This is a genomic window from Martinezella rhizogenes (genome assembly GCF_027460065.1).
Taxonomy (GTDB): Bacteria; Pseudomonadota; Alphaproteobacteria; order Rhizobiales; family Rhizobiaceae; genus Agrobacterium; species Agrobacterium rhizogenes_C.
The window spans coordinates 1-182,476 of the sequence record NZ_JAPYZZ010000009.1 but is presented as its reverse complement, the minus strand read 5'-3'; the positions used below and the strand labels follow the sequence as shown (position 1 = coordinate 182,476).

156 protein-coding genes and 2 riboswitches are annotated in these 182,476 nt (G+C 59.7%); of the genes, 91 read left to right on the top strand and 65 right to left on the bottom strand.

Annotation, left to right across the window (positions count from 1 at the left end; genetic code table 11):
• Positions 1-253: hypothetical protein (locus tag O8B93_RS16275; protein ID WP_269710963.1), on the bottom strand; the 253-nt coding region annotated here is incomplete at its 3' end.
• 348 nt (positions 254-601) lie between these two features.
• Here O8B93_RS16275 and O8B93_RS16270 point away from each other — a divergent pair.
• Genes O8B93_RS16270 through O8B93_RS16260 form a run of 3 tightly spaced genes read left to right on the top strand, consistent with a single transcriptional unit; the run spans position 602 to position 3,989 of the window.
• A complete protein-coding gene (locus O8B93_RS16270; RefSeq protein ID WP_142843646.1) occupies positions 602-952 on the top strand; it encodes a DUF3088 domain-containing protein in 351 nt (116 codons plus the stop codon).
• A 40-nt stretch (positions 953-992) separates the two neighbouring features.
• Positions 993-2,588 (top strand): ABC transporter substrate-binding protein, encoded by a 1,596-nt coding sequence (locus tag O8B93_RS16265; protein WP_269710962.1) that lies wholly within the window; start codon positions 993-995, stop codon positions 2,586-2,588.
• Positions 2,589-2,636: 48 nt separating this feature from the next.
• The gene (locus O8B93_RS16260; RefSeq protein WP_269710961.1) at positions 2,637-3,989 is read left to right on the top strand and encodes an LLM class flavin-dependent oxidoreductase; all 1,353 of its coding nucleotides are present in this window, start codon (positions 2,637-2,639) and stop codon (positions 3,987-3,989) included.
• A 16-nt stretch (positions 3,990-4,005) separates the two neighbouring features.
• Here the strand turns inward: O8B93_RS16260 and O8B93_RS16255 are convergent, their stop codons facing one another.
• The 7 genes from O8B93_RS16255 to O8B93_RS16225 form a co-directional block, all read right to left on the bottom strand.
• Positions 4,006-4,977 carry a LysR substrate-binding domain-containing protein gene (locus O8B93_RS16255; protein WP_269710960.1) on the bottom strand — a complete coding sequence of 324 codons (972 nt, stop codon included), beginning with the start codon at positions 4,975-4,977 and terminating at the stop codon, positions 4,006-4,008.
• Between the two features lie 37 nt (positions 4,978-5,014).
• Positions 5,015-6,253, bottom strand: coding sequence for an acyl-CoA dehydrogenase family protein (locus O8B93_RS16250; RefSeq protein WP_269710959.1), 1,239 nt, complete (start codon positions 6,251-6,253; stop codon positions 5,015-5,017).
• A 68-nt stretch (positions 6,254-6,321) separates the two neighbouring features.
• Positions 6,322-7,377, bottom strand: a complete 1,056-nt coding sequence (locus tag O8B93_RS16245) for an aldo/keto reductase (protein WP_269710958.1) — start codon at positions 7,375-7,377, stop codon at positions 6,322-6,324.
• An 18-nt stretch (positions 7,378-7,395) separates the two neighbouring features.
• Positions 7,396-8,331 (bottom strand): ABC transporter ATP-binding protein, encoded by a 936-nt coding sequence (locus O8B93_RS16240; protein WP_174033855.1) that lies wholly within the window; start codon positions 8,329-8,331, stop codon positions 7,396-7,398.
• Positions 8,309-9,307, bottom strand: a complete 999-nt coding sequence (locus O8B93_RS16235; RefSeq protein WP_269710957.1) for an ABC transporter ATP-binding protein — start codon at positions 9,305-9,307, stop codon at positions 8,309-8,311. The genes O8B93_RS16240 and O8B93_RS16235 overlap by 23 nt, the downstream gene beginning before the upstream one ends.
• Entirely contained in the window at positions 9,304-10,299 is a 996-nt protein-coding gene (locus tag O8B93_RS16230; RefSeq protein WP_065117477.1) for an ABC transporter permease, read from the bottom strand. The genes O8B93_RS16235 and O8B93_RS16230 overlap by 4 nt, the downstream gene beginning before the upstream one ends.
• Positions 10,296-11,285: an ABC transporter permease gene (locus O8B93_RS16225; protein WP_065117478.1), complete on the bottom strand. Its 990-nt coding sequence runs from the start codon at positions 11,283-11,285 to the stop codon at positions 10,296-10,298. The genes O8B93_RS16230 and O8B93_RS16225 overlap by 4 nt, the downstream gene beginning before the upstream one ends.
• 270 nt (positions 11,286-11,555) lie before the next feature.
• Between O8B93_RS16225 and O8B93_RS16220 the strand changes: the two genes are divergently transcribed.
• The 3 genes from O8B93_RS16220 to O8B93_RS16210 all read left to right on the top strand — a co-directional run bounded on the left by O8B93_RS16220 (position 11,556) and on the right by O8B93_RS16210 (position 15,436).
• Complete coding sequence (locus O8B93_RS16220) at positions 11,556-13,163, top strand: ABC transporter substrate-binding protein (RefSeq protein ID WP_269710956.1); 1,608 nt, start codon at positions 11,556-11,558, stop codon at positions 13,161-13,163.
• 66 nt (positions 13,164-13,229) lie between these two features.
• Entirely contained in the window at positions 13,230-14,261 is a 1,032-nt protein-coding gene (locus O8B93_RS16215) for an ABC transporter substrate-binding protein (RefSeq protein ID WP_269710955.1), read from the top strand.
• A complete protein-coding gene (locus tag O8B93_RS16210) occupies positions 14,258-15,436 on the top strand; it encodes an acyl-CoA dehydrogenase family protein (protein ID WP_269710954.1) in 1,179 nt (392 codons plus the stop codon). The genes O8B93_RS16215 and O8B93_RS16210 overlap by 4 nt, the downstream gene beginning before the upstream one ends.
• 57 nt (positions 15,437-15,493) lie before the next feature.
• Here O8B93_RS16210 and O8B93_RS16205 read toward each other — a convergent pair whose 3' ends face one another.
• Positions 15,494-16,564: an LLM class flavin-dependent oxidoreductase gene (locus tag O8B93_RS16205; RefSeq protein ID WP_269710953.1), complete on the bottom strand. Its 1,071-nt coding sequence runs from the start codon at positions 16,562-16,564 to the stop codon at positions 15,494-15,496.
• A 352-nt stretch (positions 16,565-16,916) separates the two neighbouring features.
• On the opposite strand from O8B93_RS16205, the gene O8B93_RS16200 reads away from it, so the two are divergent.
• The 5 genes from O8B93_RS16200 to O8B93_RS16180 all read left to right on the top strand — a co-directional run bounded on the left by O8B93_RS16200 (position 16,917) and on the right by O8B93_RS16180 (position 20,911).
• Positions 16,917-17,534: an alpha/beta hydrolase gene (locus O8B93_RS16200; protein ID WP_269710952.1), complete on the top strand. Its 618-nt coding sequence runs from the start codon at positions 16,917-16,919 to the stop codon at positions 17,532-17,534.
• A 139-nt stretch (positions 17,535-17,673) separates the two neighbouring features.
• Positions 17,674-17,871 (top strand): hypothetical protein, encoded by a 198-nt coding sequence (locus tag O8B93_RS16195; protein ID WP_269710951.1) that lies wholly within the window; start codon positions 17,674-17,676, stop codon positions 17,869-17,871.
• 162 nt (positions 17,872-18,033) lie between these two features.
• Positions 18,034-19,203: an FMNH2-dependent alkanesulfonate monooxygenase gene (gene ssuD / locus O8B93_RS16190; protein WP_269710950.1), complete on the top strand. Its 1,170-nt coding sequence runs from the start codon at positions 18,034-18,036 to the stop codon at positions 19,201-19,203.
• 153 nt (positions 19,204-19,356) lie between these two features.
• Positions 19,357-19,902 (top strand): flavin reductase family protein, encoded by a 546-nt coding sequence (locus O8B93_RS16185; RefSeq protein WP_269710949.1) that lies wholly within the window; start codon positions 19,357-19,359, stop codon positions 19,900-19,902.
• Positions 19,903-19,966: 64 nt separating this feature from the next.
• The gene (locus O8B93_RS16180) at positions 19,967-20,911 is read left to right on the top strand and encodes an acyl-CoA dehydrogenase family protein (RefSeq protein WP_269710948.1); all 945 of its coding nucleotides are present in this window, start codon (positions 19,967-19,969) and stop codon (positions 20,909-20,911) included.
• Between the two features lie 27 nt (positions 20,912-20,938).
• On the opposite strand, the gene O8B93_RS16175 is transcribed toward O8B93_RS16180, so the two are convergent.
• A complete protein-coding gene (locus tag O8B93_RS16175) occupies positions 20,939-21,388 on the bottom strand; it encodes an RrF2 family transcriptional regulator (protein WP_269710947.1) in 450 nt (149 codons plus the stop codon).
• 302 nt (positions 21,389-21,690) lie between these two features.
• Between O8B93_RS16175 and O8B93_RS16170 the strand changes: the two genes are divergently transcribed.
• The 7 genes from O8B93_RS16170 to O8B93_RS16140 all read left to right on the top strand — a co-directional run bounded on the left by O8B93_RS16170 (position 21,691) and on the right by O8B93_RS16140 (position 29,766).
• Complete coding sequence (locus tag O8B93_RS16170) at positions 21,691-22,692, top strand: LLM class flavin-dependent oxidoreductase (protein WP_269710946.1); 1,002 nt, start codon at positions 21,691-21,693, stop codon at positions 22,690-22,692.
• A gap of 23 nt (positions 22,693-22,715) precedes the next feature.
• Positions 22,716-24,056 carry an LLM class flavin-dependent oxidoreductase gene (locus O8B93_RS16165; protein WP_269710945.1) on the top strand — a complete coding sequence of 447 codons (1,341 nt, stop codon included), beginning with the start codon at positions 22,716-22,718 and terminating at the stop codon, positions 24,054-24,056.
• 83 nt (positions 24,057-24,139) lie between these two features.
• Positions 24,140-25,327: a M20 aminoacylase family protein gene (locus O8B93_RS16160; RefSeq protein WP_269710944.1), complete on the top strand. Its 1,188-nt coding sequence runs from the start codon at positions 24,140-24,142 to the stop codon at positions 25,325-25,327.
• Between the two features lie 21 nt (positions 25,328-25,348).
• Entirely contained in the window at positions 25,349-25,894 is a 546-nt protein-coding gene (locus O8B93_RS16155; RefSeq protein WP_269710943.1) for a GNAT family N-acetyltransferase, read from the top strand.
• A 13-nt stretch (positions 25,895-25,907) separates the two neighbouring features.
• Positions 25,908-27,728 (top strand): amino acid ABC transporter permease/ATP-binding protein, encoded by a 1,821-nt coding sequence (locus O8B93_RS16150; protein ID WP_269710942.1) that lies wholly within the window; start codon positions 25,908-25,910, stop codon positions 27,726-27,728.
• A 23-nt stretch (positions 27,729-27,751) separates the two neighbouring features.
• Positions 27,752-28,690 carry an ABC transporter substrate-binding protein gene (locus O8B93_RS16145; protein WP_269710941.1) on the top strand — a complete coding sequence of 313 codons (939 nt, stop codon included), beginning with the start codon at positions 27,752-27,754 and terminating at the stop codon, positions 28,688-28,690.
• Positions 28,691-28,830: 140 nt separating this feature from the next.
• Positions 28,831-29,766, top strand: a complete 936-nt coding sequence (locus O8B93_RS16140; RefSeq protein WP_269710940.1) for an ABC transporter substrate-binding protein — start codon at positions 28,831-28,833, stop codon at positions 29,764-29,766.
• Between the two features lie 71 nt (positions 29,767-29,837).
• On the opposite strand, the gene O8B93_RS16135 is transcribed toward O8B93_RS16140, so the two are convergent.
• Positions 29,838-31,163, bottom strand: a complete 1,326-nt coding sequence (locus tag O8B93_RS16135) for an NAD(P)/FAD-dependent oxidoreductase (protein WP_269710939.1) — start codon at positions 31,161-31,163, stop codon at positions 29,838-29,840.
• A 229-nt stretch (positions 31,164-31,392) separates the two neighbouring features.
• Between O8B93_RS16135 and O8B93_RS16130 the strand changes: the two genes are divergently transcribed.
• Positions 31,393-31,869, top strand: a complete 477-nt coding sequence (locus O8B93_RS16130) for an Lrp/AsnC family transcriptional regulator (protein ID WP_003506856.1) — start codon at positions 31,393-31,395, stop codon at positions 31,867-31,869.
• Positions 31,870-32,052: 183 nt separating this feature from the next.
• On the opposite strand, the gene O8B93_RS16125 is transcribed toward O8B93_RS16130, so the two are convergent.
• The 7 genes from O8B93_RS16125 to O8B93_RS16095 form a co-directional block, all read right to left on the bottom strand.
• Positions 32,053-33,708 carry an ABC transporter ATP-binding protein gene (locus O8B93_RS16125; protein WP_269710938.1) on the bottom strand — a complete coding sequence of 552 codons (1,656 nt, stop codon included), beginning with the start codon at positions 33,706-33,708 and terminating at the stop codon, positions 32,053-32,055.
• Entirely contained in the window at positions 33,705-34,559 is an 855-nt protein-coding gene (locus tag O8B93_RS16120; RefSeq protein ID WP_269710937.1) for an ABC transporter permease, read from the bottom strand. The genes O8B93_RS16125 and O8B93_RS16120 overlap by 4 nt, the downstream gene beginning before the upstream one ends.
• Positions 34,559-35,509, bottom strand: coding sequence for an ABC transporter permease (locus tag O8B93_RS16115; RefSeq protein WP_269710936.1), 951 nt, complete (start codon positions 35,507-35,509; stop codon positions 34,559-34,561). Before O8B93_RS16115 ends, O8B93_RS16120 begins: the two co-directional genes overlap by 1 nt.
• Before the next feature lie 93 nt (positions 35,510-35,602).
• Positions 35,603-37,213, bottom strand: coding sequence for an ABC transporter substrate-binding protein (locus O8B93_RS16110; RefSeq protein ID WP_269710935.1), 1,611 nt, complete (start codon positions 37,211-37,213; stop codon positions 35,603-35,605).
• A gap of 93 nt (positions 37,214-37,306) precedes the next feature.
• Positions 37,307-38,020, bottom strand: coding sequence for an HAD-IA family hydrolase (locus tag O8B93_RS16105; protein ID WP_269710934.1), 714 nt, complete (start codon positions 38,018-38,020; stop codon positions 37,307-37,309).
• A gap of 257 nt (positions 38,021-38,277) precedes the next feature.
• Positions 38,278-39,651 (bottom strand): aspartate aminotransferase family protein, encoded by a 1,374-nt coding sequence (locus O8B93_RS16100; protein ID WP_269710933.1) that lies wholly within the window; start codon positions 39,649-39,651, stop codon positions 38,278-38,280.
• Between the two features lie 14 nt (positions 39,652-39,665).
• On the bottom strand, positions 39,666-40,502 hold the full coding sequence (locus O8B93_RS16095) for a GNAT family N-acetyltransferase (protein ID WP_269710932.1): 837 nt from the start codon (positions 40,500-40,502) through the stop codon (positions 39,666-39,668).
• Between the two features lie 323 nt (positions 40,503-40,825).
• Here O8B93_RS16095 and O8B93_RS16090 point away from each other — a divergent pair, with 323 nt between their 5' ends.
• Together O8B93_RS16090 and O8B93_RS16085 are read left to right on the top strand one after the other, a co-directional pair.
• Positions 40,826-41,494 (top strand): haloacid dehalogenase type II, encoded by a 669-nt coding sequence (locus O8B93_RS16090; RefSeq protein WP_269710931.1) that lies wholly within the window; start codon positions 40,826-40,828, stop codon positions 41,492-41,494.
• Between the two features lie 16 nt (positions 41,495-41,510).
• On the top strand, positions 41,511-42,785 hold the full coding sequence (locus tag O8B93_RS16085; protein WP_269710964.1) for an NAD(P)/FAD-dependent oxidoreductase: 1,275 nt from the start codon (positions 41,511-41,513) through the stop codon (positions 42,783-42,785).
• Positions 42,786-42,876: 91 nt separating this feature from the next.
• Here O8B93_RS16085 and O8B93_RS16080 read toward each other — a convergent pair whose 3' ends face one another.
• From O8B93_RS16080 to argE, 6 genes are all read right to left on the bottom strand, one after another.
• The gene (locus O8B93_RS16080) at positions 42,877-44,334 is read right to left on the bottom strand and encodes an NAD-dependent succinate-semialdehyde dehydrogenase (RefSeq protein WP_269710930.1); all 1,458 of its coding nucleotides are present in this window, start codon (positions 44,332-44,334) and stop codon (positions 42,877-42,879) included.
• Positions 44,335-44,349: 15 nt separating this feature from the next.
• A complete protein-coding gene (locus tag O8B93_RS16075) occupies positions 44,350-45,393 on the bottom strand; it encodes a tartrate dehydrogenase (protein ID WP_269710929.1) in 1,044 nt (347 codons plus the stop codon).
• 13 nt (positions 45,394-45,406) lie between these two features.
• Entirely contained in the window at positions 45,407-46,870 is a 1,464-nt protein-coding gene (locus tag O8B93_RS16070; RefSeq protein WP_269710928.1) for an aldehyde dehydrogenase family protein, read from the bottom strand.
• A gap of 190 nt (positions 46,871-47,060) precedes the next feature.
• Entirely contained in the window at positions 47,061-47,417 is a 357-nt protein-coding gene (locus tag O8B93_RS16065) for a cupin domain-containing protein (protein ID WP_269710927.1), read from the bottom strand.
• Between the two features lie 28 nt (positions 47,418-47,445).
• A complete protein-coding gene (locus O8B93_RS16060) occupies positions 47,446-48,369 on the bottom strand; it encodes a 2-hydroxyacid dehydrogenase (RefSeq protein WP_269710926.1) in 924 nt (307 codons plus the stop codon).
• Positions 48,370-48,390: 21 nt separating this feature from the next.
• Positions 48,391-49,515: an acetylornithine deacetylase gene (argE, locus tag O8B93_RS16055; protein ID WP_269710925.1), complete on the bottom strand. Its 1,125-nt coding sequence runs from the start codon at positions 49,513-49,515 to the stop codon at positions 48,391-48,393.
• A gap of 202 nt (positions 49,516-49,717) precedes the next feature.
• Between argE and O8B93_RS16050 the strand changes: the two genes are divergently transcribed.
• The 5 genes from O8B93_RS16050 (at position 49,718) to O8B93_RS16030 (ending at position 54,367) form a co-directional block, all read left to right on the top strand.
• Positions 49,718-50,596: a GNAT family N-acetyltransferase gene (locus O8B93_RS16050; protein ID WP_269710924.1), complete on the top strand. Its 879-nt coding sequence runs from the start codon at positions 49,718-49,720 to the stop codon at positions 50,594-50,596.
• Between the two features lie 50 nt (positions 50,597-50,646).
• Positions 50,647-50,880: riboswitch (cobalamin riboswitch) on the top strand.
• A 157-nt stretch (positions 50,881-51,037) separates the two neighbouring features.
• Positions 51,038-52,069: an ABC transporter substrate-binding protein gene (locus O8B93_RS16045; protein ID WP_269710923.1), complete on the top strand. Its 1,032-nt coding sequence runs from the start codon at positions 51,038-51,040 to the stop codon at positions 52,067-52,069.
• Complete coding sequence (locus tag O8B93_RS16040) at positions 52,066-53,094, top strand: FecCD family ABC transporter permease (RefSeq protein ID WP_035257361.1); 1,029 nt, start codon at positions 52,066-52,068, stop codon at positions 53,092-53,094. The genes O8B93_RS16045 and O8B93_RS16040 overlap by 4 nt, the downstream gene beginning before the upstream one ends.
• Positions 53,091-53,891, top strand: coding sequence for an ABC transporter ATP-binding protein (locus tag O8B93_RS16035; RefSeq protein ID WP_269710922.1), 801 nt, complete (start codon positions 53,091-53,093; stop codon positions 53,889-53,891). Before O8B93_RS16040 ends, O8B93_RS16035 begins: the two co-directional genes overlap by 4 nt.
• Complete coding sequence (locus O8B93_RS16030; protein ID WP_269710921.1) at positions 53,888-54,367, top strand: pseudoazurin; 480 nt, start codon at positions 53,888-53,890, stop codon at positions 54,365-54,367. The genes O8B93_RS16035 and O8B93_RS16030 overlap by 4 nt, the downstream gene beginning before the upstream one ends.
• 176 nt (positions 54,368-54,543) lie before the next feature.
• On the opposite strand, the gene O8B93_RS16025 is transcribed toward O8B93_RS16030, so the two are convergent.
• On the bottom strand, positions 54,544-55,368 hold the full coding sequence (locus O8B93_RS16025; protein WP_269710920.1) for a class I SAM-dependent methyltransferase: 825 nt from the start codon (positions 55,366-55,368) through the stop codon (positions 54,544-54,546).
• A 113-nt stretch (positions 55,369-55,481) separates the two neighbouring features.
• Between O8B93_RS16025 and O8B93_RS16020 the strand changes: the two genes are divergently transcribed.
• The 20 genes from O8B93_RS16020 to O8B93_RS15925 all read left to right on the top strand — a co-directional run bounded on the left by O8B93_RS16020 (position 55,482) and on the right by O8B93_RS15925 (position 81,408).
• Positions 55,482-56,615 (top strand): ABC transporter substrate-binding protein, encoded by a 1,134-nt coding sequence (locus O8B93_RS16020; RefSeq protein WP_269710919.1) that lies wholly within the window; start codon positions 55,482-55,484, stop codon positions 56,613-56,615.
• Between the two features lie 96 nt (positions 56,616-56,711).
• Positions 56,712-57,851, top strand: a complete 1,140-nt coding sequence (locus tag O8B93_RS16015) for an ABC transporter substrate-binding protein (protein ID WP_269710918.1) — start codon at positions 56,712-56,714, stop codon at positions 57,849-57,851.
• Complete coding sequence (locus O8B93_RS16010) at positions 57,848-58,915, top strand: FecCD family ABC transporter permease (RefSeq protein ID WP_269710917.1); 1,068 nt, start codon at positions 57,848-57,850, stop codon at positions 58,913-58,915. The genes O8B93_RS16015 and O8B93_RS16010 overlap by 4 nt, the downstream gene beginning before the upstream one ends.
• On the top strand, positions 58,909-59,661 hold the full coding sequence (locus tag O8B93_RS16005) for an ABC transporter ATP-binding protein (RefSeq protein ID WP_269710916.1): 753 nt from the start codon (positions 58,909-58,911) through the stop codon (positions 59,659-59,661). The genes O8B93_RS16010 and O8B93_RS16005 overlap by 7 nt, the downstream gene beginning before the upstream one ends.
• Positions 59,662-59,885: 224 nt before the next feature.
• Entirely contained in the window at positions 59,886-60,386 is a 501-nt protein-coding gene (locus O8B93_RS16000) for an RNA polymerase sigma factor (RefSeq protein WP_269710915.1), read from the top strand.
• Positions 60,387-60,497: 111 nt separating this feature from the next.
• Positions 60,498-61,496 carry a FecR family protein gene (locus O8B93_RS15995; protein ID WP_269710914.1) on the top strand — a complete coding sequence of 333 codons (999 nt, stop codon included), beginning with the start codon at positions 60,498-60,500 and terminating at the stop codon, positions 61,494-61,496.
• Positions 61,497-61,643: 147 nt separating this feature from the next.
• Complete coding sequence (locus tag O8B93_RS15990) at positions 61,644-64,418, top strand: TonB-dependent receptor (RefSeq protein ID WP_269710913.1); 2,775 nt, start codon at positions 61,644-61,646, stop codon at positions 64,416-64,418.
• Between the two features lie 103 nt (positions 64,419-64,521).
• Complete coding sequence (locus tag O8B93_RS15985) at positions 64,522-65,277, top strand: hypothetical protein (RefSeq protein ID WP_269710912.1); 756 nt, start codon at positions 64,522-64,524, stop codon at positions 65,275-65,277.
• A gap of 14 nt (positions 65,278-65,291) precedes the next feature.
• Positions 65,292-67,139, top strand: a complete 1,848-nt coding sequence (locus tag O8B93_RS15980) for a type I secretion system permease/ATPase (protein ID WP_269710911.1) — start codon at positions 65,292-65,294, stop codon at positions 67,137-67,139.
• A complete protein-coding gene (locus O8B93_RS15975; protein WP_269710910.1) occupies positions 67,126-68,439 on the top strand; it encodes an HlyD family type I secretion periplasmic adaptor subunit in 1,314 nt (437 codons plus the stop codon). The genes O8B93_RS15980 and O8B93_RS15975 overlap by 14 nt, the downstream gene beginning before the upstream one ends.
• A gap of 207 nt (positions 68,440-68,646) precedes the next feature.
• Entirely contained in the window at positions 68,647-69,552 is a 906-nt protein-coding gene (locus O8B93_RS15970) for a LysR family transcriptional regulator (RefSeq protein ID WP_269710909.1), read from the top strand.
• 180 nt (positions 69,553-69,732) lie between these two features.
• The gene (locus O8B93_RS15965; protein WP_003511005.1) at positions 69,733-70,677 is read left to right on the top strand and encodes an ABC transporter permease; all 945 of its coding nucleotides are present in this window, start codon (positions 69,733-69,735) and stop codon (positions 70,675-70,677) included.
• Entirely contained in the window at positions 70,674-71,492 is an 819-nt protein-coding gene (locus O8B93_RS15960) for an ABC transporter permease (RefSeq protein ID WP_269710908.1), read from the top strand. Before O8B93_RS15965 ends, O8B93_RS15960 begins: the two co-directional genes overlap by 4 nt.
• Positions 71,489-73,123: an ABC transporter ATP-binding protein gene (locus O8B93_RS15955; protein ID WP_269710907.1), complete on the top strand. Its 1,635-nt coding sequence runs from the start codon at positions 71,489-71,491 to the stop codon at positions 73,121-73,123. The genes O8B93_RS15960 and O8B93_RS15955 overlap by 4 nt, the downstream gene beginning before the upstream one ends.
• A 13-nt stretch (positions 73,124-73,136) precedes the next feature.
• Entirely contained in the window at positions 73,137-73,973 is an 837-nt protein-coding gene (locus tag O8B93_RS15950; RefSeq protein WP_269710906.1) for a serine hydrolase, read from the top strand.
• 36 nt (positions 73,974-74,009) lie between these two features.
• The gene (locus O8B93_RS15945; protein WP_269710905.1) at positions 74,010-75,554 is read left to right on the top strand and encodes an ABC transporter substrate-binding protein; all 1,545 of its coding nucleotides are present in this window, start codon (positions 74,010-74,012) and stop codon (positions 75,552-75,554) included.
• Positions 75,555-75,681: 127 nt separating this feature from the next.
• Positions 75,682-77,124: a M20 family metallopeptidase gene (locus tag O8B93_RS15940; protein ID WP_269710904.1), complete on the top strand. Its 1,443-nt coding sequence runs from the start codon at positions 75,682-75,684 to the stop codon at positions 77,122-77,124.
• 517 nt (positions 77,125-77,641) lie between these two features.
• Positions 77,642-78,571 (top strand): sugar ABC transporter substrate-binding protein, encoded by a 930-nt coding sequence (locus tag O8B93_RS15935; protein ID WP_269710903.1) that lies wholly within the window; start codon positions 77,642-77,644, stop codon positions 78,569-78,571.
• Between the two features lie 234 nt (positions 78,572-78,805).
• Entirely contained in the window at positions 78,806-80,347 is a 1,542-nt protein-coding gene (locus O8B93_RS15930) for a sugar ABC transporter ATP-binding protein (protein WP_269710902.1), read from the top strand.
• 32 nt (positions 80,348-80,379) lie between these two features.
• Entirely contained in the window at positions 80,380-81,408 is a 1,029-nt protein-coding gene (locus O8B93_RS15925; protein ID WP_080829650.1) for an ABC transporter permease, read from the top strand.
• 101 nt (positions 81,409-81,509) lie between these two features.
• Here the strand turns inward: O8B93_RS15925 and O8B93_RS15920 are convergent, their stop codons facing one another.
• Positions 81,510-82,265, bottom strand: a complete 756-nt coding sequence (locus O8B93_RS15920; RefSeq protein ID WP_269710901.1) for a gamma-glutamyl-gamma-aminobutyrate hydrolase family protein — start codon at positions 82,263-82,265, stop codon at positions 81,510-81,512.
• Positions 82,266-82,569: 304 nt separating this feature from the next.
• Between O8B93_RS15920 and O8B93_RS15915 the strand changes: the two genes are divergently transcribed.
• Complete coding sequence (locus O8B93_RS15915) at positions 82,570-83,664, top strand: TRAP transporter substrate-binding protein (RefSeq protein WP_269710900.1); 1,095 nt, start codon at positions 82,570-82,572, stop codon at positions 83,662-83,664.
• 386 nt (positions 83,665-84,050) lie between these two features.
• On the opposite strand, the gene O8B93_RS15910 is transcribed toward O8B93_RS15915, so the two are convergent.
• Positions 84,051-85,520, bottom strand: coding sequence for a TRAP transporter large permease (locus O8B93_RS15910; protein WP_269710899.1), 1,470 nt, complete (start codon positions 85,518-85,520; stop codon positions 84,051-84,053).
• A gap of 32 nt (positions 85,521-85,552) precedes the next feature.
• Positions 85,553-86,092, bottom strand: coding sequence for a TRAP transporter small permease subunit (locus O8B93_RS15905; RefSeq protein WP_006315177.1), 540 nt, complete (start codon positions 86,090-86,092; stop codon positions 85,553-85,555).
• A 415-nt stretch (positions 86,093-86,507) separates the two neighbouring features.
• Between O8B93_RS15905 and O8B93_RS15900 the strand changes: the two genes are divergently transcribed.
• Together O8B93_RS15900 and O8B93_RS15895 are read left to right on the top strand one after the other, a co-directional pair.
• On the top strand, positions 86,508-86,732 hold the full coding sequence (locus O8B93_RS15900; protein WP_269710898.1) for an aa3-type cytochrome c oxidase subunit IV: 225 nt from the start codon (positions 86,508-86,510) through the stop codon (positions 86,730-86,732).
• 70 nt (positions 86,733-86,802) lie between these two features.
• Complete coding sequence (locus tag O8B93_RS15895; RefSeq protein WP_269710897.1) at positions 86,803-87,336, top strand: hypothetical protein; 534 nt, start codon at positions 86,803-86,805, stop codon at positions 87,334-87,336.
• Positions 87,337-87,351: 15 nt separating this feature from the next.
• On the opposite strand, the gene O8B93_RS15890 is transcribed toward O8B93_RS15895, so the two are convergent.
• The gene (locus tag O8B93_RS15890) at positions 87,352-88,605 is read right to left on the bottom strand and encodes an NAD(P)/FAD-dependent oxidoreductase (RefSeq protein WP_269710896.1); all 1,254 of its coding nucleotides are present in this window, start codon (positions 88,603-88,605) and stop codon (positions 87,352-87,354) included.
• Positions 88,606-88,920: 315 nt separating this feature from the next.
• Between O8B93_RS15890 and O8B93_RS15885 the strand changes: the two genes are divergently transcribed.
• Complete coding sequence (locus tag O8B93_RS15885; RefSeq protein WP_269710895.1) at positions 88,921-90,654, top strand: methyl-accepting chemotaxis protein; 1,734 nt, start codon at positions 88,921-88,923, stop codon at positions 90,652-90,654.
• 78 nt (positions 90,655-90,732) lie between these two features.
• Here O8B93_RS15885 and O8B93_RS15880 read toward each other — a convergent pair whose 3' ends face one another.
• The 8 genes from O8B93_RS15880 to O8B93_RS15845 all read right to left on the bottom strand — a co-directional run bounded on the left by O8B93_RS15880 (position 90,733) and on the right by O8B93_RS15845 (position 100,556).
• Positions 90,733-92,043: an LLM class flavin-dependent oxidoreductase gene (locus tag O8B93_RS15880; protein ID WP_269710894.1), complete on the bottom strand. Its 1,311-nt coding sequence runs from the start codon at positions 92,041-92,043 to the stop codon at positions 90,733-90,735.
• Between the two features lie 26 nt (positions 92,044-92,069).
• On the bottom strand, positions 92,070-93,416 hold the full coding sequence (locus tag O8B93_RS15875; RefSeq protein ID WP_269710893.1) for an MmgE/PrpD family protein: 1,347 nt from the start codon (positions 93,414-93,416) through the stop codon (positions 92,070-92,072).
• Between the two features lie 4 nt (positions 93,417-93,420).
• The gene (locus O8B93_RS15870; RefSeq protein WP_269710892.1) at positions 93,421-94,221 is read right to left on the bottom strand and encodes an amino acid ABC transporter ATP-binding protein; all 801 of its coding nucleotides are present in this window, start codon (positions 94,219-94,221) and stop codon (positions 93,421-93,423) included.
• A gap of 12 nt (positions 94,222-94,233) precedes the next feature.
• The gene (locus O8B93_RS15865; protein WP_269710891.1) at positions 94,234-95,016 is read right to left on the bottom strand and encodes an amino acid ABC transporter permease; all 783 of its coding nucleotides are present in this window, start codon (positions 95,014-95,016) and stop codon (positions 94,234-94,236) included.
• Positions 95,013-95,756, bottom strand: a complete 744-nt coding sequence (locus tag O8B93_RS15860) for an amino acid ABC transporter permease (RefSeq protein ID WP_269710890.1) — start codon at positions 95,754-95,756, stop codon at positions 95,013-95,015. The genes O8B93_RS15865 and O8B93_RS15860 overlap by 4 nt, the downstream gene beginning before the upstream one ends.
• Before the next feature lie 185 nt (positions 95,757-95,941).
• Complete coding sequence (locus O8B93_RS15855; protein ID WP_092771382.1) at positions 95,942-96,781, bottom strand: transporter substrate-binding domain-containing protein; 840 nt, start codon at positions 96,779-96,781, stop codon at positions 95,942-95,944.
• Between the two features lie 351 nt (positions 96,782-97,132).
• Entirely contained in the window at positions 97,133-99,421 is a 2,289-nt protein-coding gene (locus O8B93_RS15850; protein ID WP_269710889.1) for an NADP-dependent malic enzyme, read from the bottom strand.
• A 160-nt stretch (positions 99,422-99,581) separates the two neighbouring features.
• A complete protein-coding gene (locus O8B93_RS15845) occupies positions 99,582-100,556 on the bottom strand; it encodes a LysR family transcriptional regulator (protein WP_269710888.1) in 975 nt (324 codons plus the stop codon).
• A 326-nt stretch (positions 100,557-100,882) separates the two neighbouring features.
• Between O8B93_RS15845 and O8B93_RS15840 the strand changes: the two genes are divergently transcribed.
• From O8B93_RS15840 to queE, 11 genes are all read left to right on the top strand, one after another.
• Positions 100,883-103,312, top strand: a complete 2,430-nt coding sequence (locus tag O8B93_RS15840; protein WP_269710887.1) for a glucose/quinate/shikimate family membrane-bound PQQ-dependent dehydrogenase — start codon at positions 100,883-100,885, stop codon at positions 103,310-103,312.
• Positions 103,313-103,592: 280 nt separating this feature from the next.
• The gene (locus O8B93_RS15835) at positions 103,593-105,023 is read left to right on the top strand and encodes a mannose-1-phosphate guanylyltransferase/mannose-6-phosphate isomerase (protein ID WP_269710886.1); all 1,431 of its coding nucleotides are present in this window, start codon (positions 103,593-103,595) and stop codon (positions 105,021-105,023) included.
• A 339-nt stretch (positions 105,024-105,362) separates the two neighbouring features.
• On the top strand, positions 105,363-106,595 hold the full coding sequence (locus O8B93_RS15830) for an ABC transporter substrate-binding protein (RefSeq protein ID WP_269710885.1): 1,233 nt from the start codon (positions 105,363-105,365) through the stop codon (positions 106,593-106,595).
• A gap of 143 nt (positions 106,596-106,738) precedes the next feature.
• Positions 106,739-107,641, top strand: coding sequence for a carbohydrate ABC transporter permease (locus O8B93_RS15825; protein WP_142842667.1), 903 nt, complete (start codon positions 106,739-106,741; stop codon positions 107,639-107,641).
• Positions 107,634-108,575 (top strand): carbohydrate ABC transporter permease, encoded by a 942-nt coding sequence (locus O8B93_RS15820; RefSeq protein WP_269710884.1) that lies wholly within the window; start codon positions 107,634-107,636, stop codon positions 108,573-108,575. The genes O8B93_RS15825 and O8B93_RS15820 overlap by 8 nt, the downstream gene beginning before the upstream one ends.
• 5 nt (positions 108,576-108,580) lie before the next feature.
• The gene (locus O8B93_RS15815; protein WP_269710883.1) at positions 108,581-109,669 is read left to right on the top strand and encodes an ABC transporter ATP-binding protein; all 1,089 of its coding nucleotides are present in this window, start codon (positions 108,581-108,583) and stop codon (positions 109,667-109,669) included.
• Between the two features lie 55 nt (positions 109,670-109,724).
• Positions 109,725-110,489, top strand: coding sequence for a sugar phosphate isomerase/epimerase family protein (locus O8B93_RS15810; protein ID WP_269710882.1), 765 nt, complete (start codon positions 109,725-109,727; stop codon positions 110,487-110,489).
• Positions 110,490-110,512: 23 nt separating this feature from the next.
• Entirely contained in the window at positions 110,513-111,646 is a 1,134-nt protein-coding gene (locus tag O8B93_RS15805) for a Gfo/Idh/MocA family protein (RefSeq protein WP_269710881.1), read from the top strand.
• 144 nt (positions 111,647-111,790) lie between these two features.
• Entirely contained in the window at positions 111,791-112,501 is a 711-nt protein-coding gene (queC, locus tag O8B93_RS15800; RefSeq protein ID WP_269710880.1) for a 7-cyano-7-deazaguanine synthase QueC, read from the top strand.
• On the top strand, positions 112,501-112,857 hold the full coding sequence (gene queD / locus O8B93_RS15795; RefSeq protein ID WP_269710879.1) for a 6-carboxytetrahydropterin synthase QueD: 357 nt from the start codon (positions 112,501-112,503) through the stop codon (positions 112,855-112,857). The genes queC and queD overlap by 1 nt, the downstream gene beginning before the upstream one ends.
• The gene (gene queE, locus O8B93_RS15790; RefSeq protein WP_269710878.1) at positions 112,854-113,609 is read left to right on the top strand and encodes a 7-carboxy-7-deazaguanine synthase QueE; all 756 of its coding nucleotides are present in this window, start codon (positions 112,854-112,856) and stop codon (positions 113,607-113,609) included. The genes queD and queE overlap by 4 nt, the downstream gene beginning before the upstream one ends.
• A 241-nt stretch (positions 113,610-113,850) precedes the next feature.
• Here the strand turns inward: queE and O8B93_RS15785 are convergent, their stop codons facing one another.
• The 6 genes from O8B93_RS15785 to O8B93_RS15760 form a co-directional block, all read right to left on the bottom strand.
• On the bottom strand, positions 113,851-114,900 hold the full coding sequence (locus tag O8B93_RS15785; protein WP_269710877.1) for a Gfo/Idh/MocA family protein: 1,050 nt from the start codon (positions 114,898-114,900) through the stop codon (positions 113,851-113,853).
• An 18-nt stretch (positions 114,901-114,918) separates the two neighbouring features.
• The gene (locus O8B93_RS15780; protein ID WP_269710876.1) at positions 114,919-115,704 is read right to left on the bottom strand and encodes a ThuA domain-containing protein; all 786 of its coding nucleotides are present in this window, start codon (positions 115,702-115,704) and stop codon (positions 114,919-114,921) included.
• Positions 115,705-115,761: 57 nt separating this feature from the next.
• On the bottom strand, positions 115,762-116,790 hold the full coding sequence (locus O8B93_RS15775; RefSeq protein WP_269710875.1) for an ABC transporter ATP-binding protein: 1,029 nt from the start codon (positions 116,788-116,790) through the stop codon (positions 115,762-115,764).
• Positions 116,791-116,800: 10 nt separating this feature from the next.
• The gene (locus tag O8B93_RS15770) at positions 116,801-117,634 is read right to left on the bottom strand and encodes a carbohydrate ABC transporter permease (protein ID WP_003523786.1); all 834 of its coding nucleotides are present in this window, start codon (positions 117,632-117,634) and stop codon (positions 116,801-116,803) included.
• Entirely contained in the window at positions 117,631-118,605 is a 975-nt protein-coding gene (locus tag O8B93_RS15765) for a carbohydrate ABC transporter permease (RefSeq protein WP_269710874.1), read from the bottom strand. The genes O8B93_RS15770 and O8B93_RS15765 overlap by 4 nt, the downstream gene beginning before the upstream one ends.
• A gap of 64 nt (positions 118,606-118,669) precedes the next feature.
• Positions 118,670-119,935, bottom strand: a complete 1,266-nt coding sequence (locus O8B93_RS15760; RefSeq protein WP_269710873.1) for an ABC transporter substrate-binding protein — start codon at positions 119,933-119,935, stop codon at positions 118,670-118,672.
• 267 nt (positions 119,936-120,202) lie between these two features.
• Here O8B93_RS15760 and O8B93_RS15755 point away from each other — a divergent pair, with 267 nt between their 5' ends.
• The 3 genes from O8B93_RS15755 (at position 120,203) to O8B93_RS15745 (ending at position 121,971) form a co-directional block, all read left to right on the top strand.
• Positions 120,203-121,216, top strand: coding sequence for a substrate-binding domain-containing protein (locus O8B93_RS15755; RefSeq protein ID WP_269710872.1), 1,014 nt, complete (start codon positions 120,203-120,205; stop codon positions 121,214-121,216).
• 173 nt (positions 121,217-121,389) lie between these two features.
• Entirely contained in the window at positions 121,390-121,587 is a 198-nt protein-coding gene (locus tag O8B93_RS15750; protein ID WP_003506320.1) for a hypothetical protein, read from the top strand.
• A 225-nt stretch (positions 121,588-121,812) separates the two neighbouring features.
• Entirely contained in the window at positions 121,813-121,971 is a 159-nt protein-coding gene (locus O8B93_RS15745) for a hypothetical protein (RefSeq protein ID WP_269710871.1), read from the top strand.
• On the opposite strand, the gene O8B93_RS15740 is transcribed toward O8B93_RS15745, so the two are convergent.
• On the bottom strand, positions 121,968-122,558 hold the full coding sequence (locus O8B93_RS15740) for a DNA-3-methyladenine glycosylase (RefSeq protein WP_269710870.1): 591 nt from the start codon (positions 122,556-122,558) through the stop codon (positions 121,968-121,970). The two genes, O8B93_RS15745 and O8B93_RS15740, sit on opposite strands and share 4 nt — an antisense overlap.
• Positions 122,559-122,655: 97 nt before the next feature.
• Here O8B93_RS15740 and O8B93_RS15735 point away from each other — a divergent pair, with 97 nt between their 5' ends.
• The 4 genes from O8B93_RS15735 to O8B93_RS15720 all read left to right on the top strand — a co-directional run bounded on the left by O8B93_RS15735 (position 122,656) and on the right by O8B93_RS15720 (position 125,853).
• Complete coding sequence (locus tag O8B93_RS15735; RefSeq protein WP_269710869.1) at positions 122,656-123,039, top strand: hypothetical protein; 384 nt, start codon at positions 122,656-122,658, stop codon at positions 123,037-123,039.
• Positions 123,036-123,821, top strand: a complete 786-nt coding sequence (locus O8B93_RS15730) for an SDR family oxidoreductase (RefSeq protein WP_269710868.1) — start codon at positions 123,036-123,038, stop codon at positions 123,819-123,821. Before O8B93_RS15735 ends, O8B93_RS15730 begins: the two co-directional genes overlap by 4 nt.
• 171 nt (positions 123,822-123,992) lie before the next feature.
• Positions 123,993-125,048: a L,D-transpeptidase family protein gene (locus O8B93_RS15725; RefSeq protein ID WP_269710867.1), complete on the top strand. Its 1,056-nt coding sequence runs from the start codon at positions 123,993-123,995 to the stop codon at positions 125,046-125,048.
• Positions 125,049-125,067: 19 nt separating this feature from the next.
• A complete protein-coding gene (locus O8B93_RS15720) occupies positions 125,068-125,853 on the top strand; it encodes a L,D-transpeptidase (RefSeq protein WP_269710866.1) in 786 nt (261 codons plus the stop codon).
• Between the two features lie 94 nt (positions 125,854-125,947).
• Here the strand turns inward: O8B93_RS15720 and O8B93_RS15715 are convergent, their stop codons facing one another.
• Together O8B93_RS15715 and aptA are read right to left on the bottom strand one after the other, a co-directional pair.
• A complete protein-coding gene (locus tag O8B93_RS15715; protein WP_269710865.1) occupies positions 125,948-127,768 on the bottom strand; it encodes a methyl-accepting chemotaxis protein in 1,821 nt (606 codons plus the stop codon).
• Positions 127,769-127,911: 143 nt separating this feature from the next.
• Positions 127,912-129,246 carry an omega-aminotransferase AptA gene (gene aptA / locus O8B93_RS15710; RefSeq protein ID WP_269710864.1) on the bottom strand — a complete coding sequence of 445 codons (1,335 nt, stop codon included), beginning with the start codon at positions 129,244-129,246 and terminating at the stop codon, positions 127,912-127,914.
• Positions 129,247-129,391: 145 nt separating this feature from the next.
• Here aptA and O8B93_RS15705 point away from each other — a divergent pair, with 145 nt between their 5' ends.
• The 4 genes from O8B93_RS15705 to O8B93_RS15690 all read left to right on the top strand — a co-directional run bounded on the left by O8B93_RS15705 (position 129,392) and on the right by O8B93_RS15690 (position 133,966).
• The gene (locus O8B93_RS15705) at positions 129,392-129,940 is read left to right on the top strand and encodes a cupin domain-containing protein (protein WP_003523802.1); all 549 of its coding nucleotides are present in this window, start codon (positions 129,392-129,394) and stop codon (positions 129,938-129,940) included.
• Between the two features lie 619 nt (positions 129,941-130,559).
• Positions 130,560-131,240, top strand: coding sequence for a sugar transferase (locus O8B93_RS15700; protein ID WP_269710863.1), 681 nt, complete (start codon positions 130,560-130,562; stop codon positions 131,238-131,240).
• Positions 131,241-131,433: 193 nt separating this feature from the next.
• Entirely contained in the window at positions 131,434-132,690 is a 1,257-nt protein-coding gene (locus O8B93_RS15695) for a polysaccharide biosynthesis/export family protein (RefSeq protein WP_269710862.1), read from the top strand.
• Positions 132,691-132,697: 7 nt separating this feature from the next.
• Positions 132,698-133,966, top strand: coding sequence for an O-antigen ligase family protein (locus O8B93_RS15690; protein ID WP_269710861.1), 1,269 nt, complete (start codon positions 132,698-132,700; stop codon positions 133,964-133,966).
• On the opposite strand, the gene O8B93_RS15685 is transcribed toward O8B93_RS15690, so the two are convergent.
• The 5 genes from O8B93_RS15685 to O8B93_RS15665 all read right to left on the bottom strand — a co-directional run bounded on the left by O8B93_RS15685 (position 133,963) and on the right by O8B93_RS15665 (position 141,312).
• Positions 133,963-134,457 (bottom strand): hypothetical protein, encoded by a 495-nt coding sequence (locus O8B93_RS15685; RefSeq protein ID WP_269710860.1) that lies wholly within the window; start codon positions 134,455-134,457, stop codon positions 133,963-133,965. The genes O8B93_RS15690 and O8B93_RS15685 overlap by 4 nt on opposite strands.
• An 85-nt stretch (positions 134,458-134,542) precedes the next feature.
• The gene (locus tag O8B93_RS15680) at positions 134,543-135,901 is read right to left on the bottom strand and encodes an HlyD family type I secretion periplasmic adaptor subunit (RefSeq protein ID WP_269710859.1); all 1,359 of its coding nucleotides are present in this window, start codon (positions 135,899-135,901) and stop codon (positions 134,543-134,545) included.
• An 8-nt stretch (positions 135,902-135,909) separates the two neighbouring features.
• On the bottom strand, positions 135,910-138,120 hold the full coding sequence (locus tag O8B93_RS15675) for a type I secretion system permease/ATPase (protein ID WP_269710858.1): 2,211 nt from the start codon (positions 138,118-138,120) through the stop codon (positions 135,910-135,912).
• A gap of 56 nt (positions 138,121-138,176) precedes the next feature.
• Positions 138,177-140,198 carry a hypothetical protein gene (locus O8B93_RS15670; protein ID WP_269710857.1) on the bottom strand — a complete coding sequence of 674 codons (2,022 nt, stop codon included), beginning with the start codon at positions 140,196-140,198 and terminating at the stop codon, positions 138,177-138,179.
• Between the two features lie 148 nt (positions 140,199-140,346).
• Positions 140,347-141,312 carry a fibrinogen-binding protein gene (locus O8B93_RS15665; RefSeq protein ID WP_269710856.1) on the bottom strand — a complete coding sequence of 322 codons (966 nt, stop codon included), beginning with the start codon at positions 141,310-141,312 and terminating at the stop codon, positions 140,347-140,349.
• 907 nt (positions 141,313-142,219) lie between these two features.
• Between O8B93_RS15665 and O8B93_RS15660 the strand changes: the two genes are divergently transcribed.
• Positions 142,220-142,990, top strand: coding sequence for a helix-turn-helix domain-containing protein (locus O8B93_RS15660; protein ID WP_269710855.1), 771 nt, complete (start codon positions 142,220-142,222; stop codon positions 142,988-142,990).
• A 59-nt stretch (positions 142,991-143,049) separates the two neighbouring features.
• Here O8B93_RS15660 and O8B93_RS15655 read toward each other — a convergent pair whose 3' ends face one another.
• Entirely contained in the window at positions 143,050-143,400 is a 351-nt protein-coding gene (locus O8B93_RS15655; protein WP_269710854.1) for a hypothetical protein, read from the bottom strand.
• 394 nt (positions 143,401-143,794) lie between these two features.
• On the opposite strand from O8B93_RS15655, the gene O8B93_RS15650 reads away from it, so the two are divergent.
• Genes O8B93_RS15650 through O8B93_RS15630 form a run of 5 tightly spaced genes read left to right on the top strand, consistent with a single transcriptional unit; the run spans position 143,795 to position 149,230 of the window.
• Complete coding sequence (locus O8B93_RS15650; protein WP_121691207.1) at positions 143,795-144,817, top strand: UDP-glucuronic acid decarboxylase family protein; 1,023 nt, start codon at positions 143,795-143,797, stop codon at positions 144,815-144,817.
• A gap of 1 nt (position 144,818) precedes the next feature.
• Positions 144,819-145,802, top strand: a complete 984-nt coding sequence (galE, locus tag O8B93_RS15645; protein WP_269710853.1) for a UDP-glucose 4-epimerase GalE — start codon at positions 144,819-144,821, stop codon at positions 145,800-145,802.
• Positions 145,799-147,736, top strand: a complete 1,938-nt coding sequence (locus O8B93_RS15640; RefSeq protein WP_269710852.1) for a glycosyltransferase family 2 protein — start codon at positions 145,799-145,801, stop codon at positions 147,734-147,736. The genes galE and O8B93_RS15640 overlap by 4 nt, the downstream gene beginning before the upstream one ends.
• Before the next feature lie 14 nt (positions 147,737-147,750).
• Positions 147,751-148,254: a DUF995 domain-containing protein gene (locus O8B93_RS15635; protein ID WP_269710851.1), complete on the top strand. Its 504-nt coding sequence runs from the start codon at positions 147,751-147,753 to the stop codon at positions 148,252-148,254.
• Positions 148,255-148,267: 13 nt separating this feature from the next.
• Positions 148,268-149,230, top strand: a complete 963-nt coding sequence (locus tag O8B93_RS15630) for a glycoside hydrolase family 26 protein (RefSeq protein ID WP_269710850.1) — start codon at positions 148,268-148,270, stop codon at positions 149,228-149,230.
• Between the two features lie 52 nt (positions 149,231-149,282).
• On the opposite strand, the gene O8B93_RS15625 is transcribed toward O8B93_RS15630, so the two are convergent.
• The gene (locus O8B93_RS15625) at positions 149,283-150,467 is read right to left on the bottom strand and encodes an AGE family epimerase/isomerase (RefSeq protein ID WP_269710849.1); all 1,185 of its coding nucleotides are present in this window, start codon (positions 150,465-150,467) and stop codon (positions 149,283-149,285) included.
• A gap of 433 nt (positions 150,468-150,900) precedes the next feature.
• Here O8B93_RS15625 and bcsN point away from each other — a divergent pair, with 433 nt between their 5' ends.
• From bcsN to O8B93_RS15600, 5 genes are all read left to right on the top strand, one after another.
• Complete coding sequence (gene bcsN / locus O8B93_RS15620) at positions 150,901-151,785, top strand: cellulose biosynthesis protein BcsN (protein WP_269710848.1); 885 nt, start codon at positions 150,901-150,903, stop codon at positions 151,783-151,785.
• 94 nt (positions 151,786-151,879) lie between these two features.
• On the top strand, positions 151,880-154,069 hold the full coding sequence (gene bcsA / locus O8B93_RS15615; RefSeq protein WP_269710847.1) for a UDP-forming cellulose synthase catalytic subunit: 2,190 nt from the start codon (positions 151,880-151,882) through the stop codon (positions 154,067-154,069).
• Positions 154,066-156,534, top strand: coding sequence for a cellulose biosynthesis cyclic di-GMP-binding regulatory protein BcsB (locus O8B93_RS15610; protein WP_269710846.1), 2,469 nt, complete (start codon positions 154,066-154,068; stop codon positions 156,532-156,534). Before bcsA ends, O8B93_RS15610 begins: the two co-directional genes overlap by 4 nt.
• A complete protein-coding gene (locus O8B93_RS15605) occupies positions 156,531-157,586 on the top strand; it encodes a family 8 glycosyl hydrolase (RefSeq protein WP_269710845.1) in 1,056 nt (351 codons plus the stop codon). The genes O8B93_RS15610 and O8B93_RS15605 overlap by 4 nt, the downstream gene beginning before the upstream one ends.
• Positions 157,577-159,925: a cellulose synthase gene (locus O8B93_RS15600; RefSeq protein WP_269710844.1), complete on the top strand. Its 2,349-nt coding sequence runs from the start codon at positions 157,577-157,579 to the stop codon at positions 159,923-159,925. The genes O8B93_RS15605 and O8B93_RS15600 overlap by 10 nt, the downstream gene beginning before the upstream one ends.
• Positions 159,926-159,948: 23 nt before the next feature.
• On the opposite strand, the gene O8B93_RS15595 is transcribed toward O8B93_RS15600, so the two are convergent.
• Both O8B93_RS15595 and O8B93_RS15590 read right to left on the bottom strand, forming a co-directional pair.
• Positions 159,949-161,103, bottom strand: a complete 1,155-nt coding sequence (locus O8B93_RS15595; protein WP_269710843.1) for an amidohydrolase — start codon at positions 161,101-161,103, stop codon at positions 159,949-159,951.
• Between the two features lie 60 nt (positions 161,104-161,163).
• Entirely contained in the window at positions 161,164-162,810 is a 1,647-nt protein-coding gene (locus tag O8B93_RS15590) for a GNAT family N-acetyltransferase (protein WP_269710842.1), read from the bottom strand.
• A 235-nt stretch (positions 162,811-163,045) separates the two neighbouring features.
• Between O8B93_RS15590 and O8B93_RS15585 the strand changes: the two genes are divergently transcribed.
• Entirely contained in the window at positions 163,046-163,780 is a 735-nt protein-coding gene (locus O8B93_RS15585) for an SDR family NAD(P)-dependent oxidoreductase (protein WP_269710841.1), read from the top strand.
• Between the two features lie 38 nt (positions 163,781-163,818).
• Positions 163,819-165,171, top strand: coding sequence for an aspartate aminotransferase family protein (locus tag O8B93_RS15580; protein ID WP_269710840.1), 1,353 nt, complete (start codon positions 163,819-163,821; stop codon positions 165,169-165,171).
• 41 nt (positions 165,172-165,212) lie between these two features.
• Here O8B93_RS15580 and O8B93_RS15575 read toward each other — a convergent pair whose 3' ends face one another.
• Together O8B93_RS15575 and O8B93_RS15570 are read right to left on the bottom strand one after the other, a co-directional pair.
• Entirely contained in the window at positions 165,213-165,650 is a 438-nt protein-coding gene (locus O8B93_RS15575; RefSeq protein WP_269710839.1) for an EamA family transporter, read from the bottom strand.
• Positions 165,651-165,828: 178 nt separating this feature from the next.
• Positions 165,829-167,175, bottom strand: a complete 1,347-nt coding sequence (locus O8B93_RS15570) for a dicarboxylate/amino acid:cation symporter (RefSeq protein WP_269710838.1) — start codon at positions 167,173-167,175, stop codon at positions 165,829-165,831.
• 236 nt (positions 167,176-167,411) lie between these two features.
• Here O8B93_RS15570 and O8B93_RS15565 point away from each other — a divergent pair, with 236 nt between their 5' ends.
• Together O8B93_RS15565 and O8B93_RS15560 are read left to right on the top strand one after the other, a co-directional pair.
• Entirely contained in the window at positions 167,412-169,253 is a 1,842-nt protein-coding gene (locus O8B93_RS15565) for a sensor histidine kinase (protein ID WP_269710837.1), read from the top strand.
• A 1-nt stretch (position 169,254) separates the two neighbouring features.
• Positions 169,255-170,619 (top strand): sigma-54-dependent transcriptional regulator, encoded by a 1,365-nt coding sequence (locus tag O8B93_RS15560; RefSeq protein ID WP_269710836.1) that lies wholly within the window; start codon positions 169,255-169,257, stop codon positions 170,617-170,619.
• A gap of 88 nt (positions 170,620-170,707) precedes the next feature.
• On the opposite strand, the gene O8B93_RS15555 is transcribed toward O8B93_RS15560, so the two are convergent.
• On the bottom strand, positions 170,708-171,220 hold the full coding sequence (locus O8B93_RS15555; RefSeq protein ID WP_269710835.1) for a BA14K family protein: 513 nt from the start codon (positions 171,218-171,220) through the stop codon (positions 170,708-170,710).
• A gap of 179 nt (positions 171,221-171,399) precedes the next feature.
• On the opposite strand from O8B93_RS15555, the gene O8B93_RS15550 reads away from it, so the two are divergent.
• Entirely contained in the window at positions 171,400-172,110 is a 711-nt protein-coding gene (locus tag O8B93_RS15550; protein WP_269710834.1) for a GntR family transcriptional regulator, read from the top strand.
• 49 nt (positions 172,111-172,159) lie between these two features.
• Here O8B93_RS15550 and O8B93_RS15545 read toward each other — a convergent pair whose 3' ends face one another.
• Both O8B93_RS15545 and alr read right to left on the bottom strand, forming a co-directional pair.
• Positions 172,160-173,416, bottom strand: a complete 1,257-nt coding sequence (locus O8B93_RS15545) for a D-amino acid dehydrogenase (protein ID WP_269710833.1) — start codon at positions 173,414-173,416, stop codon at positions 172,160-172,162.
• 7 nt (positions 173,417-173,423) lie between these two features.
• The gene (gene alr / locus O8B93_RS15540) at positions 173,424-174,590 is read right to left on the bottom strand and encodes an alanine racemase (RefSeq protein WP_269710832.1); all 1,167 of its coding nucleotides are present in this window, start codon (positions 174,588-174,590) and stop codon (positions 173,424-173,426) included.
• Between the two features lie 127 nt (positions 174,591-174,717).
• On the opposite strand from alr, the gene O8B93_RS15535 reads away from it, so the two are divergent.
• Positions 174,718-175,176 carry an Lrp/AsnC family transcriptional regulator gene (locus O8B93_RS15535; protein WP_004438693.1) on the top strand — a complete coding sequence of 153 codons (459 nt, stop codon included), beginning with the start codon at positions 174,718-174,720 and terminating at the stop codon, positions 175,174-175,176.
• 221 nt (positions 175,177-175,397) lie between these two features.
• On the opposite strand, the gene thiD is transcribed toward O8B93_RS15535, so the two are convergent.
• Genes thiD through O8B93_RS15510 form a run of 5 tightly spaced genes read right to left on the bottom strand, consistent with a single transcriptional unit; the run spans position 175,398 to position 179,310 of the window.
• Positions 175,398-176,195, bottom strand: a complete 798-nt coding sequence (gene thiD, locus O8B93_RS15530) for a bifunctional hydroxymethylpyrimidine kinase/phosphomethylpyrimidine kinase (RefSeq protein ID WP_269710831.1) — start codon at positions 176,193-176,195, stop codon at positions 175,398-175,400.
• Positions 176,192-176,854 (bottom strand): thiamine phosphate synthase, encoded by a 663-nt coding sequence (gene thiE, locus O8B93_RS15525; protein WP_269710830.1) that lies wholly within the window; start codon positions 176,852-176,854, stop codon positions 176,192-176,194. Before thiE ends, thiD begins: the two co-directional genes overlap by 4 nt.
• Positions 176,841-177,581 (bottom strand): hydroxyethylthiazole kinase, encoded by a 741-nt coding sequence (locus tag O8B93_RS15520; protein WP_269710829.1) that lies wholly within the window; start codon positions 177,579-177,581, stop codon positions 176,841-176,843. The genes thiE and O8B93_RS15520 overlap by 14 nt, the downstream gene beginning before the upstream one ends.
• Positions 177,578-178,528 (bottom strand): ABC transporter substrate-binding protein, encoded by a 951-nt coding sequence (locus O8B93_RS15515; RefSeq protein WP_269710828.1) that lies wholly within the window; start codon positions 178,526-178,528, stop codon positions 177,578-177,580. Before O8B93_RS15515 ends, O8B93_RS15520 begins: the two co-directional genes overlap by 4 nt.
• A complete protein-coding gene (locus O8B93_RS15510; RefSeq protein WP_269710827.1) occupies positions 178,525-179,310 on the bottom strand; it encodes an ABC transporter permease in 786 nt (261 codons plus the stop codon). Before O8B93_RS15510 ends, O8B93_RS15515 begins: the two co-directional genes overlap by 4 nt.
• Positions 179,311-179,435: 125 nt before the next feature.
• Positions 179,436-179,538: riboswitch (TPP riboswitch) on the bottom strand.
• 178 nt (positions 179,539-179,716) lie between these two features.
• On the opposite strand from O8B93_RS15510, the gene O8B93_RS15505 reads away from it, so the two are divergent.
• The gene (locus tag O8B93_RS15505; protein WP_269710826.1) at positions 179,717-181,048 is read left to right on the top strand and encodes a TadE/TadG family type IV pilus assembly protein; all 1,332 of its coding nucleotides are present in this window, start codon (positions 179,717-179,719) and stop codon (positions 181,046-181,048) included.
• A 141-nt stretch (positions 181,049-181,189) separates the two neighbouring features.
• Positions 181,190-182,476 (top strand): TadE/TadG family type IV pilus assembly protein (locus O8B93_RS15500; protein WP_269710825.1); only part of this gene is annotated, 1,287 nt, incomplete at its 3' end.

The window sequence follows — 182,476 nt, the reverse complement described above, 5'->3', positions numbered from 1 at the left end:
TCGAAAGCGTGTGCGCGATGCCCTCTACATGGCAGCCCTTGTCGCTTATAGAATGAGATCGCCATTCGCATGCCTCATTCAAACCATGCAGGCCAAAGGCAAACCGTTCAAGGTCATGATCATCGCCATCGCCCGCAAACTGCTCGTTATCGCAAACGCCATTCTCAGAGACAAAACCACCTTCAGAACAACTTGAAACAACACGGATCAATACAGTTGCCAGCCAGCCCAAGTCCTTGGGCTGAAAGGCCATCCCGCGCCGCGCAGACGCGCCGTGGCTGGATGCCGGATCAAGCCCGGCAAGACGGTAGAGCGGTCTACGATCTTCCTCATCAACTCTAGCCCGGCAATTCTGTCGGGTTTTTTATTGCTGAAAATTGCTGTCCGGCCTTTTTTCGCTGTCGCGTGATAGCGGTATTTTCGGGAAAAACATTGCTTTTGGAACAGGCCGGCGGGAACAGCGATGCCGGCATTTGAAATTTCAAAAAAATCAATTTCATCAATAATTTAACGCAAAGCAATTCTTCGTTTCAAAGCAAGAATTGCTTTCTGGACCCACGCTTTGGCTGCCTGCACTGTGAACTGGAAATCTCACCCTCACATGATGGATGCCATGGCCAAGGACACGCTTTTTCTGATCTCCCCCGGTTTTGAAGACCCCAAGCACCCGGGTGTCCGCTTCGTCTGCCCGCATTGTAACCAGATCGAGGGTCTGCTTGCCGCCTTTCCAGACCTTGCTGGGCAGATCGATATCCGCCGTGTCGGTTTTCAGCGCCCGCGTGAGGCGGTCATCGCCGCCGTGGGTGAAGAAAACCAGTCGCTACCGCTGTTCGTCTTTGCCGGCGAGGCGCCCGCTGACGCCGCGGCAAAGGGCGATACGCACTTCATTCAGGACACCAAACGCATTTTGCAAATTCTCGCCGAGCGCCACGGGTTCCCGCAGTTGCATTGAGCTGCCGCACCCGCACATCGGATTTTTTTCGGAGACAGACATGAGCATTTCCAGACGCCAGTTTCATAAGATCGCACTTGCCGCCGGCGCATTCGTGGCGCTTCCGGGCGGCTCTTTCGCCGCTGCCGAAGAGCCCGTTTCGGGCGGCACGCTGAAGATCGTTTATTTTCCCGAGCCGACCCAGCTCGTGGCCATCAACACCAGCGCGGGCGGCCCGCAGTTCATCGGCTCAAAGATTTATGACGGGCTTTTGACCTATGACTACGAGCTGTCACCCCAGCCAAGTCTTGCGAAGGAATGGAGCGTTTCGGCCGACGGGCTGGAATATGTCTTCCATCTGCAGCCGAATGCGAAGTTCCATGACGGCAAACCGGTGACATCGGCGGATGTGGAATTTTCCATCCTGCGGCTGAAAGAGGCGCATCCGCGCGGCCGGGCGACGTTCTCGAACGTTGAAAGCGTCGATATATCAGATCCGCTCATTGCGAAGGTGAAGCTTTCCAAGCCGGCGCCGGGCCTGATCACTGCGCTTGCCTCGTCGGAATCGCCAATCGTGCCGAAGCATATTTTCGAGACCTTCAAGCCGACAGATAATCCGAAACCCGCCCAGATCATCGGCAGCGGCCCGTTCGTGCTAAAGGAGTGGGTGCCGGGCAGTCATATCCTGCTGGAGAAAAACGCCAATTATTGGGACGCGCCGCGCCCCCATCTCCACCGCGTCATCATCCGCCTCATCAACGATGCGGGCGCCCGTGCTGCCGCACTGGAAACCGGCGAAGGGGATATTGGCCCCAACCCGGTCGCGCTTGCCGATCTGGAACGGCTGAAATCCATTCCAACGCTGAAGGTGGATGACCGCATCTATGCCTATGCCGGCCAGCAGAACCAGCTCGTCATCAACCTTGAGAACGAATATCTCAAGGAGTTGAAGGTGAGGCAGGCCATCGCCCATGCCATCGACGTTCCGGCGCTCATCGATACCGTGCTTTACGGTTATGCGGTGCCGTCGCCGACGCCGATCAGCCCCGGCCTTGCGAAGTTCCACAATGCGGATATCGGTTTTGCCAAGTTCGACGTCGCGCAGGCGGAAAAACTGCTGGATGAGGCGGGCTTCCCGCGCAAGGACGGTGGCAAGCGCTTCAAGCTCAGGGTCACCACCAACCCGTTCAATCCGCAGACCTATTCGGATTTCATCGCGCAGGCGCTATCGAAGATCGGCATCGAAGCGGATATCCAGAAATTCGATTTCGGCACCTATGTGAAGGTCGTCTATACCGACCGTGCTTGGGATCTTTCGGTGGAATCCCTCTCCAACACCTTCGATCCGACGGCCGGTGTGCAGCGCGTCTATTGGAGCAAGAACTTCAAGATCGGTCTGCCGTTCTCGAATGCCAGCCATTATTCCAATCCGGAAGTGGACCGGCTGCTGGAAGCGGCGGCAGTGGAGCCGGACATCGAAAAGCGCGCGGCTTTCTTCAAGGAATTTCAGGCCGTTGTCGCCAGGGACCTTCCCGTCATCAATCTCGTCTCTCCCATCCAGCCGGTCGTCGGCAGCGTGCGCATCAAGGATTATGCGACAGGAGCAGAGGGGCTGAGCGGCAATCTCGCCAAAGCCTGGGTGACGAAGGAGGCGTGAGCCTCCTTCGGTTTCAAGCCGCGTCAGAGCGAATAAGAGGTCATTTCCATGAGCAGAAAATCCGAAAAGCTGGTTCTCAATGCCTTCATCTATCCGGGCGGACATCATGAGGCTGCATGGCGGCATCCGGATTCGGAGCCCCATCGCGTCACCGATATAAAGCTCTATCAGGATATCGCCCGCAAGGCCGAGGCGGCGAAGCTGGATGCCATCTTCTTTGCCGATGCGCCGGTGCTGGATGCCAATATTCGCTATGCCGCCCGTCACCGGCTGGAGCCAATCACCATGCTTTCGGCCCTCGCCGCCGTCACCGAAAAGATCGGTTTTATTGCCACGGCCTCCACCACCTATTACGAGCCCTACAATCTCGCGCGGCTGTTTGCGTCCGTCGATCATATCAGCGGCGGCCGGGTTGGCTGGAACATCGTCACGACCTCGGCGGATGCTGCGGCCGGCAACTTCAATCTCCAGAGGCATCCGCCGCATGCCGACCGTTACCGCCAGGCCATCGAGTTCGTCGATGTGGTGACGAAGCTCTGGGACAGCTGGGAAGACGATGCCATCGTCGCCGACAAGGAAAGCGGTCTGTTTGCCGAGACGGACCGCATCCACCCCGCCAATCACGATGGCGAATTTTATCGGGTGCGGGGCGCGCTCAACGTGCCGCGTTCACCACAGGGCCGGCCGGTCTATGTGCAGGCAGGCTCCTCGGAGGAGGGCCGTGGTTTTGCGGCGCACTATGCTGAGGCAATCTTTACCGCGCATCAGACTCTGGAGAGTGCGCGGTCTTTTTATTCTGACATCAAGCGGCGCGTGGCGGCCACGGGGCGCAACCCCGCCCATGTGAAAATCCTGCCTGGTATCAGCCCCTTTATTGCACCAACCGAGGAGGAGGCACGCAAACTTGAGGCCTCCTTCAACGATCTCATCCAGCCGGCCTTTTCGCTCGGGCAATTGCAGCGCATCACCGGCATAGACCTGTCATCGGCCGATCTTGACCAGCCGCTGCCAATAGAGGCCGTCGAGGCGACACGCGCGCAGGCGGATAGCAGCCGCCATCAGCTGGTTCTTGATGTCATCGACCGGGAAAACCCGACGATCCGGCAATTGCTGCACCGGCTCGCCGGCGGGCGCGGCCACAAGGTGATATCAGGCACACCGGAACAGGTGGCGGACTGGATAGAGACCTGGTTCCGCGAAGGCGCAGCCGATGGTTTCAACATCATGCCGCCATGGCTGAATGGCGGGTTCGATATCTTCGTGGATGAGGTGGTGCCGATCCTGAAACGGCGAGGCCTGTTCCGTGAGGATTACGAAGGCGATACGCTGCGCGACCATTATGGCCTGCCACGGCCGGATAATATCTACGCGGCCAGAGAGTTGCAAAGGGAACGCGCCTGAGGTGGGACGGGCGTGTTCAGGCGGCGGCTTCGAGGGAGCGTATATCCTCGCGCAACAGAGCGAGTAGAGATGTGACCTCCGGCAGCCGCCGCCTGTCAGGACTGGTCAGCAGGTGATAACGGCTGGCAGTCGGCTGCGGTGAGCCGAAGGGGGCGATAAGACGGCCGTTTTTTAGTTCCTCCGAAATCAGCGAGTGGCGCGCGAGGCCGATGCCATGGCCGGATAAGATTGCTTCTATCAGCGCCGTCTGGCGCGAAAACCGTGGGCCTGTCGCCGAAAGCCGGAGCGGAATGCGGCACGCGCGCAGCCAGTTCGCCCATTCGAAGGCGGCGTCCAGGCCATTGCCGCGCAACATCGCAAAGCCGAGACCCCGCAATTGGGCGGGCTCGCCTGCAAGCCCATGGCGGGTTGCGAACTGCGGAGTGCAGACAGCGCTAACGGTATCGGCGAAAAGCGGCTCGTGAAGAAAGCCCGGAATTTGCGCGTGGGTGGCGACGATGGCGCAATCGGCATCAAAATGGGTGAGATCGACGGTTTCACCCTCGATGGATTCGATCGAAAGCTCGACGTCTCCGAGGGCGGGAACGATGCTGCCCAGCCGCGGCGCCAGCCAGCGGGCGGCAAAGCAACCCTCCGCCAGAACCTTCAACTGCGGTCGGGCATTCGAAACAATCAGGTCGGAAAGACTGCCGATCATGGTCTCGAAAGCATCGGCAAGGCCGGGATAAAGCGCGCTGCCGGCATCTGTCAGCAGCAATTCACCGCGCTGGCGGCTGAAAAGCGGCTGGCCGAGATGGGTTTCGAGAATGCGGACCTGCTGGCCGATGGCGGCGGTGGAGACATGCAGTTCCTCCGCCGCCCGCGAGAAGCTCGCATGGCGGGCGGCCACGACAAAGGCGCGCAAGGCGGTCAGCGGCGGCAGCCTGGAAAGTGTGGGCAGGCGAAAAGCTGCCCGGCTCGCGGCGGGGGCGACAAACTCCGTTCTCATTGCTGTTCCTCCTTTGCCGCCTGCATCTTCCGCATGGTCAGAACACCCGGCCTTCCCTGAGATGCGTCGTGGTGCCATTGAGGTAATAGTCACCAATCACCCGCGCTTTGTGGGCAAGCGGATTGTGATTGTAGACAGTGCGGATGTTGCGCCAGTGGCGGTCGAAATTGCGCCCGCTCGAGGTCGCCGAGCCGCCGCCGAGCTCATAGAGGTTGGTGGCGACGGTCAGCGAAAGCTGCGAGGCGATGATCTGGGTGCGGGCGGTGGCAAGCGAGCCTTCCATCAGGGCTGCCTCAATGGCCTCTTCGTCACCATTCGCGAAGGCGGCAGCCGTTCGGTCGAGCGTTCTGGCCGCTTCGCGGATGAGTGTCTTGACGGCGAAAGCGCCGGCGCTGATTTCACCCAGCATCTTCTGCACGAAGGGGTCCTGATTGGCGGTTTCCGCAGCGCTGTGAAGCGTGGTGCGCGCCTGGCGCAAAACATATTCCACACCGTCATTAAGCGCGCCCTGAACGGCGCCGGCAGCAGACGCAGCAAGGTGCAGCTGCCGCATGGCCGAGCTGTGGCGGCCGATCTGGGTGCCGAGCTTGCGGGTTGTCAGCTCATGAGGCAGCACCTCGACATTTTCAAGCAGCACGCCGCCGCTTGCGGTCATACGCTGGCCCATGCTGTCCCAGTCGTCGAGGATGGTGATGCCAGTGCGATCAAGCGGAATGAGCACGCCGATCGGCTGCTCGTCATCGCCAATGGCGCTGAAGGTGCCGAAATCGGCAAAGGCGGTGCCGGTCGCATACCATTTGCGGCCGTTCAGCCGGTAGCGGTCGCCATCGGCACTCAGTCGCGTGGTGATTTCGCCGGGGCGTTTGGTGCCCTGTTCGGTGCTGGCGCCCGCGAAGAGCTTGCCGGCGAGGACATGTTCAAGATGCCGCCGGTCCTCCAGCTCGATGGGGGCAAGGGCAAGATTTTCGGTGAAATTGAAATGGCTGCGCAGCGCGTGCGGAATATTGCTGTCGGCTTCGCCGAGGATCATCAGCACTTCGATATAGTCGGCAATCGAGCCGCCCGGTCCGCCCTTGGCTTCGGGGACACGCAGTGTGCCGATCTTTGCCTCCTTGATGAGGGCGAAGATATCGAAGGGCAGTTCCCGCTGGCGCTCGCGACGGGCGGCATCCCGGGCCGCGATAGCCGCAATGTCCTTTGCTCGGGCCAGGATCTCGTCACGGCTCGGCACGCCGGAATTGTCGGTGGTGGTTGTTTGCAGTTTCGGATTGGACATTGCAGCTTTCCCTGAGCGGATGTGAGGGCCTGCGGCACGGCGCGCCGCAGGCATGTTCGTCTGGACGATCAGGCGACCGCACGCGGCTTGAGCGCCGGGCGGTGTGCGGCTTCGAGATTGCGCGGCACGCGGCCTTCGACGGGATGGCTCGGATCGTTGAAACCGGGTGTCGAGGGATGGCCTGTTGTCACAAGGCTGTCGACCAGTGCTTCATCTTCGGCATCGATTTTCACATCGAGGGCGCGGATATAGCCGTTCCAGTGCTCTTCGGTGCGCGGGCCGGTGATGGCCGCGGTGACGAACTTGTTGTTCAGTACCCAGGCCAGCGCGAAATCCGCCGCCGAAACGCCCTTCGAAACGGCATGGGCCGCGATCTTCTGGGCGATTTCAACCGATTCCGGACGCCATTCCGTTTCCAGAACGCGCTTGTCGCCCCGGCCGACGCGGGTATCGGCGCCCGGCTGTTCGCCCGGCTGATATTTGCCTGTCAGTACGCCGCGTGCGAGTGGCGAATAGGACACGACACCAAGGCCATAGTGATTGGCCGCCGGCAGCTGCTCGGCTTCGGCCGTGCGGTTGACGATGTTGTAGAGCGGCTGGCTGGCAACCGGCCGGTCGATGCCGAGCTGGTCGGCCAGATGCGAAATTTCACCGATGCGCCAGCCCCGGAAGTTCGAAACGCCGAAATAGCGCAGCTTGCCGGCGCGGATGAGATCGGCGATGGCGCGCACCGGCTCTTCCAGCGGCGCATCGAAGACGGCGCGGTGGAAATAGAGGATGTCGATATAGTCGGTGTTGAGGCGGCGCAGCGAATTTTCGACGGTTTCGATCACCCATTTGCGCGAATGGCCGCCAAGGTTCGGGCCCTTGGTATGGGAATTGACGAATTTCGTCGCCAGAACCCAGTGATCGCGCGTGGACTTGATGCCGCGGCCAACGACCTCTTCCGACTTGCCGTCGTGATAGACATCGGCGGTGTCGATGAAGTTGATGCCCTGTTCGCGCGCCTTGTCGATGATGCGGAAGGCCACGTCATCCGGTGTCGGGCCTCCGAACATCATCGTGCCAAGGCTCAGCGGTGAAACTTTCAGCGCGCTGCGTCCGAGATAGCGATAGTCGACCATTATGGTTACTCCTTTAAGTTATTGGGCATGGTGGCAGGCCACGGCGTGGTTCTTGCCGAAAAGGGTGTAATCCGGCGCTTTTTCGCGACAGAGATCGGTGGCGAGCGGGCAGCGTGTGTGAAACCGGCAGCCGGATGGCGGATCGTGCGGGCTCGGCAGATCGCCGGAAATGGGCGCGGCCTGCTTGCGGCGGGCGGGATCCGGAACGGCAGCGAGAAGGGCGCGAGTATAAGGGTGCTTCGGAGAAGCCCAGAGTTCCGATGTCGGTGCGCTTTCGACGATCTTGCCGAGATACATGACCAGCACGCGGTCGGAAAAATAACGCACCACGGACAGATCATGTGAGACGAAGAGATAGGACAGCGAAAGCCGCTTTTTCATCTCCACCAGAAGATTGAGGATCTGCGCCTGTATCGAAAGATCGAGCGCCGAGACCGGCTCGTCGCAGACCACCAGTTCCGGTTCCAAAACCAGGGCGCGGGCAATGCCGATGCGCTGGCGCTGACCGCCGGAAAATTCATGCGGATAACGGTCGAGCGAATCCGTGGGCAGGCCAACCTGCGCGACGATGGCTTCAACAATCTCCCGCTGGCGCGCCCGGTCGCCGATGCCGTGCACTTTCAGCGGCCCGGTAAGGATGGTGCGCACCGTCTGTCGCGGATTGAGGGAGGCGAAGGGATCCTGAAAGATCATCTGGATGCGGCGGCGTATGCCGCGCAGCTGCGAAGGCGTCATTGCCGTCACATCAGCGCCCTTGAAGGTGATCCTGCCGGAAGACGGCTCGACCAGACGCATCAGCGACTTGCCGAGCGAGGATTTGCCGCAGCCGGATTCGCCCACCAGTGCCACGGTTTCGCCCGCCTCGATATCAAGCGAGACGTCATCGACGGCGCGCACGGTGCCGCGTCCGCCCGTATAGTGGGTGGAAAGACTATGCACTGACAAGAGCGTCATCGGACACCTCCTGGGATGTGGGAGCAACGAAGGGGCAGGCGGCGTAGCGGCCTTCCGAAATCGGCCTCAGCGGCGGCACGAACTGCCCGCAGAAACCACGGGCGCTCGGACAGCGTGGCCGGAAGGCGCAACCGCGTTCCCCCGTGGCGGAAACGATGGAGCCCGGAATCTCGATGAGCGGCCCGTCGCGATAATGCTGGCCGTCTTCCGCGCGCGGCGAGGCGGCAAGCAGGCCGCGCGTATAGGGATGGTAGGGGTTGGAGAAAACCGGTTCCGGCAATCCCTCCTCCACCTTGCGGCCGGCATACATGACCATCACCCGGTCTGCCCATTGTGCCACGATGCCGAGATCATGGGTGATGAGGATGACCGCCATGTTGAGATCGCGGCGCAGATTGTCGAGCAGCTGCAGGATCTGCGCCTGTATCGTCACGTCAAGTGCCGTCGTCGCCTCGTCGGCGATCAAGAGTTTCGGATTGCAGGCAACGCCGATGGCGATCATCACACGCTGGCGCATGCCGCCGGAAAGCTGGTGCGGATAATCATCCACCCGGCGGCCCGCATCGGGGATGTTGACGAGGTCCAGCAGTTCGATGGCGCGTTTGCGCGCCTGATGCCGGTCGATCTTCTCATGGATGCGCAGCACCTCGATGATCTGTTCGCCGACCGTCAGCACGGGGTTGAGCGAGGTCATCGGCTCCTGAAAGATCATCCCTATATCCCGGCCGCGAATGCCGCGCCATTGCCGCTCGGAAAGCGGCAGCAGATCGCGGCCCTCGAGCAGAACCCGGCCGCCGGTCTTGGCGTGGGAGGGCAGGAGGCCGATCAGGCCAAGCGCCGTCAGGGATTTGCCGGAGCCGCTTTCGCCGACGATCGCCAGCATTTCGCCGGGACTGACATCGAAACTGACGCCTTTGACCGGCTGGGCAGAGCCGAAGCTGACGGAGAGATCATGGACTTCGATCAGTTTGTTCATCGGCGTTCCTCCGAAAAACGGGGGTTGAGCGCATCGTTGAGGCCATCGCTGATGAGGTTCAGCGAAATGACAGTGAAGACGATGGCAAGACCGGGAAGGGCGGTCAGATACCAGGCCGTGCGGATGACATCACGGCCGGAACCGATCATCGAACCCCAGGAGACACGGTTGGGATCGCCAAGCCCCATGAAGGACAGCGCTGCTTCCATGAGGATCGCCCCCGCCACCATGACCGAGGAGGTGACGATGATCGGCGGCAGCGCATTGGGCAGGATTTCCTGAAAGACGATGCGGGCATGGCCATAACCGAGGCTACGAGCGGCGAGCACATAATCCTTTTCGCGGATGGCGCGGAATTCCGCACGGGTAAGACGCGCAACGAGCGGCCAGGTGATGATGCCGATGGCCGACGTGACCGTGGTGACAGACGGCTGGGCGATGGCGACCAGCACTACCAAGAGCACGAAATTCGGCAAGGTCTGGAAGATTTCGATGAGCTTGACGAGGATATCGTCGATGACGCCGCCGAAATAACCGGCGAAGGCGCCAACGGCGATGCCGATGGTGAGCCCGATCAGCGTTGCCACGACACCGACGGTGAGGGAAATGCGTGCGCCATGCACGATGCCGGCCAGAACATCCCGGCCCATGGAATCAGTGCCGAGCGGATAGGCCGCGTTCTGGCCCGGCCACAGGAACGGGCGGGCCACCATTTCCAGGGGATCGCCGGGATAGATCAACGGGGCGATCAGTGCGGTGACGATGACAGTGGCGAGAAACAAGAGCCCGACGATGGCATTGGGATTGGTGAGGAAGATTTTCAGTTCGCGCCGCAGTCCACGTCGCGGCACGGAGACGGAGCGGGCCGAAAGCGCATCCGGGGCATGGATATAAGGCCATGCCTTTTCTTCCGGCTTTTTCGGTTTGGGATTGGTCTCTTCAGCGCCAAGTTCCGCCGTGTTGAGAACCGCTGTCGTGTGGGAAGAATTCATCGGCTTTCTCCGATGCGGGGGTCAAGCCATGCCTGCAACAGGTCCACGGCCGCATTGACGATGATGACGACGAGGGAGGAGAGAAGCAGAATGCCGAGCAGCACGCTGAAATCGCGCGCCATGACGGCTTCGAAAGCGAGGCGGCCAAGGCCCGGCCAGCTGAAGACGGTTTCAACCACGACGGCGCCGCCGAGCAGGCCGCCAATATGCATGCCGGCCATGGTGGTGATGGGTATGAGCGCGTTGCGCAGGATATGGCGTGTGGTGAGCCTGATCGGCGAAACGCCTTTGGCACGCGCCGTGCGCACATAGTCTTGGGATTTCACCTCCAGCATCGCCGCGCGGGTGAGGCGGGCATAAATGGCCAGAAAATAGAGCGCCAGCGACAGGGCAGGGAGCACGATGTAACGCAGCCTGTCGAGAAAGGCTGAAAAGCCGGTAAGGCTGCTGCCGATGGTGCTGTCACCGCCGGACGGAAGCCAGCCGAGCTTGACCGAAAAGGTCAGGATCAGCATCAGGCCGATCCAGAAACCCGGTACGGAATAAAAGATCAGTGAGCCAATCGAAATGATCCGGTCCGGCAGCTTGCCGGAGAAGAGCGCCATGATGGAGCCGAGGAACACGCCGACGAAGATCGCGATACCAAGGGCTGCGCCCATCAGCGCAAGCGTGCCGGGCAGGCGCTGGCCGATAAGGTCTGCCACCGGCATGCCGTATCGCGGCGAAAAACCAAGGCTGAACTGGGCCAGATTGCCGAGATAGTTCATCAGCTGATGCAGAACCGGCAAATCCAGTCCAAAGCGGGAGCGTATTTCCGCCATGGTCTCGACGGTTGCCGAACCCGCTTCCGCCGCCAGCACATCGGCGGCATCGCCGGGCGCCAGCTGCAGCAGGAAGAAGTTCAGGATGACGATACCGAGAACCGTCGGAATGGCCTGAATGGCCACCCGTCTTGCCTGCGATAAAATCCGTTTCGAATTCGACATCGGCTCCAGTCCGTAAGCGTGGGAAACATAAAATCAGCCTCTAAAGGCGCGGCTATTAGTTGACTAATTTTATGGAATTTGTCAAAGAGTAATAGAATTATTTTCTGAAATTTACGGAAATATGCGCCATAAAGAAAAGATAATTCCCAGTTACGAGAATGGTTGGTTCTTCATGCCAAACTCACTCTCCTCTGCGGAACAAACTTCTTCCTAAGCGCGACCGTTCAGTTTGCGGGTTTTTCGCCGGTTCAATCAAGGAGAGGGTATCGCATGACTATTTTCAACCAGACGACGCGGCGAGGGTTTCTACTGGCGTCGGTGGCGCTTGGCGTGGTGTCTTTGCCAGGGCTGAAGCTCCTCGCGGCGGAGCCGGCAAGTGGCGGCACGGCCACCCTGCTCATCTCATCGGAACCGCCGGTGCTGACGACGATCGCGCATACGGCCTATAATTCCGTCTATATATCGCCAAAGGTGACCGAAGGTCTGCTGACCTATGATTTCGATCTCAATCCCAAGCCGCTGCTGGCCAAATCATGGGATGTGAGCGCGGATGGCCTGCGTTACACCTTTAAACTGAGGCCTGGCGTGAAGTGGCATGACGGCAAGCCGTTTACATCCGCCGATGTGGCTTTCTCCATCAATACAATCAAGGAAGTGCATCCGCGCGGCCGTAATACATTCCTGAACCTTACCAGCGTAGAGACGCCTGATGAGTTGACGGCGGTTCTGGTTCTTTCCAAACCAGCGCCATACCTGATAACGGCGCTCGCCGCCGCCGAAACGCCCATCGTGCCGAAACATCTCTATGAAGGCACGAAAGTCACGAAAAACCCGGTCAATCTCGCCCCCATCGGCACCGGCCCGTTCAAGTTCAAGGAGTGGGTGCGCGGCAGCCATATCGTTTTTGAGCGCAATGCCGATTATTGGGATGCGCCGCGCCCCTATCTCGACAAGCTGATCGTGCGCTTCATTCCTGACGCTTCCGCCCGCGCGATTGCCATTGAAACCGGTGAGATCGATCTCGCCCCCAGCACGCCGGTCGCCTATAGCGATCTCGACCGCCTGAAAGAGCTTCCGAGCCTCGGCTTCGAGACCAATGGCTATCAATATACCAATTCAATCAGCCGCGTGGAATTCAACCTGGAAAAGGATGTGTTCAAGGATGTGCGCGTCCGTCGCGCCTTCGCGCATGTGATCGACCGCAACGTCATATTCAACACCGTTAATTACGGTTACGGCGCGACCATTACCGGGCCGATCAATCCCAAGCTGACGAAATGGTTCGTTGATGATCTGAAAACCTATCCGATCGATCTGAAGGCCGCCGAAGCGCTTCTCGATGAGGCCGGATACAAGCGCGGCGCGGATGGCATCCGTTTCAAGCTCAATCTGGATTATGTGCCCAGCACCGAAGCCTATCCGCGCGGCGCGGATTATATTCGCCAGGCGCTGGCGAAAGTCGGCGTCGACGTGACGGTGCGCACGCAGGATTTCGCCACCTATACCAAGCGTATCTACACGGATCGCGATTTCGATTTTGCCTATGAGGGCATGAGCAATCTCTTCGATCCCACCGTCGGCGTGCAGCGGCTTTACTGGTCGAAGAACTTCAAGAAGGGCGTGCCTTTCTCCAATGGTGCGGCCTACAGTAATCCGAAGGTGGATGCGCTTCTCGAAGCCGCCGCCATCGAGATCGATCCGGACAAGCGCGTTGCGCAATGGAAGGAAATCCAGCAGATCCTCGTAGAGGATGTGCCGGCCATCGATATCGTAGCAGCACCAGAAATTACCATCTTCAACAAGCGTATCGCCGATCACACCATCGGTGCCGAAGGTGTGGCGGGAAGCCTCGCCTTCGCGCATATCGCCGCATCCTGATCGTTTCACCAGACCCGGCCCCTTTGCTGCGGGCCGGGACTTTTCCCTTTCATCGAGGACAAAGCCATGAGCACGTCACTTTCTGAAATCTGGTACACACGCTGCCCGGTGCCCACGCCCGTGGGACTGGCGGCGCAGCTCGGTTATCTCGGGCAGACCTTCGAGGAGGTCGGCATATCGCTGAAATCCATCATCGATTCGCCTGACCGCTCCGTTCGTCAGAGCCATTTCAACCACACGCTGGAATGGTCCTTCCGTCACGGCGGCAATGTGCCGCCCATCCGCGCCCGTTCGGAAGGGCGCAATACGCGCCTTGTCGGCATTACCTGGACGGATGAGTTTCAGGCAATCATCACCCTGCCGGAGACCGGTATTCGCTCAGTTGCCGATCTTGTCGGTCGCCGTTTCGGCGTGCCGCGCAGGCCGGAAGGCATTGTCGATTTCATGCGGGCGACGGCGCTGAAGGGGATCGTCTCGGCGCTTTCGCTGGAAGGGCTGACGGTAGAGGATGTCGAACTGAAGGATATCGTCATCACGGATTCGGTGCTGGCCTCGCAGGAAGGACCGTTGCTTTTCGGGCTGAAGCGCCGACAGTCTTTCGGTGAGGAGATCATCGCGCTGCTGCGGGGTGAGGTCGACGCGATCTTCGTCAAGGGAACGGCGGGTATTGCTGCCGCCAATCTGATCGGTGCGGTGCAGGTGGTGGAATTCGGTTTTCATCCCGATCCGAAAATACGCATCAATTCCGGTTCGCCCCGGGTGCTGACGGTTGATGGGCGGCTTGCCGATGAGCGTCCCGATCTGGTGGAGCGGCTGGTTGGTGCTATCGGCAAAGCCTCGCTCTGGGCGGAGCAGCATCCGGAAGAAACCCGTCGTTTTATTGCCCGTGAGGCCGGCGCGACGGAGGAGCAGGTTCTGGCCGCCAACGGGCCGGAGGTCCACCGCCATCTCGGCCTTGGCCTTGATGCGGACCTTGTCGCCGCTGTCGGTCACTACAAGGATTTCCTGCATCAATGGGGTTTCCTTGAAAACGACTTCGATCTCGGCGAATGGATTGACGATCGTTTCGTGACGGCGAGTGAAAGGGCGGTGGCATGAGTGGTGCGTTATCCGCCGTTCCGCGCCCGCCGGAGCAGCAGTCCAGCCCCGTTGCGGTTGCAACTGCGCTGGCCGACGATTTCAGCCTGACGGCGGCGGACCATGACAAAAGCGGCGAATTCGCCGCCGGCAATTTCGAAGCGCTTTTCAAGTCCGGCCTGCTGGGTCTCGTCACGGCTGAAAAGGATGGCGGCTGGGGCGAGGGCATGGAAACGGCACATGCCGTCATCGCGGCCATTGCCAGGGGCGATCCGTCCACCGCCCTCATTCTCGCCATGCATTACAGCGTTCATGCCGCGATACGGCGCGGCAAGTGGCCGGTGGCACTTGCTTCAAGGGTGCTGGCCGCCAATAGCAGGGAGCCGGCGCTTTTGAACAATGCGCAGGCGGAACCGGGGGTCGGTTCGCCGGCCCATGGCGGCCTGCCGGAAACGACGGCGCGGATCGAGGGCGATGTCTGGGTTGTCAATGGCCGCAAAAGTTTCGTCACCGGCCTGCCGGGTCTGAAATGGGCGATCGTGCTCGCCGCGACGACGGAAGAGGCGCCGCGCCTGATCCAGCTTCTGGTACCGCTCGATGCGCCGGGCATCACCCAGGAAAAGGCATGGGAGGCGACCGGCATGTATGCCACCGCAAGCCATGACCTGGTGCTGAAGGAGGTAAGGGTGGCGCTTGCCGATATCGTTGCCGAACAGCCGGCGGATGAGCCGTTGCGGCGCGATGAGGCAGACGGCTATAATTTCTTCGCGCTGCTGGCTTCCGTCTATCACGGTGTTGCGCTTTCAGCACGTGACGATCTCTTGCGCCATCTGAATGGCCATGTCCCGGCAAGCCTTGGTGCGCCGCTCTCCTCCATTCCCCGCATTCAGGAAGGTCTCGGCCAGATCGAGGTGCTTCTTGCGGCAAGCCGGCGCCTGCTTCTTTCCGTCGCCCGTGATATCGATGCGGGAGAGCGGGTGGGTACGGATGCGCTGGCCGTTCGCCATGTGGTGATCGACAATGCGGTGGCGGTGACCGATCTGGCGCTGGACCTTGGCGGCAATCGCGGCCTGCGGCGGGACTACAATCTCGAACGCCATCACCGCGATGCGATCACGGCAAGGGCGCATGCGCCGCAAAGTCACATGATCCGCACGATTCTCGGCCGTCAGAGCATCAAGGCGGCGGGCGGCTGATTGGCGGAAGCACCGGGCGGCCTCGCTTCGACAAGATCGCCCGGCATCGTTTCCGTCTCAATCCCGCAGCAGCGGCAGCAGCCTGTCGCCCTGCCGTTCGATTTCCTTCAGATAAGGCGTGTCGGAAAGGATGAAATGGGTGATGCCAAGCGCGCGGTATTTGCGCAGCGAGGCGGCGACATCCTCGGCCGAACCCACCAGCCATGTGGTTGCGGCACCGCCTCCGCCGAATTTGCCGGGCGCGGTATAAAGATTGTCGTCCAGCACATCGCTTCGATGGTGCAAATCCAGCAGCCGCCGCTGTCCGACCGCTACGCCTTGCAGATGATCGTTCCATCGCACGCCATTATTGGCGGCCATTTCGGCGACCTTCGCTTCGGCGTCGTGCCATGCTTGTGCTGTCGTCTCGCGCACCAGCGTGGTGATCCGCAGGCCGAATTGCAGCGGCGGCAGGTCGCGGTTGAGCGTCTTACTGAAGTGTTTGAGCCTTTCTATCCGTTCTTGCACGTCGGCAAGCGGTTCACCCCAGAACAATTGCACATCGGCCTCGGTTGCGGCGACCTGCTCGGCCGCTTCGGAAGCGCCGCCGAAATAAAGCCTGGGATGTGGCCGGTCGGCGCGTGCGGCGATCCGCGGCAGGACAGTGGAATTCTTCACCCGGAAATGCTCACCGTCAAAGGTGACGTTTTCTTCCGTCCAGAGCCGGCGCACCAGCCGCATGAACTCTTTCGTGCGCGCATAACGCTGCGCCTGATCACCTTCCTCGTCGCCATAGGCTGCAAGCTCGTCCCGGCCCGAGACGACGTTGATCCGCACGCGGCCACCGGAAAGCTGATCAAGCGTGGCGGCGGCCGAGGCAAGGTTGGCCGGTTTCCAGTAACCGGGGCGAATGGCGATCAGCGGCTCGAATGTGGTGGTCCGTGCCGCAAGGGCCGCCGCGACCGTGAAGGTGTCGGGCCGGCCCCAGCCGGTGCCAAGCAGCGCGCCCTTCCAGCCGTGGACTTCAAGCGCCTTCGCATGGCTGGTCAATGTATCGAGGCTGTTATGATTGTCGCTGACGGCATCGCCGCGATGACCGGGTTTGACGTCATTGGGAATGTACCAGAGAAATTCGCTCGTGCTGCTCACATCATCCGCCTCAATTGTCGGTTTATCGCGCGGAGGAGGGACCCGCCGCCGACAAGAGAATGGCAAAGCTGCGTCGGCACGGCCAAGCAGGGGCGTTTCTTTTGGTATCCGGCGGCGGAAAAGCTTTGCGCAGACTTCGCCGATATTGCACATATTTTCCATGTAAAAAATTGAGATAAAAGATTCCTCTTTTCGGATGATCATAAAGCCCAAGGGAACCCATTTTCTACGTGGCTGTCATTGAGTGGTTTGATTTTTCCCCAGGCTTGAAAAGGTGAGCAAGGCAATATTCGACGGGAATCGCAAGTTTCTCCATTCTTGAGACACACCGCCCGCAAACCACGGAGTAGGCATGTGTACCACCTTGATTGTGCCCGGTCTGAACGGTTCGGATGAGGGGCATTGGCAGCGGCACTGGTTGCTGGATGATCCTCAGGCTCAACTGGTCGATCAGGACAATTGGCAATGCCCGGTTCTCGAAGATTGGATCGAAAGTCTTGAGGCAGCGCTGTCCGCGGTTGAAAGCGCCTATATTGTTGCCCACAGCCTCGGTTGTCCGCTCGTGGCGAATATGGCGTCGCGACCTTCGGCTGCCAAAATCAGGGGCGCACTTCTGGTCGCCCCCGCCTATCTCGATCGGGTGGAGGCGATGCATCCCTGTATCGTCCGGTTCGGCGCTTTTCCGCAGCAGCCGCTTGCTTTTCCCAGTCTCGTCGTGGGCAGCATGAACGACCCCTACATGAATCCTGAAGAGCTGGCGCACACCGCCGCGAACTGGGGAAGCGACCTCGTCAATCTCGGCCCCGTCGGGCATATCAACATTGCCGCAGGTTTTGGTAGGTGGCCCGGAGGTTATGCGCTTTTCGACCGTCTGAAATCCACCGCCGAAAAGACTGCGACCGGATCGAGACTGCACGGATTGCCGACGAAACATGGTGCGCATCTTCGGGGCGACGCTGGCGTGCTCTGAAACGGAATTTTTCCCGCTGCCATATCCTTGGTCGACCTTTGCCGGTGATGCCTCAATTATAGAATAGTAATTTTATGGAAAATATTGACGATTTTTGCCAGTCGCCGGAGGATAGGGGAATTGAGCAAAGGAGGCGCACATGCCGCAGGGACTTCATGCGTTTACTTTCGATCTGTTCGGCCTGACCCGGCGTCAGCCCCGTGAAGACGAGCAGCTTCATCTTCACCCGCTGGATCACTCCGGGCGCATCCGGCAGGGGAAAAGCGATCTCGAACTCGAGCGGGAAGAGATATGCGAAATGAACTTCGCGATGCTGGGCCTTTACCCGGTCTTCTGAGCACAAGCGTTCCTTTCCCTTTGGGAGCGCCATTCATCCGAGAGAGAAACTCTCCGCGATGGATGGAAATTGGAACAAAATTTCTTAAACGCGCCGGGGAACTGGTTACCCTTTCATCATGACGCCGCATCGCCCGAGGGGCGGATTGTAAAGGACCTGCCGATGAGCAAGCACGATAAACCACTCGATTTCCTGTGGTTCATACCCACTTCCGGCGATGGCAGCTATCTCGGTTCGGACGATCTGTCGCGTCCCGCCGATCCCGGATATTTCCGTGAAATAGCGCAGGCGGCGGACAGGCTCGGTTACTCCGGCGTGCTCATTCCCACCGGCGTCGCCTGCGAGGAATCCTTCATTCTCGCGGCCAATCTTGCCGCCTATACCGAAAAGCTGAAATTCCTTGTCGCCATTCGTCCGGGCGTTGCTTCACCCGCTTATTATGCGCGTCTGGCCTCCACGCTCGATCGTGTGTCCCATGGCCGTCTGCTGCTCAACATCGTGGTTGGCGGCAGCGCGCAGGAACTGGCCGGTGACGGTATCTTCCTGCCGCATGACGAGCGTTACGACCATGCCGACGAATTCTTTCAGGTGTTCAATTCCCTGATCGAAACCGGCAAGGGAGATCTCGACGGCAAATACATCAAGGCGCAGGGTGCCCGGCTCGGCCTGCCACCGGTGCAGGAACCGCGCCCGCCGCTTTATTTCGGCGGCTCCTCCGATGCCGGCATCGAGTTTTCAGCTGGCATCACCGACAAATATCTGACCTGGGGCGAGCCACCGGCACAGGTGGCGGAGAAGATAGGCAAGGTGCGCGCCGCCGCCGCCAAAAAGGGGCGGGAGGTTACCTTCGGCATTCGCCTGCACTTCATCGTGCGCGAAACCGATGAGGAAGCATGGGCCGATGCGGAGAAGCTGATTTCAAAGCTTTCCGATGAGACCATTGCCTCTGCCCAGGAAGTCTTCTCCAAGGCGTCGGACTCCGTCGGGCAGTCCAGAATGCAGGCGCTGCACAATGGCCGGCGCGACAAGCTGGAAGTCTCTCCCAATCTATGGGCGGGCATAGGTCTCGTGCGCTCTGGCGCAGGCACGGCACTCGTGGGTTCGCCGAAGACGGTGGCGGCGCGTCTCAGGGAATATCAGGCGCTTGGCATCGATACCGTCATTGCTTCCGGTTATCCACATCTCGAAGAAGCCTATCGCCTGTCCGAGCTGCTGTTTCCGGAAATCGGCCTCGACGGGCCACGAAACCAGATCCGTTCATCGTTCGGCGCAAAACAGGTTTTCGGCGGTGGCGGCCATGGCGGTAACGTCAAGCTGGTGTCCGGATCCTGATCCATCCACGGAGGCTTGCAGCGATACCAACGCGACGGCGGCATATAAAACATTATTTCTATAGAATATTACGATTATGGAAAACGATGTCTATTTCAGCCCCCGCCGCCGCTGCTAGCTATTGAACAATTCAGCTGTTTCAGGAGTCACGCGATGACATTGCAATATGCGGCCAAGGATCAACAATTCATCAATCTGCGCGACCCGGTCGCCGGCAGGGCGGCGGATGCCGACAGCCTCAAGGCGGCGCTGAGGACGCTCGGCGGTGGCGTCAGCGTTATTACCGCAGGCGAAGGGAATGAGCGAACGGGCGCGACCGTGACCTCGGCCACCGCTTTGTCGGTCGATCCGCCGCGAATCCTTGTCGCGCTCAACCGCTCCTCGTCCACATGGCCGGTGGTGCAGAGTTTCGGTCATTTCGCCGTCAACATCATCGGTGCGAACCATCAGTTTGTCGCCAACCAGTTTGCCGGCATCGGCGGCCTCAAGGGCCCCGACCGGTATCGCGGTGCGGAGTGGACAAGGCTGGCGAGTGGCGCCCCCATTCTCGAAGATGCCGTGGCCGCGATCGATTGCACCATCGAAGAGGCGATCGAGCGCCATAGCCACGTCATCGTCATCGGCAAGGTGGAGGCGATCCGTGTCGGCTCCGGCCATTCGCTGCTCTACCAGAACGGCCGGTATCATTCACTGGACTGAGCGTCGCCCGTTCGACGCTTTCATTTCGGCGCTTTCATTTTGTCATTGTTTGAGGGAGTTGAGCATGGGATCCGTCACGCCTCTTGGCGAAAGACTTCGTTTCGTTCCTCCACGCCTCGGCGCGGATATCGATGTGCTGACCGTCGCCCGGACGATCGCCGAAAAATGCGCCATTGAAAATCCGGGGCAAATCCATGCCCGGATTGCCCGCTCCGGCCTTCTCGCTCTCTCGGTTCCCACGGAACTCGGCGGGGCGGATATAACCAATGATGTTCTCTCGCAGGCGCTTTCGATCATTTCCGCAGCCAATGCAGAGGCGGCACACGATCTCGTCGAGCATTTCACCGCGCTTGAATTCATCCGCAATGCGGGTAGCGAAGACCAGCGCAAGGCCCTCTTCGCCCGCCTCGATCTCGGTGAGACCTTTGCGCTGGCGACATCCGATGGCGGGTTAGATCAGGCAATCCCGGTAACGGCCGACGACTATGCCCTGCGGCTTCCCGACAACATTGCGAGATCGGCGAGGGCCAATGCGGACTGGATCGTCGTGCCGGCCGTCAATACGTCCGGGCAGCCCCTGCTTGTCGTTTTGCGTAACCGGCCGAATAGCTCATGGGAGGGCCTGCTGCGCGCCGATCAGATGGTGTTTCTTGCCCAGGGTGCGGGCAATCTCGCCATCTCCGTTTCCACCCTGTTAAAGGCTGCGGTGGCTCTGGGGCAAAAGCAGCGTGAGCTTTCAGTGCTGCTGATCGACAGGTTGGCCGATGATGGCGCGGCGAGACCAGTCATTGGTGAGATATTTCTCGCCATCGAACTACTGAAGGCACAGATATCAAGTCTTGCGACCCATATCGATGCGGCGCAGGTGGGAGCGGAAAACGTCACCTGTCGTTCGGTCCGCAACAATGCCATCACGCTTGAAATCCTGATGGCGCGCCTCGGTCTTGTCGAGGGCGTCAGCGAATCCGGACTCATGGCATCACTGGTGGATGATCTGCGCCGGCAATAAAGAGGATACTACGGTTTCTGCGAAATCCTATTCGCCGGCTGGGATGGACCGCTGGTCCTGCCCATCCTTTGCGACGAATTGCGCGAGCGTCATATTGTCCAGAATGGTTGCGATGGCATCACGCACGTCCGTCATCGAAACCCTGACTTGACAGGTCTCGGGATCATCGCAGTCATCGCAGGCTTCAAAGGCCGTGCGGCTTGCGCAGCGAATAGGCGCAAGCGGGCCATCAAGCGTGCGGATGACCTGTCCGATCATGATTTCGGACGGCATTTTCGAAAGCGAATAACCGCCATTCGGGCCCTTCTTGGAGCGCAGAATGCCGCTGTTGCGCAGTTCCAGAAGAATGGTGTCCAGGAATTTTTTCGGGATGTTGTTACGGGTCGCGATCTCGGTCACGAAAGCGGTCTCGCCCTGCGGCAGACGCGCCAGATCGACAAGCGCCTTTAATCCGTATTTGCCTTTTTTGGTCAACATCGCCTGATCCGAAAAGAGAACCGGCACAGTCACAATGCCGGATCATATTATTCCTAACTTACTTAGTAGTTTTTAGCGAATTCCGGTGCAAGCCTGTTTCCGTAAGATCTCCAGTGAAAGCGGCTTGTTGAAGCCTTTTGGGGCAAGGTTTTCAGCATTTTCGAGCGCTTTGATCAGGGCAGCATTCGAAATCTGATTGAAAACAATATTTTCTCTGATCCCCTCGCAGCATGGAACAAACATCCTTTATTAGAATATAAAATCGGTAGACAAACTATGCGTCAAAGACACACGAGGTGACGATGTATACGCTCAGTTTGCTCGATAAAAGCCCGGTGCCAACGGGTGAGGACGCGGCAAGCGCGTTCCGCGACACGATCAATCTCGCCAGGCGCGCCGAGGAACTGGGGTATCGCCGGTTCTGGGTGGCAGAACATCACAATTCGCCGGAGGTTGCCGGCTCCGCACCCGAGGCGCTGGTGGCGTGGATATTGGCGAAGACATCGCATATCCGCGTCGGTTCGGGTGGCGTCATGCTGCAGCATTACAGTCCTTACAAGGTTGCCGAGGTCTTCAATGTCCTCTCGTCGCTGGCGCCCGGCCGGGTCGATCTCGGTATCGGCAAGACGCCGGGCGGCCTGCCATTGGCGACCTCCGCTTTGCAGCAGGCCTATGATCCCGCCCGCAAGCCGGATTTCGAGACGGCTTTTGGCGAGCTCACGACATTTCTCTCCGGCAGCGCACCGGCGGACCATGTGCAGGCCGGGCTGCAGGCGACGCCCGTGCCGCCGGTTGCGGCGGAGCGGTTCCTGCTCGGCGCCAGCCCGGAAAGCGCAAGGCTTGCGGCGTCGAAAGGATGGAATTTCGTTTTTGCCGGCCATCTCAATGGCGATCCGGAGGTTCTGCGCCGCAGCCTCTCGGCTTTTCGCACGGAGAGCGGCGGAAGTGCGCCTATCCTTGCTCTTTCGGCTTTCGCCGCAAGCGATCCCGCCCATGCGGCAAGACAGGTCGAAGGCCAGCGCATCTACCGCGTATTTCTGAGCGATGGCAGGGCCTTCAATCTCGGCCGCCGCGAACAGGCGGAAGAATTCGCCCGCCAGTCCGGCGACAGCGATTATCGCATCGAAGAGCGTAAACCCAACGTCCTGTATGGCGGGCCCGACGATATTCACCGGGCGCTGCGCGCGCTTTCCGAAGAGCATGGCATCGAGGAATTCATCATTGAGCCGCCGCATGTCGGGGCCGATCAACGACTTGCCTCGATCGAACTCTTGGCCACGCATCGCCTGTCCCGGGCGGCGTGATTTTGTTCTCAGGAGAAAATGACATGACGAAAAAGAAAATCCGTTTCGGCATCATGCTTCAGGGTCCCGGCGGGCATATGAACGCCTGGCGACATCCCAAGAGCCCGGTCGATGCCAGCGTCAATTTCGACTTCTTCAGGAAGACCGCGCTGAAAGCCGAAGCGGCCGGCATCGCTTTCGCCTTTGTGGCGGATGGCCTCTATATCAACGACAAGTCCATTCCGCATTTCCTCAACCGGTTCGAGCCGCTGACCGTCCTTTCGGCGCTCGCTGCTGTCACCTCGAAGATCGGTCTCGCGGGTACGGTCTCCACCTCCTACAGCGATCCCTTCACGATTGCCCGACAATTCGCCTCGCTCGACCTTCTGAGCGGCGGCCGCGCGGGGTGGAACGCGGTGACGACGCCGCTTGAAGGCACGGCGAAGAACTACAGCCGCAACCACCCCGAACATGCACTGCGTTACGAAATCGCCGACGAATATCTAGAGGTCATCAAGGGCCTGTGGGATAGCTGGGACGACGGTGCCTTCGTGCGCAACCGCGAGACGGGGCAATTCTTCGATCGAGACAAACTTCACACGCTCGGCCACAAGGGCCGTTTCTTCCAGGTGGAAGGCCCGCTCAACATCCAGCGTTCGTCGCAGGGGCAGCCGGTGGTGTTCCAGGCCGGTTCCTCCGATGCCGGCATCGGCCTTGCCGGCAAACATGCAGATGCTGTCTTCACTAATTCCGCCTCGCTGGAGGAAAACCAGACCTTCCTGAAGCGGGTGAAACAGAGTGCGGTCGCGCAGGGCAGATCGGCGGCGGACGTCAAGATTTTCCCCGGCATCGGGCCCATCGTCGGGGAGACGCAGGAGGAGGCGGAGGCGAAATACGACGTCATCCGCAACCTCATCACCATCGAAGATGCGCTCGCCTATCTCGGACGCTTCTTCGATCACCACGATTTCAGTGTCTATCCGCTGGATGAGCCTTTCCCCGAGCTCGGCGAGATCGGCAAGAACAGCTTCCGCTCGACGACCGACCGCATCAAGCGGCGGGCGAAGGAAAAGAACCAGACGCTCAGGGAAGCGGCGCTGGAGGCCGCAACACCGCGCGAAGGTTTCATCGGCACGCCGGACAAGGTGGCGGACGAGATCATCCGCTGGGTGGAGCATGATGCGGCCGACGGCTTCATTCTCGGCTTCCCGGTGATTGCCGAAGGGTTGGATGATTTTATCCGTCTCGTCATTCCGGTGCTACAGCGGCGCGGTTATTTCGATCCGCATCTGGAAGGCGCGACTTTGCGCGACCATCTCGGCCTGCCTTTCAAGGAAAGTGTCTATTCCGGCGGCGAAAGCAGCGCGGACAAGGCCATCGCATAAGATTGCGGCCGGGCGGCGATGATTGCAGCCCGGCACAGATTTCAAGACGCGGGGCGAAAACGCGCTGCGCAGGAGACAGAACCATGAATATCCACATTGACGGCGCGCGTCCGCAGGACGACGCCGAACGGGGAATCTTTGCCTTCATCGAGGAAAGCATCGCCATCCGGCACGATCTTCACCGGCACCCAGAGCTATCGCTCAAGGAGACGCGCACGGCGGCGCTCATCGCCCGTTATCTCCTGTCATTCGGATATGAGGTGACGGAAGGTGTTGGCGGTAACGGCGTTGTCGCCACGCTGAAACGCGGCCACGGCGAGAAACGTCTCGGCATCCGCGCCGATATCGATGCGCTGCCAATCCATGAAGAGACGGGCCTTGCTTATGCCAGCGAAACACCGGGCATCATGCATGCCTGCGGTCACGATGGCCACACGACGATCCTGCTTGCCGCCGCCCGGTATCTCGCCGAAACCTCGAATTTTTCCGGCACGCTGACGTTGATCTTCCAGCCTGCGGAGGAAATCGGCGCCGGTGCGAGAGCGATGATAAAGGACCGGCTGTTCGAACGCTTTCCCGTCGATGCCGTCTTTGGTCTGCACAATTGGCCGGGTGTGGAAACCGGCCAGTTCGGCTTCGTCGAAGGCCCGGCCATGGCCTCCGTCGACAAGGCGAGGGTGCGTATAATCGGCAGGGGCGGACACGGCGCAGCACCACATGAGACCGTCGATCCGGTTCTCGCCTCGGCCAGCTTCGTCACCGCCCTGCAAAGCATCGTCTCGCGCAATATCGATCCACGCGAGATGGCGGTGCTGACTGTCGGCTCCATTCATGGCGGAACCGCCTCCAATGTCATTCCCGAAAGCGTGGAACTGCAAATCACCGCGCGCGCCTTCTCGCCTGCCGTGCGCGACAGGCTGGAGGAGCGGCTTCCGGCGCTGGCCAGAGCGCAGGCGGAAAGTTTCGGCGCAAAGGCGGATGTCTCCTATTCCCGTGGTTTCCCGCCGGTCATCAATCACGCACAGGAGACGGTTTTCGCCCGCGATGTCGCCAGACGGCATTTTCCTGCTGCACAGATCGCCGACGCCTTTCAGCCACGGACGGCGAGTGAGGATTTTGCCTTCATGCTGCAGGAGCGGCCCGGCACCTATCTCTTCGTCGGCAATGGCGAAAGCGCGCCGCTGCACAGCCCGCACTATGATTTCAACGACGCGATCATCGCTCCGGCAGCGCGCTTCTGGGTGCGCCTGGCCGAAGCCTACCTCTCCTGACGCAAAATTGAGGACAAGGACATGAACGACAGTTTTTTCTACACATCGGTCCAGGATCCGCTCGCAACCCCGCTTCTGGAGGAGTTGCTGTTCGAATATGACAGCCGTTACGGCACCTTTTTCAACGCGGAAGGCGCCAAGGCGGAACTGAACAAATATCCACCGGAGGCCTTCAGTCCGCCTTCGGGCAATTTCCTGCTGCTGCTGCGGGACGGCAAGCCGATCGCCGGTGGTGCCTTCATGCGCCACGACGATGAGACCGCCGAGTTCAAGCGGGTCTGGACCCATTCCGCTCATCGCCGGCAGGGGCTCGCAAAAATCGTGCTGCGCGAACTGGAAGAGCAGGCGGTCCGGCAGGGTTATGCCCGCGTCTATCTGACCACGGGTTTCCGCCAGCCGGAGGCGGTCGGCCTTTATCTCACCAATGGTTACCGCGCGCTCTTCGATACGGCGGCCGACCCCGAGACGATCAGGTCGCTGCCCTTCGAAAAATGGCTTTCCGATACGGTTCTGGACGGCGCGCCGATACCGGCGGCCCGGCCGCAACCTTCCCCGGCCCACCCCTGAAAGGCCCGTTCCGATGACAATAGCCTCTGATTTTCCGCATGTTGCATTGAACGAACCGAAGGCCGCTGCAGTCGAGAGCGGGCTGGCCAAAGGCGGTTACTCCCATTTCCGCATCGTCCCGGCCCGGTATCCGCTGCGGACGGTAGGCACGGTTTTCTCCGTTCTCGTCATCGCGGCCGTCCTGCATTCCATTTTCGGCAATCCACGCTGGGGCTGGGACGTGTTTGCTGAATGGTTCTTCGCCGAACCGGTGCTGGTCGGCCTTGGGCGAACGCTGCTGCTCACCGCGCTCGGCGCCCTTTTCGGTTTCGTGCTCGGAACACTGTTGGCGCTTGCCCGCGTTTCCCGTTCGCCATTGCTGGTCGCCGTCTCCTGGACCTATATCTGGATTTTCCGGTCGATCCCGCTGATCGTGCTTCTGCTGATCCTCAACAATCTCGGTTATCTCTATGAGACCGTGACGATCGGCGTGCCCTATACCGGCATCAATTTCTTCAGCTGGAACACCACCCAGCTGATGACGCCCTTTGCGGCCGCCATTCTGGGGCTGACACTCAATCAGGCCGCCTTTGCATCCGAAATCGTGCGCGGTGGTATTCTCTCGGTCGATCAGGGCCAGCTAGAAGCCGCCGCCGCCCTCGGCCTGCCACGCCGGCGGCAGGCCTCCCGTATCATTCTGCCGCAGGCGATGCGCTCGATCCTGCCGACCGCCTTCAACGATATTATCGGCCTCGCCAAGGGCACGTCGCAGGTCTATATCCTCGCGCTGCCGGAACTGTTCTACACGATCCAGATCATCTATCGGCGCAACCTCGAAGTGATCCCACTGCTGATGGTCGCGACCGTCTGGTATCTGGTGATCCTGACTGCGCTCTCTATCGTCCAGTATCATATCGAGCGACACTTCTCGCGCGGCGCGCTGCGCAATCCGCCGCCCTCGTTGTTTGCCACCATTTTCCGCACCTTTCTGCCGCGCAAATCCACCCCTGACAGGGCGGAGGCGGTGACAAGCGTGGCCGCCAGGCCCGAGCGTGCAGCGCCTGCGCGCGCCGCGAGCTTCCAGCTCGGTAATCGCGGTGGTTCGGTCAATATCCACGGTGTTTCGAAATCCTTCGGATCGCTGAAGGTGCTTGACGATATCAGCCTTTCCATTCCGGCGGGTAGTGTCACCACCATTCTCGGCCAGTCGGGCTCGGGCAAGTCGACATTGCTGCGCTCCATCAATCATCTGGAACGCGTCGATGACGGTTTCATCGCCATCGACGGCGAGCTGGTCGGTTATCGCCAGAAGGGCGACACGCTTTACGAATTGAAGGAGCGGGAAATCCTCAAGCGCCGCGCCGAAGTCGGCATGGTATTCCAGAGCTTCAATCTCTTCCCGCATCTGACCGCGCTTGAAAACATTATCGAAGCACCGGTCGCGGTTCGCGGCATCTCGAAAGAACAGGCTGAGGCCGAAGCGCGTGATCTTCTGGCCCGTGTCGGGCTTGCCGATAAGGCCGGGGCCTATCCCCGCCAGCTTTCCGGCGGGCAGCAGCAGCGCGTGGCGATTGCCCGCGCCTTGGCCCTGCGGCCGAAGGTGCTGCTCTTCGACGAACCGACATCGGCGCTTGACCCCGAACTGGTCAATGAGGTGCTTGATGTCATCAAGGAACTGTCCCGCTCCGGCGTCACCCTCATCATCGTCACCCATGAAATCGGTTTTGCCCGCGAAGTCTCGGACAGGGTCGTCTTCATGGAGCAGGGCCGCATTCTCGAAACGGGCACGCCGGAAAAGCTGTTCAACAGCCCGGATCATCCCCGCACCGCCGAATTCCTCGCAAAAGTTCTCTAATCAAAAACAAAGGAAACACTCACATGGCATTTTCATCGAAATTATTGTCCCTGCTCGCCGCCGGTCTTTTCACCGCCACCGCTTCCCTTGTGCCGGCCGCGCATGCGCAGGAGGTGGACCTGTCACCCGAGCAGAAGGGCCGGGTGCGCACCGAAAAGGTGGAGGAGGCGATCAAGCTTCTGCCCGCCGGCCATAAATTCATTGCCGATGGGAAACTGACGGTCGCGACTGTACCCTTCCGCCTGCCGTTGGTGGATTATGCGAGCGACACTAAGACAGCGATCGGCGTAGAGCCGGATATTGCGCAGCTGGTCGCCGACAGTCTTGGGCTGGAATTGCAGCTTGTACCGATTGCCTGGGCGGACTGGCCGCTTGGCCTGTCTTCCGGCAAATATGATGCCGTTACCTCCAACATCACCGTGACGGAAGAGCGCAAGCAGAAGTTCGATTTTTCCAGCTATCGCAACGACTTGCTCGGTTTTTACGTGGGCAATAACAGCAAGGTCACCTCAATCGGCAAGCCCGAGGACGTTGCCGGGCTGAAGGTTATCGTCGGCGCCGCCACCAATCAGGAGCAGATCCTGTTGAAATGGATCAAGGAGAACAAGGCGAAGGGACTGGCCGATACCGAGGTGCAATATTACGACGATCAGGCCGTGCTTGATGTTGCCCTGCAATCTGGCCGCGCGGACGCCTATCTCGGCCCCAACGCCACTTCGGCCTTCCAGGCGGCAAGCCAGAAGAAGACAAAGCTCGTCGGCACCTTCTCTGGCGGCTGGCCGGAAGCGGCGGAAATCGCCGTTGCCTCCAAAAAGGATGCCGGCATTGCGCAAGCCATCACGGCGGCGTTGAATGCCCAGATCAAGAACGGCAATTACGGCAAGGTTCTCGCCCGCTGGAACCTCGGCTCGGAAGCCATCACGCAATCCCGCACCAACCCGCCCGGCCTGCCGAAGAGCTGAGCGCGAAGTGCCCACAAGCTGAACTGCCAAATGCTGAGTTGCCAAATGCTGAGTTGAAGGTGGGACATCACTCAGCCGGTGGCGCGGGCATCCTCCCGCCCGCGCTACTTCCGTCCCGCAATCCTAATCGGGAAACCACAATGACCTTCATCTCTCGTTTCGCTACGGTTACGCTTGGCGCGTTCCTGTCCATTGCCGGTTTTGGATCCGCTTCCGCCAATGATGTCTTCGATCTGTCGCCGGATCAGCCCGGCCGCATCAGGGTCGAAAAAGACCCCGGCGCGATTGCCGCCGTGCCGAAGGGTTTCAAGTTCGTCACGCCGGGCAAATTGACCGTTGCCGTTTCTCCCGGCGGCCCGCCGCTCGCCACCTATGCAACGGATGCAAAGACGGTGGTCGGCGCCGACCCCGACTATGCGCTTGCGGTGGCCGATAGCCTTGGTCTTGAACTGGAACTGGTGGCGGTGGCATGGGCGGACTGGCCGCTCGGGCTTGCTTCGGGAAAATACGATGCCGTCATCTCCAATGTCGGCGTGACCGAACAGCGTAAGGAAAAGTTCGATTTTTCGACCTATCGCCAGGGCCTGCACGGCTTTTTCGTCAAGTCGGACAGCGGCATCACCGAAATCAAGGAGCCGAAGGACGCGGCGGGGCTGAGGATCATCGTCGGCGCCGGCACCAATCAGGAGCGTATCCTGCTGAAATGGAGCGATGAGAACGTCGCCGCCGGATTGAAGCCCATCGAGCTGCAATATTATGACGACGAGGCCACCCGGTTTGTCGCGCTTTCGGCAGGGCGGGCGGATGTCATCGTTCAGCCGCATGCGCAGCTGGTTTTCATCGCGGCGCGCGACAAGACCATCAAGCGTGTCGGAACGCTCTCCGCCGGCTGGCCGGAACGATCGGATGTCGCCATCACCACGCGCAAGGGGTCGGGACTGGCCGATGCCCTGACGCTTGCGACCAATGATCTGATCAAGAGTGGCGCTTACGCGAAAATTCTGGATCGCTGGCAGCTTTCGGAAGAGGCTCTGCCGGAGTCACGCACCAACCCGCCCGGCCTGCCAAAAAGCTGATTGCTTGAATAAATGCGGTGGACGGCAATATCCGCGGGTTCCGGCCTGCGGATATTGTTTCGTCGGCAGCCTTAGAAATCCGCGACTTTGCCCCAGGCCGAGCCCTGGAAACGGCTGGGATGATAGGGAGCGGGGTCGACGATCGGGTTTGAGCCCGTCACGATATCGGCGATCAGATGGCCGGCACCCGGCCCGATACCGAAACCATGGCCGCTGAAACCGGCGGCGAGAATAAACCCCGGCAATTCGCTGGTCTCGCCGATGGCGGGAACCCCATCCGGCGTGCTGTCGATGAAACCGGCCCAGGTGGCGGCGATCCGCGTTTTGTTCAGCGCCGGCAGAAGTTCGAGCGCCCTCTTGTGGGTTTCCTGGATGGCGGCGGCGTTGGGTTTCGGGTCAAGAATGCGCACCCGCTCCATCGGCGTCGGCGCATCGAGGCGCCAGCGTTTCAGCGTCTCGTGGCCGCTGCGAACGCCCTCCAGCCCGCCTGGGCGCAGGCTGCGCCAGCGTTTAAGGAACATCGGCACGAATTCGCGGGAAAACCGCATCTGCTGTGCCGTCGGGTCAATGCGCCCCAGCCCGCTGATGGCGAGGGTGTAGCCGCCATTGTGTCGCTTCGTTACCGAAACGGCGGCTGTGTGCAGCGCATCCGGCAGGCCTTCCGCGCCCGGCGTGACGGAAAGAATGGAAGAGCGGACGGAAGCCTGCGGAAAACGAATGCCGAGCTGGCGGCAGAAGGAGGAGGCCCAGGCTCCGCCGGACATGATGGCGGTTTTGGTGCGAATGGTGCCTTTTTCGGTGACGACGGCGCTGACCCGGCCGCCTTCCGTTTCCAGTCCCCGCGCGGCGCAATTCTGGTGTACGGTGCCGCCCAGTTTGATGATGGCGCGCGCGACCGCGGGTGCCGCCATGGAAGGATCGGCCGTGCCGTCGGTGGGTGAAAAGACGCCGCCCTTCCAGTGTCTTCCGGTTGCCCGGCCGCGTTCGCTGGCCTCATCGGCGCTCAGCATGTGCGTTGTCACCCCTGCCGTGATGGCAAAATCACGCCAGCGCGCCCAGCCGGCGAGCTCCGCCTCATTGTCGCTCAGGTAAAACAGCCCGCAGCGGCGAAAACCGGTGTCTTCGCCGCTCTCAGTGGCGAATTGCTCCCAGAGTGCGAGGCTTTGGGTAGAGATCGGCAATTCGCGGGCATCGCGGTTCTGCTGGCGGCACCAACCCCAGTTTCGGCTGGATTGCTCCGCGCCAACAAGGCCCTTTTCGACCAGCGCCACTTTCAGGCCGCGCCGGGCGAGGTAATAGGCGGTAAAGACACCGACAATGCCGCCGCCGATAATGACGGCGTCCGCGGATTTCGGCAGTTCCGGCGATGTCGTGATCTGTTGCAGCGGGGCGGGCATGGTCGGACTCCTTATATTCGTCCTAATTTACCTCAGCCAACGTGTAAACGCTGCCAGACTGGGCCACTTGCCGGAATCTCCTGCTGTTCGGTGATGCTTCTGCAACTCTTTATGCTGCATCAAAAAAATATCCCTACGTCGACAGGGCTCGCCCATGTGATAAGATTTCCGTCAACGCGCCAGAATTTTATGCTGCGCTTACAAAAACAAAAAAGGGGTTCCGCAGATGATGAAACTTGATCGGATCGACATCAAGATCCTTTACGAGCTGCAGAAAAACGGTCGCATCACCAATGTCGAACTGGCGGAGCTCGTCAACCTGTCGCCCAGCCCCTGCCTGATGCGGGTGAAGAAGCTGCAGGCAGAAGGTTATATCGAAGGTTATTCGGCGCAGATCAACATCAACAAGCTCGGCCAGACGCTGACGGTCTTCACGGAGATCACGCTCAAGAACCACCGCCAGATCGATTTCGCCCGCTTCCTGGGCGTGGTTGAAAAGATCGACCAGGTGGTGGAGTGCCATCTTGTTTCCGGCGGGTATGATTATCTGCTGAAATTCGTGACGTCGGGCATCGTGGAATATCAGTCGATCATGGAGCGGCTGACGGATATGGATGTCGGCATCGACAAATATTTCAGCTTCGTGGTGCTGAAATCGCCGATCATCAAATCGCATATGCCGCTGACCAGCCTGTTTCCGCTTTGAGGCGGAGAGGGTGCCTCAAGCGCCCACAAAATTGATGGTTTTGGAAAGGCGTTGCATTCACACGCCGTCATCTGATCCTGGGTCCAGTGCGGTCAAGTCCTTGATCGCAAAAGAGTCTTTTCACGGCGCAGACGCGTCGTGGCTGGATGCCGGCTCAAGATCGGCATGACGGAGGAGAGTTTCTCACCTCTTGGAAAACGCCCGCACCAGCTCTGCATCCTGCTGGAGATTGTCAAGCCATGTCGGATCCAGTTTCGGCACCGAGGAGAAGAGCAGCTTTGAATAGGGATGGGTGGGCGATTTGATCGCGTCCGTTTCCAGATGCTCCACCTTCTGTCCGCCATACATCACGACAATTTCGTCGCAGATGGTCTCCACCACGGAAAGATCGTGGCTGATGAAGATATAGGAGAGGCCAAGCTCCCGCTGGAGTTCTCCCAGAAGATCGATGATTGCGGACGCGACCACGGTATCGAGCGCCGAGGTGATTTCATCGCAGATGATGAGCGACGGTTCGGCCGCAAGTGCCCGGGCGAAATTGACGCGCTGTTTCTGTCCGCCGGAAAGGCCGGAGGGGTGGCGATGGCGCACGGAGCGCGGCAGCTTCACCATATCGAGAAGCTGGTCGATCCGCGCATCGCGCGCCTTGCCCTTCATGCCGTGATAAAAGGTCAGCGGCCGCCCTAGAATATCCTCGATGGTTTTTGACGGGTTGAGCGCTGTATCGGCATATTGGAAAACGATCTGCATGCGGCGCAGCTGGTCGCTGGTCCGACGTCGGGCATCGGCATTCAGTTGCTTGCCTTCGAAGATCACATGGCCGCTTGCCGCCGGCAGGATACCGGCAATCGCGCGCGCCAGCGTCGATTTCCCGCAGCCGGATTCGCCGATGATGCCGAGATTGCGACCGGGGTAGACCGCAAGGTTGACGGAATCCACCGCCCGCACCAGCGGCATCTTGTCGTCGCCCTTGGTGCCGTAACCGGCGATCAGATTTTCAATATCCAGCAGCGGCGTTGCCCGTTCCTGCTTGGCGGGTGTGACCACGCGGACCTTGTCATGAAACGCGGTCAGCAATTCCTTCGTATAAGGATGTTGTGCATTTTCGAGAATATCCTTGGTGGTGCCGGTTTCCTGCACCTCGCCGCCTTTCAGCACGACGATGCGGTCGGCGATCTGGGCGACGACGGCGAGGTCGTGCGATACATAAACGCCGCTGATGCCGCCCTTGCGCATGGCCGATTTGAAGGCGCGCAGAACCTCTATCTGGGTCGTCACATCAAGGGCGGTGGTCGGTTCGTCGAAGATCACCAGCTTCGGGTCGCCGATCAGCGCCATGGCGGCGGAAAGGCGCTGCAACTGGCCACCGGAGACCTGGTGCGGATAACGCTCGCCGATGGTCTCCGGGTTGGGCAAAGAGAGCGCCTTGAAAAGTTCCACCGCCCGGGCGCGTGCTTCCTGCGGCGGCATCAGATGGTGGATGCGCGTGACTTCGATGACCTGATCGATGATCTTCTGCGCCGGGTTGAAGGCGGCGGCCGCACTTTGCGGCACATAGGTCACTTTCGTGCCGCGCACCCTGGCGCGCTCGGCTTCCGAAAGCTGGACCATGTCGCGACCGGCAATCTTGACGCTGCCACCGGAAATGCGGCAGCCGGGGCGGGCATAGCCCATCAGCGTCAGCGCGATCGTTGTCTTGCCGGAGCCGCTTTCGCCGATCAGCGCGACGATTTCGCCATCGGCGATGTCGATATCGACACCCTTGATGATATCGATGCGGCGGCCGCTGTCAGTGGTCGCTTCAACTTTCAGTCCGCGGATTTCAACGAGATTGTTCATGCTTCGCTCCTGTCGCTGATTTTCTGCGGCAGATTGTCGATCAGCAGGTTGACGCTGATCGTCAGGCTGGCAATGGCCAGCGACGGGAAGATGACGGCCGGTGCCGCAAACGGCAGGCCGCCGATATTTTCACGCACCAGCGCGCCCCAGTCTGCATCTGGCGGCTGCAAGCCAAGGCCGAGGAAGGAGAGGCCCGATAAAAGCAACACGATGAAGACAAAACGCACACCGAGATCGGCAAGCACCGGACGGATGATGTTTGGCAGGATTTCCGAGCCGATGAGGTACAGCAGGCTTTCGCCGCGTACGCGGGCAACGGTGACGAAATCCATGGTGTTGACATTTACCGCCAGTGCCCGGGCGAAACGATAGGCACCCGGCGTATAGATGACCGAAAGCGTGATGATCAGTACCGGAATGGAAGATCCGACCGCCGCAACGACCACAAGGCCGAACAGCTTGCTGGGTATCGAATTAACCGCGTCGAGAAACCGGCTGAGCGCGGCGTCGAACCAGCCGCCGATGACGGCCGCGCACATGCCGAGCACAACTCCGGATACGCAGGCGATGGTGACGGCCGCCAGCGAAATGCCGACCGTGAAACGTGCACCCATGAGGATGCGGGAAAAAACATCGCGGCCGAGATAATCGGAGCCGAGCCATAAATCTGATGTCATGGGGCCGAAATAATCGAGATCGACGATTTCACCCACCGGATGCGGAATGAGATAGGGTGCGAAAATCGCAACCATCGCCCAGAGGAAAATGACGAGAAAGCCGAAAACGCCGACTGCGTTGATCTTGTAACCCAAACGCGAAGTTCCCTGATATGTCTTGATATGATCGGTCATCAGCGCAGCCTCGGATTGGACATGATGGCGATGATGTCAGCTGTCGTGATGAGGAGGAGATAACCGACGCAGAAGATCATCGCGCAGGTCTGGATCAGCGGCAGGTCGCGGGTCGCGACGCCATCGACCATCAGCTTGGCGATACCGGGATAATTGAAGATCGTCTCGACGATGATGACGCCGCCGACAAGGTAAGAGAGCGACAGTGCCACCGCATTGACGATGGGGCCGAGCGCATTGGGCAGCGCATGGCGCAGCACGATGCGCATGCGCGGCGCGCCCTTCAAGAGCGCCATTTCGACATAGGGCGTATCAAGCGTTTCGATGACGGCGGCGCGGCTCATGCGGATCATCTGCGCCGAGACGACGAAGGTGAGCGTGATGACCGGCATGGCGTAAATACGCAGCACATCGAAGACCGAGTGGATTTCGCTGACCAGCGACAGGGCCGGCAGCCATTTCAGGTAAACGGCGAAAAGCAGAACGGCCAGCGTGGCGATCATGAATTCCGGCACCGAGATGACGCCGATGGTCAGGATGGTGACGGCCCGGTCATAAAGCGTTCCGCGCAGCATGGCGGAGCTGATGCCGAGTGTGAGCGCCAGGGGCACGGCGATGATGGTGGTGATGCCGGCAAGCTTCATGGAGTTGACGAAACGCGGACCGATGAGATCGGCAATCGCCATGTTGTTGGCATAGGAGGTTCCGAGTTCGCCGTGCAGCAGGCCGAAAAGCCAGCGCACGAAGCGCAGAAGTGCGGGATCATCGAGATGCATGGCGGTGCGCAGGCCGGCCACGGCCTCCGGTGTCGCCGCCTGGCCGAGAAGGATCGTCGCCGTGTCGCCGGGCAGCAGGCTGGTGGCGGAAAAGACGATAAACGACACGATCAGCAGCGTCGTCAGCATGACGACCAGCCGCCTGGCGACAAGGGATAATATGCGGCTGTTCATTCACATGCTCCTGCGACATGCCTGATGGTGGAGGCGTCCCGCATCCTGCGGAAAGCTCGCCGGGCGCTGTTTTGCGCCCGGCTCCATGGTCTATCAGGCTTCGAGCCAGACGTATTCGGCAAAGGCGTAACCCATCATGCCACCGAGCGGATTGGCCTCCAGTCCCTTCAGTTTGGAACTGATGGCATCCACATTGGTAAGGTAGGCGGGAATGATGGTGCCGGCTTCGTCGGCGATCATCGTCTGCATTTCGAAATAGATCTGCTTGCGCTTTTCGAGATCAAGCAAACCGCGCGCTTCAAGCATCAGCTTGTCGAATTTCGGCGACTTGTACTGGCTTTCGTTCCACGGCGCATCGGACGCATAAAGCAACGAGAACAAGATATCCGGTGTTGGCCGCGGGTTGATGTTGCCGAAATGGATCGGCGCCTTCAGCCAGTAATTGCTCCAGTAGCCATCGGCAGGAACACGCTGGACGTCCAGCTTCATGCCGATTTCCGCAGCCGATGCCTGGATGATCATCGCCATGTCGATGGCCGAATTCGCCGCATCCGAGGTGATGACCGGAATGGATTGACCGATGAGACCAGCCTTTTCGAAGTGGAACTTCGCCTTGTCCGGATCGAAGGCCTTCGGCTTGAGGTCGGGATTATGGTAGGGGCTCATCGGCGGGATCGGCTGGTCGTTGCCCACTTCGCCGAGACCACGAAGAGCAGCCTTGACGATCTGCTCGCGATTGACGATCGACTTCATGCCGGCAATGAAATCAGCCTTGTTGCCAGGCGCCTGGTCGAGACGCATGTTGAGATTGGTGTAGTTGCCGGAGGTTCCCTTCGACAGGACCACACCTTCCTGCTTGTCGAGCAGACGGAGTGCGCGCGGGTTGATGGCGGCCGCGAGCTGGATATCGCCGGAAAGAAGGGCGTTGACGCGGGCATTGTCGTCCGAGATCGCGAAGAACTCGAAGCTGTCGACATGCGGTCCACCCGATTTCCAGTAATTGGTGTTTTTCGACATGATCGAGCGCACGCCCGGCTCGAATTTTTCGAGCTTGAAGGCGCCGGTGCCGTTGCCCTTGGAAAAATCGGTCGTGCCGTCGGCGACGATCATGAAATGGTGCATGGCAAGGATCGTCGGCAGGTCGGCATTGGCGCTGGCGAGCGTGATCTCGACCGTGCTCTTGTCGACTGCCTTGAAGCCGGTCATCTGGGCGGCGATCTTGGCGACCTTGGAGCCGACGGCGGGGTCGAGATGGCGCTTCAGCGAAAAGACAACGTCGTCGGCGGTCAATGCCTTGCCATCATGGAAGGTCACGCCGGAACGCAGCTTGACCGTCCAGGTCTTGGCGTCCTTGGATTCGATGGATTCGGCCAGCTCCATCTGCGGCGTGCCAGAAGCCTCGAGGAAGCTCAGCCGGTTAAAAAGCGCGCAGCAACGGACGTAGTCCGTGGAAAGCGAGGCCTTTGCCGGGTCGAGAGTATCGGCGGTGGAGGAGGACCAGCCGGCCGCCTTCAGCGTGCCGCCCGATACCGGCGTTGCGGCCGCGGCCTTTGAGGCGCGGCCGAGAATGGCCGAGCCTGCGGAAAGGGCGACGCCACCGGCCAGCATCATGTGAAGCAGTTCACGCCGCGTCGCACCGCGGCGGATCGCCTGTTCAACGGCGGCATCGTCGGAGCGGGTCCAGTTTGTAATTCTGTCACTCATGGTCTTCCCCTTTTGTATGATTTGTTGAAATGCGTCAGCAAAAATGTCCGGCACGCCGCATCCCAGTTCGCGGCACACCATGGGAGGAGCGGTTCAGCCGCCCGTTTGCCTCACGGCCCCGGCAAGGTCGGCCATCGAGGTGAAGTGGAAATCCGGTTCGGTGAAGTTTTCCGGCTCGATCGTGCCGCCATATCCCTTCTGGGCGTGGCGGCGTTCGATCCAGCAATTGGTCATTCCGAGCTGCCGGGAAACGCCGATATCGTGGTACTGGCTTTGCGCGACATGCAGAATGTCGTCCTTCGATGCACCCTCGCTTTCCACGAAGGCAAACACCTTTTCGAAGAAGGCCGGGTCCGGTTTTTCCGTGCCGGTATCATCGGCGGTGAAGGCGGCATGAAAGGGACTACCGAGTTCCTTCGAGAAATATTCGAAGGCCCAACGCTGAGCGTTGGTCATGGCGATCAGGCGATGCGTCTTTGCAAGTTCGGCCATGGCCGCGCGGCTGTCCGCAAAGCCTTTCCAGCTTTTTGCCGCGTCACGCAGGCGTTCGCCGAGCGCGCGTTCCGCCGGCAGGCCAAGTTCAGGAGCGATGATCAGGTAAACGCGGACGAGATCGTCCGGAAACAGATCGGTCGCATCGGAATAGCGGGCCGCGCGGTAGAGAGCGAGCGCCTTTTCACCATCGACGTCAACGCCGTGTTCCGTGCCGATCTCAGCAAGCGTCGCTTTCAGACCACCTTCGAAATCGATGAGTGTTCCCACGACGTCGAAGCTCATATATTTGAAGTCGCTCAATTTTTTGGGCAATGTCGGTCTCCGCTTCGCCGCCTTGGCCTCTTGGGGGAGCCTGCGGCAGATTATTCTGTTCCCGGACGGGATCCTTGCCCCGTTCCCATTTGTGATTACGCCCTTTTTTATGGCGTTTAGTACCGTTTGCATTGATAGTTTGGCACTTCCAGCACGCTGGATACGCCGAAATGGATCGGCTGTTCGGCAGAATATTGCGAATATGCGGTGTGTTGCGACATTTCGAGAGGGTGCCGCAACGCCGCCCGCTTTTCCTCTCAGGCCATCGCTGCCCGCACTGCGGGGTCTTCAAGCGTCTGATCGAGCGTCTTCAGCGTCCGCTCGACGATTGCATCGATTTCGCTATCGGTGCAGCAGAGCGGTGGTGCATAGCCGAGGATGCCATTCGCGAAGGCGCGTACGATGAGGCCGTTCTCCCAGGCGCGGTCGAAAACCTTGCGTGCGGGGGCTGCTGCGGCCGGCAGGGGCGTCTTCTTGTCCTTGTCGGTCACGAGTTCGATGGCGGCAAGCATGCCCCTGCCGCGTACATCGCCAACCAGCGGGTGGCTTCTCAATCCTTCAAGGCCGGCCATCAGCCGTTGACCGGCACGGCGGCCGTTCTCCAGCAGTCCGCCTTCATAAAGTTTCAGCACTTCGAGACCGACGGCGGCGCTGACGGGGTGGGCGGAATAGGTATATCCGTGACCGATGGCGGCCTCGCCTGCGAAGTCAGCTATTGTATCATAAACATGGTCGGCCATGAAGACGGCGCCCATCGGCACATAGCCTGAGGTGAGGCCTTTTGCGGCCGTGATGAAATCAGGCACGATGTCCTCGTCGGCACAGGCAAAGAGTGGTCCCGTGCGGCCGAAGCCGGTGATGACTTCATCGGCGACGAACAGGACGCCGTAGGAACGGCAGAGCTCGCGCATGGCCTTGATCCAGCCCGGCGGTGGCACCAGAACGCCGCCCGAGCCCTGAATGGGTTCGGCATAAAAGGCGGCGACGCGGTCCGGTCCGATGGCCTCGATCTTGTCCTTCAGAATTTGCAGGGAGGATGCAATGATGGCGGCCGGATCACTGCCGACAGGATTGCGATAGGCATAATGCGACGGAATTTTGTGCTGCCAGTCATAGGGCACGCCGAAACCCGCATGGAAAGCGGGTAGAGCGGTGAGGCCCGAGCCGGCCGTGGTGGAGCCGTGATAGCCCTGTTCGATGGAAATGAACTGGTCGCGCTGCGGCTGGCCTTTCGCATGCCAGTAATACCGGATAAACCGGATGGTGCTGTCCACCGCATCGGAACCGCCAAGCGTGAAATAGACGTGGTTGAGATCACCCGGCGCGCGGTCGGCAAGTTCCGAAGCCAGCCGGATCGCCGGTTCGCTGCCAATGTCGAAATAGGCGGTGGCATAGGGCAATTCACGCATCTGCTTTGCCGCGGCTTCGACGATGCTGTCGTGCCCGTAACCGGCATTGACGCACCAGAGGCCGGCAAAACCGTCGATCAACTGATGGCCGGTGATGTCGGTAACGGTGGCGCCGCTTGCCGATTTCAGCACCCGCACGCCGAGCTTTTCATGGCCGCGGAAGGAGGAGACGGGGTGCACCAGATGGGCGCGGTCCAGTTCGATCAGTGAATTGCTTAACATGGGTCTCTCCGGATTCAGCCGAGTGCCTGGCTGGTCAATGCGAATGTCTTGAGTTTTGTGTCGGCTGCGATCTCGGCTTTCGGCCGGCGCATGGCGATGCCGCCGCCGACATGAGCAAGGCCGCGTTCGGCAAGCCAGGGGGCGAGGCCTGCATCCACCGTGGTATCCACGCGCAGGAATTCGCCGGCGCGTTCGGACACTATGAAAGCAATCAAATCTTTCGCGATTTCAACATCTTCTGCTACTACCGGGCCGATGACTTCACCACGTCCGAAGGCGCGCAGGGCGGCGAAACCCTTGATGACGCCGTGTTTGCGCACAAGTGCGAAACGTGCCCGGCTGGCGAGTACTGTAAAGAGCGCCGTGCGATCCGCGCCGAAAGCCTGTGCATCCAGCGCCGCAAGCTCGGCCGGTTCGATACTATCCACCCAGGCCACACCGGCAGGCCTGTCGGTCGCGGACGGAATGCCCTGGTGCTGGCACACCTCACCAAAGGCGGCAAAGCCAAGCTTTTCGTAAAGCGGCAGGCCATCGGCCGTGGCGACAAGACGGCATTCGCGATTTTCTGCCGCGTCCAGCGCCGCCTGCATCAGCTGACGCCCGAGGCCGCGGCCGCGCATGCTCTCGTCCACGATCACCATATTGACGGTAGCGCAGGTTTCACCGAGAAGCGTCGCCATGGCGGTTCCGACCACACGCCCGTTTTCCAGCGCGACGAAACCTTTGCTTAAGGAAAGGACTAGCGCCCAGTCTTCCTTCCGGTGCGGCCATCCGGCCTGACGGGAAAGTTCAACGGCCGCATCGAGATGGTCCGGTTGAAACGTTTGGATATCGATCAGGCTCGCTTGCATGCCGGAACTCCGTTTGTTCTCACTATTCATTGATAGACTGATGCCGGAAGAAGATTGTCCCGACAAATGGGAAGGTTCGATATGTTTCGCTGTAGCTTTTATCCGCCGCCGCATCTTATGCCGCATCTTGTCTGTATCGGGCGGTGAACCCGGGGCATGCCACGGCTTTGGGTTTGCCTCAACGCAACTCTCTGCCAAACTGGCGGCTGCATACGCAACAATCTGCTTCCGTGACCAGCAATTGCGGTGCGCCGACCGGTCAAAGGCTTTCTATGATCAGTTTATTCCGGCACGGCCGATCCCCAAGCAAGGATGACGACGACATGACCATCTTCCGCCCGAAATACATCTCCTTTGATTGCTACGGCACGCTGATCAATTTCCAGATGGCCGAAGCCGCCCGCGATCTCTATGGCGATCGCCTGGACGAAGCGCAGATGCAGCAGTTCATCAAGAATTTCGCGGCCTACCGTCTGGATGAGATCATGGGTGCCTGGCAACCCTATGCCCAGGTGGTCTATAATTCCCTGTCGCGTAGCTGCAAGCGCAACGGCGTTGCCTTCAAGGATGAAGACGCCACCTTCGTTTACGAGCGCGTGCCGACCTGGGGGCCGCATGCCGACGTTCCAGCCGGCCTTGCCAAGGTGGCGAAGGAAATTCCCCTCGTCATCCTGTCAAACGCCATGAATTCACAGATCATGTCGAATGTCGAAAAGCTCGGCGCGCCGTTCCACGCTGTTTACACCGCCCAGCAGGCGCAGGCCTACAAGCCGCGCTTCAAGGCGTTCGAATATATGTTCGATATGCTGGGCTGCGGGCCGGAGGACATGCTGCATGTTTCTTCCTCCTTCCGCTACGACCTGATGTCGGCCCATGATCTCGGCATCAAGAACAAGGTCTGGGTCAATCGCGGTCACGAGCCCGCAAACCCCTATTATGGTTATGTGGAAATATCAGATATTTCCGGTCTTGCGGGTGTCGTCGGACTGTAAGGAAAGGATCATGACCATGAAGCTCGTCTCCTACTGGCACGACACCGCTCCCCTGTTTTCGGGAGCGGCGGAGGGACCTGTGGAAGGCCACTATGATGTGGCCGTCGTCGGCGGCGGTTTCACCGGTCTAGGTGCGGCGCGCCAGCTCGCTAAAGCTGGCGCGCGCGTGGTTGTCCTTGAAGGGCAGCGGGTCGGCTGGGGTGCCTCCGGCCGCAATGGCGGGCACCTCAACAACGGCCTTGCCCATTCCTATCTTTCCGCCAAGGCGGAACTCGGCAAGGAACGCGCCATAGCCCTCTACAAGGCGCTGGATGATTCAATCGACACGCTGGAGGCATTGATTGCCGAAGAAGGGATCAATTGCAATTTCCGCCGTTCCGGCAAGCTGAAACTTGCTTCCAAGCCCCAGCATTTCGAAGGTCTGGCAAAAAATTTCGAGGCACTTCATGCCGAGGTCGATCCCGATACGGCGCTTTTGTCCCTTGCGGATCTGAAGGCGGAAATCGGCTCGCCCTTTTACGGTGCGATGCTCTCGAAGAAGAGCGCCATGATGCATATGGGCCGTTATGTCGCCGGCCTTGCCGAAGCTGCCAGCCGTCATGGCGCGGTGATCTTCGAAAACGCCGCCGTGACGAAACACATCCAGAACGGCAAGCTCCATGAACTGGAAACCCCGCGCGGCAAGGTGACAGCCGACAATGTTCTGGTCGCGACCGGCGCCTATACGCCCTCCGGCTTTGGTTATTTCCGCCGCCGTATCATCGCGGTCGGCAGTTTCATCATCGCCACGCGGCCGCTGACCGATGCCGAGATCAAGGCTTCGGTTCCGGGCAACCGCACCTATGTCAACTCCATGAACATAGGCAATTATTTCCGTCTGGCGCCGGATAATCGCTTGATCTTCGGCGGCCGTGCCCGTTTTTCCGCGACCTCGGACCAGCGTTCCGACGCCAAGAGCGGCGCGATCCTGACGGAAAGCCTTCATCGCATCTTCCCGCAGCTTGTCCATGTGCCGATCGATTATTGCTGGGGTGGTCTGGTCGATATGACCAAGGACCGATATCCGCGCGCCGGTTTTCATGACGGCGTGTGGTATGCGATGGGCTATTCCGGCCATGGCGCGCAGCTTTCCACCCATCTCGGCATGATCATGGCCGACACCATCATGGGACGTCCGGATACCAACCCTCTGAAGGGGCTGGACTGGCCGGCAGTGCCGGGCCATTTCGGCAAGCCCTGGTTCCTGCCTCTGGTGGGCCTTTATTACAAGATGCTCGACAAGTTTCAGTAATTCAAAGCGGCCTCCGGGCCGTTTTTTGTTGCATCGGCACAAAAAGAAGGGCCGCAGAGCGGCCCTTTAGGCGGGGAGAAAGAAACAGGCGTCAGGCAAGTCCGCCGATGTGGAACGTCTTCGTTTCCAGATATTCCTCGATGCCGACCTGCGCGCCTTCGCGGCCTAGGCCGGATTGCTTGACGCCGCCGAAGGGGGCGACCTCCGTGGAGATCGCACCGGTATTGAGGCCGACCATGCCGAATTCCAGCGCTTCACCTACCCGCCATGCGCGCTTGAGGCTCTCGGTGTAAAAATAAGCGGCAAGGCCGAAGGGTGTTCCATTAGCAATGGCGAGCGCTTCTTCTTCAGTCTCGAAGCGGAAGAGCGGCGCGACAGGTCCGAAGGTCTCTTCGCTTGCCAGCTGCATTGCCGTTGTTGCGCCCGTCAACACCACGGGTGCGGTATATTGCGGGCCTTCCGGCAAATCGCGCGGCCTGGTGATGATCGTTGCACCCTTGGCCACGGCGTCATCGATATGGGCGCGGATTTTCGCAATGGCCGGTTCGTTGATCATCGGGCCGATGGAGACGCCCGCTTCCGTTCCAGGGCCGACCCGCATGGCGTCGACGCGATCCGCCAGTTTTTTCGCGAAGGCGTCGTAAACGCTCGACTGCACGAGAATACGGTTGGCGCAGACGCAGGTCTGGCCGCCATTGCGGAACTTCGAAACGAGCGCGCCTTCGATGGCAAGATCGAGATCGGCATCATCAAACACGATGAAGGGCGCATTGCCGCCGAGTTCCAGCGACAGCCGCTTGACGCTGTCGGCAGCACCCCGCATCAGAAGCGAGCCGACGCGGGTGGAGCCGGTGAAGGAAATTTTCCGCACCGTCTCGTTGGCCATGATTTCATTGCCGATTTCAGTCGGCATGCCGGTGACGATGTTGATGACGCCTGCGGGAATGCCCGCCCGTTCGGCGAGCACACCAAGGGCCAGCGCCGAATAGGGCGTGAATTCCGAAGGCTTGATGACGACGGTGCAGCCGGTGGCGAGTGCCGGCGCGACCTTGCGGGTGATCATCGCATTCGGGAAATTCCATGGCGTGATGATGCCGCAGACGCCGACCGGCTCCTTCAGCACCACGATGCGCCGGTCGGGTGTCGGTGAAGGGATGGTGCCGCCGCCAATGCGCCGGGCCTCTTCGGCAAACCATTTGACGAAGGACGCGCCGTAGCGGATTTCGCCCTTGGCTTCGTCAAGCGGCTTGCCCTGTTCGACGGTCAGGATCAGGCCGAGATCGTCGATATTCTCGATCATCAGCGCGAACCATTTTTCAAGAAGGGCGGCGCGTTCGGCATGGGTCTTTTTCTTCCATGGTCCGAAGGCGGCGTTGGCGGCCTCGATTGCCGCACGGGTTTCCGCGCTGCCCATGTCCGGCACGGTGCCGATGACCGCCTGCGTCGCCGGATCGGTGACATCCACCACCTTGCCCGATGCTGCCGCCTTCCATGCGCCGCCGATCAAACCCGTCTGGCGAAAGAGTTCCTTGTCCTTCAAGCCCTGCATCATAATTCTCCGAAATCAGGCGAGTGCCGCGAGAACCGCGGCGGTGATGGTGTCCGTCTTATCCTTGCCCGGCACCGTGCCGATGCCCCGGCCGGTCGCCGTTTCCAGCGCCGCTATGATCTTTGCGGCGGCATCCTTTTCGCCCAAGTGCTCGAGCATCATCGCGCCGGACCAGATGGCAGCGATGGGGTTGGCGATGCCGAGATGGGCGATGTCGGGGGCTGAACCATGCACCGGCTCGAACATCGAGGGCGCGCTGCGGTCGGGATTGATATTGGCGGAAGCGGCAAAACCGAGGCCGCCCTGAATGGCGGCGCCGAGATCGGTCAGAATGTCGCCGAAGAGGTTGGAAGCGACGACGACATCGAGGCTTTCCGGCGCCATTACCATGCGTGCCGCCATGGCGTCGATGTGATAGCTTGAGACCTCGACGTCAGGATATTCCGCCGCGAGCTTATGGGTCACCTCGTCCCAGAACACCATCGAATATTTCTGGGCATTGGACTTGGTGACGGAAGCGAGCTTGCCGCGACGTTTTTGCGCCTGTTCGAAACCGAAGCGCAAGATCCGCTCCACGCCCTTGCGGGTGAAGATCGAGGTTTCGACGGCAACTTCGTCCTCCGTGCCCTGATGCACGCGGCCGCCGGCGCCGGAATATTCGCCTTCCGTGTTTTCGCGGATGCAGAGAATGTCGAAGCCGTCAGCCTTCAAGGGCCCTTGCACGCCGGGCAGCAGCCGGTGCGGGCGGATATTGGCATATTGCACGAAAGCCTTGCGGATCGGCAGCAGCAGGCCATGCAGCGACACCGAGTCAGGCACTTCCGCCGGCCAGCCGACCGCGCCGAGCAGAATGGCGTCGAAGCCGCGCAATGTTTCGATGCCGTCCTTTGGCATCATCGCCCCGGTTTCCTTGTAGAAGGCGCAGGACCAGGGGAATTCCGTTCCTTCAAGCGCAAAACCGGAGGTTTTGGCGACGGCATTGAGAACCTGCCACGCGGCGTCCGTCACGCTTTGGCCGATGCCGTCCCCGGGAATGAGTGCGATGCGATGCGTTTTCAAGAGAATTCTCCTGTTACAGTCCGATGAGGACGCTTTTGCTTTTGCGGTTGGCGAGATAGGCCTCGCGTCCAAGATCCTTGCCGATGCCGGAACGCTTGTAACCGCCCGTCGACAATATGTGGTCGCGCGAACGTCCGTAACGATTGACCCAGATCGTTCCGGCCTGGATGGCGCGCGACAGGCGCAGGACACGCGAGATGTCGCGGCTGAAAAGACCCGCCGCCAGACCGTAGGTCGGATGATCGGAAAGCGCCAGAGCCTCTTCTTCCGTGCGGAAGGTCTGCAGCGTCAGCACCGGCCCGAAGATTTCCTCGGTGACGGCGGGCGAGGTCTGGTCGACATTGGCGATCAGCGTCGGCTGGTAGAAATAGCCGGGGCCGTCCATGTTTGCTCCGCCGGTCAGGCATTCACCGCCATGTGCCACGGCCGCCTGCACGATGGTGTCGATACGTTTGCGCTGTACGTCGGAAATGATCGGCGAATATTGGGTGGCCTCGTCCCAGGTCGGGCCGGGCTTTACCATCTTCATGCGGGCGATGATCGCGGCGGAAAGGGCGTCGGCCGCATTTTCCTCAACGATGATGCGCGAGCCGGCGACACAGGCCTGACCCGCATTTGAGAGAATATTACCGGCAATCGCCGCTGCCGCCTTTTCGATATCGGCATCGGCAAAGACCAGCTGCGGGCTTTTGCCGCCGAGTTCCAGCGTCATGGGTTTGATGCCGGTGCGGGCGACATTGGCCATGATAGCGGAACCGGCGGCGGTCGAGCCGGTGAAGCTGACCTTGGAAATCTCGGGATGGCCAGTTATGGCGTTGCCCGTCACGGGTCCGTCGCCCAGCACGATGTTGATGAGGCCGGCGGGCAGGCCGGCCTTGATGGCCAGCTCGGCCATGAAAATGCTGGAAAAAGGCGTCATTTCCGATGGTTTCAGCACCACAGCATTGCCGGCCGCGAGCGCCGGGCCGAGTTTCCAGCCAGCCATCGAGACGGGGAAATTCCACGGTGTAATCGCGCCGACTACGCCATAGGGCTCGGTCATGATCATGCCGAGGCTCGCATCGTCGGTCGGCACCAGATCGCCGCCTTCCTTGTCGGCGAATTCGGCGAAGAAGCGGATTTGTTCGGCGGTCACGGCGATGTCGCCGGCGATCAGCTGGCCGACGGGCCGCGTGGAGGACAGGGCCTCGATTTTCGCCAGCGTCTCGGCTTCCTGCTCGATCAGGTCGGCCCAGCGCTGCAGGACCTTCGTGCGTTCGCGCGGGCGCACGCCGCCCCAGTTGCTGGTCTTCAACGCGGCCTTGGCGGTCTGCACCGCTTCATCGACCAGCGCGGCATCGGCCCTGGGGCAGCCGGCATATTCGATGCCATCAGAGGGGCGGTGCATGTCGATGCCGTTTTGAGCCGGGATCAATCGGCCGCCGATGAAATGGCCGATCGGCAAGGATAGGCTATCTGGATCGAAGCTGAGCGTCATGGGAAATCCTCTGTGGACATGCCTCAAATCTAGTCCCTGATGGCAAGCAGCATCGACCGACTGCGGCGGGGGTAGTGAACGAAAATCCCGTTTTTGCCACCGGCGGACAGCGCAATCTTCGGTGCGTGTGTCCGCCGGCATTTTCCCGGCACACACCTTCACGGGTGATGCCGAAATGCAGGATCTCAGCTCATCCGTTCACGGTGACGTAGATCTTGCGCACGGTCTCGATGGTCTTCCACACACCGATGAAACCCGGCTTCATGACGAAGCTGTCGCCCGCCGTGTAGCGCAACGGTGCGCCGCCCTCCGGCGTGATTTCGATGACGCCTTCGAGAATATGGCAGAATTCGAAGGTCTCGCCCTTGATAGACCGGCTTTCACCGGGGGTCGCTTCCCAGATGCCGGTGTGGACCGTGCCGTTGCGGGCTTCGTCCAGCGCCCAGGTCTTGAAGGCCGGGTCGCCGGAGATGAGGCGTTCGGGCAGTGCCTTGGAAGCCTTCGGTTCGAAGGCGGGATTGGTATCGATGGTCTTGAGAAGCGACATGGGGTGTCCTTTCCTGGAACGGGGTGGGTTAGTATCCGCGATTGCGATCGACGAGGCCGAGTGGCTCGAGACCGGACTGGTATCGTTTGATGTTCTCGACAACGGTGCGCGCTGCCGAATGCGGCTGGGTAACGCTGGCGACATGCGGCGTCAGGAGAATTCTCGGATGTGTCCAGAAACGATGGTCTTCCGGCAGCGGTTCGGGCTCGGTGACGTCGAGCACCGCGCCGGAAAGCCTGCCGCTATCCAGCGCGTCGATGAGGGCATCGTGATCGAGTTGCCTGCCGCGTCCGGCGTGGACCAACCCCGCGCCGTCGGGAAGCATCCCCAGACGTTCGCTGTTCAAAAGACCCATGGTCTCCTCCGTCAGCGGCAGCAGGCAGACGAGAATATCGCTTGTCGTGAGGATCGTCGCCAATCCGGCCTCGCCATGATGGCAGGTCACGCCATCGATCTCGCGCGGTGAGCGGCTCCAGCCGGACAGCGGAAAACCGAAGGGTTTCAGCCGCTCCAACGCCGCAACGCCCAGCATGCCGAGGCCGAGAACGCCCACACGACATTCGTGCGCCTGACGCTGGGGCAGGGCCTTCCACAGGCCTTGACGCTGCTGGCCCAAATAGGCGGGCAAATAGCGGTGAAGCGCCAGCACGCCGAGGCTGACATATTCCTGCATCATGCGGATGATGCCCTCATCCACCATGCGCACGACCTTCACATGGGAGGGTATTGCATCGATGTGAAACTGGTCGACCCCGGCGCCGATCGAGAACAGGATTTCGAGATTGCGGTAGCGGCCTATATCCTCTGGCACCGTCCAGCTGATGAGGTATCGAACAGCATCCGGATCGACGCTCGCGGCATCCATTGAAAAGGGCAGGTCCGGCAGGTCGCGGGCCAGAGCCTGCCGGAAAATTTCGCCGCGCTTGGCGTCGGAATTGAAGAAAAACGTCATCTGAATCCGTGTTCCGAAAGGTCAAACCGTGCAGCGGTTTGCCAGTGTTTCCAGCATGGACTGGCAGGCCGATAGTTCGCCAGCGGTGATATATTCATCCGGCTTGTGGGCGCGGCCGATGTCGCCCGGGCCGCAAATGATGGCGTCGACGCCGGCCGCCTGGAAAAGGCCGGCCTCCGTGCCATAGCTGACGGCGGGAATGCAGGGCGCGCCGGTCAACTCTTCCAGAAGCTTTGCGAGCGGCGCATCGCCGGCAAGGGATAGTGCCGGATAGTCGCTCATCGGCGTCCATTCGATGTCGATGCCCTCAGCGGCGAGCGCCTGCACGCCATCGCGCAACGGCTGAAGCAGCGCGAGTGGCGAAACGCCGGCAATCGCGCGCGCCTCCAGTTCGATGGCGCAATGATCGGGGATGATGTTGAGCGCCTGTCCACCCTTCACCGTGCCGATCTGCAGGGAGGAATAGGGCGGCTCGAAGGTCGTTTCGAAGGGGCCCTGCGTCAGTGCCTGCGCCGTTTCGACTGCCTTTGCCATGATGCCGGCCATCAGGTGAATGGCGTTGACGCCCTGATCGGGCCGCGACGAATGGCCGGAGCGGCCACGAATGGTGATGCGCGCGGCGGCCTTGCCCTTATGGGCGCGCACGGCATGCAGATTGCTCGGCTCGCCGATGATCGCGCCCGCCGGTTTTGCGCATAGTTCCGGCAATCGGGCGATCATGTGCGGCACGCCGCGACAACCCGCCTCCTCGTCATAGGAAAAGGCAATATGCACGGGCCGCTTCAACGCCATGCGTGAAAATGCCGGTGCAGCGGCGAGAACAGTGGCGAGAAAACCCTTCATGTCCGTGGTTCCGCGCCCGTAAAGACGCTCGCCTTCGGCTCTCAGCGTGAAGGGATCGGAAGACCATTCCGGCTCACCGGCAGGCACCACGTCCATATGGCCGGAGAGGATGTATCCGGCGACATCAGCCGGGCCGAAACTTGCGAAGAGATTGGCGCGGTCGCCTTCGGGGCCGGCAAGCAGCGATACTTTCGCGCCATGACTTTCCAGATAGTCGGCGATCCATCCGGCGATATCGCCATTGGCGGTTCCGACGACCGATGGGAAGCCGACAAGACGCTCCAGAATTTCGATTGCGTTCATGGCTGCCCCCGTCGTTTCAACGTCGAAAGCTTAAAGTGGCTGATGGCGTTTATCTGCTGAAATGCGGGTGATTTCGGTAGATTGTTGTGTCCTTCCAGTGCTTTCGGAAAATTCGTGCTGGCAAGGCTGGTTATCTTCGGATGTCGTGGGTTGGGTTGCCGGGATCAAGGTTCCGCGCCGGAGGAAATGAGAGCCGTTTGCTATGGAGCTGCTCAAAGTCGATAGTTTCGAGTTGCGGACCGTGGATATCGCCGATGTCGAGGCCGATCATCTGCACGCGCTTTCCATGGCGGTGGGGTGGCAATATCACGCGAATGAATGGTGTTTTCTCAGGCAGTGCGGCGTCGGCTTCGCTGCACTTGATGAGATTGATCGCGTCGTCGCAACCGCGATGCTGTTTCCCTATGATGAGCGTTTCGCGACACTCGGCATGGTCATCGTTTCGCCGCGCCTGCAGGGGCAGGGCGTGGCACCATGGCTGGTGAAGCGGCTTCTGGCGAAGTTCCCTACTGCTTGTCTGCGACTCAACGCCACGGATGAGTCGAGGCGGTTGTTTGCCGGGCTGGATTTTGCCGGAGAGACGGAAAAAGTACATCTCTTTCGGGGAAAGGCGCAATGCCCGGCAGAGATGCCGCCCACTGGCAGAAAACAGAAAATTGAGCCGCTGTCCGAAGACCATCTCGCCGATGTGGCTGACATGGACCGGGCGGCTTTCGGCGTTGCGCGCAGCAGCGTCCTGTCGCGCCTTCTCAGCGAAAAGACGGGTTACGGTCTGTTCGAGGCCGGCCGGCTTGTCGCTTTTGCCTTTCGCCGGACGGCGGGGCGGGGCCATATCATCGGTCCGGTCGTTGCCGTGGAGGAAATGGATGCGATCGCGCTCGTCAGGCGGCATTTTGCCGAGCTGGAAGAACAGCTTGTCCGTCTCGATGCCGTGCGCGACAGTGGCTCCTTTTCCGATTTTCTGGCGCAATCCGGCCTGGTGGCGATCGAAACGCTGACGACCATGTCGAAAGACGAGCCGCAGCCCATGGGGGCCGGCACGGCGAGAATTTTCGCGCTGGCGGGTCCTTCCCTGTTCTGACTTTGTGCTGAGCTGCGACACGATCGCAATTGACGCCCCGCCTCTTGCCCCTTATGTGAGAAAGCGACGGTTCCTGCAGCCGAAAGGTGAAGGGATTAATAGGGAACATGGTGCGGGCGATCTTTTCGTCCAATGCCGTGGCTGCCCCCGCAACTGTAAGCGGATTGTCGTTCATCCCAGTGACGCTTGAAGGCGTCATGCCACTGTATTCTCCGGAATGCGGGAAGGCAGATGAGTGACGCAAATCCGTGAGCCAGGAGACCTGCCGTCAAAATAGAAACCATCGTTACGGGCGGGGAGCCCGGAGGAGGATTTTGTAATGTTATTTCATAACATTTCGTTTGCGTCCTATAACCGTTCTCCGTACAAGACGTCCCGCTGTTGCTGCGCGCTCTGACGCCTGCTGCTCTGGAATAAGTTTTACTTTCGACTGGAGAACACATGTTTCATTCTAGACGCCTGCCGGTCCGTGCCGGCTTTCTGGCCGCTTTGCTTTCGGCTTTGCCCGTTGTTGGAGCCAATGCTGCCGAAACCACCTATCCCCTGACGATCAACAGCTGCGGCCAGGAGATCACCTTCAAGCAGGCTCCCGCCCGTACCGTTTCCGTGGGCCAGAGCACGACCGAGGTTCTTTACCTGCTGGGCGTTGCCGACAAGGTCGTCGGCACGGCGCTGTGGATCGGCCCGGTTCTGAAAGGTTATGAGGAGGCCAATGCCAAGGTCGAACGGCTGGCCGACAATGATCCGAGCTTCGAGGCCGTTGTCGGCAAGAAGCCGGATCTCGTCACGACACAGTTCCAGTGGCAGATCGGCCCCGAGGGTGTTGTTGGCACGCCGGCGCAATTCGCCGAACTCGGTATTCCCGTCTATACCTCGCCTGCCGATTGCGTCGGCAAGGACAATTCCGGCGGCGGTGATGGCGTGCGCAACACCGGCTTCACCATGGAGCTGATTTATCAGGAAATCCGCGACCTCGCCAAGATTTTCAACGTGCAGGGTCGCGGTGAAGAAGTGGTTGCCGACCTGAAGAAGCGCGAGGAAGCCGCCCGCGCCAAGATAGCCTCCGCGAATGGCAAGCTTTCCGCCGTCTTCTGGTTCTCCAGCGCCGAACTGGATATCGATCCCTATGTCGCCGGCCGCAACGGCGCTCCCGGTTACATCATGTCCGCGCTGGGCTTAAAGAATCTCATCGAAAGTGATGAGGAATGGCCGACAGTCGGCTGGGAGACCATCGCCAAGGCCAATCCGACCGTGATTGTGGCAGGCAAGATGGATCGCCGCCGCTTCCCGGCTGACGATATCGCCGTCAAGCGCAAGTTCCTGGAAACCGATCCCGTGGCCAGCATCATGCCCGCCGTCAAGCAAGGCCATGTGTTCGACATGGATGCGCAGGCGATGAACCCGACCATTCGTACCATTGAAGGAATTGAAACGCTGGCCGAGGCGATTTCGGCCGCTGGCCTCGCCAAGTGAACCGTTTCTCTACCCATCTTGGCAGGGCGGGGCTGGCATTTGCAGCACTCGCCCTGCTGCTCGTCGCGCTGATGGCCGGGGCGGCCATCGGTGAGACCGCCATTCCTTTCGATGTCGTGGCGAAAACCATCGCCAACCGCGTTTTCCACGCGGGGTATCCGCTTGAGCCGCTGGATGAGGGCATCGTCTGGAGTTACCGTCTCAGCCGCGCCGTTGTTGCCGCCTGCTGTGGGGCGTCGCTGGCGCTTGCCGGGGCGGTGCTGCAATCGCTTTTGCGCAATCCCCTTGCCGATCCCTATATTCTCGGTATCTCCGCCGGTGCCTCCACCGGTGCCGTCGCGGTCGCACTTCTGGGTTTCGGCGCGGGGTTTCTGACGATGCCGGCCGGTGCGCTCATTGGCGCATTCGTGGCTTTTTCGCTGGTCAGCCTTCTGGCCGTGCGGGCGGGGCATGGTAACAGCGCCATCATTCTGGCGGGTGTTGCCGGTTCGCAATTGTTCAACGCCATGACCTCTTTCATCGTCACCAAATCCGCCAATGCCGAACAGGCACGCGGCATCATGTTCTGGCTGCTCGGCAATCTTTCCGGCGTGCGCTGGCCGGATGTCTGGCTGGCGCTGCCGGTCAGCCTTGCGGGCCTGGCCGTCTGCCTCTGGTATGCCCGGGCGCTCGATGCCTTCGCCTTTGGCGGTCAGGCCGCAGCCTCGCTTGGTATTCCGGTGCGCTGGGTCTATGCGGTGCTGATCTCCGTTTCCGCAATCATGACGGCCGCGATGGTGTCGCTGGTCGGTTCCATCGGTTTTGTCGGGCTCGTCATTCCGCATGCCGCGCGCATCTTCGTTGGTGTCCGCCACGGCATATTGCTGCCGGTGACGGCGCTGACCGGCGCGGTGTTCATGATCATCGCGGATATTCTCTCGCGCATTGTCATTCCGGGCCAGGTGCTGCCGATTGGCGTCATCACCGCGCTGGTCGGTGCGCCCGCCTTCGCTTTCATCCTGGGGCAGAAAAGGGGGCGGTCATGAAATTATCCGCCCACGACCTGTGCTTCCACGCTGGCAATATCGATATCGTCCGCGGCGTTTCGCTTGATGTCGGTTCGGGAGAATTTCTCGGCATCATCGGCCCGAACGGGTCCGGCAAGAGCACGCTTCTGTCCATGCTGGCCGGCATCCGCAAACCACGCCGGGGCCACGTTATTCTTGGCGAGGAGCCGCTTGGCTCATTGGGACGGCGCGACCTTGCCCGCCGGCTCGCCTTTGTGGAGCAGCAGGCCGAAACCACCGAGCGAATTACGGCGCGGCAGGCGGTGGAGCTGGGACGCACGCCCTATCTCGGCCCGCTTTCCGCCTGGTCGCAGAATGACAGCGCCATCGTTGATGCCGCGCTCGCCAATGTCGATATGGCTGACAAGGCGGAGCGCAGCTGGCACCACCTTTCCGGCGGTGAACGCCAGCGCCTGCATATTGCCCGAGCCCTGGCGCAGGAGCCGCACATCCTGCTGCTGGACGAACCGACAAATCATCTCGATATCGGCCACCAGATCGGCCTGCTCGATCTGGTGCGCCGGCAGCGGCTGACGGTCGTGGCGGCACTGCATGATCTCAATCACGCCGCCATGTTTTGCGATCGCGTCGCCATCATGCATCGGGGCGAGATGATCGCGGTCGGGCCGCCGCGCGAGGTCCTGACGGCGGCAACGATCGCAGACGTCTTCGGGGTGGAATGTGCGGTCACCACGGATGAGGGCGGTTTTTCCCATATTCGTTTTCTGCCGGCCCATGGGCGGGCTGATCCAGCAAGGAAAGTACTGGCACGATGATGACATTCACGACGCTCGCAGACGCTGCTGCAAAGGCCAGACGGTTTTGTGCCGCCGCCGCAATTGCCGTGGTGGCCACAGGATTTCCCTTTCATGCTTCTGCCGAGACCTTCGAGGTGAAGATGATGAACCGGGGCGAAAAAGGCCCGATGGTATTCGAGCCCGATTTCCTGGAGATCGCCCCCGGTGACCGTGTGCGCTTCGTGCCCACCCACAAGAGCCACAATGCCGCGACCATTGACGGCATGGTTCCCGAAGGTGTCGAAGGGTTCAAAAGCCGGATCAATGACGAGTTCGAGACCGGGTTCGAAAAGCCGGGCTTTTACGGCATCAAATGCTCGCCGCATTACGGCATGGGCATGGTCATGTTGATCAAGGTGGGCGAGGCGACCCTGCCGCAAAGCTACAGGGAAGTCGACGTGCCCGGTCGTGCCAAGACCCGGCTTGATGATCTTTTCGAGCAGGCGGGAAAATGAGTATTCTGCGGAAGTCTTGATTGGCGTTCTGGATTGTCCGGGAGGTTGCTTCCGTCATGCTCGGGCCTGTCCCGAGCATCTGCAACGCATTGATTTTGCGATACGTGATTGGATCCTCGGGACAGGTCCGAGGATGATGTCGTGTATGCGGATAGTGAAGGGGACTGCGGCTTTCCTCAGCCCTTGCCAGAAGTATCCGGCTTCACCGCACAGACCGCATAACGGTGCTGCAACCCGCGCAAGATGCCCTTCAGCAGGCTGAAGTTTTTCGCCTGGGCGCGGTGAATGGCCTGAAGTTCCTGATCGATTGCGACGGGCTCGAAACCGGTCGCACGCAACATCGTCGCGACATCGCCGGCTCTCGCACCTTTCGAAAAATAGACCCGTGAGAGGATGCTGTTGAAGGTGTTTTCGGGGTCCGCCGGCTTGTGCGGCTGGTCGGCTTTGACGAGGCCGATGTTCTCCAGGCCGGCGGCCAGTTTCTTCACAAGCTTTTCGCGCCAGCCGGTATTGACGAAATCGCCATCAACGATCAGCAGTTGTCCGCCGGGCTTCAGAACACGGAACCATTCGGCAAAACTTGCCTGAGGGTCCACCAGCGTCCAGACCAGATGGCGGGTGATGATGACGTCGGCGCTTTCGTCCGGTTCCATCGTATTTTCGGCATCGCCGACAAAAAAGCGGATGTTGCGCCCACGGCTTTTGGCCTTTTCCCGGGCAAGCCCCAGCATCGTCTCAGACCAGTCCATGCCCGTCACCTGGAAGCCGAGATCGTCCATCAGGTGCGAGATGACGCCGGTCCCGCTGGCGAGATCGAGCGCCTTGCGGCCCTCGCCGCGGCCCAGATGTTTCAGGATAAGCGCGTGCCAGGCCGCGCGCTCGTCTTCTGAGAAAATTTCGTGCCCGGGTGAAAGGTCGAAAGTCGCGGCGCGGCCGGACCAATAGGCCTTTATCTCGTCTCTCAGGCTGTCGTTTTTGCCATATTGCATAGTGTCGATCATTGGTCTTCAGCTCACATACCAGTCAGTTAAGAATGGCTCTAAAACATAAAACTTGACTAGTATAGTCAGAAAATAATACAGCCGCGCCAGTCAACACTGGAGAGCAATATCCGATGCGCATCTCAGCCAAATCCGCGGCACTTGCCCTTGGCCTTCTCGTATCCGCCGCATGGCCGGCATTCGCCGAAAAAGTCACCGTCAAGGATGTGACCGGCCGCGATGTCGAAGTCAATGTGCCTGTTTCGCATGTGATCCTCGGCGAAGGACGTCAGATCTATTTCCTGGCGGCGCTCGACAAGGAAAATCCTTTCCAGCACGTTGTTGGCTGGCGCGATGACCTGGCGAAAGCCGACCCGGAAACCTATGCAGCCTATCTCGCGAAATATCCTGAAGTCGCCAAGCTGCCGACTTTTGGCGGCATGAAGGACGGCACCTTCGACATCGAGCAGGCGGTTGCGCTGAAGCCCGACGTGATCCTGATGAACATCGATGCCAAGACGGCAACCGAAGAAGCGGGCTATATCGAAAAGCTCGCCAAGGTCGGCATTCCGCTTGTTTATGTCGACTTCCGTGAAAAGCCGATGGAAAATACCGAACCGAGCATGCGCCTCATGGGCCAGCTGACGGGCAAGGAAAAGATCGCCGAGGACTTCATCAAGTTCCGTGCCGACTCCATCGCCAAGGTTACGGATACACTTGCAAAGGCCAATCCAAAGAAGCCTGTCGTGTTCATGGAGCGTGCCGGCGGTTATTCCGACGATTGCTGCATGTCCTTCGGCAACGAGAATTTCGGCAAGATGGTCGAGCTCGCCGGCGGCATCAACATGGCCAAGGACATCATTCCCGGCACGTTTGGCAACGTCAATCCGGAACAGATCATCGCTTCCAACCCGGAACAGATCATCATCACGGGCGGCAACTGGAACGGTTATGTTCCCGGCGGCAACTGGGTCGGTGTTGGTTATGGCGCGGATCTGAAGGAAGCCCATCGCAAGCTTGAAAACCTGACCAAGCGTCCGGCTTTCACCGGCGTGCAGGCGGTCAAGGACGGCAATGTCCACGCCATCTGGCACCAGTTCTACAACAACCCGTATCAGTTCGTGGCCATTCAGGAAATTGCCAAGTGGCTGCACCCGGATCTGTTCGAAGACCTTGACCCCGAGGCGACCTTCAAGGAATTGCATGCCCGCTTCCTGCCGCTCGACTACAAGTCCGGCTACTTCGTGTCGCTGAAGGACGCGAAATAAGACAGGGACGGTGAGGGGGAGCGCCGTCCGATCGATGGATGAAGCCGCAGGCCTGCGGCTTCATCGTTTTGTTTAGGAACTCAGTGAGGATTTCTCATGCGGCTCAACGCTCTCAGGCATCTTGCGGTGCTGGCCTTCTCCCTTCTCGCCACGGCGGTGCAGGCCGGGGAGATTACCGACGTCACCGGGCGCAAGGTCGAGTTGGACCTGCCGGCCAAGCGTGTCATCGTTGGTGAAGCCCGCCAGGTGCATGTCATCGCCGCGCTCAGGGGCGATCAGACCTTCGATACCATCGTCGGCTGGCGTGACGATCTCCTCAAGAAGGATCCGGACAGCTACGCCGCCTATGTCGAGCGTTTCCCTGAGATCGAAAAACTACCGCGTTTCGGTTATGTGCCGCAGGGCGATTTCAGCCTGGAAACGGCCATCACCCTGTCGCCTGATGTGATTACCCTCAATCTGGAAGCGGAAAAATCCGCGAAGGAAAGCGGTTTCGAAGACAAGGCCGCGGCTGCCGGCATCAAGGTCATCTATCTCGATTTCCGCATCGATCCCGAAAAGAACAGCGAAGCTTCCGTCGAAATCCTCGGCAAGCTCTTCGGCGCCGAAGAGAGGGCCAAGGAATTCATCGCCTATCGACGGGCTGAAATCGCCCGCGTGACCGACCGCCTTGCCGGCGTCAAGGACCTGAAGCGCCCGAAGGTCTTCATCGAGCGTGCACCCGGCATTTCCGGCGAGGACAATTGCTGCCGCACCTTCGGACCGGTCAATTTCGGCGCGATGGTCGATCTCGCCGGTGGCCACAATATTGCCGACGGCATCATCAAGACGACCTTCGGTGATCTCAATCCCGAGCAGCTGGTGATTGCCGACCCTGATCACGTCATCGTCACTGGCTCCAACTGGGCGGCCGAATCCGATATCAACCAGTTCGTTCCCGTCGGACGCGGCGCCGATATGGCGCTTTCACGAGAGAGGCTTGCCAATCTGATGAAGCGCACGCCATTTCCGGAACTGAATGCCGTGAAGCGTGGCAATGTCCACGCCGTCTGGCACCAGTTCTACGGCGCGCCTTACGAGTTCTTCCCGATCCAGCAATTTGCCAAGTGGTTCCACCCCGATCTCTTCGCCGATCTCGATCCGGAAAAGAATTTTGAGGAATTCCACCGGAAATTCCTCCCCGTCACCTATAAGCCGGGCTATTTCGCCTCGCTCGAAAAAGGTTTGAACCAATGACTTCGCTGAATGAAAGCGCCGATGGCGTCAGCGGGCGCGATCAATATCGCGCCCTTGCCGCGCGTAGGATCCTCATCCTCGTCGGGCTTTTCCTCGCCCTGTGTTTCAGCATGGCCGCAGACATGGCACTCGGCCCGGCGCGTTATACGCTGTCGGAAGTTCTGGCGACCATTGCCGATCCGGCGGCCGTCGGAAACCAGCTTCGGGTGGTGATCTGGGATATTCGCATGCCGATCGCGCTGATGGCGGTTACCGTTGGGGCGTCGCTTTCGGTTGCGGGCGCGCAGATGCAAACCATTCTGTCGAACCCGCTTGCCAGCCCCTTCACGCTCGGTATTTCGGCCGCTGCAAGCTTCGGCGCGGCGCTGGCGCTGGTCGGCGGCGTGGCGATCTTTCCGGGGGCCGTGCATTATATGGTGCCGATCAACGCCTTCATCATGGCGATGATTGCCGCGCTCTTCATCCATTTTGCCTCGACGATGCGCGGCGTGACGGTGGAAACCATCGTGCTCCTCGGCATCGCGCTGGTTTTCACCTTCAATGCGGCGCTGTCGCTGCTCGAATATCTGGCTTCCGAACAGGCGCTCGCCGCCGTCGTGTTCTGGACCATGGGCAGCCTGACCAAGGCGACCTGGGACAAGGTCTATATCACCGCCGCCATTCTCGTCGTCACCGTACCGCTGTTCATGCGCCAAGCTTGGGCACTGACGGCACTCAGGCTTGGCGACGACAAGGCGGCCAGCATGGGCATCAATGTGCGCCGGCTGCGGCTGACGACCATGCTGACGGTCAGCCTTCTCGCCGCCATTCCGGTTTCCTTTGTCGGCACCATCGGCTTTGTCGGTCTGGTCGGGCCGCATATCGCCCGCATGGTGGTGGGTGAAGACCAGCGCTTCTTCCTGCCCGGCTCTATCATCTGCGGCGCGCTGCGTCTGTCGGCAACCTCGGTCATCAGCAAGATCCTCATTCCCGGTGCGATTCTGCCGATCGGCGTCATCACGGCACTCGTTGGCGTACCTTTCTTCTTCGCGCTTATTTTCGGTAACAGGAGACGCGCATGGTAGCGCTCGCACTGAAAGACGTTGGTGCCTCCTATGGCCGCACCACTGTTCTCTCCAAGGTCGGTATCGATACACTGCAAAGCGGCAGCGTTACGGCCGTGATCGGCCCCAACGCCGCCGGCAAGTCGACGCTTTTCAAGCGCATCGCAAGCCTCATTTCCGGCCCCGGTCTGGTTGAATTGTCCGACACGGCCCGCGGCAACCGCGCCATCTGCTATATGCCGCAGGATACCGGCGCCAATGCCGTGTTGACGGTTTACGAATCCGTGCTTCTTTCCGCCAAGCAGGGCGGCGGCTGGCGCGTTCATGACGATGAGCTTTTCGAGATCGACGCTATTCTCAAGGCGCTGAAAATTCACGACCTCGCCTTTCGCGGCCTCGGCGAACTGTCCGGCGGTCAGCGGCAGCTCGTGTCGCTGGCGCAGGCGCTGGCCCGCAAGCCGGAAGTGCTGCTGATGGACGAGCCGACCTCCGCACTCGATCTTCATCGGCAGATCGAGGTTTTGGGGTTCGTCTCCGATCTTGCGCAGAAAACCGGCATGATCGTGTTGATCGCCCTGCATGACCTCAACCATGCGCTTCGTTATTGCGAAAACACAATGGTGATTGCGCGTGGCGAAATGGTGGTGAGCGGCAATACCGAGGCGGTGATTACGCCCGCCATGCTGCGTGATATCTATCGCATTGACGCCCGCATCGAGCCCTGTTCGCAGGGCAGGCCGATGGTTATCGTTGATGGCGCTATCTGAGAGAGCAAGACCCGGCCGCATCCGTCGCCGGGTGCTTGCCAGCTGCGGGCCTCACGCACAAGCTGCTGCGTGATGCGGCTACGGGCGTAAATTCTTGATGATAATAGTCATGAAATATCTGTTCGATGCAGCTTTTGAATGCTAAAGCCATGGACGGCAAAACTGCGCGGCCAATCAGGCCCCGGCGGGTTTCGTCCATCCCTCGAATTTCTCTCGGTTGAGACATGGGCATACGGGAAGATGACAGGCGTTATAACGCTTACGTCGCGCATAGGGTCGACCTGATCAAATACGCCACCCTTATTCTGGGGTCGCGTGCGGATGCGGAGGACGTGGTTCAGGAAGCCTTCCTGAAATTCGTTCCGGAAGCCTCCGGCAATCCCACCAATCTCAAATCCTATCTCTTCCGCATCGTTCGCAACCTTGCGCTTGATAATCGCCGGCGCAGCCGGCAGGACCTTCGGGAACGGCCGGACGATACGCCTTTCTGGGGCATGCCGCAGGATAATGGCACGCCGGAGGAACATGCGCTCTTTTGCGATGAAGTCCGGCAGATGCAGACTATTTTGGCCAGCCTGCCGGTTCAGGCACGGGTGGCATTGGAAATGCACAGATTCGGCGGTTACAACATGGAGGAGATCGCGCGTCATCTCGGCGTGTCGGTGGCCAGTGCCCACCGCCTCATAAAGGGCAGCATTGTCGCGATTACCAGAGAAATGAAGTAAAATAGCCTTATTGTCCTGCCTTGTGAAAAAAATCCCGTCGTCAAACGTCTTTATAGCAATTGAGAATGACGACGCTTCCCGTCTGCCCCGCAAAGGAACTGGCCCGGTTCAATGACTGTTGATCCCGATAAGAAGATTGAATTGCCGACCGGGAAGGCGGAAGAGGCGGCCGACTGGCTGCTGCGGCTGCAGGGGAGCGCGACGGAACCGCGATTGAAGGCGGAATTCGAGCGATGGCTGGCGGCCTCGCAGGCAAACCGCCTTGCCTGGGAACGGACATGCAAGATCTGGCGGAACCTCGGCCTGGTCGAACCGGAATTCAAGAACCTCTGGGAAGATGCAGCGCATCTACCGGGCAAGGCGGCGATAAATCCAACGCGACGGCGGCGCTGGTCCGTTAGGCATTATGCCGGTGTCGGCGTGGCGGCGGCATCGCTCTGTCTTGTGGTGGTGTTCATCCCGACATTTTCTCTTCGCTTTGAAGCGGATTATCAGACCAGCACGGCCGAAAGCCGCACCATCACCCTCGAAGACGGCAGCAGGGTGGAGCTTGCGGCTGCGAGCGCGCTTTCCACGGATTTCAGGGATGGCCGCCGCACGGTAAAGGTGCTGAAGGGCGAAGCGTTCTTCGATGTCGTGCCGGATAAAGCCCGCCCCTTTGTCGTAGAGGCGAAGAACGTCACCGTTCAGGTGCTGGGGACGGCATTTGATGTCGACTTGACGGATGGCGTGACGCAGGTCGCACTGGCCCATGGTTCCGTGGAAGCCTCCTTCCGCAACGCGCCGCCAACGCGGCTTGTGCCGGGCGAGATGCTGGTCGTCGACGCCGCCGGTGCGATCCGCAAAGAGAATGTCCCGGTCGAAGATATTGGCGGCTGGCGCAAGGGCGAACTTTACGTGGTCGACGCAACGATAGGCTCGGTGGTGGAGCAGATCCAGCGTTATCATCCCGCATGGTTGACCATGGCCGACAAGCGGCTGGCCGAGCAGAAGGTGACGGGATTTTACGATCTGCGTGACCCGGACCGGGCGCTGGAAGCCCTTGTGGAACCCTATAGGGGCAAGGTGCATGCGATTGGCGGATCAGCCCGCATCATCACCCGTTTCTGAAACGCGTAGAAAGAAAATCGTATTTATTTTCAGACCTTTATAAAATTCATGCCGAAAGCCTGAAAAAAATCGCCGCGTCAATCGTCTTTTTGTTGAGTATTCCGGTCAAGATATTTCCGGAGCGAAAGACAGGAAGACAGAAGCATTATGCGCCTCCAGATATGCAGGACCGGTTCAGGGAAAAAAGCGGCAGGGCAGACCCGCAGAGCGGTGTTACTGGCGACAACGGCAATCGCCTTTTCATTTTCATCCCCCGTTTTTGCCCAGACCGCAGCGGATGCCGCAAATTCCAGGCAGCCGGGCCGCGAGCAGGGGGCGACGCGTCCATTCAATATTCCCGCCCAGTCGCTGTCGTCAGTCGTGGGTGCTTTCGGTCGGCAATCCGGCCTTCAGGTCACGCTTGCCACGCCGACGGCCGGCAATGTGCGCATCAATGCCGTCACCGGCAGTTTCACGGTGCGGGAGGCCCTGTCGCGACTTCTGGCCGGCACGGGGGTCAATTTCCGCATTGCCGGAAATGGCAGAACGGTGATCATCGGCACGGGGGAATCCACTGTCGATCTTTCCGGGGCGGCGGGTACAACGGTTCTCGAAACCATCACCGTAACTGGCAAAACCGGGCGCAACTCGCTCGCCGGCTCCGGTTATCAGGGAACGCCGGACTGGGTTTACGACACGCCCGCCAGCGTCAGCGTGGTCAGCCGCGAGGCGATTCAGTCGGCCGGCGTGCGCAACACGCGCGATGTCTTCAACCGGGTCTCCGGGGTTTATGCCGGCGAGGGCAATGGCAGCTTCCCCACCGTCTCACCCAATGTGCGCGGCTTGCAGGAAAGCGGGCGCGTGGTCGTCTCCATCGATGGCGCGCGGCAGAATGCGCAGCGCGGTGCGACTTTTGGCGGTACTGCGAGTTACACCGCAAGCGCCGGGCAGGGTTATGTCGATGTCGCTTTTATCCGTTCCGTCGAAATCGAGAAAATAACCAATGCACGCTCGGGTAACGCGGGCTCGCTGGGTGGCAAAGTGGAATTCCGCACCGTCAGCGCCGATGATCTGATTGCCGCAGGCGAAAACAAGGGTGGGGAAGTGAATGTTTCCCGCGGCACCAATGGTTATGATTTTCAGGGCTCGGTTCTCGGTGCCGTTCGCGAGCCGGATGGTCCTCTTTCCTTTGTCGCCGGTTATAGCCGCACGATCATGGATGAATACAAGATCGGAACAAAAGGCGAGGCCAGAAGCACCGCGCTGACGATGAAGGACCTGCTGGGTCGCGATGGCTGGTCGACGTTTTTCAAGGGTGAAGGCGATTTTGGCGATGTGCATGCCTCGCTTTCGTGGATGCATCAGGAGAATGATTTCGTTCAGGGCGCTTCCACTGTCATCGACCGGGAAAGCGTGCGCAATGACAGTGTCGTCGCGAAGCTGGACTGGGATCCGGAGAGCGAGCTCATCGACTTCAAGTCGTCGCTGTGGCTGAACGATAATATGACGCATGAACTGCGGGCGGCGCGCACGAGATACGCGGCCGAAACCAATCTCGACATGGGTCTGCGCAGTTTCGGCGGCAGTCTGGAAAATACCAGTCGCTTTGATACGGCGGCTGGTGCGCTCAGCTTGAACTACGGAGCCGAAGCCTTTCGGGACATCGCGACATCCGTTGCGACGAGTGCCACAATTGCGCAAAATCCCTCCTTTGCCAGCAGCTACACGTCTTTCAGCCCTGCCGGGCGACGTGACGTCGCCAGCCTGTTCTTAAACGGGGAATTGGAGCCGGCGGATTGGATCACGCTCAGCGGTGGTGTACGTTACGATTGGTCGCGCCTGAAAGGGTCGGCCACTTATTACAGCACCCGCAGCTACCTCATTGACACGTCTGTCGCGTGCGATCCCGTGCGTAATCACTATACGCCGCTGGACTATTTCAATCAGGTTTTCCTTCCGGCCAATCCGAGCTGGGCGACACGTTACGCGCTTTATCTCGCGCGTGCCTGGCCAAACGCCTCGGCAGGTTGCATGCCGGGAACCGGAACAACCAGTGACCCGATACCGGTCACCGAATACCCCGAGCACACTGTCGATATCGATCGCACCTACAGCGCCTGGTTGCCCTCCGCCACCATCGAACTGAAACCCGTCGACTGGTTCCGCCCCTATGTGAGCTATTCCCAGAGCCTGCGTCCGCCGACAATTCTCGAGGCATTTTTTGCCGGTGCGCGTCCGGGGGATAGCGCCGGATATGAATACGCTCCGAACCAGGCTCTGCGCGCCGAAAAAGCGACGACCTATGAAATTGGCGCGAATATGAGTTTCGACGGCGTGCTGCTGGACGATGATACCCTGCGCATCAAAATGGCCGCCTTTCGCCGGGAGGTGAAGGACTACATCGCTCTCGGTTATCTCGTGACGGATCAGGTCTTCGACCGTACCTATACCAGCTTCGTCAATCTTGATGGCGCGACCTATATGCGCGGGCTTGAATTTGAGGGCAATTACGATGCCCGCAGCTTCTGGATCGGCGGCTCGGCAACTGTTCTGAAAACGGAATGGCCTGAAAAGACACAGGTTTTTTCCAACAGCACGACCACCACGTCAGGTGAAATCGTTGCCTGGCCCGGCGATGTCGCGCCCAAGATGAAGCTGACGCTCGATGGCGGCATGCGTTTCTTCGATGAAAAATTCTCGCTGGGTGCGCGGCTCAACCACGTCACGCCGACACAGTCGCGCACGCTGGATACGGAGGGCAATCTGCGCGAGGTGACCGATCCCTATACGACGGTAGACCTCTACGGTTCCTATGCCTTCAACGACAAGGCTACGCTTCGTTTCGCCGTCAACAACCTGACGGACCGCAAATATATCCCGGCGGCAAGCGCCTACACGGCACCGGGCCGCACCTTTATCGCGACGATGAACGTGAAGTTCTGAGACGCCGAAGAATTCTCCGGGCTGGGTTGCAGCCCGTCCCGGAGATGAAACGCCTTCGCTACAGGACGAAGGTACCTCTATTGGCCAGCAAAGGAGTACACCTATGGCTACCACAATTCAACTGACGCAGTCTTCCTCCAACCTGATCGGTTACCTCAACGGTTGGACGAGCGGTTTTGGTTCGACCTATGGTGCGTTCTACGACGCTCAGACCAGCTCTCTCGCCACCACCACCATCGATCCGAACACGACCTATGAGGCGTGGGGCGATGGCAGCTCCGGCGGCAAGGGCATCGTCATGAGCGGCGCTCTGCAGTACTCCCAGGGCAATCTGACGGGTTCGGTCGACAGCATCGTTCTGGGCACCGGCTACAGCCAGTCCACCAGCGGCATCGCGGTCAGCCAGCAGGAACTGCTGATCGACCCTGACAGCGCCTATTCGCTGGCCGGTGCGCGCGATCTTCTCGATCTCGCCGTCTACCAGCTTGCCCGTTTCGGCTCGCTGGCCGGCTTTTATGATTATTTTGCGGCCACCGGCACGGTGATCGAGGATACAGCTGCCTCCAATACCCTGACCGGTTTTGCCGGTGCGGATACCTTCGTATTCTCGGGCGGCAACGACGTCGTAGCGGCTGGCCCGACCGGAACCTATGGCTATCAGGACGGCACGGATACGCTTGATGTCTCGGCCTGGGGCGCAACTTCGGTGGACGATTTGTTGTGGTATAACGATAACGGAAATGCCGTTATCCTTTCCGCAACAGACGCTTCCGTCTCCATCACGCTGAATGGCGTCGATGCAAATGTACTCGACGCATCGGACTTCATTTTCGCCAGCGCATCGGCGCTTGCCGCGTAAAGGAAAAACAGGCTGTGGGCTTTCAAAACCACCAGCAGACACCGCCGCAGTCCCTCACTGCGGCGGTTGTTTCGCCCCTCAAAAGCACGTTTCTCGGTGTCGCGCTCGTCAGTGGCGTGGTCAACATATTGGCGCTGACGTCGCCTCTGTTCATGCTGCAGGTCTATGACCGGGTGCTGGCCAGCGGCAGCCTGCCGACACTGGTCGGGCTCGCAATGCTTGCGCTTGGCCTTTACGGTTTCCAGTGCCTGCTTGATATCATTCGCGCACGTGTCCTGATCCGCATCGGCGAAGATTTCGACATGCGTTATTCCGGCAAGGTGCATGACGCAGTGGTACGCCTGCCGCTCGTCAACCGCATGCCGGGCGATGGGCTGCAGCCGCTGCGCGATCTCGACAATGTGCGCGGTTTTCTCTCCGGCACCGGGCCGACGGCCTTTTTCGATCTGCCGTGGATGCCGCTTTATCTCGGCATATGTTTTCTGTTTCATGTCTGGATCGGCGTGACCGCGCTCGCCGGCGCCGTGCTGCTGGTGTCGCTCACGATCCTCACGAATATCTTTTCACAAAAGCCGATTCGCGACACCATGGTGGAAAACATGGCCCGCAACCGGCAGCTGGAAGCCTCGCGCCGCAATGCCGAGGTCGTGCAGGCCATGGGGCTTGGCCGCCGGCTCGGCAAACGTTGGCAGAATTCCAACGAGGCCTACCTCGCCGCCAACCGCAAGGCGGGTGATGTGGCCGGTGGTCTCGGCAATCTCGCAAAATCGCTGCGGGTCGTGCTGCAATCGGCCATTCTGGCGGTTGGCGCCTGGCTGGTCATCAGGCAGGAAGCCTCGGGCGGCGTGATGATCGCAAGCTCGATCATGATGGGCCGGGCATTGGGGCCCGTCGATCTCGCCATTTCCAACTGGAAGTCCTTCGTCGCCGCCCGGCAGAGCTGGGCGCGGCTGAGAGAGCTTTTTGCGCAGATGCCGGCCAGTGCCGCTGCCATGGCGCTGCCAAAGCCTGAAAAGGAAGTGCGGGTCGAAAATGTCACCATCGTTCCGCCGGGAGAAAGAAAACCCACCGTCACCGGGCTTGGTTTTGCCGTAACCGCCGGAAATGCGCTCGGTGTTATCGGTCCTTCCGGCTCGGGCAAATCCACGCTCGCGCGCATTCTCACCGGCGCCTGGATGCCCGCCGCCGGCAAGGTGCGGCTGGATGGCGCAAGCTTCGATCAATGGGATCGCGAAACGCTCGGTCGCCATATCGGTTATCTGCCGCAGGGGGTGGAGCTGTTCGATGGCACGATCGGCGAGAATATTTCGCGCTTCGAGGATAATCCCGATCCGGAGGCCATCACTGCAGCGGCCAGAGCGGCCGGTGCGCATGAGCTGATCCTGCGTTTTGAAAAAGGTTATGACAGCGATATTGGCGAGGCGGGTTCTGCACTTTCGGCCGGCCAGCGCCAGCGTATAGGTCTTGCCCGGGCGCTTTACGGCGATCCCTTTATCGTGGTGCTGGACGAGCCGAACGCCAATCTCGATGCCGAGGGCGAGGCCGCCGTGGTCAGGGCGATTACATCGGTCAAGGCGCGGGGCGGTATTGTCGTCGTCGTCGCCCACCGACCGAGTGCCATCGGCGCCGTCGATTACATTTTGATGATGGAAGAGGGGCGAATGAAGGCTTTCGGCCCACGCGACGAGGTGCTGTCGAAGGTGCTGCGCGCTCCGCAGGCGAAGGCGACCAAGGGATTTGCCGCATCCGCCCAGACTGTCTCGCCGCTGCGTGTCGTGGCCAATGCCCAACCCAAACCCGCGCTGGTGGGCGATGTTCAGGATGAGGAGAGTCAGCAAGGAGATGCGGATGCCAAACATTGATCAGCGAACCCATGTCTCCCGCTCCATCCGCAAACATCTTCTTGCCGGTCTTGCCGCAGGCGTAGCGCTGCTGGCCGGGGTTGGCGGCTGGGCCGCGACGACCAATCTTGCCGGCGCGGTGGTCGTTTCCGGTCATCTGGTGGTGGATTCCTATACGAAGAAGGTGCAGCATCCGAAGGGTGGTGTCGTCGGCGAGATCCTGGTGAATGAGGGAGAGAGGGTGAAAGCGGGCGATGTGGTCATGCGTCTTGACGCGACCCAGACCCGCGCCAATCTCGCCATCGTCACCAAGCGTCTGGATGAGCTTGGCGCGCGCATGGCAAGGCTGGAAGCGGAGCGCGACGACCTTTCGGAACTCATCTTTCCGCGGGCTCTGATAACGCGAAGCGACGATCCCGATGTCGCCTCCGCCATGCGCAGCGAAACGAAGCTGTTCGAATTCCGCAAATCCTACCGTGAGGGCCGCAAGGCGCAGCTTGTCGAACGCATCACCCAGTTCGAGCATGAAATCGAAGGGCTGAAGGCGCAGGAAGTCGCTTATGAAAATGGCCTTGCGGTACTGGAAGCGGAAATCACCTCGCAGAAATCCCTGCGTGAACAGGGCGTCGTATCCGTGCAGCGGCTGAACAGTCTACAGACACAGGCCGCGACCTTCGGCGGCGAGCGCGGCGAAAAAATTGCCTATCAGGCGCAGACGGCTGGGCGTATCACTGAAACCAAGCTGCAGATCCTGCAGATCGATCAGGAATTGCGCACCGAGGTCGGCCGGGAATTACGCGAGATACAGGCCCAGATGGGCGAATTCGTCGAGCGCAAGGTTGCCGCAGAAGATGAGTTGAAGCGCATCGATATCGTCGCGCCGCAATCCGGCATGGTGCATGAAATGGCCGTGCATACGGTCGGCGGCGTGGTGACGCCGGCCGATCCGATCATGCTGATCGTGCCAGACGGAGATGAGCTGGCGCTGGAGGTGCAGATCGTGCCGAAGGATATCGACCAGCTTCAGGTGGGGCAAAAGGCCATGCTACGCATGACCGCCTTCAACCAGCGGGTCACGCCGGAACTGGAGGGGCATGTCAGCCGTATTGCTGCTGACATCACCACCGATCAGCGCACCGGTCTTTCCTATTATCTGGCGCGGATTTCCGTGCCGGTTACCGAGCGGGAAAAGCTGAACAATGCGCCGCTGATGCCGGGCATGCCCGCCGAGGCCTTCATCCAGACCAGCGAAAGAACGGCGCTGTCCTATATCGCTAAACCACTCACCGACCAGATCAGCCGCGCCTTCCGTGAGGAATAACAGCCTTCTTGCCGGTCCTACGTTGTCATCGCCGTGCGGCGGTGGCTCCATCAGGCGAGGCACGCGTCGCGACGCACGACACGATCTATGAGGTGAAATTGTAGGCGGCTGTTGAGCGCGGGATAAAAAAACGGTGACATGAAGCACTATCGGCGGCAAAAGGTTTGAACCGCTACCGGCTCGTTTTTCACCCATGGTGCTGGCCTTATGAACATCAAGCAGCTCGAAGTCCTGCGCACGCTTCTTTCCACCGGCTCGACCATTGCCACGGCAAAAGCGATGGGTCTCAGCCAGTCCGGTGTCAGCCGGCTTCTGGCGCAGCTCGAATCGGATCTGTCGCTGACGCTGTTTGCCCGTGACAAGGGGCGGTTGATCCCAACGCCGGAGGCGGCACTTCTTGCGCGTGATGCGGAAAATGTGCTGCTCGCAGTCGATCGCATGTCCGGCCACGCAGAAGATCTGCGCAATGGTGCCGCCGGTCCGGAAATCGTTCGCATCGGCCTGCCGAGCAGCATGTGGGAAAATTTCGCGCCCGCCATGCTGATCGATTATGTCCGGGATTTTCCCGGCGTGCGTATCGAAACCTTCTTCGAGACGACCACCGCCATCAACAAGCTGGTGGGTGAGCGGGTGATCGATCTCGGCTTTTTGCGGATGGAAGGCGAGATCGGACCGGGCATCGATGTAGAGCGTGTTGCGACCGGCAAGAGTGTCTGCGTGGTCCGGGAGGATCATCCGCTGGCCGACCTTCAAGAGATCACCGTCAAGGACCTGCGCAATATTCCGCTGATCCTCATCGGCCGCCAGCGGCCAAACCGCATGGCGCTTGATCAAGTGTTCAAGAAGGCGGGTGTGAAGCCGATGGTGAAGATCGAGACTCACACCAACAGTTCCGCCTGCGCCTATGTGGCGCACGGGCTGGGGGTGACGATCATCAGCAGTTTTTATGCGAATCTCTACCGGCATCTTCCCGTTGTCGCCCGACCATTCGTCCCGCAGTCGACGCAGGAATTCGGCCTTGCCCGCGCGTCGGGCGCGCCCTTGTCCATCGCCGCCCAGGCGCTCAGCGATGCCCTGAAGCGGGAAATCCAGCTTTCGCAAAAAATCGACTGAAAACGGGATTTTGGGCGGGAAATCTCATTGTCCTCATCAGGATGAAACGCGCCGCCATTCTGCATAGACATATGACATTTACGCATAATATTGCGTGATATTTCTCAATCCGTCATAGTCACCAGCAACGAAACCGATAGAGGCGGGATGTCATTCCCGGCCATCAATCGTGGGGAACCGATGATAAGATTCATACTGAGCCGTCTTTTGATGGCGCTGCCGACGATCGCATTCGTGTCGATCACGGTCTTTGCGCTCATCCGCTTCATTCCGGGTGATCCGGCTGCCCTGATGCTGGGCGACATGGCGCAACCGGAACAGATCGAAGCCATGAGGACCGAACTCGGCCTGGACAAGTCCATGCCGCAACAATTCGTCATCTGGGCCGGCAATGTGGTGCAGGGCGATTTCGGCCGCTCCATTGTTAATGACGAAGCGGTGTTGCCGCTGGTCGTCTCGCGCTTTCTCGTCAGCGCCGAGATCGTCGTGGTCGCCGTTCTGCTCGCCAGCCTGATTGCAGTTCCGGCGGGTGTGATCGCCGCCTGGAAACAGAACAGCCTGACCGACCTCGCGCTCGTGGGAACGGCGACCCTGCTCCTCTCCATCCCAACATTCTGGCTCGGTCTTTTGCTTCTGCTGTTCTTCGGCCTCAAGCTCGGCTGGCTGCCGGTGCTGGGATACGTGTCGATCAGCGACAATCTCGTCGGCGGCATGCTTTATCTCGTCCTGCCAGTCATGACGCTGGTGATCCACGAAATGGGCGTTCTGATCCGCATGGCGCGCGCCTCGACACTGGAAGTGCTGCGGCTGGATTACATCACCCACGCCCGTGCCAAGGGCCTCTCGGAAAGTGCTGTCCTCTGGCGGCACGCCTTCAAGAACGCCTTCGGCCCGACCTGGACGATGATCGGCCTCATTCTCGGCAATCTTCTCGGCGGCATCGCCGTCATCGAGACGGTGTTCACCATTCCGGGGCTCGGACGGCTGATGGTCGACAGTATTTTTGCCCGCGACTACCCCGTGATCCAGGGCTGCCTGCTGTTCGTTTCGCTGTCCTATGTGCTGGTCAACCTGTTCGTCGACCTTCTTTATCCCCTCTTCGATCCGCGTGTGGTTGCCGAATGAAAAAGTTCACACTTAACGGGCTTATCGGCGGCTTCCTCATCGCCGTCCTGCTCATCACCGCGATCACCGGCCTGCTCTGGACGCCTTACGATCCGATGAAGCTCGGCTTTGCCTCGCGTCTGGCCGGCCCAAGCGCCAGCCATCTTCTCGGCACCGACGAATTCGGGCGCGATGTTTTGAGCCGGCTTATGGTCGGCGCGCGGGCCAGCGTCTGGATCGGCTTCCTGACGGTCAGCTTCGCGACGATCTTCGGCACGCTGATCGGCCTTGTCAGCGGTTATGCGCGCGGCTGGGTGGATGGTGTCATCATGGCCATTAACAATGCGCTCTTGGCCTTTCCGGGCATTCTGCTGGCGCTCGGTCTGCTCGCGGTTTTCGGCGCAAACCAGTATGGCATTATCTTCGCGCTCGGCATCGCCTATACGCCATCCATGGCCCGCGTGGTGCGCGGTGCCGTGCTTTCTCTGCGCGAGCGGGAATTCATCGAGGCGTCGCTGGTGATGGGCAATGGCGAGATCTACACCATGTTCCGCCACATCCTGCCCAATTGCATCGCGCCGATCACGGTTCTTGCCACCTCCATGTTCGGTTGGGCCATCCTGTCGGAAAGTGCGCTGTCCTTCCTCGGTCTCGGCGTGCCGCCGCCGGCGCCCACCTGGGGCAACATGCTGGCCGCCGGGCGGCCCTTCATTCAGCAGGCCGTGTGGCTCGGGCTTTTCCCCGGTCTCTGCATCGCGCTGACGCTGCTTGGCATCAATCTTCTGGGCGATGCCCTTCGCGACAGGCTTGACCCGCGCATGAGAGGTCTCAAATGACAGACAATACACTTCTCACTGTTCGCGGCCTTTCGCTCGAAGTCGCCAGAACCGGCCACCGGGTGGTCAAGGATGTCTCCTTCGATATTGCCGCGGGCGAAATCTTCGGCATCGTCGGCGAAAGCGGATCGGGCAAGACGCTGGCCACCCGCGCGCTCATCTCGCTTCTGCCACCGGCCATCGCCGTCACCGGCGGATCGATCATCTACAAGGGGCAGGATGTCATGTCCCTGCCGGTGAAGGATCTTCGGCGTCTGCGCGGCGCGGAGATCGGCGTGGTATTTCAGGAGCCGATGACCTCGCTCAACCCATCGATGACGATTGGCCGGCAGCTGGAAGAGGGGCTGATCCTTCACACGAAGTTGTCGCCTGAAGAGCGCCGCGAGAAAATTCTCGACATGCTGCGCCGGGTCGGTATCCGCGATCCCGAAGGTGCGCTGACGGCCTATCCGCACGAGTTTTCCGGCGGCATGCGCCAGCGTATCATGCTGGCCTCGGTCATGCTGCTGAAACCCGCTTTGCTGATTGCCGACGAACCGACGACGGCGCTTGACGCGGTCATCCAGCGCGATGTCATGGAACTGATGGTGGAACTGACGCGGGCGGAAGGCACTGCCGTTCTCCTCATCAGTCACGATCTGCCGATGGTGGCACGTTATACCAGCCGTATCGTGGTGATGGAAAAAGGCACGATCGTCGAACAGGGCCGCACCGAGGACCTGTTGGACGCGCCGCAGCACCCCTATACGAAAAAGCTGCTTTCCTCCCTGCCATTCCGTGGTGAGCCGCGCAGCATCGACACCTCCAAGGCGCCAATGGTTTCGGCCCGCGATATCGTTGTGGATTATGCCGGCCGCAAATCCCTGCTGAAAAAAGCCAAACCGAAGCGGGCGCTGCACGGCGTCAGCATCGATATTCATGAGGGCGAGGTCGTGGCGCTCGTCGGTGGTTCCGGTTCCGGCAAAACGACGCTTGGCCGCACCATCGCCGGGCTTGTGCAGGAAAGCGAAGGGCATATCCGCTTTCAGGGCCGCGAGCGCAACGAGGACTGGCAGGACTATCGCCTGAATTGCCAGATGGTGTTTCAGGATCCCTATTCCTCGCTCGATCCGCGCATGACCATCCAGGCGCTGGTGGAGGAGGCGCTGCGGCTCGTGTCTGACCTCGACCAGGCCGCCAAGCGCAAGCGGGCGCTGGAAACGCTGGAGGAAGTGGGGCTCGGCGCCGATTTTGCCGCCCGCTACCCGCACGAGCTTTCCGGCGGCCAGCGCCAGCGCGTGGCGATTGCCCGCGCCATTGCCCGCCGTCCGCGGTTCCTGATCGCCGACGAACCGGTCTCGGCACTCGACGTGACAGTGCGGGCGCAGGTGCTCGATCTCTTTTCCGATCTGCAGAAACGTTATGGCTTTTCCTGCCTGTTCATCAGCCACGATCTTGGCGTGGTGGAGCAGGTGGCCGACCGTGTCGTCGTCATGCAGGACGGCCGCATCATCGAAGAGGGTGACCGCGACACGATTTTCGACAGTCCGAGGGAGGCCTATACGCGCCGGCTGCTCTCGGCCATTCCCGCCCTCGACCAGAATGAAAAGGGCGGCGTGACACTGAAATGGCGTCTGGAAGATGAAGTTTAACAGGAAGATGACAATGACTGTGGCTGCCCAATTAAATGCGATCTGTGATGCACAGCCTTTCGTGACGCGCTTCATGGTGCGCAATCTCCTGACCGGCGAAGAGATCGGCCGGGGAGAAAACGAGGAGACGCCATCGGGCAGCACCCGCAAGACGTCGATCATGATGGCCGTGCTCAAGGCCGCCAGCGAAGGGCGGATCGATCTCGACCAGCCCGTTACCTATGAAAAACGGCTGGCGGAAGAGGTCGCGAGCGGCATGTTCCGTTACATGACGTCGGGCATCGTCATCTCACTACGCGATGCCGTCGCCGGCATGATGGTGCTGAGCGACAATGTCTGCACCAAGATGGTGCTCGAACGGCTGACGCTGGAAGAGGTGGACGGCTATTGCAAATCGCTCGGCATGGCCAATACCCACCACCGTTTCCTCATCCCGCCGCTGGCGCTGGCGGCCGACCATCCGTTAAAGACAGTTACGACCACCTCGGCGGCGGATCAGGTGCTTCTACTGCAGACCATTCTCGATGCGCAATCTTCGCCGGAGGCGCAGGCAAAGCTCGGTTGCAGCCCGCAATTGTGCGATTGGGCCATGCAGACGCTGAAGAACCAGATTTTGCGTTATGGAATTCGCTCCCGCCTGCCTTTCGAGGCCGTGGTGGCCAGCAAGAGTGGCCGCGGCAAGCGTGGGCGCATGGATGCCGGCATCGTCTACAGAAACGGCGCGCCGTCCTTCATCATCACCACCTATACCGATGAGGTTCCGCAAACCATGCCTGACGGCACGCCGGGATACACCATCGCGCTTGAGACGATCGGCCGGCTGGCACAGGCCTGCTGGGACGGTTTTTAATCAATTACAATCAACGACAACAAAGAGGGTAGAACAGTGAAAAAACTTCTTCTCGCAGGCGTTGCCCTGCTGGTAACGGCCAATATCGCGGCGGCCCGCGATATCACCATTGCGCAAAGCTCGGATCTGCGCAGCAACAATCCTGGTGTGAACCGCGACGGCAATACGGACGGGGTTATCCTGCACATCGTCGAAGGCCTCGTCGGTTATAACAATGCCGGAGAGGTGAAGCCGCTTCTGGCCGAAAGCGTCGATGTTTCGGCTGACGGCCTGACCTATACGTTCAAGCTGCGCAAGGACGTGAAATTCCACAATGGCAAGCCGCTCACCGCAGAGGATGTTGCCTGGAACTGGACACGTTATCTGAAGCCGGAAACCAAATGGACCTGCCTCAACGATTTCGCGGAAGGCGGGGCAGCGCATGTCACCGGCGTCAAGGCCACGGATGTATCGACGGTTCAGATCACGCTTGAAAAGCCCTCCGCCGTTTTCCTCGGCCTGATGTCGCGGCCGGAATGCGGTTATACCGGCATGATCTCGCCGGAATCGGTTGCTGCCGATGGCAGCTTCGTCAAGCCGATCGGCACCGGGCCGTTCCAGTGGGACGAGTGGAAGAAAGGCGAATATATCCGCCTCGCCAAATTCGCCGATTATGTTTCGCCGGCAAATGACGGCAAGCCTGATGGCATGGTCGGCTCCAAGCGGCCGCTTGCTGATGGCATCAAGTTCATGGTCATTCCGGATGCCTCCACGGTGAAGGCCGGCCTTGAATCCGGCGTGCTCGACACGGCCGAGATTTCTCCCGATCTCATTCCGGAATTCAAGACCAATGACAAGATGCAGCTCATCGTTGCCCGCAACAACGGCAAGAACCTGTTCTACATCCAGACCCGCGACAAGGTTCTGAGCAATCCAGGCGTGCGCCGCGCCATGGCGATGGCGCTCGATCTCGATGAACTGGTTGCTGCCGCATCGAACGGCACGGGTGAAGCCAACGGTTCGATGGTCTCGCAGGACTCGGTCTATTTCGGCGAGACCCAGAAAAAGCGTCCGGCCTATGACATCGAGGCCGCGAAGAAGGAACTGGAGGCCGCCGGTTACAAGGGCGAGCCGATCTCCATCATCGCCAACAAGCGTGGCAACGTGCCGAGCTTCCCGGCCGCCGTCATGGCGCAGGCCATGATGCAGCAGGCGGGTCTCAACGTGCAGATCGAGGTGCTGGATTATGCCACTCAGGTCGATCGCCGTCGCTCCGGTAATTATCAGGTGATCTCGCAGTCGGTCGCCCCGCGTCTCGATCCGGCGCTGATGTATGCCTTCTATGTCGGCAACAAGGACAAGAACGCCTCCCTGATGTGGGACGATCCGAAGGCGATAGAGCTGATGAAGGCGGCCTATGTCGAGGCTGATCAGACGAAACGCCAGAAGATTTTCGATGAGTTCCATGAGCTGATGCTGAAGGAAATGCCGGGCATCTTCCTCTACGACATGGTCGATGTCTGGGGTGCCACGAAGAAGCTCAAGGGCCAGCCGGTCTGGCAGTCGAACGCCCGCCTCTGGGAAGTCTCGGTCGACAACTGATCCACTGTTGCCCGCGCCGGAGGCGGACCCCGGCGCGGGCTTTCCATCATAGGGTGCAAGGATTTGGCGGTGCATCCGCCGAAGCGCTTGCGCGTGCCCGTAAAGGGCGAAAATGCGAGGACAAGCCATGAACCGTGATGCCGTGATGTCGATTGCCGCCGAGGTCGAGGCCATGAAGCCCGACTTCACCACCCTAAGCGACAGCATCTGGGACTTTGCCGAGCTTAAATTTGAAGAACGGCAATCCGCTGGCGTTCTCGCCGCCGCGCTTGAGGAAAACGGCTTTGCGGTTCGCCGCGGCGTGGCAGGCATGGAAACGGCGTTCATCGGCGAATTCGGCAGCGGCAAGCCGGTCATTGCCTTCCTCGGCGAATTCGATGCGCTGGCCGGCATGAGCCAGGTGGCCGATCTGGCGCAGGTGCAGCCGCGCGAGGCGAACGCCACCGGCCATGGCTGCGGCCATAACCTCCTCGGCGTCGGCTCGTTGATGGGGGCCATCGCGCTCGCCCGGCATCTGCAAGCCAATAATCTGCCCGGCACCGTACGTTATTACGGTTGCCCCGGTGAGGAGGGCGGTTCCGGCAAGACCTTCATGGTGCGGGCTGGCCTGTTTGATGATGTCGATGCGGCGCTGACCTGGCATCCGGCCCCGTTCAACGGCGTGCGTTCCACCAACAATCTTGCCGTGCTGGAATATTTCTACCGTTTCAAGGGTGTTGCGGCCCATGCTTCCAACGCCGCCCATCTCGGCCGCTCGGCGCTTGATGCCGTCGAACTCATGAATGTCGGCGTCAATTTCCTGCGCGAACATATGCCGCAGGATTGCCGGGTGCATTATGCGATCACCGATACCGGCGGCAATGCGGCGAATGTTGTGCAGGCCAAGGCAGAAGTGCTTTACTTGATCCGCGCCCCGGAAATGCGCCAGGCGCTCGATCTTGCTGCACGGGTGGACAAGGTGGCGCAAGGCGCGGCGATGATGACCGAGACCGAGGTTGAGATCGTCTTCGATACCGCCTCCACCAACCTTCTGCCTAACATCACGCTGGAAACGGCGATGCATGAAAACATGGTGGCGCTTGGCCCTATCGCCTTCGATGAGGCGGATATCGCTTTCGCCAAACGCATTCAGGATACCTTTACCGAAGAAGCGATCAAAAGCAGCATCCGGCTCTACCAGATAAAGGGCGATGTTTTTTCCAACCGTAAGATCGATGGCTCGACGCCCCTGCATCTCGGCCTGCGCGATTTCGAGGGCGAGTCGCATTTCCGGGCGGGTTCCACCGATGTCGGCGACGTCAGCTGGATCACGCCGACGGCGCAATGCTGGACGCCCGCCTGGGCAATCGGCACCAATCCGCATACCTGGCAGGTGGTGGCGCAGGGCAAAAGCCCCGCCGCCCACAAGGCCATGGCGCACGCCGCCAAAACGCTTGCCTCCACCGGCCTCGCGCTGATGACCTCGCCGGACCTACTCGCCAATGCCAAAAAAGAGTGGCAGGAAAAGACCGAAGGCAGAAGATATGTCTGCCCGATTCCCCCCGATGTCATGCCCGGTTCCCACCTGTAAGACGCTACGCGCCCATCACGCCCGCTCGTCAATCGCTCCATCTGCCGCCAGATTTTTACGGGCAGCGTGGTGTATCGCATAGACGTTCCAGATGAAGAGACAGGATGTTCCGGCGGCCCTCTGAAGAGAGGGCTGACGGTTTTCGGTGTGGAATAAATCTTCCATCATAGTAGACCTGATCCTGAGTTTCGAACCGGGTGTTCGCAATTTCAATGGTTTATGGCTCTCCGCCTCAAGGGCGAGAATGAGGCTGATGGCGTCTTGATATTGCCGTTGGCAACCCAGTCCGGAACGCGTGTCTTCAGGAATTTCCCTTTATCACCGCCTTGTGTGCCGCTTTGTCGTGGGGCTGCGAAGAAAGCATTGACGTTCGAACCAAAAATGGAATAAATATATCGAACAGACAGAAAATCGGTTTCATTATTCCGTTTTCTGAATCTGAGGAGGTTGCGGCGGGCTTTCGGGTTCGCCTCCGGTTGGGAGAGGCGGCACCGGACGCCATGGAGGAGAAAACGCAATGAAGAAATTTATCATTGGCGCAGCCATGTCTGTGCTTCTCGGCACAGCGGCACATGCGGAGACGGTCGGTGTCTCGATGGCGCTGTTCGATGACAACTTCCTGACCGTGCTGCGCAACGGCATGCAGGATTATTCCAAGGAACTGAAGGGCGTCACCCTGCAGGTCGAGGACGCGCAGAACGACGTCGCCAAGCAGCAGAGCCAGATCCAGAATTTTATCGCTTCCAAGGTCGATGCGATCATCGTCAACCCGGTTGATACGGATGCGACGGCGGCCATGTCGAAGCTCGCTGCCGAGGCCAAAATCCCGCTGGTTTATGTCAACCGCCAGCCGGTGAACGTTGACAGCCTGCCGGACGGCCAGGCGTTCGTGGCTTCTGAAGAAACGGTCGCCGGTACGCTCGAAACCAAGGAAGTCTGCCGCCTTCTCGGTGGCAAGGGCAAGGCCGTCGTCATGATGGGCGAATTGTCCAATCAGGGCGCGCGCATGCGCACGCAGGCCGTTCACGATGTTCTGAAAACCGATGAATGCAAGGGCATTTCGATCGTGGAAGAACAGACCGCAAACTGGCAGCGCACCCAGGGTTCGGACCTCGTCACCAACTGGCTTTCCAGCGGCGTCGAGTTCAATGCCGTCATCGCCAACAACGACGAAATGGCCATCGGCGCTATTCAGGCCCTGAAATCTGCCGGTAAGGACATGAAGGACTATGTCGTCGCCGGTGTGGACGCAACGCAGGATGCGCTTGCCGCGATGCAGGCGGGCGATCTCGACGTCACGGTCTTCCAGGATGCCGCGGGGCAGGGCAAGGGTGCGCTCGATGCCGCGCTGAAGCTCGTCAAGGGCGACAAGATCGAGAAGAAGGTCTACATTCCCTTCCAGCTCGTCACGCCTGAAAACGTCAAGGACTACGTAGCCAAGAACTAACGTCCGCGTTCCGGCATCTGCGCCCGTTTTCTATATGACGAGCAGATGCCGGTTTTCGACGACATTGGAGTAATGGCTTCGGCGCCTGTGTGGACCCGGATTGAATTTCAGTGAATTCAAATTGTTACAGCGTACTTTGGTCGTGACCGACATGGCGCTGTAGGCCTCCCCGGAGGCGAGGCGCCCTATGGCGAAGCCTGTCACCGGTATTTTTTGACTATTGTGGAGGGTGAGATGGTCGTCAGTCCATCGACAATGGCCGCCGTGCGCGCCAGCGGAGCTGTGCCGAATGCCGAGTTTCTTCTCGCGGCGGATGGCATACGCAAGGAATTTCCCGGCGTCGTGGCGCTCGATGATGTGCAGTTCCACCTCAAGCGCGGCACCGTACATGCGCTGATGGGCGAAAATGGCGCCGGCAAATCGACGCTGATGAAGATTCTCGCCGGCATCTACCAGCCGGACCAAGGCGAAATCCGCCTGAAGGGCGCGCCGATCCGGCTCGATTCTCCGCTTGATGCTCTGGAAAACGGCATCGCCATGATCCATCAGGAACTGAACCTGATGGCCTATATGACGGTAGCCGAAAACATCTGGATCAGGCGGGAGCCGAAAAACCGGCTGGGCTTCATCGATCATGGCGAAATGTATCGCCGCACCCAGACCCTGCTGGAACGACTGGGCATCGATCTTGATCCGGAAACGCGTGTCGGCGAACTTTCCGTCGCCAGTCGTCAGATGGTCGAGATCGCCAAGGCGGTTTCCTACGACTCCGACGTTCTGATCATGGATGAGCCGACATCGGCTTTGACGGAACGCGAGGTCGAGCATCTCTTCCGCATCATTCGCGATCTGAGGGAGCGCGGTATCGGCATCGTCTACATCACTCACAAGATGAACGAGCTGTTCGAGATCGCTGACGAGTTTTCCGTGTTCCGTGACGGCAAATATATCGGCACCCACGCTTCCACCGATGTGACGCGTGACGACATCATCCGCATGATGGTTGGCCGCGAAATCACTCAGATGTTTCCGAAGGAAGAGGTTCCGATCGGTGACGTCGTGCTGTCGGTCAAGAATCTGACGCTCAATGGCGTGTTCCATGATGTGTCATTCGATGTCCGCGCCGGTGAAATTCTCGGTGTCGCGGGTCTTGTCGGTTCGGGACGCTCCAATGTCGCCGAGACGGTGTTCGGCGTCACACCCGCATCATCGGGCACCGTTGCAATCGACGGCAAACAGGTTTCGATCGGCAGCCCGACCGAGGCGATCCGTCATCGCATGGCGTTCCTGACGGAGGACCGTAAGGATACGGGGTGTCTGCTCATTCTCAATATTCTCGAGAATATGCAGATCGCCGTCCTGCAGGACAAATATGTCGCCAATGGTTTCGTGCAGGAAAGCGCGCTATCGGATGCCTGCGAGGAAATGTGCCGCAAGCTCCGGGTCAAGACGCCGCATCTTTATGAGCGCATCGAGAACCTGTCGGGCGGCAACCAGCAAAAGGTGCTGATCGGCCGCTGGATGCTGACCAAGCCGCGTATTCTTATTCTGGATGAGCCGACGCGCGGTATCGATGTCGGCGCCAAGGCGGAAATTCACAAGCTGGTTTGCGAGATGGCGCGTCAAGGCGTCGCCGTCATCATGATTTCCTCCGAAATGCCGGAGGTTCTGGGTATGAGCGATCGTGTCATGGTCATGCATGAGGGTCGGGTGACGGGTTTCCTTGATAGAAGTGAAGCCACACAGGTGAAGGTGATGGATCTCGCATCGCGGTGAGGCGCGCCGGGATTTCTCGAGGAGGAACGATTATGACTACGAACGCCGCCAACGTGGAGTTGGATGCAAAATCCGGACGCAAGCCGCACCGGCGCATCCCGCCAGAGGCCAATATCTTTTTCGTACTGATTGGCATCGCGCTGGTTTATGAAATTCTCGGCTGGATTTTCATCGGCCAGAGCTTTTTGATGAACCAGCAGCGCCTGACGATCATGATCCTGCAGGTGTCGGTGATCGGCATTATCGCCGTCGGTGTGACGCAGGTCATCATCACGGGCGGTATCGACCTTTCCTCCGGCTCCGTCGTCGGCCTGACGGCGATGTTGTCCGCCAGCGTCGGGCAATCATCCACATGGCCGCGGGCCCTTTATCCGGGGTTGACCGATCTGCCCTTCTTCATCCCGCTGGCCGTTGGCGTGTTGGCCGGTGCCCTTGCTGGCTTCATCAACGGGCAGCTCATCGCGCGCACCAAAATTCCGCCCTTCATCGCAACACTCGGCATGATGGTCACGGCGCGTGGTCTCTCCAAGTGGTATACAAAGGGTCAGCCGATTTCCGGCCTGACGGATGGGTTCAACTTCATCGGCACGGGCATCTGGCCGGTCGTGGTGTTCCTCGTCGTCGCCGTCATCTTCCATGTGGCGCTGCGTTATACGCGTTACGGCAAGTTCACCTATGCCATCGGCGCCAACCAGCAGGCGGCCCGCGTTTCCGGTATCAACATCGAAGCGCATCTGATCAAGGTCTATGCCATTGCCGGTCTGCTGGCCGGTCTCGCCGGTGTCGTCACCGCTGCCCGCGCACAGACGGCGCAGGCCGGCATGGGCGTGATGTATGAGCTTGATGCCATCGCCGCGGCCGTTATCGGCGGCACCTCGCTTGCTGGCGGTGCTGGCCGCATCACCGGAACTGTCATCGGCACCATCATTCTTGGCGTCATGACTTCAGGCTTCACGTTCCTCAGGGTCGACGCCTATTACCAGGAGATCGTCAAGGGCCTGATCATCGTCGCCGCCGTTGTCGCCGACGTTTACCGCCAGAAGAAACGCGCAAAGCGTTAAATCCTCCTCCTCCCGGACTTGGGGCAAGCTTTTAGGGCTTGCCCCTTTTTTATGCGCTGACGACAGGGACGCGATCCGGGCTGGAGGGCAGGTGCCGATTGTCAGGCCTTGCTGTTTCGGTACGCGTGAACAGCCTTGCCAAAGGCTTCGAACAACGCACGGGACGGTGCATCCGTCTCGGCCCAATATTCCGGATGCCACTGCACGCCGACAGCAAAACCCTTGGCGTCGATGACGGAGACGGCCTCGATGGTGCCATCCTCGGCCGTCGCTTCCACCTGCAGGCGCGGCGCGGTTTCGGCAATCGCCTGCCGGTGCAGGGAGTTGATCTGGATTTCACCAGCCATGCCGAGATGCTGCGCAATGCAGGAGCCTTCACGCACATGCACCGGCTGGCGGATGGCGAAGGCGATGTCACGGTCGTCATGTTCCGGTTTGCGGTGGTCCCATGTTCCGGGTTGTTCCTGAATTTCGGAAGCCAGCGTGCCGCCAAGCGCCACGTTCAGCTCCTGAATACCGCGGCAGATGGCCAGCATCGGAATACCGCGCTCGATGGCGCGGCGGATGAGCGGCAGGCTGGTAGCGTCGCGGGCCGGGTCGAAAGGTCCGTCGCTTTCCTGCGCCTCCTTGCCGTAGAGGGAAGGATGCACATTGGTGGCGGAGCCGGACACGAGCAGTCCATCCACCCGGTCGAGAATGGCGTCCACCTCGTTACCATCCTCGAAGGCCGGGACGATGAAGGACATGACATCAGCCACCTTCAAAGCGGCGGAAACATACTGGTTCTGCGCGGCGTGCCAGTCGGCTCCGGCAAAATGCCTGATGTCGGCGGGGACGGCGATGATGGGTTTTGGCATGGTGGCTCCGGGACGAATCTCCGAAATTTGTGCGACTGCCCGTGGGCCAAGTCAAGCATGTGTTTTACGTTCCATCGGTCATATATGCGCCTAAAGTATAAGGTGTCGCCCGGATATTTCAGTTGCAAATAAAATACGAAGGAGAAGTCCTGAAAATTCCCGAAACGGCCGGTTTTTCCGCGATTAATTCTTGGAACGGGTGCTTGTCAGCCGGGCTGGAACCGTGCTTACTTCGCTACGATGCCTGAACAGCAACGAGGGGAATTCAAAGCTGCGGGCAGGGTTCATATCTGGGAGGATATAGATGGATCGCCGTTCCTTTATGAAAAAAGGTGCGCTTGCGGGAGCTGCCACAGCTCTGGCCGCACCTGCCATTGCACAGCAGAATACCAAGATCAACTGGCGCCTGACGTCGTCATTTCCGAAATCGCTCGACACGATCTATGGCGGCGCCGAGGATATTGCCAAGCACGTCGCGGCAGCGACCGACGGTAATTTCACCATCCAGCCCTTTGCCGCCGGTGAAATCGTCCCCGGCCTGCAGGCGGCCGATGCCGTGTCATCAGGCACCGTGGAAATGTGCCACACCTGCTCTTATTATTACGTCGGCAAGGACCCGACCTTCGCCATCGGTACGGCGATACCTTTCGGCCTCAATGCCCGTCTGACCAATTCCTGGTTCTATGAAGGCAACGGCAACAAGCTGCTTAACGAGTTTTACGCCAAGCATAATCTCTACGGGATGATCTCAGGCAATACCGGCGCCCAGATGGGCGGCTGGTTCCGCAAGGAAATCAATACTGTCGACGATTTCAAGGGCGTGAAGATGCGCATTGCCGGTCTCGCCGGCAAGGTGGTGGAAAAGCTTGGTGTCGTGCCGCAGCAGATCGCCGGCGGCGACATCTATCCGGCGCTGGAAAAAGGCACCATCGATGCGGCGGAATGGGTCGGTCCTTATGACGACCACAAGCTCGGCTTCCAGAAGGTGGCGAAGTATTATTATTATCCGGCCTTCTGGGAAGGCGGCCCGGTCATCCATTCCTTCGTCAATCTGGACAAGTGGAACAGCCTGCCGAAGAATTATCAGATGGTGCTGCAGGATGCCTGTGCATTCGCCAACACCAGCATGATGGCGAAATACGACGCGAAGAACCCGATTGCCATCAAGCAGCTGGTGTCGGAAGGTGCGGTGCTGCGGCCCTTCAGCCAGGAAATCCTCGAAGCCTGCTACAAGGCTGCGCTGGAAGTTTACGCCAACATCTCGGCATCCAACCCGGACTTCAAGAAGATTTACGAGGACCAGGTCGCCTTCAAGCGCGAGGGCTATCTGTGGATGCAGCTTGCGGAATACACTTTCGATACGTTCATGATGATCCAGCAGCGTAACGGTAAGCTCTGATTATTCGGTAACGGCGGCGGACCGGGCAAAAGCCTCGGAGATTTCGGTCTCCGGGGTTTTTGTTGTGCGTGCATGCCTTCATGCATCCGACAACAAAGGATGATTTACGATCGGGTCTGTTGTGAGCAAAAGCAGCAGGCTCCGTGGCCAGCCGGAGTGTCGGCGAGGATTGGCCACGCCGACCTCGGCAAAGGCCTTGCTCTCAACTGTGGAGGTGATGTGATGTGGAAACCACTGAGCATTGCGTTTGTCATTAGGAAAAACCGGGCAGGCTGGTCAGTGACTGTCCGGCTTCATTTCAAACGATAAACAAACGGAAGGCAGGGCTGGAACCCTGTCTTCCACTCCGCAACTATAAGCGTTTAGCCTAGCCCTTACAAGACACCTCAAGGCCCGATCTTCGGCGGTTCGCCGAGATTAGGCATGCCCGGCAACCCGCCCGGCTGGCCGAAATTGGGCATGGTGTTGCCGCCCTGATTGCCGAAGGCGGGCACCTCGATCTTGATGGAGTTCAGATCGACGTCAGGCGCCTTGTCGAGCCAATAGGTGACCGATTCCGGCCAGAAGATCACGATGGCGACGAGGATGAGCTGCATGCCGAGCCACGGGATGGCGCCCATGTAGATATCCGATGTCTTGACCGAGCGCGGCGCGATGGAGCGCAGGTAGAATAGTGCAAATCCAAAAGGCGGATGCATGAAGCTCGTCTGCATGTTGATGCAGATCAGCACGCCGAACCAGATGAGATCGATGCCGAGCGACTGGGCGATCGGCGCCAGCATCGGAATGACGATGAAGGCGATCTCGAAGAAATCGAGGAAGAAGGCGAGGAAGAAGATGAAGATGTTGACGAAGATCAGGAAGCCGATGGGGCCGCCCGGAATGCCCGACAACATGTGCTCGATCCACAGAGAACCGTCCATGCCCTGGAAGACGAGTGAGAAGCAGGTGGCGCCGACCAGAATGAACACCACCATCGATGTGATGTGCATGGTGGAATGCATGCCCTGCTTGACGAGATCCCAGCTCAGACGACGGTGTGCCGCAGCCAGCGCCATGGCGCCGACGACACCGAGCGCACCCGCTTCTGTGGGTGTTGCAAGGCCGAGGAAGATGGTGCCGAGCACCAGGAAGATCAGCACGATGGAGGGGATCATGCCCGCCAGCACGCGGAATACCAGCGCCCGGTTGAGTTCACCGCGGGCTTCCGGCGGCAGCGCCGGCAGGTCCTTGGGCCTGACGATCGACATCAGCAGGATGAACAGCATGAAGATCGCCACCTGCAGGATCGAGGGGCCGATCGCGCCGAGATACATGTCGCCCACGGATTTGCCGAGCTGGTCGGCGAGAACGATGAGGACGAGGGAGGGTGGGATGACCTGTGTGATCGTTCCCGATGCGGCGATGACGCCGGTGGCAAGCCGCGGATTATAACCGTATTTCAACATGATCGGCAGCGAGATGACGCCCATGGTGATGACGGAAGCCGCAACCGTGCCGGTGATGGCGCCAAGGATCGCGCCGACGATGATGACGGCGTAGGCAAGGCCGCCGGGAATGGCACCGAACAGCTTGCCGGTTCCCTCAAGCAGGTCCTCCGCAAGGCCACATCGCTCAAGGATCGCGCCCATGAAGGTGAAGAAGGGAATAGCGAGCAGCAGGTCATTCGAGATGATGCCGAAGATGCGCAGCGGCAGGGCCTGAAGAAAGGCCGGTGAAAAATGCTCGGTGAAAATGCCGATGACGCCGAAAACGAGGCCGACGGTGGCAAGCGAGAAGGCAACCGGGAATCCGTAAAGCATGAAGATGATCATGCCGAGGAACATCAGTGGTGGAAGAATACCATATTCAAACATGGGAAATATCCTGAAGGTTCAGATCGGCGCGATCATTGCAGGGGCTTTTCGTACTTCGTATCCAGCGCATAAAGCCCGTTGAGGGCGCCGACGCGCTTGATGAGTTCGGAAAACCCCTGAAGAACCAGCAGGGCGAAACCGGCGAAGATGACGAGTTTCACGGGCCAGCGGATGAGACCGCCGGCATTCGAGGACATTTCACCCTGATGCCAGGATAGCGTGAACATGGGCCAGGACAGCCAGGCGAGGTAAAAGCAGGCGGGTATCAGAAACAGCACGATGCCGATGATGTCCACCCACAGGCGGCTTCGCGGAGAGATGGCACCATAGATGATGTCGACCCGCACATGTTCGTTCATGCGCAGCGTATAGGACGCGCCGATCAGCACGATGAAGGCGAACATGTACCACTGGATTTCCAGCCAGCCGTTTGAACTATAGTTCAATGCGTAACGGACCATGGCATTGCCGGCGCTGACGAGGCAGCAGATGAGCACGAGATAACCGGCAACCTTGCCCAGAGCTTCGCTCACAAGGTCTATCAGCGCGCTTAGTTTTAAAAGCGATTTCATTACTTTCCCCTCTTCCCTTTTGCGGGCCCTTTGCGGGTTTATGGCGGAGAGCAAAGTCCGGTATCCCTACGGCGGCCGCACCTCCACGCGCATCCGTTGCCACAGGTTCCAGAGTTCCTCCCCACAGAATCCCGTGTATGGTCAGGCGGTTCGAAAAGCAACCAAAACCGCCATGAAACGGCGCGGCGAAGCCCGCTTTTCAACCGTTTGCGAAAGAATGTTGCCCTATGGCATACTTTGCCCGGCGGCGCAGTCATCGTGCATGCCGTCGCCGCTCTTTCGCGCAGAACGCATTGCGCTTTTCGACGACTTCATGTTACGTCTGGCTCCGGAGAATCCGGCATGGACCTGTGATCGTCCGCGGGTAAATCGTCTCGCAGGACAGGCATGGCGGATGGAGCAAAGGGGAAGCGGAATGAGCGAACATCACACGGGTCCGGTCGAAGTTGGCGCCGAGATGAATTACGCCGAGCACGAAAAGACCTATAACGGTTTTCTGGCCATGACGAAGTATGGCACCATGCTGCTGTGCGTGCTGATGCTGGCCATGGTTGCAGGTTTCTTCACATCCGCGGGCTTCCTTGGCGGCCTGGTCGTCTTCCTTGCGCTTTCGGCTGCGGGTTTCGTTCTGCTGCGCTGAGTAATTTCGTTCATGAGCGGTTCCCGGTCGGGGAACCGGGGCGATGCCGGATAACCGGAAAGGCCAAGCCATGAAGCGTCTGGTATATTGCCTGTTCCTGCTGGTGGCGATTGCGCATCCTGTCTGGTCGCGCGATCTTTCGCCTGCCGAGCAGGACGGTCTTCGCACGCAGATCGAGCGGTTCAGCACGGCTTTGAATGCGCAGGATTTTGGAACTGTCAGCAAGACGGTGCCGCCGAAAGTCTTTGAATTCATCGCAAGCGAGGCCGGTATCACCGTGGAGCAATTGCGCGGCGCCTTGACGGCGCAGATGCAGATGGCGCTCGCGGCGGTCAAGATAACCGAATTCAGCATGGATACGCAGGCGATCAGCCTCGCGCAAACGCCTGACGGAACGCCCTATGCGCTTGTTCCGACGAAAACGGTCATGGAAACCGGTGGCCAAACGATCGAGGCGAAATCCCATACGCTGGCACTGATGGATGGTGCGGAATGGTATCTTCTGCGTGTCAGTGACCAGCAGCAGGTCACCATCTTGCGCAAAGTCTATCCGTCCTTCGCCGAGGTGACGTTTCCGGACGATTCCATGCAGCAGGTGAAATAGGCCAAGCCTCTTCCTTCAGGAAAACCGTCCTGGCCGGAACGGGTCGGCCGATATTGCCGTCTCCTCGCCGTTGACCAACTGCGTCACCAGACGCGCCGTGGCTGCCGATTGTGTCAGCCCCAGATGGCCATGGCCGAAGGCATAGATCACGGAGGGCGTGGCGCGGGCCGTGCCGATGACGGGAAGACAGTCCGGCATTGACGGGCGAAACCCCATCCATTGCTGCCCACCCTCCAGCTTCAGTCCGGGTAGGAAACGCCCGGCCTTCTTCAGCATTGCTTCGGCGCGGCGGAAATTCGGTTTCAGTTCGAGCCCACCGAGTTCGACGGCGCCGCCGACGCGGATGCCCGTCGACAGCGGGGTGACCACGAAGCCATGATCATTGAAATAAAGCTGGCGCGTCAGGTTGAAGGCTCCAGCGGGCAGGGTGGTGTTGTAACCGCGTTCGGTCTCCAGCGGCACGATGTTGCCCAGCGTTGCAGCAAGCTTTCTCGACCACGCGCCGCAGGCGATCACCACTTTGTCGGCGTCGATCTTGTCGCCGTTTTCGAGCGTCACGATCGTGCTTTCGCCGACGGCATCGATGCGCTCGGCCTCCCCCTTGCGCAGGCTGGCGCCACGGGCAACCACCAGATCGAAAATGGCGCGGGTGAAATCATAGGGGTCGGAGACCTGCAGGCCATCGGGAGAGAATATGGCGTGGCGGAACTGCGGCGCGAGGCCCGGCTGCAAGGCATCGATCTCGTTGCGGCCGACACGCTCAAAGGTGAAACCGGCGCTTTGCTTTTCATCCCAGTCCCTGCGCGCGGCATTGAGACTCGCCTCGCTGTCGTAAAGATCGAGCGTTCCGGTTTTTGAAACGAGGTGCGAGAGTTCCGGCATGGCGGCAACATGGGCCATTTCCACGGCCGCCAGCCGGTTTATTTCCGTAAGCGCCTTCAGCCCGTGACGGAAGTTCCGCTCCGCGCTGGCGCGCCAGAAACGCCATAACCAGGGCGCAATCTTGGGCGCATAGGCCGGCGGCACGCTGAGAGGCCCCAGCGGATCGAACAGCCAGCGGGGTGCTTTTTTCATGATGTCGGGCGCTGGGATGGGAATGATTTCAGGGAAGGCCAGAATGCCGGCATTGCCGGAACTCGCCCCCCGCGCAACTTCGCCACGCTCCAGAAGCACGACGTCGCGTCCGGCATTCTGCAGATAAAGCGCCGCCACGGAACCGATAATGCCGGTGCCGATCACCAGCACATCGCATTTCAGGGTCTTGGTCATCGGCGCTCCTGCAAACTAGTCTTTCACCTCGCCATAACAATGAATGCCGTTTGGATGAAAGGCCGCATCGCGTCGTTGATGCAGAAATATGAGCACTGTGGCAAATAAGCGGTCGGAAATAAACAAGGCGAGTATTTCTGCGGCAAAGCGTGTTGGCAGTTGATCGAGGTTGTGGAGCAATAGTTATAAGTCATCATTAATCGCAATTTAACCGTGCCCGGCTAGTTTCGCGTGCAGGCGGACTGACCGTTTTTCATCCTTATATTTCACGGGTGAAGCGGTCCGCATATTGGTTACTGTTGAGGGTTCAAGCATATGTCTCACTTTTCCAAATTTGGTCTGGACGCTTCTGCGGTGCTTGACGCGCTCAGCCGTTCACAGGCCATCATCGAGTTCGACCTGACCGGCAAGATTTTGAAAGCGAACGATAATTTCTGCAAGGCTGTCGGCTATCAGCCGTCTGAAATCGTTGGGCGCTCCCACAGCATATTCCTGTCTTCCGAAGATGCCGCCTCGCCGGAATACAAGTCGTTCTGGGCAAAGCTGTCGCGCGGCGAATATGATCAGGGTCAGTACCGGCGCCAAGCCAAAAATGGCGATGAAATCTGGATCGAAGCCTCTTACAATCCGGTGTTCCGTTTCGGTAAACCTTACAAGGTGGTCAAGATCGCAACCGATATCACCGTGATCAAGCGCAAGAGCGCCGAAGATGATGGCAAACTCGCCGCGCTCTCCCGGGCGCAGGCCATGATCGAATTTACGCCGGACGGAAAAATCCTCGGCGCCAACGAAAATTTCCTCGCGACGCTCGGTTACACGGCGGAAGAAGTCATCGGCAAACATCATTCGATCTTCTGCGAGCCCGCCTATGCCCAATCCCAGGATTACCGGGATTTCTGGAAGGAACTTGGCAAGGGCCATTTCTCGACCGGGCAGTTCATGCGACTTGGCAAAGATAACAAGCGGGTCTTCATTCAGGCTTCCTATAATCCCATCATCGATGACCGGGGTCGTGTCTTCAAGGTAGTGAAATTTGCTTTTGATGTGACGGACAGGGTGCATGCGGTCGAGGAGCTTGGGGCTGCGCTGGAGCGTCTGTCTCAATGCAATATCCGCGTCACGCTGGACAAACCCTTCGTCGGCGAATTCGAAAGGCTGCGGCAGGATTTCAACAAATCCATCGCCGAATTCCAGAAGACGCTGGAGAATGTTCTCGGTCAGACGGGTGACCTGACCCGCAGCAGTCAGGAAGTCAGCGAAGCCTCCGTCAATCTCGCCGAACGGTCGCGTGAGCAGGCGGTGGCGCTTGAGGAAACCTCGGCCGCACTCGAAGAAATTACCGCGACCGTTCGCTCCTCGACGGAAAACATGAAAGAGACGCGCAAACTCGTGCAGAGCGCGCGGGCTTCCACCGTTGCTTCCACCGAAGTCGTGGAGCGCACGGTCGATGCCATGCAGCGTATCGAGACGGCATCGCGGGAAATCAGCCAGATCATCGGCGTGATCGATGAAATCGCCTTCCAGACCAACCTTCTGGCGCTGAATGCCGGCGTGGAAGCCGCGCGTGCGGGCGAAGCTGGCAAGGGCTTTGCTGTGGTGGCACAGGAAGTGCGTGAACTCGCACAACGTTCGGCCAAGGCCGCCAAGGAAATCAAGGCGTTGATCAACAATTCCGGGACTGAAGTTCTGGAGGGCGTGAAGCTGGTCGGCGAGACCGGTGAGGCACTGAAGCAGATCGATTCACTGGTCCGGCACATTGACGGCAATGTCGACACGATTTCCAAGGCGGCGGACGAGCAGGCCGCCGGCATCAGCGAGATCAACAAGGCCGTCAACCGGTTGGACCGGATGACGCAGGAAAATGCGGCGATGAGCGCCCGCACGACGGTCATCAGCACGACGCTGGCACAGGGCGCCGATGCGTTGGCGCAGCTTGTCAGCCTGTTCAAGCTGAACCGCCGCACAACTCAGCGCGAAGACGGATCGTCCATACGGCCGGATACTGCAAATACCGCCCGGCGCGACCAGAGTTCCGCAAGGGCCGCATAAAAGAAGCGGGCGCCGGTCCGCTTTTCATGAACAGGATTTGGTGGATGCGGATGCCCTTGATCGGGCATCCGCATGCCGTTATCCCCGCAGGGTCGGTCGCGCGATACCGAGATGGTCACGCAGCGTCGAGCCCTCATAATCCTTGCGGAACAGGCCGCGCTCCTGCAGAAGCGGAACGACCTCGCGGTTGAATTCCTCCAGCCCGCCGGGGAAGAAGGGCGGCATGACGTTGAAGCCGTCCGCCGCACCGTTTTCGAACCATTCCTGCATCCGGTCAGCCACCTCTTTCGCCGTTCCCATGACAATGTGGTGGCCACGGCCCGCCGCGACGCGCAGCGCCAGTTCCCGGATCGTCAGCTTTTCGCGGCGTGCCAGTTCCGTCAGAAGCTCGGCGCGGCTGCGCAGCTGGTCGGAGATCGGCAGATCGGGCAGCGGACCGTCGAGATCGTAATCGGCAAGGCTGTGACCAATGCGTTCTTCAAGCAGCGGCATGGCGCTCTTGATGTCGGTCCAGCGGTTCAGCTCTTTCAGCTTTTCACCGGCTTCTTCGAAACTCCGGCCGATGATCGGCATGAAACCCGGCATGACGGCGACGCTTGCCGGATCGCGACCGAATTTCGCCACGCGGGTTTTAAGGCTGGTATAGAAGGCCTGCGCTTCGGAAATCGCCTGCTGGGCGGTGAAGACGATATCGGCGGTACGGGCGGCGAGATCCTGCCCCGGTCCCGAAGAGCCTGCCTGAATGAGAACGGGGTGCCCCTGCGGCGAGCGCGGAATATTGAGCGGACCCTTCACCGTGAAATATTTGCCTTCGTGGTCGAGGATATGGACCTTTTCCGGATCGACGTAGCGGCCCGCCTGCTTGTCCTTGATGAACGCGTCGTCATCCCAGCTGTCCCACAGGCCGCGCACCACGTTTACATATTCTTCCGCCACCGCATAACGCTCGTCATGCTCGGGATGGCTTTTGGAGAAATTCGCCGCCGTGCGGGCATAGGAAGTGGTGACGATATTCCACGCCGCGCGGCCATGGCTCAGATGGTCGATGGACGCAAAGGCACGGGCAGTGTGATAGGGCTCACCATAGGTGGTGGAGGCGGTGGCGGCGAGACCGATCTTGTCGGTCACCATGGCAAGCGCTGCCAGCAATGTCAGCGGCTCGAAACGGGCGATCATCGAGGGATGGGCGTCGACACCGCTGGTCAGGCCGTCGGCGAGAAAGACCATGTCGAATTTTGCGGCTTCCGCCATTTTCGTGACGCGGGTGAGCAGATCGAGATTCTCGCTGCCGGCCTCCGCATCGGGGTGACGCCAGCCCGAAACGTGGTGCCCGGCGCCCTGCAGGAAAAGGCCGAGATGCATCTGTCTTTTGCGGGTCGTATTGGTCATGGGGTCATGCCTTCATGTCGGTCGAGTTATATTTCAGTTATCAGAAGCGTTTCGAGCTTCCTGAGGTCGGCTGCGGTCTTCATGCTCCGCACCAGTGCCGGAATTCCGGCGAATTTTTCAGCGTCGCCGGTCGCGTCGGCGAATTTCTCCGTCGGATCGTCTATGCTCGGCAGGCCGTCGATACGGCGCGACAGCATCGTGCCGTCCTTTTTCGTCACGTCGATGACCACGAAACGGGTGGTCGGATCGGGCGAGAGGCGGCGGGCGGTCTCATCGTGCCGGCGCGAGACCTTTGCTGAAAGTGCGAGCAGATCGGCACGCGCCGGGCGTTCGTCGAAATGGCCGATGCCGAGTGCTCCGTCGGTCAGCGCGGCAGCAAAGACATATTCGGGGCTGAAACGCGCATCGATGCCGGTGGCGGGTGTGGCTGAGCCAACGAGGGCAGCATCGCCACCTGGCGGGAAGGTGATGGCGACCGTTTCAATTTCGTCCGGTGTCAGATCATCGGCGCTGTGCAGCGCCAATGCGCCGACGGCGACGGGGTGGGCGGCAGTGCAGCAGGGAAATGCCTTGAGGGTGAGCCCCGGTGAGACGATCTGCCAGGGTGCGCCCCAGCCGGAGAGAACCCGTTTCGGCTGCTCGGCGCCGAAGGCGAAGGCGGAGTAGAAGCCGATGGGGTTTTCCAGAAAATCCGGTGCGCCCTGAAAGCCTGATTGTGCCAGCCGCGCAGCGGTGAGGCCGGCGCGTGTGGCAAGCCCGGCGTGCAGCGGCTTGGCATCGAAGCCGAATTGCAGGCGAAGCCCGGCCGATTGCGTGGCCGCGAGTCCGAGTGCCACGGCCGTGGTCTGCGGGTCGAATTTCAGGAGATGGGCGATCGCCGCCGCAGCGCCAATGGGGCCGAGTGTGGCGGTGGCATGGAAGCCGTTTTCGTAGTGCTTGGTGCCGAGTGACAGGCCAATCCGCGCCATGGTTTCAAGCCCGACGATATAGGCGGCGATGAAGGCATCCGCCGTCGAACCGTCCTCGACCGCAACAGCCAGAAGGGCTGGAATGATGGCGACGGTGGGGTGGCCGCGCACGCTGCCATGGACATCGTCATAATCAAGCACATGGCCGGCATGGCCGTTGATGAGGGCGGCGGTAAAGGCATCCGTGCGCAGATCGTGGCCGATGATGCCGGCCGTGCCTTGCGTGCCTGACGTGAAGGTGTCGATCAGGATTTTCGTGCTTCTGTCGGCAGCGCCGCCCAGCACGCAGGCGAAAAAATCGATCAGCGCCGTGCGGGCGATGGTGACCGCCTCTTCATCGCGTAGCGGATCGGAAGCGGCGATGGCTTCGGCAAGATGAAGCGTGAGTTTTTCCTCTGCGGACATGGCGTCAGATCCCTTCACCGTCGGCCACCCGCGCCACCTGCCCGCCAAGACCCTTGACGAAAGCGTTGATGCGCGGATTGGTCGACCTGTAGAAGATGTGTTCGGGCGTGCCCTGATCGACGATCAGGCCGTTTTCGGTAAAGACGATATTATCGCTGATTTCCTCGGCAAAGCGCATTTCGTGGGTCACGAGAATGCTGGTCATGCCGTCATTGACGAGATCACGGATGACGGCGAGCACTTCGCCCACGGTTTCCGGGTCGAGCGCGGATGTGACTTCATCGAACAGCACCAGTTCCGGCCGCATGGCAAGCGCACGGGCAATCGCCACGCGCTGCTGCTGGCCACCGGAAAGCTGGCCGGGATAGGCATCGACCTTCTGGGAAAGACGGACCTTCTCCAGCAATTCCCGGGCATGGCGCTCGGCTTCCGCCTTCGGCGTGCCGAGGATTTTGATCGGTGCGATGGTGATGTTTTCCATGACCGTCAGATGCGGAAAGAGGTTGAACTGCTGGAACACGATGCCGATGCGCTTGCGCAGCGCGATGCGCTCAGCCTCGGTTTTCAGCTGGTCGACCCGGGTGCCGCCGACGGTGATCTTGCCGGATTGCGGAATGAGCAGGCCATTGATGCAGCGCAGGATCGTGGATTTGCCCGAGCCGGAAGGCCCGATGATGGAGACGGCGTCGCCCTTGTTGACGATGAGATCTATGCCTTTCAGAACCTGGTTATCACCGAAGGACAGGTGTATGCCTTCCAGTTCAACCAGAGCTTTTGCGGCGGCTTGTGGTGCGGGTGCGGACATGGCTTGTTCCAATCAGCGGGAAGCGAAGCGCCGCTCGAGGCGCTGCGTGAAACGGGAAACGGGATAGCAGAACAGGAAGAACGCCATCAAAACGGTGAGATAGACCACGACGGTGAAATCGTTGCGTTGCACGGCGGTGCTGGCGTCGGTCGCGGCATGCAGAAGCTCATGCACGCCAACCAGCGAGGCAAGCGCCGTGCCCATGGTGATCGAGGCATAAAGATTCATCCATGGCGGCAGCGAACGTTTCACGCATTGCGGCAGGATGATCCAGCGCAGCGTCTGGTTCCGGGAAAAGCCGAGACCCTGCGCCGCTTCCCATTGGGCGGTGGGGATGGACTGGATGGCACCGCGGGTGATTTCGGCGATATGGGCACTTGCCGGAATGGCTAGACCGACGACGGCCTTGATCCAGTCAGGGAAGGGAATGTAATTGCCGAAGGCGACGATCTCGAAAGGGAAGATGTAGGTCGCGGCGAAAATCAGCACCAGATGCGGGGCGTTGCGGAAGATTTGCACATAGGTGAGCGCCGGCGCCCGCACGAGGCGGTAAGGCGCGAGCTCCATGATGCCGAGCAGGACGCCGATGAAGGTGCCGATCGCGATTGCCAGAATGCTGATCAGCACATTCATCGCAAAACCCTTGGCCAGATAGGGCAGCCATTGCAGCAGCACCTGACCGAGCGAGGGATCGAGGATCAGCCACAGTACAACCGCAATCACCACGCCGAGCAGCAGAATGGTGCCGAAAGGCAGCTTCTTTGCCGCCCGCGTTTGAGAGACAACCGCGCTCATTGGCCGAACCCCGGAACCGCAAGGCGTCGTTCAAGCCAGAGACCGGCCCTTGCGACGATGAAATTGATGACACTGAAGAAGATGAGGATGACGAGCATCAATTCGACCACATTGTCGCGCTGGGTCCAGATCAGGATCGAGGCATAGGTGATTTCACCCACAGCAATCGCCGAGCCGACGGTGGTGAGCTTCACCAGATTGACGAGATTGTTGATGATCGAGGGCAGGGCAGTACGGATCGCCAGCGGAAACTCGACGTAACGCAAAATCTCCAGCGAACTGAAGCCGATGGCGCGCGCCGCCTCGATGGTGGTGGCCGGCACAGCTTCGATACCGCCGCGCAACGCTTCCGCATGGAAAGCGGCAATATGCAGCCCGGTGATGGCAACGACCCAGAAGAACGGCGTCAGCGGGTTGTTTTGCGCGCCGCCCAGCACGTTGGAAATCAGCATGTTGAGCACGAGGAAACCGCACATCAGCTGCACCAGTGTCGGCGTGTTGCGTGTCAGTTCGACATAGGCACGCACGGGGCCGGCGAGCCAGGTCTTGCCTGATGTCAGCATCGCCGCGAAAATGAAGCCGAATACGAGGCTGAGCGGCAAGGTAACGGCGACGAGGATGAGCGTCATCTTCATGCCATCAAGCCAGATCTGAACCTCGTAACCGCTGTTCAGAAAATCATAGTTGAGGCCGAGATGCGCGGCGAGTTCAATAAAGCGCGCTGTAAATGAATCCTGCATCGGAAATCCATGCTGTTTATTGCGGGTGCCGCCGGGCGGGCGGCGCCAGAATGGCCTGCCTTGCTATAAAGCAGAAAAGAACGGCAGGCGAAACCGGCCGTTCTTGAGGGGTGGCGTAAACGCCTTCGAGGCAGACGCCCGCCATCACGCTAAGGTGACGGGATGAGCCAGATTGCCCAGCCGCTTTATTGCGCGGCGGAAAGCTTCTTCTTCTGCTCTTCCATGTAGCCGATGCTCGGAAGGCGGTTGGCCTTGGCGAATTCGATCATTTTGCCGGAAGCGTGCAGCTCCTTGACTATCTTGTCGAGTGCGGCCTGCGTGTCGGCTTCACCCTTGCGCAGCCAGATGACAGAATCGGAAGGAATGAGATCGGTTGGGATCAGGATGCCGTAATCCTTCCACTCGTCGGCGCGATCCTGAAGCATCAGACTCAGCGTGCCGTTGACGTGAACCGAAACATCACAATTGCCGCCCTTCAGCGCCAAGAGCGATTCCGGCTGGCTCGGCAGCGCCTTCACCTGTGCGCCGTACTGCTCGATCAGCGGCTGCGTGTAGTTGGAGCCCTGCGAAACGCAGGCGATCTTGCCCTTCAAGTCCGACCAGTCCTTGATGCCACTGTCCTTGCGACCGATGGCGGCGCCACCCTGACGGTCATAGGGGGTCGGCACGTAATCAAGCGTTTTGGCGCGTTCTTCGGTGTATTGCATGTTGGCGATGAGAATATCGACCTTGCCCTGCTGCAGGAACTGCACGCGGTTGGGCGGGGTCACGGTTTCAGTGACCAATTCAACGCCGAGACCGGCGGCCAGCGCTTTGGCCACATCGATGTTGAGGCCCTTCTGTTCCTGCGTCTTCGGATCGATGAAGCCGAAAGGCGCGCCGGAAAGGATGACGCCGACGGTGAGCTTGCCGCGACCCTTGATGCGGTCAAGCGTTGCATCAGCGTGGGCGGCGGTGGCCATCGAAGCGATGACGACGGTTCCGGCAATGAGTTTTGCGGCAAATCTGGAAAAAGAGAGGGCCATGGGTATTTCCTTTTGAGTGTGGGTGGAAACTACATGAGGCACCCGCCGAGAGCGAGAATTGGCATTGCGCGAAAAATAGTATGAATAAAATTGCGTTCCAATAAAGCTTCTGATGCGAAAAAATATCCTACAAAAGGGAAATCGTAGAATCCTGTTCTTTGTTTTCGCTGCTTACTGACCGGTTCGCCAGATATGAGGCGATCGATTGCCGCTTGTTTCTTCTCCCCGTCGGGGAGAAGGTCGCGGCAGCGGGATGAGGGGGCGAGGGTAGTAATATACGGAAACGTTGCCCCCTCATCTGACCCTTCGGGCCATCTTCTCCCCGGCGGGGAGAAGAAACACGCCGCGACATCACCGTCCGGCGTTATAGGCTGCAATCGCCGCCATGTTGACGATATCGCTGTCCTTGGCACCCATTGAGGTGATCTGCACCGATTTGTCGAGGCCGACCAGAAGCGGACCGATGACGGTGGCACCACCCAGTTCCTGCAGCATCTTGGTGGAGATGGAGGCGGAATGGATGGCGGGCATGACCAGCACATTGGCCGCACCGGAAAGGCGGGCGAATGGATACTGGCTCTGCATGCGCTGATGGTTGAGCGCCACATCCGCCGACATCTCGCCGTCCACCTCGAAATTGACATTGCGCCTGTCGAGGATTTTTACCGCTTCGCGCACCTTGTCGGAGCGTTCGCCAACCGGCTGGCCGAAGGTGGAATAGGCAAGCATGGCGACGCGCGGCTCATAACCGAAACGGCGGGCGAGGCCGGCCGCCTCTTCCGCGATATCGGCAAGGTCTTCCGCAGTCGGCATGTCGTGCACGGCGGTATCGGCCACGAAGACGGTGCGGTTGCGGGAGACAACAAGCGAAACACCGATGACACGATGGCCGGGCTTGGTGTTGATGCAGCGGCGGATATCCTCCAGCGCCGTCGAATAATTGCGGGTCACGCCGGTCACCACGGCATCCGCATCGCCCATCGCCACCATGCAGGCGGCGAAGTGGTTGCGGTCATTGTGGATCAGGCGCTGCACGTCGCGCAGCAGGAAGCCGCCGCGCTGCAACCGAGCATAGAGATAATCGATATAGGCATCGACGCGGCTGGAGAGACGGGCATTGGTGATTTCGATATTGGCGCGGTCGAGATCGATGCCGGCGCGTTCCGCATTGGCCTTGATGATGTCGTCGCGGCCGAGCAGGATGGCGGTGCCAAGCCCTTGGGCGGTGAACGAAATCGCCGCGCGCATGACCTGTTCTTCTTCCGCCTCGGCAAAGACGACACGCTTGGGCGAGCGGCGCACGCGCTCGTAAAGGCGCTGCGTTGTCGAGGCCATCGGGTCGCGGCGAGCGGAAAGCTCGCGGGCATAGGCGTCGAGATCGGGTATTTCGCGCTGGGCGACGCCGGTGTCAATGGCAGCTTTGGCGACCGCCACCGGGATGGCCGAGATCAGGCGCGGATCGAACGGAACCGGAATGATATATTGCGGCCCGAAACGTGGGCGGTTGCCCTGATAGGCAGCGGCCACATCGTCGGGTACGTCCTCACGGGCAAGATCGGCCAGCGCCTGTGCAGCGGCAATCTTCATCGCATCGTTGATCTGGCGGGCACGCACATCGAGCGCGCCGCGGAAGATATAGGGGAAACCCAGAACGTTATTGACCTGGTTCGGGTAGTCGGAACGTCCGGTCGCCATGATGGCGTCGTCGCGGATACGTGACACTTCTTCCGGCGTGATTTCCGGGTCCGGATTTGCCATGGCGAAAATGATCGGCTTCGGCGCCATGGAGCGGATCATCTCTTCGGTGAAAGCGCCCTTCTGCGAGAGGCCGAACACCACATCCGCACCCTTCATGGCTTCCACCAGCGTGCGGTTATTGGTCTTCACCGCATGGGCGGATTTCCACTGGTTCATGCCTTCCGTTCGGCCCTGATAGATCACGCCCTTGGTATCGCAGAGCGTGATGTTTTCCGGGTTGAAACCCATGGCCTTGATGAGATCCATGCAGGCGATGGCCGCAGCGCCCGCGCCATTGCAGACCAGCTTCGTGGTCTTGAAGTCGCGGCCGGTCAGTTCGATGGCGTTGATAAGGCCGGCGGCGGCGATGATGGCGGTGCCGTGCTGGTCGTCATGGAAGACGGGAATGTCCATCAACTCGCGCAGGCGGCTTTCGATGATGAAACATTCCGGCGCCTTGATGTCTTCGAGATTGATGCCGCCGAAGGAGGGGCCGAGATAACGCACGCAATTGATGAACTCATCGGCGTCTTCGGTATCGACCTCAAGATCGATGGAATCGACATCGGCGAAACGCTTGAAGAGGACCGATTTGCCCTCCATGACCGGCTTGGAGGCGAGCGCACCGAGATTGCCGAGCCCGAGGATGGCGGTGCCGTTCGAGATGACGGCCACCATGTTGCCGCGCGTCGTGTAATCGTAAGCAGTCGCCGGATTTTCGGCGATGGCTTTCACCGGCACAGCAACACCGGGCGAATAGGCGAGCGACAGATCCCGCTGCGTTGCCATCGGCTTGGTCGGGGTGATTTCCAGTTTGCCCGGTCTGCCCTGCGCGTGGAAATCCAGGGCTTCCTGATCCGTAACCGATGTTCTTGTGCTGGCGGGTTTCGTCGTGTCGGACATGGGCTGAGCGTGCTTTCCTGTCGTTATCAGTATAAAAATATTCGCTGTTGTTATGGTATTTTTTGCACGCCTGCCAAGCCTTGAATGTTGTTCAGTGCAGCAAATTTAAGCGTGATGAAATTTACGGCCGATTCAATCGATTAAGTCCGCATGTTCGTTGTCAAAGGCTTGGCTGATAAGCCTGGCGGGCCATATTCACGAAGGCATCGACATGGAGGGCAAGCGGGCCGCGCCTGACAACCAGCACGCAGTCGGACCATGCGTCTGCACTGTCGAGCGGCACGCTGGCAATGCCGCGTGTGGAACGCGCGGTGCTTTCCGGCAGGATGGAAATGCCCGCACCGGCTTCCACCAGGGCGAGGATGGTATTGATGTTGGCGATACGCATGCCAATTTGCGGTTCGCAACCGGCATCCTCAAAAAGCGTGAGCGCGCTACTGCTCAGACCGAGGCCGATCTCGTCGATCGGCAGCAGCAGTTTTTCCCGCAAAATATCGCCAGCCGAAAGTCTGGGACTGGAGGCCAGCGGATGACGTTCCGACAGGGCAACGCACAGTTTCGAGCGGTCGAAGGGCATCGCCCTCAGAGTCTGTGGCAGCCGGGGGAGGGGTGCACGGATGAAGGCGACATCGGTCTTGCGCGTTTCCACCTGCTCGATCAGCTGTTCCATCGTCATGCCGGGCAAAAGTTCCAGCGTCACATCCCTGTGCTCATCACCATAGCGGGTGATCAGTGCCGGCAGCTTTCGCTCGGCCATGACACTGGTGCCGTAACCGATGCGCAGCGTGCCGAGCTCACCGCGCCGGATCTGCTGCGCCTTTTCGAGCGCGCCTTTGGTGCGGGCAAGGATTTCTTCCGCCTCGGTGAGCATGGATTGTCCCGCCGGGGTGAGTTCCACACCGCGATTGATGCGGTGAAAGAGTTTGAAGCCAAGGGTCTCCTCCAACTGCCGGATGCGCTGGGTAACGGCCGGCTGGGCGATGCCGAGCTGGAGGGCGGCGGCCCGAAAGTTTCTGGCCCTTGCGGCTTCCACGAATATGGTGAGCTGGCGTGTATCCATTGGTGAAGAGGTCTTTGTGTTGTCGGGCGCGGCGTGATATAAGCCTAGCTTATCAAAATTACCCGTCTTGCGCATTGTCATCTTGTCGCGGGCGACGTTATACCGCAGCCAGCGTTCAGAACGTCTTTCCCGCCCTTGCAGGCGAGGGCGATCCGGACCTGGGGGGATTTGTTCAAGCATACGTCCCGTCGTCCATTCGGCCGGCGGTAACCTGCAGTGAATGGGTCAAAAATGACGGTCACTACCGAAGTCTTCCCCACCATCGTTCCCCGTTCAGCCGCGCCGCCACCGGCGCATCTTCGTTTGACCGCATCGGCGTCGAACTGTTCGCGCTTTGCCGGACACTGAACGATCATCGGGCCTCAGCCTTTCGGGCGGCTCTTCTAAACGGACATTCATTCATGGGTAATCCAGCAATTTCATTGTCGCTCCCGGCCAGATTATGGCTGTCGGTGCTTGGCGCGGTCATCATCGCCGCGGGCCTGTTCTTCGCCATTGGCGGCTGGCAGCTCGTCGCCCTCGGTGGCAGCCCCTATTTCATCGCCGCAGGTCTTTCGCTCATCGTTTCGGGCCTGCTGATCCTGCTGCGCAAGCCTGCAGGCGCGCTTCTTTTCGGTCTCGTTTTCATCCTCACCGGCGTCTGGTCAGTTTGGGAAGCGGGCCTTCACTTCTGGCCGCTGATTTCCCGCCTGCTGGCCATCGGCGTGGGGGCAACCGTCGTTGCCCTGTCTTACCCGCTGCTGCGCCGCGCAGCCGGCAAAACGCCGGCATATGGCTCTTCTTTCGCGGTAGCCGCTGTTCTCGCCATCGCTTCCGGTGCCGGTTTTGCCGGCATGTTCGTGGCGCATCCGACCGTTGCCTTCAATGGCAAGCCGGCGGCGCTGACGCCGGTAACCCCGGAAACCGAGCAGAAGAACTGGGAACATTACGGCAATACTTCCGGTGGCAGCCGTTTCGTGGCACTTGACGAAATCACCCGAGACAACATCAAGAACCTCGAAGTCGCCTGGACCTACCACACCGGCGACACCCCGATCAGCCCCGGCGCCAACGGCGCGGAAGACCAGCAGACGCCGCTACAGGTGGGTGACACCGTGTTCCTGTGCACACCGCACAACAATGTCATCGCTCTCGATGCCGATACCGGAACCGAGAAGTGGAAGGCGGAAATCAATTCGAAATCCTCCGTCTGGATGCGTTGCCGTGGCCTTGCCTATTTCGATGCCAAAGCGCCGCTGCAGCAACCGACCGCTCCGGGCTCCACGCCCGTCACGCCGGCCGTGGTGGCCGAAGGCGCACTTTGCCAGCGCCGTATTCTGATGAACACCATCAATGCGGAACTTATCGCGCTTGATGCGGACACGGGCGCGTTTTGCCCTGACTTCGGCACGAATGGCCGCGTCGATCTGAAGATCGGCATGGGAGATGCGCCGGACCCGCAATATGTGCTGACCTCGGCACCCACGCTTGCCGGCACCACCGTCGTTGTCGGCGGCCGTATCGCCGATAACGTGCAGGTGGATATGCCCGGCGGCGTGATGCGCGGTTTCGACGTGGTCACCGGCGAGCTTCGCTGGGCTTTCGACCCCGGCAACCCTGACATCACCAAGCTGCCGCCTCCGGGCCAGACTTACACACGTTCCACACCGAATGTCTGGGCATCCATGTCCTACGACCCGGACCTGAACACGGTCTTCATGCCCGTCGGCAGCCCTTCGGTCGATCTTTATGGCGCGACACGCACACCACTCGACCATAAATATGGTGCCTCCATGCTGGCGCTCGACGCCACGACTGGCCGCGAAAAGTGGGTATACCAGACGGTTCATAACGACCTCTGGGATTTCGACGTGCCGATGCAGCCGAGCTTCATCGATTTCCCGAAGGCGGACGGAACCACCGTTCCGGCGCTCGCCTTTGGCACCAAGGCGGGGCAGATCTACGTGCTCGACCGTGCGACCGGCCAGCCGCTGACCAAGGTGGAAGAGGTTCCCGTCAAGGCTGCCAATATTCCCAACGAGCCTTATTCACCGACGCAGCCGCGTTCCGTCGGCATGCCGCAGATCGGTGCGCAGACGCTGACGGAAGCCGATATGTGGGGTGCGACCCCGTTCGACCAGCTTTTGTGCCGTATCGCCTTCAAGGGCATGCGTTATGAGGGTCTGTATACGGCACCCGGCACCGACCTCTCGCTCGCCTTCCCGGGTTCGCTGGGCGGCATGAACTGGGGCGGTCTTTCGACCGACCCGACCACCAACACCATCTTCGTCAATGACATGCGTCTTGGTCTGTGGATAGAGATGAAGGAAGCCGCCCCCACCAAGGCCGTTGCCAGCGGTGGCGAAAGCGTCAATACCGGCATGGGCGTCGTTCCGATGAAGGGCACGCCCTATGCGGTGAACAAGAACCGCTTCCTGTCGGCTCTCGGCATCCCATGCCAGGCTCCGCCCTATGGCACCATGACCGCGATCGACATGAAGACGCAGCAGATCAAGTGGCAGGTGCCGGTCGGCACCGTCGAGGATACGGGTCCGCTCGGCATCAAGATGGGCCTGCCGATCCCGATCGGCATGCCGACGCTCGGCGGCACGCTCGCCACCCAGGGCGGCCTCGTCTTCATCGCCGGCACGCAGGATTACTATCTGCGCGCCTTCGATACGGCGACCGGCAAGGAAGTCTGGAAGGCCCGCCTTCCGGTCGGCAGCCAGGGCGGCCCGATGAGCTACAAGTCTCCAAAGACCGGCAAGCAATATGTCGTCATCTCGGCCGGCGGTGCCCGCCAGTCTCCGGATCGTGGCGACTACGTCATCGCTTATGCGTTGCCTGACTGATCCTTGTGGCTCAACAGTTTGAAAAAGAAACCCCGGGAGATGATTCCGGGGTTTTTCTTTGTCTGCTTTCAGGATAACCGGCATTTTCGTGCGGAACCTCACAATCATCCTCGCGTTAGGAAAACAGGCCTGCCGGCAACACAGCGCCGTTCACCAAGCTTTCACAAGGCGAATTTATGAGCTTGAACTTGTCCGCCCGTGAACCGATGATGGCGGTATTTCGAAATATGTATATTGTCCGGCGCGCCGGGAAATTTTTTAGAGTTGGAAAGGTTTTGTTGTGAACGAACAATCTCGAAAGATCACGCCGGTTCTCCTTGCTGGCGGCGCCGGCTCGCGGCTTTGGCCGGTGTCTCGCGATCAGTTGCCCAAGCAGTTCCAGCCGCTGGTCGGCAATCTTTCGACCTATCAGCAGACTTTGAAGCGGGTCGGCGACAAGGGACTTTATTCGGAACCGCTGGTCATCACCAACGAGGATTTCCGTTTCTTCGCCCGCCGTCAGGCCGAAGAGATCGACCTGCCGGCAACCGTGGTGCTGGAGCCCGCCCGCCGCGACAGCGCCGCCGCCATGGCCGCCGCCGCCGTGCTGGCCGAGCGCCGTGAGCCCGGCTGTCTGGTACTGGCGCTTGCCGCCGACCATGTGGTGCTGGATGCCGACAAGTTTTCCGACGCCGTGAAACTCGGCGCAAAAGCCGCCGATCAGGGCAATATCGTCGTTTTCGGCCTGGTGCCGACCGAGCCGCGCACTTCCTATGGTTATATCAAGCCAGGTGAGGCGATCGACGGTGAGGCCGATCTCAGCACCGTCGATGCCTTCGTGGAAAAGCCTGACGTGAAGACGGCGATCTCCTATCTGGAAAAAGGCTATCTATGGAACTCCGGTAACTTCCTGTTCCGCTCTGATGTGATGATCGCCGAGCTGAAGGCTTTTGCTCCGGAAATTCTGGCGGCGGTGACGCAGGCGGTAGAGCAATATGAAAGCGACCTCGGTTTTGTACGCCTGCATCAGGCAAGCTTCGAGGCTTCCCCCAAAAATTCCATCGATTACGCGGTGATCGAGAAGACAAAACGCATGGCTGTCGTGCACGGCCATTTCCGCTGGTCGGATATCGGCAGCTGGGACGCGATCTGGGAAATTGCCGACAAGCATGACAATGACAATGCGCTTGAGGGCGATGGCGTCTTCATCGATTCCGAGGGTTGCCTGATCCATTCCACACAATTGCTGACGACGGTGGTTGGTGCCAAGGATCTGGTGGTGGTGGCCACCAAGGACGCGGTTCTGGTGGTGCCCAAAAACCGGGTGCAGGATGTGAAGGGGCTGGTGGAAAAGCTGAAAGCCAGCGACCACGCGCCGCAGACGCAAAGCCACAAGCGCGTCTATCAGCCCTGGGGGTTCATCGAACACATGTATGTGGACGAGCGTTACCGGGTCGGCCACATCACCGTCGATCCTGGCCATCGCATCTCGTTCCAGAAACATTATCACCGCTCGGAACACTGGATCGTCGTCAAGGGCACGGCAACCGTGACGATGGGGGACGAGACGCGGCTGCTGACGGAAAACCAGTCGGTCTATATCCCGATCGGCCAGCCGCACCGGCTGGCAAATGAGGGCCAGATTCCGCTCGAACTCATCGAAATCCAGACCGGCGCCTATATTGGCGAGGATGACGTTATCCGCATCGAGGATGATTATAGACGGCAATAATATTGCCACCTCCGGTGAAACGGCATGATGAAGGCGAGGCGGATAACGGTCCGGCTCGCCTTTTCCGTTTCATGAGAAGAGCGCGTTCACGCAATGGGCAAAGGCATGGGAAAACATCGCCGCTTCCAGCCCTCGCCATCCTCATCATACGTCTCGAAAACGACTGGCATTGTATCGGGGCTACGCGGCGCTATCCCCTGTATCGCACCGGTTTTGCGCATTTCCCGACCGTTTGAAATGCCTCTCGGAGGCGGGCCGAGATTCGTATTTTAGGCGGTTGCCTAATCAAAAATCTTCGCATAGGTTCCAACTGTAACGTTTCAGTGAGGGAGGAGACTCATGCGAATGCGTGTTATTTCTGCGGCCTTTTTGGCCAGTGTCATGATTCCGGCGGGTATCGCCGGGGCCACCGATCTTGAGGTGACCCATTGGTGGACATCGGGCGGCGAAGCCGCAGCGGTGGCCGAGCTTGCCAAAGCTTTCGATGCGACCGGCAATAAATGGGTGGATGGCGCGATTGCCGGTTCGGGCGGCACGGCCCGGCCGATCATGATCAGCCGTATCACCGGCGGTGACCCGATGGGCGCCACCCAGTTCAACCATGGCCGGCAGGCGGAGGAACTGGTGCAGGCTGGCCTGATGCGCGATCTGTCCGACGTTGCCACCAAGGGCAACTGGAAAGAGGTCATCAAACCGGCAAGCCTGCTCGACAGCTGCACCATCGACGGCAAGATTTACTGCGCGCCGGTGAATATTCATTCCTGGCAATGGCTGTGGCTTTCCAACGCCGCCTTCAAGAAGGCTGGCGTTGAAGTTCCGAAGAACTGGACGGAATTTGTGGCGGCCGCACCGGCACTGAAAAAGGCCGGCATCCAGCCGCTCGCGCTTGGCGGGCAGGCGTGGCAGGCCAACGGTCTGTTCGACACGCTGACGCTTTCGATCGGCGGCAAGGACCTCTATCAGAAGGTCTATGGCGACAAGGATGCCGAGGCGGCAGCCGGTCCCGATATGGCGAAGATTTTCGCGGCGGCCGTCGAGGCGCGCGACATGGCCAAGGGCACCAATGTTCAGGACTGGAACCAGGCCACCAACCTGGTCATCACCGGCAAGGCTGGCGGCCAGATCATGGGTGACTGGGCGCAGGGCGAATTCCAGCTGGCCAATCAGAAGGCCGGGACGGATTATTCCTGCCTGCCGGGTCTTGGCCTCAATGACTACATCACCACCGGTGGTGACGCCTTTTATTTCCCGGTCCTGAAGGACGAGGCGAAAACCAAGGCGCAGGACGTGCTGGCTGAAACCATCGTCGATCCGAAAACCCAGGTCGCCTTCAACCTGAAGAAAGGCTCGCTGCCGATCCGTGGCGACGTCGATCTCAACGCCGCCAATGACTGCATGAAGAAGGGTCTGGCAATTCTGGCCAAGGGCAATGCGCTGACCAGCACCGACCAGCTGATTTCTGCCGATACGCAGAAACAGAAGGAGGATCTGATGGCCGAATTCTTCGCTGGCTCGATGTCGGCGGCAGATGGCCAGAAGCGCTTCGCGGACCTCATCGGTTCCGCTGACTGATTGTGATCTCTCCGGGTTGGGGAGCGGTTTACCGTTCCCCATTCCAACGTCCGGTCCGTGCAATATTCACCAGCACGGGCAGGGGTTTCATGCGGTGAGGTTTTTGCCTGACCGTTTACTGTAACGTTACAGGAGGAGGTAACATGGCAGGTCAAACGCGCTCCAGGCGTCCAAATCAGCTTTTTCGCAATCTCAATTCCAAGATTGCCTCCATTCCCATGATCTTGACCGCCATGGTGATCTTCCTCGGCGGCACGGTCTGGACGGTGATTTATTCCTTCACCAATTCCAAGCTTCTGCCACGGGCGAGCTTCATCGGTTTTGATCAGTATGAGCGGCTCTGGGCAGCACCACGCTGGATCGTTTCCATCCAGAATCTGGCGATCTATGGCATTTTGTCTTTGATCTTCAGTCTCGTCATCGGCTTCGTGCTGGCGGCGCTGATGGACCAGAAAATCCGGTTCGAGAACACCTTCCGCACCATTTTCCTTTATCCCTTTGCATTGTCCTTCATCGTTACCGGCCTTGTCTGGCAATGGCTGTTGAACCCGGAATTCGGCATCCAGTCCGTGGTTCGCTCGATGGGCTGGGAAAGCTTCACCTTCGATCCGCTCTATAATTCGCAGATCGTCATCTACGGCATCCTGATTGCGGCGCTCTGGCAGGGCACCGGGCTCGTCATGTGCCTGATGCTGGCGGGTCTTCGCGGCATAGACGAGGATATCTGGAAGGCAACGCGCGTTGACGGCATTCCCATGTGGAAGACCTATATCCTCATCATCATTCCCATGATGCGGCCGGTCTTCATCACCACCCTCGTCATCATCGCCAGCGGCATCGTCAAGGTTTACGATCTGGTGGTGGCGCAGACGAGCGGCGGGCCGGGCATCGCATCCGAAGTGCCGGCGAAATATGTCTATGACTACATGTTTCAGGCGCAGAACCTGGGGCAGGGCTTTGCCGCCTCGACCATGATGCTTCTGACTGTCGCGATCATCGTCATTCCATGGGCCTACCTCGAATTCGGAGGCAAGAAGCGTGGCTAATATCAGCACATTAAACACGGTCGTGGCCGCCACCGATGCGGCTGCCAAAGACCTTTCCGGCCCGCGCGGCAGGAAGCCGAGGAAAACCTTTTCCCGCCGCAACATCATTCTTTACGGCACGCTTTTCGTCGCTGCCGCCTATTACCTGCTGCCGCTTTACGTGATGGTCGTCACCTCGCTGAAGGGCATGCCGGAAATCCGGCTTGGCAATATTTTCGCACCGCCGGTGGAAATCACTTTCGAGCCATGGGTGAAAGCCTGGGCGAATGCCTGCACGGGCCTGAACTGTGACGGGCTTTCACGCGGCTTCTGGAATTCGGTGCGCATCCTCGTGCCTTCGGTGGTGATCTCGATCATCGTCGCCTCCGTCAGCGGCTATGCCATGGCGAACTGGAAGTTCAAGGGATCGGAACTGTTCTTCTCGATCCTCATCATCGGCGCCTTCATTCCCTATCAGGTGATGATCTATCCGATCGTCATCGTGCTGCGGGAAATGGGTGTTTATGGCACGCTGACCGGTCTCGTCATCGTGCACACCATCTTCGGCATGCCGATCCTGACGCTGCTGTTCCGCAATTATTTCGCCTCTTTGCCGGAAGAACTGTTCAAGGCGGCGCGCATTGATGGCGCCAATTTCTGGCAGATTTATTTCCGCATCATGCTGCCCATGTCGCTGCCGATCTTCGTTGTCGCGATGATCCTGCAGGTGACCGGCATCTGGAACGACTTCCTGTTCGGTGTGGTGTTCACGCGGCCGGAATATTACCCGATGACGGTGCAGCTCAATAATATCGTCAACTCCGTGCAGGGCGTGAAGGAATACAACGTCAACATGGCCGCAACCCTTCTGACGGGTGCCGTGCCGCTGATCGTTTATTTCGTTTCCGGCAGGCTTTTCGTCCGCGGCATTGCCGCAGGCGCAGTAAAAGGTTGAGCTATATGAACAAAAGCGTTTCCATCCGCGATCTATCCCTGTCCTTCGGTGCCGTTACCGTGCTGAAAGACCTCAATCTCGATATTTACGACGGCGAATTCCTCGTGCTGCTCGGCTCTTCCGGCTGCGGCAAGTCGACCCTTCTTAATTGCATCGCCGGCCTTCTGGAGCCAACCGACGGGCAAATCTTCATCAAGGACCGCAATGTCACCTGGGAGGAACCGAAGGATCGCGGCATCGGCATGGTGTTCCAGTCTTATGCGCTTTATCCGCAGATGACAGTGGAGAAAAACCTGTCCTTCGGTCTGCAGGTCGCCAAGGTGCCGAAAGAGGAAATCGAGCGGCGCGTCAAAAGAGCGGCGGGCATATTGCAGATCGAGCCGCTGCTGAAGCGCAAGCCGGCCGAGCTTTCGGGTGGCCAGCGCCAGCGCGTGGCGATCGGCCGGGCGCTGGTGCGGGATGTTGACGTGTTCCTGTTCGATGAACCGCTTTCCAACCTCGACGCCAAGCTGCGCTCGGAACTGCGCGTGGAAATCAAGCGGCTGCACCAGTCGCTGAAGAATACCATGATCTATGTGACGCACGACCAGATCGAGGCGCTGACGCTCGCGGACCGTATCGCCATCATGAAAAGCGGCGTCATCCAGCAGCTGGCCGATCCCGTCACCATTTACAACAAGCCGCGGAACCTCTTCGTCGCCGGTTTCATCGGCTCGCCATCGATGAATTTTCTGCGCGGTGAGTTGATCGAGAAGGACGGCAAAGTGGTCTTCACCACCAATGGCGTCACCTTCTCGCTGGATGGGTACCAGTCGGAAATGCCGCTCACTGCCGGCCGCGCCGTGGTTCTCGGCGTTCGTCCCGAACATGTGCGTGTCGATGCCGATATTCTCAGTGGCGAGGTGCATGAGGCGATCGTCGATATCGAGGAGCCGATGGGTGCCGACAATCTGATCTGGCTGAAACATGCCGGCCACACCATGTCGGTGCGCGTCGGTGGCCACAGGCGGTTTTCGCCCGGCACAAAGGTTCGCCTCGGCCTCGACCTGACCATGGCCTCGTTGTTCGACGCTGAGAGCGAGGAGCGGCTTTAGAGGCGCGACAATTCCCACACACTTTCCCAAGACCCAAATCTCTATGGAGGAGACAATGACAGAACTCGGTTTCCAGCTTTACAGCGCCCGCAATTTCCAGCCTTTTTCCAACATTCTGAAGAAGCTTTCGGCGGCGGGTTACAAACAGGTCGAAGGTTATGGCGCCATGTATGCCTCTCTGGATGATGCCGGTTTGAAGGGCCTGCGCGCCGAACTTGATGCCAATGGCCTTTCCATGCCAACAGGCCATTTCGGCCTCGATCTTCTGGAAGGCGATCCGAAAAAGGCGCTCAATATTGCCAAGGTTCTGGGTGTGGAGGCGATCTATTGCCCGTACCTGATGCCCGACCAGCGCCCGGCGGATGCCGCAGGCTGGTTCGCCTTCGGCAAGCGGCTGCAGGGAGCCGGCAAACCCTTCGTCGATGCCGGGCTGACCTTCGGCTGGCACAACCACGATTTCGAGTTCAAGGCGCTTGCCGATGGCTCCACCCCGCAGGAACAGATCTTTGCCGGCGGACCGGACCTGAAATGGGAAGCGGATATCGCCTGGATTATCAGAGGCAATGCCGATCCGCTCGCCTGGATCGAAAGCTACGGCAAGCGCATCACCGCCGTGCACGTAAAGGATATCGCACCATCTGGGGAAAACACCGATGAGGACGGCTGGGCGGATGTCGGCCATGGCACGGTGGACTGGAAGGGCCTTGTCGCGGCGCTTAAGGCCAAATCCGCCACGAAACATTTCGTGGTCGAACACGACAATCCAAAAGACATTGACCGGCTGATCACCCGCTCGATCGCCTCGTTCAAAACCTACTAAGTCTCACATTTCGGAGTTTCATCATGGCCAGAGATCTTGGCGTCGGCATCATCGGATGCGGCAACATCTCGTCTGCTTATTTCTCGCTGGCGCCGCTCTTCAAGGGCATCAAGGTGCTCGCCTGCGCCGACCTCAACCGCAATGCGGCGGAGCTGAGGGCGGAAGAATTTGGTGTTGTCGCTCAGTCCATCGAGGAGCTGCTCGCCAACAAGGACATCGACGTGGTGGTGAACCTCACCATTCCCGCCGCGCATTTTCCGGTGTCGAAAGCAGCGCTTGAGGCGGGCAAACACGTCTATTCGGAAAAGCCTTTGGTGCTGTCGCTCGAAGAGGGCGAGGAGTTGCGGCGCATCGCCCGCGAAAAGAAACTTTCCGTCGGCTGCGCGCCGGATACCTTCCTCGGTGGTGCGCATCAGCTTGCCCGGCAATATATCGATGACGGCAAGGTTGGCCGCATCACCTCAGGCACCTGCCATGTGATGAGCCCTGGCATGGAAATGTGGCACCCCAATCCGGGCTTCTTCTTCCTGAAGGGCGGCGGGCCGATCCTCGATCTAGGCCCCTATTATATCGCCAATCTCATCAACCTCATCGGCCCGGTCAAACGTGTCGGTGCGCTGACGACGATGGCAAACCCCACCCGCACGGTGACCAGCCAGCCGATGAATGGCGAGATCATTCCGGTGGAAACGCCGACCAATATCCACGCGCTTCTGGAATTCGTGAACGGCGCGACGATCACGCTTTCGGCCAGCTGGGATGTCTGGTCGCATCGCCACGCCAATATGGAGCTTTACGGCACGGAAGGCTCGATCTACGTGCCGGATCCGAACTTCTTCGGCGGGGTGGTGGAGGCCAGCGGCCGCGACAAGAACATCCAGCCGCTGGAAGACTGGGCGCATCCCTTCGGCATCGCCAATCAGGAAAGCCCGAACGGCCCGCGCGCCAATTACCGCACGGCCGGCCTTGCCGATATGGCAATTGCCATCCTTGAAGGTCGTGACGCCCGTTGCTCGCTGGATCGCTCCCTGCACGGCATTGATGTCATGACCTCGATCCTGAAGTCCGGCGAAGAGGGCCGCTTCATCGAGATGACGACCACCTGCACCCAGCCGGCCGCACTCGGCATTGAGGAGGCACAAGCGCTTCTACGCTGAGGCTTGGATGATCCGGAAAGCGGCGAAGGTGACTTCGCCGCTTTTCGTGTTTTCGCCACAGCCCTTCACAAATCCCGCGCTTTGGTTTAAAGCCGCGCCGTATCCGGTCGCAGCCCACCCGGTCAAAACAAGGGATCCAAATTTATGAAAACCATCGTCATCTGCTCCGGCGGATTGGACTCCGTTTCGCTTGCGCATAAAATCGCGGCGGAACATGAACTTCTCGCTCTCGTCTCCTTCGATTATGGCCAGCGCCACAGGAAGGAACTGGATTTTGCCGCCGATTGCGCCAAACGGCTCGGCGTGCCGCATCATATCATCGATATCAGAACCATCGGGGCGCATCTCACCGGTTCGGCGCTTACCGACGATATCGACGTGCCTGATGGCCATTATGCGGAGGAGACCATGCGCTCCACCGTGGTGCCGAACCGCAATGCCATCATGCTCACCATCGCTTTCGGACTGGCTGCCGCGCAGCAGGCGGATGCTGTGGCGATCGCCGTGCATGGCGGCGACCATTTCATCTATCCCGACTGCCGGCCGGGCTTCATCGACAGCTTCAATGCCATGCAGGCGCATGCGCTGGAAGGTTATGCCGATGTCACCCTGTTTGCGCCTTATGTCACGGTTTCCAAGGCGGCAATCGTTACCGATGCGGTGAAATACGGCACGCCGTTTGGCGAAACATGGTCCTGTTACAAGGGCGGCTTGCGTCATTGCGGTCGTTGCGGCACCTGCGTGGAGCGGCGCGAGGCCTTTCATCTGGCCGGTGTTACCGATCCGACTGATTACGAGGACCCGGACTTCTGGGTCGCCGCCACCCATGCCTTTGCGGCACAGGAGGTGCGCTGATGTTCCGCATTACCAAGGAATTTCAATTTTCCGCCTCGCATCAGCTGAAAAGCCTGCCGTCCGATCACCAGTGCAACCGTCTGCATGGCCATAATTACATCGTTGAGGTCGAACTGTCGGGCGAAGCCCTGAACGAGCACGGTTTCGTGCGCGACTATCACGAGCTTTCGCCGCTGAAGCGTTATATCGACGATCATTTCGACCATCGCCACCTGAACGACGTTCTCGGCCACGACCGGGTGACGGCGGAATATCTGGCGAAGCATTTTTATGAATGGTGCAAGGATCGCCTGCCGGAAACCAGCGCCGTGCGGGTCAGCGAAACCGCCAAGACCTGGGCGGAATACCGGCCATGACGGTGGCTGCACACAAGATTGCAGCAAAGGAAACCACAATCCGCATCAGCGAAATCTTCGGCCCGACCATTCAGGGAGAGGGTTTGCTGATTGGTCTGCCAACGGTTTTCGTGCGTACTGGCGGCTGCGATTACCGCTGTTCCTGGTGCGATACGCTGCATGCGGTCGACAGCGACTACCGCGACACGTGGAAACCGCTGTCGGTCGAGGCGATCTGGCAGGAGGTACGGCGGCTTTCGGGTGGTGTGCCGTTGACTGTGTCACTTTCAGGCGGCAATCCGGCTATCCAGCCGCTCGGGCCCTTGATTGTCAGAGGGCAGGACGAGGGGTATCGCTTCGCGCTGGAAACGCAGGGCAGCATCGCGAAAGATTGGTTTGCCGATCTCGACCATCTGGTTTTAAGCCCCAAGCCGCCATCAAGCGGTATGGAAACGGACTGGCGGGCTTTCGAGGACTGTCTTGCCGCCGCCGGCGAGGGGCCGCAGGTGGCGCTGAAGATCGTGGTGTTCGACGATGCGGATTATGCCTATGCCAAGGCGGCATCCGCGCGCTTCCCGCATCTGCCCGTCTATCTCCAGCCCGGCAACCACACTCCACCGCCGCCGGATGATGACGACGCGCGTGTGGATATAGACGGGGTGATGGACCGGATGTTGTGGCTGGTGGATAAGGTCAGCGAAGACCGCTGGTTTTCAGCGCGCGTCCTGCCGCAGCTGCATGTTTTGCTGTGGGGGAACAAACGTGGGGTGTGAAGCTGCGCGCGCGTAAAATTCCACGCCGTAGTTTGCATCTTTAAGAAGCGCATAATGTATTGAGTGGGCGGAAGCCGCTTGTTTCTTCTCCCCGCCGGGGAGAAGTCCGCGGCAGCGGGATGAGGGGCAAGGGTGCGGCTTATCGCTGACGTTGCCCCCTCATCTGACCCTTCGGGCCATCTTCTCCCCGGCGGGGAGAAGAAACATGCGGCACCATTGTGCCGCATAACGCCCCTTTGCATCAAGCCGAAACAGCCACCTCACGCCGTTCCCGATCCGCGATGATCGATAGATCGAGCACCTTCTGCAGATTGGCGGCGTGGCGGAAGTCTGGATCGGCGGGGCCGCCTTCCATGACGGCCTTTGCGAATTTTTCGTAGTTCGTCGCCACCGGCTCCACATCGATCGTCTTCCAGATCGCCTTTTCCACATCCTCGCCGATGCAGGCACGCAGGCTGGAATAGTCGGGCGTGTGGATGACTTCGAGCGCACCCTTGTCGCCATGGATGCGCAGGCGGAGCTCGTTCAAGTGCCCCGTCGCCCAGCGGCTGGCATGGATGACGCCCATGGCGCCGTTTTCCAGTTCGGCGGTCATGGTGAAGCTGTCATTGGCGTCGAGGTCGTAGACGCCAATTTTATTGCCTTCATGTTTGTCGAAGGTCTTCAGCCGCGTGAAGATGCGTTCCACATCGCTGCCCGCGCCATAGGAGGCGAAGTCGAGAATGTGGATGCCGACATCGCCCAGCACGCCGTTAGAGCCATGCTTGGTGGAAAGCCGCCACAGCCACTTGCTCTCCGTCATCCAGTCGCCCCAGGCCTTGGAAACGAGCCAGCTCTGGAGATAGGAGGCTTCCAGATGGCGCACTTTGCCGATCTTGCCTGCCAGGACCATCTCGCGCGCCGCCTGCAGAGGTGCGACGTTGCGATAGGTGAGGTTGACCATGGCGACGAGGCCGGCTTTTTCGGCGGCATCGGCCATTTCGGCGGCCTTGGCGTAGTTTTCCGCCAGCGGCTTTTCGCAGAAGACATGCTTGCCGGCCGCCAGCAGTTTCAGGCTGGTGGGATGGTGGATGGCATCCGGCGTGACATTCGCCGCCGCATCGAATTCACCCCAGGCAATGGCGTCATCCAGCGAGGTGAAGGAGAGCGGGATGTTGTGGCGGAGCGCAAAGCCGCGCACCACCACGTCATCCACATCCACCGCCGCAACCAGTTCGACGCCAGCGATTTGCGAGAAATAAGTGGCATGGTTGTTGGCCATGCCGCCGGTTCCGAGAATGAGAAGTCTCATGCCAGTATCTCCAAGCCCTTACCTATAACCTGCTTCGCCGGCCTGATGCAGCTTGGGGCCGCGTTCTTCGATCGGCTCCAGCGCCTTGTCCACGGGAACATTGGGGGCGTCATGAATGCTTTTCAGCGCGCCGGCGGGATTATAGGCCCATTTCACCGAATTGCTGATGACCTTTTGAACATTGGCATCGTGATAGGTCGGATAGGTTTCGTGCCCGGGGCGGAAATAGAAAATATTGCCGGCGCCACGACGCCAGGTGAGACCGGAACGGAAGACTTCGCCGCCCTGGAACCAGGAGATGAACACGGTTTCCAGCGGCTCCGGCACGGAGAACTGCTCGCCATACATTTCCTCGTTTTCCAGCTCGAAATGCTCGGGCAGACCGGCTGCAATCGGGTGGCGCGGATTGATGGTCCACAGACGCTCGCGTTCGCCCGCCTCACGCCATTTCAGCGCGCAGGGTGTGCCCATCAGCCGCTTGAAAGGCTTGGAAAAGTGGCCGGAATGCAGGACGATGAGGCCCATGCCCTCCCAGACGCGTTTGGCGACACGCTCGACGATCTCGTCCTGCACCGCGCCATGGTCCTTGTGACCCCACCAGACCAGCACGTCGGTCTTGTCGAGGCGCTCCTGCGACAGGCCATGTTCCGGTTCCTGAAGGGTGGCGGTGGTGGCATTGATCTCGGGGTTCTGGTTCAGCGCATCGGCGATGGTGTTGTGCATGCCGTTTGGATAGATCGAACGCACCGTCTCATTGATGTGTTCGTGAATATTTTCGCCCCATACAACGGTGTTGACGGTCATTTTCATGCTCCTCGGTGAAAGCCGGGACCTTGGGTGATCCCGGCGAAAGTTAAAAATTCAGGCAGCGCCCCGGGCGGGGTTACGGGCAAGCGCCCGGCCTTCGGCATCAAAACGATGGATTTGCGCCGCATCCGCCACGAGGGCGATACGCTCGCCCGCTTTGCGGTCGGTCACGCCCTCTTCGCGAACGACGACGGGTTCACCGGCGCCGATCTCGACATAGATGTAGCTGTCCGACCCGAGCATTTCCGAATGCACGATCTCACCGCTCCAGCCGCTGCCGTCGGTGGTGATGGTGATGTGCTCCGGGCGGATGCCGATGGTTTTTGCGCCTTCCGTCTCGGCATATTTGCCTGACAGGAAGTTCATCTTCGGCGAGCCAATGAAGCCGGCCACGAAGGTGTTGACCGGACTTTCGTAGAGCTCCAGCGGTGTGCCGATCTGCTCGACCCGGCCGTCACGCAGCACGCAGATGCGGTCGGCGAGCGTCATGGCCTCGACCTGGTCGTGGGTGACGTAGATCATCGTCGTGTCATGCATCGAGCGGTGCAGCTTGGCGATTTCCAGACGCGTGGCAACGCGCAATGCCGCATCGAGGTTGGAAAGCGGCTCGTCGAACAGAAACACCTTGGGATCGCGCACGATGGCGCGGCCGATGGCGACACGCTGGCGCTGGCCGCCGGAAAGCTGCTTTGGCAGGCGCTCCAGATAGGGCGTGAGCTGCAGCATTTCGGCTGCCGCTTCGACGCGCTTCTTGCGCTGTTCCTTGTCCGCGCCTGAGAGTTTCATGCCGAAGGCCATGTTCTCGAACACGGTCATATGCGGATAAAGCGCATAGGACTGGAAGACCATGGCGACGCCGCGCTTGGCGGGCGGCAGGCGGTTCACCGTCTCGCCATCGAAGGAAAGCGTACCACTGGTAATTTCCTCCAGCCCGCAGATGAGGCGCAGAAGCGTGGACTTGCCGCAGCCGGAGGGGCCGACGAAGACCATGAACTCGCCGGAGCGGATGTCCATGTCGATGCCCTTGATGACGTCGAAGGCGCCGAAGGATTTGCGAAGATCGCGCAGTTGAATGGTGGTCATGATGTTTCTCCTAGCCTTTGACGCCGCCGGCGGTGAGGCCGGAGATGATGCGTCGCTGGAAGATCAGAACGAGGACGACGAGCGGGGCGGTGACGATGACGGAGGCCGCCATGATCGTTCCCCAGGGGATTTCGAATTGCGAGCCGCCCGACAGGAGCGCGATGGCGACAGGCACCGTGCGCTGCTCGTTCGATGAGGTGAAGGTGAGCGCGAAGAGGAACTCGTTCCACGCCGCGATGAAGGCGAGAAGCCCTGTTGTAACCAGCGCCGGCCACATCAGCGGCATGAACACCTGCGTGATGATGACCCATGGCGTTGCGCCATCGACGATTGCCGCTTCCTCGATCTCGATCGGCAGGTCGCGCATGAAGGTTGTCAGCACCCAGACCGTGAAGGGCAGGGTGAAGATCATGTAGGAAAAGATCAGCGCCAGCGGCGTGTTGAAGATGCCCGCCCAGCGGATCAGTTCGAACAGGCCGGCGAGCACGGCGATCTGCGGAAACATCGAAACCGACAGGATGGTGAGCAGCAGCAGCGCGCGGCCACGGAAGCGGACGCGGGCGAGAGCATAGGACGCCGTTACCGCAAGGAACAGCGACAGAATGACGACGGAAGATGCGACAAACAGCGAATTGCCGAGATTGCGCAGGAATGTGCCGTTGCCGATGACGAAGCTGTAATTGGTCAGCGAGAAGTCACGCGGCCAGTAATTGACCTGGAACAGCGCCGAGCCGGATTTCAGGCTCGTCAGGATCGCGTAATAAAACGGGAATACCGAAATCACCATGATGATGGCGACCAGCGCATAGAAGGCGGTGGTTTTCAGGATGCTTGGCAGGGTCATCGCGCGGCTCCATCGGTGTTGACGCGTCCGAGCCACATGTAGATGACCGTGATCGAGGCGATGATGAGGAACAGCATGGTGGAGGCGGCGGCGCCATAGGAGAACTTGTCGAAATCGAACAGGTTCTCGCGTGCCAGCACCGACATGGTGCGGGTCTGGGCATTATTCGGCGTCAGGATGTAGATGAGGTCGAAGACGCGCAGCGCATCCAGCATGCGGAAGATGACGGCGACCATGAGTGCGGGTCGGATCATCGGCAGGGTGACGCGGAAGAACACCTTGACCGGATGAATGCCATCCACCTTGGCTGCCTCATACATGTCCTTCGGCACCATCTGCAAGCCGGCAAGGATGAGCAGCGCCATGAATGGCGTCGTCTTCAAGATATCGACGATCAGCACGGCCACCATCGCGGTTTCAGGATTGGCGGTCCAGGCGATCTTGCTGGAGATCAGCCCGAGATTGAGGAACAGGTCGTTCAAGATGCCGAACTGGTCGTTCAGCATCCACGCCCACATCTGCGCCGAGACGATGGTCGGAATGGCCCAGGGCACGAGAATGGCGGCGCGCACGAGGCCGCGTCCCCTAAATTCGGCATTCAGCACCAGCGCGACGATGAGGCCGAGTACCGTTTCGAGGCTGACGGAGACGACGGTGAATTTCAGCGTATTGAGAACCGCGCCCCACCACGCGGGATCGGCAAGCAGGCCGCGATAAATGGTGCGGCCGCTGCTGAGCGTGATCCAGGTGAGGTAGTTCTTGAGGCCGACAAACTGCGCACCCTCGAGATTGGTGAGCGAAGCGTCGGTGAGGCTGAACCAGACGGTGCGCACCAGCGGCCAGCCGGCCACCAGCGCCAGCACCAGAAATGTGGGGGCAAGAAACAGCCAGGCGGATTTCAGACGTTCCGACTGCAGATCGGAGCCGGTGCCGGCTGCCGCGACCGGTCTTTGAAGGGCGATGTCGTTCATGGGGATATCTCGCGGTTGGGGCGCGGGAAACGATCAGGCGAGACCGCCTCCCGCGCGGGCCGGATTACCAGCCGTTGCCTTTGAGATCGGTCAGTTCAACCTCGAGAAGTTCGAGATTTTCCGCCGCCGTGCCGTTGCCGGAGAGCGTGTTATGCACGGCGCCCCAGAACTTGGCGGAAACCTCGTTATATTTCACCTTCGCCGAGGCGGAAGGACGCGGAACGGCGGTCTGGAAGATCGGTTTCCATGTCGGCATGAAGGGCTGGGCCGCCGCGACATCCTTGTCATCGTAAAGCGAAGCGATCGTCGGCATGTTGGAAAGCTGGATTGCGCGCAGCTTCTGTGTGTCCTTCGATGCCAGGAATTTCACCAGCTGAATGGCCGCTTCCTGATCGTCGGAATATTTCGAAACGGCGAGGTTCCAGCCGCCGAGTGTCGAGGCAGGGGCTTCGCCTTCCGCGCCAGCCGGCAGCGGGGTGACGCCGAACTTGCCCTTGATGGCGCTGTCGTCGCCATTACCCAGTGCATATGCATAAGGCCAGTTGCGCATGAAGACGGAATTGCCGGTCTGCCAGACGCCGCGCGCTTCCTCTTCCTTGTAAGCGAGAACGCCCTGCGGCGCGATGGTGCCGACCCAGCCCTTGGCTGTTTCGATGGCGGCTGCAGCCTTCTCGTTATTGATGGAGATATCGCCGTTGCTTTCGACGATATGGCCACCGCCGGCGGATGCGATCCATTCCAGCGCGTTGCAGGTCAGGCCTTCATAGGCGCTGCCCTGGAAAACGAAGCCCCAGAGGTCCTTCTGTCCGCCCGCGCGTTCCTTGTCCTGAATTTCCTTGGCGGTCTCGCTCAGTTCCTTCCAGGTTTTCGGCGGCTGCTTGCCGTATTTTTCCAGAAGGTCCTTGCGGTAAAACAGCGCCGGCGCATCGGTGAACATCGGCATGGCGACGAGCTTGCCGTCAACCGTCTGCGACGCGACGATGGAGGGGAAATGATCGCCGATAACATCCTTGGTCGCTGCGGTCAGATCCACGAATTGCTCGGCCAGCTGCGGCGCCCAGATCACGTCTGTCTGGTAGACATCGACATCCTTGTTGCCGGCGGCAAGCCACAGCCGGTACTGGCTGAACTGTTCGCTTGATGAAGAAGGCATGGTGACGAGATTGACCTTGTGACCGGTTTCTTTCTCGAAGGCGGCGATGCGTTCGCGGAAGAACGCGACGTTCTTGCCGGTCGAATTGGCGGCGATGGAAAGTTCAGCCGCCTGCGCGGAAACAGCGGCAGAAAACACCACTCCGCACAGGAACAAAGTCTTCATGGAAATATTCATTGTCAAACTCCTCCGTTGACGCTTTCGATTGTCCTCAAAATTGAAAGCGCTTTTGACTGATGTGAGGCTCTCAAAAGCGGAGCAATCTGTCAATACTCTTTCTATCTCGCCAGAAATTGGCGGTTTTCGTTTGCAATTTTTCGGTGTTTGCCTTTCGGAATGATTAACTGTAAGGTTTCAGGTGGAGAAAAATTGAAATCGTTTTCAATTTTGTCGGCTTGAAAAATCCGCGGCGGCAACGCATGCAGGGGCAAATTGGCAAAAAACATGAAGCTCAAGGAATTCGCAGAAAAGGTCGGGCTCTCGCCCACCACCGTCAGCCGGGCGCTGGGCGGATACCCCGAGGTGCGCGAGGAAACGCGGCAACGGGTGATGGAGGCTGCGCTCAAATACGGCTACCGGCCCAATGCCAACGCCGTCAGGCTGGCAACGGGCAGGGCCGGCGCCATCGGTGTCGTCATGGGTCGCTCCGGCGGCGGACATTTCTTTTCGGAATTCATGGGTGGCATGGCGACCCGGCTGGAGCGCGAAGAGACTGACATTCTCGTCAGCGTCACCGTCGATAATAATCTCGATGAGGAACTGGCGATTTTCAGCCGGCTGGCGGCGAGCGGCCGGGTGGACGGCATCATCGTGCATTCGCCGCGCCCCGAAGATGAGCGTATCGCGCTGCTCAACCGGCTGGGCGTGCCTTTCATCGTGCATGGCCGTTCGAAGACGGCTTTTGAACACGCCTGGCTCGATATCGACAATCACGATGTGACCTATCGTCCGACGATCCATTTCCTGGAGCGCGGCCATCGCCGTATCGCCCTCATCAACGGTCCTGTCGGCCGAACCTTCGTGCAGGATCGTGAACAGGGTTTTCGCGATGCGCTGGCGACCCACGGCATCACGCCCGATCCGCGTTTCATGATGAGTGAGCACTTCAGCGAGGAGGCGGCCTTCCGCTTTGCCCGCTCGCTTCTGGAGCAGACGCCGCGCCCGACTGCCTTCGTGGCGGGTGCGATGATGACGGCGCAGGGCGTCTATCGTGCCGCCACGCAGATGGGGCTAACGATCGGCAAGGATGTCTCCGTCATCGCCCATGATGACGTATTTCCCTATCTCACCCCGGAAAGCATGATGCCGCCGCTTTCCACCACCCGCTCGTCCATGCGCATGGCGGGCATGCGGGTTACGGACCTGCTTTTGCAGATCGTCGGTGGCCGTCCTGTCCGCGAAGTTCAGGAATTGTGGCCGGTCGAGCTGATCTTGCGGGAATCGGTCGGCCCAGCCTGAGCCTGTTACCATAGCTCACTGATTCCACTCCATTTTGTGAACGTTAGTTGATAACGTTCGCCTTTCATCATCTATTCGTTAAGCCAGTCTCATGTATAATCGGAACAGTCACGGGTGTATGGAACAGGGCCCGTGCCGGCGCGTTGAGGGGATGCGTCAAAGGAGGATGACGGATGTTTGAATTTTTAAAGCCGCAACAGCAGACTGTGATCGATGACGTCGAGGCGACCGGCACCTATGCCGATGCGCTTCTCAACGTTCCAAGCCCGGAACTCAGCCGTTCGACCGCCCGCGAGCATGGTCATGAAGCCCATTCCCGCGACTATTGCGAAAACCGCGATATTTCCCGCAGCGCGCTCGGTTTCGCCTGAGCTACCGCAAAAACCTTCCTGAAAAAACGGAACGGACCTGCCGTCCCCGCGTTTTCCTGTACGACCCGCAGGGCGGCGCAACTTGCACCGAAGGGACCTTATCGGCATTTGACCGATGGGCGAATTGGGTGTTGCGCCGCCTGAATGGCGACGGCGCACGCGCGTTGTCCCGAGAGATTGGAGCGTTGCCGCAATTGGCAAGCGCGTTCATGTCAGGAGGCCGCGATGTCGACTGTTCCCGTCGAACCCTATCCCGAACCGCCAGTGCCGGTGCCGCCGCAGCCGGATATTCCGCCGGTGGAAGAGCCCGAACCCGACAGGCTGCCGGATGAAATTCCGACCCCCAATCCCGACGAAAACGATCAGCCGCCGAAAGTGCTTTAAACAACCTGCGTTCCCGGATTTTCGAACTTCTTACTGATGAAAGCCGAGCCTGCAAGCCCGAAGCGCCACGGATAATCCACCGCGCGGCTGATGCCGATACGCCTGCCGCTGGTCACTGCGGCGGCTTCCTGTGGCAAACGCAGAAAAAAGGGAGGGGCGTCGAGCGGCATGCCGTCCATGTCGCCGGTAATCGCCATGGCCTGACAAAGCCTGCCGGGGCCGGAACACAGAAGTTTCGGCTTGTCGGTTCCCCGCCGCAGTTTCATCATGTCCAGACCGGTCAGAGGTTCGATGGCGCGCAGAAGCACCGCAGAGCCCGGCGCGCAGACGAAATTCGCGCACCAGTGAATGCCATAGGACCGGTAGACATAGAGATGGCCGGCCGGGCCGAACATCGCCCTGTTGCGAGGGGTCTGCCCGTTGAAGGCGTGGGATGCCGGGTCGTCGGGATGATAGGCTTCGGTTTCCACGATGATACCGCCGGCACTGCCGACGCGAAATTCCACGCCGATGAGCGCACGGGCCACATCCAGCGCGTCACGCTTGAAGAAACTCGCCTGCATTTCCGGGCTAAAGGCCTGATTCATCTGGAACCCCTTCCGCTCTGCCATCGTTGTGAATTCAGGTTTCAGTGTTACCGCATCGGATGGATAGGCCGATGCTTTTCAAATCGGAGGGCATGTCATGCAACTTTCCACGACCTATGTAAAACGCAATAACGGCGTCATATCCGTCGAGTTCGTCGGCAGCGACGGCGACCAGGTCTCCGTCCGTCTCGCAGATGGACTGGAAGGGATCGATGATGCGGAGGCCATCAAGCGCGCCAGTGCGGTGATGGTTCAACTGACGGCTTTCGGCACCCGTCATGGCGCTGATGCGTCGTCGCAGTTTTCCGCGCTGGGAACGGCGCAGTATGATGGTCCGCATGGTCAGGCCAGCGCCCGCACCGCGAAGGATCGCGATATTCTGGAAGAGGAATTGGACGAGGGACTGGAAGACAGCTTTCCAGCCAGCGATCCGGTTTCGGCCACCGTCACCTCGATAGCCTCGAGAAAAGGCGGGGTGTGACATTGGCTCATCGCAAAGTTGCCCTCATCACCGGTGCAGGTTCCGGCATCGGACGTGCCGCCGCCCTCCATCTGGCTGCGGCAGGTTTTTTGGTTGGCTTGCTCGGGCGTACCGAATCCGAATTGCAGGCGGTGGCCGAGGAGATAAAGACCGCATCCGGCTCTTCCAAAGTTCTTCTCGCCGATGTTTCGGACGAGGCGGCCATGCGTCATGCGGTCGCAACCCTTGTCGAGGATTTCGGCCGTCTGGACGTCGTCGTTGCCAATGCCGGCGTCAACGGTGTCTGGGCGCCCATCGATGAGTTGAAGCCTTCGGAATGGGACGACACGATCCGCATCAACCTGCGCGGCACCTATCTCACCGTACATGCCAGCGTCCCGCATCTGAAGGCGGCCGGTGGCGGCTCCATCGTGATCGTCTCCTCGATCAACGGCACCCGCACCTTCACCTCACCCGGTGCCACCGCCTATTCGGTGACCAAGGCCGGACAGCTTGCCATGGCGCAGCAACTGGCGCTGGAGCTCGGGCGTCACGGGATTCGCGTCAATGCCGTGTGTCCGGGCGAGATCGAAACGGCAATCGACGAAAACACCGACATACGCGGACGCGAGAAAACCGAGGTGCCGGTTCGGTTCCCGGCAGGAGATATTCCGGTAACGGGCGGTGTTGCGGGGACGAGTGAGGATGTTGCCGAGTTGATCGGTTTCCTCGCCTCGGACGCATCACGTCACATTACCGGAACGCCGGTGTGGATCGACGGCGGTCAGGGCCTTCTCCGATAATCGGCCCCGAGCGGGGCGCCGTGGGCATCACGGGCTTGTGTCCCTATGATTAACGAAAGGGTAACGTCTGTTCACGAGACTTTGTCCATGGCGAGGTTGCCGTGTTGTGGCCACCTTCGGTAGTTAAGCGTCTGCCGGAAAGGCGGGCAAATCAGGCGGGTAGAACGATCCATGGGCATGCAGTCATTGCTGGATTTCGCGGTTGCGGGGTTGCGGCAAAAACTTAGGACAGGGGCAAGAATAGCTGCGGTCGTCGCGATCGGCGCCACCCTTGCCGCGTGTACCTCGATGGGCCTCGACAGCGTGAAGAAAGACCCGCCGAAGCTGTCCTCCAAGATGATGGCGCAGATGTCTGCCAAGAGCATGCGTCCCGAAAGCCCGGTTCTCGTTCGTATTTTCAAGCAGGAAAGCGAGCTTGAGGTCTGGAAGGTCGATAAGACAGGAAATTACGCGCTGCTCAAGGCTTATCCCATGTGCCGGTGGTCCGGAAAGCTCGGTCCCAAGATGAAGACGGGTGACCGGCAGGCACCTGAAGGTTTTTATCATGTCTCGGCCGGCATGCTTAACCCGAATTCGCAATATTACGTTTCCTTCAATCTCGGTTATCCCAACCGGCTGGAATCTGCGCTGGGTTACACCGGTGAGGCGCTGATGGTGCATGGCGCCTGCTCGTCTTCCGGCTGCTATGCCATGACCGACCAGCAGGTAGGCGAAATTTACGCCATTGTCGCGCGGGCATTGCAGGGCGGCCAGGACCGCTTTCAGGTGCAGGCCTATCCCTTCCGCATGAGCGCCCGCAACATGGTCGCGCATCGTGACGATCCCAACATGCCGTTCTGGAAGACGCTGAAGGAAGGTTACGATTATTTCGAGGTGACGCGCCGCCAGCCCAAGGTTTCCGTCTGCGGCCGCCGTTATGTCTTCAACAGTGAATTTGACGGCGGCGAGCCCGCCGATCCGCTGGCGGCCTGCCCGCCGGCCATCAACCAGCTGGACACGCAGGTGGCGTCGAAACTGGCTGAAGAGCAACAAAAACTTGCCGCGGCGATGAGCGAGGGAACTTCTGCCCCGCTCAGCGCGTATGTAGACGGCGGCATGCATCCGAGCTTCCGGGCCATACTGAAATCCAGCGGGGCCAAGGTCATGGCATCGCAGGTTTCCGGCACGAAGTACCCTATCAGCCGCCCAGAGGCGGCGTTGGCAGATCCCTTTGCCAGCGTGAGATGATGTAAATGAGGTTTTTCAATTGAACGAGACGACGACGACCCGGCGGGGTTTCCTGCTTGGAGCAGGTGGATTGGCGCTTGCCGGCCTTGCAGGCTGCAATACCACGGCGCGTGAGGCCTCGATGCCCGCGGCACCTGCCGAAGATCCGATGTATGCGCTGATGTACGGTCCCAAGCCGGACGAGCAGTTCCCGCTGCCGGAAATCCCCTATAAGCGTATTCCGCGCCAGTTCCTGCGGCAGATGGTGGCGAACCCGACCGGTGAACGTCCCGGCGTCATCGTGGTCGATACCGCCAATCACTTCCTCTATCTTACCTATGAAGACGGTCAGGCCATGCGTTACGGCGTCGGTCTCGGCCGTGCCGGTTTCGAATGGGCTGGCCGTGGCGTGATCCAGTACAAGCGTCAATGGCCGCGCTGGACACCGCCCGACGAGATGATCGCCCGCCAGCCGGAACTGGAGCCCTATAGCGGTCGCAATGGCGGCATGGAGCCGGGCCTGAAAAACCCGCTCGGCGCGCGTGCACTCTATATCTTCAAGGATGGCAAGGACACGATCTACCGTCTGCACGGCTCGCCGGAATGGTGGACAATCGGCAAATCGGTATCCTCAGGCTGCGTACGTCTGCTGAACCAGGATATCGTTGATCTCTATAGCCGCGTGCCTGATGGTACTCCGATCGTGGTGACGGCGCTAGGCCCGGCACAGCAGGGCGTGCCGATCGGGCAGGCGGGCGTTCCGGTGGCGCAATATGGCAATGGCGTGATCGGCGACGGCCTGTCGCAACCGGCACAGGCCTATTGATAACAACAGGCTGGTTTCAAGCGCAGACGAATTGAGAAATGCCGGCTTCAAGCCGGCATTTTTTCTGGTGGAAATTCCCCGTTTCGCGATGTCGTCACGCGACCCGGCGTGCCTCTTCCTGGCCGCCGGCAATGTCCATATCCAGATGGAAGCGCGATACGAGTGCGCGCAGCCTTGCCGTTTCGGCAGCAAGCGTCGCGGAGGCGGCGGTGGATTGCTCCACCATGGCCGCATTTTGCTGGGTGGCCTGATCCATGGCGTTCACCGCCGCGTTGACTTCGGCGAGACCGGTCGATTGTTCGGTGGACGATGTGGCGATGGCATTCATATGGCGGTCGATGCCGGCGATACGTTCGCCGATATCCTTCAGCGCCGTGCCGGTATCGAGAACCAGCTTCACGCCGCTTTCCACCTCCACGGAGGACTGGCGGATATGATCGCGGATTTCGCTTGCGGCCTTCGCAGCGCGCTGGGCGAGATCGCGCACTTCCTGTGCCACAACGGCAAAGCCCTTGCCTGCCTCGCCGGCACGGGCGGCCTCCACCCCGGCATTCAGCGCCAGCAAATTGGTCTGGAAGGCGATCTCGTCGATCACGCCGATAATGCCGGTGATCTGTCGTGACGAGGCTTCGATGCGGCGCATGGCCTCTTCGGCATGCGCGACCACCTCGACTGATTTCAGTGCGCTCTGGTTGGCATCGGTGGCGGCTAGCCGCGCTTCGGCGGCACGCTTGTTGGCATTCGATACGTTGACGGTGATTTCATCGAGTGCGGCCGCCGTCTCTTCAAGGGAAGCCGCCTGATTTTCCGTGCGGCGGGAAAGGTCGCCGGCGCCGGCGGCGATTTCCCGGCTGCTACCGTCGATCGTGCCGATACCGTCGGAAATAGCGAAGAGGGTCTCGGCCAGTTGCCGGACCGAGCTGTTGAAATCGTGACGCAGGGCCTCGAATTGCGGGGCGAAGGCTTCATCCAGCTGGAAGGCAAGATCGCCGGCGGCCAGCCGCTTTAGGCCGACCGCGAGGCCGGAGGTTGCGATGCGCAGCCTCTCGGATGCCTCCGCTTCGGCCTGTCGGCGGGTCTCTTCCTGATCGGCTTCAGCCTGCCGGCGTGCCATTGCCGCCTGCTCCTCAAGTGCACGGTTGGTGATGGCAGCCTGCCGGAAAATCTCGACGGCACCGGACATGGAGCCGATCTCGTCCCTGCGGTCGATGCCGGATGGTGTTTGTGAAGTATCGCCGCCCGCCAGAGCTTCCATATTGCCCGCCAATTGCAGGATGGGGCGGATGATCGATTTGCGGGTGAGAAGGAAAAGCCCCGCGCAGAAAAGCGCTGCGAGAACCAGAATTCCTCTCAAGATGAGATTAATCGTCGCCTTGGTCTTTTCGCTTTCCGTCGAGGCAGCGTCGGAGAGCGCCTGGATCTGGTCACCTGCGGCTTCCATCGCTTTTTCCAGCGCGGAGAATTGCCGCATAAATTCCGGCATCAGCTTGATGGCCTGTTCCGGGCTGGAATCGGCAAGCCCGACCACTGCGTTGGCAGCATCCATATAGGCGAGAAGTGGCTTTTCGACGCCGTCTATGACGGTTTTGACATTGGTCCCGGCCGATAGTGACTTGTTTGCCGTGATCATCTCGCGAAAACTGGCCTCGTGTTCGGCGAGATCGGCCTTAACAATCTTGAGGTCGAGCCCCATTCTGGTATCTGCGGAAAGAATGGCGGCAAGCACGTCCGACCGCAATGCGTCATGCATCATGTCCGCCTGCATGTGGTTGCGAAGCACGTCGGCCGAAAGCGCCACATATTCGCTGTTGCGATTGAGCTTTTCCGTCGCCCATATCCCGACGCCAGCAGCGCTGCCGGTGATGGAAAAGATTGCAATGCTTGCTAATATTATCTTTTTTTGAATCGATGCCATCGGAGCGTTCCCGCGCTATTGCTATACTTTCGGAGGATAATAGAACATGCTTAATAAATGATCTATTTTCGCTCGGACTTGATAAAAGCAAAAAAGGCTGCAATTTGTATTGCAGCCTTTTCTTTATTAGTACTTTATGCTCTTTATTGCGCGCGCTTGAGCGCATCGCCGAGGATCGACACGATATCGTCGAAATGGGATTTTTCGGCGATCAGCGGTGGTGAAAGGGCGATGATATCGCCGGTGACGCGGATGAGCAGGCCGCGCTCGAAGCAATCCACAAAGACATCGTAGGCGCGTGCTCCAACAGCACCTTCACGCGACTGCAGCTCAATGCCGGCGATGAAACCGATGGTGCGGATGTCGATGACATTCGCCGCGTCCCTCAGCGAATGAATGGCGTCGTGCCAGACATCCTGCAATTCGGCCGCGCGGGTGAAGAGACCCTCATCGCGGTAGATATCGAGGGTCGCAATGCCGGCGGCACAGGCGACGGGGTGGCCGGAATAGGTGTAGCCATGGAACAGCTCGATCTGGTTTTCCGGACCGTGCATCAAGGCATCATGTACCTTGCGATTGGTGAAGACGGCACCCATGGGGATGGCGCCATTGGTCAGGCCCTTGGCCGTGGTGACGATGTCAGGCGTAACGCCGAAATAGTTGCTGGCGAAGGAAGAGCCCATGCGACCGAAACCGGTGATGACCTCATCGAAGATCAGCAGGATACCATGCTTGTCACAGATCGCACGCAGGCGCTCCAGATAACCCTTCGGCGGCACCAGCACGCCGGTGGAGCCGGCCACGGGTTCCACGATGCAGGCGGCGATGGTTTCCGCGCCGTGCAGGGCGACCAGCCGCTCCAGATCGTCGGCGAGCTCTGCGCCGTGTTCCGGCTGACCCTTCACGAAGCTGTTTTTCGAAAGATCATGCGTGTGGCGCAGGTGATCGGCGGGGATTTGAGGGAAAACCCGACGGTTGTTGACGAGGCCGCCGACGGAGATGCCGCCGAAACCGACGCCGTGATAACCGCGCTCGCGACCGATGAGGCGACTGCGGGTGCCCTGGCCGATAGCGCGCTGATAGGCGATGGCGATCTTCAGCGCCGTATCGACCGATTCCGAACCGGAGCCGGTGTAGAACACGCGGTCGAGCTTGCCGCCTTCCGGTCCCGGTGCGATTTCCGCCAGCCGTTCGGCAAATTCAAACGCGACGGGATGGCCCATCTGGAAGGACGGCGCGTAATCCATGGTCGAGAGTTGGTGCTTGACGGCGGAGGCGATCTGCTGGCGCCCGTGGCCGACATTGACGCACCACAGGCCTGCCGTGCCGTCGAGAACCTGGCGGCCGTCATTGCTGGTGTAATACATGCCCTCGGCACTCGTCAGCAGGCGGGGATTGGCCTTGAACTGACGGTTGGCGGTAAATGGCATCCAGTAGCTGTCGAGTGAGGTGGAATTGGATCGGCTCGGGTTGTCCATAACGGTTCTCCTATTCGTTGCCGCCGATTGAAAGCTATTTTTGCGACTGAACAAGCCCTTTTCTCTCTGTGACCAAGTTATTGGAAATGCTATAGGCGTGAAGGGATATTTTCGATATTTCGAACAAGGGTAACGGGGGTCACGCATGTCGGTGGATATAGGCGGGCGTTTGCGCCATTTGCGGCTGCGTCACAATATTTCCCAGCGTGAGCTGGCACGACGCGCCGGCGTTACCAATTCGACGATTTCGCTGATCGAGAGCAACACCTCCAATCCATCCGTCGGCGCGCTGAAACGTATTCTTGACGGCATACCGATCGGCCTTGCCGAGTTTTTCGCCTTCGAGCCGGAAACCAGCCGCAAGGCCTTTTACCGGGCGGATGAACTGGTTGAAATCGGCAAGGGGCCGATTTCCTTCCGGCAGGTGGGTGAGAATGTTTTCGGCCGCAGCCTGCAAATCCTGAAGGAATGTTACCAGCCGGGCGCCGACACCGGCAAGGTTCCGCTGGTTCACGATGGCGAGGAGGGGGGCATTATTCTCTCAGGCCGTCTGGAAGTGACGGTTGACGAGGAGAGGCGGGTGCTCGGCCCGGGTGATGCCTATTATTTCGAAAGCCGCAGGCCGCACCGCTTTCGCTGCGTCGGTCCCGTGCCCTGCGAGGTGATCAGCGCCTGCACGCCACCAACCTTCTGATTCCCACCGTATTTGGCGCGTCGTTACGCTCCAGAGACGGCAAAATCCCGCTGGCCCGAGAAAAACGTCCGTCAGCTACGGCATTTTTGCGGGGCTGCCATGAGGGGAGTGCGGTTCCTCGCCACTCTTTTGCCGTCTTTGCGCCTTTGTTGCGATTTTTCCATCGCTTTTTATTGGCGTAGCGATAATGGCGGGTAAAAAAATCCCGTCCAATATGTCAAATTTTATATGCATTGCCATAATCTTGCTGCGATGCAAAAAACTTTAATAGTCTGTCACGGACACGCCTCTTCTTCGCGTTCCTGTCTCATCTCCGCAAGTCATAAGAAACACATAAGAAAAGACTGCTGACGGTGCAAAACCCAATACATGATGCGGCGACACCCATGCTCTCCACACATGGCCATCGGCGTCTTTGTTGCTTTTTTATGCAACCGTTAATATTGCCCGGGCGTTGATCGGCCGCTCGCGCAAGAAATCGCATAGACGGTTATGGGCAATGTGCCTTACAAAAAATCCATTAGCATCAAATTCCGAACACAGACTTGTTATCTCTTTTAGACGGAAAGACGCGCCTCCGGGCACCGACCAATCGCAAAACATAAATGGAGTTCTCTCTATGAAGTCCGCGACCCAATCGGCTGAACAGACACTCAGCAGTTCCGAAGATTTCGATGTCAGTTTCCCTATCGGGGGCATCGCAAAACGCAGCTTCGATATGACATCGGCTGCGCTTGCGCTGCTCATCTTCAGCCCGATATTCCTGCTGATCGCCGTACTGGTGAAACTTTCCGATCCCGGTCCGATCTTTTATGGTCACCGGCGTGTGGGACATAATGGCCGCTATTTCCATTGCCTGAAATTCAGGACGATGGCGATGAACGGCGATGAGATGTTGCGGCAATATCTTGCCGCCAATCCGGAAGCCGCCGAGGAATGGCGCGCGACCCGCAAGCTCAAGAACGATCCGCGCGTTACCGCTGTTGGTGCCGTGCTGCGCAAGCTCTCCCTCGACGAGTTGCCGCAGCTTCTCAACATCATCCGTGGTGAAATGAGCGTGGTTGGCCCGCGCCCCGTCGTTGACGAGGAGCTGAGCTATTACGAAAATGACGCCGCTTATTATCTCAGCACCCGTCCTGGCCTGACCGGCCTGTGGCAGATCAGCGGCCGTAACGACGTCTCCTATAAAACCCGCGTGGCTTTTGACACGCAATATGTCCAGAACTGGTCGATGCGCCAGGATGTGTTCATCATCGTCAAGACCATTCCCGCCGTGTGCATGTCACGCGGAAGCTACTGAAAACCGATATTGAGTTCGGCTTTATCGATCTTCTTTTCGACACGCACCCGACCGGGATCCCAAGTCCGGTCTTCGGGTGCGTCATTGGTGCTAACAATACCGGCCGCTTTTTGCGGCGCTGCGCGACCGGCCTTGTCCGGTTACGCGACGGCCTGATCGCCCGCGCGGCGATCCGCTAACAGGGAGTTTCCCGATGAACGGCCTTTTTGCCGCCCACCGCCCGTTTGTGGCTCTCGTCCTTGCCGCTTCCGTTGCTCTTGCCGCGCCTCTGTCCGCACTGGCTGCGGAAGGCGCACAATACAAGCTCGGCACCGCAGACAAGCTGCGCATCCGCGTTGCCGAGTGGCAGCCGGCCGATGGCAGCATCCGCAACTGGGATGTCATCAACGGCGATTATTCCGTCGGTCCTTCGGGCACCTTGTCCTTGCCTTTCATCGGCCAGCTCGAGGTTGCCGGCAAGACGCCCTCCGAAGTCAGCGATCAGATCGGCGCGCAGCTTCAGAGCAAGTTCGCCCTTCGCAACCTTCCGTCGGCTTCCGTCGAGATCGCCCAGTTCCGGCCGATCTTCCTGAGCGGCGATGTGCAGACACCGGGCGAATATCCCTATGCCGCCAATCTCACCGTGTTGAAGGCCGTCAGCCTTGCCGGAGGTCTGCGCCGTTCCGATGCCGGGCAGCGTTTTGCCCGCGATTTCATCAATGCTCGCGGTGACGCTGCCGTCTACGACAACCAGCGGGCAAGGCTGCTCGCCCGTCAGGCGCGGCTGATCGCCGAGGTCAAGGGTGATCAAGCCATCACCAAGACCGCTGAAATGGAAAAGATCTCCGAGATCGATACGCTTCTGGCCAGCGAAAGCGCGCTGATGAAATCGCGCACCGAGCGTTACACGCTGCAGCTCAAGGCACTGACGGACCTGCATGCACTTCTGGAAAGCGAAGTTGAATCGCTGAAGAAGAAATCGGAAACGCAGAACCGCCAGCTCCAGCTCGCCAATGAGGATCGCGACCGCGTCAACCGGTTGAACGAGCAGGGGCTTGCATTGTCGCAGCGGCGTATTTCCGCGGAAGAACGGGCGGCCGAGGTGGAATCCACTCTGCTCGATATCGACACGCAGTCGCTGCGCGCCAAGCAGGACATCAACAAGGCGACCCAGGACGAGATCAACCTGCGCAACGACTGGGTGGCGCAGCGCTCCAAGGAATTGCAGGATACCGAAGCGGAGCTCGACAAGCTCAATCTGCAGCTGACCACCAGCCGCGAGCTGATGTCGGAAGCGTTGGCTCAATCGGCCGAGGCGATCCGTTTCGATCCGTCGGGCAAATCCGCGACCATCGGCTATGTCGTGGTGCGCGAGGACAATGGCAAGCCGAAGGAGCAGAAGGTGGATGAAAACACGCTGCTCCAGCCCGGCGATGTCATCAAGGTCTCGTCTGAAATCCTGATGCAGTGAGGTTTTTATGCGGATCGCCAAATCGGCGCTGATCGACCCTGAACGCAACGAGGTTTACGGAATGGCGGCCATCGCGCTGTCATTCTTCGTTTTCGCCTATTCGTCGCGCTTCGGAATGGTTTCGGTTCTGGCCTATTATGGCTTGTGGCTGCCGCTTGTCGTGGTGGATTACCGGCGCGTGCTCGGCAATTATCCGCGTTATCTCTGGATATTCGGTTTCGGCATTTTGACCGTGCTGTCCAGCTTCTGGTCGGAAGCCGCTTCGGTGACCATGCGCGCCTCTATCCAATATATGACGCATATCGTCTGCGCACTGATCGCCATGCGGGTGATCTCCATCCGCACGCTGACACGCGGCGCATTGATCGGCATCACCCTTGTTCTGCTCTATTCGCTGCTGTTCGGCATCTATCTCTTCGATGCGCTTGACGGTAACTATAGTTTCGTCGGTGCTTTCTCGTCCAAGAACCAGCTCGGCTTTTACGCCTCGCTTGGCGTCATCTTCGCTGCCTCCTCGGTGCTGGTCCTGAAACAAAGGGGCATCTGGCTGCCGATCGCCGGCGTTACCGGGCTGTTATCGGCCTATAGTCTCGTTGCGTCGCAATCGGCCACATCCGCCATCACCACGGCGGCGGTGGTGGCCCTTATCATCGGTTTCATTCCAATCGGCATGCTCTCGCCGGCAAATCGCAAGATGACGTTCTTTGCGCTCGGCGGTCTCGGAGCGCTGCTGGCCGTGGCCTCCCTGCAGTTCGGCCTGCTCGACGCCATTCTCGGCATTTTCGGCAAGGATTCGACGCTGACCGGGCGAACTTATCTCTGGCAGCAGGGCATCGAGGCGGGAAAACAGACACCCATCCTCGGTGTCGGTTATCAGGGGTTCTGGGTGGTGGGTTTCGCCGATGCCGAACGGCTGTGGAACGATTTCTTCATTACCGGTCGCAGCGGCTTCCATTTCCATAACACCTATATCGAGACGGTGGTGGAAAACGGCTTCGTCGGCATGTTCCTGCTTGCCATGGTGCTTTACGGAACGCTGCTCGGGCATCTGCGCTCGGTGCTGATGCGAAAGAGCGATCCGCAGGGCGTCATCCTGTTCGCGATCTGTGCCCTGTTCGTCGTCCGCTCCTTCGTGGAGATCGACATCATCTTCCCTTACCAGATCGGCTCGTTCCTGCTTTATTTTGCAGCCGGGAAACTGTGCCTGCCGGCGAGGTCTGCGCAGGATACTGAAAATCACCCGGCTATCGGCATGCGGTTGCAGACGAGAGCCTAGAGATAATCCGCTGAAACATGCGGGCTGGCGTGGATGAAGCTCCAAATGTCCTTGCTGACCGCAACGATATCGGCGATCGATTTTTCGAGGTGCTCGATTTCCTCCTCGTCCATGCGCTCGACCTTGCCGTAACGCACCTTACTGTCATCCTCCACCAGCCGCATCAATTGCGTGCTGGCGATCTCGCCTTTTTCATCGAAGGAATAGATGCAGTGATTATATTTGTTGCGCGTCCTCGCTTCCTTCTTCAGCCGCGCCATGATGGAGAGGATGGTCTTGCGGTCCTTCGTGTCGGTGGAGGGAAGCTTCGCCAGGCGCTCGATGAGATCCATGCGCGCCCGCGTGGTATTGAGCGTCAGGAACACGACGATGGCCGCTTCCTTCTCCACTTTCAGGAGATGGACGATGAGATAGATCATCAGGCTTTCCGTGTTGGTCCACACGTAGTTCAGCCTGCCCACCAGCAGCAATACATCCGACATCGCCGCCATGTCGCTTCTCCCGCCCCGACGAAATAGATAGATATTATATATGTCGACCTATCCGGGAATGACAGTATACGCTGCTGTTATTTCTTCATCTTTCCTTGAAGGCGCGCGACATGCTGTCGGCGATCGGTTTGGTCAGATATTCGAAGAAAGTCCGCTCCGAAGTCTGGATGAGAACGTCGGCCGGCATGCCGGGCACGGGGTGGAAATTATGCACCTTGGCGATTTCCTCGTCGGAGATCTGCACGCGCACGATATAGACGTCTTTCACCTGCAGACCGGCATTCTCCTCGATACTGTCGGCCGAAACATAAAACACCTTACCGTTCAGAACCGGTGTGGTGCGGCGGTTGAGTGCGGAGAGGCGGATTGCGGCGGTCTGGCCCTCATGCAGCTGGTCTATGGAGGTTCTGAGCACCTGCGCTTCCAGAATCAGGGGAACATGGGCCGGCAGGATTTCCATGATCGGCTTGCCTGTCGTGATGACGCCGCCCGGCGTGTGGTAATAGGCGCGCACCACGGTGCCGTTGACCGGGGAGCGGATGACGGTGCGTTCCAGCACTTCGGCCGCACCGCGCACCTGTTCACGCACGCTGTCGAGATCGGATTCCGCGGTTTCAAGCGCATCCAGTGCCGCCTGCTTGTTGGCGTTGACGGCAATGACTGCTTCCTGTTTGAATTTGGCGATCTCCGCTTCGCTCTGGTTCATTTCCCCGGTCAGCCGGGCGATATCGCCCATGGCATCGGCAATGGCGCGTTCGAGCGCGAGTATGTCGGTCTTGCGGATGACGCCATCCTTGGCGAGCCTTTCCTTGGAATCCCGTTCCTGGGTCAAAAGCGCCAATTGCCGGTCGAAGGACTGTTTCTGTCCTTCATAGCCCGCAAAGCGGAACTCCAGCGACTTGATGTTCTTGTTGATCAGGTTCAGCTGCTCTTCCAGCTTAACGAGCTTGCTGTGGAACACGACGTTCTGGCTCTGGATGATGGATTTGATATCTGGATCGCTTGATTCCTTCATCACGATCTCGGGCACCTTGAAGCTCTTTTCACCCTGGGCTTCGGCGCGCAGACGCGTGACGATGGTTTCGAGGCGAAGGCGCCTCAACTGAAACATGCGTTCATTGGCAAGCGCCGTTGTCTTGTCGAGGGTCAGAAGAACGTCGCCGACCTTGACCGTGTCGCCTTCGCTGACCATCATTTCCTTGATGATGCCGCCTTCCAGATGCTGGACCACCTTGTTGTTGCCGGTGGCAACGAAGCTGCCCTGGGCGATGATGGCGGAGGAGAGCGGCGCGGTGCCGGCCCAGTATCCGAAGCCGCCGAACGAGGCGAGCAGCACCGCAAGACCGATGGAGCTGTGCAGCCGTATCGAGCGCGGCACTTCGCTATACCATTCCAGCTGGCCCTGGGGTTTGACGTCGGCGATAGCGTTTTTCTTCGTAAACATGATGATCCTCAACCCTCGATCTGCGGCGACTGGGCGGCCGGGCGGCCATTGCCGGAAAGCGCCTTCAGCACGTCCATCCTTTCGCCGAACATGGCGACAGATCCGTCCTTCAGCACCATGATCTTATCGACGCATTGCAGGAGCGCCGGCCGCTGAGTGATGGTGACTGTCGTGATGCCCTGTTTCTTGGCGTGCAGCAGCGCCTTGGCCAACGCCTGTTCGCCCTGCGTATCGAGGTTGGAGTTCGGCTCGTCCAGCACCACGAATTTGGGATCGCCGAAGAAGGCGCGGGCAAGCGCGATGCGCTGCTTCTGGCCGCCGGAAAGCGGCGCACCATCGGCGGCGACGACGGTCTCATAACCCTGCGGGAAACCGGCGATCAGCTCGTGCACATCGGCCAGCACCGCAGCTTCGTAAATCTGCCGGTCCTCGACATCGTCGCGCATACGGCAGATATTGGCCTTGATGGTACCAGGGAAAAGCTGCACGTCCTGCGGCAGATAACCGATGCTTTCACCGAATTGCCGCTGGTCCCAGTTACGCAGATCCATGAGATCAAGACGGACATTGCCTGAGGTGGGAAGGATGGAACCCACCAGCATCTTGCCGAGCGTCGTCTTGCCGGAGCCGGAATTGCCGATGATGGCGAGCGATTCCCCCTTTTTCAGCGAAAAGGAAATGCCGTTCAAAATCACCTTCTTCTGCGGCGGCGGCACGAACAGGATGCGCTCTACATCAAGACGTCCTTCCGGATTGGGCAGGCGCAGGCGGGGGAAGTTGAGCGGCGAATTGATGAGAAGCTGCTTGATGCGGCCATAGGCGGCGGCGGATTTGTTGAACTGGTGCCAGCCTTCGATTGCGCCTTCGATGGGGGCCAGTGCACGGCCGGAAATGATTGAGGCCGCGATGACCATGCCGCCCGTCAATTCGCCCGATAGCGACAGATGCGCACCCCAGCCCAGAAGCGCTATCTGGGTGACCATACGCGCTGCCTTGGAAACGCCCGAGAACATGATGTTGCGGTCCTGCGCCGCCACATGGGATTTCAGCGAACCGGCGGTTTCACGACCCCACATCTTCACGGCTTCAGGGATCATGGCGAGCGCATTGATGATCTGCGAATTGCGCGACATGGAATCGAGGTGGAAATTGGCGCGGCTCAGATAGCCAGAGGCTTCGGAGAACTGCCGTGCGGTGAAGCGCTGGTTGAGCCAGGCGATGCCGAAAAGCACAGCGCAGCAGACCATGATGATGATGCCGAGATGCGGGTGGACGAGATAGACCACCACGATGAAGAGCGGCATCAGCGGCGCATCGAGAAAGGCGATCAGGGTTCCCGACGTCAGGAAGGAACGCAGCTGCTGAAGGTCCTGTAATGTCTGGTAATCCTTGCCGCTGCCGTGGAGCGAGGCGCGGGCGGCGGCGGAGAGGATTGGCGCCCCCAGCTGCACCTCGAGCTCGACCGCGGTGCGCATCAGGATGAAGCGGCGGATGGCATCCATGAAGGCCTGCAGCAGAACCGCGCCGAGAACGGCGACCGTCAGCATGACAAGTGTGTCCATGGAGCGGCTGGTCAGAACCCGGTCGGAAATCTGGAACAGATAAAGCGGGATAGCGAGCAGCAGAATGTTGATGGCGATGGTGAACAACATCACCACTACCATGTTTCGTCTGACCGCAGCGATACCCTTGGCGAGGCTTGCGGCGAAATTGATCGGCTCGCTGCGCTTATGGAAGCCGCTATGGCTACCACCGCCGCCGCCACCACCGCCGCCATGATCTTCCGGATCCTTGCCATTGCCGCCACCGCCGGTAACGGGCCTGCGCTCATTTTCGCGGATCGGCCCGTCATTATTGTCGATGGTCTTGACGAAAGGCAGATCGGGTGCAGCTTTCAGTTCCGAATTGTCGGTCTTTGCTGCCGGTTCCGGGGTTGGCTCGGGTTGCCGGCCCGGTCGGGCCTCTGGCTCTATCGGCGGAACATCCCGCATTTGCGGGGGCTGAATGGTTGCCTGGGCGGGCTGTGGGGGTGTCGTTGCGGCGATGGGCGCGGCTGCCTTTGATGTTTCATCTGCGCCGGACAATTGGCGCAAGTTTTCAACGGCTTCATTTATGGCTGAAATACAGGCGTCCGTCAGTTTGCTGTCTTCTGCCTCCTGATCCAGCGGCAGGTCGAGCGAGCGTCCGTCGGCAATGATTTTTCTTGAAATATGATCCATTTATATCGGTCCCCTCGATGATCTTGCGGCATCTGCGGTTTCGCTGGCGGCAAAGCCTATGCGGTGACCGCTTGCATGACGTCGGATGAATGGGCGTTCGACCACGACATGTCGTGACCGGCATTGATGACGCCATTGGATTCGTTTTCGATGGTTGCGGGGTCGTCGTGCAGAAATGCGATGACCTCATTGGCCAGCTGGCCTGGCTGTGCGGGCTGCGACGTGTCGTTTTCGATGATGCCGCCCTGTATCAGTATCGCATCGGAATAAACGCCGCCGGCGACATAGGTGGTGGAGCCGAAACTGTCGTAATCGATGATCTGCGCCAGATTGATCACGGCATTGCTGCCGGTATCGATATGAACGGTGGCATCGTTGTTGTTTTCGAGAACCTTGGCTGCCGCCTGGGTCACGTCATCGGAATCGCCGAGTACACTCACCTGTTTGATGATGCTGACGTCATAGAGGTTGCCGGTGATGTAAAGGACGTTCAGTCCCTGATAGCCGGCAAAGTTGGCGTCATGGGCCAGCGCATCGGGCATATTCGGGTCGCGCTCGTTGATCGCGTTCACCGTCTGTTGCATGTAATCCGGCATGGTCTCGAACCGGTCGTTGCCACCGACATTGTGAATGCTGGCATCGTTCCAGAGCAGGTTATTGCCGGATTGAATGGTGGCGCCATCAGGGGCACCGGAGCTGGCGCGTGCCCAGTCATTGTCGTAAAGCACGGCGATCTGGCTGATGAGGTTCATGTCCAGCACATTGCCGCCGACGATGATCAGATCGTATTGCATGCCGATGCCGAGGAAATTGGCGATGTTGAGGGCGGCATTGCCCCCCGTCAGCAGGCTGACGCTTGCGCCTGACGTGGTGATCGTCATCGTATCGTTGTCGCTGACGAACTGATATTGCTCGATCCAGTGAACGAAGGAGACATCCCCCTCCAGCACGCTGACACGCCAGGCCGTTGGGAATATCGGCGGTTCACCGGTCTCATGGCTGTCGGCGGCGGTATTTTCAGCGCCGGGATAGATGCTGCGCTGGAAGCTGGCGATGTTATAGGCAGCTGTCTCGGCCTGATTTTCGGAGCGGGTGAACACGGACGAAATTTCGTCCCGGTCGCTATAGATATAGGCTTGGGTGATGGCGTCGATCTGGTGATAGTCACCCATGACCGCGGTCACCGAGGTCATGACGCCGGTATTGACCAGCGTGGCGATGTTGGCGACGACATTGGCGCCTGCGGCTACATCGAGGCTGTTGCCGGCAGGGCTGTCCTCATGCAGCGGAACATCACTCTTTTCCGGTTCTTCCGGTGGCTTGGCGATACCGCGATCGGGCATGTAGTCGTCAAGAACAGGCTTTTCGTCGGCTGCCACGCCGTTGATGTAAAGGCCGTTGATATCGTTGCCCGCCAGAACGAAATCCTGGTCGGCACCGGTGCCGAGCGAGGTGACGTCGTTTTCACGGGCATGCTCGATGTAATCATGCGCGGATTTGGCGAGCGCCTGCAGGGCGTCATAGCTGTCGGTGCGCTGGAAACCGGAAAAAGGCGTGAAGACGGACGCCTCATTGTAGAACTCGACGGTGCGTTCGGTCACGAAGCTCGTGTCGCGGGCCACATTGGGGCCATCCGTCATGTTCAGATAGTCGTCATCCTGAAGGATGTTGACTTGCGCGGCATGGGCGATCACTGAGCCGGGGCCCGTATGGATCACCAGTTCGCGCTGGTCCTCGAAGGAGAGACGACCTGGAAAACGGAAGTTGGCGGCGGAAATATCGATGGGTATCGCATTTGCAAGCTGCTGCATGTCGTGTTCGACCATGCGCGCGAAATGCGGTTGCAGATAATCGAAATCATAATAGCCGGCGCGATATTTGACGCCGGGATCGTAATCCTCGAGCGGAACATCGTAGTTCTTGTCGAGAAGCTTGGCGGCTTCATCGTCCGGCAGACGGTCCGGATTGGAATGCGCCGGGCCTTCGCTGTAGTTGCTTCTCAGGCGCGCTTCCTCGATCACCGTGTCGAACAGGCCGATGAAATGCGCGATCATGTCTGAAATTCTGTCGATAGACATTGCAGGTCCCTCCCTGATCATCGCGGCAGGACCTTGGAGTGGCGGGCACACATCTCAGAGGCGGTGCTTCGTTTCGCCAAGCCTGGTCTTTTAACCGCGAACTGCACCGGCGGGTGCCGGTGCAGCTCTTTTCGTAGAGAGGTGATTATCAGGAGTGATCTTCACCGACATCGGACACATGCGAGTTACCGCCTGTGATCGTGACGTCAACGGCATTGGAGAGCATGTTGGCGCCCTGCACCAGTTCCAGATGGAAGCCGGAATTTGCAAGGATTGCCGATGCATCTGCAGTGCTGGTACCTGCTGCGTCGTCGCCGGCCTTGAGGTCCCATCCCTTGCCGTCGATGCCTTCGGCGCCATAGGCGTCGCCTGCATTGGCGCTCAGATGGTTTTCAGCGCCACCGTTCTGCATCTTGATGTCATAGGCCACATCCTGATCCGCCAGGTGGTTGGCCTGTACCATGCTGAAGCCGGTGTCGTTGCCATCGCCATTCAGCGAGGAGTTGAGGATATTGTCGACGTCGAGGGTGAAGGAGAAGTCGTCACCCAGGTTGAAGGTGAGATCCCCACCGGCGATGCCGAGGTTGCCGACATCCTTGACGCCGGTGATGTTGCCGAAGTCGTCATCCGACTTGTAGAAACTGTCAGCGGAATTGAAGCTGTCGGAGGTCGTCGTGGTCTTGGTGGAGGTGTCGTTGTCAGAATATGTGAAGGTTTTGTTGTCCGAATCCGTGACAGTCTTCACATTGGTGTCGTTGTCGCTGTACGACTTGCTTTCGTAGCTCCAGTCGTAGTCGGTCTTGATGTCGGTATTGGTTTCAGTGCTCGTCTTGGTCGTGGTGTCGTTGTCGCTGTACGACTTGCTGTCATAGCTCCAGTCATAGTCGTTGTCGCGATTGTCGCCATTGCCAACCGCAACGTCCACCTTGGCGTCGATATCGACATCCGTGTTGGTGCTGTTGTCGCTGTTGTCGTTGTTGCGGTTTTCGCCGTTTGCGGTGCCGACATTGCTGTCGTCTACCTTGGCATCATTGGTCGAGGTGTTGGCAAAACCCTCGGAAAGCGCGCCGATCTTGGTGATGTCGTCGCCAGCTGGCTGTGGATTGTAACCCATTTCGATTTCCTCCGAAAAAGCTCGGAGCAGCTTTCGAAATCCCTCTCATCTCAAACGGGATTCTTTCGCGCTCGCTCCGGTGGCACATATGGATTGATGATTTGCAGATGCACTCGGTACGCATCATCTGCGGCTCGGTATCGGCCCGTGACCGGGCTCTCGTCGTTCAGCCCTTGTGCGCTACTCGGTAAAAAGGCGCACAAATCCGTTCCTCGCTCCAACGGGGAGCGCGGTGGCTTCGTCTTTTTTTGCTTGCATGTTTCTTGAAAAGGGACCGGCGTTTTCAAACACACGTCAAAGCCGGCAATGTCTTTTCATCGGTCGCCGTTGAGCGACGGTCAGACTGTGCCGCAGAAAAATTGCGCTTCCTAGATATCAATTCGGGCTAAACACATCGGCGCTTACGCCAAATATATATGTTGCCTGGGCAGTGATGGGGCTGTTCACCCGGTCGGAGGCAAAGAAAGCCCCCGTTGGGCAAGGGAAGGCGGCTGTTTCTGAAAACATGGTTTATGTCGGCGGGAAAACACCCTTATCCCGAAAAGGAACAGCTTCGGGCTTTGTTCGCCGACGAGCTATGTAAAGGGATATCAACTAAAAGTTATATTTTACCAGATTGCAAAACCACAACGAAAGCTTTTCCGATGTGTTTGTTTTTGCAGCGGTTCCGCGATGAGTGATTCTATCTCTTCGTAACCTGTTTTGTATGTCAATTGTAAAAAATAACCCGTTTGGGCCATTTATTTACACAGCTTTTCGTATTAGCTTACGTTAATTAACGGGTAATTAATGATAGTTGACATGGCCTGAGGCTGGAGAAGCCCCCAGGTATCCAGGGGGAAACCCGGCGAACGACAGACTGCACAACCAAAAGAAAGTAATGCGTAAGCGCTTTAGGGAGGCGTCAATGTTCATGGGAACGTCAGATTATTCAACAAAACAAAAAAATGCCGTTGCTCCTATAAATGGAACTTTATTGATTATAGCGGACCCGGATCTGTTTTCCGAGTGCCTCACGGAGGCGTTGGGCAAAAAGTTCCCCACGTTCGCGGTGGTCAGCATAAAGTCGTCGGCGGAGATCGACGATGATTATGGTAACAGTGTCCGCCTGGTCTTGCCTTACCGGATGTCGGGTGAACGGCTTCACACCGTCCTCTCGGAAGTTCGGGAAAAGCATCCCGATGCGCCGATCGCGCTTGTCGTCGAAACCATCGATAAATTCGAGGAGCCGCTGAAGCGGCTGGTGGGAATGCGCGTCATTGATGGCGTACTGCCGCTCAATCTGCGGCTCGATGTCTTCATGGCCGCCGTCGATCTGCTGATGAAGGGGGGAGAGCATTTTCCCGCAGCTCTTCTCGGCAAGCTCACGCCTTATTCGCCGTCCGTCAGCGGCAAGAGCGTTCAAGACAACGCCGTGATTGCCAACCGTGCCGATGCCCTTGCTGCAAGCAGGAGCGAAGTGGCGGCGCTGACGACACGCGAGGTGCAGATCCTCGACCTTTTGTGCAAGGGCACGCAGAACAAGATCATCGCTGATCGGCTGCATCTGTCCGAGAACACGGTCAAGGTTCACGTTCGCAACATCTATAAGAAAATGAACGTGCGCAACCGCACGGAGGCGGCATCGCGCTTCTTCCACAAGGATGAAGACGCGGCCTTCTCCGGCTGGAAAAACTGAGCGTCAGGCCGGCTCCGGCCGACCGGACGCCAGTTGCTTCCAAGATTTCTGCCTGAGGCTCAGGGCCTCAGGAAGCAGCGGGATTTCTGCCCGAATCCGCTCGGCGAGCAGATATAGGGAGAAGAACCGGAATAGGCGTGCCGTGATACGGCGGGCGTATCCGAAGCATCGGCAACAAGCGTAACGGCGGCGTTGCCCGTTTTTTGATAACCGTAGGACGCCTTCGCCGGAGCAACCCGGCTCTTGATCGTGGTGGCATCGGAAGACGCGGTCTTGATGAGAACGGCGTCTTCGACAACGGAGCATGAAGACGCTGCGAAGGTGAAAGTCACAAGTGCTGCGGCAACAAGCGCGAAGCGACAATGGCGGGCTGCTTTGCCGCTATGGGAATAAGGCATTTCATTCGTCATGTGTGTCCCCTGAAATCGACTGTCTGTCGCATCTCGCCGGGCGGTTTTGTACCCGGTGGACCGAGCCTTACAAAACCAGGATAGCCCCGACTGGTTGAGCGAAGCTTGCGCTAATGCTCAATAAGAAAGGCATAATGGAGGCGTAGTTAAAAAGTATTAAATGCGGTGGTTATTTTGAGTAATTTTGGGTAATCAATTGTAATATTTCGACAAAATGAAGTTGACCTGTTTTTTGTCGCGCCTATCATGAAAGTTGAAATTTATCGAATCGAAATATTAAAACCTCCAGAAGAAGTAAAAACCGGAGGATGATATTCAAGATATCGCACAATCGGGAGTTTGATCCAGCTTAGTTGAATCAGCCGCGCTGATTCCTCATGGGGAGGTGTGTGTAATGCGTAATTTCGTTCCCAACGATCAAGACAATGGTGTCACCATCTACTCTGAATGGAGGCCCGGGCAACGGGTTCTCGTTAATGGTGGCGCCGGTTTCCTCGGTTCCCATCTCTGTGAGCGCCTGCTGAGTTGCGGTCACGAGGTGATCTGTCTCGACAATCTGTCGACCGGTCGCACCGCAAATGTGGAGCATTTACGGGATAATAAGCGGTTTCTGCTGGTCGAGCACGATGTGCGCAAGCCCTATGACATCGATGTCTCACTGATCTTCAACTTTGCCTCGCCGGCTTCGCCGCCCGATTATCAGCGCGATCCCGTCGGCACGCTTCTCACCAATGTGCTCGGCGCGGTCAATGTGCTGGAGGTGGCGCGCAGATGCGGTGCAACCGTAGTGCAGTCCTCGACATCGGAAGTCTATGGCGATCCCCACGTCAATCCGCAGCCGGAAACCTATTTCGGCAATGTAAATACAATCGGGCCGCGAGCTTGTTACGATGAGGGCAAACGCAGCGCCGAAACGCTGTTTTTTGACTATCACCGCTGCTACGACGTCGATATCAAGGTGGGGCGCATCTTCAACACCTATGGGCCGCGCATGCGTCCAGATGATGGACGCGTGGTTTCGAACTTCATCGTCCAGGCGCTGAAGGGCGACGACATCACCATCTATGGCGACGGCAGTCAGACCCGTTCCTTCTGCTATGTCGATGACCTGATCGACGGTTTCCTGCGCTTCTCGGCCAAACCGAAAGATTGCACCGGACCGATCAATCTCGGCAATCCCGCAGAAATTCCGGTGCGGCAGCTGGCCGATATCGTCATCCGCATGACGGGTTCGCGGTCGCGTATCATCCATCTGCCCGCCGCGATCGACGATCCGCAGCAGCGTCGCCCCGATATTTCGCGGGCAAACGAGTTGCTGAGATGGCAGCCGCGTGTACCGCTAGAAATCGGCCTGGAAAAAACCATCGTCTATTTCGATGCGCTGCTCGCCGGCAGGAAAGTGGCGGAGGCCGTATGAGATGCCCCGCACAATCCTCGTCACGGGCGGGGCCGGATTCATAGGCAGCCACATCTGCAAGGCGCTGGCACAATCCGGCTTCAAGCCCATCGCTTATGATAATCTCTCGACCGGTCACGCGGATTCCGTTCGCTGGGGGCCGTTCATTGAGGGCGACATTCTCGATGGAGCCCTGCTGAAATCCACGCTTCGCGAGTTCTCGCCGGCCTTCGTCATCCATTGCGCGGCCAACGCCTATGTCGGTGAATCCGTCGAGGATCCGCGTAAATATTACCGTAACAATGTCGGCGGCAGCCTGTCGCTGCTGGATGCCTGTCTCGACCAGAATATTGGCGGGCTGGTGTTTTCCTCCAGCTGCGCCACCTATGGCGTGCCGCAGCAATTGCCGATCCGTGAGGAAACGGCGCAGATGCCGGTCAATCCTTACGGGCGCACCAAGTTGATCTTCGAAATGGCGCTGGAGGATTATGCCGCCGCCTATGGTCTGCGTTTCGTGGCCTTGCGCTATTTCAATGCGGCGGGCGCCGATCCGGACGGCGAGCTTTACGAACGCCATGAACCGGAGACCCATCTGATCCCCCGGGCGCTGATGGCCGCCGCCGCAAGGTTGCCGCAACTCGATGTCTTCGGCGCGGACTACGACACCAGCGACGGCACCTGCATTCGCGACTATATCCATGTCAGCGATCTCGCCGATGCCCATTTGGCCGCCGTCAATTATCTTGTCGATGGCGGTGAGACGCTGCGTGTCAATCTTGGCTCCGGTCACGGCACATCGGTCGGCGATATCATCCGGGCAATCCACCGGGTGACCGGGCAGGAAGTGCCGGTACATTTCGGCGCAAGGCGCGCCGGCGATCCGCCCGCGCTGTTTGCTGACATCAGACGCGCGGAAGAGACGCTGGGCTTCATCCCGAAGCGTTCGGATATCGACACCATCATCCGCACGGCCGGCCCCGGTTTTGGACTGGAGGTACGGTCATGAAGACGCACTCGACGCCCTCAGCGCCATCGGCCCGCGCGATCGCTGCGACCGGGGATCTGCGGATGCAGCCGGTTTTCAGCGGCTGGAACCGTATGGCCTATCGTCTCGGCATCGGTGGCTGGCTGGTGACCCTTGCCTGGTTCTGGATCTGGTGGCTCGACCGCGATCGCGTCATCGACTGGCCCTATTATACGGTCGTCACGATAACGCTCGCGTGGATCACGCTTCTGCCGTCCTATTTCATCTTCATCTTCCTGAATGCGAAGATCGTCGATCCGAAGTCGCCGCTGCCGCGAGGCAGGGTGGCGATGGTTGCCACCAAGGCGCCCTCTGAACCCTTTGCCGTGCTGGAAAAGACGCTGCTGGCCATGCTGGAGCAGAAAGGGCTGGAATTCGACGTCTGGCTGGCCGATGAGGCCCCGGATGCGCACACACTGAAATGGTGCGGGGCGCACGGCGTTTTCGTCTCCACCCGGCAGGGCGTCGCCGATTATCATCGCAAGACCTGGCCGCGGCGCACCCGCTGCAAGGAGGGCAATCTCGCCTATTTCTACGATCATTATGGTTACGAACGTTATGATTTCGTCGCCCAGTTCGATGCCGATCATGTGCCCGAACCGGATTATCTGCGCGAGATCATCCGTCCCTTTGCCGATCCAGCGGTTGGATATGTCTCGGCCCCGAGCATCTGCGATGCCAATGCCGACCAGAGCTGGGCCGCACGCGGCAGGCTATATGCGGAGGCGAGCCTGCATGGCGCGCTGCAGCTGGGCTACAACAACGGCTGGGCGCCGCTTTGCATCGGTTCGCATTATGCCGTGCGCACGAAGGCCCTGCGGGAGGTTGGCGGTCTTGGGCCGGAGCTTGCCGAAGATCATTCCACCACGCTTTTGATGAATGCCGGCGGCTGGCGCGGTATCCATGCCGTCAACGCCATCGCTCATGGCGACGGGCCGGTGACCTTTACCGATCTCATCGTGCAGGAATTCCAGTGGTCGCGCAGTCTGATGACCATTCTGCTGCAATATTCGCGGCAGTACGTGCCGAAGCTACCTCCGCGGCTGAAGTTCCAGTTCCTGTTTTCACAGCTCTGGTACCCGTTGTTCTCCGGCTTTATGGCCCTGATGTTCGTGCTTCCGGTCGTTGCACTGGTACGAGGTCATGTGCTGGTCAACGCGTCCTATCCGGCGTTCCTGATGCATTTCCTGCCGGTTTCGTTGATCATGATCGTATTTGCCTTCTTCTGGCGGGCCACGGGCGCATTCCGTCCGCATGATGCGAAGCTTTTCAGCTGGGAAGCCATGGTGTTCCTGTTCCTTCGCTGGCCCTGGTCGCTGATGGGTGTGCTGGCGGCGATACGGGATACGGTCCGGGGGGATTTTGTCGATTTCCGGATTACGCCCAAGGGTACGCAGGCAAAGCCGCCGCTGCCGCTGCAGGTTGTAGCACCTTACATGGTGCTGGCGGCGCTCAGCCTTCTTGCCATGGTTCTGGCGCCGCGGGAAAACGGCGCAGAGGGCTTCTTCATCTTCGCCGCCCTCAATGTGGCGATCTATGCGGGCCTGTCGGTGTTTCTGCTCATCCGCCACGCAATGGAAAACGGTTTGCCGATGCTACCGGCCCTGCGCGGTGGAGCAAGTGCCGCCGCCTGTTCCCTGCTGCTAGTGGCCGGAAGTGCTGCCGAACTCAGCTCCCACGCGATCGGCGGGCTGGAAGCCCTGTCGCACGGGCAATCCTATGTCAGTTTTACCGAAACGCGGTTCACGGTCGCCGGTGCGGGCGTGGAAGGCGCGAGATCGGTACGCCTGAAACTGCGCATCGTCCTGCCGGTATGGCGTGGACCGCAGGAAATGCAGGCGGAACCCATCGTTGTGCCGCCGCCGGCGGTGGCAACTGGAGAAATCATGCTGGCCGACAATAGGGTCGGACAATGAAGGAGGAGGCTGTGATGAAAACAACAATAAGCAAATGCGGATTCTCCGCTTTCGTACTGTGTCTTGCAATGGTTGCGCCAAGCGCCGTCCATGCTGCAGGCGGCACGAAGACGCCGAAACCGCTCAGAACCAGTGAAGTCGTGGAGATGTACTTCGACAAGACCTGGAAATGGGATACGGGCGGCGGACGCTTCATCGCCGACGGCCGTAAATTCATCGCCGCAACGGAAGAAAAAGGCAAGAAGTCCGTCGGTGAAGGCCGCTGGACCGTCGATGCCAACGGCACATTGTGCATGCGGGCCACCTGGAAAGCCGAGGCGGGAAGCGGCAAGGCCGATACCTGCTTCGACCACGGCCGCATCGGCAAGGTGCTCTACCAGCGCAAGCAGGGCGGACAATGGTACGTGTTCCGGCACAACCCGCCACGCCCTGGCGATGAATTCCTCAAGCTCGTCCGCAAGGACGATGTCACGCCGCAGATCGCCGCCTACGACAAGGCGATGACGGCAACAAGGTAAGGAGTAAGGTGTCATGCAGATAACAAGAAGAACACTTCTGTTCGCAAGTGGTGCCGCCGCAGCCTTTACCGCCGGCATGTATCCGGTGCTCAAGCTCGACGCACAGGGGGTCGCCCCCATGACCTCGACGGGCATGAAGACACTTGCCGACAAACGTCCGACATTGCATGCGGATGGCATTCGTTTCGGTGCCTATGATCCGCACGGCGATTTCACCGGACAGACCGGGGTGGCGACGGAGCATCTGTTCCTGCCCTGGGAAGACGTGGATCTCGACAGTCTGGCGCTTGCGGATGCCTATGCCCTGGAACGCAAACGCAACGTGATGATCACGGTCGAGCCATGGTCCTGGGACGTCAACTGGCGGCTTTCGTCCGACGAGTTGCGGCGCAAGGTGCTGAGCGGCGATTACGACAAGAACATGCAGGCGATCGTCGCACGCATGTCGGCGATGAAGAGCCCGCTGATCCTGCGCTGGGGACAGGAAATGGAAGACACGTCCGGCCGCTTCTCGTGGTCGGGCTGGAACCCGCGTGATTACATCACAGCCTATAAACGCATGGTGGACATGACCCGCAAGGCGGTTCCCGGCGTCAAGGTGATGTGGTCACCCAAAGGTCTGGATGGCCTGCGGGCTTACTATCCTGGCGACAACTACGCGGATCTGGTCGGCCTCTCGGTCTTCGGCCTCGAGGATTATGACAAGATCGAATATGGCGGGCCGAAGACCTTCACGGATCTGCTGCGCAAGGGCTATGGACTTGTCGAAACCTTCAACAGGCCGGTCTGGGTTGCCGAGCTGGGTTATGAAGGCGGCGATTCCTATGTTCGTCCATGGATGAACGACGTGACGTTGAAACAGGCAGATTTTCCGAAGCTGGAAGAGGTCGTCTATTTCAATGACAAGGATGTGCATTCCTGGCCGCACAATCTCGGCAAACCGGACTGGCGCGTCGTGCGCCCGGCCAGGGCTTGACTGATCTCTGAAACCGGCGGGCGGCTGATGCCGCTCGCCCGGTGGGCGAGGTTTATTGCCCCGCCGCCAGTACCGCCTCCGCCTCATAGATGGCGCAGACGATGTGATAGAATGTGCTTGCCGGTGCCGGCTCGTCGAGCATAGGCCTGTCGGCCGGCCATTTGTCGAACCAAAGTCCTTTGACCGGTGTGTCGAGGAACGGTTGCAGCGCGCCGATCGCGCGCAGGCCCGAGGTGAGGTAGCGTTGCCGTTCCTCTCCGCTCGTGATGCTCGCAAGCCGCACCGCAGCCTTCAGCCACTCCGTCTGCGGCCACAGCCGCGCCAGCCCGTCATGCACCGAAAAATCGTCGTAAAGGCTCATGATCGCCACCTTGCGGCGCGGGCAGATGCCGTGTTCTTCGCCGATCTCGAACAGGCGCCTGGCCTTCATGATCGCTTCATCATTGCCGCGCAGGCTGCCCCAGCGCACCAGAAGCCAAGCCCATTCAAACTGGTGGCCCGGCTCCATGATGCGGCCCTTGTCGCTCTTATGAGGCGTCCAGTCATGCTCGAAGAACTCCCGCAAGCCGCCATTGCCGCTATCGATGAAGCGTGTGAGCGCCAGATCGGCAATCTCATCGGCCAGCGCCGACCAGGGGCCTTGCGGGTCCTGCGCTTCCCAGGCCAGCATCGCCTCGAAAAGATGCATGTGGGGATTGGAACAGAGCGGGGTGCGCGGCGGGTTCTCTTCCTCGAAGCCGGCGACGGGATGTCTGTAGTCGCGCTCGAGGATTGCGAGGATATCAAGCGCCCTGACGCGCATCTCGTCCTTGCGTTCGGGAAGGCTCGCGGCCGCCTGCGCAGCGGCGAAAAGCGCGAAAGCCTGATTATAGAGATCGAAGGAGGGATCGATCAGCCGACCGGTCTGGTCGGCGAGGTTGCCATAAAGGCCGTTCTCGAGGCGATAGATTTTCTCGAACCAGGAGAGGCCATGCGAGAGCGCGTCTTTCCACGGTCCCTGCCAGCCATGCTGGCCGGCGGCGGCGAAACAATAGGCCTGACGCGGCTGCACGCGGGCGCGACGATCATCGGAAAAAATCGGCTTCGCATTCTGGCTGAGACGCTCGTAAAAACCGCCCTCCGGACGCGCCGAACCCGCCTCCCACCACAGGGGCAGGGCGTCCTCGTCAAGCCATTTCCGTAATGTTCCGATCTCTTCGGCAAGCGTCTGCGAAATGCTCGGAAATTGCACTGTCATACGATAACTCTCTGGTTTTACAGTTAAATTAAAAAAATTGACCAATAAAAATACGTCATAATAGACGCAAGTAGACCATGGGACATATTGCGCTGCAACCGTAAAATTATCGATCTGACAGGAAGCCAACCCTTCGCAGCGCCATTGGTTCCCCGCTCTTTGGTGCAGACACGGGTCGCAACAGCGATTCGCGATTCATAAAGTGTCAGAAATTACAATGCAAATTTGAGATTGCTTATTCGTAGTCCTCACGTATTTCGTAGCAATGATCTGGTCATTAGTGATTCGGTTTCCTTTTAACCTGGGCGGTGTTGGGGAAATAAAGGGGCGCAAGGCAGTGAGATTTTCTGCCTATACTTCATTGCTGTTCTCAGTTGCGGTTCTTTCGGCCTGCAATACTCCCGCGGGCGTTCGGTCGTTCGGGGGCGCGCAGATGGCATCCCCTTCCGAAGCGCTGATTTTCCCGCCGCCCGGTGGTCCCGAAATCGTCGCCGTGGTCAATCGCACCTATTCCAACGCCGTGGCACAGCAGGTCATTTTGCGCTCCGAAGCCGTCACCCCCGGGCAGAATTATCTCAAGGCGGAGTTTTTCGGTCCGCAGCAGGCGGGCGATACTGATCGTGACGCTCTGACTTTCACGGGTTTCAGGGCCTCGTCGGTCGCCCGAGAAATCCGCGCCGAGTTCCCGGGTGAAAACATCGCCATGTCGGCAAATTACCTGCAGAATGGTTATGGTGCCTTTTCATATGCGGCCGGCAAAGGGCGCGGCGACGATATGTGCCTCTATGGCTGGCAGGACATACGTTCGCCGGAAAGCATGCGGCAGGATTATCGCAATCTCGGACGCATCAAGGTGCGGCTGCGGCTTTGCCAGTCGGGCGCCAGTGTCGAGCGGCTGCTGGCGGTCATGTATAATTACACCATCACCGGCACATACGCTTCGCCAAGCTGGAACCCCTATGGTACGCCGCAGGCTGTGGATCAGAATCTCGGCCGGCCCGGCAACCCCGTCTATCCCATGAAGGCGGAGGATGTGCCGATGCGGCCGGGCGGCGAGGTCACGGCCAGTGTGCCGCCCCGGCCAGCCCGTCGCGTGACGGTCGCCGCGCCCGCGCAGCCGGAACCGCAGCCGCTGCCGCCCGTTGCTGCTGTCAGTATTCCCTCGCCCACATCGGCGGGTGTGCCTCTCCAGCCTGCGCGACCTTCGGTGGGAGCTAGGCAGGTGGGAAGTGTCCCGCAGACATCGCAAGTTCCGCAGGTGTCCATTCCCTCGCCAGCTTGTCTGTCCGGTTCGGGAGCGGCGCCAGGATGCAGGTGATCGGCGAAGCCAGCGGGGAAGGGAGCGCCGAGGCGCATATCACAAAATTTCCGGGCAGAAATTCCGGATGGGGTAGAGAACGGAAAGTTTCTGGATGAACAAGGCCATTACAGTCATTGTCTGGTTGCTTGTGTCGCTTTGCGTTCTGGCCATCGTCACGATGCCGGTCAGCCTGCAGACGCATCTGGTGGCGACCGCGATCTCCCTCATCCTGCTCGCGACAATCAAGAGCTTCAACGGGCAGGGGGCCTGGCGGCTGGTGGCGCTGGGTTTCGGCACGGCCATTGTTCTGCGTTATGTCTACTGGCGCACGACAAGCACGCTGCCGCCCGTCAACCAGCTCGAGAACTTCATTCCCGGCTTTCTGCTTTACCTGGCGGAAATGTACAGCGTCGTGATGCTTGGCCTCAGCCTCGTCATCGTGTCCATGCCGCTGCCGTCGCGTAAGACGCGGCCCGGCTCGCCCGACTATCGGCCGACGGTCGATGTCTTCGTGCCGAGCTATAATGAAGATGCGGAACTTCTCGCCAATACGTTGGCGGCGGCCAAGAACATGGATTATCCAGCCGACCGTTTCACCGTCTGGCTGCTGGATGATGGCGGCTCGGTGCAGAAGCGCAATGCCGCCAATATCGTCGAAGCGCAGGCGGCGCAGCGTCGCCATGAGGAGCTGAAGAAGCTCTGTGAAGATCTCGACGTGCGCTATCTGACGCGCGAGCGCAATGTTCACGCCAAGGCCGGCAATCTCAATAACGGTCTCGCCCACTCCACCGGTGAGCTGGTGACCGTGTTCGACGCCGATCACGCACCCGCCCGTGACTTCCTTCTGGAAACGGTGGGTTATTTCGAAGAGGACCCCCGGCTCTTTCTGGTGCAGACGCCGCATTTCTTCGTCAATCCGGATCCGATTGAGCGCAACCTGCGTACCTTCGAGACGATGCCGAGCGAAAACGAGATGTTTTACGGCATCATCCAGCGTGGTCTCGACAAATGGAACGGCGCGTTCTTCTGCGGTTCCGCCGCCGTGCTGCGGCGTGAGGCGCTTCAGGATAGCGATGGTTTCAGCGGCGTCAGCATCACCGAGGATTGTGAAACGGCATTGGCGCTGCATTCGCGCGGCTGGAACAGCATTTATGTCGACAAGCCGCTGATTGCCGGCTTGCAGCCGGCCACCTTTGCAAGCTTCATCGGCCAGCGCAGCCGCTGGGCGCAGGGCATGATGCAAATCCTGATTTTCCGCCAGCCGCTGTTCAAGCGTGGCCTCTCGTTTACGCAGCGTCTCTGCTACATGTCGTCAACGCTGTTCTGGCTCTTTCCATTCCCGCGAACCATCTTCCTGTTCGCGCCGCTATTCTATCTGTTCTTCGACCTGCAGATTTTCGTGGCTTCGGGCGGCGAGTTCCTCGCCTATACGGCGGCCTATATGCTCGTGAACCTGATGATGCAGAACTATCTCTACGGCAGTTTCCGCTGGCCGTGGATTTCGGAACTTTACGAATATGTGCAGACCGTCCACCTGCTGCCGGCCGTGGTTTCGGTGATCTTCAATCCGGGCAAGCCCACCTTCAAGGTCACGGCCAAGGATGAGTCCATCGCCGAGGCGAGGCTTTCGGAAATCAGCCGGCCGTTCTTCGTCATTTTCGCACTGCTGTTGGTGGCGATGGCCTTTGCCATATGGCGCATCTACAGCGAACCCTACAAGGCGGATGTCACGCTGGTGGTCGGCGGCTGGAACCTGCTCAACCTCATCTTTGCGGGCTGCGCGCTGGGTGTCGTCTCTGAGCGCGGCGACAAGTCGGCATCACGGCGCATCACGGTCAAACGGCGCTGCGAGGTCCAGCTTGAGGGCAGCGACGCCTGGATTCCGGCTTCCATCGACAACGTATCGGTGCACGGGTTGCTGATCAATATTTTCGACAGCACCACAAACATCGAAAAAGGCGCGACGGCCATCGTGAAGGTCAAGCCGCACAGCGAGGGCGTGCCGGAAACGATGCCTTTGAACGTGGTGCGAACGGTGAGGGGCGAAGGTTTTGTTTCCATCGGCTGCACCTTCTCGCCGCAGCGCGCGGTGGATCATCGCCTGATCGCCGACCTGATCTTCGCCAATTCCGAACAATGGACCGAATTCCAGCGCGTGCGTCGCAAGAACCCGGGGCTCATCCGTGGCACGGCGATCTTCCTGGCGATCGCGCTCTTCCAGACGCAGCGCGGACTTTATTATCTCCTGCGCGCGGGTCGGCCCGCTCCCAAAAGCGCCAAACCTGTCGGAGCCGTGAAATGATCGGCCGCAAACCCATCCGGGATTCTCTGACAGTGTTGATATGCGCGGTTGCCACGGGTGCACTGGCGCAGTCCTCGCCCTTCGATATGACGCCCGAAAGGCCAGCGCAGACGTCGCCCGCCATTCCGCCTATCGTGCCGCCGCAACAACCATCTGTCCAGGTGCCAGCTCCAGCGGCGGGCCAACCATCGGCTCCGCCGCCTTTTGCGGTCCAGCCCGCGCCGCAACGTCCGCCCGCTGTGCCATCGCAGCCCGCTTTGGTTTCTCCGCGCCAGGAAGGTGCAAGACCGGTTCCGGCGGCGGCCTCGTCGCTTAATGCGGACAGCCGGCGCCGATATATCCTGCCTTTTGAAAAGCTCAGCCTTTCCGGCGAGATTGATCGCCGGCAATGGAGCATCTATCTGACGCCGGAGCAGGCGAACGCCGCCGTTTCGCTGAATATCGGCTATCAGAATGCGATCGTGGTCGCGCCGGAAAGCTCAAATTTTCAGGTGAGTCTGAACAATGTCGCGCTGGATGCGGCGCGGATCGAAGCGCCTGACAGCGAAGGCAACGTCTCGCTGAAAATACCGCCCGGCGTCTTGCAGGTGGGCTCAAATGTCGTGACGCTCGGGGTGCAGCAACGTCACAGAACCGATTGCACGATCCAGTCCACTTACGATCTGTGGACCGATGTGAACCCCGCAAATACCTATATCGGCTTTAATTCGGATGTCGCCGGCAGCTTTGGCAATATCGATGACATTCAGGCAACCGGGCCCGATGGCAAGGCGATGACGTCGATCGAGATCGTTGCGCCGGCACTCGGCAATCCGGCATTTGCGGATTCTCTGCTGCGTCTTTCACAGGCGCTGGCGCTCAGAACCCAGATGCCGAACCAGACGATCCGTTTCGTCACCGCCCCTTCCACCGAGAGCAAGGCGGGCACGCTGACGGTTTTCGTCGGCACGGCCCGCGAGATTGCCGGTATGGCTGGAGCGCTGCCGCCCGAGGCATCGGCGGGGGCCTTTGCCGGCTTTGGCGCTGCCCGTCCCGGCAATTCCTCGCCACTTTTTGTCAGCGGCCCGACGCCGCAGGCGGTGCAGTCGGCCATCGAGACGCTGTTTTCCTCGATATCGCGTACGCCCGGCGCCCAGAGAACGACGTTTTCGACCCGCAGCTGGCATGCGCCGGATGTGCCGCTTGTCATGTCTGACCGCCGTATCGCGCTTTCCGAACTTGGTCTCCAGAGCACCGAATTCAGCGGCCGGCGTTTCCGCAACGAATTTTATGTCGGCATGCCCGCCGATTTTTATGCGTCGGCCTATGGCGAGGCGTCGCTTCTGCTCGATGCAGCCTATTCCTCGCAGGTCTTGCCCGGCAGCCATGTCGATATCTACGTCAATGACCAGATCGCCTCGACGGTGCCGATTTCCAACAATGGCGGCGGCATTTTCCGGCATCTGCCGATCAATGTGACGATGCGTCATTTCAAGCCGGGGCCGAATAAGGTGACCCTTGAGGCTGTGCTGATGACGGCGCAGGATCAGGCCTGTGCGCCTGGCGCACCCGCCAGCACCACCCCGCGTTTTGCCCTGTTCGACACCTCGGAAATTCATATTCCTAACTACGCCCAGATCGGCCGCAAACCGGATCTCGCCGCGATGGCGGGTGCCGGCCAGCCCTATCGGACCGGCGGGCCGGTCGCATTGTCGCTTGACCGTTTCGACACCGACACCATGTCTGCGGCAGCCACATTGGTCAGCCGCCTTGCCAGCGTGGCGGGACATCCGATTGATATCGAGACCGTCGCCTCGCCGCTGGTGATCGGTGATCGCGATGCGCTTTTCGTTGGAACGATCTCGCAATTTCCACAGTCGTTGATCAGCCAGTTCAATCTCGTTCCCTCCAGCCAGATATCCTGGAAAATGGGAGCCGGCGTGCAGGTTCCTGCCCAAAACAGCGAAACCCTGTTTAACGATTGGCGGGAACGGGTGGATGGCGGTGTCTGGGAGGGCCAGGTGTCCTCTTTCGAGGACTGGATGAAGCGGAATTTCGACTTGAGCTCGGATACGCTGCGCTTCCTGCCGGCGCCGGAGCAGCCCTATGCGCCGCCCGGCAATGTCTCCTTCATGCTGGCCCAGGGTCTCAGCCCCTCGGGCGATGGCGTGTGGACGCTTGCCACCGCGCCGACTTCGGCGGAGCTTCTTGACGGTATGCAGGCGATGACGCGGGAAAACCGCTGGCGCGATGTCACCGGGCGTGTCGCCGCTTATGATGCCGCAGCCGAAAAGATCGAAACGGTGGAAGTGGAGCGGCCTAATCTTTATGCTACCCGCCCATTTTCACTCTCGAACTGGAGGCTGATCGCCGCCAACTGGCTGTCGTCCAACGTTCTTTCCTATTCTCTGGCATTCATTGGCTTTGTTTCGCTGCTCGGTCTCGCGACCTTCGTGATGCTGCGCCTGATGGGGCGGCATAGATGACGAACGGGATTTCGAAAATTGCTGGTATTGTCTGCCTGTCGGCCATGATGCTGCTTGCCGGCCTCTCCGTCAGCCGCGCGGCTTCGATCCCGCCGGACGCATGGACTGCCTATAAGGGCGCGTTTCTCGACCCCGGCGGCCGGATCATCGATACCGGCAACGGCAATATCAGCCACAGCGAAGGGCAGGGCTATGGCATGTGGCTCGCCGTGCTTGCCGACAACCTGTCGGATTTCGAGCTGATCTGGAGTTTCACCCGCACCGAATTGCTGGTCCGCGATGACGGGCTTTCCGCCTGGAAATGGGATCCGCGCACCAGGCCGCATGTCACCGACATCAACAATGCCACCGATGGCGACATCCTGATCGCCTATGCGCTGGCGCTGGCGGCAGGACAGTGGAACCGGCAGGATTATGCCGAAGCATCGGCGGCCATCGCCTCCGTCATCCTCAAAAAGACCGTGGTGCAGCGGGGCGGGCGCACGTTGCTTCTGCCGGCCGCCAGCGGTTTCGGCGAGGGCGATCGGGCCGATGGTCCGGTGGTCAATCCGTCCTATCTGATTTTCGAAGCCTTTCCGGTGCTCAATCTCGTCGCTCCGTCGCCGCTGTGGAAAGCGGTGGCCGATGATGGCGTGGCGCAGATCGGCGCCTTCGCCTTCAGTGACAGAAAACTGCCCGCCGACTGGATATCGGTGAAGACGAAACCGCAGCCGGCATCGGGCTTTCCGCCGGAATTCGGATATAATGCGGTGCGCATACCGCTTTATCTTGCACGCGCGAATATGGGCTCGCCGGAGCTGCTGTCCCGGCTGAAAGACGGCATGATGCTGGAAAGCGGTGCTGCCGGCACCTTCGATCTGAAGAGCGGCGCAGTGAAGGACGTTCTGTCCGATCCCGGTTATCGTATCATACCGGCGCTGGCCGCCTGCATAGCCGGTGGTCCTGCCGTTTCCGCCGAACTTAAAAGTTTCCAGCCAACACTTTATTATCCTTCCACATTGCATCTTCTGGCATTGTCGTTTCTGGCAAGGAATAACGGGGAATGCCGATGAACAAGCCACTGTCGACCTCGGCTCTCATCCTACTTCTGATTGCGCTTGCGGCCTTCCACTGGCGCGACAGCATTCTCGGGCGGGTGTCGGACGTGCATACATCGGCGGTCGGCGATAACCGGGCGGTACAGCGTATTTCACCGGCGGCCAATCCGGCGCAGATCAGTGCTTTCGTCAAAAACCGCGAGATGGCGCAGGCAACGACGCCCGTCACGACACCGCCGGTCACCGTTCCGGCGAGTGATCCGTTGCCGGTGACGCAGGCTGGTGGACAGGCGCCACAAACACAAACGGCGCAGGCCCCACGCACGCCCCAGCCCGCCTCGGCCGATATGCCCGAGGTCGATCTCAGCGCGCTGCGCTATTTTGCAGCCCGCGGTGATACCCAGCGGCTTCAGGCCGAAATCGCGCGTCTTCGCACGCTTTATCCCAACTGGACGCCGCCGGCCGATCCTCTTGCCATTCCCGAAAACGGCGATCCCAAGCTCGACGCCATGTGGCAGCTTTACACCGATGGCCGTTATGCCGAGGTGCGCAAGTCGATCGCCGACCGCCAGCAGGCAGAGCCCGGATGGCAGCCACCCGATAATCTCATCGGCATGCTCACCCTTGCCGAAGCCCGCCAGCGGCTCGTCAATGCGTCCGATCTCAAGCAATATTCGGCGGTGGTGGATACGGCCGCAAACAATCCCGGCCTCTTGACCTGCGGCGAAGTCGATGTCCTGTGGCGCGTTGCCGATGCCTTCGCCAATACTGATCGGGCCGCTCGGGCGCGCGACGCTTATCTTTACATCCTCAACAATTGCACGGCCGCCAGCGACAGGCTTGCAACGGTGCAGAAGGCATCGGCGCTTTTGCCGGCCGAGATGATGGCCGAATTGCTCGCCAAGGAAAAACCCGGCGCGGACGGTCAACTGGAATTCGAGCCGGTCAAAAACGATCTCGCCCGCCAGTTTGTCGCCAAAGCTGGAGAGAAACCGAAAGAGGGCGAAAAGGAGGGTGTTACCGTTCCTTCCGCCTATCTGATGCGGCTTGAGAGATTGGCCGAGACTGACAAGCTCGCAAGCGATGCCCTGCTGCTCGGCTGGTACAATATCCGCCAGAAGAACATGACGGAGGCGGAAAAGTGGTTCCGCAAGGCGCATGAGGAAGAAAACAGCGCGTCGGCCTCGCAGGGCTTGGCGCTGGCGCTGATCGACCGTAACGAGCCGCGTGAGGCCGAAGACGTCATGTATAAATGGCGCACGGCCTCCGACGATGCTCTCGCGACCTATCTTGCGGCGACAGCCAATCTTCTGGCCTTGCAGCCGCCGGTCGTTCTGCCGCCTGATGTGCTGCAACGCATTGCCGGGGAAACGGTGGCGCGCAAGGATGCGGCTACCGCGCAGCAATTCGGCTGGTATTCGCTGGCTTTCCGGCAGACGCCGCTTGCTTTGCAATGGTTCAGCACGGCGCTTGGCTGGAAACCCGATGATGAGCCTTCAGCCTATGGTATGGCCGTCAGCTATCACGATCTGCGCAATCTGGCCGGTCTGCGTGGCATACAGCAGCAATGGGCGAGCCGCTCTCAACGTATCGCCGATGTGGGGACGGCGCGCATGGTGGACCAGTCCGGGCAGATTGTTGCCCCCGTAAGTACGTCGCCCGTTGCTCAGCAGGTAACGGCACCCGCGCCGACCTATGCGCCGCAGGCCGGAACGGCGGTGGTCTATGACCAGCCTGTCGTCCAGCAGCAGCCCGAACCTTCGCCCAAGCAGGCACGCCGGCCGATCCAGGCGCAAAGGGAAGCGAGCGCCGCCTCCCGTCCACGGTCCTGCGCGGCCTATCCCGATCCGCAGCGTCTGCTGCCGCAGCAGGCGCTCGATCTCGGTTGGTGCCTGATGGAAACCAACCGTCCGGCGGAGGCGCTGAAAGCCTTCGAATCCGCGATTGAGGGTGGCCAGTCGACAGTGAAAAGCGATGCGGCCTATGGCCAGAGCCTTGCCTATCTGCGCATGGGGCTGACGGATCATGCCGCCGTCTCGGCGACGAAATCGCGCATGGATCGCCCGCGCGCGACTGAATTGCAGGTCTCGATCCTGGCCGACCGGGCGGTTTCCGCCTTCCAGTCGAAACGCTATTCGGAAACGCTTCTGCTGCTCGATCAGCGGGCGCGTTTGGCCGATGAGCGCACGGACCTGATGGTGTTGCGTGGTTATTCCTTCCTTGCCATGCGCCGCTATGGCGAAGCGGCGCAGATTTTCGAAAGCCTGACAGCCATCGGGAATCAGGACGGAATCAAGGGACTGGCGGCCGTGCGCGCGGCCCGGCCGAGCAACGGCCCGCAGGGTGGTGGCTGACGACGGGTCGCAGCTCGTCTTCGCTATTTCTCGTCCGTCAGATTGCGGATGATGCGCATGAAGATGCGCGCGCCGATGCCGATCAACGCATCAGGAAAGTCATAATCGGGATTGTGCAGGTTGGGGTAATCCCTGCCTGCGCCGAGAAAGAACATTGCTGACGACGAGACAGTGCGGAAACGGCCGAAATCCTCGGAGGCCCGCATGGGCAGACCTTCCGAATTGTGGAGAATTTTCTCCTCGTCGAGCGCGTGCCTTATGTGCCCGACCGCCTCAGGCGTATTTTCGCAATGCAGGAAAATATCGTCATAGGCGATGTCGAGTGTCAGCTGGTGCTCGCCTGCCACCTTTTTCGCCAGTGATTCCGCAGCTGTGCAGAGCTTCTCCATCCGGTCGTCGGTCAAGGTTCTGAGCGTCGCCCAGATTTCCGCATCGGCCGGGGAGATACCGAAGGCGGCCTCGCCCATCATGGCGTGGGTGATCGTCACCATCGAAAAGTCGGGTTCGGGCGGGAAGCCGGAACCAAGTTCGGCCAAGGCTGGCATCATCAGGGATATCGCCCGCATGGGCGAAACGCCGTGTTCCGGTGAGGAGGCATGCGCCGTCTTGCCGGAAAGGCGGATCTTGATGCCGCGCGATGCGCAATTGACCGGCCCTTCCAGCACACTGACATGGCCGAGCGGCAGTCCGGGCAGATTATGCAGCGAAAATGAATAGTCCGGTTTTATTTCGTTAAAACGCGGGTCAGTGAGGACGGCGGCGGCACCTGCGCCGGTTTCTTCCGCGGGCTGGTAGAGAAGAATGACGCGACCGGTTTGCGGCCTTTGCCTGGAGAGACCGAGTGCCAGTGCCGTCAGGATGGTGGAGTGACCATCATGGCCGCAAAGATGGCCCTTGCCGTCAGTGCCGGAGCGGTAATCGGCCTCGCTCTTTTCATGAATGGGCAGAGCATCGAGTTCCGAGCGGATCAGTATTGCCGGGCCGCTTTTACCGCTGTCATAAACCGCCGCCACGCCATGGCCGCCGAGATCGGCAAGAAGCCGGTCGGGTTTTGCCTGCGCAAGGAAAGTGCGGATACGCCGCGCGGTTTCCTTCTCCTCCCCGGAAACTTCCGGATGACGGTGCAGATCGTGGCGAAGCTCGACGAGATCGAGCATGTCCTTGTTGGTCAGAAACATCTGATATCCTTGCAAGTCGGCGGGCCGGGTTTTCCTGCCGCAACTTACAGGGCGATGCCTTTAATGCAAAACCTTTGGCGGATGCCAGCGCTTGGCCGTCGTTTTCGGTTTGGCGACAAGCGTGACGACATCGGGCGGCAGCGGAGCCGTGGTCTTTGCCTGTTCCAGCCGCGCAAGGGCCGCGCGGGCTTTTTCGGCATATTCCAGATGGGCCGTATCGTCGGAATGGTAATGCTGCAACCTTTCCAGGATTTCCGCCGCTTCCATCTGTCGTTCGGCGGCAATCAGCGCCACCGCGCATTTGTAAAGTGCTTCCCGGTGGAAGGGGGCGCGATTGGTCACCTGGCGGAAGGCCTCGGATGCCTCGTGATAATGCTGTTGCGCCAGCCGCGTTTCGCCGATGCGCAGCCACAGGACGACGGGTTCCTGGCCTGCTGCCAGAAGGCTGAGAAAGGCAATTTCGGCTTCCCGGAATTCACCGCGGTCGAAGGCGAGGTTGGCGAGCCCAAACTGCGCGCCGAGATGGTCCGGCGCTGCGGAAAGAACCTGACCGAAGGCAATGTTGGCCTCGCTCTTCTTGCCGCTCTTGTAGAGTTTCAGGGCCTGTTCGTAAACAAAACGGACGCTGCGCGGGTGGAGCGTGCCGCCGAGATTGTCGCCCGAGCGGGTGCGGAACAGCGTACAGCTCAGCTTGTGCTCTTCCGGCCCGAAGAAATATTTGTAGGGTTCGTTACCACGCAGGAAATCATAGGTCTTGAAACCCTGCTCGATGGCCCTGCGGATGCAGTGCCCATGCAACACGAGGCCGGGGGACGGTGTCTTCCAGTTCTCGTCGCGGCCGGTAATGTAGAACAGGACCGATTTTTTCTGCCGGTCGATGATATTGGCGAGCGCGCCGAGCGGCTGGTCGCCGAACCAGAGCACCGGCACTTCCAGATCGCCGCGCAGCCAGACGTCCATCAGCATCTGCCGCGTCGCGCCGATCAGGAGTTCGGTACGCTCCTTGCCCTTGTGCGGCGCCCAGCGAATGCGCCAGAAATCGAACAGGATGTCCATGTCCCGTTTGATTGTGTCCTTTGTTGCGAAGGTGAAACGGTATTCGTCGCCGCCCTCCACCTTTCGCAGGAAGCGCCTGAGTTTCTGCCGGGTCTGGCTGCTCATATGACTTTCGAGATAGCCGTCGAATGTCTCCGGCAAGCTCACCACCGGGCAGATGCAATTGTTGATGTTGTAGGAGTTGGTCGGCATGTTGTCGCGAAACATGACGAGTGGACCCTGAAGGGCGCGGATCATCGCATCGCGCCTTTCTGGCGGGCCGGACAGGTAGTCGAGCTTCAGCTCGGTCCAGTTCTGCTGGCGTATAAAGGAGCAAAAACCGGCAACGGCGTGATTTTCATAGTCCGGCAGGGAGATGAAGCCGGTGTAATCCGCCGCCGCGTTGCCGGCCATGACGATGCTGTCGTGAAAGCGGCCGGTCTTCTTGTCCGGTTCGGTGACGAGGCGGAGCGGGAAAAACGCCACATAAGGCGAGCCTTCCGGGCGTTCGCGGAGCGCCAGGATGAACCAGCGCCTGCGGCGCGGCATGTAATCCCTGAGCCAGCCCCAGGAAAGGAAATGCCGGGCGTGGGGATCGGCCATGAACACCGAGTCCCAGTTTTGCCTGATCGCCTCGAAGCCGGCGTCGGTGTCGATGATATCGATGCGCATTCTTGCCCCCTCCCAATACTGATCACACATTCGGGAGGCTTCATTTTATGGGTAAACGGCTGGCTTCAAATATTCCCTTCGGGTGAAAGCCCGGCATCAAATGGGATTAGCCCATTGCCCTTAGCCGATTGCCGCACCGCGACAAAAAAGACCTTGTCAGCCGGTTGCAGCACTCTAACATGCGACGCTGAATGCGTGTCCGGCTCAACGGCTCGCATGGCACGGGAGTTCTCATATGGCTGTTCCTTTCATGCTTCTGACCGGCGCGAGCCGCGGAATAGGGCATGCCACCGTCAAGCTGTTTCAGGAGAAGGGCTGGAGGATTCTCACCGTTTCGCGGCAGCCCTTTTCCGAGGAATGCCGGTGGCCATCGGCACGCGAGAGCCATATCCAGGCCGATCTTGAGGATCTGTCGGGGATCGATGATCTGGCAGACGAGGTGCGCTCGCGCCTGCCGGAAGGCAAGCTTGCCGCCCTCGTCAACAATGCCGGTATTTCGCCCAAGGGTGAAGGTGGCAGCCGACTTGGCGTGGCGGATACCACGGCCGACGTCTGGACGCGTGTGTTCAACGTCAATCTCGTTTCCACGGCGCTACTCGCCCGCGCGCTTCTGCCGGAACTGGAGGCGGCGAAAGGCTCCATCGTCAATGTCACCTCCATCGTCGGCTCGCGGGTGCATCCTTTCGCTGGCGTGGCCTATGCTACTTCGAAGGCAGCCCTTGCGGCGCTAACGCGCGAGCTTGCGCATGAATTCGGCCCGCGTGGCGTGCGCGCCAATGCCATTGCACCGGGTGAAATCAATACCGCCATCCTGTCGCCCGGAACGGCTGAACTGGTGGATGCGCAGGTGCCGCTCGGCCGTCTTGGCACCACAGCCGAGGTGGCGCAGACCATCTATTTCCTGTGCTCGGAGCAGTCGAGCTACATCAACGGCGCGGAAATTCACATCAATGGCGGCCAGCACGTCTGACGCTTTAAGCTCATCTAACCGAAACGGAGCCCTTATCCATGACCATCCTGCCCAATTCCGTCGAGGCACGCGATATCGCCTATCAGATGCACCCGAACGTCAACCTGCGCAAATTCGAAAAGACCGGCGGTCTGGTGATCGAAAGCGGCGAAGGCATCTATGTGACCGACAGCAGCGGCAAGCGTTATATCGAGGCGATGGCGGGGCTTTGGTCGGTGGCGCTCGGTTTCGGCGAACAGCGGCTGGTGGAAGCGGCAACGAAGCAGATGCAGAAGCTGCCCTATTACCACACCTTCTCCTACAAGACGCATGGCCCGTCCGTCGATCTGGCCGAACTGTTGATCGAGCTTTCGCCGGTGCCGATGTCCAAGGTGCATTTTACCTCGTCCGGCTCCGAGGCTAACGACCTCGTTGCCAAGATGGTCTGGTATCGCTCCAATGCACTGGGTAAGAAGGACAAGAAAAAGATCATCGGCCGCATCAAGGGTTATCATGGCGTGACGATTGCATCCGCCTCGATCACCGGCCTGCCGCGCAACCATGAGAGCTTCGACCTGCCACTCGATCGTATGCTGCACACGGCCTGCCCGTCTTATGTGCATTTCGGAAAGGACGGGGAGAGCGAGGCTGAGTTTACTGCGCGTATCCTTGGGGAATTGGAAGAACTGATCCTGCGCGAAGGTCCCGAGACCGTCGCCGCCTTCTGGGGCGAGCCGGTTATGGGTGCTGGCGGGGTTCTGTTGCCGCCTGTCGGTTATTGGGAAGGCGTGCAGGCCATCCTGAAGAAATACGACATCCTGCTTGTCGTGGATGAGGTAATCTGCGGTTTTGGCCGCACCGGCAGGATGTTTGCCTGCGAGACCTATGACATCAAGCCCGACGTCCTTGTCGTCTCCAAGCAGATTTCGTCGTCCTACATGCCGCTTTCGGCGATCATCATGAACGACAGTTTCTACCAGCCGATTGCCGATGAATCAGACCGTATCGGCTCCTTTGGTCATGGTTACACCGCCTCCGGCCATCCGGTCGCGACGGCGGTGGGCCTCGAAAACCTGAAGATCATTCAGGAGCGCGATCTCGTCGGAAATGTCGCCCGGCTGGAGGGCAAATTCCTCGATCATCTGAAGGCGCTTGCCGATCATCCGCTCATCCATTCCTCGCGTGGCATCGGTCTTCTCGGTGCGCTGGAGGTGAAGCCATGGGAGGGCACGAAACCGGGCGATACAACGCTTGCGCTGGCCGCGGCGATCGAAAGCGAAGGCGTCATTACCCGGCCGATCGGTGAATCCATCTGCTTCTGCCCGCCGTTGATCATAACGGCCGAGCAGCTGGATGAACTGTTTGCCGGCGTCAAGCGCGGTCTCGACAACGCGCTCGCGGCCAGGGGCTGAGGACTTGGGAATCGCATCGGCCGGTATCCGGCCGATGCCTTCTATCCGCGATAGGCCACAAGCACCGCGCCGCAGGCAATCAGCACGACGCCGAGCCAATTGGGCAGCGACAGTCTTTCTCCCAGAAACAGCACCGCAAAGATGGCGACGAAGACGACGCTCAGCTTGTCGATGGGCGCGACACGGGCGGCATCGCCGATCTTCAGCGCCCGGAAATAACATATCCACGACGCGCCGGTCGCCAGGCCCGAAAGCACAAGGAACAACCAGGTCCGCCCGGAAATGCTGGAGGGTTGCTGCCAGTTGCCGGTGACATAAACCATCAGGCCCGCGGCGGCGAGAATGATGATGGTGCGGATGAAGGTGGCGAAATCGGAGTTGACGTTTTCGATGCCGATCTTGGCGAAAATGGCGGTCAGTGCCGCGAAGGCCGCCGATAAAAGCGCCCAGAATTGCCAGGCGAGAAACAGGTTCTTCATGCGGTTGCTCCGTCCATCGTATTGCGCCCTGTCTGGCTCTACAGCATCGCCGGGCCGATAAAAACCGTTTTCGTTCAGGGCCGGAAGGGCGAAAGGCCGGCGCATCCACAGGATACGCCGGCCTTCATGCGAGGCCTGTCCGGACGGACCGGAACAGGCAGGACCTTGGGAGGTCGTATTATTCGGCGGGCTGCACCGAAGCCGGCAGAGAATCCACATCGGCAATGCTGGTGAATTCTTCCTTGCCGCTGAGGACACGCGCGAGTTGCTCCTGATCCAGTTCGCCTTCCCAGCGGGCGACGACGATGGTGGCAACCGCATTACCGACGAAGTTGGTAAGCGCGCGGCATTCCGACATGAAGCGGTCGATGCCGAGGATCAGCGCCATGCCGGCGACCGGAACCGAAGGCACGACCGAGAGCGTTGCGGCCAGCGTGATGAAACCAGCGCCGGTGATGCCGGCCGCGCCCTTGGAGGACAGCATTGCGACCAGAAGCAGCAGGATCTGTTCACCGAAGGACAGGTGGATGCCGGTTGCCTGCGCGATGAAGAGGGCGGCGAGCGTCATGTAGATGTTGGTGCCGTCAAGGTTGAAGGAGTAACCGGTGGGAATGACGAGGCCGACGACGGAACGCTTGCAGCCTGCCTTTTCCATCTTGCTCATCAGGCCCGGCAGGGCGGCTTCGGAAGACGAGGTGCCGAGAACCAGAAGCAGCTCTTCCTTGATGTAGCGGATGAGCGCGACGATGGAGAAGCCGTTGTAGCGGCAGACCGCGCCGAGAACCACGAACACGAACAATGCGGACGTGATGTAGAATGTCCCGATCAGCATGGCGAGGTTGGTGACGGACGAGATGCCGTATTTGCCGATGGTGAACGCCATGGCACCGAAAGCACCGATGGGGGCGGCCTTCATCAGGATCGCGACCAGCTTGAAGATCGGGTACATCATGGCATGCATGAAATCGGTGACGGGCTTGCCCTTTTCGCCGACGATGCCGAGCGCGATGCCGAACAGAACCGAGAAGAACAGCACCTGCAGAATGTCACCACTGGCAAATGCGCCGACGATGGTGGTCGGGATGATGTTCATCAGGAAGCCGGTGATGGTCTGCTCATGGGCCTTGTCGGCGTAGGTCGCGACGGCCTTGGCATCCAGCGTCGAAGGATCGATGTTCATGCCGGCGCCCGGCTGCACGGTGTTGGCGACGATGAGGCCGACAACGAGCGCGAGGGTGGAGAACACCAGGAAGTAGATCATGGCCTTGCCGGCCACGCGGCCAACCTTCTTCATGTCGTTCATGCCGGCAATGCCGGTTGCGACGGTGAGGAAGATGACGGGAGCGATGATCATCTTGACGAGGCGGATGAAGCCGTCGCCGAGCGGCTTAAGCTGCTCACCGAAGGCTGGATAGAAATGGCCGAGTGCGATACCGGCGATGATGGCCACCAGAACCTGGAAATACAGGTGCTTGTAAAATGGCTGCTTGGCGTGGCCTGCGGCCACGGCTGTCGTATCGATCATGTTTTTTCCTCCTCGGCCTCACCCTGCCTTGATTGGCCTCCCGGGATCGCCGTGTCGTTGACGGCGTCGCGCCGATTGCGGAGTCATGTGCAATACGCATGCCAGACTTGCTTATTTGCCGTAACTTGCTGATTTCAAAAGTAGTTTTTATTGAAGCTTCGCCGGCTCACGGCCATTTGTGCGGAATTCCGGACAAAATCTCTTGCGATCCGTGTGTAAATCCGCACAATTGTGCGATGACCTATCAGGATCAGGCACCTCACTCCCAGGCGAAACGGCGCGCGCAATGGCTGGCTCTGGCCGGCCTGTGGCTTCTGGTCAGCCTGGCCATGCTGCTGGTGGCCGATGAGTTCGCCCGTCGCCAGGCGATACGTACCGCCGCCTCCGAGGCCTCCACGGATGCCGAACTGAAGATTGCGCTTTTGAATGTCGCGCTGGAGCGGCCGCGCGCCATTCCGCTGGTGCTATCCGGCGATCCCGATCTCGCCGCTGCGCTTGACGGCGGCGGTCCTCCCGCCCTCGACCGGCTAAACCGCAAGCTGGAAGGTCTGATCGAAGGCACGCAGTCCTCGGTGATCTATGTCACCGGGCCGACCGGGCTGACCATTGCCTCCAGCAACTGGCGGCAGGACGACAGCTTCGTTGGCTCCAATTACGCCTTCCGCGAATATTTTCAGGCGGCGATGAAGACGGGCATGTCCGAACATTATGCGCTCGGCAATGTCAGCCGCCGGCCGGGTCTTTATATTTCCCGCCGCATCGATGCCGGCGACGGGAGGCCACTTGGCGTCGTCATTGCCAAGGTGGAATTCAACCGTCTGGAGTCGGACTGGAACATCGGCGGCAAACCGGTCTATGTGGTCGACAGGAACGGCGTCGTGCTGATGACGAGTGTGCCGGAGTGGCGTTTCAAGACCGTGGCACCCATCGACGAGGCGCGGCGGAAGATCATTGCCGAGAGCCTGCAATTCGGCAATGAGACGCTTGCAACCCTGCCATTTCGGGCGGCCCGGTCGTCGGGCGATGGCGTTCCACTCATCCATGTCGATGGGCCGGGGCGCGAGCGTGGCGATTATCTGCAGCTGGAAGAGCCGGTGCCGACCACTTCATGGACACTGCATTATCTGCAACCCGTCGCACCGGCGCTCAACGCAGCAATCCGCGAGGGCAGGGTGGTGGCGCTGGCGACCCTGATGCCGCTGATGGCGCTTTCCGCATTCTGGCTGTGGCGCAGGCACAAGGCGCTCCGGGAAAAGGAAGAGGAACAGCGCGCCCGCGCTGAACTGGAAATGAAGGTGCAGGAACGAACCCGTGACCTGACGAAAACGCGCGATCATCTGCAAGCCGAAATCACCCTGCATGAAAAGACCACCGGCGAGTTACGCAATGTGCAGCACGAGCTGGTGCAGGCCAACCGCCTTTCCATTCTGGGCCAGGTGGCGGCGGGCGTGGCGCATGAAATCAATCAGCCAGTGGCGACCATCCGCGCCTTTGCCGACAACGCCCGCACCTTGCTGAAACGCGATCGTCTGGCCGAAGCCAATGAAAATCTGGAAGACATCGCCGCTCTCACCGAGCGGATCGGCACCATTACCACCGACTTGAAGATACTTGCGCGCAAGGGCCGCACCGCCGCCGAACCCGTGAGCGTCAGGCTGGTCATCGAGGGCGCGGTCGTGCTGTTGCGTAGCCGTTTTTCCGGGCAGATGGATGCGCTGGATATCGCCCTGCCGGATCAGGACCTGAAGGTGCTGGGCAGCCGTATCCGGCTCGAGCAAATCCTCATCAATCTCCTGCAAAACGCGCTGGAAGCCACGGAAACGATTGAGACGGCGCGTGTCGAGGTGCGCGTGCGGGAGGAGGGCGACATGGTCGTGATTTCGGTCAGTGATAATGGTAGCGGCATTCCGGAAACCATCCGCGCCCAGCTTTTTTCGCCCTTCAACACATCAAAGGAAAGCGGCCTCGGCCTTGGCCTCGTCATCTCCAACGATATCGCTTCCGATTATGGCGGTCGTATCGAGGTAACGAGCAGCGGGGCTGGCACGTCTTTTTCCGTATATCTGAAGCGAGCATGACATGATAGTGGATGGAACCATATTCCTGGTGGATGACGACTCGCAGCTGCGCAAGGCGATGGTGCAGACGCTGGAACTCGACGGATTACCGGTCACCTCCTTTTCAAGGGCCGAGCAGGCGCTTGCGGCGCTGAACGAGGATTTCGACGGCATCGTCATCACGGATGTGCGCATGCCGGGCATGACCGGCCTCGAATTCTTCGACCATGTCCGCAAGATCGATGCCGATCTGCCTGTTATCCTCATTACCGGCCATGGCGATGTGCCGATGGCCGTCGATGCGCTTCACAACGGGGCTTATGATTTCATCGCGAAACCCTTTCCCGCCGAACGCATGGTGGAAAGCGCACGTCGGGCGCTGGAAAAGCGCCGTCTCGTGCTGGAAAACCGTGCGCTTCGCCGGGCTGCGGGGCAGGCGGAGGACGATCTGCCATTGATCGGTCAGACGCCTGCCATGGAGCGCCTGCGCACCACGCTGCGCCACATTGCCGATACGGATGTGGATGTGCTGGTGGCGGGCGAGACGGGCAGCGGCAAGGAAGTAGTGGCAACGGCGTTGCATCGCTGGAGCAAGAAGCGCGCGAAGGGCAATTTCGTGGCGCTGAATTGCGGTGCGTTGCCGGAAACGGTGATCGAGAGCGAGCTGTTTGGCCATGAGCCGGGGGCTTTTACCGGCGCGCAGAAAAAGCGTGTCGGCCGCATCGAACACTCCAGCGGCGGCACGCTGTTTCTGGATGAGATCGAAAGCATGCCGCTTGCGGTTCAGGTGAAGATGTTGCGTGTGCTGGAAATGCGCGAAGTCTCGCCGCTCGGTTCAAACGAGGAGAGGCCTGTCGATATCCGCGTCGTGGCGGCGGCGAAGGTGGATCTCGGTGATCCGGCCGAGCGCGGCACGTTCCGCGAAGATCTTTATTACCGGCTGAACGTGGTGACCCTGTCCATTCCGCCGCTGCGCGAACGCAAGGCGGATATTCCGCTCCTGTTTTCCCATTTCGTCACCAAGGCAGCCAATCGTTTTAATATGCCGGTGCCGCAGATCAGCGCCGGCACGTCCCGACGGCTTCAGGAGCATGATTGGCCCGGCAATGTCCGAGAACTCGGGCATTTTGCCGAAAGGGTGGTGCTGGGGCTGGAGGCAGAACCGGCAGCTGCGCCCGCTTCGCAATCCGCCATTCCGGCCTCCGGCACCCTGCCGGAGCGCATGGATGAGATCGAGGCGCATATCATCCGCGAAACGCTGGAGCGCTCGAACGGAGACGTTGCGGAAACCATCGCAACGCTCGGCATTGCCCGCAAGACCTTTTACGACAAGCTGCAGCGCCATGGCATCAACCGGGCGGATTATGTGAAGAACGGCACGGCGTGAGATCGCGCTGATGCAGATGGAAAAGCCGCGGACGTTTCCATCCGCGGCCTGACAATAACGGCTGTGTCTATCTTGGCGGTCTTGCCGATCAACCTGCTACGCAGAAATGACGCTGACCATCGTTACCGACATAGGTGCCGGAGCGGCTGTTGAAGCTGCGATAGCGCTGCGAGCAATAGTCGTACCAGGCATTTGTCCAGGGCTCGATGGTGCGGTAGGTCCGGCGCGGCTGGTAATAACCGGGATTACTGTCATAGACCGGCTGGGCGCGGTAAACCGGTGCCGGACGATAGACCGGAGCGGGGCGATAAACCGGCTGTGGCTGCGGCTGATAATAGCGATAGTCCGGCTCTTCATAAACGTAGCTCGGCTCGTAACGGCGGGGCGGGTCGATATAGACGCGCTCATCATCCACCGGGCCGGGCCGCGACATTGCCGAGCCAACGGCGACACCGGCGGCAAGACCGAGGACGCCACCCAGAATGGCGGCATCGCGACGATCATGGCGATCCCAGTCGCCGGCGGATGCGCTGCTGAGGGGAACGAGCGTGGCGGCGGCGACAGCGATCGTCAGAACTGTTTTAGCTGCGAAGGACGACATGGTGTTTTCTTCCATCCAAGTGGCAGGGCGCTGCCAGTTGCAAATTCGATGGTTAAGGAAATACAGCCCGGCTGCTGAACGGGCGCTGAATGAATTGTGGCGGACCGGCGGCGGCCCGCAATTCCTGTTTGCGCGAACCGTACTTCGCGCTAGAACTCAAGAGCAAACAGGACGCACCGATGAGCCTTTCCCACATAACCGTCAATCCCGATACCTCGCATGAAGACCGTGCACAGGCCATTCGCGATACGCTGCGTGACGCCATTGTCGATCGGCGGCTCGCACCGGGGACGAAACTGTCGGAAGCGGAAGTGGGAACCCTGTTCGAGGTCAGCCGCACGGTGGTGCGGGCAGCCCTTCAGATGCTGGCCTATGAAGGTCTGGTCAAGGCCGAGCGCAATCGCGGTGCTTTTGTCTCCAACCCGACGCCGGATGAGGCGCGCCAGGTTTTCGCCTCGCGCCGGCTGATCGAACCCGGTGTGGTGGATGCAGCGATTGATAAAATCACGCCGGCGGCGGCGAAGAAGCTGAGGGAACATCTGGTCGAGGAAAGCCGCCATCAGCTAGAGCGCGGTCCAACCGCCAGACGCGCGGAGATCAAGGCGTCAGGCGATTTTCACCTGATGCTCGCTTCTCTTGCCGGCAATGCCATTCTCGAAAAATTCATGGATGAGCTGGTCGCCCGCTCGTCGCTGGTCATCGCGCTTTACGGTCGCTCTGGTGTTTCGAGCTGCGGCCATAATGACCACGCTGACCTCCTGGATGCGCTGGAGGCGAAGGATGCGGCAAAAGCCCGCGCGCTGATGCTGCGGCACCTCGACCACATCGAAGCCGATCTCGACCTTCGCATGAAGGAAGGGCTGGCGCTCAAGGACGCGCTTGCGCTTTGATTGCCGCCCATCCCGCCTGGCGGGCGGGAAGGGGCTTTTCTACTCCGCCTCAGGCGGCGTAACGGCTGATGGCCAGATCGTGCGTGTCGATCTCCGGCTTGTTCCCGCTGATCATATCGGCAAGCACCCGGGCCGAGCCGCAGGACATGGTCCAGCCGAGCGTGCCGTGACCGGTGTTGAGATAAAGATTGCTGTAGCGGGTGGCGCCGATGACAGGCGTACCATCTGGCGTCATCGGCCGCAGACCGCACCAGAATTTCGCCTGGCTCTGATCACCTGCGCCGCCGAACAGGTCTTCCACCGAATGAGCGAGCGTTTCCTGGCGGGCTGCCGGCAAATCCTTGCTGAAGCCGGCGATCTCAGCCATGCCGCCGGCGCGGATGCGTGAACCGAGACGGGTGATCGCCACCTTGAATGTCTCGTCCATGACCGTGGAGACGGGCGCGCGCTCCTCCTTCACGATCGGAACCGTGATGGAGTAGCCTTTCACCGGATAGACCGGCAGGGTCAGCCCAAGTTGCCGCACGAATTGCGGCGAATAGCTGCCAAGCGCCGCCACGAAAATATCGGCCTCCATCAGGCCGCGCGTGGTTTCCACGGCCTTGATGCGACCGCCCTCAACGATGGGGCGCATGATACCGGTGTCGTAAAGGAAGGTGACGCCTGCCTCTTCCGCCATGCGGGCAAGCTCCGTGGTGAACATGAAGCAGTCGCCTGTCTCGTCGCCGGGCAGTCGCAGGCCACCGACGATCTTCTCCTTGGCGGGTGCAAGGCCCGGTTCGATGGCGGCGCAGCCGTCGCGATCGAGAATCTCGAAAGGCACACCGCCCGCCGTCAGCACGTCCACATCCTTGCCGATGGCATCGAACTGCTTCTGGGTGCGGAATACTTCGAGGGTGCCTTGCATGCGCTGGTCGTAGTTGATGCCGGTGTCTTCGCGCAGTGCCATCAGGCAATCGCGGCTATATTCGGCAACGCGCACCATGCGGCTCTTGTTGATGGCATAACGCGCCGAGGTGCAGTTGCGCAGCATCTGGCTCATCCAGCGCCATGCGGCCGGATCGGCGGTCGGGCGAATGATCAGCGGCGCGTGTTTCATGAACAGCCATTTCATCGCCTTCATCGGAATGCCGGGGGCAGCCCAGGGCGATGAATAACCGGGGGAAACCTCGCCGGCATTGGCAAAGCTGGTTTCGAGCGCTGCGGCCGGCTGGCGGTCGATCACCGTCACCTTGTGTCCGGCTTTGGCCAGATACCAGGCAGATGTCACGCCGACGACGCCGGCTCCGAGGATAGTGACGTTCATGATCGTCTCACTTGTGATTGACTGATGTTGAAGCGGTTGCCGGGCTCATGCCCGGCTGAATATAGCTGCGGCGGTAACGGCGACCGAGGCCGGTCAGGATTTCATAGGCAATCGTGCCCGCGTCCTCGGCAATCTCCTCCAGCGTCTGGTCTGGTCCGATCATCTGCACAAGGCTGCCCTGGGTCAATGCTCCCTCGGGCAGGGCGGATATGTCGAGAATGATGCTGTCCATAGAAACGCGCCCGGCAATTGGCAGGCGCACGCCATTGCACCACGCCGCACCGCGATTGCTGAGCGAGCGCGGCAGGCCATCGGCATAACCGGCAGCGATGGTTGCGAGACGTGTTGGACCGCTCGCCGTAAAAGAGCCGCCGTAACCGACCAGCGAGCCAGCGGGAACAGTGCGGGTCTGGATGACGGCGAGATCGAGACGGACGACCGGCTTCATCGGGTTGGGATTAGCAGCGGAAGGCGCACCGCCATAAAGCGCGATGCCGGGGCGCAGCAGAGCGTTATGATAGTCGTTGCCGAGAAAAATACCGCCCGAATTGGAAAAACAGACCGGCGTCTCGGGAAAGGCGGTGGCGGCCTTGCGCATCACGGCGAGCTGCGCGCCATTGGAAACATGATCCGGCTCGTCGGCACAGGCGAGATGACTCATGACGAAGGCTATATCAATTCCATCGAGCAGCTGCGGCTGGGCGGAGAGGATTTCAAGCTCTTCGGGGGAGAGCCCAAGGCGGCACATGCCGGTATCGATCTGCACGGCGGCGGTGAGCGTCTTGCCGAGCTTTTTGGCGTGACCCGACCATTGGGCGATCTGTTGCAGCGAATTCAGAACCGGTGTGACGGCCATGGCGGCACAGGAGGTTTCGTTGCCGGGCTGCAAACCATTGAGGACGAAAATCCGCGCTTCGGCCGAAAGCCGGAGCCTGAGTGCCAGCGCCTCATCGATATGGGCGACGAAGAAATTGCGGCAACCCGCCTCGAACAGGGTCTGAGAGACGATATCCGCGCCGAGACCATAGGCATCGGCCTTCACGACCGCTGCCGTTTGCGATGCTGGCGCCATCGCCGCAAGGGTCAGATAATTATCGCGCAATGCGCCGAGATCGATGGTCAGATGGCCACTTGCACCACCGGCTGTCTGCTGGCGGCTGATCTGCATATCCATGGTCGTTCACCCTCATTTTTATTCTCTGAGGGTATTGCAACGATTGTCGAATTTCTTGGCAATTGTTCGAAGAAAATGCGATATAATTTGAAATCACGCAATATTCGTCGATCAATTGGAGTTTTCTATGTCGTCCCTAGACGCGACCGACCGCCACATCATCCGCCTGCTTCGGCTGAATGCCCGCATCAGCAACGCAAAGCTTGCCGCAGAGGTCGGGCTTTCGCCGTCGGCGTGTTTGCGCCGTGTCGATATTCTCGAGCGGGAAGGCATTATTCGCGGCTATACGGCGCTGACCAGCGGCCTTGCCGGCGGCGAGGTGATCTCTGTCATTGTGCAGATCACGCTCGACCGTCAGACGGAGGATTTTCTCAACCGTTTCGAAAATGCGGTGCGGCGGTATCCCGAAATCCGCGAATGTTATCTGATGACCGGCGGCTCGGATTATTTCCTGCGCTGCGAGGCGGAAAGTGCGGGGGATTTCGAGCGGATTCACAAGGAAATCCTGTCGAAACTGCCGGGGGTTTCGCGCATTCATTCGAGTTTTGCGATCCGGAATGTGCTGGCGACGCCGAAGGCGCGGTGATGGGGCGGAGTGTGCGGCTCACCCCCCTCTGTCCTGCCGGACATCTTCCCCACAAGGGGGGAGATCGACAAGCGGCTTGCTCACTCCATCCAACAGGCAGGGATACTACGCTGAAAAGAGTGCGTGGAACTGAGGCCGAACCCTCATCCGATCTCCCCCCTTGAGGGGGAGATGTCCGGCAGGACAGAGGGGGTAAACCCCCAAACTCTGCCCCCGCGTCACTACCACCACCACCGATAAAAATGATGCACCGGCCCCCGCCCGGACCCAACGGCAAGCCCCCGCCCGGCGTCGAGCGCCCCGTTCAGATAGTCCTTCGCAAGCCCGACCGCCTCCCGCAATTCATGTCCCATCGCAAGATGCGCTGTAATCGCAGCCGCCAGCGTGCAGCCGGTGCCGTGGTCGTTTTTTGTGTCCACCCTCGGCGCAGAAAGCGCCTGCATGGTGCCATCCGCAAACAGATAATCCGTGCTTTCAGGCCCGTCCCCATGGCCACCCTTGATGAGCACGGCCTTCGCGCCGGCCTTCAGGATCAGCTCCGCCTGGCGGGTAATCTTCTGCTCCGTCTCCGCAATCTGGGTTCCCGTCAGCAGCGCCGCTTCCGGCAGGTTCGGCGTGACGATGGCTGCGAGCGGCAGAAGATGGCGCCGCAACGTCTCGATGGCATCTTCATGCAGCAGCCTGTCGCCCGAGGTTGCCACCATGACGGGATCGAGCACCACCGGCTGCGACTGCTGCCGAAGCCGCTCCGCGATGGCCGCGATGGTTTCGATCCGCGAGACCATGCCGATCTTCACGGCATTGACGGCGAGATCGGAAAAAACCGCATCCATCTGCGCGACGATGGTAGCGACCGAAATATCCTCAACGGCAGTCACGCCCCGGGTGTTCTGGGCGGTGATGGCGGTGATGACGCTCGCGGCATAGGCGCCAAGTGCGGAGAAGGTCTTGATATCGGCCTGAATACCCGCGCCGCCGCCGCTGTCGGAGCCGGCAATGGTCAATGCAATTGAAGTCATGGCTGTCTCGCTTTCAGCGCCGCGTCAATCGCGAAGCGGAAGTCATTGGTTGCGCTGGCGATATCGGCTGCGCGGAAGATCGCGGAAATGACGGCGACCCCGTCTGCACCCGCGGCGATGACGGCAGGCACACGGGAAAGATCGATGCCGGCGATTGCGCCCACCGGCATATCGGGCCGCCACGCCTTCAGCAGGGCGCGCAGTGCCGTAAAACCGTCTATGCCGACCGGCTTGTCCGGGTTGACCTTGGAAATGGTCTCGAACACACCGCCGATACAGGTATAATCTGCGGGCATGGAAGCTGCCCTTTCGGCATCGGCGCTGTTCTTGACGGTAAGGCCGATGATCGCCTTTTCGCCGAGAATGCGTCTCGCCGTCTTTGCATCCATATCATCGGCGCCGAGATGCACCCCATCGGCCCCTGAAGCGAGCGCCACGTCCACCCGGTCGTTGATGACAAGCGGCACGCCGGTGCCGCCGATCGTCTCGCGAATGGCGCGGGCGTTTTCGATCATCTGCCGCGTCGAGCCGTGCTTGTCGCGATATTGTAGGATGGTTGCGCCGTTGAGCGCAGCCGCCAGAGCAAGCTCCGGTAACGGCGCGACGTCGGCAAGACTGGCATCGACCAGCGCGTTGAGACGGTAATCAACCTTGTTCATGCTCGATCCTCGCATGATTGATGATGTCTTCACCGGAGATTTCGGAAAGCGCATCCAGAAATGACGGTTCAAATGTGCCGGGGCCTTTGGCCTGTTTCGCGGCGAGCTCGGCAGAAACGCCTGTCACGGCAAGGGCGGAAGCCGCCGCCGTCAGCGCGTCTTTTTCCACTGCCATGAAGGCGGCGATGACACCGCCCGAAAGGCAGCCCGTGCCTGTCACCTTCGCCATCCAGGGATGCCCGTTGACAATGCCGACGTTACGGGTCGCATCGCGGAGATGATCCACCGGTCCGGTCTCGATCCTCACCGCGCCTGGTACATCGCCGATCAGGCCCATTTCCGCGCGGTTGCCACGGACGATAGTGGGCGATTGGGCGATAAGTTCCCGGGTAAAGTCCAGCCGCGAGGGGGAGTAGTCGACATGTACGGGGTCAACGATCCACGGCTTGCCGGATGCGTTGGCGATCTCGATCGCCAGCCGGATCACCTTGCGTCGTTCGGCGTCCAGCGTACCGAGATTGACTGTCAGTGCATCCGCCTTGGTGACGAAGCTCTCGATTTCTTCCAGCGACGTCGTCATCGAGGGAATGCCGCCGATGACGGTGATGCCATCGGCGGTGAATTTCTGCACCACGGTGTTCATCAGGCAATGCACGCGCGGACGTGTCTGCCGCACGCGCTCCAGAATTTCGGCGGCCTTTGCCGCAGTCGGAAAATTGCCGGTCATGGCTGTTGCAGCTCCACGGCAATATCGTCCGCTGCGGGGGCCTGCTTGATCAGCTGCATCTCCTGCATGAAGGCGCCGAAACGGGCGTAACGGGCGCGGTCGAGTGCTGCCGGGCGCTTGGCGAAACGTGGCAGCGTGTCGAAAAAGGCCTGTTTGTTCAGGGTGTCGTTCAGGTTCGGGTAGGCCTTGATGAAAAGCTGCCAAGCGTCCTGCGGATGGTTGGTGATGAAGATCGCGGCCTGTTCCACGGCGGAGAGGAAACGCGGCAGGCGGCTGTCCTTTACGAGATCGGTGTGGGTGACGAAGATCAACTCGTCATAGGCCGGCACGCCATGTTCTTCGGGAAAGAAGGATCGGCCCTCATGGCCTTCAAGCTTCATCTGCGTCAGTTCGAAATTGCGGAAACCGCCCAGCGTCGCATCCACCTTGCCGGCGATCAGCGACGGCGAGAGGGAGAAATTGACGTTGACGAGTTCGACATCGTCTTTCGTCAGACCGTCCTTTTCCAGCATGCGCTTCAGCATCGCATCCTCGAAACCGGAAACGGAAAAACCGACCTTCTTGCCTTTCAGATCCTTCAGGCTCTTGATCGGCCCATCCGCGAGAACCGTGACGGTGTTGAGCGGCGTTTCGACCAGCGTGCCGAAACGGACGAGCGGCAGGCCGGCTTCGTGGTCGAGATAGAGGTTCGGCTGGTAATGCACGCCGATATCGGCCTGTTTGGCCGAGACGAGGCGCGGTACGGCGGAGGGGTCGGCTGGCGGTACCAGCTCCACGTCCAGCCCTGCATCGGCGAACAGGCCGCGTTCCCTGGCGATCACCATCGGTGCATGGTCGGGGTTCACGAACCATTCGAGCAATACGGTCAGTTTGTCGGAGGCCTCAGATTGCATGGGCGCAAGTACGCTTGCCGCTACGATGGCGAGGGAAAGAAGTGTTCGTTTCATGGTGCCGAAAGTCTCCGTAAATTTCTGAAAGGAATGGTGTGTTCTGTTTCTTTGGCCCAGGGGGCCAGATTGGCTGTCGCCCGGTCGACGATCAGCCTGAGCAGCACGGCCATGACGGCCAGAATGGCCATGGCGGCGAACATGGTGTCGGTCTGCATACGGGCATTGGACTGGATCATCACGAAACCGAGCCCGGCGGATGCGCCCACCCATTCGCCGATGACCGCACCGAGCGGGGCGAGCGGCGCCGCCACCCTCAGGCCCGAAATCAGCGAGGGAAGCGCCAGCGGCACGCGCAACCGGGTGAGGATCTGCCAGTGGCTCGCCTCAGTCAGCGAGGCGGCGTCGAGGATGGCGCGATCCGTGCGGTTGAGACCATCGGTAAAGGCCGAAGCGACGGGAAAGAAGATGATGACTGCGGTCATGACGACTTTCGAAGCCATGCCGAAGCCGAACCAGAGGACGAGGATGGGGGCGAGCACGAAGACCGGAAAGGCCTGCTGCACCAGAACCATGGGCCAGACGAGGCGGCCGAAGCGCGGGGTGGCGGCAATCGTGAAGGCAACGATAATGCCAGCGGTAATGCCTGCCGCGAGACCGAGCGCCATTTCACTAAGCGTCACCATGGCCTGGCCGAACAGGAAGCCGGGCTGTCGCCAAAAGGCGCCTGCGACATCGGCGGGTGACGGCAGGATATAGCGCGGCGGCGCAAACAGCCATGTCCCCGCCTGCCAGAGAAGGAGCAGAAGGCCGACACCGTTCAGCGCATGGGTGACACGCATGAGCCGGGCCTCAGACGCTAACGCACCATGTGCGAAGGACGGAAGGTTTCAGCATCATTGGTCGTCTCCAGATGTGACAATCACGGAGATCAGGCATAGCGGAGAAGAGAAAGGGCAGCGCCTTGAAGGCGCGACAGTTCCGTTCCTACGCCGGCATGACCCGGATCAGGTTCAAGGGTCCGGCTCATCGCCATCTCAGCACCGTCAGGTGCTCCCCTCGGAAGAGCTTGTTTTTTAGGACATGATCTAAAAATGTCAACGGCTTCCGCTGACAGGTCATGGATCTTCTATATATTACTTAAATATAGTTATTAGTAATGTCGAATTTATTGGTAATTAGTTATATTGATAAACTATATCGCAACAACACAGAAGTAAATCTCATCCGAATTCTGATAATTCGGAGATGAGCTTGAAAAACATCTGGCGGGACAAGTCTGGAAACTTTGCGATTCTGAGTGCTTTGTTGATCATACCGATCATCGGATCCGCCGGCGTTGCGCTGGATGTCGTTCGGGCCATGAGCGTGAAATCCGATCTTCAGATGGCAGCGGACTCTGCGGCTCTGGCCGTGGTTGCGGAAAGTTCAGCCAGTGCCGAGGCTGCACGGCGAATGGCCAGCAATGGCGTCATTTCGGTCGGAAAGGAAGAGGCTGAAGCTTTTTTTCACAGCAATCAGCGAGGGAACCCGGAATATCGCCTGTTGGGGCTCGATGTACAGGTGAAGAAGAATGGCACCGTGATCGAATCGTCAGTGAATTTTAAGGCTTCCCTTAATACAACGCTTTCCAGAGTACTGGGAAAGGATTTCTTGACTGTCTCCGGCAGTGCAACTGCCAAATATGAGACGGAAACCTATACCGATTTCTATCTGCTGCTCGATAACTCGCCGTCCATGGGTGTCGGCGCAACGCCCGCCGATGTGGCAACGATGCAAAAGGCGATCGGATGCGCCTTCGCCTGCCATCTCTCATTGGCAGACGGTTCGTCCGATCCCAACAGCACCTACTTCCGGCTCAAAAATAAGGACCTGAAGGTCAAGGGTTACATCAACGCGACGACGCGCATTGACGTGGTCGCAAAGGCGACCGCGAGTTTGATGGACACGGCTGAGGACACGCGTAAAAAAAGAGATCAGTATCGTATTGCTGTCTACACTTTCGGAAAAACGGCAAACGATGCCTTTCCCGATAAAGACCTCCAGGAGGTCGTGTCGCGCACGTCGGATTTGCAGGTGGCCAAGAAGAAGGTCGGCGAAATTGAACTGATGTCAGTTCCCGGCCATGGATACAATCTCGATCAGCACACCAATTTTGATCGCGCGCTAACGAAGATCACAGCAAAAATGGGAGAATCGGGGAATGGCGCCAGTTCTGCTACCCCTGAGAAAATCGTGTTCTTCGTGTCGGATGGTGTGGCCGATAGCCAGAAGCCCAAGAAATGTACAAAGCCAATAATCTGGAATGGGCGGTGTCAGGAACCCGTGGACACCAAGCTGTGCGACGACCTCAAGAAACAAGGTTTCCGCATCGCCGTGCTTTACACCACTTACCTGCCCCTTCCCGGCAATCAGCACTACGATAAATGGATCGCCCCGTTCCAGTCGGAAATCGGCTCCCGCATGCAAGCCTGCGCCTCCCCGGGCCTGTTTTTCGAGGTCAGCCCTTCGCAGGGCATCAGCGAGGCCATGTCGGCGCTTTTTAAGAAGGCGATCAGCTCGCCACGCCTGACCAGCTAATAACCAGCATGTCGGAAAGCTTATTGGATCGGCATTTAGTTATTTAGGAAATTAGATTTATCGAAAATTAGTTATCCTTTGAAACTGCATTTCAACAGTCTTTTTCTAAGTTCTGTCTCCAAAAGCGCTATGGGGGCAAATTTGAAAAACATCTGGCAGGATAGATCAGGGAATTTCGGAATTCTAACTGCTTTGCTTTTGGTGCCGCTCATCGGTACTGCCGGCGTTGCGCTGGATGTGACTCACAGCATGGCCGTTAAATCCGATCTGCAGAGGGCGGCGGATGCGGCGGCTCTGGCGGTGGTCTCGGATAGCTCGGCGAGCGTTCACAAGGCCAAGGAGATGTCCGCAGACGGCGCCATTGCGATTGGCGGCGACGAAGGCGCCGCATTTTTTAAAAGCAATGAGCGAGCCAATCCCGATTATTCGCTGTTGTCTCTCGATATAGAGGTGACAAAAAGCGGCAATGCGATCGTGTCTTCCGTCAACTTCAAGGCCTCTGTCGATACCACGCTTTCCAAGATACTGGGAAAAGACCTCTTTACTGTTTCTGGCTCTGCCACTGCCAAATATGAAACGGAAACCTTCAGCGACTTTTACGTGCTTCTTGATAACACGCCGTCGATGGGTGTCGGCGCGACGCCGACCGATGTTGCCACCATGGTTGCGAATACGAGCGACAAATGCGCTTTCGCCTGTCACATCGTGAAGGACGGGGTGGTGGATACGAACAGCTATTATTACAAGGCCAAAAGCCTCGGCGTGACCACGCGCATCAATGTGGTCGCAAAGGCGACAGCGAGCCTTATGGATACGGCAAAGTCCATGCGCAAAAGCAGCAATCAATATCGTATGGCAGTCTATTCCTTCGGAGAGAAAGCCGAAGATACAAAGCTGCTTGAAGTCGTGCCGCTGACATCGGATCTGGCGACAGCGAAGAAGAAAGCCGCTGAAGTCGACCTGATGTCGATCCCCAAGCAAGGGTTCAACAACGACCAGCAGACGGATTTTGACCGGGCGCTGACCCAGATTGGTGACAAGATCGGCTCTTCGGGCACGGGCGCGAGTTCGGCGAGCCCGGAAAAGATCGTCTTCTTCGTGACCGATGGCGTCGGCGATAGCTACAAGCCGTCCACCTGCACCAAAAAAACCACGGGCGGCCGTTGTCAGGAACCGATCGACCTCAAATATTGCACGAAGCTGAAGGAAAAGGGTTTTCGCATCGCCGTGCTCTACACCACCTACCTGCCGCTGCCGACCAACGACTGGTATAATAGCTGGATCAAGCCGTTTCAGCCGGAAATCGGTGCACGCATGCAGTCCTGCGCTTCGCCGGGGCTGTTCTTCGAAGTCAGCCCGTCGCAGGGCATCAGTGATGCGATGACCGCGCTTTTCAAGAAGGCTATCACATCACCCCGCCTGACGGGG

Excerpts from the sequence above, each read along its gene's own strand:
- O8B93_RS16270 (WP_142843646.1), top strand. The coding sequence starts at position 602 with ATGATGGATGCCATGGCCAAGGACACGCTTTTTCTGATCTCCCCCGGT.
- O8B93_RS16265 (WP_269710962.1), top strand. The coding sequence starts at position 993 with ATGAGCATTTCCAGACGCCAGTTTCATAAGATCGCACTTGCCGCCGGC.
- O8B93_RS16260 (WP_269710961.1), top strand. The coding sequence starts at position 2,637 with ATGAGCAGAAAATCCGAAAAGCTGGTTCTCAATGCCTTCATCTATCCG.
- O8B93_RS16255 (WP_269710960.1), bottom strand. The coding sequence starts at position 4,977 with ATGAGAACGGAGTTTGTCGCCCCCGCCGCGAGCCGGGCAGCTTTTCGC.
- O8B93_RS16250 (WP_269710959.1), bottom strand. The coding sequence starts at position 6,253 with ATGTCCAATCCGAAACTGCAAACAACCACCACCGACAATTCCGGCGTG.
- O8B93_RS16245 (WP_269710958.1), bottom strand. The coding sequence starts at position 7,377 with ATGGTCGACTATCGCTATCTCGGACGCAGCGCGCTGAAAGTTTCACCG.
- O8B93_RS16240 (WP_174033855.1), bottom strand. The coding sequence starts at position 8,331 with ATGACGCTCTTGTCAGTGCATAGTCTTTCCACCCACTATACGGGCGGA.
- O8B93_RS16235 (WP_269710957.1), bottom strand. The coding sequence starts at position 9,307 with ATGAACAAACTGATCGAAGTCCATGATCTCTCCGTCAGCTTCGGCTCT.
- O8B93_RS16230 (WP_065117477.1), bottom strand. The coding sequence starts at position 10,299 with ATGAATTCTTCCCACACGACAGCGGTTCTCAACACGGCGGAACTTGGC.
- O8B93_RS16225 (WP_065117478.1), bottom strand. The coding sequence starts at position 11,285 with ATGTCGAATTCGAAACGGATTTTATCGCAGGCAAGACGGGTGGCCATT.
- O8B93_RS16220 (WP_269710956.1), top strand. The coding sequence starts at position 11,556 with ATGACTATTTTCAACCAGACGACGCGGCGAGGGTTTCTACTGGCGTCG.
- O8B93_RS16215 (WP_269710955.1), top strand. The coding sequence starts at position 13,230 with ATGAGCACGTCACTTTCTGAAATCTGGTACACACGCTGCCCGGTGCCC.
- O8B93_RS16210 (WP_269710954.1), top strand. The coding sequence starts at position 14,258 with ATGAGTGGTGCGTTATCCGCCGTTCCGCGCCCGCCGGAGCAGCAGTCC.
- O8B93_RS16200 (WP_269710952.1), top strand. The coding sequence starts at position 16,917 with ATGTGTACCACCTTGATTGTGCCCGGTCTGAACGGTTCGGATGAGGGG.
- O8B93_RS16195 (WP_269710951.1), top strand. The coding sequence starts at position 17,674 with ATGCCGCAGGGACTTCATGCGTTTACTTTCGATCTGTTCGGCCTGACC.
- ssuD (WP_269710950.1), top strand. The coding sequence starts at position 18,034 with ATGAGCAAGCACGATAAACCACTCGATTTCCTGTGGTTCATACCCACT.
- O8B93_RS16185 (WP_269710949.1), top strand. The coding sequence starts at position 19,357 with ATGACATTGCAATATGCGGCCAAGGATCAACAATTCATCAATCTGCGC.
- O8B93_RS16180 (WP_269710948.1), top strand. The coding sequence starts at position 19,967 with ATGGGATCCGTCACGCCTCTTGGCGAAAGACTTCGTTTCGTTCCTCCA.
- O8B93_RS16175 (WP_269710947.1), bottom strand. The coding sequence starts at position 21,388 with ATGTTGACCAAAAAAGGCAAATACGGATTAAAGGCGCTTGTCGATCTG.
- O8B93_RS16170 (WP_269710946.1), top strand. The coding sequence starts at position 21,691 with ATGTATACGCTCAGTTTGCTCGATAAAAGCCCGGTGCCAACGGGTGAG.
- O8B93_RS16165 (WP_269710945.1), top strand. The coding sequence starts at position 22,716 with ATGACGAAAAAGAAAATCCGTTTCGGCATCATGCTTCAGGGTCCCGGC.
- O8B93_RS16160 (WP_269710944.1), top strand. The coding sequence starts at position 24,140 with ATGAATATCCACATTGACGGCGCGCGTCCGCAGGACGACGCCGAACGG.
- O8B93_RS16155 (WP_269710943.1), top strand. The coding sequence starts at position 25,349 with ATGAACGACAGTTTTTTCTACACATCGGTCCAGGATCCGCTCGCAACC.
- O8B93_RS16150 (WP_269710942.1), top strand. The coding sequence starts at position 25,908 with ATGACAATAGCCTCTGATTTTCCGCATGTTGCATTGAACGAACCGAAG.
- O8B93_RS16145 (WP_269710941.1), top strand. The coding sequence starts at position 27,752 with ATGGCATTTTCATCGAAATTATTGTCCCTGCTCGCCGCCGGTCTTTTC.
- O8B93_RS16140 (WP_269710940.1), top strand. The coding sequence starts at position 28,831 with ATGACCTTCATCTCTCGTTTCGCTACGGTTACGCTTGGCGCGTTCCTG.
- O8B93_RS16135 (WP_269710939.1), bottom strand. The coding sequence starts at position 31,163 with ATGCCCGCCCCGCTGCAACAGATCACGACATCGCCGGAACTGCCGAAA.
- O8B93_RS16130 (WP_003506856.1), top strand. The coding sequence starts at position 31,393 with ATGAAACTTGATCGGATCGACATCAAGATCCTTTACGAGCTGCAGAAA.
- O8B93_RS16125 (WP_269710938.1), bottom strand. The coding sequence starts at position 33,708 with ATGAACAATCTCGTTGAAATCCGCGGACTGAAAGTTGAAGCGACCACT.
- O8B93_RS16120 (WP_269710937.1), bottom strand. The coding sequence starts at position 34,559 with ATGACCGATCATATCAAGACATATCAGGGAACTTCGCGTTTGGGTTAC.
- O8B93_RS16115 (WP_269710936.1), bottom strand. The coding sequence starts at position 35,509 with ATGAACAGCCGCATATTATCCCTTGTCGCCAGGCGGCTGGTCGTCATG.
- O8B93_RS16110 (WP_269710935.1), bottom strand. The coding sequence starts at position 37,213 with ATGAGTGACAGAATTACAAACTGGACCCGCTCCGACGATGCCGCCGTT.
- O8B93_RS16100 (WP_269710933.1), bottom strand. The coding sequence starts at position 39,651 with ATGTTAAGCAATTCACTGATCGAACTGGACCGCGCCCATCTGGTGCAC.
- O8B93_RS16095 (WP_269710932.1), bottom strand. The coding sequence starts at position 40,502 with ATGCAAGCGAGCCTGATCGATATCCAAACGTTTCAACCGGACCATCTC.
- O8B93_RS16090 (WP_269710931.1), top strand. The coding sequence starts at position 40,826 with ATGACCATCTTCCGCCCGAAATACATCTCCTTTGATTGCTACGGCACG.
- O8B93_RS16085 (WP_269710964.1), top strand. The coding sequence starts at position 41,511 with ATGAAGCTCGTCTCCTACTGGCACGACACCGCTCCCCTGTTTTCGGGA.
- O8B93_RS16080 (WP_269710930.1), bottom strand. The coding sequence starts at position 44,334 with ATGCAGGGCTTGAAGGACAAGGAACTCTTTCGCCAGACGGGTTTGATC.
- O8B93_RS16070 (WP_269710928.1), bottom strand. The coding sequence starts at position 46,870 with ATGACGCTCAGCTTCGATCCAGATAGCCTATCCTTGCCGATCGGCCAT.
- O8B93_RS16065 (WP_269710927.1), bottom strand. The coding sequence starts at position 47,417 with ATGTCGCTTCTCAAGACCATCGATACCAATCCCGCCTTCGAACCGAAG.
- O8B93_RS16060 (WP_269710926.1), bottom strand. The coding sequence starts at position 48,369 with ATGACGTTTTTCTTCAATTCCGACGCCAAGCGCGGCGAAATTTTCCGG.
- argE (WP_269710925.1), bottom strand. The coding sequence starts at position 49,515 with ATGAACGCAATCGAAATTCTGGAGCGTCTTGTCGGCTTCCCATCGGTC.
- O8B93_RS16050 (WP_269710924.1), top strand. The coding sequence starts at position 49,718 with ATGGAGCTGCTCAAAGTCGATAGTTTCGAGTTGCGGACCGTGGATATC.
- O8B93_RS16045 (WP_269710923.1), top strand. The coding sequence starts at position 51,038 with ATGTTTCATTCTAGACGCCTGCCGGTCCGTGCCGGCTTTCTGGCCGCT.
- O8B93_RS16035 (WP_269710922.1), top strand. The coding sequence starts at position 53,091 with ATGAAATTATCCGCCCACGACCTGTGCTTCCACGCTGGCAATATCGAT.
- O8B93_RS16030 (WP_269710921.1), top strand. The coding sequence starts at position 53,888 with ATGATGACATTCACGACGCTCGCAGACGCTGCTGCAAAGGCCAGACGG.
- O8B93_RS16025 (WP_269710920.1), bottom strand. The coding sequence starts at position 55,368 with ATGATCGACACTATGCAATATGGCAAAAACGACAGCCTGAGAGACGAG.
- O8B93_RS16020 (WP_269710919.1), top strand. The coding sequence starts at position 55,482 with ATGCGCATCTCAGCCAAATCCGCGGCACTTGCCCTTGGCCTTCTCGTA.
- O8B93_RS16015 (WP_269710918.1), top strand. The coding sequence starts at position 56,712 with ATGCGGCTCAACGCTCTCAGGCATCTTGCGGTGCTGGCCTTCTCCCTT.
- O8B93_RS16010 (WP_269710917.1), top strand. The coding sequence starts at position 57,848 with ATGACTTCGCTGAATGAAAGCGCCGATGGCGTCAGCGGGCGCGATCAA.
- O8B93_RS16005 (WP_269710916.1), top strand. The coding sequence starts at position 58,909 with ATGGTAGCGCTCGCACTGAAAGACGTTGGTGCCTCCTATGGCCGCACC.
- O8B93_RS16000 (WP_269710915.1), top strand. The coding sequence starts at position 59,886 with ATGGGCATACGGGAAGATGACAGGCGTTATAACGCTTACGTCGCGCAT.
- O8B93_RS15995 (WP_269710914.1), top strand. The coding sequence starts at position 60,498 with ATGACTGTTGATCCCGATAAGAAGATTGAATTGCCGACCGGGAAGGCG.
- O8B93_RS15990 (WP_269710913.1), top strand. The coding sequence starts at position 61,644 with ATGCGCCTCCAGATATGCAGGACCGGTTCAGGGAAAAAAGCGGCAGGG.
- O8B93_RS15985 (WP_269710912.1), top strand. The coding sequence starts at position 64,522 with ATGGCTACCACAATTCAACTGACGCAGTCTTCCTCCAACCTGATCGGT.
- O8B93_RS15975 (WP_269710910.1), top strand. The coding sequence starts at position 67,126 with ATGCCAAACATTGATCAGCGAACCCATGTCTCCCGCTCCATCCGCAAA.
- O8B93_RS15970 (WP_269710909.1), top strand. The coding sequence starts at position 68,647 with ATGAACATCAAGCAGCTCGAAGTCCTGCGCACGCTTCTTTCCACCGGC.
- O8B93_RS15965 (WP_003511005.1), top strand. The coding sequence starts at position 69,733 with ATGATAAGATTCATACTGAGCCGTCTTTTGATGGCGCTGCCGACGATC.
- O8B93_RS15960 (WP_269710908.1), top strand. The coding sequence starts at position 70,674 with ATGAAAAAGTTCACACTTAACGGGCTTATCGGCGGCTTCCTCATCGCC.
- O8B93_RS15955 (WP_269710907.1), top strand. The coding sequence starts at position 71,489 with ATGACAGACAATACACTTCTCACTGTTCGCGGCCTTTCGCTCGAAGTC.
- O8B93_RS15950 (WP_269710906.1), top strand. The coding sequence starts at position 73,137 with ATGACTGTGGCTGCCCAATTAAATGCGATCTGTGATGCACAGCCTTTC.
- O8B93_RS15940 (WP_269710904.1), top strand. The coding sequence starts at position 75,682 with ATGAACCGTGATGCCGTGATGTCGATTGCCGCCGAGGTCGAGGCCATG.
- O8B93_RS15935 (WP_269710903.1), top strand. The coding sequence starts at position 77,642 with ATGAAGAAATTTATCATTGGCGCAGCCATGTCTGTGCTTCTCGGCACA.
- O8B93_RS15930 (WP_269710902.1), top strand. The coding sequence starts at position 78,806 with ATGGTCGTCAGTCCATCGACAATGGCCGCCGTGCGCGCCAGCGGAGCT.
- O8B93_RS15925 (WP_080829650.1), top strand. The coding sequence starts at position 80,380 with ATGACTACGAACGCCGCCAACGTGGAGTTGGATGCAAAATCCGGACGC.
- O8B93_RS15920 (WP_269710901.1), bottom strand. The coding sequence starts at position 82,265 with ATGCCAAAACCCATCATCGCCGTCCCCGCCGACATCAGGCATTTTGCC.
- O8B93_RS15915 (WP_269710900.1), top strand. The coding sequence starts at position 82,570 with ATGGATCGCCGTTCCTTTATGAAAAAAGGTGCGCTTGCGGGAGCTGCC.
- O8B93_RS15910 (WP_269710899.1), bottom strand. The coding sequence starts at position 85,520 with ATGTTTGAATATGGTATTCTTCCACCACTGATGTTCCTCGGCATGATC.
- O8B93_RS15905 (WP_006315177.1), bottom strand. The coding sequence starts at position 86,092 with ATGAAATCGCTTTTAAAACTAAGCGCGCTGATAGACCTTGTGAGCGAA.
- O8B93_RS15900 (WP_269710898.1), top strand. The coding sequence starts at position 86,508 with ATGAGCGAACATCACACGGGTCCGGTCGAAGTTGGCGCCGAGATGAAT.
- O8B93_RS15895 (WP_269710897.1), top strand. The coding sequence starts at position 86,803 with ATGAAGCGTCTGGTATATTGCCTGTTCCTGCTGGTGGCGATTGCGCAT.
- O8B93_RS15890 (WP_269710896.1), bottom strand. The coding sequence starts at position 88,605 with ATGACCAAGACCCTGAAATGCGATGTGCTGGTGATCGGCACCGGCATT.
- O8B93_RS15885 (WP_269710895.1), top strand. The coding sequence starts at position 88,921 with ATGTCTCACTTTTCCAAATTTGGTCTGGACGCTTCTGCGGTGCTTGAC.
- O8B93_RS15880 (WP_269710894.1), bottom strand. The coding sequence starts at position 92,043 with ATGACCAATACGACCCGCAAAAGACAGATGCATCTCGGCCTTTTCCTG.
- O8B93_RS15875 (WP_269710893.1), bottom strand. The coding sequence starts at position 93,416 with ATGTCCGCAGAGGAAAAACTCACGCTTCATCTTGCCGAAGCCATCGCC.
- O8B93_RS15870 (WP_269710892.1), bottom strand. The coding sequence starts at position 94,221 with ATGTCCGCACCCGCACCACAAGCCGCCGCAAAAGCTCTGGTTGAACTG.
- O8B93_RS15865 (WP_269710891.1), bottom strand. The coding sequence starts at position 95,016 with ATGAGCGCGGTTGTCTCTCAAACGCGGGCGGCAAAGAAGCTGCCTTTC.
- O8B93_RS15860 (WP_269710890.1), bottom strand. The coding sequence starts at position 95,756 with ATGCAGGATTCATTTACAGCGCGCTTTATTGAACTCGCCGCGCATCTC.
- O8B93_RS15855 (WP_092771382.1), bottom strand. The coding sequence starts at position 96,781 with ATGGCCCTCTCTTTTTCCAGATTTGCCGCAAAACTCATTGCCGGAACC.
- O8B93_RS15850 (WP_269710889.1), bottom strand. The coding sequence starts at position 99,421 with ATGTCCGACACGACGAAACCCGCCAGCACAAGAACATCGGTTACGGAT.
- O8B93_RS15845 (WP_269710888.1), bottom strand. The coding sequence starts at position 100,556 with ATGCGCAAGACGGGTAATTTTGATAAGCTAGGCTTATATCACGCCGCG.
- O8B93_RS15840 (WP_269710887.1), top strand. The coding sequence starts at position 100,883 with ATGGGTAATCCAGCAATTTCATTGTCGCTCCCGGCCAGATTATGGCTG.
- O8B93_RS15830 (WP_269710885.1), top strand. The coding sequence starts at position 105,363 with ATGCGAATGCGTGTTATTTCTGCGGCCTTTTTGGCCAGTGTCATGATT.
- O8B93_RS15825 (WP_142842667.1), top strand. The coding sequence starts at position 106,739 with ATGGCAGGTCAAACGCGCTCCAGGCGTCCAAATCAGCTTTTTCGCAAT.
- O8B93_RS15815 (WP_269710883.1), top strand. The coding sequence starts at position 108,581 with ATGAACAAAAGCGTTTCCATCCGCGATCTATCCCTGTCCTTCGGTGCC.
- O8B93_RS15810 (WP_269710882.1), top strand. The coding sequence starts at position 109,725 with ATGACAGAACTCGGTTTCCAGCTTTACAGCGCCCGCAATTTCCAGCCT.
- O8B93_RS15805 (WP_269710881.1), top strand. The coding sequence starts at position 110,513 with ATGGCCAGAGATCTTGGCGTCGGCATCATCGGATGCGGCAACATCTCG.
- queC (WP_269710880.1), top strand. The coding sequence starts at position 111,791 with ATGAAAACCATCGTCATCTGCTCCGGCGGATTGGACTCCGTTTCGCTT.
- queD (WP_269710879.1), top strand. The coding sequence starts at position 112,501 with ATGTTCCGCATTACCAAGGAATTTCAATTTTCCGCCTCGCATCAGCTG.
- queE (WP_269710878.1), top strand. The coding sequence starts at position 112,854 with ATGACGGTGGCTGCACACAAGATTGCAGCAAAGGAAACCACAATCCGC.
- O8B93_RS15785 (WP_269710877.1), bottom strand. The coding sequence starts at position 114,900 with ATGAGACTTCTCATTCTCGGAACCGGCGGCATGGCCAACAACCATGCC.
- O8B93_RS15780 (WP_269710876.1), bottom strand. The coding sequence starts at position 115,704 with ATGACCGTCAACACCGTTGTATGGGGCGAAAATATTCACGAACACATC.
- O8B93_RS15775 (WP_269710875.1), bottom strand. The coding sequence starts at position 116,790 with ATGACCACCATTCAACTGCGCGATCTTCGCAAATCCTTCGGCGCCTTC.
- O8B93_RS15770 (WP_003523786.1), bottom strand. The coding sequence starts at position 117,634 with ATGACCCTGCCAAGCATCCTGAAAACCACCGCCTTCTATGCGCTGGTC.
- O8B93_RS15765 (WP_269710874.1), bottom strand. The coding sequence starts at position 118,605 with ATGAACGACATCGCCCTTCAAAGACCGGTCGCGGCAGCCGGCACCGGC.
- O8B93_RS15760 (WP_269710873.1), bottom strand. The coding sequence starts at position 119,935 with ATGAATATTTCCATGAAGACTTTGTTCCTGTGCGGAGTGGTGTTTTCT.
- O8B93_RS15755 (WP_269710872.1), top strand. The coding sequence starts at position 120,203 with ATGAAGCTCAAGGAATTCGCAGAAAAGGTCGGGCTCTCGCCCACCACC.
- O8B93_RS15750 (WP_003506320.1), top strand. The coding sequence starts at position 121,390 with ATGTTTGAATTTTTAAAGCCGCAACAGCAGACTGTGATCGATGACGTC.
- O8B93_RS15745 (WP_269710871.1), top strand. The coding sequence starts at position 121,813 with ATGTCGACTGTTCCCGTCGAACCCTATCCCGAACCGCCAGTGCCGGTG.
- O8B93_RS15740 (WP_269710870.1), bottom strand. The coding sequence starts at position 122,558 with ATGAATCAGGCCTTTAGCCCGGAAATGCAGGCGAGTTTCTTCAAGCGT.
- O8B93_RS15735 (WP_269710869.1), top strand. The coding sequence starts at position 122,656 with ATGCAACTTTCCACGACCTATGTAAAACGCAATAACGGCGTCATATCC.
- O8B93_RS15725 (WP_269710867.1), top strand. The coding sequence starts at position 123,993 with ATGGGCATGCAGTCATTGCTGGATTTCGCGGTTGCGGGGTTGCGGCAA.
- O8B93_RS15715 (WP_269710865.1), bottom strand. The coding sequence starts at position 127,768 with ATGGCATCGATTCAAAAAAAGATAATATTAGCAAGCATTGCAATCTTT.
- aptA (WP_269710864.1), bottom strand. The coding sequence starts at position 129,246 with ATGGACAACCCGAGCCGATCCAATTCCACCTCACTCGACAGCTACTGG.
- O8B93_RS15705 (WP_003523802.1), top strand. The coding sequence starts at position 129,392 with ATGTCGGTGGATATAGGCGGGCGTTTGCGCCATTTGCGGCTGCGTCAC.
- O8B93_RS15700 (WP_269710863.1), top strand. The coding sequence starts at position 130,560 with ATGAAGTCCGCGACCCAATCGGCTGAACAGACACTCAGCAGTTCCGAA.
- O8B93_RS15695 (WP_269710862.1), top strand. The coding sequence starts at position 131,434 with ATGAACGGCCTTTTTGCCGCCCACCGCCCGTTTGTGGCTCTCGTCCTT.
- O8B93_RS15690 (WP_269710861.1), top strand. The coding sequence starts at position 132,698 with ATGCGGATCGCCAAATCGGCGCTGATCGACCCTGAACGCAACGAGGTT.
- O8B93_RS15685 (WP_269710860.1), bottom strand. The coding sequence starts at position 134,457 with ATGGCGGCGATGTCGGATGTATTGCTGCTGGTGGGCAGGCTGAACTAC.
- O8B93_RS15680 (WP_269710859.1), bottom strand. The coding sequence starts at position 135,901 with ATGTTTACGAAGAAAAACGCTATCGCCGACGTCAAACCCCAGGGCCAG.
- O8B93_RS15675 (WP_269710858.1), bottom strand. The coding sequence starts at position 138,120 with ATGGATCATATTTCAAGAAAAATCATTGCCGACGGACGCTCGCTCGAC.
- O8B93_RS15670 (WP_269710857.1), bottom strand. The coding sequence starts at position 140,198 with ATGTCTATCGACAGAATTTCAGACATGATCGCGCATTTCATCGGCCTG.
- O8B93_RS15665 (WP_269710856.1), bottom strand. The coding sequence starts at position 141,312 with ATGGGTTACAATCCACAGCCAGCTGGCGACGACATCACCAAGATCGGC.
- O8B93_RS15660 (WP_269710855.1), top strand. The coding sequence starts at position 142,220 with ATGTTCATGGGAACGTCAGATTATTCAACAAAACAAAAAAATGCCGTT.
- O8B93_RS15655 (WP_269710854.1), bottom strand. The coding sequence starts at position 143,400 with ATGACGAATGAAATGCCTTATTCCCATAGCGGCAAAGCAGCCCGCCAT.
- O8B93_RS15650 (WP_121691207.1), top strand. The coding sequence starts at position 143,795 with ATGCGTAATTTCGTTCCCAACGATCAAGACAATGGTGTCACCATCTAC.
- galE (WP_269710853.1), top strand. The coding sequence starts at position 144,819 with ATGCCCCGCACAATCCTCGTCACGGGCGGGGCCGGATTCATAGGCAGC.
- O8B93_RS15640 (WP_269710852.1), top strand. The coding sequence starts at position 145,799 with ATGAAGACGCACTCGACGCCCTCAGCGCCATCGGCCCGCGCGATCGCT.
- O8B93_RS15635 (WP_269710851.1), top strand. The coding sequence starts at position 147,751 with ATGAAAACAACAATAAGCAAATGCGGATTCTCCGCTTTCGTACTGTGT.
- O8B93_RS15630 (WP_269710850.1), top strand. The coding sequence starts at position 148,268 with ATGCAGATAACAAGAAGAACACTTCTGTTCGCAAGTGGTGCCGCCGCA.
- O8B93_RS15625 (WP_269710849.1), bottom strand. The coding sequence starts at position 150,467 with ATGACAGTGCAATTTCCGAGCATTTCGCAGACGCTTGCCGAAGAGATC.
- bcsN (WP_269710848.1), top strand. The coding sequence starts at position 150,901 with ATGGCATCCCCTTCCGAAGCGCTGATTTTCCCGCCGCCCGGTGGTCCC.
- bcsA (WP_269710847.1), top strand. The coding sequence starts at position 151,880 with ATGAACAAGGCCATTACAGTCATTGTCTGGTTGCTTGTGTCGCTTTGC.
- O8B93_RS15610 (WP_269710846.1), top strand. The coding sequence starts at position 154,066 with ATGATCGGCCGCAAACCCATCCGGGATTCTCTGACAGTGTTGATATGC.
- O8B93_RS15605 (WP_269710845.1), top strand. The coding sequence starts at position 156,531 with ATGACGAACGGGATTTCGAAAATTGCTGGTATTGTCTGCCTGTCGGCC.
- O8B93_RS15600 (WP_269710844.1), top strand. The coding sequence starts at position 157,577 with ATGCCGATGAACAAGCCACTGTCGACCTCGGCTCTCATCCTACTTCTG.
- O8B93_RS15595 (WP_269710843.1), bottom strand. The coding sequence starts at position 161,103 with ATGTTTCTGACCAACAAGGACATGCTCGATCTCGTCGAGCTTCGCCAC.
- O8B93_RS15590 (WP_269710842.1), bottom strand. The coding sequence starts at position 162,810 with ATGCGCATCGATATCATCGACACCGACGCCGGCTTCGAGGCGATCAGG.
- O8B93_RS15585 (WP_269710841.1), top strand. The coding sequence starts at position 163,046 with ATGGCTGTTCCTTTCATGCTTCTGACCGGCGCGAGCCGCGGAATAGGG.
- O8B93_RS15580 (WP_269710840.1), top strand. The coding sequence starts at position 163,819 with ATGACCATCCTGCCCAATTCCGTCGAGGCACGCGATATCGCCTATCAG.
- O8B93_RS15575 (WP_269710839.1), bottom strand. The coding sequence starts at position 165,650 with ATGAAGAACCTGTTTCTCGCCTGGCAATTCTGGGCGCTTTTATCGGCG.
- O8B93_RS15570 (WP_269710838.1), bottom strand. The coding sequence starts at position 167,175 with ATGATCGATACGACAGCCGTGGCCGCAGGCCACGCCAAGCAGCCATTT.
- O8B93_RS15565 (WP_269710837.1), top strand. The coding sequence starts at position 167,412 with ATGACCTATCAGGATCAGGCACCTCACTCCCAGGCGAAACGGCGCGCG.
- O8B93_RS15560 (WP_269710836.1), top strand. The coding sequence starts at position 169,255 with ATGATAGTGGATGGAACCATATTCCTGGTGGATGACGACTCGCAGCTG.
- O8B93_RS15555 (WP_269710835.1), bottom strand. The coding sequence starts at position 171,220 with ATGTCGTCCTTCGCAGCTAAAACAGTTCTGACGATCGCTGTCGCCGCC.
- O8B93_RS15550 (WP_269710834.1), top strand. The coding sequence starts at position 171,400 with ATGAGCCTTTCCCACATAACCGTCAATCCCGATACCTCGCATGAAGAC.
- O8B93_RS15545 (WP_269710833.1), bottom strand. The coding sequence starts at position 173,416 with ATGAACGTCACTATCCTCGGAGCCGGCGTCGTCGGCGTGACATCTGCC.
- alr (WP_269710832.1), bottom strand. The coding sequence starts at position 174,590 with ATGGATATGCAGATCAGCCGCCAGCAGACAGCCGGTGGTGCAAGTGGC.
- O8B93_RS15535 (WP_004438693.1), top strand. The coding sequence starts at position 174,718 with ATGTCGTCCCTAGACGCGACCGACCGCCACATCATCCGCCTGCTTCGG.
- thiD (WP_269710831.1), bottom strand. The coding sequence starts at position 176,195 with ATGACTTCAATTGCATTGACCATTGCCGGCTCCGACAGCGGCGGCGGC.
- thiE (WP_269710830.1), bottom strand. The coding sequence starts at position 176,854 with ATGAACAAGGTTGATTACCGTCTCAACGCGCTGGTCGATGCCAGTCTT.
- O8B93_RS15520 (WP_269710829.1), bottom strand. The coding sequence starts at position 177,581 with ATGACCGGCAATTTTCCGACTGCGGCAAAGGCCGCCGAAATTCTGGAG.
- O8B93_RS15515 (WP_269710828.1), bottom strand. The coding sequence starts at position 178,528 with ATGAAACGAACACTTCTTTCCCTCGCCATCGTAGCGGCAAGCGTACTT.
- O8B93_RS15510 (WP_269710827.1), bottom strand. The coding sequence starts at position 179,310 with ATGCGTGTCACCCATGCGCTGAACGGTGTCGGCCTTCTGCTCCTTCTC.
- O8B93_RS15505 (WP_269710826.1), top strand. The coding sequence starts at position 179,717 with ATGAGCTTGAAAAACATCTGGCGGGACAAGTCTGGAAACTTTGCGATT.